Below are 226807 nucleotides of genomic sequence, written 5' to 3' on the forward strand. Positions count from 1 at the left end.
GGATGGACAGCAAGTCCAGGGCCGGGGCGGTCGCCGACATCAACCGGGCCTTGCCCGGTACCCAGGCCGAAGCCGGCGCCAGGGCATCGTGCACCTGCACCCGCAACAGCCGGCCGAGACAGTACTCGAACAGGCTGATCCGGCCGTCGGCGTGACTGAGCGCGAAACAGGTATCCATGAACCGTTCCAGCTCCGGCCGGGGCCGCTTCCGCAAGGCCGGCATGGCCATCGCCGCCAGCGGCAGGTGCAACAGGCGCGGCAGGTCCAGCAGCCGGTCGGCGTAGTCCGCGGCCTGCCGCGAAAGGCGCTCGTCGTGGCGGGCGGCCAGCTCGAACAGTTGCCGCTCGCGGACCTGGCCCGGCGGCGCCAGCAGCAGGCCGAACAGCAGCGGCACCGCCTCTTCGCGCTCGTGCGCAGCGGTACGCAGCACTTCCGGCAGGGCCTGCAGCAGGCTGCCGGCACGGGCAAAATCACCGCCGTCCGGGCGCGCCACCCGCGCCACCACCTCAGGTGGCGTGACCCGCAGTTCGACCTCGTCGCCCGGCAAGGGCGGCGGCCGCACGTCGGTACTGGCTGTCGCCACCTCCGGTCCCGCCAGGCCGAGGGCGAGATCCTCGTCCAGGCCGGAGGGAGGATGCATCTGCCATCGCGCCTTCAAGTCCTCGAGGGCCTGCGGTCTGAAGGCCGGCTCCAGCGCCTGGATCCGCTCCAGCAGCGGCGGATGGGTGGCGAACAGGCGCGAGTAGCCGACACCGTCACCGAACAGCATGTGCGCCACTTCCTCGGCGTCGCGGCTGCCCAGTTTCGAGCCGTCCTGCAAGCCGCCGATCTTCTTCAGGGCCCCGGCCAGGCCGCGGGTCTGGCGGGTGAACTGTACCGCCGAGGCATCGGCCAGGAACTCGCGCTGCCGGCTGACGCCGGCCTTGATCAGCCGGCCGAAGAACAGTCCGACATAACCGACCAGCACCAGGCCCAGGGCGGCGACCAATACCGGCGCCGACCCGCGCGAACCGCTCCCTCGCCCGTGCTGCAGGATCTTCCGGCCGATCAGCGCCATCGCCAGGATGCCGAACAGCACGCCCATCAGGCGGATGTTCAGCCGCATGTCGCCGTTGAGGATGTGGCTGAACTCGTGGGCGATCACGCCCTGCAGTTCGTCCCGGTTCAACCGGTCCAGGGCACCGCGCGTCACCGCCACTGCGGCATCATCGGGCGACCAGCCGGCGGCGAAGGCATTGATGCCCGGCTCCTGTTCCAGCACGAAGATCTGCGGCACCGGCACGCCGGAGGCGATGGCGATCTCCTCGACCACGTTGCGCAAGCGCCGGTAATGGATGTCGCGGCTGTCCTCCGGCACCGGGGTAGCGCCCAGTTGCATGGCGACCGCGGCGCCGCCGGCGCACAGGCTGGCGACCCGATACAGGGAAGCGACGCCGATGATGCCCAGGCTGACCAGGCTGGCCAGCGCCAGGCCGGCTGCCAGCGACCCGGACGGTGTCTCTTCCCGGCCAAGGCCGCCGAAGGCCAGCAGGAAGATCAGGTCCACCGCCAGCACCACCGCCGCCACCGCCAGCGCGAACAACACGACCAGCCGCCGCGACTGGCGCCTGGCCCGCTCCTGGCGCTCGAAGAAGTTCATGCCCGCCTCCCGGCTGCCCCGCCCGAGAGCGGGGCCTGGATCAGAAAGCGACCTTGGGTGCCCCACGCTTGGCCGGTTCGTCTATCTCCAGCAGCGCGGCCGGCGCGAAGTTGAACATGCCGGCGACGATGTTGGAGGGAAAGACCTCGCGCTTGTTGTTATAGGCCATCACGCTGTCGTTGTAGGCCTGGCGGGCGAAGGCGATGCGGTTCTCGGTGGAGGTGAGCTCCTCGGTCAGCTGCATCATGTTCTGGTTGGCCTTCAGGTCCGGGTACGACTCGGCCACCATCATCAGCCGGGACAGGGCACCGGCCAGGCCCGTCTCGGCGCTGCCGAGCTGGGACATGGCGGCGGCATCGCCCGGAGCGGCCTTGGCCGCGGCCAGGCCACTGACCGCGGCGGCACGCGCCCGGGTCACCGCCTCCAGGGTCTCCCTTTCGTGCTTCAGGTAAGCCTTGGCGACCTCGACCAGATTCGGGATCAGGTCGTAGCGTCGGGTCAACTGCACGTCGATCTGGGCGAACGCGTTCTTGAAGGCATTGCGGGCGGTGACCAGCCCGTTGTAGATGCCCACGGCCCAGAAGGCGGCAAGGACTGCCAGGACGGCCAACACCACCAGCATCGTCATCGTCGGATTCCCCCTCTCCGGTTCAGGCCGCCGCGGCGGACAGCGCGCTAGAATGCGGCTGCCTCCAAGCCTACCTCGGTCATGCCGCGCAAGAAAGACAAAGCCGCCAGGCATCGGCATCGCCCGCTCCGCCGCCTGGTGCTTCTGCTGGCCTGCACCATCGCCCTCGCCCTCGCCGCATCGGCTGCCGAACCGGCACGGCCGGCATTGCGACTGACACCGCACCTGCCCGAACTGGAGCGCCAGGCGGGCGAGCTGCATGCACGCGCCCGCATCCCGGCCCTGGCCATGGCCATCGTCGAGGACGGCGAGGTCGTTTCCCTGCGTGCCTGGGGCGTGGTGGACAGCAAGACCCTGGAGCCGGCGACGGTGGACACGTCCTTCCGGATCGCCTCGCTGTCCAAGGCCTTCGCCGGCACCCTGACCGCCCTGCTGGTGCGCGAGGGCGCCATGTCCTGGGACTCGCCGATCAGCCAGCAGCTGCCAACCTTCCGCCTGCGCGACATGCAGGGCGCGCGCCGGCTCACGGTCAGGGAACTGCTCAGCCACCAGGTCGGCCTGCCCTACAACACCTACGACCGCGACCTGGAGGCCGATCAGCCCTATCCGCTGCTGGCGGAAAAGCTGGCCGAGGCACCGCTGACCTGCAGCCCCGGCGAGTGTTACGCCTACCAGAACATCGCCTTCAGCCTGGTCGGCGACCTGGTGTTCGCCAGTACCGGCGATTTCTACGAGCACCAGGTCGCCAAACGCATCTTCCACCCCCTGGGCATGACCGGGGCCACCTTCGGCCGCGACGCGCTCGAGTCCAGCCCGAGCTGGGCGCGGCCGCACGTGCGCAGCGGTGGCACCTGGGTACCGGTGCGGCCGAAGGAAAACTATTACCGCGTTCCGCCCGCCGCCGGCATCAACGCCAGCGCACGCGACATGGCGCAATGGCTGATCGCCCAGATGGGTCACCGGCCCGAAGCGTTGCCGCCCGAGGTGCTGGCCGAGATCCAGGCGCCGCAGGTGGAGACGCCCGGCGAGATCCGCGGCAGCAACTCCTGGCGCAGCGAGCGCCTGCGCGCCGCCCACTACGGCCTGGGCTGGCGCATCTACGACTACGCCGGGCATCGGCTGATCTTCCACGGCGGCGCCGTGCAGGGCTACCGGGCCATGATCGGCTTCCTGCCCGATGAGGGCGTCGGCGCGGTCGTGCTCTGGAACAGCGAGAGCAACATGCCCTGGGGCCTGCTGCCGACGGTGCTGGACCGGGCCCTGGGCCTGCCGGCCCGCGACTGGCTGACGCCGCAGGCGCCGCCGCGCCGCCGCCGCTGAGACGGCCACCGCCGGCACGGTCCGGGCGGGAAAGGAGAACCGGAAAGAACGAACGCCGGCACGGGGCCGGCGTCGGAACAGGTGCCTTTGGAAAGTCTCCCTCCCCGCCTGGGCAACACGGGGAGAGAGCCCATACCTACGTGGTCGTCGGCGCCTTACAGGGCCGGGGCAACCGGGGCGGCCGGCATCATCGGCGCCGGCTTCTTGGCGGCCGGCTTGCGCGCGGCCTTCTTCTTGGCAGGCTTCTTCGCAGCCTTCTTGACGGCCTTCTTGGCCGGCTTGCGGGCCGCCTTCTTGGCAACCTTCTTCTTGGCGGCCTTCCTGGCCGGCTTGCGGGTGGCCTTCTTGGCAACCTTCTTCTTGGCGGCCTTCCTGGCCGGCTTGCGGGTGGCCTTCTTGGCCGCCTTCTTCTTGGCAGCCTTCCTGGCCGGCTTGCGGGTGGCCTTCTTGGCGACCTTCTTGGCCACCTTCTTCACGGCCTTTTTCGCCTTCTTGGCGACCTTCCGCACTGCCTTCTTGGCGGCGGCCTTCTTCACGGACTTCTTGGCGGCCTTCTTGGCCGGTTTTTTCGCAGCTTTCTTGGTAGCCATGGTCAACTCCTCGTCAGTTGGCTCGGACTGCCCAGTCACAAGTCACAAAGGCACCGCCACGGGATCGGTCCCGTGGCGCACCGCCGCCTGGCGCGGGGCAAGACGGACGGATTCGAACCGGCGCGGGGCGGCACCGGAAAGACGAACGCCCGGGCCATGACTGGTCCGGGCGTGGGAATCGGGGTGGAACGTGGTGCGAGGGTCGGGGCGGACGTCGCGCCGGGAACCGGAACGGCCATCGGCGGCGGGAGCGGATTTCGCGGAGGGATGTGTGCCCAGGCCCGGCATCTTCTCTTCCGGGATGATGACCTGTTTTGCAACCCGCGATTTCGGTTCGCTCTTGATCACTCGCTTCCGCGATTGGCGTCTGCTTGGCGAAAACTAATCACGGGATTTTCCGATGTCAACAACCTTGCGGAAATTATTTCAAGCCCCGGAACCGCGACGACGGCGTCCGTCGTTCGGAACGATGACCTGGAGATTCATTGAAGGCTTCGCCCCGGAAATGCGGCGCCGAGAAAAAACCCGGGAAAAAACGCTGCGAAACGCAAACGCGGAAATCGTCATGGGGCGTGCGCCGCTTGCCTTCGAACCTTGCCGGCGGGCAGAGGACAGCCGCCGAACGGTCCGGAAAAAAAATGCGCCCGGACTACCGTTCCGGCACCTCGCAGGGGCCGAACTGCGCGGATTCCACCCCAGGCCGGCGGGGCCGAGGCCGCCGTCCATGACCGGCGATCGGGCCGGAAACGACACCGGCCGCACGCGGCGGCCGGTGTCCGGATCGTTTCCAACGGCGTGCCGTCAGCCCCCATCTTCCTCAAGCAAGGCGGCGTAGTCGTCCGGCGTCAGCAGTTCGGCCAGCTGCTCGGCATCGGCCGGCTCGAGCACGAACAGCCAACCCTCGCCGTAGGCGTCCTCGTTGATGGTCTCGGGCTTGTCCGCCAGGGCGGCGTTGACCTCCACCACCTTGCCGCCGACGGGGGCGTAGACGTCGGAGGCGGCCTTGACCGACTCCACCACCGCCACTGCGGCGCCCTGTTCGACCTGGTCGCCGACCTCGGGCAACTCGACATAGACCAGATCGCCCAGCAGTTCCTGGGCATGGTCGGAAATGCCCACCCGGACACGGCCGTCGTCTTCGACGCGGGCCCACTCGTGGGACTTCAGGAACTTCAGGTCGCCTGGGATCTCGCTCATGTTGGTCTGGCCTCGGGAATGGGCGGCGGGAAGGGCGGATAGTCTAGCGGGGCCATGTCCGGCCGGCATCAGCCGAGCACACCCGGCTGGGCCTGGCCCTCGCGCACGAACGGGTACTTCACCACCCGCACCGGAAGCTGCCGGCCGCGCACGTCCACGCGGACCTGGCCGAGCTCGCCGGCCGGCACGCGCGCCAGGGCGATGGCCTTGCCCAGGGTCGGCGAAAAGGTGCCTGAAGTGATCTCGCCGGCGCCGGCCGCGGTGAGCACGGACTGGCCGTGGCGCAACACGCCCTTCTCGTCCAGCACCAGGCCGATGGTCCGGCGCGGTACGCCGGCGGCTTTCTGCGCTTCGAGCGCCGCGCGGCCGATGAACTCGCGGTCCTCGTCGAGCGCCACCGTCCAGCCCAGGCCGGCTTCGTAGGGGCTGACCGACTCGTCCATGTCCTGACCGTACAGGGCCATGCCGGCCTCCAGACGCAGGGTGTCGCGCGCGCCCAGGCCGGCCGGCTTCACGCCGGCAGCCAACAAGCGTTGCCACAGATCCACGGCGCCGTCCTCGGGCACCATCAGCTCGAAACCGTCCTCGCCGGTGTAGCCGGTGCGGGCGATGAAGAGCCCGTCCACCTCGCCGGCGGCGAAACGCGCCAAGGCCAGGGCCGCCTGCGAGGCCTCCGGCGACAGCAGGCCGGCCACCTTCGCCCGGGCATTCGGGCCCTGCACGGCGATGATGGCCAGGTCGCGGCGTTCGAGGATCCGCACGTCCGCGCCTTCCGCCCTGGCCTGGATCCAGGCCAGGTCCTTGTCGCGGGTGGCGGCGTTGACCACCACCCGGAAGAAGTCCTCGGCCAGGAAATAGACGATCAGGTCGTCGATCACCCCGCCCTTTTCGTCGAGCATGCAGGCATAGAGAGCCTTGCCGGGCGTCTTGAGCTTGTCCACCGAGTTGGCCAGCAAGCGGCGCAGGAAGGCCCGGGCGCCGGCACCGCGCACGTCCAGCGGCGTCATGTGCGAAACGTCGAACATGCCGGCGTCGCGCCGCACCTGGTGGTGTTCCTCGATCTGCGAGCCGTAGTTCAGCGGCATGTCCCAGCCGCCGAAGTCCACCATGCGGGCGCCGAGGGCGCGGTGGCTGTCGTTGAGGACGGTTTTCCTGCTCATCGCCTGGCCTGTAGTCGGGGAAAGGCCGGCATTATCGCAGGTCCGGCGTTGCCGGCGCCGGTGTCAACCCTGCTGCCGCACCAGCCACCACACCGGCAGCAGCCCCACCAGGCACAGCCACAGGCCGGGCCAGGCCGCCTGCTGCCACAGGCCTTCGCTGGTGTAGGCGTACACCTTCACCGCCAGCGTGTCCCAGCCGAACGGCCGCAGCATCAGGGTGGCCGGCAGCTCCTTCACCACCTCCACCAGCACCAGCAGCGCGGCGGCGATCAGCCCCGGCCGAAGCAAGGGCAAGGCGACGCGCAGCAGGCGCCGGCGCGGCGGCGCTCCCAGCAGCCGGGCCGACTCCAGCAAGGACGGCCGCAGCAGGTCGAAGGCAGCCTCGGTGGCCTCATGCCCGACGCGCAGGAAGCGGGCCGACAGGGCCAGCAGGATGCCCGCCAGCGAGGAACTCAAGGCCAGCGTCGCCAGCCAGGGATGGCCGCGCTCGACCGCGACCAGCCACCACATCGCCCCGACCGCCAGCACGGTGCCGGGCATCGCATAACCCAGCCCGGCGGAGAATCCCGCGGCACGCACCCATCGGTCGCCGCCACTGCGCCGGCCAAGGACCACGAACAGCAGGGACAGCGCCAGCACCAGCAGCGTCGCCATCATGGCCAGGCCGGCAGTGTTGCGGGCAGCCTCGCCCACGGCGGGCAGGTCCGCCCGCATCTGCCAGGACCACCAGGCCAGCTGCGCCATCGGCAACACGAAGCCCAGCAGCAGCACCGCACCGGCGAAGGAGGCGACCACCCAGCCGTGCCAGCCGCGCAACCGCCGGCGCGGCGGCGGCAACGGCTGCCGGTCGGCGTGGCGGGCACGGCCACGTCCGAGCCGTTCGAGGACCAGCACCAGCGCCACCACCCCGACCAGTCCCAAGGCCAGCTGCGCCGCCGCCGGCAGCGAGTACAGGCCGAACCAGGCTTTGTAGACCGACGTGGCCAGGGTATCCACGCCGAGGATGCTGACCGCGCCGAAATCTGCCAGCGCCTCCAGCAATACCAGGCTCAGGCCGGCCACCCAAGCCGGACGCGCCAGCGGCAGCGCGGCGCGCAGGAAGGCGGATCGGGGCGAATGCCCGAGCATGCGCGCCGCATCCATCGCCGCGCTGCCCTGGCGCAGGAAGGCGGCGCGGGTGATCAGGAACAGGTAGGGATAAAGCACCAGCGCCAGCACCAGGGCCGCGCCAGGCACGCTGCGCAGTTCGGGAAAAGCCCCGGCCGGCAGGCCAAGTGCGCGCCAGGCGCCCTGCAGCGGGCCGGCGTAGTCGGCCAGGCCGACATAGACGAAGGCGACCACGTAACCCGGAAGCGCCAAGGGCAACACCAGCGCCCAGTCGAAGAAACGCCGGCCGGGCCACTCGTAGCGGGCGCTCGCCCAGGCCAGGCCGACGCCGACCGGCAGCGCGATGCCGGCGATCAGCGCCAGCAGGCCCAGGGTGTTGACCGCGGCCTGCGGCAACACCTCCCGCCACAGGTGCGGCCAGACCTCGGGCGCCGGGGTGCCGCCGGCGCTGGCCAGCCACAGCACCGGCGCCAGCACCGGAAGTGCCAGCACCCAGGCGCAAAGGCGGAACCCGATGCGGCGCAGCGGGCCGGGCTTCATCGCCTCACTGCCAACCGGCGCGATCCATCAGGCGCACCGCCTCGGCCTGGCGGCGACCGGCCACGGAAACGTTCACCGGATCGGGCCTGAACGGGCCCCAGGCCTGCACCACCGGATCCAGGGCCACGCCCTCCCGGGCCGGGAACTCGTAGTTCACACGGGCGAAGTCGGCCTGCACCTCGGCGCTGGCCAGCCATTCCAGGAACGCCTGTGCCGCCGCCTTGTTTTTCGATGCCGCCACCACGCCGGCGCCGGATACGTTCACGTGTACGCCGGCGTCCTGCTGGTCCGGCCAGAACACCCGCACCGGGAAGGCCGGGTCTTCGGCCTGGAGACGACCCAGGTAATAGGTATTGATGATCCCGACATCGCACTGGCCGGCGGCGATCGCCCTGGCCAGCTGGGTGTCGTCGGCGAAAGGCCGGGCGGCCAGGTTGGCGACCCAGCCGCGCACGACCTGCTCGGTGCGTTCGGCGCCCAGGCGCTCGATCATGGTCGCCACCAGCGACTGGTTGTAGACCTTCTTCGCCGAGCGCAGGCACAGCCTGCCCCGCCACTGCGGCTCGGCCAGGGCTTCGTAGCTGGACAGCTCTTCCGGCCGAACTCGTTCGCTCGAATGGACGATGGTGCGGGCGCGCTGGGACAGTGCGAACCAGCGCCCATGCGGGTCGCGCAGATGGGCGGGAATGGCCTGTTCCAGGGCAGGCGAGCGCACCGGCGCCAGCAGGCCGCGCTCGGCCGCCTGCCAGAGGTTGCCGGCGTCCACCGCCATGAAAATGTCGGCGCGGGTGTTGGCGCCCTCGGCCGCCAGCCGCTCGATCAGCACCGCGGCGCTGTCGGACAGCACCCGTACCGTCGTGCCGGTTTCCCGGGCGTAGCGGTCGAACAGCGGCTTGACCAGCGGTTCGCGCCGCTCGGTGTAGACGACCAGTTCGGCCGCCCGTACGGCGGGCACGGCCAGCAGGACGGCGAGAACCAGCATGCTGAAGCGCTTCATCGCGGACTCCGGTGAGGATCGGGGCCGCAAATGATAATGGTTCTCATGAAAAAGGGGCAAGCGGCCGGCCGGATCAGGCCGGCTCCACCGCCAGCGCCATGTTGCGTGCCGCCACCACCCGCACGCGGGTGCCCTTGGGCAGGTCCGGTCCTTCCGCCACCCAGAAGGCGTCGCCGATCTTGAGGCGGCCGCGGCCGTTGACGATCGCCTGCTCGAGTTCGAACACCTGGCCGACCAGCTGCTCCCCGCGCCTGTTCAGAAGCGGCTGCTCTCCCGGCGACTGCCGGGGCCGGAACCAGCGGATGTAGATCCCCACCGAGACGAAACTCAGCAGCACGAACACCACTACCTGCCAGGCAGGGCTCAAGGGCAACGCCCACAGCAGCAGCCACAGCGCCGCCGCCGCCAAGCCCAGCCAAAGCAGGAAGGCTCCCGGCACCAGGGTCTCGGCCGCGATCAGGGCCAGGGCGATGCAACCCCAGACGATCAGTTCGGTGCGCATGGCCTCAGCCCTCCGCCTTCGCCGCGCCCTTCAGGCCCAGGCTCTCCTTTGCCAGCTCGGCGATGCCGCCCAGGCTGCCGACGATGCCGGCGGATTCCATCGGCATCATCACGAACTTCTGGTTGGGCGCTTCGGCCAGGGCCCTGAATGCCTCGATGTACTTCTGCGCCACGAAGTAGTTGATGGCCTGGACGTTGCCCTTGGCGATGGCGTTGCTGACCAGCTCGGTGGCGGTGGCCTCGGCCTGGGCCAGGCGCTCGCGCGCCTCCGCCTCGCGGAAGGCGGCCTCGCGCTTGCCCTCGGCCTCGAGGATGGCGGCCTGCTTCTCGCCCTCGGCGCGCAGGATCTCCGCCTGGCGGTGACCCTCGGCCTCGAGGATGTTGGCGCGCTTCTCGCGCTCGGCCTTCATCTGCCGGGCCATGGACTCGACCAGGTCGCGCGGCGGGGCGATGTCCTTGAGCTCGATGCGGTTGACCTTCACGCCCCAGGGATGGGTGGCCTGGTCGACCGCTTCCAGCACCTTGGCATTGATCTCGTCGCGCTTGGACAGCGACTCGTCCAGGTCCATCGAGCCGATGGCGGTACGGATGTTGGTCATCACCAGGTTGAGGATGGCCAACTCCAGCTGCGCCACCTCATAGGCGGCCTTGGCTGCCTCCAGCACCTGGAAATAGACCACGCCGTCCACCTTCACCACGGCGTTGTCGCGGGTGATGACGTCCTGGCTGGGCACGTCCATCACCTGCTCCATCATGTTGATCTTGCGGCCCACTGCCTGGACCACCGGCACCAGCAGGTGCAGACCGGGCGTCAGGGTGTGGGTGTACTTGCCGAAGCGCTCGACCGTCCACTCGTAGCCCTGCGGCACCATCCGCACGGCCTTGAACAGGACGATCACCGCCGCGACCAGCAGGACGATCAGGAAAAACTCCATGGCTTGCCTCCCGGCTTGTCGAAGGCGGCCAGTCTAAGGCCAGTCCAGCCCGGCGGGTGGCGTCCGCCCACGCCGGGCATGCCCGCCCCGGCCGGCTTGCCTCCCCGTCCCGCTTGCCCGGCCCGGCCACCGGGTCCAGGCTGGCTGCGACCTTTTCCGGCCCCGGGGCATCCATGTCCGGTGTGAGCCAAACCTCGTCCTTCGCCATCGACGTGCCAGACAGCCTGGTCGCCCGCGCCCGCCGGGGCGAAGCCAGCGCATTCGAGCAGATCTACCGGAAGTTCGAGCGGCCGGTGTTCACACTGGCCCTGCGCCTGACCGGCGAACGCGAGGAAGCCCAGGAGGTTCTGCAGGACACCATGCTCAGGCTGCTGGACAGGATCGGCGAATTCCGCGGCGATGCCCCCTTCTGGGGATGGCTGCGGCAGATCGCCGTGAACGAAACCCTGATGCGCCTGCGCAAGCGGGGGCGGCTGCCGCAAACCGAGGAGGCCGACGAAACCCGGCTGGAGGCGCACGAAACCCTGTTGCCGCCCGTCGCCGCCGACGCCGCCGTGCTGGCCCGCGCCCTGGCCGCCCTGCCGGATGCCACCCGCAGCGTGCTCTGGCTTTACCACGCCGAGGGCTACACCCACGAGGAAATCGCCGGCCTGATGGGCCGCACCGCCAGTTTCTCCAAATCCCAGCTGGCGCGCGGTACCCGCCGCCTGCGCCAGCAGCTTGGCATCGCACAGGAGGCCAATGCCCATGCCTGACATCCGCCTGCCCGAATCCGAACCGCTGGAGATCGGCGCGGCCCTGGCGCGGCTGCCGCTGGAATCGCCCGACCGCAGCGCCTGGCCCCTGCTGGCCGAACGCCTGGCTGCCCGGGCGGCAGCGCCGCCGCCGCGGCCGCGCTGGCCGTTCGCCCTGGCCGCGGCTGCCGCTTTGGCCCTGGCGATCGCCTTGCCGATGCTGCGATCGCCTGTGGACGACCCCGTGCTTCCCGGCCAAAGCGGCAGCCTGGTACAGGCCACACCGGAAAGCCCGGAAAGCCGGCTGCAGACCCTGATGGCCGAATCCGCCCGGCTCGAGCACGTGTTGGCGGCGATGCGCGACGACGGTCGGGCCGGCGCCGCCACCGGCCTGCTGCTGGACCTGGAGTTCGAGGATCAGCTGCAGGGCCTGGACACGGCGCTGGCCCGCGAGGACCTGGCGCCGGAACAGCGCCTGCTGTTGTGGCGGCAGCGCGTGGACCTGCTGCGCGACTACACCGGCCTGCAGGGCACCCGGCAGTGGCTGGCCGCGGACGGCGGCCAGCTGGAAGGCGAACTGGTCGCCGTGTTCTGAACCCTCACGAGGAAACCCCATGAAACTGCGAATGCTTTCCCTGATGCTGGCCGCCGCCTTGTCGGCGCCGGCGCCGGCGGCGGAAACCGGCGCCGACGCCGGAATCGAGGCGCGCCGCGCCGAACTGGCCGAAGCCCGCGAGCAGCTGGCCGAAGCCGCCCGCCGGGTCGCCGAGCTGCAACGACAGCTGATCGAGGAGGGCGCCACCGGCGAGGGTTTCGCCTACGGCTTCCGGGCGGCCTTGCAACGCCCTGGCATCGGCGTGGTGCTGGCCGGCAACGACGAGGCCGAAGGCGTGCGCCTGGCGGCGGTCACGCCCGGCGGCCCGGCCGACAAGGCCGGCCTGCGCGCCGGCGACGTGCTGGTATCGGTGCAGGGCCGGAAGATCGCCGGTCGCGGCGAAACCGCGGTGGACGCCGCCCGCGAGCTGTTGTCCGGCCTGGAAAAAGGCCAGACGCTGCGCTTGGGCTACCGGCGAGACGGCAAGGCCGGCACCGCCGAGGTGGTCGTGGACGACATCGGCCGCATCGCCCTGCTGCGCGCCGAGGAAGCCCGCGCCCATGCCGAGGCCATCGCCCGGGCCATGCCGGTGGTCGCGCCGGCGGTGGAAATGGAGATCGCCCGCCTTGCCGCTGCGCCCTGCGCCCCCGGCGACGAGGACTGCCGAATGCCGCGGCTGCTGGAGGCGTTCCGCTGGAACGGCCTGAACCTGGCGTCGGTGGACGCCAGGCTGGGCCGCTACTTCGGCACCGATCGCGGCGTGCTGGTGCTCAGCGCCGGCGAACTGCCGGAACTCGAACCCGGCGACGTGATCCAGCGCGTCGGCGGCGAGCCTGTGGACTCCCCGCGCGAGTTGATGCGTGCCCTGCGCGAAGGCAAGGCCGGCGACAAGGTGAGCGTGGACGTACTGCGCGACCGCAAGCGCCGCAGCATCGAGCTGACCGTGCCCGAGGCGCCGAACTTCCGCTGGTTCGCCCCGCCGCCGCCACCGGCGCCACCGGCGCCGCCCGCTCCCCCGGCGCCGCCCGCGCCTCCGAAGACCACGACCGGCGTGCCGGCAGCTCCGCCGGCACCTCCTGCGCCGCCGGCGCCGCCCGAGGATGCCGCCCTGGTGTTCGCCGACGGCGTGGTCGGCCGCATCGTTTCCCGCCAGCGCACCACCGCCGCCGACGGGTCCGTCACCGAGTACGCGATGATCGAACTGGCGCCGGCAGACTGAAGGCAGGCCGGGCGCGCCCTCTTGCCGGCGCGCCCCGCCATCGTCTCAGCGGCGGCCCAGGCGGGCGTCTTCCGGAGGCAGCACCTGGACGTAGCGGTCGAAGATGGCCGCGATCTCTCCGTCCGACACCGACTCGCCCCGGGCGACGCGGTCGGCCTGGCGGAAGGTCGCCTCGATCACCGGCATGCCGTCCACCGCCGTGTCCAGGCGAACGCCGCCGGCGGCCAGACGCCGGTTCCACTCGGCACGCACCCGTGCCCAGTAGCCGCGGGTCGCCTCCCAGTAGCGATAGGCGGGCCCGAAATCGACCGCGTCGGTGCGCCGGTAGTCGTTGAAGCCGAACTCGCGCACCAGGGTTCGCATGCCGTCGGCCGTGCGCACGGTCTTGGTGTTGTCCTGCTCGTGGGTCCACCCGCCGGGCACGACGGTGTGGCGGTTCTCAACATTCAGGGCGTTGTAGTCTTCGCGCTTGCTGTATTCGCGCCGCGGCAGCGGCCGCCAGCCGCGGTCCGAGGTCCAGGTGGAGACACCGTAGCGGTGGTTCCAGCGGCCGGTGCCGCAGTAGCGCGGCGCGTCGCTGACCTCGAACACGCACTGGGTCCAGCTGCCGGCGATCCGCTCGGCCGGCACCGCTCGCAGCCGCCAGGTCTGCTCGTCGCTGAACTCGAAGCGCTCGCCGGCCTGGTACTGCCAGTCCTGTCGCCAATGCTTGGTGACGTGGCCGTCGCGCGACACCAGCAGGTGCTGCAGGACGATCCGGTCGCCACTGTCCTCGACCAGGATCACCACCTCGTTGCCGCCGCTGTGCTGGTCCGGCTTGCGCTCGTAGGCGGGCGCCAGGATCACGGTCTCCCGGAAGTCGAACTGCACGCGGTACTCGCCCAGCATGCCGAGGATGGCCTTGCGGTCGGCTTCGAAGGCCGCCGTGTCGGCCACCGTGTCGGACGCCGGTGCCGGCAGGGCGGTTTCGGCGTTGACGGCACCCCGACTGGCACAGCCGGTCAGGGCCGCCAGCAGCAGCAACGGAAGGAAGGTCTTGCTATTCATTGTCGGTCTCCGGAGGTCTGGCCTTGACGGGAAACCGGCTTCACCACTGCAGCCTCAGGCTGAGGGCGGCGTGCCGGCCGGGTCGGGTGTAACGGTCCAGTACGGGGCTGTCGGCGGCGACGCCGGGCACGTCGGCCCAGTCCCAGTAACGGCGGTCGGTCAGGTTGAACAGACCGATGTCGAGGCTGGCGCCGGGCGCGAAGTTCCAGTGCGCCAGCAGGTCGAGCACGCCGTAGCCCGGCGGCGCGAAGGCCGGCTGACCGGGAGAGAGGTCGGCCAGCCGGTCCTTGCGCCGGGCGAAGTTGCCCACCAGTTCCACGCCCCACAGCTCGGCCTCGTAGGCAAGACCGAGCACGGCCCGGGCCGGATCCACCGAACGCAGCGGCTCGCCGCTGGTCCGGTCGTCGCCGTGCTGCCAGGACGCCGCCGCCCGCAGCGACCAGCCCTCCAGCGCATCCGACACGAGCGCGAGGTCCAGCCCGGCCTTGAACTCGGCGCCCTGGATGCGGGCACGGGACAGGTTGCGCGACTGGAACACCATCAGGCCCTGCTGGTTGAAGCCGAGAAAGACCAGGGACTCGATGAAGTCCTCGTAGTCGTTGCGGTAGGCGGCCAGCTGCAGCCAGCCGTAGTCGCCGCGATGGCGCAGGCCGAGCTCGTAGCCGCGGCTCTTCTCCGGCTTCAGGTCGGGGTTGGGGATGGCCGTGTAGCCGAAGGCCAGGTTGGTGAAACCGAGGTTGACGTCGCTGTAGGGCGGCGCACGGAAGCCGTGCGCGTATCCGGCGTACAGCGACCAGCCGGCGCCGAGGTCCCGGACCAGACCCAGTTTCGGCGAGACGGCCGTGTCGCTCAGGCCGGCGACGGCGATGCCCGGATTGTCCGCATCGAAGATCGCGTCCGGCTCGGGATCCAGCTCGAAGCGATCTATCCGGAGGCCCGGCACCAGACGCAGCCGGCCGTCGCCAAAGCGGATTTCGTCCTGCAAGAACAGCGCCGCGCCGGTGACGGTGCTGATCGGGAAATCGCGCACCGGGAACACGTCCGGCGGCACCACCGGCGTGGCGATGCCGGTGGCCGGATCGATGGCCAGGCCGTCGCGCTTCTGCCGCACTTCCGTGCGGGTCAGCTCCAGGCCCCAGGTCAGGTCGTGGTCGAGCTGACCGGTTTCCACCGCCTTGCGTGCCACCATCTCGAGGCCGTACAGGCGCTGGTCGAAATCGAAGCGGCGCTGGCGAAGGGTTCCGTTGCCGCGCGCTTCGAAAGTGTCCTGGACGGTCTGGCTGTCCTGGCGATAGAGCTGCCACTCCAGCGAGTCCATCAGCGGCGAGCGCATGCCCCACCATTCGTGCTGCAGGGACAGGCGCGCGCGTGTCTGCAGGTCCTCGCCGCTCAGGGAGCGGGTGAGCGCGCTCACGGCGGTGAGCACGTCGGTGTCCACCCGATCCTCGTTGCCTTCGACGGTGAGGCGGAACCGGTGGTCTTCCGCCGGATCGAACACCAGCTTGGCCAGCAGCGACTTGCCCCGGCTGTCCTGGGGGTTGGGGCGGGTGCGGCCGGCGCCGACGCCGCCGTCCTCGCCCATGTTGTCGGTTTCCTGGCCCTTGCGGCCGCCGACCGCGAGCAGACCGGACCAGCGTTCGCCGGCCCAGGCGCCGGTGGCGCCGGTGAACAGGCCGCGGGTATCGCCCTGGTAGCCGAACTTGAGCCCGATGTGACTGTCTCCGTCGTCGCCAAGGTAGTCCTCCGGATCCTTGGTGACGAAGGACACCACGCCGCCCAGCGCATCCGAACCGTACAGCGCGCTGGCCGGACCGCGAACGATCTCGACCGCCTTGAGCGTGTCCAGATCGACGAAATTGCGGTTGGCGTTGGAGAAGCTGCCGATCGAGAAGGCATCCGATACCGGAATGCCGTCGGTCTGGATCAGGACGCGGTTGCCGTCCAGGCCGCGGATACGGAACCCGCCCAGGCCGAAACGGCCGAACGAGGACGTCACCGATACGCCCGGCTCGTAGCGCACCAGGTCCTTGATGTCGCGCGCCAGCTGCCGGTCCAGCTCTTCACGGGTGAGCACGCTGACCGTGGCCGGAACTTCGGCCAGGGCTCGCTCGTTGCGTGTGGCGGTGACGGTGACGGCGTCGAGTGTGGTCGCGTCGACGCCCGCCGCCGGCTCGGGCGAGGCGGTCGCGATCGCGGGAAAGACCAGGGCGGTGGCCAGGGCAAGCGGATGCAGTCGCAAGGTCGGTGTCCTCCGGGAAGGCGCGCAAGACGCGCCTGGGTACGCAGCGGGGAGGCTGGCGTTCCGGGGAACCGGTCGCGGGGCGACGGGCCGGCAAGCTGGCTTCGGGGCGAGAGATGATAATAGTTCTCATTTTTGAGTCAAGCCGGGCAGGGCCCGCCGGTTTGCCGATACAATGCCGCCCGCTTTCCCTGGCTTCGGGGAGTAGCCCGGCCCTTCGGGGCCTCCGCGCGTCAACACGCTTGGCAACCGCCATGGCGCACGGGCAAGGCAGGGCCTTGCGGGCAAGACCGAAGGCCGGCGTTCCGCCACCCGGGCCGGGTCGCGGCGCGCCCGCCTTCCCTTGCCCTCGACCCGGCCCCGGAGTTCTGCTTGGACGCGCTGCTTCTCTCCACTCTCGCCGTCGCCGTCGCCGAGATCGGCGACAAGACCCAACTGCTGGCCCTGCTGCTGGCCGCGCGCTACCGGCGCGCGCTGCCAGTGATTGCCGGCATCCTGGTCGCCACGCTGCTCAACCATGCTGCCGCCGCCTGGGTCGGCGCCTGGGTGGCAGCCTGGCTGGATCCGGCCTGGCTGCGCTGGATCGTCGCCGCCTGTTTCCTGGGGGTGGCGGTCTGGGCGCTGATCCCGGATCGTCTGGACGCGGACGGATCGGCGGCGGCGCCACGGCTCGGGCCGTTCCTCGCCACCGCATTCGCCTTTTTCCTGGTCGAGATCGGCGACAAGACCCAGGTCGCGACGGTGGTACTGGCAGCGCACTACGAGCCGCTGTGGCAGGTGATCGCCGGCACCACCCTCGGCATGGCCCTGGCCAACGTGCCGGTGGTGCTGCTCGGTTCGCGTTTCGCCGCCCGCCTGCCCTTGCAGGCGGCGCGCCGGATCGCGGCGGCCTTGTTCGTGGCGCTGGCGCTATGGGTGGCCCTGGCCGGACCGGGGGCCTGACCCGCGCCGGCAAGCGCCTCGCCCTGACAGGAACCCGGGGCGACCGCTATGCTCGCCTGCCCGTGCCAAGGCCACGACCCCCCGCGTGAGCACCCTGAGCGAAACTCTGGCCGACCTTTCCGCGGCGCTGCGCGAGCGGCCCGACGACATCCTGCTGGAGGTCGCCGCCGGCGGCGAACTGCTGGTGGCCCGGTTGCGGGTCTTCCTGTCGGCGCTGCTGCTCGGACTGCCACTGCTCAACCATCTGGCCGGCGGCACCCCCGGCGAAACCCTGGCCGGCCTGGCCGGCGTCGTCCTGGTGCTGTTGCTCAGCCAACTATGGCTGCATCTGGCCGGCAGCGAGCGCCGGCGGGCCTGGCTGCCCAGCGTGTCGTCCGCCTTCGACGTGAGTGTGGTCAGTTTCGTGCTGGTGCTGCTGGCCTTGAACGACCCGGTGGCCGCGCTCAACAGCACCGTGGTCTGGTCCTGCTACCTGCTGGCGGTCTTCGCCACGGCCCTGCGTCACGACCTTCGGGTCACGCTGCTGGCCGGCAGCCTGGCCCTGGGGCAGTCGGCGCTGATCTGGCTGGGCGTGGTGGCGATGGCGGACGGGCCGCTGGTGTCGGCCACCTACGGCGAGGTCAGCACCGGCACCCAGTTGCAGCGCATCGTCCTGCTGGCCGCCGTCACGATCGTAACGACCTTGACGGTGTTCCGTACCCAGCGCCTGACCCGCATCTCGGGCACCGATGGCCTGACCGGCCTGCCCAACCGCACCTACCTCAACACCCGCCTGCCGCACTTGGTGGCACGCGCCCGGGCCCGCGGCGAGACCCTGAGTCTGGCCATCGTGGACCTGGACAACTTCCGCCACATCAACACCGAACTCGGCCACCTGGCCGGCGATCGCGCCCTTCGCCATGCGGTCCGGGTGCTGCGGCAGCAGCTGGCGCGCGAGGAACCGATGATCAGGGCCGGCGGCGAGGAATTCGTGCTGCTGTTGCGCCTGCCGACCGGCGCCGCCTGGGAGCGTCTCGAAGCCCTGCGCCAGAAGCTCGAAGCCGAGCCGTTCGTGCCGGAACCGGGGGCGGAACCTCGCAAGCTGACCCTCAGCGCGGGCGTGGCCAACTGCCCACAGGACGCCAATGACCTGTCCGGGCTGATGAAACGCGCCGACCTGCGCCTCCGCCTGGCCAAGCGCGCCGGCCGCAACCGGGTGGTGGCGCGGGACGAAGCCTGAGCCGGCCGTCCTTGCCGGGGCTCCGGGCCTGCTCTACGCTGCCGCCATTTGCCCAGGGGACCGCATCCGCATGATTTCCAGCATCTTCTTCGGCCTGTTCGGACTGGCCGTCCTGATCGGTATCGCCTGGCTGTTTTCCGGCAACCGGCGGGCCGTGGACTGGCGGCTGGTGCTCACCGGCGTGGCCCTGCAGGTCGGCTTCGCCGCCCTGGTGCTGGTGGTGCCAGGCGGTCGCGAGGTATTCGACTGGCTGGGCCACGGCTTCGTGAAGATCCTGGCCTTCGTCAACGAAGGCTCGAAGTTCATCTTCGGCGGCCTGATGGACACCGACACCTACGGCTTCATCTTCGCCTTCCAGGTACTGCCGACCATCATCTTCTTCGCCTCGTTGATGGGCGTGCTCTACCACCTGGGCGTGATGCAGGCGATCGTGCGGGCCATGGCCTGGGCAATCACCAAGGTGATGCGCGTTTCCGGTGCCGAGACCACCAGCGTCTGCGCCAGCGTCTTCATCGGCCAGACCGAGGCGCCGCTGACGGTGCGTCCCTACATCGCCCGCATGACCGAGTCGGAACTGCTGACCATGATGATCGGCGGCATGGCCCACATCGCCGGCGGCGTGCTGGCGGCCTACGTCGGCATGCTCGGCGGCGGCGACCCGGAACAGCAGGCCTTCTTCGCCAAGCACTTGCTGGCGGCCTCGATCATGGCCGCGCCGGCCACCCTGGTGATCGCCAAGCTGCTGGTGCCCGAAACCGGCGAGCCGCTGACCCGCGGCACCGTGCGCATGGAAGTGGAGAAGACCACCAGCAACGTCATCGACGCTGCCGCCGCCGGCGCCGCCGACGGCCTGCGCCTGGCCCTGAACATCGGCGCCATGCTGCTGGCCTTCATCGCCCTGATCGCGCTGATCAACTGGCCGCTGACCTGGATCGGCGAGGTGACCGGCCTGCAGGCCGTGCTCGGCAAGCCCACCGACCTTGCCACCCTGTTCGGCTACCTGCTGGCGCCGATCGCCTGGGTGATCGGCGTGCCCTGGCAGGACGCCACCACGGTCGGTTCGCTGATCGGCCAGAAGGTGGTGATCAACGAGTTCGTCGCCTACCTGCAGCTGGCCGACATCGTCAACGGCCGCGTCGACGGCGTCGAGCTGAGCGAGCAGGGCCGGCTGATCGCCACCTACGCGCTCTGCGGCTTCGCCAACTTCAGTTCGATCGCCATCCAGATCGGCGGCATCGGCGGCCTGGCCCCGAACCGGCGCCAGGACCTCGCCCGCTTCGGCCTGCGGGCGGTGCTGGGCGGTTCGCTGGCCACCTTCATGACCGCCACGATCGCCGGTGTGCTGACCAGCCTGGGAGCCTGAAGGCATGGGCGGGCGGGTGCTGGTGGTCGGGTCCTACAACCAGGACCACGTCTGGAGCACCGACGCCCTGCCCGCCCCCGGCGCCACCCGTCTTGGCCGCTACGCCACCGGCCCGGGTGGCAAGGGCTTCAACCAGGCCGTGGCCGCCGCCCGCGCCGGCGCCAATACCGTCTTCATCGCCGCCCTGGGTGACGATGCCGCGGCCGCGCAGGCGCGTCGCCTGGCCACCGCCGACGGCATCGATCTGCGCGACCAGGTCTGCCCCGGGCTCGCCACCGGCTGCGCCGGCATCTACGTGGATGCCGACGGCCGCAACATGATCCTGGTGGCGCCTGGCGCGAACGCGGCGCTGTCGGCGGATTTCGTTCTGGCCCAGCAGGATGCGCTGGACAGCGCCGGGGTTCTGCTGGCGCAGCTGGAAGTGGCGCCGGAAGCGGTGCTTGCGGCGCTGCAGGCTGGGCGGGAACGCGGTGCCCTGACCCTGCTCAATCCCGCACCCGCCGACGCGCCGACCAGCGCCGCCCTGCTGCAGGCCGCCGACCTGCTGACGCCCAACGAAACCGAGTTCGCCGCCCTGCTCGCCCGCCACGCCGGCCGCGAACTCGCGGCGGAGCAACTGGCAACGCTGGACGAGGGGGCGCTGCACGATGCCTGTCGCGCCCTTGCGCCCCAGGCCAGCGTGGTGCTGACCCTGGGCGCCGATGGCGCCTTCGTCTCGCACGGCCATCACCGTCATGGCGACACGCGCGGGTACTACCGCGCGCCGGCCGCGCCCGCCGACACCGTGGACACGACCGGTGCCGGCGATGCCTTCAGCGGCGCCCTGGCCGCCGCCCTGGCCGGCGGCATGACGCCCTTCGCCGAAGCGGTCGCCTTCGCCAACCGCTACGCCGCCCGTTCCACCGAGCGTGCCGGCGCCGCCCTGGCCATGCCGCGCCTGGACGAGTTGGACGGCTGAGCGCTGCGGCGTTCGACCCCCGGCAACACCGCCGCTCCCGGCCTGGCATGGCGACCGCCCGGCGCAGACGGCCGCGGCCGGTACAATGCCGGCCATGCGCATCGGCCCCTACCCGATCGAGCCGCGCGTGCTGCTGGCGCCGATGGCCGGCGTCACCGACAAGCCGTTCCGGCTGCTGTGCAAGCGGCTGGGTGCCGGCCTGTGCGTGTCGGAGATGACCACGTCGGACCCGCGCTTCTGGAACACCCGCAAGTCCCAGCGCCGCATGGACCACGCCGGCGAACCGGACCCGGTCAGCGTGCAGATCGCCGGCACCGTGCCCGAGGTGATGGCCGAGGCGGCGAAGTACAACGTGGACCACGGCGCCCGCATCATCGACATCAACATGGGCTGCCCGGCCAAGAAGGTGTGCAATGCCTGGGCCGGCTCGGCGCTGATGCGCGACGAGGCACTGGTGGCGCGCATACTCGAGGCGGTGGTGAAGGCCGTGGACGTGCCGGTGACCCTGAAGATCCGCACCGGCTGGGCCCCCGACCGCAAGAACGCCCTGGCCATCGCCCGCATCGCCGAGGCCAGCGGCATCGCCGCCCTGGCCATCCACGGGCGCACCCGCGACCAGATGTACACCGGCCAGGCCGAGTACGACACCATCGCCGAGGTGAAGGCGGCGCTGCGCATCCCGGTGATCGCCAACGGCGACGTGGATTCGCCGGAGAAGGCCGAGCAGGTGCTGCGCCGGACCGGCGCCGACGCGGTGATGGTCGGCCGCGCCGCCCAGGGCCGGCCCTGGATATTCCGCGCCATTGCCCGTTACCTGGCCACCGGCGAGCGCCTGCCCGAACCCGGCCTGGCCGAGGTGCGCGACATCCTGCTCGGCCACTTGCAGGCGCTGCACGCCTTTTACGGCGAGGAGCAGGGCGTGCGCATCGCCCGCAAGCACCTGGGCTGGTACGCGAGGGACCGGCCCGAGAACGCCGCCTTCCGCGCCGTGGTCAATCGGGCCGGGGACGCGGAAAGCCAGCTGCGCCTGACCCGCGACTACTTCGACGCGCTGCTGGCCGGTGTCCCACCTGACTTCGCCGCCGCGGCCTGAGCGACCGGCGCTGCCCGGTTCCGCTCCACGGCCCGATCCGTCGGCACTGCCCGGCCCTGCGCCGCCGACGGACCCGCCGGCGCCGTCCAGATCCGCTGCCACATCCACGCCAGACGCCGGCGCGCCTGCCAGGGCCAGGCCAGCCGCTCCGGCCGGATTTCCCGCCAACGCTCGCCATCCCATCGCGCCACTGCGAAATTGAAGCTGTAGTCGGGCTCGGCACCCATGCGCAGGTCGCTGAGCACCAGCCTGTCCTCGCGCAACTGCGCCTTCATGAAGCCGCGGTTGAACCAGCGCAGCCGGGCCACCGCCGGGTAGTCGGCCACCGCCGCCAGCGCCGCCGCGTCCGAGGGGTACGACCGGAACTGCATCGGCCCGCGGTCGGCCACCAGCGACCGCTCGCCTTCCAGGAAGCCCGAGGGCGTCATCACCACCACCCGCCAGAGGAGGGTGTTGAAGGGCATGGGCACGGAGAAGCGCGGCGCCTGCTCCAGGCCGGTGCCGGCCAGGCTGCGTTCCACTTCGCGCTCCACCAGGGCCTTGGCCGCCAGTGACCAACCCAGGTAGGCCGTGCTCAGCGCCAGGCCGAGCGCCAGCGCCGTACGGGCCGAAGGCCGCGCACCCGCCGCCAGCGCCCATGCGAAGGCCAGCAGCAGTGGCAGCGTGTACAGCGGATCGATGATGAAGAGGCTGGACCACATCGCCGGCGGCAGCGGCAGCGGCCAGAACAGCTGGGTGCCGTAAACGGTGAAGGCGTCCAGCAGCGGATGGGTGAGCAGGGCCAGGGCGATCGCCGCCAGCCAGGCGCGCGGCGCCTCGGCCACACGGCCGCCGCGGCGCCGGTACCAGGCCCAGAGCAACCAGGCCAGCGGCGCCAGCACCAACAGCGAATGCGAGGGGCCGCGGTGCCAGGTCATGTGGGTCACCGGATCCAGGTCCAGCAGCCACATCGGCACGGAATCCAGGTCGGGCAAGGTGCCGAGCACGGCGCCGGCACCCAGGGCGGCGCGCCGGTGGCCGGCCGGAACGCAGGCAGCGGCGACGCTGCCGCCGAGCAGGATCTGGGTCAGCGAATCCATGCCCGCATCCTAAACCGGTCGGGCGTGAGGGAAGGCGCAAGATCCGGATGGCCGGCCCGCCGCCACCGGTGCAGGCTGGGTCCACGCCCCACGAGGACCACGACCATGAAGATCCGCATCCGCGGCCTGTCCCCCGAACCCTTCCGCGCCTTGCTCGATGCCCCGCGCGATCGCCCCCCGGCACCACGCGCCGTCTGGCGAACGGTGAACGCCATGCCGGGTTTCCCCTGCCGGATAAGCCTGGCGGACGCCGAGCCAGGGGAAACAGTGCTGCTGACCAATTACCTGCACCAGCCCGCCGACACGCCGTTCCAGGCCAGCCACGCCATCTACCTGCGCCCGGGGGCGGCACGCTGGGATTCGCTGGACGAATTGCCGCCGGTATTCCTGAACCGGCCAACGCTGGCGCTGCGCGCTTTCGATCGCAAGGGCTGGTTGCGCGGGGCCGTGCTGACGGCGAACACCGACCTGCTCGACACGGCCCGCGAATTGCTGTCCGAGCCCAAGGTCGCCTACCTGCACGCACACTATCCCGCCCTGGGTTGCTACGCCGCCTGGGTCGGTCGCGCCGACGAGGACGATCAGGCCGCCTGAACCAGCGCCGGTGGCGCCGGCCGGGCCGGCAGCGCCGCCAGCTCGCTGCCGTCATGGCGCAGCAGCAGCAAGCGGCCCGTGGGATCCTCGACCAGGGCGCTCAGGCTCTCCACCCAGTCGCCGTCGTTGGCGTAGACCAGGCCTTCGCGCTCGAACAGGGCCGGCCGGTGGATGTGCCCGCAGACGATGCCGTCCAGGCCACGCCGACGGGCATCGTCCAGACCGGCCTGGACGAAGCGCTGGATGTAGCGCTCGGCGGCACCGCTGCGGCGCTTGAGGAAATCGGCCAGCGACCAGTAGCGCAGCCCCAACCGGCGCCGGACCCGATTGGTCATGCGGTTGCCGGCCAGGATGCGTTCGTAAAGCCAGTCGCCGAAACGCTCCTGGAAGCCGCCAAACTGGGTCAGGCTGTCGTAGTCGTCGCCATGGGTGACCAGCAGGCGCCGGCCGTCGGCCAGCGTGTGCAGCGCGCGCCGGCGCAGGCACAGGCGCGGTAGTGCCAGGCCACAGAAGCCGCGCAGCGGCCGGTCGTGGTTGCCCGGGACATAGACCAGCTCGGTGCCGCCGCGGGCTAGGGCATGCAGGGCATCCACCGCCCGCTGCTGGGCCGGCCCCCACACCGCGCGCCGCTGCGCCAGCCACCACAGGTCCACGATGTCGCCAACCAGGTACAGGCGCCGCACCCGCAGCCGGCCGAGGAATTCCGCCAGCTCGGCGGCGTGACAGTGGCCGGAACCCAGATGCAGGTCGGAGAGGAAGGCGGCCCGGTGCGCGGCCGCGGCCATCTCAGGCAGCCTCCGGCCGGGCCAGGGTCGGCACTGCCGCGCCGGTCAGATAACGTTCGCGCTTGCGCGGCCGGATCCGTGCCAGATCCAGTTCGACCAGCCCGTCGACGGAGTTGCTGAATTCCGGGTCGACGCCGAAGGCCAGAAAGCGCGCGCCGCCCGGTTCGCACAACTCGGTGTATTGCTTGTACAGGGTCGGCACGCGGGCGCCGAGCGCGCCGAGGTTGTCCTTGAGCAGCCGGAACGCAGCCTCGGCATCGAGTTCGCCGAAAGCCGGCGGCGTCGCCAGGAAACGGAAGGGCCGCAGCGCCCGCACCGGCGATTCCGGCACGCCGTGGTAGCGCTGGTAATAGGCCACCAGCTGCTCGCGGGCGGCGATCGGCAGCGCCGCGCTGATGGACACCGGACCGAACAGGTAACGGATCTCCGGGTGCCGGCGCAGGTAGGCGCCGATACCCAGCCACAGGTAGTCCAGGCTGCGGCCGCCCTGGTAGGCAGGCGCGACGAAACTGCGGCCCAGCTCCATGCCCTGGGCCAGGCGCGGCAGCAGCTCGCAGGGATAACGGAACAGCGAGGCGGTGTAGAAGCCGTCCAGGCCGCGTTCGGCCAGTACCCGCTCGCCGAGGGCCACGCGGTAGGCGCCCGCGACCTCCAGCCGCTCGGGATCCCACAGCACGATGTGCTCGTACCAGCTGTCCCAGGCGTCCACGTCCAGACGCTTGCCGGTACCCTCGCCCACGGCCCGGAAACTCAGCTCCCGCAACCGGCCCAGCTCGCGCAGCAGGGCCGAATCGCTGGCCAGCGGGCCGGCGTGGATGCGCTTGCCGTCCGGGGTCTGGCCCAGGAGGGGGAGCTCGGCCAGTTCCCGCAGCAGGGCCCGGCGGTCCACGGCGTGGATCAGCGGTTCGGGTTCGTGGGCGCCGGCTTCGCGACGGGTGCCGATCGCATACAGGGCCTCGCGCACCGCCACCAGCGCCCGTTCGGCTGGCAACTGTTCCGGTACCCGTTGCGGCCGGCCGACACGCAATTCGATGCGGGCGCGGCGGCGGGCGAACAGCTCCCGCGGCAACAGCGCGGTGCCGGCGGGCGGACACAGCGCCGCCGCGCCGTAAAACAGGGCCGAGTTGCGGGCCAGCACCCGTACCGGCAGCACCGGCGCGCCGGTGGCACGGGCGAAGTTGACGAAGCCGCGGCGCCAGCGGCCGTCGCGCAGGCCGCGCAGGCCAAGGCGCGAGACCGCCCCGGCCGGGAATACCACCACGCACTCCTCGCGTTCCAGGGCCGCGCGGACGGCATCCAGGCTTTCCGGCGTCGGTCGGCCACCGAGGATGCGCAGCGGCAGCAACTGGCCGCGCAGTGGCTCCACCGCATCCAGCAGGTCATTGGCCAGGATGCGCACGTCCCGGCGGACGCCGAGCAGGAAATGCAGCAAGGCCAGCGCGTCCAGGGCACCGGAGGGATGGTTGGCGACGACCAGCAGACGACCGGTCTCCGGCACCCGCTCGCGCTCGACCTGGTCCACGCTGTAGCGCACGTCCAGATAGGCCAGCGCCGCCTCGATGAAGGCGCGGCCCTTGAGGTGGGCGTGTTCGTCCAGGAAGGCCTCGATCTCGCCGAGGCGGGCGATGCGGCCCAGACCGCGAAGCAGCGGCCGGGCCAGGCGGGCGCGCCGGCCCTGGAACCAGCGGGGATAACGTTCGGCCAGTCGGCGCTCGAGATCGATCATGGGGCCCCCGGTCTGCGGCGTCGCCACACAGGGTGGCGGCGCCTGCTTGCAGACCGGTTACCCGCAGGCGTCAGGCCGGTGACAGGCCGGGCCGGCGCCAAGCCCGTCCGCGGTTCAGCGGGCGGCGACCGCCTCGACGAAATCGATCACCAGGGCCACGCGGCGGTTGGCCAGACCCGCTTCGCCGGTGGCGCCGACACGGATCTGCCGGTTGCGGTCCTCGCCGTAGCTGACCGCGCGCACCTGCCCGGCCGACAGGCCCTGGCCGACCAGGTAGTCGCGCACCGCTTCGGCCCGGCGCTGGCCCAGGCGCTTGTTGTAGGCAGCCGGACCGGACGGGTCGGCGAAGCCCTCCACTGTCACCACCACGCCGGGGTGGTGCTCGCGGATCACCCGGGCGAAGTCGTCCAGCATGGGCTTGTCGGCATCGCGCAGGGTGGCGTCGTCCACCGCGAAATGGGCGGTGGTCTCGACGTGCAGGCGGCCCTCGAGCTGGGCGATCCTGGCGTCGTACCGGCCGAAGCGCTCTTCCATCATGGCCTGCAGCCGGTCCAGCCGTTGCTGCTGTTGCTGGTCGGCGGAACGCAGCTCGGCGATGGCGGCGTCGAACTCGTCGCGCTTGACGTAGCCGGCACAGCCGGCCAGCCCGACGATGACGGCGGCGGTGGCAAGGTGACGCAGGATGGGCATCCGGGTTCGCATCAGGCGTTTCCTCCTGGTTGATGCGCCGGGCCGGTTCGGCAGTGGTGCGGGCCCGGCGGGGGACGAAGGCTGCACACTGCAAGCGGACGGTAACCCCATTGGCCGGGTCGTTCAAAACTCCGGACGCTGCATCGCGGCGCCGCAACGACGGACCGGCGGTCGCCATCCCGCGAAACCCGGCCGTTGCGCCTGTTCCGGGCGGCTTAACGAGCCTGCAACGCCCCTGCCGCGAGGATGCAGGGATGGCCCCTGGGGTGTATCATGCGCGCCCTCGAATCATCCTTTCATCGCAATCAAGGGATATAAGAAACGATGTCCAGCTACCTCTTCACTTCCGAGTCGGTCTCCGAAGGCCACCCGGACAAGATGGCCGACCAGATTTCCGATGCGGTGCTGGACGCGATCCTGAGCCAGGATCCGAAGGCGCGCGTGGCCTGCGAGACCCTGGTCAAGACCGGCGCCGCCATCGTCGCCGGCGAGATCACCACCAGCGCCTGGGTGGACATCGAGGCACTGGCCCGCGAAGTCATCAACGACATCGGCTACGACAACAGCGACGTCGGCTTCGACGGCCACACCTGCGCCATCATCAACATGATCGGCAAGCAGTCGCCGCACATCGCCCAGGGCGTGGACCGCAAGAAACCCGAAGAACAGGGTGCCGGCGACCAGGGCCTGATGTTCGGCTACGCCTGCACCGAAGCCCCGGAATACATGCCGGCGCCGATCTACTACTCGCACCGCCTGGTCGAGCAGCAGGCCAGGGTGCGCCGCTCGGGCAAGCTCAAGTGGCTGCGCCCGGACGCCAAGAGCCAGGTGACCCTGCGCTACGCCGGCAACGACATCGTCGGCCTGGAGGCCGTGGTGCTGTCCACCCAGCACGCGCCGGGCGTGAAGCACAAGGAGATCGTCGAGGGCGTGATGAAGCACATCCTCGAGCCGGTGCTGCCCAAGGCCTGGCTGAAGGCGCTGCCGAAGTCGCGCATCCACATCAACCCGACCGGCAAGTTCGAGATCGGCGGCCCGGTGGGCGACGCCGGCCTGACCGGCCGCAAGATCATCGTCGACACCTACGGCGGCATGGCCCGGCACGGCGGCGGCGCCTTCTCGGGCAAGGATCCGTCTAAGGTGGACCGCTCGGCGGCCTACGCCGCCCGCTACGTGGCCAAGAACGTGGTCGCGGCCGGCCTGGCCGAGAGGTGCGAGGTGCAGGTGAGCTACGCCATCGGCGTGGCCGAGCCGACCTCGATCTCGGTGACCACCTTCGGCACCGGCAGGATCGGCGACGAGAAGATCGAGAAGCTGATCCGCCAGCACTTCGACCTGCGCCCCTACGGCATCGTCAAGATGCTGGACCTGCTGCACCCGATCTACCGCGCCACCGCCGCCTACGGCCACTTCGGCCGCAAGCCGAAGGAAATCACCTACGTGGACGGCCAGGGCCGCAAGCAGAAGGCCACCGCCTTCTCCTGGGAGAAGACCGACAAGGCCGAGGCGCTGCGCAAGGCGGCTGGCTTGAAGAAGTGACACAGGAGGCCGGGGGTATAATCGCCCCCGGCCCGCAAGGCCCACCCCACCGAGGGGCGCTGCAAGCCCGGCCCGTGCAATGCGGATCCGCCGGGATCAGGCTCGGTCCGGGGTTTCCCGTATCAACGGCGCCCGTTAACGCGCGAACCGCGGCCCCGGCCCGGCCTCGCCAACCAACGGAGCTCAATCCATGAACGCTGTTACCCCCCTGAAGCACGACTACAAGGTCGCCGACATTTCCCTGGCCGACTGGGGCCGCAAGGAGATCGAGATCGCCGAGCACGAGATGCCGGGCCTGATGTCCATCCGCCGCAAGTACGCCAAGGAAGCCCCGCTCAAGGGCGTGCGCGTGACCGGCTCGCTGCACATGACCATCCAGACGGCGGTGCTGATCGAGACCCTGAAGGACATTGGCGCCGACGTGCGCTGGGCTTCCTGCAACATCTTCTCGACCCAGGACCACGCCGCCGCCGCCATCGCCGCCAGCGGGGTGCCGGTGTTCGCCTGGAAGGGCGAGACGCTGGAGGAGTACTGGGACTGCACCCTGGACGCGCTGAGCTTCCCGGACGGCAAGGGCGGCTTCCTCGGTCCGCAGCTGGTCGTGGACGACGGCGGCGACGTCACCCTGCTGATCCACAAGGGCTACGAGCTCGAGCAGGGCGACGAGGGCTGGGTCAATTCGCCCTCGGGCAGCCATGAGGAGCAGGTGATCAAGAACCTGCTCAAGCGCGTGGCCAGGGAGCGCCCTGGCTTCTGGAGCACCGTCGTGCGCGACTGGAAGGGCGTCTCGGAAGAGACCACCACCGGCGTGCACCGCCTCTACCAGCTGGCCCAGGCCGGCAAACTGCTGGTACCGGCGATCAACGTCAACGACTCGGTCACCAAGAGCAAGTTCGACAACCTGTACGGCTGCCGCGAATCGCTGGCCGACGGCCTCAAGCGCGCCATGGACGTGATGCTGGCCGGCAAGGTGGCGGTGGTCTGCGGCTACGGCGACGTCGGCAAGGGCTCGGCGCACTCGCTGCGCGCCTACGGCGCCCGCGTCATCGTCACTGAGATTGACCCGATCTGCGCCCTGCAGGCGGCGATGGAGGGCTTCGAGGTCAAGACCGTCGAGGACACCCTCGGCACGGCCGACATCTATGTCACCACCACCGGCAACAAGGACATCATCCGCCTCGAGCACATGACGGCGATGAAGGACCAGGCCATCGTCTGCAACATCGGCCACTTCGACAACGAGATCCAGGTGGACCGCCTGAACAACCTCGAAGGTGTGAAGAAGGTCAACATCAAGCCGCAGGTGGACCGCTACGACCTGCCCAATGGCCGCTCGATCTTCCTGCTGGCCGAGGGCCGCCTGGTCAATCTGGGCTGCGCCACCGGCCACCCGAGCTTCGTGATGTCCAACTCCTTTTCCAACCAGACCCTGGCGCAGATCGACCTGTGGGCCAACAGGGACGTGTACGAGCGCAAGGTCTACATGCTGCCCAAGAAGCTGGACGAGGAAGTGGCCCGCCTGCACCTGGAGAAGATCGGCGTGAAGCTCACGAAGCTGACCCAGGAGCAGGCCGACTACATCGGCGTGCCGGTGGACGGCCCCTACAAGCCGGAGCACTACCGCTACTGATGCCGCCGGCGCCGCCTGGCGCCGTATCGGGAACGACGACGGGCGCCTTCGGGCGCCCGTCTTCTTTCGGGGGGCGACGTCGCGGGCCTGCTCACCGCCAGTTCGCGTGCTTCTCCCAGAAGTCCACCGAGCGCAGGTAAGCCTCGCGGTCCAGCGGCACGCCGCTTCCGCCCTCCTCCACGCCCAGGGCATTGCGCATCATGGTGATGGGCGCCATCGGGATCTCCGCCGCTTCCATGGTGTACAGGCAGCCGACGACGCCCCAGTCGGCCTCGATCGCCGTGCCCTCCTTCGCCAGTTGTTCGCGGCTGTAGAGGATGGGCACCAGGTAGTTGGCCACGGGCGGCTCCACGCCCTCGAACCAGCGCACCAGCACCGGCAGCTCGGCCGGGGTGCGGGCTTCGTAGGCGGTACGCAGCCGGTGCCGGTTCTCCTCGGTGATCGGCACCACCGAGCAGCGGGTCGAGGTCCAGTTGCGGTGCACGTGCAGGCGGCAGAAGGGCGCATAGCCTGGCAGCACGGCCACCGGCACCTCGGCGTTCAGGCGCTCGACGAACTGTTCGGCGGTGATGTCCTGGATGGCGGTGCGGCGGCCGTCGCCGGGGAAGAGGCGGCGGCGGGCGAAATCGGTCATCTGGATGCTCATGCCGGAATTGTGTCGGCGAACCGATGGGCCGGGAACCGGCTCGGGCCGACTCTCCCGGCTTGCCGATGCCCGGACGGACCACCGCCGGGCAGGCAAGGGCCGCCGGCGCCGGCCGGCGGGGGAATCCCTTGACTCCGCCACTTCCCCCTCTTGCTCCCTTCACGTTCATCCGGATGAAAGGATATAGTCGGCCGGACTCCGTCGTTCCCGCCCGCCCATGCCCCGGATCAGCCTAGAGTTCTACCCGCCCAAGGACGAAGAGCAGCGCGCCCAACTGGACCGCACCGTCGCCCGGCTGAAGTCCCACGCGCCGGCCTTCGTCTCGGTGACCTTCGGCGCCGGCGGCTCGACCCTGAGCTACACGCCCGAGACGGTGCGACGGCTGCGCCAGGAGCACGGGCTGGACGCGGTGCCGCACCTGAGCTGCATGGGTGGCACCCGCACCGAACTGCGCGAACTGCTGAAGCTGTACCGGGCCCTGGGCTGCCGCCGCATCGTCGCCCTGCGCGGGGACCTGCCCTCGGGCATGGCCCGCACCGGCGAGTTCCGCCACGCCCGCGACCTGGTGGCCTTCATCCGCGAGGAACATGGCGACCACTTCCGCATCGAGGTGGCCTGCTACCCGGAGATGCACCCCCAAGCCGAGGACGCCTTGGCCGACCTGCGCCACTTCAGGGCCAAGGTGGAGGCCGGCGCCGACGGCGCCATCACCCAGTACTTCTTCAATGCCGACGCCTATTTCCGCTTCGTGGACGAGGCGCGCCGCGCCGGCGTCACGGTGCCGATCGTGCCGGGCATCATGCCGATCGCCAACTTCGCCCAGCTGCGCCGCTTCTCCGAGGCCTGCGGCGCCGAGATCCCGCGCTGGATCGCCAAACGCATGCAGGCCTACGGTGACGACGCGAAGGCGGTACGCGAGTTCGGCGCCGACGTGGTAGCAGCGATGTGCCGGCGCCTGCTCGAGGGCGGCGCGCCCGAGCTGCACTTCTACACGCTCAATCTGGCCAGGCCCACCGAAGCCGTGCTGTCCCGGCTGGCCTGAGCCGCGCTAGGCTGGCGGGCATGCGTCCGGCCCCAAATCGTCCGCGCCCGCCTTGCTCCCGCCGGATGCAGGCAGGTGCGCTGCGGGCACGCGTGTCTCGGGCCTGCCTGCTTGCGGCCTGCCTGCTGCCGCTCGGCATGCCGTCGTCCGGCACGGCGCCTGCCGCCGCGGCGGACGGTGTGCATCGCTGCCTGGATCCGCGCGGCCAGCCGGTCTACAGCGACCAGCCCTGCGAGCATCTGGGCGCGCTGCCACGCGTCCGGCCCGGTGCCGGGATGGACGCGGACATCGGCAAGGTCGGCCCGCCCGAATGCGCACGCAGTCCGGAGCGCCTGCTGGAGGGCGTGCGCGCGGCCCTGGAAACGCGCGACGTCAACCGTCTGGCCAGCTACTACCACTGGGCCGGCACCAGTGCCGGCGGCGCCCGCTTCCTGATGGACGAACTGGAAGCGCTGGTACGGCGACCGATGATGGCCCTGGACTGGCTGCCCGCGCCGCATCGTGGCGATGCCCCTGCGACCGAAGCGACGACGGCAGCGCCCGTCGGGCCATCGGGCGACCGGGCCCGGCACGCCTCGTCCGCGGCATCCCGCGGTCCTTCCGGCGACTCGTCCGGAGGCGATGGCGGGCCTGGGCCCGCCGACGGCTCCACCGATTCCCTCCACCCGCCCGCCGGCCTTCGGTTGCAACCGGGGATCGGCCCGACGGAGGCGGGCGCAGTCGCGGTGGAGTTCCGCGTGCGCCAGCACGCCGGATGCTGGTGGATCGAATTCTGAGCGGACAGGGCCGGGCCTGACGACGCCGGCGCTCCGGACCGCGCCCCAGCGCAGACGGATCGAATCCCGGGACCACGGGCACCGGCTAGAATTCCCGTTTCTCCCGGAGTCCGCCATGACCCAGTCCTACCCCAGCCAGATCTGGCACAACGGCCGCATCAAGCCCTGGGCCGACGCCACCGTGCACGTGATGGCGCACGGCCTGCACTACGGCTCCTCGGTGTTCGAGGGCATCCGCAGCTACCCCACTCCGAACGGGCAAGCCATCTTCCGGCTGGATGACCACCTGCGCCGCCTGTACCAGTCGGCCAAGGTCTACGACATGGTCATTCCATACGACCAGGCCACCCTGGCCTCGGCCTGCCGCGAGGTGATCCGCGCCAACGGCCTGGAACGCGCCTACCTGCGCCCGATCGCCTACCGCGGCCTCGGCGGCTTCGGCCTGTCGGCGGAAACGCCGGTGGAGGTCGCCGTCGCCGCCTGGCACATGGGACCCTACCTTGGCCCCGGCGTGCTGGAAGCCGGCATCGATGCCTGCGTGTCCAGCTGGCAGCGTTTCGCACCCAACACCATCCCGGCCGGTGCCAAGGCCGGCGGCAACTACCTCAGCGGGCAACTGGTGGCGCGCGAGGCCAGGCGGCTGGGCTTCGGCGAGGGCATCGCCCTGGCCAGCACCGGCCTGCTCAGCGAAGGTGCCGGTGAAAACCTGTTCCTGGTGTTCGACGGCACGCTGCACACTCCGCCGGTAAGCGCCGCCCTGCTCAACGGAATCACCCGCGACACCATCATCCGCCTGGCCCGCGCCAACGGCATCGGGGTAGTCGAGCGCGACCTGCCGCGCGAGTACCTGTATCTGTGCGACGAGCTGTTCATGTGCGGCACCGCCGCCGAGATCACCCCAATCCGCAGCGTGGACGGCCGCCCGGTCGGCGACGGCAAGCCGGGCAAGCTGACCCGCCAGATCCAGGACCTCTTCTTCGGCATCTTCACCGGCCGGACACCGGTCCCGGAAGACTGGCTGGATTACGTCTGAAGGTTCTGGCCGCTTTCATCGGCGTAATCCGCGGCCAAATCATCTCCCTCCGGCGCGAAGCGGAGAGTGGCGACGGCGCCGCGTTCGGGGCGTGGCATGATGCTGACGCGCCAGCCGTAGAGTTCGCAGAGGCGGCGGACGATGGACAGGCCGATGCCGCCGCCGACGGTGCCGGTGGCGCCGGAGCCACGGTAGCCGCGTTCGAACAGGCGCAGTGCGTCTTCCTCGCTCAGGCCGGGGCCGGTGTCCTCGATGCGCACCACCCCGGGCTCGATCATGATCGCCACCTCGCCTTCGGCGGTGTATTTGCAGGCGTTGCCTATCAGGTTGCCCAGCGCCACCGACAACACCGCCTCGGGCGCGTCCACGAACACCCCTTCTCCGCCCTCGACCCGGATGTCCACCGGCTTGTCGCCGATCTGCGCCCGGCTGGCCTCGGCCAGCTGCAGCGCCAGACGTCGCAGCGGCGTGCGCCCGGTACCGCGCTCGTTGCGCGAAAGCATCAGCAGGGCCGTGGTCAGGTCAGCGCACTGCTGCGCCGCACGATCGATGCGGAACAGGCGCTGGCGCATCTTCTCCGGCAGGTCCGGGTTGGCCAGCATCAGTTCGGTGGCACCGCGGATCACCGCCAGCGGCGTCCGCAGCTCGTGACTGACGTCGGAGTTGAACTCGCGGTCGCGCTTGACCAGCGAGGTCATGCGCTCGGCGTAGTCGTCCAGCGCCGCCGCCAGCTGACCGACCTCGTCATTGGCGAAGTGCAGGGCCAACCGCTCCGGTCGCTCCCGCCCGGCCATGTCCTCCAATCGCCTGGCCAGCTCGGTGACCGGACTGATCACCCGCTTGGACGACCACCAGCCCACCAGCAGGGAAAGCAGCGAAAACAGCAACACCGCTCCCACCAGCGCGTAGCTCAGTTGCTGCTGGCTGGCCCGCTCCTGGGCGATGTCGTAGCTGAGAAAGAACCAGTAATCCTCGTCCTTGCGCACCGCCAGCTTGTAGGTGCGGACGCGGCCGTCGGCCTCCCTTTCGCTCACCTCGTGCACGCCGTCGGGCAGGTTGCGCCAGGCGAAGGGTACGTTGCCGAACCGGCGCTTGCTGTAGACGCCACCACGGATCTTGTCGAAAGCGATCAGGTCGGCATTCTCGGGATCGCGGTAGAACTGCTCGGCATAGTCGGCCACGTTCTGCAACAGGGCCTCGCCGATCAGTTGGTCCTCCAGACGTTCGCGCAGCAGCACCGTTGCCGCCGCGAACAACCCGGTCAGGCCGAAGCCCAGCAGGAAGAAGGACAGGATGATCCGGCTGCGCAGCCGATGCCGATAGCGCATGGGCGCCTCAGCCGGCGTCGGGGTCGGCGATCCGGTAGCCGATGCCGTGGCGGGTCTGGATCAGGGCCTTGTCGAAAGGTTTGTCCACCGCCGCGCGCAGGCCGTGGATGTGCACCCGCAGGGAATCGCTGTCCGGCAGCTCCTCGCCCCAGACCCGGGTCTCCAGCTCCTGGCGGGTGACCACCGAGGGTGCGGCCTCCATCAGCGCCTGCAGGATCTTCAGCGCGGTCGGATTGAGTTGCAGCAGCTTGCCGGCGCGCCGGACCTCGAGCGTGTCCAGGTTGAACTCGAGGTCGGCGACGTTCAACACCCGGGGCTGGGCCGCCTTGCCACGGCGGGCCAGCACCGAAAGCCTCGCCTCCACCTCCTGCAGGGCGAAGGGCTTGACCAGATAGTCGTCGGCACCGGACTCGAAGCCCTCCAGCTTGTTGTCCAGGGAGTCCCTGGCGGTGAGCATCAGCACCGGCGTCTGCTTGCGGCCCTCCTGGCGCAGCTTCCGGCAAACCTCCAGGCCGTCCATGCCCGGCAGGTTCAGGTCCAGGACGATCGCGTCGAACTCGTTGACCACGGCCAGGTGCAGGCCGGTGACGCCGTCGGCGGCGTAATCGACCGTGTGGCCGCGGTCTTCGAGGTAATCGCCGAGATTGGCGGCGATGTCGCGATTGTCTTCGACGACCAGGATGCGCATGGTCAGTTGTTTCTGTCCGGCATGACCGCGCGCTGCATGGTCTGCAGCCGCCGCTGGTCGTCTTCGCGCCGGCGACGACGTTCGGCAACGGTTTCGCAGGTGGTGGTTGCCCGGTGGCTGCCGGTCTCGCGCCGCCGCTCGCAGATCAGCCGGCTGTCTTCCGCCGCCTGGGTGAGGATGGTGTTGACCACCTCCTGCTCGTTGAACAGCGCCACCTTCTGCGGCTGGCTGAGCTCGTCCACGGAGGCAACGCCCTCGAGGGTCGCAGCCATGCGTTCGAGCGACTGCCTGACCCGGGCGCGGTCCTCCGGGGCGATCTCGACATAGGTCTTTCCGTCGGCCAGATCCTTCTCGATCTTCGCCCTCTGGGCCGAGAATTCGCCTTCGGCGATGGACAGCTGCTGCGGCTGGGCGAGGGCAACGGAGGCGGCGGCTGTCAGCAGCACGATGGCCGCGCTCCGGAACATGGCGGTCCTGCGATGGTTCATGGGTGGAGGTCTCCGGATACTGGTGCCTGTCTGCGTCCCCGGCCTCCGATGATGCCGCAATCCAGGGCAAAGGGAACATGGGCCATTCGGCCAGGCCGTGGGCCATCCTGCCAATCGTTGCGGCGGGCAAGAAAACGGCCCGGGGACGGTCTGACCGCCACGCCGGGCCGAAAGGTTGCTACTGCCCCGATTGCCGTAAATCCGCGGGAACCACCCTGACGAGGAGGACCGATGGCTTTACCGGCCCGGCTAGCCTAGGTCCGGAGGTATTAAGGAGCCGTTAAATCGGCTTCACCCTTTGGTTAAGCCCGGTGCTTCCGGCGGGGGCGGCGGGGTCGGCCCCGGCCGGCTTCCAGAACCCGGGCCTCGGCCAGGGAGACGATGGCCGATGCCACGTCCACCCCGGAGGCCGCCTCGATGCCTTCCAGGCCGGGACTCGAGTTCACCTCCAGCACCAATGGCCCTCGCTTCGAACGCAACATGTCCACGCCTGCAACGCCGAGACCCATGATGCGGGCCGCCCTGACGGCAGTCTCCGTCTCCACCTCGCTGAGGCGTACCGGGCTGGCCCGCCCACCCCGGTGCAGGTTGGCCCGGAACTCGCCCTCTCCTGCCTGCCGCTTCATGGCCGCCACCACCCGGTCGCCGACCACGAAGGCGCGCAGGTCGGCGCCGCCGGCCTCGGCGACGAACTCCTGCACCACGAAGTTGGCGTAGAGGCCGCGGAAGGCCTCGATGAGGCTGCGGGAAGCGCTGGCAGTCTCGGCCAGGACCACGCCATTGCCCTGGGCGCCCTCGTTGAGCTTGACCACGTGCGGCGGCTTGCCCAGCAGGCCGATCAGGTCCTCGGTGTCATCCGGATTGTCGCCGAATACCGTCAGCGGCAGGCCCAGGCCCTCGCCGGCCAGCATCTGGTGGCAACGCAGCTTGTCGCGGGCGCGCAGGATGGCGTCGGAGGGGTTCGGGCTGTAGGCGCCCATCAGCTCGAACTGGCGAAGCACGGCAGTGCCGTAGAACGTCACCGAGGCGCCGATGCGGGGAATCACCGCATCCACGCCGCTCAGCTCCCTGCCCTTGTACCGCAGCCGGAACGCGCCCGGAGCGATCGCCATGTAGCAGCGCAGCGGATCCAGCACCCGCACCGTGTGGCCGCGGGCGCGCGCCGCTTCGACCAGGCGCTGGGTCGAGTACAGGCGCGGATTGCGCGAGAGGATGGCGATCTTCATGAGGTCGGCGGTTCCTGGCCATGCAGGAAGGAAGCGGCCGGGTCCACGACGAATCGCCCGGCCAGGGCGGTCCGTCCCAGGAGCATGGGGAATAGCATGTTGCGGCGTCGGGTCAGATTGATGTCCGCCTCCCACTCCTGGCCAGCGAGCCTCAGGCTCGTGCGGATGAATACCCGTTGCGTGCTGTGGCCGCCGGAGTCCGTGACCGAGCGGCGGTCCAGCACCGGTGCCTCGGCCAGGCTATCGCCGAACCCGTGCACGCCGGTGGCCACGGCGAAGCGCACCCATTCCACGCCCTCGCGCCGGAAGCTTTCCTGGAATTCCACGTGCAGGGCCGAGGAGCGCGCGCCGGTATCCACCTTGGCGCGCATGGCCACGATGCCCAGGGCGGGCAGGGCCACCCACTCGCGCCAGCCCAGGCAAACGGGCTGCGGCATGCGGACCTCCATGGCGTCGGCCGGAGATGGCGACGGCGGCCGCAGGGCCGCCGTCGGGTCATGGAGCGGGTGATGGGAATCGAACCCACGTCATCAGCTTGGGAAGCTGAGGTTCTACCATTGAACTACACCCGCGTTCGGGGCCGATTATGCGGAGGCCGGCCCGGCCGCCGCAATCTGCCGCGCCCCGCGCCTGGGCTACCATGTGCGCATGCGAGTCCTCCTGAACGGCGAAGCCCGCGACGTGCCGGCGGGCACCACCGTGGCCGGCCTGCTGGAACTGGCCGGTTATGCCGGCCGCAAGGTCGCGGTCGAGCTGAACCTGGCCGTGGTGCCGCGCAGCCGGCATGCCGAACAGGTCCTGAGCGAGGGCGACCGGATCGAGGTCATCCACGCCATCGGCGGCGGCTGAACGCCGGCCTTAAGAAAGGGTTAACTCAGACGCGCCGGCGGGCCATAATCGCGACCATGGAACCCGCCGCTGCCGCCCCGTCCGCCGATCCCCTGGTGATCGCCGGCAAGACCTACCGTTCCCGCCTCCTGACCGGCACCGGCAAGTTCCGGGATCTCGAACAGACCCGACTGGCCACCGAGGCCGCCGGTGCCGAGATCGTCACCGTCGCCATCCGCCGCAGCAACATCGGCCAGAACCCCGGCCAGCCCAACCTGCTGGACGTGCTGCCGCCGGACCGCTACACCATCCTGCCCAACACCGCCGGCTGCTACACCGCCGAAGACGCCGTGCGCACCTGCCGGCTGGCGCGCGAACTGCTGGACGGCCATTCCCTGGTCAAGCTGGAGGTGCTGGGCGACCAGAAAACCCTTTACCCCGACGTCGTGCAAACCTTGAAGGCGGCCGAGATCCTGGTTGCCGAGGGCTTCCAGGTGATGGTCTACACCAGCGACGACCCCATCCTGGCCAGGCGCCTGGAAGAGATCGGCTGCGTGGCGGTGATGCCGCTGGCGGCGCCGATCGGCTCGGGCCTGGGCATCCAGAACCGCTGGTCCATCCTCGAGATCGTCGAGAATGCCAGGGTGCCGGTGCTGGTGGACGCCGGTGTCGGCACCGCCTCCGACGCCGCCATCGCCATGGAGCTGGGCTGCGACGGGGTGCTGATGAACACCGCCATTGCCGGCGCGAAGGATCCGGTGCTGATGGCCGGCGCCATGCGCAAGGCGGTGGAAGCCGGACGCCAGGCCTTCCTGGCCGGGCGCATCCCGAAAAGGCGGCACGCCGACGCTTCCTCGCCGCTGGACGGGCACTTCCTGTGAGCGCGGCCGCGGCCATGTCCGACGCCCGCGACCACGACCCCTGCCAGGACGCTCCGCGGCAACGCCCGATCCGCAGCTTCGTGCTGCGTCAGGGCCGGCAGACCGAGGCCCAGAAGCGCGCCCTGGAGCTGCACTGGCCGGCCTACGGCCTGGACTACACCGGCCGGGTCCGCGACTTCGACGCCGTGTTCGGCCGCCGCGCCCCGCGCGTGGTCGAGATCGGCTTCGGCAACGGCGAGCAGCTGCTGTTCGCCTGCGGGCGCGAACCGGACCGGGATTTCATCGGCATCGAGGTGCATGGCCCCGGCGTCGGCCGCCTGCTCAACGGCGCGGCGGCCGCCCGGCTGCGCAACCTGCGTGTCTACCAGCATGACGCGGTCGAGGTGTTGCGCGACGAGATCGCGCCCGGCTCGCTGGACGAGGTGCGCATCTACTTCCCGGACCCCTGGCCCAAGAAGCGGCATCACAAACGGCGGCTGCTCCAGCCGGCCTTCGTCGCCCTGCTGTGCGAGCGCCTTCGCCCGGGCGGCCTGCTGCACCTGGCCACCGACTGGCAGCCCTATGCCGAGCACATGTGGGAAGTGCTCGATGCCGAACCGCGCCTGCGCAACCGTGCCGGCCCCCGGGGGGCCTTGCCGCGCCCCGACTGGCGCCGGCAGACCCATTTCGAGGCGCGCGGCCTGAAGCTCGGCCACGGCGTCTGGGACCTGCTGTACGACCGCCTCCCGGAGTAAGGCGCGCACCATGGAGACCGGCCTGGCCCTGACCCGCGACATGGTGATCGTGCTGGGCCTGGTCGGCTTCACCATTGGCATGTTCATGTTCGAGCGCATCCGCGCCGATGCGACTGCCCTGGTGGTGCTGGTGGTGCTGGGACTGACCGGGCTGGTGCCGGCCGGCCAGATCTTCGACGGCTTCTCCGGCAATGCCGTCATCAGCGTGATGGCCACCATGATCCTCGGCGCCGGCCTGGACCGCACCGGCGCCCTGCACCGGGTGGCGACCTGGTTGCTGCGCGTGTCCAAGGGCATGGAAGAACGGCTGATCCTGCTGGCCTCGGCCCTGGCCGGTTTCAGCTCGGGCTTCATGCAGAACCCCTCGGTGATGGCCCTGTTCCTGCCGGTGGCCTCGCGCCTGTCCGGCCGCACCGGCATCGGCCTGGGCCGGCTGCTGATGCCGGTGGCGGCGGCCATCGTGCTGGGCGGCAGCCTGACCATGATCGGCAGCTCGCCGCTGATCCTGCTCAACGACCTGCTGGTGGCCGCCAACCGCAACCTGCCCTCGGGCGCGGCCACCCTGGAGCCGCTGGAAATGTTCTCGCCGCTGCCGGTGGGCGCGGCGCTGTTGCTGGCCGGCCTGGCCTATTTCCGCTGGTTCGGCCGGCGACTGCTGGGCCGCGAGGTGGGCGAGGAAAAAGGTGTCGCGCCCGGCCGCACCCAGAGTTATTTCGCCCGTGCCTACGGCATCGAAGGCGAGGTGTTCGAACTGACCGTCACCTCCGAAAGCCCGCTGGTGGGCATGAGCGTCGGCGAGGCCGAAGCGCAGAAGGACGCTCCCCTGCTGCTGGCCCTGCTCAGCGGCAACGAAGCCCGGCTGGCGCCGCCGGCCGACCAGATGATCTGGGTGGGCAGCGTCCTGGGCGTGATGGGCAAGCGCGAGGAAGTACAGGACTACGCCCAGAAGAACCTGTTGCGCATGTCGGCCCGGCTGCGCAACTTCGCCGACCTGTTCAATCCCAGCCGCTCGGGCATCTCCGAGGCGGTGATCCCGCCCACCTCCTCTTTCATCGGCAAGACCCAGGCCCAGCTGCAGTTGCGCAAGCGCTTCGGTATCAGCCTGCTGGCGATCAACCGCGAGGGCCAGGTCTGGCGTGAAGACATCCGGCGCATGCCGCTGAAGGCCGGCGACATGCTGGTCTTCCACAGCATCTGGACCGACCTGGCCCAGGCCAGCGGCGGCCGCGACTTCGTCGTGGTCACCGACTACCCCAAGGGCGAACAGCGGCCGCACAAGCTGTGGTGGGCCCTGGGGGTGTTCGTGGGCGCCATGGTCCTGGCCCTGACCACCCTGGTGCCGGTACCGATCGCGCTGATGACCGGGGCGGCGGCGATGATGCTGACCGGCGTGCTGAACATGGACGAGGCCTACGCGGCAGTGAGCTGGAAGACCGTGTTCCTGATGGCCTGCCTGATTCCGCTGGGCTGGGCCATGGATTCGACCGGCGCCGCCGCCTGGGTCGCCCAGCAGCTGCTGGAACGGATCGGCCCGGACGTGCCGCAGTGGGTACTGCAGGCGGCGATCGGCCTGCTGGCCACCGGTTTCGCCCTGGTCATCGGCAACGTCGGCGCCACCGTGGTGATGGTGCCGATGGCGATCAACGTCGCCCTGGTATCGGACGGCAGCCCGCTGGCCTTCGCGGTCCTGGTGGCGCTGTCGGCCTCGAACAACTTCCTGAGCGTGTCCAATCCGGTACTGGCCATGGTGACCGGTCCGGCCGGATACGGGCCGCGCGACTTCTGGCGGGTCGGGGCCCCGCTGACCGCGATCTATCTGGTCATCGTCCTGCTGATGGTGAACCTGCTGTTCTGACCAGGCCGAGGCGGTCAATCCAGGCTCACCGCCACCGGCAGCAGCGAAGCGCCCTTGCAGGGCCCGGCCACGCACTCGCCACGGCCCAGCTCGAACGTGGCCCCGTGCGCGGCGCAGACCAGATGCCCCTGCTTGTCCACCAGGAACCGGCCTGGCGCCCAGTCCAGGCGGCGGCCGGCATGCGGGCAGATGTTGAGCCAGGCACGGACCTCCGGTCCTTGTCGCAGCACGATCAGCGATTGCGTCTCGCCCTCGAGCTCGACTTCGCATTCGGACAAGCCCTCGGGCGGCTCGCCGGCCAGGCGGATTAACGTTCCACTTACACTTTCCACGGGCAGGCTCGCCATACTGCGACCCCCGTAGTCTGCCATGCAGCCGATGACCTTCGTCTTCCACCGCCTGTTCGCCTATCGCCCCTGCAAGCCGCGCAATCCGCTGCTGCGGGCGCTGCTGGGCCTGCTCGGCCTGGTCCTGCTGCTGGTGCTGGTGGCCTTCGGGGTGGTGATCGGCCTGGGCATGCTGCTGTTCGCGGCGCTGCGCCGCCTGCTGCGCAACCGCCGCGAGGACGCGGTCCGGCCGTCGCCAGCCGGCGACGTCATCGAAGGCGAGTACACCCTGGTACGCAAGCCCGGCAGCCGGCTCGGCCTGCGCTGAGGCGCCTTCCGTCGGGCAGGCGCGACCGCCTTCCCGACGAACGAGGGCACGACGGGAGGCCGGGGCGAACCGATGGGGCGAACCGATAAGATCGGAACCCCAGCCGAAACCTCCCGAGCGCGATGACCCAGACCGTCTTTCCCGCCCCCGTCCCGCCCAGCCTGCCGGTGCGCGGCACCGGGGCCCGGTTCCCGGTGCACCGCATCTACTGCATCGGCCGCAACTTCGCCGACCACGCCAAGGAGATGGGCGCGGCGGTGGACCGGGGCAATCCGGTGTTTTTCGCCAAACCCGCCGACGCGGTGGTGCCGGGCGGCGGCCTCCTGCCCTATCCGCGCGGCACCTCGGACCTGCATCACGAGGTCGAGCTGGTGGTGGCCCTGGGCCGGAACGCCGAGGGCGTGGTGCCGGTGGACGGCGCCCCGGCTCTGGTATTCGGCTACGCCGTCGGTCTGGACCTGACCCGGCGCGACCTGCAGGCCAGGGCCAAGGCCGGCGGCTTGCCTTGGGACACGGCCAAGGGCTTCGACCGGTCCGCACCGGTCAGCGAGATAGTGCCGGTCGGCCTGGCCGGAGCAATGCCGCCGCGCCGGCTCTGGCTGGACGTCAACGGCGAGCTGCGCCAGCAGGCCACTCTCGACCAGATGGTGTTCTCAGTCGCCGAGGTCATCCACGAGCTCTCGAAACTGTACGACCTGCGCGCGGGCGACCTGGTGTTCGCCGGCACCCCGGCCGGCGTCGCCGCGCTGCAGCCAGGCGACCGGTTCCGTGCCGGACTGGACGACCTGGTGGAACTGGCCGGCGGCATCACCTGAGCCGGCTGGTGTAAATTCCGGCAGGCGGCGACCGGCCGCCTGGCCATGGGAAACGACACGATGGGCATGATCTCCGAGTTCCGGGAATTCGCGATGCGCGGCAACGTCGTGGACCTCGCCGTCGGCGTGGTGATCGGCGCCGCTTTTGGCAAGATCGTCTCCTCGCTTGTGGACGGGGTGATCATGCCCCTGGTCGGGCTGATGGTCGGCGGTGTGGACTTCAGCGACCTGGCCATCGAACTGCGTGCCGCCGGCGTGGACGCCGCCGGCCAGGCCGTCCCGGCGCTCACGCTCAACTACGGCGCCTTCATCCAGACCATCGTCGACTTCCTCATCATCGCCTTCGCCATCTTCCTGTTCATCAAGGCGATGAACTCGCTCAAGCGCAAGCAGGAGCAGGCCGCGGCGGCGGCGCCCGGCCCCAGCGAGGAAGTGAAGCTGCTCACCGAGATCCGCGACGCGCTGAAGTCGCGCTGATCCCGCTCCGTTCCACGCCGCCGGCCCCGGGCCGGCCTCCCTCCGCAAGGACACGAAAGGATGCGCGCCCTCCGCCGCTTGTTCGCCGCTTTTCTCGCCCTCTCTACCTTTCCCGCCAGCGCCGGCGACACCGGCCTTGACGCCGCCGCGATCGCCACTGCCGAGCGCCTTCGCGAACAGGCCCTGGCCGGCAATGCTGCCTGGGACTTCGTGGCGGGGCTGACCACCGAGATCGGCCCGCGCCTGGCCGGCACCGAGGCCGATGCCCGCGCCGTCGCCTGGACGAAGGCACGCTTCGAGGCCATGGGTTTCGACCGGGTCTACCTGGAACCGGTGACCTTCCCGGTCTGGTTGCGGCACCGCGAATCCGCCGCCGTGCTGGCGCCCTTCCCGCAGCCGCTGGTGGTGACGGCGCTTGGCGGCAGCGTCGGTACCGATGGGCCGCTCGAGGCGGAGATCGTCGAGTTCGCCACCCTGGATGCACTCAAGGCGGCGCCGGAGGGCAGCCTGCGGGGCAAGATAGCCTTCATCAGCAACCGTATGCAGCGTTTCCGCGATGGCCGTGGCTACGGTCCCGCCGTCGGTGCGCGTAGCAACGGCGCGGTGGAAGCCGCGCGCAAGGGCGCGGTCGCCGTGCTGATCCGTTCGATCGGCACCAGTAACGACCGCTTCGCCCATACCGGGGCGATGCGTTATGTCGCGGACGTACCGCGCATCCCGGCCGGCGCGCTGTCCAACCCCGACGCCGACCAGCTGGTGCGCATGATCGAAGCGGGGCATACGGTCCGCCTGCGCCTGGACATCTCCGCCGAGACCGTCGGCCAGTACACCTCGCACAATGTCATCGCCGAGGTCACCGGGCGCGAACTGCCGCAAGAGGTGGTGACCATCGGCGGGCATCTTGATTCCTGGGACCAGGGCACCGGCGCCATCGACGACGGCGCCGGCGTGGCCATCACCGCCGCCGCCGGCGCCCTTATCGCCTCGCTTGAGCAGCGCCCGCGCCGCACCGTGCGGGTGATCGCCTATGCCAACGAGGAGCAGGGCCTGTACGGCGGCAAGGCCTATGCCGAGGCGCGCGCCGCCGAGGGTGCCGTTCCGCTGCATCAGCTGGGCGCCGAAAGCGATTTCGGCGCCGGCCGCATCTATGCGTTGCGCGCCGGGGTCGACGATGCGGCCTGGCCGGTGATCGAACGTATCGGCCAGGTGCTGGCGCCGCTTGGCATCACCACCGAGCGCGGCGTCGGCGGTCCCGGACCGGATGTGGGCCCGATCGTCGCCAAGGGCGCCCCCTGGGCCCAGTTGGCCCAGGACGGCACCGACTATTTCGACTACCACCACACGCCCAACGACACGCTGGACAAGATCGAGCCGGCTGCCCTGGACCAGCAGGTCGCCGCCTATGCGGTGCTGGCCTGGCTGGCGGCCGAAACCACGGTGGACTTCGGCAGCGCGCCCGCGAAGGCGGCGGAGTAGTCGCGCCGCCTCAGCGCAGCAGCGCGGTGTCCAGCACGCGGGAGGGCGCGCCGGTCAGGGCTTCGAATTCGCCGGCCAGATCCTCGCGGGAGACCTCGCGCAGGGGCAGCAGGCGGATCACCAGGTCGTCCAGGTCCCGCCTGCCGCCGCTACGCTCGCCGATCTCGGCGTCCAACTCGCGGAACAGCTGCACGGCGCGGGCGGTGACCGGACCCCGCGAGCGATCGGTATCCAGCGACGTCACGCCGCGGCCGTGACGGCGCATCCAGCGGAAGGCCCTGTTGGCCCGGTCGGGGCTGATCAGGCCGGCCCGCCGCAGCAGCTCGATCGAGTAGTACTCGGCCAGGCCTTCGGCGATCCAGTCGTCGCCATCGGCACCGCGGATGCGGGTGATGACGTGGAACAGTTCGTGGGTGAGCGTGCTGGTACCGTTCTCGCTGATCAGCGGCCGATCGGCATGCATCCACAGGGAACGGGGGCCGGACAGGCCGCCGCGCCACATCGGATCGCCGGCGCTGACGATCAGCAGCTTGCGCGGCACCTCGCCGAAGGCCCGCTGGAACTCCGGCACCAGGTTGTACAGGAAGGCCAGGGTGTCGTTGCGGCGGATGACATCGCCCTTGGGGCCGGCCACGCTGATCTCGGTGTCGCCGACCCGTTCGCGACGGGTACCGACCGAGCCGGCGATGATCCAGCCGGTCGGCCGGTCGAAGCGGCGTTCCGGATTGACGATCACGAAGGACTTGCCATCGCGGCTGCGCAGGTAGGGCGTGTCCGCATTGGTCCAGCCTTCGGGCAGCACGAAGCGCAGTCGCGCCCTGGAGTCGGCGCCCCGGGTGGCGCGCACGGTGGCGCGCGGCACCAGGTCGTCGCCGCGGGCGATCACCCAGTCGGCAGTGATGCGGGCATCATGACCGCCGTCGCGGCGACGATGGTCGATCAGGTGCCGGTAGCGCAGCCGGGCCGGCTCGCCGCGTGGCGGCGTCCAGTCGATGTAGTCGCCGTCCCGGACCACCTCGCCATCGCCGTAGACGCGCGGATAGCGCGCCTCGGGCATGTACAGGCGCATGTGCCGGACCTCGCCGGTGCCGGGCTTCAGCCGGATGGAAACGTCGGCCTGAGCCTCGGCGGGCAGGAAGCGCACGACGTACTCGACGCCGTACTCGGTGCGGGCCTGGGCGGACACGACCAGCCCCAGGCCCAGGATCAGGGCAAGCAGGAAGCGTTTCATGGGGCCGAAGTATGCCCGGCCCGGGCTGAACGGGTTCAGGTGCGGTGCTGGCGCCACCACTCGCCCAGGAATACGGCAGTGGCGGCGGCGACGTTGAGGCTTTCCACCGCGCCCGTGCCGGGAATGCCCAGGCGCATGCCGGCGACGCCGGCCAGGGCCGGATCCATGCCCTCGCCTTCGGCGCCCATCATCAGCAGCAGGCGCTCCGGCAGGACGGTGCCGTACAGCGGCTGGCCACCGCGGACGACGGTGGCGGCGGCGACGAAGCCGGCGGCTTCCAGCCGCACCAGGCTCTCGTCCGGCCGGCCCAGGCGCACCAGCGGCACCTGCTCGGCGCCGCCCTCGGCCACGCGGGCGGCCGCGCCCGACAGGCCCAGCGACGAGCCCTGCGGCAGCAGCAGGCCGGCCACGCCGAAATGCGCCGAGGAACGCAGGATGGCGCCGAGATTGTGCGGATTGCCGACGCCGTCCAGCCACACCGCCAGCACCGGCCCGGCCGGCAGGCCGCGCAACCAGGCGTCCAGGCTGCGTTCGACCGGGGCGAGGGCGGCGAACACCACACCCTCATGGTGCCCGCTGCCGGAGAGGCGACGCAGATCCTCGTCCCCGACCACCGAGTAGCCGATCCGCCGGGCCACACACCAGGCCAGCACCGGCTTCAGGGCCGGAAGGCGCGATTCCAGCAGCCAGACCTTGCGCAGGTCCTGTGGCCGCTGCCGGAACAGGGCCAGGCAGGCATTCAGGCCATACACCCTCTGCTCGCGGACAGCAGCCGGACCAGGGCGACCCGGGGGCAGCGCCTGAACGGAGCGGCGCCGATCAGGCATGGCCGCCCACCGATGGGGTTTCCCGCTCCAGCTTCTCGAGCCGGCGCGCCACCGCTTCCGGCGAGCGCGTGTAGGGCGCCAGCAGCGCATAGAACGCCGGAATCACGAACAGCGAAAGCAGGGTGGAGAAGGCCACGCCGAAGATCACCACGATACCGATGGTGACCCGGCTGGCCGAACCGGCGCCGCCGGCCGTGACCAGCGGCACGGCCCCGAAGATGGTGGCGATCGAGGTCATCAGGATCGGCCTCAGCCGGGTGGCGGACGCCTCCAGGATGGCCTCGCGCACCGCCCGGCCCTCGTCGCGTAGCTGGTTGGCGAACTCGACGATCAGAATGCCGTTCTTGGCTGCCAGGCCCACCAGCATGATGATGCCGATCTGGCTGAACAGGTTCAGCGTCGAGCCCATCAGCCACAGGCCGATCAGGGCGCCCAGTACCGCCAGCGGCACGGTCAGCATGATCACGATCGGATGCAGGAAGCTCTCGAACTGCGCCGCCAGCACCAGGTAGACGATGAGCAGCGCCATCGCGAAGGTGAACAGGACGGTGCCGCCGGCGCGCTGGTATTCCAGCGATTCGCCCTTGTAGTCGAGCTGGGCGTAGTCGGGCAGCTCCTCGGCCGCCACCTGGCGAACCCAGTCCAGGGCTTCGCCAAGGGTGTAGCCCGGGGCAAGGCCAGCCTCGAGAGTGATCGCGCGCAGGCGGTTGTAGCGATTCAGCGTGCCTGGCTCGGCCACTTCGGTCAGCGTCACCAGGCTGGACAGCGGTACCAGCTCGCCGCTGCGCTGCGATCGCACGTACAGGCTGCTGAGGTCGGCCGGGCTGGCGCGGTCGGCCTGGCGCGCCTGCAGGACCACGTCGTACTCCTCGCCGTCGTCCACGAAGGTGGTGACCCGGCGGGAACCCATCATGGTTTCCAGGGTTCGACCGATCTCCTGGGCGGAAACGCCCAGGTCCGCTGCCCTTGCCCGGTCCACCTCGATGCGCATCTGCGGGCGCGTTTCCTTGTAGTCGGAGTCCACCGACAACAGGTTGGGGTTCTGTTCCATGCGCGCGACCATCCGGTCGCGCCAGCGGGCCAGCTCCTCGTAGCTGGGTCCGCCCAGCACCACCTGCAGCGGCTGGCCCGAGCTACGGACAAGGCCCTGGCGCACGATCGGAACCGCGCGCACGCCGGGCACGCCGGCCAGCTCGCGCCGGGCCTTGGCCACCACCTCGTCGGTCGTCTGCTCGCGTTGTCCCCAGTCGCTGAGGATGACGATGGCCTGGCCGGTATGCATCTCCTCGCTGCTGCCCCAGCCGGCCGGTGCCCGGCTGATCACCCGGTGGATGGGCTCGCCGCCGTCGCGCATGGCCAGCAGGCGTCGCTCGATCTCCTGCAGGTTGCCCACCGTGTAATCGAAGCCGGCACCCTCGGGCCCGGACACGCTGACGAAAAAGGAGCCGCGATCCTCCGGCGGGGCCAACTCGCGCGGGGCGGCGGCGAACAGCAAGGCGGTCAGGGCGAAGGTGGCCAGCATGGCGACGATGAACAGCACCGGCCGGCCTACCGTGTGCTCAAGCAAGCGACGGTAGGCTTCGGTAAGGCGAGCTAGCCGACGGTGCACCCAGGCATCCAGCCCGCGCGGGGCGGTATGCGGCCGCACCAGCAGCGAACACATCATCGGGGTGAGGCTCAGGGCCACGAAGGCCGACAGGGCGATGGCGCCGGCCATGGTCACCGCCAGCTCGCGGAACAGCCGGCCGTTGTTGCCCTCCATGAAGGCCACCGGCAGGAACACCGAAATCAGCACCGCCGTGGTCGCGATCACGGCAAAGGCCACCTGGCGGGTGCCGCGCCGCGCCGCCACCAGCGGCGGCTCGCCCAGGTCGGCGCGGCGCTGGCAGTTCTCCAGGACGATGATGGCGTCGTCCACCACCAGGCCGATGCAAAGCACCAGGGCCAGCAGGGTCAGCAGGTTGATCGAGAAACCGAACAGGTACAGACCCAGAAAGGCGGCGATCAGGCAGACCGGCACGGTAACGGCCGGAATCAGCGCGGCGCGGGCACTGCCAAGGAACAGATAGATCACCACCAGCACCAGCAGGATCGCCTCCAGCAGGGTCATGTAGACCCGGTTCACCGCCGACTGGATGAACACGGTGGCATCGTAGGAGACGTCCAGGGTGGTGCCCTCGGGCAGGGTCTCGGCGATCCGCGCCATCTCGGAACGGATGCCCTCGGCCACGTCCAGGCTGTTGGCGGTGGAGGTCTTGATCACGCCAAGGCCCACCTGCGGCAAGCCGTCGCCACGGTAGTAGGCGCGCCGATCGGCCGCCTCCAGCGTGACGTCGGCGATTTCGCCCAGGCGGACGATGTGGCCGTCCGGGCCCTTGGCCACCGCCAGGCGTTCGAAGTCTTCCGGACCCTGGTAAGCACGTTCCACCCGCAGGGTGAAATCACGGCTGGCGGACTCCAGCCGCCCCGCCGGCAGCTCGACGTTTTCGCGCCGCAGGGCCTCCTCGACATCGGCCACGGTCAGGCCGCGCGCCGCCATCGCCTGCCGGTCCAGCCAGATGCGCATGGCGTAGCGCTGGGCGCCGCCGACCCGGACGTTGGCCACGCCGTCCACCACCGACAGCCGGTCCACGATGTAGCGCTCGGCGTAATCGGCCAGCTCGAGCTGGTCCATGGTCCGGCTCTGCAGCGCCAGCCAGAGCACCACCTCGGCGCCGGCGGCCACTTTCTCCACCTCGGGCGGGTCGGCCTCCTGGGGCAGGCGATCCAGCACCCGACTGACCGCGCTGCGCACGTCGTTGGTGGCGCTCTCGATGTCGCGGTCGAGGCTGAATTCGATGGTGATGTCGAAGCCGCCGTTGCGGCTGCGCGACTCCACGCTGCGGATACCCTCGATACCGGCGATGGCATCTTCCAGCACCTGGGTCATTCGGGTTTCGACCACCGCGGCCGAGGCGCCGGTGTAACTGCCATCGATCGAGACGATCGGCGGATCGATGTCGGGCAGCTCGCGCAGGGTCAGGCGGCTGAAGGAGATCAGGCCCAGGGCCACCAGCATCAGGCTCATCACCGTGGCCAGGACCGGCCTGCGGATCGACAGATCGGAAAGCACCATGGCGCGCTCCTCAGCCTGCAGCGGCCGGTTCGGGATTCGCCTCGGCCACGCGCATGCCCGGGCGCAGCTTGACCACGCCATCGACGACGATGCGATCGCCGGCCGACAGCCCTGCGGCGACCTCGACCTCTCCGGCCCGACGCGCGCCCAGGGTTACCGGAACCTGCTCGACCGTGCCATCCTCGCGCACCCGGAACACATGGGCGTCGCGGGCCACCTGGGTGACCGCGATCTCGGGCACGACCAGGGCCTGCCGCTCGGGCTGGAACAGCCGCAGCGTCAGCAGCATGCCGGGGCGCAGCAGCCGGTCCGGGTTGGGAAGTTCCGCGCGGACGGTGACGGCGCGGGTCACCGGATCCACCCGGGACTCCACCGTGGCGACCCGGCCTTCGAACTCTCGCTCCGGCCAGGCCGCGCTGCGGGCACGCACCGTCTGGCCCGGTGCGACCGCCGAAAGGTAGGTTTCCGGGATGGTGAAGTCGAGCTTGATTACCGATATGTCGTCGAGACTGGTGATGGTGGTGCCCGGCGTCACCAGGGTACCTGGGCTGACCTGGCGAAAGCCGAGCACGCCAGCGAAGGGGGCGGTGATGACCCGGTCGGCCAGGCGGGCACGGGTGGCGTCCAGGCGCGCGCGCGCCGACTCCATGGCGGCACGCTGGGTGTCGAGCTGGCCGGCGGAGATCAACTTGCGCTCGGCCAGCTCGCGCTGGCGTTCGTACTGCTGCCGGGCTTCGCGGTAGGCGGCGGCGGCCTCTTCCAGGCCGGCCAGTTCGGCCTTGCCCGACAGATCCACCAGCACATCGCCGGCCTCGACCTCGTCACCGTCTTCGAAGTTCACCCGCACCACCGTCTCGGTGACCTTGGCGGTGATCAGCACCGACTCGTTGGCCCGGGCGGTGCCCAGGGCCTCGATGGTGTCGCTCCATGGCTGCGGCTGCACCACCGTGGTGGTGACCACGACCGCCGTGGGTGGTCCGCCGTCCGCCGTTTCCCGGCCGCAGGCGGTCAGGAGGAGGACGAGCAGGAGGACGGACGGCGGGCGCAATCGGATCATGGGGCGGGGACTTCCTCGGTCTGGGGCCCGCGGCCGCGGGCGGGTCCAGGCATGGACCCGGGGTCCGGGCAAAAAGTTCGCAAGGGCCCGATTCTACGCCGCCCCCGACCGCCCACGGGTGACGGCGGCGCAAAAACGCGAACGCCGGCACGGGGCCGGCGTCCGCGGGTCCACATGGCTGGCCGGCTCAGGCGGCCGACTTCCAGCGGCCGAGCGCGGCCAGGCCGTTGTCCTTGGCGCGGGCGTACACGGTCTGCTGGGCGGCAGCGTAGTTGCCGCTCATGTCCCTGGCCCAGAGCTTCAGCGCCGCCGACTGCATGGCGCGGCCGTAGCTGAAGCTCAGCGGCCAGGGCTTGGGACCCATCTGGTTCATGGCATTGAGATGGGCGGTGGCAGCCTCGTCGCTCTGGCCGCCGGAAAGGAAGACGATGCCCGGCAGGGTGGCCGGCACCGAGGATTTCAGGCAGCGCAGGGTCAGTTCGGCGACCTCCTCGATCGAGGCCTGCTCCGGGCAGCTCTTGCCAGGCACGACCATGCTGGCCTTGAGGATCGTGCCCTCGAGCATGACGTTGTGCTCGTACAGGGCACCGAACAGCGAACGCAGGGTGACCTCGGTGACCTCGTAGCAGGTGTCGATGTCGTGATCGCCGTCCATCAGCACTTCAGGCTCCACCATCGGCACGATGCCCTGCTCCTGGCACAGCGCGGCGTAGCGGGCCAGGGCGTGGCTGTTGGCCTCGATGCAGGTGCCCGAGGGCATGTCCTCGCCGATGGTGATCACGGCGCGCCACTTGGCGAACCTGGCGCCGAGCTTCGCATACTCCTTCAGGCGGTCGCGCAGGCCGTCCAGGCCTTCGGTGACGAGCTCGCCGGGGAAGCCGGCCAGCGGCATGGCGCCCTTGTCCACCTTGATGCCGGGAATCACGCCGGCGTCCGCCATGACCTTGGTGAAGGGCACGCCGTCGCGGGTGGACTGGCGGATGGTCTCGTCGTAGAGGATGGCGCCGGAAATGTAGTCGCCCAGGCCCGGGGTGGTCAGCAGCATCTCCCGGTAGGCGCGCCGGTTCTCCTCGGTGCTCTCGATGCCGACGGCCTCGAAACGCTTCCTGATGGTGTTGGTGGACTCATCGATGGCGATGATGCCCTTGCCTGCGGCCACCATGGCCTGGGCGGTCTCGGCGAGTTGGTCGATGCTCATGGGACGATTCCGGGGGTGTGGCTGGGAGCCGGGCATTATACCCGCCCATCCCCGGCCAGGCTCGGATCGGCCCGGGGACCGGGCCAGGGGCAGGATCGGGATCGGCCCGAAACCGCCTCCAGGACACGCCTCAGAGCTCGCCCAGGCCCTCGGCCTTGCCGCCGGTCCCGACCTGCAGCAGGCGCAGGGTGTTGGTGGCGCCGTGCAGCTGCATGTGGTCGCCGCTGGTCACGATGACCCGGTCGCCCTCGGCCAGCAAGCCGGCGCCAAACAACTGGCCGATCGCCCGGGCGGCGGCCTCGCGGCTGCCGAGGCCGTGACTGTCGAAGTCCACCGGAAACACGTCGCGCACCAGGGCCATGCGCCGGCGCGCCGGCGCATGCCGCGACAGGCCGTAGATCGGCACCTGCGACCGGAACCGCGACAGGAAGCGGGCGGTCCCGCCGGATTCGGTCAGGGCGACGATGGCCCGCACCTGGATGTGCTCGGCCAGGAACATGCTGGCCATGGCGATGGCCTGATCGGCCCGCTGCAGGCCGCGCGGCGCCTTCTCGAAATCGGTGTCGCGGTCGAACTGGCGTTCGGCACCCAGGCAGATGCGCGCCATCGCCTCGACCGCCTTGACCGGGTGCTGGCCCGAGGCGGTTTCGGCCGACAGCATCACCGCGTCGGTACCGTCAATGACCGAGTTGGCCACGTCCAGCACTTCGGCCCGGGTCGGGATCGGGTTGTCCACCATGGACTGCAGCATCTGGGTGGCGGTGATCACCACCTTGTTGTGCTCCAGGGCCGTGCGGATGATCTTCTTCTGCAGACCGGGCAGCTCGGCGTCGCCGATCTCCACGCCCAGGTCGCCGCGCGCCACCATGACCACGTCGGCGGCGGCGGTGATTTCCTCGAGGTTGGCGATGGCCTCGGCGCGCTCGATCTTGGCGACGATGGCGGCGTCGCTGCCGGCAGCCCGGGCCAGGCCTCGTGCCTGCTCGATGTCGGCGGCATTGCGGCAGAACGACACCGCGATGAAGTCCACGTCCAGGCCGGCGGCGGTGACGATGTGGGCGCGGTCGGCCTCCGACAGCGCCCCCAGGGACAGACCGCCGCCGAGCCGGTTCAGGCCCTTGCGGTCGGCCAGCACGCCGTCGGTCAGCACCTCGGTGCGGACGGCGTCTGCCTCGACCGCGACGACACGCAGGGCGATCAGGCCGTCGTCCAGCAGCAGCACGTCGCCGGGAGCGACGTCGCCGGTCAGGCCGAGGTAGCTCACGCCGACCCGGGATGTGTCGCCGGGCGGAGCATCGGCGCGGCAGTCCAGGGTGAAGGCCTGGCCTGCCTGCAAGGTCACCCGGCCCTCGGCGAACCGCTCGATCCTGATCTTCGGGCCCGGCAGGTCGGCCAGCACGCCCACTTCGCGGCCCTGGCGCTCTGCCGCCTCGCGCAGCGACGCCACCCGGGCCGCATGCTGGTCGGCGCTGCCGTGCGAGAAGTTCAGCCGCACCACATTGACCCCGGCCCGGACCAGGCCGTCCATCACGCCCGGCGCGTCGGTGGCCGGTCCCAGGGTGGCGAGTATCTTGGTGCGGCGCTGGATCGGGTGGCTCATGGCGGCGGCCCGCGGTCGGTGTCCCGGTTACGCTAGCACGGGCCCGCGACCTTGCCGTGACGTCCGCGCCGTTTCAGGCCGCGCGCGCCTTCAGCGCCGCCACCGCCGGCAGCTCCTTGCCCTCGCAGAACTCCAGGAAGGCGCCGCCGCCGGTGCTGATGTAGCCGATGCCGGATTCGACCCCGTACTTCTCCACCGCCGCCAGGGTGTCACCGCCGCCGGCGATCGAAAACGCCGGCGAGGCGGCGATGGCCCGGGCCAGGGCCTCCGTGCCCTTGCCGAAGGCGTCGAACTCGAACACGCCGACCGGGCCGTTCCAGATCACGCTGCCGGCCTTGCCGATCAGCGCCGCGTAAGCCGCGGCGGTGTCCGGACCGATGTCCAGGATCATGTCGTCGGCGCCGACTTCGGACACCTTCTTCACCGTGGCCGGGGCGTCGGCGGCGAAAGCCGGCGCCACCACCACGTCGGTCGGCAACGGGATCTCGGCACCCCGGGCCCTGGCGTCGGCCATGATCGCGCGCGCGGTTTCCAGCAGGTCGGCCTCGCACAGCGACTTGCCGACCGGGTGTCCCATGGCGGCGATGAAGGTGTTGGCGATGCCACCGCCGACGATCAGCTGATCCACCCTGGTTACCAGGTTGGACAGCAGCGCGAGCTTGGTGCTCACCTTCGAGCCGGCGACGATGGCCAGCAGCGGCCGCGCCGGCGCATCCAGGGCCTTGGCCAACGCGTCCAGCTCGGCCATCAGCAGCGGCCCGCCGCAGGCCTGCTTCGCGAACCGGATCACGCCGTGGGTCGAGGCCTGGGCGCGGTGGGCGGTGCCAAAGGCATCCATGACGAACACGTCGCACAGGGCCGCGTACTTTTTCGCCAGGGCCACGTCGTCGGCCTTCTCGCCGACGTTCATGCGGCAGTTCTCCAGCAGCACGATCTGGCCGGGCTGCACCTCGACACCGTCCACCCAGTCCTTCACCAGCGGCACCTCGCGGCCCAGCAACTCGCCCAGGCGCGCCGCCACGGGCGCCAGCGAATCCTCGGCACTCCACACGCCTTCTTTTGGCCGGCCCAGGTGCGACATCACCATCACCGCCGCACCCTTCTCCAGGGCCAGGCGCAGGGTCGGCAGCGCCGCCTGGATGCGCTGCTCGGAAGTGATGCGGCCGTCCTTGACCGGCACGTTCAGGTCTTCGCGGATCAGGACGCGCTTGCCGGCCAGATCGAGGTCGGCCATGCGGAGGATGGACATGGTGCGGCTCCAGAGGAACGGAAAGGCGGCATTTTCCTCCCTGCGGCCGGGTGGCGGCAAACCTCCGGAGGGCATGGGACAATGCGCGCCATGACCACCCACGACGCCACGATCGAGGAAGCACTGGCCGCGCTGCGCCGCGGCGAGGCCATCGGCCTGCCCACCGAAACCGTGTATGGCCTGGCCGCCGACGCCGGCAACCCCGTGGCCGTGCGCCGGGTGTTCGATCTCAAGGGTCGACCGGCCGACCATCCCCTGATCGTGCACATCGCCGGTCCCGAGGCCATGGATGCCTGGGCGCGCGAGGTGCCCGACGGTGCCCGTGCCCTGGCCCGGGCATTCTGGCCGGGGCCGCTGACCCTGATACTGCGCCGCCAGCCGCATGTGCCCGACGAGGTCACCGGCGGCCAGGACACCGTCGGCCTGCGTTGCCCCGACCATCCGCTGGCGCTGGAACTGCTGCGCGCCTTCGGTGGCGGCCTGGCAGCGCCCTCGGCCAATCGCTTCGGCCACCTCAGCCCGACCAGCGCCGCGCATGTGCGGGCGGAGTTCGCTGAGGCCGTGCCGGTGGTGCTGGACGGCGGCGAATGCCGGGTCGGCATCGAGAGCACCATCGTCGACCTGTCCGGCAAAACACCGCGCATCCTGCGACCGGGAATGCTCGGCCGCGAAGTCATCGAAGCGGTGATCGGCCCGGTCGCCGAGGGCCCTGCCGGCGACAGCCCGCGCGCATCCGGCACTCTCGAGGCGCACTACGCGCCGCGCACGCCGCTGCTGCTGCTGCCGCGGGAGGCCTTGCGGGTCGAGGCCGAACAGCAGCAGACACTGGGCAAGCGTGTGCAGGCGCTGGTGCTGGACATGCTGCCGGAAGGCCTGCCGGGCCTGGCCCTGCCGGCGGACCCGGCCGCCTACGCGCACGGCCTGTATGCCGCCCTGCGCGAGCTGGACGCCCGCGGCGCCAACCTGCTGCTGGCCGAACGCCCGCCCGCCCACCCGGACTGGCTGGCCATCCACGACCGCCTGCGCCGCAGCGCCGCCGGCAGTGTCGCTGGCGACTCCACCTGAGGTTCTCGACGCGGACGAAGAAACCCCGGCACGAGGCCGGGGTCTTTCCGGTTCGGGCAAGCGGCGAGGGCTTACCTGGCCGCCATCAGGGCGATGGTGGTGTCGAGCATGCGGTTGGAGAAGCCCCACTCGTTGTCGTACCAGGAGCAGACCTTCACCAGCGTTCCGCCCATCACCTGGGTGAGCGTGGCGTCGTAGACCGAGCTGTGCGGGTCGTGGTTGAAGTCCACCGATACCAGCGGCCGGGTGTTGTAGCCCAGGATGCCCTTGAGCTCGCCCTCGCTGGCGGCCTTCACCACCGCGTCGATCTCGTCCTTGCTGGTCGGACGGGCGGCCACGAAGCTCAGGTCCACCACCGAGACGTTGATGGTCGGCACGCGCATCGAGAAGCCGGTGAGCTTGCCGTTGAGTTCCGGCAGTACCAGGCCGACCGCGGCGGCGGCACCGGTCTTGGTCGGAATCTGGCTCTGGGTGGCGGAACGGGCACGGCGCAGGTCCTTGTGGAAGACGTCGGTCAGCACCTGGTCATTGGTGTAGGCGTGGATGGTGGTCATCAGGCCGTGCACCATGCCGATCTTCTCGTGCAGCACCTTGGCCAGCGGCGCCAGGCAGTTGGTGGTGCAGGAGGCGTTGGAAATGACGGTGTCCGAGGCCTTCAGGGTGTGGTGGTTGACGCCGAACACGACGGTGTTGTCCACATCCTTGTCGCCCGGGGCCGAGATGATCACCTTCTTCGCGCCAGCCGACAGGTGGGCCGAGGCCTTGGCCTTGGACGTGAACAGGCCGGTGCACTCCAGCACCACGTCCACGCCCAGCTCGCCCCAGGGCAGCCTGGCCGGGTCGCGCTCGGCGCAGACCTTGATGCGGTCGCCCTGATTCTGGCCGGGCATGCTCACGATCAGGTCGCCGCCGTCCACCGACACCGTACCCGGGAACCTACCGTGGGCGGTGTCGTACTGGGTTAGGTGGGCGTTGGTTTCGGCATCGCCCAGGTCGTTGACGGCCACCACCTGGATCTCGTGGGTGCGCCGGGACTCGTACAGCGCGCGGAGGATGTTGCGGCCGATGCGGCCGTAGCCATTGATCGCGACCTTGATGGGCATGACGTCTCCTGGGCCGGCGTCGGGCCGGAATGGGTGGGAAAGCCCGGCATTTTATCAAGCCCGGCCAGCCGGCCCAAACCGGCGTCCGGACGCTGCGTTTGACCTGGCTCAAGCGATGACCTGGCTCAACACCGGCGACCGGCGACGGCGGGAAACTGGCGACAGTGCAATAACCACGGAGTCATCCCATGCGCGCCTGTCTGCTGTTCGCCCCGATCGCCCTGGCCCTGGCCGCCCCGGCCCAGGCCATGGAAGCCGGCACCTGGACCTTCGGCCTCGGCGCCCATGGCGTCGTCCCGGCTTCCGACAACGGCCGCCTGGCCGGCGGCGCCCTCGCTGCCGACGTCGGTGACGACTGGCGGCCGACCGTCACCGCCGAGTACTTCTTCCGCGACAACTGGGGCATCGAGGTTCTGGCCGCCCTGCCCTTCGAGCACCAGATCGAACTCAACGGGGCGCGGGCCGGCTCGGCCAGGCACCTGCCGCCGACCATGTCCCTGCAGTACCACTTCGCCGGCGCGAGGGTTTCGCCTTTTGTGGGGCTGGGGCTGAACTACACCCGCTTCCTCGACGAGGACACCACCGGGCCGCTGGCCGGCGCCCGGCTGGACCTGGACGCGTCCTGGGGCCTGGCCGCGCATGCCGGTCTGGATTTTGCCGTCGGTCGGGGCAAGTGGCTGCGCGTGGACGCCCGCTGGATCGACATCGACACCGAGGTGAAGGTGGACGGTGCCGACGTCGGCACCGTGAAGATCGATCCGCTGGTCTACGGCGCCGCCTTCGTCTGGGCGTTCTGAGCGGAGATAGCGCAGTTCATGGTCGCTGACGTACAGTCCGCGGCCATGAACCGCCGCCACGATCCGCCGGCCCGGCCCGGCCGCCTTTTCCCACTGCTGCTGGCCCTCGCGCTGGCCGCCCCCGCTGCCCAGGCCTGGAGCCGCCAGGGCCACGAGCTGGTCGCCGAGCTGGCCGAAGCCGACCTGAGCCCGGCCGCCCGTGACGCGGTTCGCGACCTCCTGTCGGACGAGCCGGTACCGACGCTCGCCGCGATCGCCGCCTGGGCCGACGACATCCGCGCCGAGGGCGGTGCGCTGGGCGAGGCCAGCAAGCACTGGCATTACGTCAATATCCCGGGCAGCGCTTGCGACTACGTGCCGGCCCGCGACTGCCCCGACGGCGATTGCATCATCGGCGCCATCGCCCGCCAGCGCGCCATCCTGGCCGATGCCGGGCAGCCGAGGCGGGCGCGGACCGACGCCCTGAAGTTCCTCGTGCACCTGGTCGGTGACGCGCACCAGCCGATGCACGCCGGCTACCCGCACGACCGCGGCGGCAACGACTACCAGATCCAGTACCGCGGCAAGGGCGCGCCCGAGGGCGAGGGCACCAACCTGCACCGCGTCTGGGACTACTGGCTGCTGCGCAGCGCCAACCTCGATACGCCGACCTACGCCGCCCGGCTGCGCCGGCTCGCGCTTCCCGAGGCGCCGACCCCGGACCCAGAACACCCGGCCCGTGACTGGGCACTGGAGTCCTGCCGCCTGATCCATGCCGAGGGCCTGTACCCGAGCGACCATGACATCGGCGACGACTATCTGGACCGCCACCGGCCGCTGGCAGAACGACGGATCCGCCTGGCAGGCGCGCGCCTGGCCGCACTGCTCAACGAGGTCCTCGACCCGGCACGCTGAGATGGCAAGCCCGGACCATGCCGCCTGGCTTCTGGCGGGCCTGTTTTTCCTGATCGCCACGCTGTATTCCTCGGTCGGCCACGCCGGCGCCAGCGGCTACCTGGCGGCGATGGCCCTGCTGGGCCTGGCGCCGGAACAGATGCGGCCGACCGCCCTGGCCCTGAACCTGCTGGTCGGCGGTATCGGCCTGCTGCGCTTCCACCGTGCCGGTCTGGTGCCCTGGCGCCGCTTGCCGCCGTTCGTGCTGGCTTCGGCGCCGGCCACCTACCTCGCGGCGCGGACCCCGGTGCCCCAGGAGACCTATGCGCTGGTCGTGGGTGCGCTGCTGCTCGTGGCCGCCTTGCTGCTGTTGCGCAGCGCGCTCCGGCAGCACGGGACGGGCGACGAGCGGCCGCCGCGACAGGTGCGTTGGACGTACGCGCTGCCGGTCGGGGCCGCGATCGGAACCCTGTCCGGCCTGACCGGCACCGGCGGGGCGATCTTCCTGACTCCGCTGCTGCTGTTCGCGCGCTGGGCGCCGATCCGCGAAGCGGCCGGCCTGTCGGTGGCCTTCGTCTGGGTCAACTCGGTCCTGGGCATGGCCGGCGTCTGGCAGGCCACCGGGGCCTTGCCGACGGCATTGCCCTTGTGGCTGGCGGCGGTGGCGCTGGGCGGCATGCTGGGCAGCTGGCTGGGCGTTCACCGTCTGCCGCCGAGGGGGCTGCGCATCGCCCTGTCCCTGGTCCTGATGATCGCGTCCGGCAAGCTCCTGCTCGCCTGATCGGCGCATCGCCTGCCGACGGGGCCGGCGGCAGACGACAGACAGGCATAATCCGGACGGAACGGCTGCCGGGAGACAGGCGATGAGCGGAGCGCGCGTCCTGCCGCATTACCATCCGGATACGGGCACCTGGTCCTACGTCGTGGCCGATCCGGCCAGCGGCCGGGCCGCCCTGGTGGATCCGGTGCTGGACTTCGACCTGGCCTCCGGCCGCACCGGCACGCGCTCGGCACAGGCGCTGCTGGACGCGGTCGCCGACGGCGGCTGGCAGGTGGACTGGATCCTGGAAACGCACGCCCACGCCGATCACCTCAGCGCCGGCCACTGGCTGAAACGGCGACTGCCCGGCGCCCGCCTGGCCATCGGCGAGGGCATACGCCAGGTGCAGAAGACGTTCCGCACGATCTACAACCTCGGCGAACACTTCCCGGTGGACGGTTCCCAGTTCGACCAGCTGTTCGGCGACGACGAGGCCTTCATGCTGGGTGGCCTCCCCGGCCGGGTGATTCCGGTGCCGGGGCATACCGGCGACAGTGTCGCCTACCTGATCGGCGATGCCCTGTTCACCGGCGACTCGCTGTTCATGCCCGACGGCGGCACCGCCCGCTGCGACTTTCCAGGCGGCAGCGCCGCATTGCTGTACCGGTCCATCCGGCGCCTGTACCGGTTGCCGGACGAGACCCGCGTCTTCGTCTGCCACGACTACTGCCCTGGCGGGCGCGAGCCGCGCTGCGAAACCACGATCGGCGAGCAGAAGCGCGGCAACGTCCACGTCCGCGAGGGCACCACCGAGGCCGAATTCGTCGCCCTGCGCGAGGCCCGCGACGCCAGCCTGGTCATGCCCAGACTGCTTCTGCCGGCCATCCAGGTGAACATCCGCGCCGGCGCCCTGCCCGAGCCCGAGGACAACGGCGTGCGTTACCTCAAGTTGCCGGTGGACCGGTTCTAGCGGCCACCAGTTCGTCGAACGCGCGCAGGGTTTCGGCAGCGTAGATCATCGAAGGCCCGGCGCCCATGTAGATGGCCATGGCCACCGTCTCCAGCAGTTCCTCCCGGCTTGCCCCGGCGCGGATTGCCGCCTTCACGTGGAAACCGACGCAACCGTCGCAGCGGGTGGCGATGGCGATGCCGATGGCCAGAAGTTCCTTGATCTTGAGGTCCAGGACGCCGGGCGCCAGCGCTTCGCGCGCCAGGCTGCCGAAGGCCTTCATCGGCCCGGGCGCGCCCGCCCGCAGTTTGCTGATAGCGGCGTTGAGGTCGTCGATCAGGTCGGGATAGGACTGGCTCATGGGAGTTCCTTCCCGGCGCTGGCCCGGGTGCCCAACTGCTGGCGGGCCCGGCGGGCGATGTGGTTGGCGTCCATGGCGCCGGCCTCCTTGCGCCTGGCACGGCGGCTGAGCAGGGCGAAGTACAGCAGCGGGATCACCACCAGGGTCAGCAGCGTGGATACCAGGATGCCGGACACCAGCGATATCGCCAGGCCATTGAAGATCGGGTCGTCGAGGATGAAGAAGGCGCCGGCCATGGCCGCCAGCCCGGTGAGGGCGATCGGCTGGGCGCGCACGGCGCAGGCCTCGATCACCGCGTCGGCCAGGGCCTGGCCGCCGGCAACGGCATGGTTGATGAAGTCCACCAGCAGGATGGAGTTTCGGACGATGATGCCGGCCAGGGCGATCATGCCGATCATGCTGGTGGCGGTGAACTGGGCACCCAACAGGGCGTGCCCGGGCATCACGCCGATGACCGTCAGCGGGATCGGCGCCATGATCACCAGCGGCACCAGGTAATCGCGGAACTGCGCCACCACCAGCAGGTAGATCAGCAGCAGGCCGACCGAGTAGGCCAGGCCCATGTCGCGGAAGGTCTCGTAGGTGATCTGCCACTCGCCGTCCCACTTGATGGCGAACTTCGACACCTGCTCCGGCGCCGACAGGAAGCGCTGCTCGACGGCGATGCCGCCGAGCGGCCCGGTCGCGAGCTGGCCGACCAGGTCGAACATGCCGTACAGCGGGCTGTCGAGGGCACCGGCCTCGTCGCCGGTCACGTACACCACCGGCAGCAGATCCTTGTGGTGGATCACCGGTTCCCAATCCACGCGCCGCACCTCGACCAGCTCCGACAGCGGCACCAGCCGGCCGTCGCCGGCGCGGACGCGCAGGGCCAGCAGTTGCTCCAGGCTGGCCTGGTCGCCCGCCGGCAGGCGTAGCCGCACCGGCACCGGGTACTTGGAGGCGCCGTCGCGCAGCCAGGTGACATCGCGGCCCTCCACGCCCAACTGCAGGGCCTGGGCCACCGCCGCCTGGCTCACTCCGAGGCGCGCGGCACGGTCGCGGTCGATCAACACCAGGTCGCGTCCGGCACCGGCCGCCTCGACGCTGGAATCCACGTCCACGATGCCCTCGGTGGCCTGGAAGCGGGCCTGCAGCTCCCGCGCCAGCTCGCGGGCGCGGGCCTGGTCGGGACCATAGATCTCGGCCACCAGCGGCGCCATCACCGGCGGCCCGGGCGGCACCTCGACCACCTTGACCGAGGCGCCGTAGCGCGCGCCGATCTCCGCCAGGGTCGGGCGGATGGTGCGGGCGATGTCATGGCTCTTGCGCTTGCGCGCGGCCTTGTCCAGCAGATTCACCTGCAGGTCACCGACGTTGGCGCCGCTGCGCAGGTAGTACTGCCGCACCAGGCCATTGAAGTTCACCGGTGCCGATGTGCCGGCGTAGCCCTGCATGTCCCTGACCTCGGGGAGGCCCGAGACCGCCGCCGCCATTTCCTGCAGCAGCGCGTTGGTGCGTTCCAGCGGCGTGCCCTCGGGCAGGTCCACCACCACCTGGAACTCGGACTTGTTGTCGAAGGGCAGCATCTTCAGCACCACCAGCTGCAGCACGGTCAGGCCGGCCGCCAACACCATCGCGCCCAGCACGCCGAGATAAAGCCAGCGGCGCCGGCGTGGGCCATGCACGCTGTGCAGGAACGGTCGCAACAGCCGCTCGAACACCGCGCGCAGCTTGCCTGCCAGCCCCTCGCCGTGGCTGTGCCCATCCTGTTCCACCCCCTCGGCCAGCTTGCGCGACAACAGCCGGTAGGACAGCCAGGGGGTCACCGTCAGCGCCACCATCAGGCTGAGCAGCATGCCCACCGAGGCATTGATCGGGATCGGCCGCATGTACGGACCCATCAGCCCGGATACGAAGGCCATCGGCAGCAGCGCGGCGATGACGGTGAACGTGGCCAGGATGGTCGGGCTGCCGACCTCGTCCACTGCCGCGGGAATGGCCTGCAACAGGCGCTTGCCGCCCATGCGCATGTGCCGGTGGATGTTCTCCACCACGACGATGGCGTCGTCCACCAGGATGCCGATCGAGAAGATCAGAGCGAACAGCGACACCCGGTTCAGGGTGAAGCCCATGGCCCAGGATGCGAACAGGGTGATGGCCAGGGTCAGCACCACCGCCGAGCCGACCACGAAGGCCTCGCGCCATCCCAGCGCGAACAGGACCAACAGCACCACCGACAGGGTGGCGAACACCAGCTTCTGGATCAGGGTCATCGCCTTGTCGCTGGCGGTGGCGCCGTAGTCGCGAGTGACCAAGGCATGCACGCCTTCGGGAATATGGGTGGCGCGCAGATCGTCCAGCCGGCCGACAATCGCGTCGGTGATGTCGGAGGCATTGGCGCCCGGCTTCTTGGCAACGGCGATGGTCACTGCCGGATACGTCCGGCCATCCGGGGTGGCATGCCAGGCGTAATGGCTGGGCAGATCGGCGCCAGGCCGGATTTCCGCCACGTCGGAAAGGTACAGCGGCCGGCCCTCGGCCAGGCCGATCACCAGCTCGGCGACCTGCTGGGCATCGGCCAGGTAGGTTCCCGCGGTCAGCGGCCGCACCCCTTCGCCGGTGACGCGTTCGCCGGCCTGGGTGACCACGTTGGCGGCGGCCAGGGCAGCGGCCAGGTCGTCTGCGGTCATGCCGTAGCTGGCCAGGCGGGTGGCGTCCAGCTCGACCACCACGGCCCGCTGCGGCGCGCCGATGGTGTAGACGTCGCGAGTGCCGGGCACGCGCTTGAGTTCCGCTTCGAGGGTATGCGCGACTTCTGCCAGCTCGATGCCGCCGCGGGCGGGATCGGCGGTCCACAGTGTCACCGACATCACCGGCACGTCGTCGATGCCCATGGGCCGCACCAGCGGTTGGCCGACGCCCAGGCCGGGCGGCGCCCAGTCGGCGTTGGAGTACACCTGGTTGTACAGACTCACCAGCGCATCCTGGCGCGGCACTCCGACGGCAAACTCGACGGTGATCAGGGCCAGGCCAGGCCGGCTGACCGAGTAGACGTGCTTGACCCCCTCGATTTCCGACAGCAGCTGCTCCAGTGGCCAGCTGACCAGGTTCTCGACATCCTCGGCCGGCGCGCCAGCGAACGGCACGATGACATTGGCCATGGTGACGTCGATCTGCGGCTCTTCCTCGCGTGGCGTGATCAGGGTTGCCGCCAGGCCCAACAACAGGCCGGCGATGGCCAGGATCGGGGTCAGCGGATTGGCCTGGAAGGCGCGGGCCAGGCGCCCCGACAGACCCAGGCGCGGCTCAGCCATCGCCGCGCTCCGCGCTCAGGTGTGCCAGCGCCGCCAGCGGATCGGCGGCGATGCGCTCGCCCTCGGCCAGGCCGGCCAGCACCTCCACCCGATCTTCGATTCGGCGGCCGAGGCGCACCTGGCGCAGGCTCACCCGATTGTCGGTGCCGACGACGTAGACGGCCGTCACCTCGCTGCGCCTGACCAGCGCAGAGACCGGCACCATCAGCCGCGCCTGCTCGCCCAGTTTGAAGGCGGTCTTGACCGTCATGCCCGGCTGAAGGCCGGTCTCGGCCTCGGGCAGCTCGACCCGGACCCGGAAGCTGTGGGTACGCGGGTCCGCGTAGGGAAAGACGACCACCCGTTCGGCCTGCAGCCGCCGGCCGCCGGGCAGCAGGACCGCGGCCTGCAGGTGCTCGCGGATGGCGTTGACGTCGGACTGGGGCACTTCCACGTTCACCCGCAACCGGTTCAGGGACAGGCCCGACACCAGCGGCTGGCCGGGTCGCACCGCCTCGCCGACTTCGACGTGGCGCTCGGTCAGGATTCCCGAATAGGGCGCACGGATGACGGTGTAATCCACCTGTTCGCCGGCTTCGCTCAGGCCGGCGCGGGCGGACTCGAGGGCGGCACGGGCAGCATCGCGGCGGGCGCGGGCCTGGTCGAGCGCGGCGCGGGCCAGCAGCTGTTTCTCCACCAGCTCTTCGGTGCGGCGGAAGGCGGCTTCCGCCTCGGTGTAGTCGGCCTGGGCGGCATTGAGGGCGGCTGCGGCCCGCCGCTGGGCCGAGAGCTGTTCGACGTCGGTGAAGCGCACGACCACCTGGCCGGCCTCCACGTAGTCGTTGACGTCGAAGGGCAGCTCAACGACCCGCCCGGCGGTCTGCGCCGAAAGCGTCGCCTGGTTGACCGCCTCGACCACGCCATCCCAATGCCGCTCGCGCACCGATGTTTCGGCGCCGACGACCAGCGTCTCGAACTGCACCGGCGGCCGTTCTGACGGGGCCGGTGCAGGCTCGGCGCATGCAGACAGCAGGGCCATCGCCAGCAGGGCCGGCAGCGGGAACGCACGCATCGCCGTCCCGCTTACTTGAAGGCGCAGCCGGACTTGATGCCCAGCTTGCCCAGCAACATCGCCGCCGGGCAGAAGCCGGTGAACGATGCCTGCAGGAGGTTCAGGCCGACGAAGGTGGTCAGCAGCAGCCACCAGGGCGAAACGAAGTAGGTGAGCGCCACGCTCACGAGGATCATCACGCCGGCGAAGGCCATGACGGCACGGTCCAGATTCATTTCTGCACTCCTTCTGGTCTTTGATCGGATCATTTCAGCCGCTCGATGCCGAGCGCCTTGAGCACGTACTTCTCGTAGACAGGCTCGCTGTTGCCCGAACGCATTTTGGCCAGGAAGTACTTCTCGAAAGCCCTCTTGGCCACGCGAACCCACTTGCCTTCCCTGGTCCAGGTGAGGTTGCGCGGCGGGTTCTGCGGCAGGGCGACGAAGGCCATGCCGGTATCGCCGAGATCGGCCAGGCAGATCGCGTTCCATGTCGCCACCGCTTCGGCGGGCTGGCGGGCCAGCTCGTCGGCAATGTTGTGGGCGATGGCGGTGACCATGGATTCGATCATGAAGCCGGTCTTGGGCGCCCCGGCCGGCACCGGCGTCGGTTCGACCGGCGGAATCGCCACGCAAACGCCGGCCGCGAACACGTTGCGATGGGCCGGATTGCGCTGATGCCGGTCCACCTGGACGAAGCCGCGCGGATTGCACAGGGACTTTGCCGCGCTTACCGCATCCACGCCGGTGAAGGCCGGCAGCACCATGGCGTAGCGGAAATCCAGAGCATGACCGGCTTCGGGCTTTCCGTGCCTGTCCAGCTCCTCGACCTGCATCCTGCCCGGTTCCACCGAGACGATGCGGGCATTGGCGATGGCGCGGATGTGACGTTTGCGGAATTCCGCTTCCATCAGCCCGCGCGAGTCGCCGACTCCGCCCAGACCCATGTGGCCCAGGTAGGGCTCGGGGCTGACGTAGGTGATCGGCACGCGATCGCGCAGCTTGCGCTTGCGCAGGTCGGCGTCGAGGATCATCGCGAACTCGTAGGCAGGGCCGAAGCAGGAAGCGCCAGGCGCGGCACCGACCACGATCGGGCCGGGATCCTCCAGGAAGGCCTGATAGGCCAGCCAGGCCTTCTGCGCATGCGCGGTGGTGCAGATGGACTGGGTGTGGCCGGCTTCCGGACCCAGGCCCGGCACCTCGTCGAAGGCCAGACGTGGGCCGGTGGCGATGACCAGGTAGTCGTAGTCCATGCGCCGGCCGTCGCGCAGCAGCACCTGGTTCGCGTCCGGCAGCACTTCGGCGGCGCCCGCCGGCTCGAAGGCGATGCCGCGCCGCTCCAGGTAGTCGCGCGCCGGCAACTGGATGTCCTCGGGCTTGCGCCAGCCCACCGCCACCCAGGGATTGGAGGGCGTGAAGCTGAACCGCTCGCCCTCGCCGATCACGCTGATCGCGTGTTCACGGCCCAGCCGGTCGCGCAGTTCGTAGGCGGCGCTCATGCCGCCGAGTCCGGCGCCGAGGATGACGATCCTGGCCATTGCTGTCTCCGCCTCCGGGCGGGCCGCCCGGGTTGCCATTTATATTAGTAGTTGCTTATTTAGATTTCAAGCATGAAAATACGCCTCCCGACAGGAGCCCCGCATGACCAGGATCAAGTCCGGTGCCCGGAATGGCCGCATCGCCGCCCCCGCCCGCCCCGCGCCGGGCCTGGCCCTGCAAATGCAGGCCCAGGCCGAGGCCGCTGCCGAGCTGCTCAAGGCCATGGCCAATCCGCAGCGCCTGCGGGTGCTGTGCCTGCTGATCGAGGGGGAGATGTCGGTGGGCGAGCTGAACGCGCTGGTGCCCTTGAGCCAGTCGGCACTGTCACAGCATCTGGCGGTGCTGCGGGAGAAGCGTCTGGTGAAGACCCGGCGCGAGGCGCAGACGGTCTACTACTCGGTCGCCGACGGCACGGTGCACGATCTCATCAAGACCCTGCACCGCAACTTCTGCGCGACCGGCCCGGACGACTGACGCGGCGGGCGAGATCCTCTCCGGAAGGGAAGCAATGGCGTACCTGACGCGGATTCGCGCGGATGGGCGCGGATCCTTTCCGGTTCGCGGGTCGCGGTTTCGGTCGTTTGGGGCTTGCCATCGCCTGTCGTGCCGCCGCCAAGGTGACCTTGGGGCCTGGCAGCCGGCGCCGCAAACCGCAGGCGTTTGTCAGGCTCGCAGCGACCTCGCCGCCGCGACGACCGCCTCGACGGTGATGCCGAAGTGCCGGAACAACTGGTCCGCCGGCGCCGATGCACCGAACCGGTCGAGGCCGACGACGGCACCGTCGAGACCGACGAACTGGCGCCAGTAACCGCTGACCCCGGCCTCCACCGCCACCCGCTTCCGGCACCAGGAAGGCAACACCCCCTCGCGCCACTCCAGCGGCTGCCGTGCGAACACCTCGGCGCTGGGCATGGATACCACCCGCGCGGCGATACCGTCGCCGGCGAGGCGGCGCATGGCCTCCATGGCCAGCTCCACCTCGGAGCCGGTGGCGATGATGATCAGGTCGAAGCGACCTTCCGGCGGATCCGACAGCACGTAACCGCCCCGGGCGATGTCGCCGAGCTGTTGTTCCATGCGCGGCTGATGCGCCAGGTTCTGCCGGCTGAACACCAGACAGGTCGGTCCCTCGCGGCGCTGCAGCGCCGCCTGCCAGGCCACGGCGGACTCGACCGCATCGCAGGGACGCCAAACGTCGTTGTTCGGGATGTAACGAAGGGACGCCAGATGTTCCACCGGCTGATGGGTGGGGCCGTCCTCGCCCAGGCCGATCGAGTCGTGGGTGAACACGTGGATGCTGCGGGTCGGAATCAGGGCCGACATGCGCAGCGCATTGCGGGAGTAATCCGAAAACACCAGGAAGGTGGCGTCGTAGGGAATGAAGCCGCCGTGCAGGGCGATGCCGTTGCCGATGGCGGTCATGCCGAACTCGCGCACCCCGTAGTGGATGTAGTTGGCGGCCGGGTCGTCGCCGGTGACCGGCTTGCTGCCCTTCCATACCGTGAGGTTGGAATGGGCCAGGTCGGCCGAGCCGCCGATCAGTTCCGGCAGGTGCGGGCCGTAGGCCTCCAGGGCCATCTGCGAGGCCTTGCGGGACGCCACCACCGGCCCCTCCTGCTGCAGCCTCGCGGCAAAGGCGCGGGCCACGTCGTCGAATCCCTCCGGCAGGTCCCCGCGGATCCGGCGCAGCAGCTCGGCAGCCGGTTCCGGATACAGGCGGGCATACTCTGCCAGGCGGTTCTTCCACTGCTCTTCGCGCACCAGACCGGCGTTGCCGGCACGCCATCCGTCGTAGATGGCCTGCGGAATCTCGAAGGGGGCATGCGGCCAACCCAGATGCGCGCGGGCAGCGGCCACCTCGTCCTTGCCCAGGGGCGCGCCGTGGGTGGATTCCTTGCCCTGCTTGTTGGGTGCGCCGTAGCCGATGGTCGTGCGGCAACAGATCAGGGTCGGGCGTTCGCCTTCGGCCTGGGCGGTGCGAATGGCCTGGGCGATCTCCTCCGGGTCGTGGCCATCCACCTTGCGGATGACCTGCCAGCCGTAGGCTTCGAAGCGGGCGGCGGTGTCGTCGGTGAACCAGCCGGCGGTGTCGCCGTCGATGGAGATGCGGTTGTCGTCCCAGAAACAGATCAGCTTGCCCAGACCCCAGGTGCCGGCCAGTGAGGCTGCCTCGTGCGAGACGCCCTCCATCAGGCAGCCGTCGCCCAGGAATACCCAGGTGTAGTGATCGATGATGTCGAACTCGGGCCGGTTGAAACGCCGCGCCAGCAGCTTCTCCGCCAGCGCCATGCCGACGGCGTTGGCGAAACCCTGGCCGAGCGGACCGGTCGTGGTTTCCACGCCCGGGGTATGGCCGAACTCCGGATGGCCGGCGGTGCGGCTGCCCAGCTGGCGGAAGCGGCGCAGTTCGTCCATTGGCAGCTCGTAGCCGCTCAGGTGCAACAGCGCATAGAGCAGCATCGAGCCGTGGCCGTTGGACAGGACGAAGCGGTCGCGGTTGAACCAGGCCGGGTTGTTCGGGTTGTGGCTCAGGAAGTCGTTCCAGAGCACCTCGGCGATGTCGGCCATGCCCATGGGCATGCCCGGGTGGCCGGATTTGGCGGTCTCCACGGCATCCATGGCCAGGACGCGGATGGCATTGGCGAGTTCGCGACGGGTCGGGCGGGCGGCGTTCATGAGGGGCGGCTACGGTTCCGGGAGTCGCCCACGGCATCGGCGGGCGGCGCATTTTCCCCTACCCGGCCGGCGCTTGTCGCGGTTGCGCGGGCCGAGAGAGGGTGTTAGCCCGCGGCAGAGCCCGTATCGGCTCTCGCCATGTCCCGGACCGCCGGCAGGAGCGAAGCCCCGGCGCCGGCAGGCCAGACGGCCAGGCCCAGTCCGGGCGCTGCCGGATCCCTTCCCCGTCGCCCGGCAGCGGTCCTGGCCGCCGATCCTCAGGCGGACTCTTCGGCGGCCTGTTCGGGCTCGTAACGGGCGATGACCACCGAGCCGACCATGTCGCCACCGACGTTGACGACGGTGCGGCACATGTCCAGCAGCCGGTCCACGCCCAGGATCAGGCCGATACCCTCGGGCGGGATGCCGAACATGGCCAGGATCATGGCGATCACCGGCAAGGAGCCGCCCGGCACGCCGGCAGCCCCGATTCCGCCCATGAGACACAGAACCAGCACCAGGGCCTGCTGGAACAGGCTCAGCTCGACACCGAAGAACTGTGCCAGGAACAAGACCGTCACGCCCTCGAACAGGGCGGTGCCGTTCATGTTGGCGGTGGCACCCAGGGTGCAGACGAAGCGGGCGACCCGACGCGGCACGCCCAGTGCCTCCTCGGCCACCTTCAGGGTGGTGGGCAGTGTGGCGCTTGACGACGAGGTGGAGAAAGCCGTCAGCAAGGCCGGCTGGGCGCCGCGGAAGAAGGCCAGCGGCGACATGCCGCCGAACAGCCGCAGCAGTAGCGGGAACACGACGAAGAAGTGGACGGACAGGGCCAGCAGCACCGTACCCACGAACCAGGCCAACTGCCGCAGCACGTCGAAACCCAGTTTGGCGGTGATGCCGAACAGCAGGGCGGCCACCGCCCAGGGGGCCAGCTCGATCACCCAGCCGATCAGCTTCAGGCAGATGTCGTACACGCCCTGCATGGCGCCGACGAAGCTGCGCGTACCCTCGCTTCGCACCACGGTGGCGGCGATGCCGAACATCAGGGCGAAGAACATGATCGCGATCAGGTCGCCGTTGGCGGCCGCCGCCACCGGATTGCGCGGCACGATGTTCAGCAGTACCGCCAGGCCCGACACCTGTTCACGGCCGGCGGCGATCTGGCCGGCGCGGTCACCGGACTGCTCGATGAGCTCGCGACCCAGCTCCGGCGGGATGCCGTGGCCGGGTTTGAGCAGGTTCACCAGCACCAGACCGATGGTGACGGCAACCAGGGTCACGGCGAGGATCCAGACCAGGGTGCGGCCGCCGATCCTGCCGAGGGAACGCGGGTTGCCGATTTCGACCACGCCCAGCACCAGGGCCGAGAACACCAGCGGAATCACCAGCATGAACAACAGGCGCAGGAACAGCTGGCCCACCGGGTCGGCGACATAGGTGGTCAGCACGTCCAGCCAGCCGGCGTCGGCGAACCAGAGGTTCGCTGCCAGGCCGAGCACGGTGCCGGCCACGAAACCAACCAGCATGCGGGAATGCAGGGACATGGCTGCCATCGGAACGGTTCTCCCCTCACGAACGCAGCGAGCTTACACGAGCCGGTCGGCCGCGGTCGCCGGTCAGGTAGAACGGTGGCGGCACTTGTCGCGGAGACGGGCCTGAAGGGGGGTCAGGGCCCGATCCGGGGTCGGCTCAGGATCCGGAAAAGTGACAGGGCCGCATTCGCGGCCCTGTCGGCAGGAGGTTTGCGCAGGCAGGCTTGCCTCAGCCGCGATGGGCCACCTGCAACACCCGCGGGGTCACGAAGATCAGCAGCTCCGCCTTCTCGGCCTCGCGACTCTTGTTGCGGAACAGGTTGCCCAGCACCGGGACATCGCCCAGCCAGGGCACCTTGCGCAGGTCCTCGCGGTTCTTGAACTCGTAGACGCCGCCGACCACCACGGTCTGGCCGTTGTCCACCAGCACCGCGGTGCTGACCTCGCGCTTGGCGATCTGCGGCACGAAGCCGCCGGCCGGGTTGGCGATCAGCTCGCTGACCTCGTCCTTCTTCACCATCAGGTTCAGGTAGACGCGGCCGTCCTGGGTGATGGTCGGGGTGACCTTGAGCTCGAGCAGCACTTCCTTGAACTCGACCTCGGCTGTGACCACACCGCCGGCGGCCTGAGCCGGCTGGATGGTCAGGTAGCCGACCTCGTCGCCCTGGCGGATGACCGCCTCGCGCTGGTTGGCGGTGATCACGCGCGGGTTGGACACGACCTCACCGCGTCCCTCTTCCTCGAGTGCAGACAGCTCGAGGTCCAGGGCGATGTCGCTGCGCAGGATGCTCAGGTTCAGCACGCCGGCCGGAGTAGTGGCCGGAAGGTCCACCAGGAAACCGGAGTCGCTGGTGCTCTCCCCGGCGGCGGCGGCGGCTGGCAGGGTGCCGACCCGGTCCTGGATACCGAACATGGCACCCAGCTCGCGGGCGAACACCTCGGTGGCGATCACGATCCGGGCCTCGATCAGCACCTGGTCCACCGGACGGTCCAGGGTGGCCAGCAAGGTGCGGATCTCGTCGATCTTGCGCGGGATGTCGATGATCAGCAGGGTGTTGGTGCGGGTGTCGGCGGTGACGCTGCCACGCGGCGAGAGGAAGCCGCGGGTGATCTGGCCACCCGTGCTCGAGCCGCCGCCACCGCCGGAGTTCTTCGCGCCCTCGGTCAGCAGCTCGGCGATCTCCTGGGCATTGCCGTAGTTGATCGGGATGTACTCGGTGACCAGCGGCTCGCGATCCTCGAGTGCGATGCGGGCGTCCGCCAAGGCCTTCTCGAAATCGGCGATTTCCTTCTGTGGCGCCACCCAGATCACGTTGCCCTCGCGGCGCTTGTCCAACTGCTTGGCACGCAGGACGATATCCATCGCCTGGTCCCAGGGAACGTTGATCAGGCGCAGGGTAACGTTGCCCTGCACGGTGTCGGCGGCCACCACGTTCAGGCCGGACTCCTCGGCGATCAATTGCAGCACCGTGCGCACCGGCACGTCCTGGAAGTTGAAGGTCACCGGGCGGCCGCGATAGGTCCTGGCCTCGGCCTCGCCGGCCACCGCGCCGGCAGCCCGGCCCGGGGCGCCGGCGATCATCGGGGCGGCGCCGCGCTTGGGCGCGATCTCGATCACGTACTCGTTGCCGGTCTGATAAGCCATGGATTCGAAAGCGCCATTGGTGTTGATCACCAGACGGGTCGATCCGGCGTTGGCACGGGGCTCGAGACTGGTCACCGGGGTGGCGAAATCGGTCACGTCCAGGTGCCGGCGCAGGGACTCGGGAATGCTGGCATTGGGCACGTCCACGACCACGCGGGAGCCCTCGTTGCGCATGTCGGCCGTGGCGCCATCGCCACTGAAACGCAGGATGACCCGGCCCGAGCCGTTCTCTCCGCGGCGGAAGTCGATGTTGGCCACTTCCAGGTCAGATGCGACCTTCTTGGTCGGATCGGAGCCGCTGGCCATGGCGTTGGCGGCGCTGGTCTGGGCCACGCCGGCGTCCACTGTCAGCACCAGCAGGTTGCCGGCGCTGCGGGCCGTGTAACCGGCCGGGCGGAACAGGTCCACCACCACCCGGGTACGGCCGCCGGATTCCACCGCCGACACCGCCGAAGCGGCCCCGCTGCCTATCACCACCCGGCGCTGGGCCAGGGCGTTGGTCGTGTCCGGAAGGTCCACGGCGATGCGCGGAGGCGTGTCGGTCGTAAAGGCCTGTACGTCACCCACCGGTTCGGCGAACTCCAGGGTGATGTCGACCTTCCCGCCGGCCGCCTGCGCATAGCGCACGTCCTTGAGGACATTGGCCGCCAGTGCCGGCAGCGACATCGTCATGCCGACGGCCAGCGCCGCCATGGCGAGCCAGCCAATTCGCTTGGCGCCCATCCCCTCGCCGATCTGCTTGTTCGCGGTCATCGTGCATTCCCCCAATCAATTGTCTTCAAGGGCGATCCTGGCCGGGCGCTCCAGCCAGCCACCGGCCCCGTCAGGTACCAGTTCGACGAGTTCGATGCGGTCCTCGTGAACCGCGGTGATGCGACCATTGCTCAGACCCATGTAGTTGCCCACCCGGACCCGGTGCGTGACCCTGTCCGGCCCCATGACCAGACCGACGACCCCGTCGCCGGAACCGATCGTGCCCACCATGTCCAGGCTGTCGAGCGGAAAGGCCTCCAGCACTTCCTTGCGCCGGTTCGGGTCGGGCCGCAGGGCATTGCTGGCGGCGCTGTCCGGACGCGGCTGCGAGAACGGATCACGCAGGTCCTGCGCGGCGTATTCGAAGGTCTCGAACTGCTTCATCACCGGCAGCGGGTCCAGCGGCGGCGCCGGCCGGGCCTTGACTTCCGCCACCCAGGCCTCCAGGTCCCGGCTTCCCCGGGTGCAGCCGCCGAGAGCGACGGCCACCACCGCCACCACCAGGCCGGTCACCAACCTTCTGCTCATCCTTGCCTCGCTCACTGCGCGCCTCCCGAGGCCGCGGCCTCTTCTTCCGCATCGAGGTAGCGGTAGGTCTTGACGGTACCCTCGAGAACCAGCGTCGCGTCGCCCTGGCCACGCGGCTTCAGCGAGATGTCGTGCATGGTCATGATCACCACGCGCGGCAGGGAAGCCACGCCGCTGACGAAGGCGCCAAACTGGTGGTAGGTGCCGACCATGCGCAGCGCGATCGGCTTCTCAGCATAGAAGTCGCGCTGGACCTCCGCGCCGGGCTGGAACAGCTCGTTGGTGATGCCCGCCGCCAGCGCCGTCTGGGAAATGTCGACGATCAGGTCGGGCATCTCGTTCTTGCTGGGCAGCTGGCGCAGCATCTGCTGCAGCATCACTTCCATCTGCGCCAGCTGCTGCTTGAGCGGCTCGAGATTGGCGGCCCGGCCCTGCTTGCCCTGGAATTCCTCGCGCAGCTTCTGTTCGGTGGCTTCCTCGTTGGCAAGGACGTCACGCTTCTCGGTGACGAAGAACCACCAGGTGAAGGCGATGATGACGGCGGCCAGGATCACGCAGGCGGCCATCTTCACCTGCATCGGCCAGGCGCCGGAGTTGTTGAAGTCGAGGTTTCGCAGATCGACCTTCTTGCTCACTGGACACCTCCCGCAGCCGTGGCCTGGGCCGGCGCGGCGCCGCCTGCGGCGCCTTCCCCTTCCTCTTTCGGCGTCTGCAACCTGACCTTCAGCGAGAACATGTTGGGCAGGCCGCGGTCGTCACCCTTGGCCTCGATGATGGTGAGGTCGGGATCGGCCATCCAGCCGGACTCCTCGAGGTTGCGCATGTAGGAGCTGACCCGGGCGTTGGACTGGGCCTGGCCTTCAAGCGTTAGCTGCTGGCCCGACTGCTTGATCGAATTCAGCCGGACGCCCTCGGGAATGGTGCGGACCAGCTGGTCGAACAGGTGCACCATCTGCGAGCGGCTTGCCTGCAGCTCCTCGATGACCTGCTTGCGGGCAAGCAGGTTGGCCTTCTTCTTGTCCAGCTCCTCTATCTCCCTGATCTGCTGGTCCACCAGCACGATCTGGTCGCGGAGGTACTGGTTGCGCAGGAGCTGGCCCTCGATCTGGCCGTTGTAGTACATGACGATCAGGAAGCTCACCAGTACGCCGACGCCGGCCGCCAGGCCCAGCATGGCGTAGAACTCCTGCTGCCGCTGCTTGCGCCGTTCGGCGCGCCAGGGGAGTAGATTGATTCTGGCCATCAGTCGAAGCTCCTCAGGGCCAGGCCGCAGGCGATCATCAGGGCGGGGGCATCCTGGGCCAGGGCATGGGCCTGGACGCGACCACCCAGCTGCATGTTGGCGAGCGGGTTGGCGATCACGGTGGGCACGCCTAGCTGCTCTTCCACCAGGCTGGCGATACCGGCGATGGAGGCGCAGCCGCCGGCCAGCACCACCTGGTCCACGCGGTTGAAGTCGCTGCCCGCGTAGAAGAACTGCAGCAAGCGGCTGACCTGCTGGACCAGGGCTTCCTTGAACGGCTCGAGCACCTCGACCTCGTAGCTCTCCGGCAGGCCACCCTGACGCTTGGCCAGGCCGGCTTCCTCGTAGCTGAGGCCGTAGCGGCGCATGACCTCGTCGGTCAGCTGCTTGCCGCCGAACACCTGCTCGCGCGTGTAGATGCTGCGCTGGTCACGCAATACGTTGAGCGTGGTCATGGTGGCGCCGATGTCCACCAGGGCCACGATCGCGTCCCTGGGCACCGACAGCTGGTCGGCGACCAGCCTGAAGGCGTTCTCCATCGCGAAGGCTTCGACGTCCACGACCTTGGCGGTCAGCCCGCCGAGCTCGAGTGCCGACTGGCGCAGCTCGACATTCTCGGTGCGCGAGGCGGCCAGCAGCACCTGGACCATTTCCGGGTTGTTCGGCACCGGGCCGAGCACCTCGAAGTCCAGGCTGACCTCCTCGATCGGGAACGGGATGTAGTTGGAGGCCTCCAGCTGGACCTGGTCCTCCATGTCGTCCTCGTCCAGGTCGCCCTGCATCGGGATGACCTTGGTGATCACCGAGGAACCGGACACGGCGGCGGCCGCGTGCCTGGCCCGGGTGCCGGAGCGGGCGACGGCCCGCTTGATGGCCTCGCCCACCGCCTCGACCTCGACGATGTTCTTCTCGACGACGGCGTTGGGGGGCAGCGGTTCGACGGCGTAATGCTCGACCTTGTAGCGGCCGCCGGACTCGCTGAGCTGAAGAAGCTTGACGGCCGTGGAGCTGATGTCCAGGCCGACGAGCGGTACCTTGGCGTTTCCGAAAAGACCCACGGTTTCTCCCCTTCCGACGGGCGCTTACACACGAATGGTGCGCCGTTACATTAAATAACGAATTTTTGCCGAATGGCAATGCCTCGGGCCATCGCCCCGTCACCCTTCGGCGTTCCGCCCCCCGCGTACCCCCCAAAGTACGCAATCCGGCCCCCCTTCCGGCCGTGCCCCGGCCCGGGCCCTTCGGCCGTTCTATACTCCCTGCCCCATGTCGGTGTAAACCACGGAGAGGCCCTGGATGGCCCGTTTCCTACGCCTGCTGAAGCGGGCGCTGATCGTCCTCGCCAGCCTTGGAGTGCTGGGCCTGCTGGCCATCGGGGTGCTCTACTGGCTGATCTCGCCCCGCCTGCCGGACGTGCAGGAACTGCGCAACGTCGAGCTGCAGGTTCCCCTGAGCATCTATACCCGCGACGGCAAGCTGATCGCACTGATCGGCGAGACGCGGCGTTCTCCGGTCCGGATCGAGGAGGTGCCCTTGCGGGTCCGCCAGGCCTTCATCGCCATCGAGGACGCCCGCTTCTACGACCATCCGGGCGTCGACTGGCGCGGCATCACCAGGGCCGTCTGGCTGCTGGCCACCACCGACGACCGCCGGGTGCCGGGCGGCAGCACCATCACCCAGCAGGTGGCCAGGCAGTTCTACCTGAGCTCGGAATACTCCTACACCCGCAAGCTCACCGAAATCTTCCTGGCACTGAAGATGGAACGCGAGCTGAGCAAGGACGAAATCCTCGAGCTCTACCTCAACAAGAGCTTCTTCGGCAATCGCGCCTACGGCATCGCCGCCGCCGCCGAGTACTACTACGGCAAGTCCCTGGACGAACTGAGCCTGGCCGAGGCCGCCACCCTGGCGTCCATCCCGAAGTTCCCCTCCAGCGGCAACCCGATCGTCAACCCGGAGCGCGCCCTGGTACGGCGCAATTACGTGCTGCAGCGGATGCGCGAGGAGGGAATGATCACCGAGGCCGAGGAGCAGGCGGCCCGCGCCGAGCCCGTGAATGCCTCGCCGCACGAGCCCGAGCCCGAAGTCGAGGCGCCCTACGTGGCCGAGATGGTCCGCGTCGAAATGGAGCAGCGCTACGGCGCCGAGGCCACCACCAGCGGCCTGAGGGTCTACACCACCCTGCTGGCCGACCACCAGGCGGCGGCGACCCGGGCCGTGCAGCAAGGCCTGGTGGAATATGACCGTCGGCACGCCTGGCGAGGCCCGGAGGCACAGCTGTCCCTGGCCGAGGACGAGCCCGTCGAGGCGCTGCGCCGGCGCCTGCGCGACCATCCTTCCCGGGGCGGTCTGGCCGCCGGCCTGGTGCTGGGCGAGGCCGGCGGCCGAACCCGCGTCATGCTGGTCACGGGCAGCACCATCGAACTGGAACCGGCGGCCCTGCGCTGGGCCGGCCGACAGGTGCCGCTGAAGCGTGGCGATGTCATCCGGTTGCAGGTGGACCCGGAGTCGGGAAAGCCGCGCCTGGCGCAGATCCCGGAAGCCCAGGCCGCCCTCGTATCCATGCAGCCGGAGGACGGCGCCATCCGCGCCCTGGTCGGCGGCTTCAGCTACGGCCTGAACAAGTTCAATCGCGCCACCCAGGCGCAGCGCCTGCCGGGATCCAGCTTCAAGCCTTTCGTGTACGCCGCGGCCTTCGAACGCGGCTTCTCGCCGGCCAGCATCGTCCTGGACGCGCCGGTGGTGTTCCGCGACCGCGCCGGCAACGTCTGGCGGCCGCAGAACGATGCCGGCAACTTCGCCGGCCCCATGCGCCTGCGCGAAGCCATGGTGCAGTCGCGCAACCTGGTGTCGGTGCGGCTGCTGGACGCTATCGGCGTGGACTTCGCCAGCCGCTACATCACCCGGTTCGGTTTCAGCCAGGAAAGCCTGCCGCCGAACCTGTCCATGTCACTGGGCACCTCGTCGCTGACTCCCTTGTCCATCGCCCGCGGCTACACCGTGTTCAGCAACGGCGGCTACCTGGTCGAACCCTGGTTCATCGAGAAGGTGGTGGACCGGCGCGGTACCGTGGTCTTCCAGGCCGATCCTGTCCGGGTCTGTCGGGGCTGCCAGGGCAGGCAGCCCGAATCCGGGGGCGAGCGTTCCACCCTGGTGGACGGGTTCGACTTCAGCGACACCGGGCCGGCGGCACGCCCGGACGGACAGGCGGAATCGGCACCGGCCGGAGACGGCCCGGTCAGGCTGGCGCCGCGCGCGATCGACGAACGCACCGCCTGGCTGGTCCGCTCCCTGCTGCTGGACGTGGTCAACCGCGGCACCGGTGTCCAGGCCAGGGCGCTGGGGCGGCCCGACGTCGGCGGGAAGACCGGCTCCACCAACGAACACCGCGACGCCTGGTTCTCCGGGTTCGGCGGCGATCTGGTCACCACCGTCTGGGTGGGCCGGGACGATTTTTCCACCTTGGGTCGGGGCGAATACGGCGGTCGTGCCGCCCTGCCGATCTGGATCGACTACATGCGGGCGGCGCTCGAGGGCGTTCCGCCCCACGAGCCGCCGCCACCGCCGGGCGTGGTCAGCGCCTGGGTGGACGCGGTTTCGGGCCGTCTGGTGCCGGAGGGCACGCCGGGGGCGGTGCGCGATTGGTTCAAGCGCGAGGACTACGAGCGCATCGCGACCAGCGGCTTCGATCTGGAGCCGGTGCTCAGTGATGAAGAGGCCTTCGACATCTTCTGAGCGCCTGCGCATGCAGGTGGCGCGGGAAGCCGCCCGCCTGCTGGCCCAGGGCGCGCCCGACGCCGCCACCGCCCGCCGCCGCGCCGCCGCACGCCTGGGGGCGCACGTTCCGGCCGAGCTACCTGACGGCGAGGAGATCCGCCTGGCCTTGGCCGAGTACCGGGCGCTGTTCGGCGGTGGCCTGGAACCCGCCGAGCTGCGCCGTCGCCGCGTCGCGGCCCTGGAAGCCATGACGGCGCTGGCCGCTTTCGATCCGCGCCTGACCGGCCCGGTGCTGGACGGCAGCGCCGGCGACCACGATCCGGTGCTCCTGCATCTGCACACCGACGAACCCGAAGCCGTCGCCCGCCATTTCATGGACCGGCACATTCCGGTCCAACCCGGCCGCGCCCGCGCTTTGCTGCCGGGCCGCCGTCCGCAAGACTTGCCCTGCTGGCGGCTCGAGGCTGGCGGCATCCCATTCGAGCTATGGGTCCTCCCTCTGCATGCCGCCCGCCAGGGCCCCAGCGACCCTCTCGACGGCAAGCCCCTGCTGCGTGCCGGCACCGCCGCTGTCGCCCGCCTGGTTGCCGGCTGAGCCACGCACGGGCAACCAAGCCAGGTCGGCTCCCCGTGGTTCGCCAGCACCTGTCGTGGCGAGATCGTGGTGCCTGCGCTGCGAGCGAGATTCTTGGTGTCGGCGGAGGGCAGGAGGCCCGGAGCGGGCCGGCGTTCGCCGCCACGGATGGCGCTTGGCGAAACCGCCGGCCGGCGCCTCCCCCTTCATGACTTGGCGGCGCACCCGCCAAGCCCCATTGGCCGCCAGGCCACGCCCTTACGAGCGCCGGCGACCCCAGGGAAGGCCAAGACTGCGACCCGCGAACCTGGAAAGATCCGCGTCCATCCGCGTCGAAAAAGAAGCCCACCCGCAAGGCAGGTCCGGAAACGGGAACGCCCCGCACAAGGCGGGGCGTTCCGGGATACCGCCAAGGACCGGGGCTCAGCGCTTGTCCATCGGCACGTAATCGCGCGAGGCAGCGCCGGTATAGACCTGGCGCGGACGGCCGATCTTGGCTTCCGGATCGGTCTGCTGCTCCAGCCAGTGGCTGACCCAGCCGGCGGTACGGGCGATGGCGAACATCACCGTGAACATCTCGGTCGGAATCTTCAGCGCCTTGTAGATGATGCCCGAGTAGAAATCCACGTTCGGGTACAGCTTGCGCTGGATGAAGTACTCGTCCTTGAGCGCAGCCTCCTCCAGGCGCATGGCGACCTCGAGCAGCGGGTCGTTCACGCCCAGATCGGCCAGCACCTTGTGGCACATCTCGCGGATGATGGTCGCGCGCGGGTCAAAGTTCTTGTATACGCGGTGACCGAAACCCATCAGGCGGAAGCCGGACTCCTTGTCCTTGGCGCGGGCCACCGCCTTGGACACGTCCTCGGGCCGGCCGATCTCCTCCAGCATTTTCAGCACCGCTTCGTTGGCACCACCATGTGCCGGTCCCCAGAGGGCGGCGATGCCGGCGGCGACGCAGGCGTAAGGATTGGCGCCGGTGGAACCGACCAGACGCACGGTCGAGGTGGAGGCGTTCTGCTCGTGATCGGCATGCAGGATGAACAGCAGGTCCAGCGCCTTGGCCGCGACCGGCTTGAGCTGCAGCGGCTCGCTCGGCACCTCGAACATCATGTGCAGGAAGCGCTCGACGTACTCGAGGTTGTTGCGCGGGTAGCGGATCGGCCAGCCGATGGAGTGGCGATAGCAGGCCGCGGCGATGGTCGGCACCTTGGCGATCAGCCTGATCGCCGCCAGGCGGCGCTGCTCCGGATCGTCCAGGTCGAGGGTGTCGTGGTAGAAGGCCGCCAGCGAGCCGATCATGCCGCACAGCATTGCCATCGGGTGGGCATCGTGGCGGAAGCCGTGCAGGAAGCTCTTGAGCGCCTCGTGCATCATCGTGTGATGGGTGACCTCGTGCTCGAACCGGGCGAACTGTTCCCGGTTCGGCAGCTCGCCGTTCATCAGCAGGTAGCTCACTTCCAGGAAGCTGGAGCGCTTGGCCAGCTGCTCGATCGGATAGCCGCGGTACATCAGCACGCCCTGGTCGCCGTCGATGTAGGTGATGGCCGATTTGCAGCTGGCAGTGGCGGTGAAGCCCGAGTCGTAAGTGAAAAGGCCGGTTTCCTTCGGCAGCCTGGCGATATCCACGCAGGGCGCCCCGAGGGTGCCGTTGTGGACGGGAAGCTCGACATTCCTGCCGGCGGCGCTGAGCTGCACGCTCTTGATGTCGGACACGGGCGATCTCCTTGGTACGGCGCGACGCCCGCCCGGGACTGGGGAGGCGCGGCAGTCGCATATGGGGTCGGAAGGCCGCGCCCGAGGGGCGCCACCATGCGGCCAAGTATCGCACAGGGCGCCGACCGGAGTCAGTGACGGACGCCTGCAAACAGGCCCGCAACGCAGCCTTGCGCCGATGCTGCGACCCGGAAGGGCGGCCCGGAAAAGCGGAAGGCCGCCCGGAGGCGGCCTTCGTCGGCGCAGCCCGGCACGCCGCCGGGGAGGGCCCGAACTTACTTGGCGTAACGCTTGCGGAAGCGGTCGACGCGGCCGCCGGTGTCCACGACCTTCTGCTTGCCGGTGTAGAACGGGTGCGAAGCCGAGCTGATATCCACCTTGATCAGCGGATACTCGTTGCCGTCCTCCCACTTGACGGTCTCCTTGCTGGTCAGCGTGGACCGGGTCAGGAAAGCGAAGTCGGACGACAGGTCCTGGAAGACGACCGGGTGGTAATCGGGATGGATGTCGGCCTTCATGGCTGGAAGCTCCGCCGGGTCTGCATGGGAAAAGACGTGCATTATAGCCACGGCCGAACCCGGCCCGCAAGCCGGAAAAGCCCGGGATTCAGGCGCCGAGGGCCTGCCGCAGGCGGGCCTGGAAGGCCTCGCGGTCGTAATCCATCAGGATCCGGACCTTGTCCGGCAGGCCGGTGCGACGCTGCCAGTCCACCACGGTCGCGCCCCGGCAGTGCCGGCCCGCCAGTTCCACCGCCAGCGGCCGGGCTTCGACCCGGCGGGCCGCCCCGGGCTCCAGGGCCAGGGCCATGGCCAGGGCGTCGGCGCTGTGCCAGTCGCTGCCGCGACGTGATTCCGACCAGGCCCGGGTCCGGGCGGAAATGCCGGCATAGAAGCGGGCCCGATGGTCGCCCGCCGCCAACCAGCTTTCGAAAGCCCGGTGCGGAAAGCCGTGCCGCAGCACCGCCTCCCAGTCCACCAGTTCGAACACCGGGAAGGCCCTGAACACCACCTCGGCCGCCTCCGGGTCGAAGGCGATGTTGAACTCGGCCGACACCGAGGTGTTGCCCTGCCCGGTCACCGCCCCACCCATCACCACCAATCGGGCCACCCGCGCCGGCAGCTCCGGATCCAGGCGCAGGGCCAGGGCCAGGTTGGTCAGGGGCCCCAGGGTGACCAGCAGCAGCCGGCCGGCATGCTCGCGGGCCAGGCGGACGATGGCCAGGGCGGCGTGCTCGCTCTCCGGCAGCCGGGCCGCCGGCGCATAACCGGTGTCGCCGAATCCGTCCTGGCCGTGCACGTGGGCCGCGTCCTCGGCCGGGTGCACCAAGGGCACCGGGCAACCGGGGTAGACCGGCACGTCGACGCCGGCCACCTCGCATAGCTTGAGCGCGTTGGCAAGGGTGTGGCTCAGGCCGACGTTGCCGGCGGCAACCGTCAATCCGAGCACCCGATGCGCGGGATCGGCGAAGGCCATCAGCAAGGCCAGGGCGTCGTCCACGCCCGGGTCGGTATCGATCAGCAGGGGAATGCGGCGGTCCATGCCGGGATTATGCCCGCGCCGCTCAGGCACCGGCGTAGCGGGCGGCGCCGCCGACCCAGCGCTCGACCAGCCGATCGGCCAGGCGCGGATCGCTGGCCAGCAGCCCTTCCGCGGCACGGTGCACCTCCGGCAACAGCGCGGCATCGCGTATCGGGTCGGCGATGCGGAAGCTGGCCAGACCGGTCTGGCGCGTGCCCAGCAACTCGCCCGGGCCACGCAGATCCAGGTCCTTCTCGGCAATGACGAAACCGTCGCCGCTGGCGCGCATCACTTCCAGCCGTTCGCGCGCCATCTGCGACAAGGGTGGCTTGTACATCAGCACGCAGCTGGAGGCTTCCGCACCGCGCCCGACCCGCCCGCGCAACTGGTGCAACTGCGCCAGACCGAGGCGCTCGGCGTTCTCGATAATCATCAGGCTGGCATTGGGAACGTCCACGCCTACCTCAATCACCGTGGTGGCCACCAGCAGCTGCAGCTCGCCGGCCTTGAAGCGGGCCATCATCTCCTGCTTCTCGGCCGGCTTCATGCGTCCGTGCAGCAGCCCGATGCGCAGGCCGGGCAACTGCGCCTGCAGTTGCTCGAAGGTGGATTGCACCGCCTGCGCCTCCACCTCGTCGCTGTCCTCGATCAAGGTGCAGACCCAGTAGGCCTGCCGGCCTTCGGCGCAGGCGGCGCGGATGCGCTCCACCACTTCGCCGCGACGTTCGGCGCTGACCGCCGCCGTCGTCACCGGCGTCCGCCCGGGCGGCATCTGGTCGATCACCGAGACGTCCAGATCGGCATAGGCCGACATCGCCAGGGTGCGCGGAATCGGTGTCGCGGTCATCACCAGCTGATGCGGCACCTGGCTGCCGGCCAGGCCCTTGTCGCGCAGCGCCAGGCGCTGATGCACGCCGAAACGGTGCTGTTCGTCCACGATGACCAGGGCAAGACTGGCGAAGGCGACGTTTTCCTGCATCAACGCGTGCGTGCCCACCACCACCTGGGCCCGACCGTGGGCGATGTCGTCCAGGGCGGCCGCCCGCGCCCTGCCGGCCACCTTGCCGGCCAGCCAGGTCACCCGCACGCCCAGAGGTTCAAGCCAGACCCGGAAGTTGCCCAGGTGCTGTTCGGCCAACAGCTCGGTCGGCGCCATCAGCGCCACCTGCCGACCGGCCTCCACCGCATTGGCCGCGGCCAGCGCCGCCACCACCGTCTTACCGCTGCCCACGTCGCCCTGCACCAGCCGCAACATCGGCTCGGGCCGGGCCATGTCGCGGCAGATCTCGTCGAACACGCGCTGCTGCGCGCCGGTCAGCGCGAAGGCAAGCCGCTGGCGCAGGGCGGCCGCCAGCTTGCCGGGCGGTCGCACCGGCATGGCGCCAGACCGGCGCAAGGCAATGCGCTGCCGACGCAGGCTGAGGTGATGGGCGAGCAGCTCCTCCAGAGCCAGCCGGCGCTGAGACGGATGCCGGCCCATGGCGAAGTCCGCCATTGACACGTCCGGCGGTGGCCGGTGCAAGGTCAACAAGGCGTCGCGCAGGGTCGGCAGCCCGAGGCGTTCGCGCAGGCCGGCCGGCAGCAGCTCCAGCTCTTCCGCCGGCGGCAGCCGTTCCAGGGCCTTGCCTACCAGCTTTGCCAGGCTGGCCGGGCCGATGCCTTCGACCGCCGGATAGACCGGATCGAGCCGGTCCCGCCGCACCGGCCCTTCGTCATCGGCCAGCAGACGGTAGCTGGGATGGATCATCTCCAGCCCGCGTTGGCCAGGACGCGGTTCGCCATAGCAGACGATGCGCCGGCCGGGCAGGAACTGCGCGGCCTGGGCCCGGTTGAAGTGAAAGAATCGCAGCACCAGGGTCGCCCGCGAATCGTCCGACACGGCCACCCTCAGCATGGGCCGATAACGGAAGCCGCGTTCCACCGCCTCCACCCGCCCTTCGATCTGGGCCGGCCGACCTGGCGCCAGGTCCGCGATCGGGCTTACCCGGGTGCGGTCTTCATAGCGTCGCGGCAGATGCAACCACAGGTCCTGCAGGCTGGCCAGACCCCTGGCGGCCAGCTTCTCCGCCAGCTTCGGGCCGACGCCGGGCAGCCCGGCCACGGGCTCGGCGCCCGACGCGGCCAGCACCGGCGTCGCGGTGGTCCGGCGACGCGGCGACCCGGCCATGCTCAGCCCAGGACCAGGACCGCGTCCACCTCGACCCGGGCGCCGCGCGGCAGACCGGCCACCTGGATGGTCGAGCGGGCCGGGTACGGCGCCTGGAAGTATTCCGCCATCACAGCATTGACAGCGGCGAAGTCGGACAGGTCGGTGAGGTAGATGCCGACCCGGACCACGTCGTCCAGACCGCCGCCGGCCGCCTCGCATACCGCCTTGAGATTGTCGAACACGCGCCGCGCTTCGGCGCCGATATCGCCGGTGACCAGCTCGCCGGATGCCGGGTCGAGCGGAATCTGGCCGGACAGGAAGACGGTGTCGCCGGCGCGCACGGCCTGCGAATAGGGGCCGATGGCGGCGGGCGCGCGGTCGGTGCCGATGGCATTGCGGGGCATGGCGGAAAGCCTCGGTGCGGAGGGATGCCGCGATTGTAGGAGCGCCGGCCACGGCCGGGCCAGTGCGGATCAGACCCGCTGCACGCCGTGAACCACGCCAAGCCTGCGGATGCGCCGGATCACGTCGGCCAGGTGCTTGCGGTTGCGCACCTCGATGGCGAACTCCATCACCGACACCGTGACGTCGCGCTCGCGATACTCCACCGCGTCGATGTTGGAATTGCTCTCGGCGACCGCTGCCGCCACCTGCGCCAGCACGCCCGGCTTGTTATCCACCTCGATGCGCAGGGCCACCCGGTAGTCGCCCTGCACCTCCCGGTCCCAGGCCATCGGCACGCAGCGTTCGGGCGACTTGCGGTACTCGGCCACGTTCGGGCAATCGTTGCGATGCACCACCACGCCCTTGCCGGCGCTGAGGTAGCCCATGATCTCGTCGCCGGGAATCGGATGGCAGCAGGCGGCGAAGCTCAACACCCCGCGCTCGCTGCCGGTGATGAAGATACGCTCGCTGGCCGCCGGCACCGGCGCCGCCGGCGCGGCGGCGGCCTCGTCCTTGCCAAGCACCAGCAGGCGCGCCACCTGCACCGGCATGCGGTTGCCCAGGGCGATGTCGGCCAGCAGCTCCTCCAGGCGCGGGTAGCGCAGCTCGGCCAGCAGCGCCTCGAGGCGCTGGGCCGGAACCCGGTCCAGCGAACTCTCCAGCGATTCCAGCGCCCGGTCGAGCATGCGGTGGCCCAGATCCACCGCATCCTCGTGCTCCAGCCGCTTGAGGTAGTGCCGGATCGCCGTGCGGGCCTTGCTCGAGACCACGTATTCCAGCCATTGCGGCCCGGGCGCCGCCGAGGGCGCGGTGATGATCTCGACGCTCTGGCCACTGGCCAGCTTGGTGCGCAGCGGCACCAGCTTGCGGTCCACCCGGGCCGCCACGGCGTGGTTGCCCACGTCGGTGTGCACCGCGTAGGCGAAATCCAGGGCCGTCGCATTGCGCGGAAGGGCCAGGATGTCGCCCTTGGGCGTGAACAGATAGACCTCGTCCGGGAACAGGTCCACCTTCACGTTCTCCAGGAACTCCAGCGAGGAACCGGCCGCCTGCTGGCTGTCCATCAGGCTGCGGATCCAATCCTGGGCCCGGGCGGTGGCGGCGCTGCCGCCGGCGCCGCCGATCTTGTAGACCCAGTGCGCGGCGATACCGCGCTCGGCCACCAGATCCATGTCCTCGGTGCGGATCTGCACCTCCACCGGCGCGCCGTAGGGGCCGAACAACACCGTGTGCAGGCTCTGGTAGCCGTTGGCCTTGGGAATGGCGATGAAGTCGCGGAAGCGGCCGTCCAGCGGCTTGTACACCGAGTGCACCGCTCCCAGCGCCTGGTAACACTGACTGACCGTGGACACGACGATGCGAAAGCCGAACACGTCCAGGACCTGCTCGAGGCTTTTGTGCTCCTGGCGCATCTTGGTGTAGATGCTCCAGGGCGATTTCACCCGACTGACCAGCGTGTGCTTGAGGCCCTCCTGGGTCAGCCGCTGCGCCAGCTGGGCCTCGATGGTGGCCATGGCCTCGCGCCGCATCACCGGTTGCGAGGCGATGCGCCTGGCGATGGTGGCATGCCGGAACGGATACAGGGCGCGGAAGCCCAGATCCTGCAGCTCTGCCTTGATCCGGTTCATGCCCAGGCGCTGGGCGATGGGGGCGTAGATCTCGAGGGTCTCCCGGGCGATGCGCCGGCGCGATTCGGGCGCCATCGCGTCAAGGGTGCGCATGTTGTGCAGGCGGTCTGCCAGCTTGATCAGGATGACGCGCAGGTCGCGCGCCATCGCCAGCATCATCTTGCGGAAACTCTCGGCGGCCGCCTCCTGGCGATCGCGGAACTGCAGCTTGTCCAGCTTGGTGACGCCGTCCACCAGCTCGGCCACGGTCGGGCTGAAGCTGCGTTCGATCTCGCTGCGCGGAAGCGCCGTGTCCTCGAGCGCATCGTGCAATATGGCGGCGCACAGGGTCTCGGCGTCCAGCCGGAGCTCGGCCAGGATGCCCGCGACCGCCACCGGATGGGTGATGTAGGCTTCGCCGCTGCGGCGGATCTGCCCTTCGTGGGCGCGCGCGCCGATCTCGTAGGCGCGGCGCACCTGGACGATCTGCTCTTGCGTCAGGTAGTCGGCCAGGCGCGCCTCGAGCGCGCGCACGGCCTCCGGGCACGGGTCCGGGCACGGTCCGGCTGCGGCGAGCTGCGGCGGCGAGAACGAAGACATGACGGCAGCCTACGCGGCCGCCCATGCGCCATCAATGCGGGCCTACGTCGCCGGGCGCCGATACCCGGGCGCGCCCGATTCGGGTCGCCCTGCCCGCGGTCGCCAGCCGTCGGTGGAAGGGCCGTCCGCCGGCCGGCCCGGGGCGATCAGAGATCGTCGCCGCCCTTGGACAGGTCGTCGTCCACAACCTCTGCGGCGGCCCACTCCAGGGCCTCGCGCTCGGCGCGCTCGCGCTCGATCCGGTCGACCTCGTCGATCATGGCCTGATCGACCTTGCGGGCGGCGATCTCGCGCAGGGCCAGCACGGTCGGCTTGTCGTCGTTTCCGCTGTTGTCCAGGGCCGGCTCGGCGCCCTTGGCCAGCTGGCGGGCACGCCTGGACGCCATCAGGACCAGCTCGAAGCGGTTGTCCACCACGGACAGGCAGTCTTCAACGGTGATACGGGCCATGGGGCTCTCCTGCCGGGCCGGCATCGGGCCGGTCACGGCAAATCAATGGGTTACGCGAACCGCGCATTTTACGCCCCGGCACCGGCCGGGCGCAACGGCCCGCCGTTCAGGCCAGCAGCTCGCGGATCAGGGCGGCGTGGCGCCTGGCCTGGACGTCCCGGCGCAGCCGGGTGGCCACGAAGATGGCGCGCAGCTCCTCGGCGGCGGTATCGAAATCCTCGTTGACGATCAGGTAGTCGAACTCGCCGTGGTGGGACATTTCCTCCCGCGCCGCGGCCAGGCGCCGGGCGATGGTCTCCTCGCTGTCCTGGCCGCGCTTGCGCATCCGGGTCTCCAGGGCCTGGCGCGAGGGCGGCAGGATGAACACGCTGACGCAGTCCGGCACCTTCTCCCGCACCTGGCGCGCGCCCTGCCAGTCGATTTCCAGCAACACGTCCTTGCCGGCGGCCAGTTGCGGCTCCACCGACTGCCGGGCCGTGCCCTTGTAGTCGCCGTGCACCAGCGCGTGCTCGAAGAAATCGCCGGCCGCGACCATGCGCTCGAACTCCTCCTTCGATACGAAATGGTAGTGCTGGGCATGCCGCTCGCCCGGACGCGGCGGCCGCGAGGTGAAGCTGATGGACAGGGCGATGCCCGGCTCCTTCGCCAGCACGGCGTTGACCAGCGACGACTTGCCGGCGCCGGAGGGCGCCGCGACGATGAACAGCGTACCGCGGGTCGGGTTCATTCGAGGTTCTGCACCTGTTCGCGCAGCTGTTCGATCAGCACCTTGAGCTCGACCGCCGCCTGGCTGGTGCGCGCGTCCACCGACTTGCTGCCCAGGGTGTTGGCCTCGCGGTTGAACTCCTGCATCAGGAAGTCCAGCCGCCGGCCGACCGCCTCCGGCAGGCCGAGCACGCGACGGGCCTCGGCGACGTGGGTCTGCAGCCGGTCCAGCTCCTCGTCCACGTCCATCTTCTGCAGGTTCAGCACCACCTCCTGCTCCAGCCGGCCCGGCTCCAGCGGCAGCTTGAGGTCGGCCAGACGGCTTTCCAGCCGGGCGCGCAGGGCGACGCGGATATCCGGCAACCATTCCCGGACCTGGACGGTGATGCGCTCGATCATGTCCAGGCGCTCGCGCATCAGCGCGGCCAGCTTGGCGCCCTCGCGCTCGCGGGCAGCGACGAACTCGGCCAGGGTTTCGTCCAGCAGGGCCAGCGCCTCGGCCTGCAGCCCGGCCTGGTCCAGCGGCTCTTCCTCGACCACGCCGGGGTAGCGCAGCAGCTCGATGAAGTCGGTGCGCAGACCCGGGAAACTGGCATTGGCCCATGTCGCCAGCCGGGACAGTTGGTCCAGCAGGGGCTCGTTCACCCGAAGCTCGGTGCGGGCGCCGGGGTTGGGCCGGAAACGCAGCACCAGATCCAGCTTGCCGCGCGCCACCTTTTGCGCCACCCGTTCGCGCAGGGCCGGCTCGATGGCGCGCAGCTCCTCCGGCAAACGCAGTCCCAGCTCGTGGAAACGGTGGTTCACTGCGCGCAGCTCGCAGGTCAGCGTGCCGCCGGTGGCGGCGCGCTCGCGGGCGGCGAAGGCGGTCATGCTGCGGATCATGCGGATTCCCGGTCGGGGCAGGGGCGAATGGTAATCTAGCCGGCCGAGAATTGCCGGAACCGCCCATGCCCGCATTCACCCGTCCGAGCGGCCGCGCGCCCGACCAGATGCGCGAGGTCAGCCTGCAACGCCGTTTCACCCGGCACGCCGAAGGCTCGGTGCTGGTCAGCTTCGGCGACACCCGCGTGCTGTGCACCGCCAGCGTCGAGGACAAGGTGCCCGGTTTCCTGCGCGGCAAGGGCGTGGGCTGGGTGACCGCCGAGTACGGCATGCTGCCGCGCGCCACCCACACCCGCGGCGAGCGCGAGGCGGCACGCGGCAGGCAGGGCGGCCGCACCCTGGAGATCCAGCGCCTGATCGGCCGCGCCCTGCGCGCCTGCGTGGACCGCGGCCTGCTGGGCGAGCGCACCATCACCCTGGACTGCGACGTGCTGCAGGCCGACGGCGGCACCCGCACCGCCGCCATCACCGGCGCCTACGTGGCCCTGGTGGACGCGGTGCAGGGCCTGCTCGACGCCGGCGCGATCAGGCCGCCGGCCGGCCGCTCGCCGGTCATCGGAGCGGTGGCGGCGGTCTCGGTCGGTCTTTACCGCGGCGTGCCGGTGCTGGACCTCGACTATGCCGAGGACAGCGATTGCGACACCGACATGAACGTGGTCATGAACGACGGCGGCGGTTTCATCGAGCTGCAGGGCACCGCCGAGGGCCACGCCTTCCGCCGCGACGAACTCGAGGCCCTGCTGGGGCTGGCCGAAAAGGGCGTAGCCGAGCTGATCGCGCACCAGCGCGCCGCCCTGGCCGGGGGCTGAATGTCCGGGCGGCTGGTCCTGGCGACCTCGAACACCGGCAAGCTGGCCGAACTGCAGCCCTTGCTGGCCGAAGCCGGCTTCGCCCTGGTGGCCCAGGGCGAGCTCGGCGTTCCGGACGCCGAGGAAACCGGCCTGAGCTTCGTCGAGAACGCCCTGCTCAAGGCCCGCCAGGCCTGCGAGGCGACCGGCCTGCCTGCCCTGGCCGACGATTCCGGCCTGGTGGTGCCGGCCCTGGGCGGTGCGCCGGGTCTGTACAGCGCCCGCTACGCCGGCGGCCACGGCGACCACGCCGCCAACATCGCCAGGCTGCTGGCCGAACTGGCCGGCCGGAGCGGCGCCGACCGGCGCGCGCATTTCTACTGCGTGCTGGTTCTGCTGCGACACGCCCGCGATCCGCAGCCGCTGATCGCCGAGGGCACCTGGGACGGCCGGATCCTGGAAGCGCCGCGCGGCACCGGCGGCTTCGGCTACGACCCGGTATTCCTGCCGGACGGACACGAACGCTCGGCGGCGGAACTGGCGCCGGAACTGAAGAACCGGATCAGCCACCGCGGCCAGGCCATCGCCCGCCTGCGCGAACGCCTGCGCGAGATCTGACCGATGCTGGTCCCGCCGCCGCTGGCCCTGTACATCCACATTCCGTGGTGCGTGCGCAAATGCCCGTACTGCGACTTCAACTCGCACGGGCTGAGCGGCGAACTGCCGGTGCGCAAGTACGTCCAGGCTCTGGTGCGCGATCTGGAACAGGACCTGCCGCTGGTCTGGGGCCGTAGCGTGCACAGTGTGTTCTTCGGCGGCGGCACGCCCAGCCTGTTCCCGCCGGCCGCCATCGCCGAGATCCTCTCGGCCTGCTCGGCCCGACTGCGTTTTGCGCCTGACGCCGAGATCACCCTGGAATGCAATCCGGGCACGGCCGAACACGGCCGCTTCGCCGCCTATCGCGAGGCCGGCGTGAACCGGATCAGTTTCGGCATCCAGAGCTTCGACGACGGCTGCCTGCGCCGGCTCGGCCGCATCCACGACAGCGCCGAGGCCGAGGCGGCGGTAAAGTCGGCCCAGGACGACGGCCTGGACAACCTCAACCTCGACCTGATGTACGCCCTGCCCGGGCAGGACCTGGGCATGGCCCTGCGCGACGTCGAGCGCGCCGTCGCCCTGGCGCCGGCGCATGTCTCGCACTATCACCTCACCCTCGAGCCCAACACCGTGTTCGCGGCGAAACCGCCCGAGGGTCTGCCCGACGAGGACGCGGCCTGGGACATGCAGGACGCCTGCATCGCCCGCCTGGCGCATGCCGGCTACGCCCAGTACGAGGTCAGCGCCTACGCCCGGCCCGGCCGGCAATGCCGGCACAATCTCAACTACTGGCGTTTCGGCGACTATCTGGGCATCGGCGCCGGCGCCCACGGCAAGCTGAGTCTGGGCGCCAGCGGCGAGATCCGTCGGCGCTGGAAAGTGAAGAACCCGCGTGACTATCTGGCGACCGCCGGCACCCCGGCTTCGATCGGCGGCGACGACCCGATCGCTCCCGAGGACCGTCCCTTCGACTACATGCTCAATGCCCTGCGTCTGGTGGACGGATTTTCCCTGCATGACTTCGAGGCGCGCACCGGCATGCCGCGCTCCGGCATCTCCGCCGAACTGGACACCGCCATCAGCCGCGGCTGGCTGCAGGTCGAGGGCGATACCGTGCGGCCGACCACCATGGGCCGGCGCTTCACCAATGACGTGATCGGCCTGTTCCTGCGCGGCTGAGCCTCGCGCGGCGGACCCCTGCAACGCCAGTCCCTCCGCCGATGCCGCACCTGCGGTTTCCGCGCCGCCGGGCCAGCCCTGCCACCGGCGCCCGTCTTCATCTACACTTCCCCTGCCCCAGGTGCTCGGGAAGCCGGTCCGAATCCGGCGCTGCCCCCGCAACGGTAGGCCTGCGAAACCGTCCAACACGCCACTGTGCTCCGGCATGGGAAGGCGGACGGCCCGGCGCGAGATTCCGCGCCCGCAGGCAAGCCCGGAGACCGGCCTGGGGTCTGGCGGCCGCCCCCGCGCGGCCGTCCGCAGGCACGTCGCGGAGGGCGACGGGGCAGCGATGCCGGCGCGTCCGCGCTGGTCTTGCGCCTCTCCCTTCCGCGCACTGCCCCGAGCCGCGGGTGAGCGAACCAGGAGAGCCGCAACGATGCACCATGCCCACCGACCCGCCGCGCTGGCCGCGGCGATCGCCCTGTCCCTCCTGCCGGCAACCGCGCCGGCCCAGGACGCACGCACCCTGGACGCCGTCCAGGTCACCGCCAGCCGCGTCGAGCGTCCGCTGGCCGATACGCCGGCCTCGGTCACCGTGCTGAGCAGGGCCGATATCGAGCGCAGCCAGGCTCCCGACCTGATCGACCTGCTGGCCCGCCAGGCCGGCGTGGACGTGGCCCGCACCGGCGGCCCCGGCAGCGCCAGCACGGTGTTCCTGCGCGGCGGCAATGCCACCCATGCGCTGGTGCTGGTGGATGGCATCCGGGTGTCCTCCACCGGCCAGGGCGTGTTCGATTTCGCCCACCTGCCCCTGGACCTGATCGAACGCATCGAGATCGTGCGTGGCCCGCGCGCGGCGATCTGGGGTTCGGACGCCATCTCCGGCGTGATCCACATCTTCACCCGCGACCCGTCCGAAGCCTCGGCGCGCCTGCACGCCGGCAGCTACGGCCGCTACGGCGCCAGTGCCGGTTTCGGCGTCGGCGACGACGACCACGGCTTCGGCGCCAGTGCCGGCTACGGGCGCCTGCGCGGCTTCTCGGCCACCAACGCCCGCGCCTTCGCTTTCGATCCGGACCGCGACGGCTACGAGAACCGCAATCTCGGCCTGCGTGGCCATACCGCCCTGGGCGGCCAGCGCCTGGGCTTCAGCGCCGTCCTCACCGACGCCGACGTGGAGTTCGACCAGGGCGTCACCGCCGCCCGCAACGCCTCCGGCGGCCTCACCCTGGGCGGCCCGCTGGGCGGCGGGCGCTGGCGCCACCTGCTCACGCTCGGCCACGCCCGCGAGGACCTCGATTCGCAAGGCGGCTTTCCAAACGGCTTCCACAGCCGCAGGCACAGCCTGGACTGGGTCAACAGCCTGGACGTCGGCGGCGGCGTGCTCAATCTCGGCCTGAACGCCCAGCGCGAGCGCGGCGAATCCTGGGACGGCTTCAATGGCCGGGTGTTCGACCGCGAACGCGAAAGCCGGGCCGTGTTCGCCGGCTGGGGCGGCCGGTTCGGCGCGCACGTGCTGGACCTGTCAGTCCGCCACGACCACAGCGACCAGTACGGCGGCGCCGGCACCGGCCAGCTGGGCTGGGCCATGGATCTGGGCGAACGCTCGCGGATCCGGCTGTCCTGGGGCGAGGGCTTCCGGGCGCCCAACTTCAACGAGCTTTACTACCCGGACTTCGGCTTCGGTTTCGCCGGCAATCCCGACCTCGAGCCCGAACGATCGGAAACCTGGGAAGCCGGCTGGGATGTCCGGCCGGCCGACGGGCACCGGCTCGGGCTGTCGCTGTTCCGCACCCGGGTCCGCAACATGATCGCCTTCGCCGCCCCCGGCACCAACAACGCCATCAACATCGCCCGCGCGCGCATGGAGGGCGTCGAGCTGGACTACCGCTTCGAGCGCGGTCCGTTCAGCGCCGGCGGCAACCTGGCCTGGCTGGATGCGACGGACGCGGACACCGGTCTGGCGCTGTTGCGCCGGGCCAGGCGCAAGGCGCACGTCGAGCTGGGGTATCGCCTTGGCAACGGCCTGGAGCTGGGCCTGGACGGCGACTACGTCTCTTCCCGTCGCGACGTCGGCGGCGACGTCGGTGCCTATGCGCTGGCGCACCTGCGGCTGAGCTGGCCGATGACCGATGGCTGGCGGCTGGAGGCGCGGCTAGAGAACCTAACGGACCGGGACTATGAACTGGTGCGCGGTTACGAGACGCCGGGTCGCAGCGGCGTGCTGAGCCTCGTCTGGAACGGCAGTTGAGCCCCTGACCGGCCAGGCGGAGTGCGGGCCGGCTGACCGGCCCCGCCTCCGAGGTGACGCCGGCAAGCCGATTTCGACACCCTGCTAGGCGCGGGCGGCGTGCTGTGCCTAGAATCCGGTCGGGGAATCCTTCCGGAGCGCAGTATGCCCGCATCGGCCCAACCGCCGGCCGCGTCCGCGCCCACCCTGGCGTCCAGGCCGCTGCCCGACCGCGTCCGCAGCCTGCTCGGCGGGATTCTCGAGTACGCCTCGGACGAGCTGGAACGGGTTCTGGTCTCCACGCTCAACGAATTCGAACAGCAACTGTTCAAGTACGCCGAGCAGGCCCGCAGCAACCTGGTGCAGACCCGCTGGCTGGAGGCGCAGCGCCTGGTCAAGCGCACCCGGCCCGACCTGGTGCCGCGGTTCCTGATCCTGCTCGAGGCGGAACTGGCCTGCATCAGGGACACTACCGGCCAGCGGCTGGCGCCAGGCGCCCTGCGCACGGGCGGCGAACTGAGCCTGGTGGAGAACGTCGAGCTGGACGAGGCCACGGTGCTGACCGAGATCTCGGGCCGCGCCGAAGTCCGCAACAGCCTGCCGCTGTACCTGCTGGGCCAGCGCTTCGGCGTGCTGGCCGGCAAGCCGGCATTCGATGCCGAAAACCTGCCGATCGGCCCGCAGGCCCTGTGCCGCATGATCCGTCAGGCATCCGAATGCCTGGAGCTGGGCGGCGAACACCGCCTGTTGCTGTTCCGCACTTTCGAGCGTCACCTGATGCCGCTGTACGGCAGCTTCGTCGAATCGGTGAACACCTACCTGGCCCGCAACGGCGTGCTGCCGAACCTGCAATACGTGCCGGTGCGGGTCCGGCCGGGCAGTCCTGCCGCTGCCGGCGCACCACCGGCGACACCGCGGCGCCCCGCGGCCAAGGCCGGTGCCGAAGACGCCGGAGGCGTAATCGGCCTGGGCGGCGCCGCCGCGGCCGGACCGGGCGGCAGCCCGGCCGGATACGGCGGCGGCGGCGCATACCGGGGCAGCGGGGTGGGCGGCGCCGGCGGCAGGCCCGCATCCGCCGGCGACGGCGTCCCCGGCGGCGGCGCGATGCCCGCAGGGTCGCCGGCCGCCGGTGCCGCCGGCAGCGACGCGGCCGGCGACGCCTTCCAGCAGATGCGCCAGCTGCTGGCCGGGCGGCGGCAGTTGCTGGGCAAGCTGACCGGTAGTCGCACCGTGCCGGGAGACGCCGGGATCCCGGTCGCCACCGACCTGGTGCAGCAGGCCCTGGGTGTCCTGCAGCACAAGGCACCGGCCACGGTGGTGGTCGACGGCAAGCCGGCGCCGCGCACCGTCAACCACCTCAAGCAGGACCTGCTGGCCCAGCTCCGCCAGGCCGTCCCCGACGGCAAGGCCCCGGCCCTGGCCGAGGAGGACGGCGACGCCATCGACCTGGTCGGCATGCTGTTCGACCACCTGATGAAGGACGTCAGGCCCAACAGCCCGGCGGCGCTGCTGCTGTCGAAGCTGCAGGTGCCGCTGCTGCGCGTGGCCCTGCAGGACAAGGCCTTCTTCACCCGGCAGCAACATCCGGCCCGGCAGATGCTCAACGCCATCGCCGAAACTGGCGCCTATTGGCTGGGCGAGGACGACGCCGACAAGCAGCTGATCGGCAAGATGCAGACCGTCGTGGACCGCACGGTGCGCGAGTTCGACGGCAACCTGGACCTGTTCAACAACCTGCTGGAGGACCTGAGCGCCCACCTGCAGACCATTTCCCGAAAGGCCGAGGTCGCCGAGAAGCGGCATGTCGAAGCGGCGCGCGGCAAGGAGCGGCTGGCGTTGGCCCGGGAGCGCGCCGCCAGTTCGGTCGAAGCCCTGCTGAAGAAGCAGAACCTGCCCCGGTTCACCCACACCCTGCTCAGCCAGGCCTGGACCGACGTCATGGCGCTGACGGCATTGCGTCACGGCGAGGATTCCGAGGCCTGGACGCAGCAACTGGAAATCGCCGAACGGCTGATTTCGGTTGCCAAGGCGCCGCCCGGACAGTCGCCTGTGTCCGCTACCGAGGCCGCCAGCCTGCGTCAGGAAATCGAGACCTCGCTGTCCCAGGTCGGCTATCACAACGAGGAGGCGGCGGCGATTGCCCAACGCCTGGTCGAGCCGCAGACCAACACCGAGGACGACAACGCCGCCAGCCGCACCGAGCTGACCATGCGGCTCAAGGCCAGGGCCCGGCTCGGCGAGGAGCTGCAACAGGCGCGCAAGAAGAAGGTGACGCTGTCGGCCGAAGAACAGGCCCGGCTCGACCAGATCAAGCACCTGCCCTTCGGCACCTGGTTCGAGTTCAGGACCAGCCACGGCGAGAAGGTCCGGCGCCGGCTGTCCTGGTTCTCCACCGTCACCGGCCACGTGCTGTTCGTGAACCACCGTGGCCAGAAGGTCGGCGAACACACCCTGGAGGGTCTGGCCAAGGCCATGGTCAAGGGCGAGGTGCGCGTGGTCGAGGAAGAAAAGGGGACACTGATCGACCGCGCCTGGAACGCCGTCATGAATGCCCTGCGCTCTTTCGCCGGACAGACGCCGGCCGAGGTGCCCGCCAGATGAACCAGCCCAGCACCGATTACCGCCGCGCCAAGCGCCGCAAGGTCGGCTTCAGCGTGGACGTCACCGACACCATGACCGGCGAGGTGGTCGGGAAACTCAGTAACCTGTCCGAGACCGGAATGCTGCTGGTGCTCGGCCGGCCGCTGGTGGACGACGCGCTGTACCAGATGCGCTTCTTGCTGCCGGTCGAGGGCGGCGGCATGCGCAGCATCGAGGTCGGCGCGCACGAGCTGTGGTCGGACGATGCCGCCGCGCCGGGCCAGGTCTGGACCGGATTCCGCTTCATTGACGTGGCGCCGGACGATGTCGCCTTCATCCGCGAGTGGGTGGATGCGCCAGGCAGCCAGTACGTCTGAGTCCCGCCGGTCAGTCGGGCTGGTACTGCTGCTGGCCGTCCTGCTGGCAGCCTGCCGGCCGTCGCCCGAGGCCCGCTTCGAGCGGCTGCACGTGTTCGGCACCCTGGCCGACATCGAGATTCGCGACGCCGACCCGGCCGCGGCGCAGGCGGCGCTCGCCGAGGCGTCGGCGCTGCTGCAGCAGTACGAGCGTGAATGGCATGCCTGGGAGCCGTCCGACGTCACCCGCATCAACGAGGCCTTCGCCCGCGGCGAATCGGCCCGCGCTCCGGCCTCGGTGATCGCCCTGGTCGAACGTTCTCGCCCCCTGGTCGAGGCGACCGGCGGCCTGTTCGATCCGGGCATCGGTGACCTGGTGGAGGCTTGGGGCTTTCATACCTCGACTTTCCCGGTGCACACGCCGCCGCCGGCCGAGCCGGTCCTGGAAGCCTGGCGCCGGTCGCCGCCGAGCCTGCGGTCGGTACGGGTGCAGGCAGACCGGCTGTCCAGCGGCGATCCCCGCGTACGGCTGGACTTCGACGCCATCGCCGAGGGCGCGGCCAGCGAAGCCCTGCTGGACATCCTGCGCCGGCACGACATCCGCAACGCGCTGGTGAACCTCGGCGGCGACATCGTCGCCCTGGGCGACGGTGCGGGCAGGCCGTGGAAGGTCAACCTGCGCGACCCGTTCGGCGGCGTCCTGGGCGGCCTGGAGCTGGGCGACGGCGAGGCCCTGTTCTCTTCCGGCAACTACCACAAGTTCCGCAGTTCGCCCGCCGGCTCGCGCTGGCCGCACGTGCTGGACCCGCGCACGGGCTACCCTGCCCGCGGCGCCGCGGCCGTCGCGGTGCTGCACCCCGATCCGGTGCTGGCCGATGCCGGCGCCACGGCGCTGTTCGTGGCCGGGCCCGCCGGCTTCGCGGACATGGTACGGAGCCTGGGCCTCGGCTGCGCTTTGATGGTGACCGAGGACAACGAGTTGCTGGTGACGGCGGCCATGTCCCGGCGGCTGCGCCTGTTCCGGCAACCGGTCCCGCTGGGCGAACCGCTGGACCTGGGCCCGGACTGCGCCGCGCCGGCCGTCCTCAGTCCCGCTTCCTGAAGCAGGCCGCCGGCTCCGGCCGGTGCACGGCGAACCCCTGGGCGTAGTCCACGCTCAGGCCGCGCAGCAGGTCGCGAGCGCGCTCGTCGGCCACCCATTCGGCGATCACCTGCAGACCGAGCTGGTGGCCGATGTCGGTCACCGCCCGCACGATCGAATAGCTGACCGGGTCGGTCTCGATGTTGCGGATGAAGCTGCCGTCGATCTTGATGTAGTCCACCGGCAGGTTCTTCAGGTAGCCGAACGAGGCCATGCCCGAACCGAAATCGTCCAGGGCGAACCGGCAGCCGGCCGCGCGCAGCCGCTGCATGAACTCCACCGCCCGCGCCATGTTGCTGACCGCGGCAGTCTCGGTGATCTCGAAACATATCCGCTGTGGGGACACCCCGTAGTCGTCCAGCGCCCGCAGCACGAACTCGGCGAAGGCATTGTCCTCGAAGGTCGGCCCGGACAGGTTGATGGCGCATAGATGCACCGGGCGATCGGAGGCATGCAGGTGCCCGAAGTTGGCCAGCGCGGTCTCCACCACCCAGCGGTCCAGCTGCGGCATCAGCCCGAACCGTTCGGCGGCCGGGATGAAGGCGCCCGGCGGGACCATCGCGCCGCTTTCGTCGCGCATCCGCACCAGCATCTCCACGTGCACGCCCTCGGCCTGCTCGCCGTGCCAGAGCGGCGCAAGCTCCTGGTAGTGCAGCTCGAAACGGCCATCGGCAAGCGCTTCGCGGATGCGTCCGGCCCATTCCATCTCGCTGCGCCGCTTGCTGGTCTCGGAATCCTGCTCGGAGAACAGGTGCACCCGGTTGCGGCCGCGTTCCTTGGCCATGTAACAGGCAGTGTCGGCATGCGCCAGCAGCGAGCGCTGGCTCAGGCCCGGACCGCGCATCATCACCACGCCGATGCTGGCGCTGATGCTGTAGTTGCGGTCCTCCCAGCCAAACACATAGCCGTCGATGGTGGACCGCACCTGTTCGGCCAGGGCCATGGCCGCGGCTTCCTCGACACCCTCGGCCAGCACCGCGAATTCGTCCCCGCCCAGACGGGCCATGAGCACGCCCTCGGGCAGGATGCCGGCCAGCAGGCTGGCCAGCTGCGCCAGCAGCTGGTCGCCGGCGTAGTGCCCGGAGGTATCGTTGATGAGCTTGAACTGGTCCAGGTCGAGGTAGAGCAGCGCGCAGCTCGGCCCGCCGGCGTCGAGGGCGGCGATGGCGGCATCCAGCCGGCGTTCGAACTCGCGGCGGTTGTACAGGTTGGTCAGCGAGTCGTGGCTGGCCTGGTAACTCAGCTCCTCGCTGAGCACACGCAACTCGGTGATGTCGTTGGCCACCGCCAGCAGGTGCGGCCGGCCTTCCAGCTGGATCAGCGACACCGACAGCGTGGCCCAGAACGGCGACTGGCCCGGCGCCCGCAGCCTGGCCGTCTCGTTGACGATGCTGCCGGGGCTACGGGTGATCGCGGCCACCCGTTCGCGCAAGGCCGGCTCCTCGATCAGCTCGAGCAGGGGCAGATGCGGATTGGCGTCGGTGCCGAAGCGATCCCTGAACGCCTGGTTGGCGTACACCAGCGAACCGTCCTCCGCCCTGGCCAGCACCACCAGGGCCGGCAGCAGTTCGTTCAAGGCGCGGAAGCGCTCCTCGCTCTCGCGGTACTGGGCGGACAGTTCCCCCGCCAGGGCCAGGGCCCGCGAGCGGGTGCTGGCGATGGACCAGGCCAGGGTGGCCATCAGGGCACTGGCGAGCACGCCGATGGCCAGGGTCAGCCAGGGCAGCCACGCCGCCGCCGCCGGATCGGGCCGCGCCACCGCCTCCAGGCGCCAGGTGCGGCCGCCGAAGGACAGCTCGCGCGTGTAGAACATCGGCTGGTCGCCGGCAACCGTATCCAGGTCCTCGTCGGCGAACAGCAGGGCGGGCTCCGCCTCGCTGATGTCGGACACCCGCAGGGCGAAACGTTCGCGCGCTTCCGCCGGCAAGGCGTCGCCGATCAGGCGGCTGACCCGGAAGGAAGCCGCCAGGGAGCCAATCTCCCGGGCGCGGCGCTCGGCGAGGTCACGCGGCCGCGGCCCCGGGCTGAACACCGGCAGGCGGATGGTCACGCCGTCATTGGGACCGGGCATGCCGGCCCGCTGGATCAGCTCGAAGGGGCCCGACATCACCGCCCGGTCCGAATCGCGAGAGAACCGCAGGGCGGTCAGGTTGGCGGGCTGGCTGCCCACATCCAGGCCGAACAGGCGATCGTTGCCGGACCGGGGCGCCGCGAGCACCGTGATGTAACGCACGCTGCCCTCTCCCTCGCCGCCGGCCAGCACCCGCTTCTCGGCGTAGGCGACGGCCTGCAGGCTGGGGAACTGTTCCCGCGGCCGCAGGTTGTCGTACATGGCCTGGAACTCCTGGTCGGTGACCCGTTCCGAGGCCAGGAACAGTGCCTGCATCGAGCGCACCAGCAGGCCGCAGGTGAGCAGTTTGGCTTCGACCGCGTCGAAGGCGCTCGCCGCCAGGCGTTCGAGGCGGACCCGTTCGGCCGTGGCCAGCGAATCGCGATGGGTCGCCGCCGCCATCAGGCTCAGCGCCAGGCCCAGGCCCAGTGCCGCAAGGCTCCACCACCAGGCCGAGCGGCCCGACGACGCCCCCTCCTTGTGCCGCCGCGTTTCCATCCGCTCTCCTGCGTCGGGGCCGCCGTTGCGGCACAATCCGGGCCTGCTTCCCTGCCCGGTACGCGTCATGTCCAACCGCGAACTCGCCACTCTATATCGCGCCCACCTCGAAACAATCAAGGCGCGCGTTGATCGTGCGTTGCAAAAAAGCGGGTTCGACCACCTGCTCGTGACCTCGGGCGTGGAGAAGCACGAGTTCCTGGACGACCGGCCCTACCCCTTCAAGGTCAACGCCCAGTTCAAGGCCTGGCTGCCCCTGACCCGGCATCCGCACTGCTGGCTGGCCTACACCCCCGGTCGCAAGCCGGTGCTGGCCTACTACCAGCCGGACGACTACTGGCACGTGCCGCCGGCCGCCCCGGAAGGCGTCTGGCTGGACGAGTTCGACATCCGGGTGGTCCGCGATCCGGCCGAGGCGGCGCAGCACCTGCCGCGCGAGGGCCGCCGCGCCATCATCGGCGAAGCCGATGCCGCCCTGCCCGGTTTCGAGCCCAACAACCCCAAGGCCCTGCTGGACTACCTGCACTACCACCGCGCCTACAAGACACCCTACGAACTGGACCGCATGCGCGCCGCCCAGCGCCGGGCGGTGCCGGGCCACCGGGCTGCGCGCGAGGCCTTCCTGGCTGGCGCCTCCGAGGCGCAGATCCACGCCGCCTACCTGGCCGCCACCGGCCACTCCGACCTGGACCTGCCCTACAACAACATCGTCGGCCTGAACGAGCACGCTGCCACCCTGCACTACCAGTACAAGCAGACCGGCGCGCCGGCGCGCTCGCTCAGCCTGCTGATCGACGCCGGCGCCGAGGTGGACGGTTACGCCAGCGACATCACCCGCACCTGGGGCAACGGCGACGGCGGTTTCGCCGAGCTGCTGCAGGCGGTGGACGCCGAGCAGCAGGCCCTGTGCGCGGGGGTGCGGGCCGGCACCGACTATCGCCAGCTGCATCTGCAATGCCACCTTCGACTGGGCGGCGTGCTGCGCCAGTTGGGCATCGTCGCCATGGACCCGGACGAGATGCTGGCCACCGGCGTCAGCGCCACCTTCTTCCCGCACGGCCTGGGCCACCCGATCGGCCTGCAGGTGCACGACGTGGCCGGCCTGAGCGACGAGGACGGCCGGCCGATTCCGCGCCCCGAGGGCCATCCCTTCCTGCGCATGACCCGGACGCTCGAGCCGGGCATGGTCGTCACCATCGAACCGGGCCTGTACTTCATCCCTACCCTGCTGGCGAAGCTGAAGCAGACGCCGCAGGCGAGGCACGTCGACTGGAACCGTGTCGAGCAACTGCTGCCCTACGGCGGCGTCCGCATCGAAGACGAAGTCCACTGCACCGACGGCGACCCGGAAAACCTCACCCGCGCCGCTTTCGCCGGCGCTTGAGGCGGGGGGATGTCGGCGGCGTGAGCCGCGGCTGGAACCCGATCCTGACGCCGGCGATCATTCCCCGAGCCGCGCGCGCTGGGCGGAGAGGGCGGTGTGCTGGGCGGTCCAGTCGGCCAGGCGCTGGCGTTCCTGTTCGACCACGGCGGCCGGTGCGTTGTTGACGAAGGTCTCATTGCCCAGCTTGGCCTCGCACTTGCCGATCTCGGCGGCGATGCGCCTGAGCTCCTTGTCCAGGCGCGCGCGCTCGGCGCCGAGGTCGATCAGGCCCTCGAGCGGGATCAGCAGCTTGAGCGCGCCGAGCACGGCCGCCGCCGCCACCGGCGCCTCGCCCTCGATCCACTCGATGCCGTCCAGGCGGGCCAGGAACTTCAGCGCCGGCGTGTGCCGGACGATGCGCTCGCGGTCGGCCGGCTCGCCGTCCTGCAGGCGCAGCGGCACCGCCTTCGAGGGCGCGATGCCCATCTGGCTGCGGATCGAGCGTATCTGGCTGACGGCCGACTTCAGCCATTCGATGTCGGCGGCCGCCTCGGCCTGGTCGAAAGCCGGCTGCGGCTCCGGCCAGGCCTGGGTGCTGATGCTGTCGCCGCCGCGGCCCAGCTTCGGCGCCACCGCCTGCCAGATCTCCTCGGTGACGAAGGGGATGATCGGGTGCAGGGCGCGCAGCAGCTGCTCGAGCACGTGCAGCAGGGTATGCCGGGTGCTGTCGGCGGCGGCCGCATCGCCGCCCTGCAGGGCCGGCTTGGCCAGCTCGACGAACCAGTCGCAGTACTCGTTCCAGGCGAACTCGTACAAGGCCTGGGCGGCCAGGTCGAAGCGGTAGTCGGCATAGGCCGCCTCCAGCTCGCGCAGCATTTGGTTGAAGCGGTGCAGGATCCAGCGCTCGGCATCGCTGCGCGGCTGCGGCAGGCCTTCCGCCTGGAAACCCTCGCAGTTCATCAGGGCGAAGCGGGCGGCGTTCCACAGCTTGTTGCAGAAGTTCTTGTAGCCCTCGCAGCGGGCCAGGTCGAACTTGATGTCGCGGCCATGGGTGGCCAGCGAGGCGAAGGTGAAACGCAGGGCGTCGGCGCCGAAGGCCGGGATGCCGTCCGGGAACTCCTTGCGGGTGGCCTTTTCGATCTTCTGCGCCATCTGCGGCTGCATCAGGCCGGCGGTGCGCTTGGCCACCAGCTCCTCGAGCGAGATGCCGTCTATCAGGTCGATCGGGTCCAGGATGTTGCCCTTGGACTTGGACATCTTCTGGCCATCCTTATCGCGCACCAGGCCGGTGATGTAGACGTCGCGGAAGGGCACCTTGCCGGTGAAGTGGTCGGTCATCATGATCATCCGGGCCACCCAGAAGAAGATGATGTCGAAGCCTGTCACCAGCACCGAGGTCGGCAAGCGTTGGTGGAAGCCCCGCATTTCCATCGCTTCCGGGTCTGGCCAGCCGAGCGTGCTGTGCGACCAGAGCGCCGAGCTGAACCAGGTTTCGAGCACATCGCTGTCCTGCTGCAACCAGACGTCGTCGCCGAGGCCGTGTTCGGCCCGCACTTCCGCCTCGCTGCGGCCGACGTAGGCCTTGCCGGCGGCGTCGTACCAGGCCGGGATGCGGTGGCCCCACCAGAGCTGACGGCTGATGCACCAGTCCTGGATGTTCTGCATCCAGTGCCGGTAGGTGTTGATCCAGTTCGGCGGCACGAAGCGCACCTGGCCACTTTCGACCAGCTCCAGGCCGCGCCTGGCCAGCGCGTCCATCCTCACGAACCACTGGTCGGTCAGGTAGGGCTCGATCACCTGGCCGGTGCGGTCGCCGCGCGGCACCATCAGCCGGTGCCTTTTCTCCTCGAGCAGCAGGCCGGCGGCCTCGAGGTCGGCGACGATCGCCTTGCGGGCGGCGAAACGGTCCAGGCCACGGTACCGCTCCGGAATGCCTGGAATCACCGTATCGTCGGCAATGCCGGCCTCGAGCGCACTCATCGCGGAGGCCGCGACGCTGCCCGCCGTCACCGCGTCCGGGTCGGTGCCGCCGACGACACGGGCGTCCGGCGTGAAGATGTTGATGAGGCCACGATTGGGCAGCCCGTCGAACACGCCGGACTCGACGTGACGCTTCCAGACCGCGTAGTCGTTGAAATCGTGCGCCGGCGTCACCTTCACCACGCCGGTGCCGAATGCGCGGTCCACGTAGGCATCGGCGATGACCGGGATCTCGCGATTGCTCAGCGGCAGTTTCACCGTCTTGCCGACCAGGTGGGCGTAGCGCTCGTCCTCCGGGTGCACCATCACGGCGCTGTCGCCGAGCATGGTCTCGGGACGGGTGGTGGCCACCACCAGTTCGCCGCTGCCGTCGGCCAGCGGGTAGCGGATGGACCACAGCCGACCCTCCTCCTCCTCGTTCACCACCTCCAGGTCGGAGATCGCCGTCTTCAGCACCGGGTCCCAGTTCACCAGACGCTGGCCGCGGTAGATCAGCCCCTCTTCGTACAGGCGCACGAAGGTTTCCGTCACCGCCCGGCTTGGGCCGGGATCCATCGTGAACGTTTCACGGCTCCAGTCGGCGCTGGCGCCGAGGCGCCGCATCTGCCGGGTGATGGTGTCGCCGGACTGGCGCTTCCATTCCCAGACCTTGGCGACGAACCTGTCCCGACCCAGGGAGTCGCGGGTCTCGCCCTTGCCCTCGCGCTCGAGATTGCGGCTCACCACCATCTCGGTGGCGATGCCGGCGTGGTCGGTGCCCACCTGCCAGAGCGTGTCGTGGCCCTTCATGCGGTGATAGCGGATCAGCGCGTCCATCAACGTGTGCTGGAACGCATGCCCCATGTGCAGGGTGCCGGTGACGTTCGGCGGCGGCAGCATGATGGTGTAGGGCTTGCCCGCGCCCGAGGGCCGGAAGCAGCCGGCGGCCTCCCAGCGCTGATACCACTTGGTCTCGAAGGTGCCGGGTTCGAAGCTCTTGTCCATGGGCCGGAAACGATGCGGGCCCGGCGCGGGCCGGGCGGAAAAATGGGCGGAAACGGGGCGGGAAAGGCCGCAAATCCTACCAAATCCGCTCTCCCGCGCGGTCCGGCGCCACCTCGCCGGGGCTGAGCAGGGCTCAGCGCGGCAGCAGGGCCATGGCCATGACGATGGCGTCCTCGCGCCCCTTCGCGGCCGGGTAGTAGTTCGGCCGGCGGCCGATCTCGTTGAAGCCTTCGCTGTGGTAGAGGGCGATCGCCCGCGGGTTGGACGGCCGCACCTCCAGGAAGACCTGGTGGGCATGGTGCCAGCGCGCCAGGTCCACCAGCCGGCGCAGCAGGCGGCGGCCATGGCCCTGGCCCTGCAGCTCCGGCGCCACGCAGACGTTGAGGATGTGCGCCTCGCCGGCCGCCGCCGACAGCACGCCGTAGCCGATGATTCCCTGCGCCGATTCCAGCACCCAGCAGTGATGCCCGGCACGCAGGCAGTCGCGGAAGATGCCGGCCGTCCAGGGAAACGGATAGGCGCGCGACTCGATCGCCATCACCGCCTCGATGTCGGCCTGGCGCATCGGTCGCATCCGGGCGGCGTCGCTGGGCCGCGCGTTCATGCCGGCTCAGTGCAAACGACGCAAGGCGCGCAGGACCGGCCAGAAGGCGCGCTTGGCGGCCGGACTGGCGCGCAGCTCGGCCAGGGGCGGCAGCACGTGGGCCAGCTCGCGGCCGCGGGCGGCGCGGCGCAGGGCCGCCTCCAGCCGCTCGAACCCTCCCGGCCGGGACGGCCCAGTCGCCGGCCGCAGACCCGCCGGCGGCGCGGCGGTCGCCGGCGAATGCGCGCGGGACGCCGGCGTATCGCCGAGCTGCACGCCGCCTGCCGGCGCGGCTTCGGCCAACCCGTCGCCCGGCCGGACATACAGGGTGTAGCCCATGGCCTCCAGGATCGCCCGCTGGGATTGGCTCCAGCTCATGTCGCGGGTCTGCGCCGGATCCGCGTCCAGGCCCACCAGGCCGGCCCGGACAGGGCGTAAAGCAAAGCAATGGCGAACAGGCCCTTGGCCTGGGCGATGAACAGCACCGCGATCACCAGCACCACCAGCGCCATCACGTAGAAGGGTACCCGGTCGCCCCTGGGAAAACCCTTGAAACTGAAATAGCGGATCCGGCTGACCATCAGCAGGCCGGCTGTCACGGTCACCAGCAGGGCCGACCAGCGCAGGGCCTGGCCGGCATAGCCGAAGCTGGTCATGGCCCAGACGAAGGACACCACCAGGGCCGCCGCCGCCGGGCTGGCCAGGCCGATGAACCAGCGCTTGTCCACCGCCGCCACCTGGGTGTTGAACCGGGCCAGGCGCAGGGCCGCGCAGGCCGCGTACAGGAAGGCCGCTGCCCAGCCCACCTTGGCCAGCACCGGCCCGTCGGCCCGGAAGCCGACCAGGGCCCAGTGGTACATCACCAGCGAAGGCGCCATGCCGAAGCTGACCAGGTCGGCCAGGGAGTCGTACTGCACGCCGAACTCGCTGGTCGTGCCGGTCAGGCGGGCCACCCGGCCGTCCACGCCGTCGAACAGCGCCGCCACGAACACCGCGATGCAAGCGTTCTCGAAATGGCCGCTGGCCGCCGCCAGGATGGCGTAGAAACCCGCGAACAGGCCACCCGTGGTGAGCAGGTTCGGCAACAGGTAGATGCCGCGGCCGCGGGCGGCGTTGTGGTCGTCGGTGGGCTGCATGGCGGAAGTGTAGCGGCTCCCGGGCCGGGCCAGCAGCCTCCGCCTTGCGGGGCTTTGGCCCTGGTGGTATCACGGGGCTCCCGCCGTCCGGAGCACTGCCATGAACCGCATCGTCCTGATCGCCACCCTGGCCCTGGCCCCGGCATCCGCGCTGCTGGCGGCCGAGGACAAGGTCACCGTGTACAAGACCACCACCGAAGACGGGGTGAACGTCTACTCGCAAACCGAACTGGAAGGTTCGCAGGCGCGCCAGGTGAGCGGCGACACCGGCGAAGCGCCGCCGGCCGGCGAGCAGGCCCCGGCCAAGTCGCCGGTCGAGCAGGCCTGCGAAAAGGCCCGGGCCAACTACGAGCTGCTCAGCTCGGACAAGCGCCTGCAACGCGACAAGGACGGCGACGGCGTGATGGAGGAATACACGGCCGAGGAGCGCGCCGCGGAGACCGACATCGCCCGCCGGCAGATGCAGGCCTACTGCGCGCAGGAACCCGAATCCTGAGCCGCTGGCCCCGGCCCTGGCCGGGGTCCGGCCCGCCTGCGCCAGCCGGAACCGGCGCCGCAGGCGCCCGGGTGTCGTCCGGGCCCGCCGGCGGCGAAGGCCCGCCCGCCCTGCGTGCCGCCCGGGCATGACGGCCGGGCCGGCGCCGGTACAATGGCCGGCCCTGTCCCCGTGCCTGGCCTGCCGATGCGCCTTTCCCGCTTCCACCTGCACACCAGCAAGGAAACCCCCGCCGACGCCGAGATCGTCAGTCACCAGCTGATGCTCCGCGCCGGCATGATCCGCAAGCTCGCCGCCGGTCTCTACACCTGGACGCCGCTGGGCCTGCGGGTATTGCGCAAGGTCGAGGCGATAGTGCGCGAGGAGATGGACCGGGCCGGCGCCATCGAGATGCTGATGCCCTCGATCCAGCCGCGCGAGCTCTGGGAGGAAACCGGCCGCTGGCAAAAGTTCGGCGGCCAGTTGCTCAAGATCAGGGACCGCAAGGACGGCGAGTTCTGCTACGGCCCGACCCACGAGGAAGTGATCACCGACTTCGCCCGCAACGAGCTGCGCTCCTACAAGCAGCTGCCGGTCAACTTCTACCAGATCCAGACCAAGTTCCGCGACGAGATCCGGCCGCGCTTCGGCGTGATGCGCGCGCGCGAGTTCCTGATGAAGGACGCCTATTCCTTCCACCTGGACGCCGACAGCCTGGCCGAGACCTACCGGGTCATGTATGAGGCCTACGCGCGCATCTTCAGCCGCCTGGGCCTGCGCTTCCGCGCCGTGGCCGCCGACACCGGCGCCATCGGCGGCAGCGCCTCGCACGAGTTCCACGTGTTGGCCGATTCCGGAGAAGACGCCATCGCCTTCTCCGACGGCAGCGACTACGCCGCCAACGTCGAGATGGCCGAGGCCCTGGCGCCGGGCCCGCGCCCCGCCGCCACCGAGACCCTGCGCGAAGTGGAAACGCCAGCCCAAAAGACCTGCGAAGAGGTGGCGGCCCTGCTGGGCATTCCGCTTTCGCGCACGGTGAAATCGGTGGCGCTGGTGGGTGAACAGGGTTTCGTGCTGGCCCTGGTGCGCGGCGACCATGCGCTCAACGAGATCAAGCTGGCCAAGCTGCCCGGCCTGGGCGAATACCGCCTGGCCACCGAGGCCGAGATCGCCGAACACCTGGGCAGCGAGCCCGGCTTCCTGGGCCCGGTGAAACCCGCCAGGCCCGTCACCGTGATCGCCGACCGCAGCGTCGCCGCCATGGCCGACTTCGTGGTGGGAGCCAACCGCAGGGGCTGGCACCTGGCCGGCGTGAACTGGGGCCGCGACCTGACCGAGCCCGACCTGGTGGCCGACATCCGCAACGTGGTGGAAGGCGACCCCTCGCCGGATGGCCGGGGGACGCTGCGGCTAGCCCGCGGCATCGAGGTCGGCCACGTGTTCCAGCTCGGCCGGAAGTATGCCGAGGCCATGGGCGCCACCGTGCTGGACGCCGAAGGCAAGGCGCAGGTGATGCACATGGGCTGCTACGGCATCGGCGTCTCGCGCATCGTCGCCGCGGCCATCGAGCAGAACTTCGACGGCAACGGCATCTGCTGGCCGGAGCCGATGGCACCCTGGTCGGTGGCGGTGTGCGTGATCAACCCCAAGGGCGACGCTGCGGTGACCGAGGCCGCCGAGGCGCTGTACCGGGACCTGCGCGACCGCGGAGTGGACGCGGTGCTGGACGACCGCGGCCTGCGCCCCGGCCAGATGTTCGCCGACGTCGAGCTGATCGGCATTCCGCACCGGGTGGTGGTTTCCGGCCGCGGACTGGACGCGGGCACCTTCGAGTACCGCGCCCGCCGCGCCGCCGACAGCGAAAACCTCGACCGCGCCGCCCTGATGGCCCGCCTCGGCCTGGCCTGAGAAAACGCCGCCGATACCCGTGCGCGAAACCGGATGCGCCGCCCGCGGGGTTTCGCCGGCGGCGTCATGCTGGTTACCATCGGCGTTTCCCGGGCTGTTGTCCCGGACAACCGCTCCAATCGCAGCAGAACACCGAGGAAAGCATGGGCATCAATCTCGAAGGCCTTTCGGCCAAGGAACTCCAGGCCCTGATCGCCGAAGCCGACAAACGCCGGAAGGCGCTGGCCAAACGCAAGCCGGCGGCCACCGTGCGCAAGAAGATCGTTTCCCTGGCCAGGGCCGAGGGTTATACCGTCGAGGAACTGTTCGGCACCGCCCGCCTGGTCCGGGCCAAGGCGGGAGTGAAGGCGGCCGGCAAGCCGGCGCGCAAGTCGGCACGCAAGTCGGCGCAGAAGGGCCGCAAGGTTCCGCCCAAGTACCGTCACCCCGGCGACGCCAGCAAGACCTGGGCCGGTCGCGGCATGCCGCCCAGGTGGCTGTCGGCCGAACTGGCCAAGGGCAAGAAGCTGGAAGACTTCCTGATCAAATGAGCCGGACCGCCGCGACACGGCGGTACATGCTTGGAGGGACCTGAGCCCAAGGGCTTCAGGCCGGGCCCGGCATGGGGTCTGACCGCAAGCGGCCAGACCCCGGATCCCGGCGACATGGCACCAGCCCGGCGGACCAGACCCGGGCTTTCGCCGGCGCTCTCACAGGTTCCGCCTGGACGGCACCAGGAGATTGCCGAACAACAGGCCCGCGACCAGGGCCACCAGCGCCGTGACCAGGGCAAAAGCGGTATCCAGGCCCAGGAACACGTCCCGCTCCATCACGAAATTCAGGCTGCGGAAACCCACGCTGCCGGGCACCAGCAGGATGATGCCCGGCACCCGGATCAGCGCTCCGGGCCGGTTGCGCCAGCGCCCGTAAGCGTTGCTGACCGCGGCGATGCCGATGCCGGCGAAAAAGGCGCCACCGGCGAAGTTCTCCGAGGCCAGCCCCAGCCACTCGCCGCCGATGCGGGTCAGGGCGTAGCCCAGCAGCACCGACGCCATCACCAGCGGATAGTCACGCAGGCCGGCCCGGAACAGCACCGCGAAGGCGAAGGCCGCCAGTGCCAGCGCGCCCAGCTCCAGCGGCAGGGACGGGAACACCGCCGGTGCCTCCTGCAGCGGCCAGCCCAGCAGCCTGACCAGCTGCGTCGCCGCCACCGTGCCGAAGGTGAGATTGAGCAGGCTCATCATCGCGCCGGCGAAGCGGGCCGTACCGGCCACCAGCTGCTGCGCCGCCAGTTCGCTGACGGCGTTGGTCAGCATCAGGCCGGGCATCAGCACGATCAGCGAGGCGATCACCACCGTCTTGTAGGCGATGGGCGCGACGAAGCTGGCCACCGCCGCCACCAGCAAGGTGGCCACCGCCGCCGCCAGCGCTTCCAGACCCTCGCTCAGGCGCGGGCGATTCTCCGCCGCAACCGCCAGGCTGCCGGTGACCAGGCCGGTGGCGGCCGCCGTGATCGCGCCGGCCACCCCTGCCCCCAGCAACACCGCCACCGCGCCGGCCGACAGGCCGAAGCTGACCGCGGTGAGGGTCCGGGCCCGGCGCGTGCGCGGCCGGTCCAGGGCCCGCAATGCCGCCATGCCGTCGGCCGGGGCCAGCCGGCCGGCCAGGACGTCCTCGGCCACGGCATCGGTGGCCGCCAGCCGGCTCAGGTCCTGTTCGCCCGGCGGCAAGCGCAGCACCCGGGTAATGCCGTTGTCGGCCCCGCGCACCGGGTCGGCGAAGCTCAGGATGATGCCGGTAGGGTTGGCCCAGATTTCGCAGTCTATGCCCAGCCGTGCCGCCACGCCCTCCACCGCCGCCTCCAGGCGCTGCGCGGTGGTGCCGTAGGCGTGCAGGCGCGAGGCCAGTTCGGCCAGGAAGCCGGTGCGGGCCTCGAAACTCGCCCGGGAGTGGCTGGCGGCGTCGTCCATGGCGGGCAAGCATGGCACGAAAACCGGCTATCCTGAGCCCCGGCCTAGCATCCGCGGAAGCGATGAGCCAGACGCCCAGCATCGAACCCAGCGAAAGCCACCCGGGCATCCTGCGCGCGCGGGGCGAGTGGACCCTGGCGCATGCCGCCGAGATGCTGGCACTGGTGGAATCGGCGCCGCGGCGTGCCCAGGACATCGATGGTCGCGACATCACCCGGCTGGATTCCGCCGGCGCCATGATGCTGTCGCGCTACGCGGTGAAAGCCGGGCTGGGCCTGTCCACGGTCGAAGTCCGGCCCGAGTTCCAGGCCCTGACCGCCGCCGTGCGCGACCTCTGCGAGGCGCCGCCGCGGCGCCGGCGCAAGGATTACGGCGTGCGCGAGATGCTGGCACGCATGGGCCATGCCGTGGACGACGTCACCCGCGAGGTGCTGGCCCTGGTCGGCTTTCTCGGCCTGAGCCTGAAAACCGGCCTGGGCGTGCTGCTGCGCCCGGCCCGCTTCCGCCTGACCCCGACCGTGCACCACATGGAGCAGGTCGGCCTGGACGCGGTGCCGCTGGTGCTGCTGCTGAGCTTCATGGTCGGCGCGGTGATCGCGTTCCTGGGCGCCAGCGTGTTGCGCGACTTCGGCGCCGAGATCTTCGTGGTCGAACTGGTCGGCATCGCCTTCCTGCGCGAGTTCGCCGTGCTGCTGACCGCCATCCTGCTGGCCGGCCGCACCGCCAGCGCCTTCACCGCCCAGATCGGCGCCATGCAGAGCGGCGAGGAGATAGACGCCATCCGCACCCTCGGCCTGGATCCGGTCGAACTACTGGTGCTGCCGCGCCTGTTCGCCCTGCTGGTGATGCTACCGCTGCTGACCTTCCTGGCGATGATCGCCGGCATCGCAGGCGGCATGGCGGTGAGCGTGGCCAGCCTGGGCTTCACACCGGAGATGTTCCTGACCCGGCTGCATGAAACCATCGAGATCCGGCATTTCTGGGTCGGCCTGTCCAAGGCGCCGATCTTTGCCATGGTGATCGCCCTGATCGGCTGCCTGGAAGGCTTCCAGGTACAGGGCACGGCCCAGTCGGTGGGCGAGCGCACCACCTCCAGCGTCGTGCAGACCATCTCGCTGGTGATCCTGATCGACGCCTTCGCCGCCATGTTCTTCATGGAGATGGACTGGTGAGCGCCGAACCGGACTTGGCCATCCGCGTGCGCGGCCTGCGCAACAGCTTCGGCAGCCAGGTGGTGCACGAGAACCTCGACCTGGACGTGCGCCGCGGCGAGATCCTGGGCGTGGTCGGCGGGTCCGGCACCGGCAAGTCGGTGTTGATGCGCGCCATCCTGGGCCTGCGGCCGCCCCAGGCCGGCAGCATCGAGGTGTTGGGCGTGGATGCCTTGTCCTGGCAGGCGCGCGAGTCGGGCCTGATCGAGCGCAACACCGGCGTGCTGTTTCAGGGCGGCGCCCTGTTCTCCTCGCTGACCGTGGCCGAGAACGTGGCGGTGCCGCTGAAGGAACACTATCCGCAACTGCCGGCCGACATGGTGCACGACCTGGCCATGCTGAAGATCCGCATGGCCGGCCTGCCCGAGGACGCCGGCGCCAAGCTGCCTTCGCAACTGTCCGGCGGCATGCGCAAGCGCGCCGGCATCGCCCGCGCCCTGGCCCTGGACCCGGCCCTGCTGTTCCTGGACGAGCCCACTGCCGGCCTCGACCCGATCGGCGCCGCCGCCTTCGACGGGCTGATCAAGTCGCTGCAGCGCGCGCTCGGCCTGACCGTCTTCCTGATCACCCACGACCTCGACACCCTGTACGCCATCTGCGATCGCGTGGCCGTGCTCGCCGACCGCCGGGTGCTGGTCGCCGCCCCGCTGGCGGAGGTCGAACGTTTCGACCATCCCTGGGTGCAGGATTATTTCCACGGGCCGCGCGGCCGCGCCGCGCAGGCCGCAAGGGCCCAGGAGGCTTGAGCCATGGAAACCCGCGCAAACCACGTACTGATCGGTGCCTTCACCCTGGCGGTGTGCCTGGGCGCCGTGCTGTTCGCGCTGTGGGCGGCGAAATACACCAGCGAACGCGCCTACGGCGAATACGAAGTCGTATTCGAGGAAGCGGTGACCGGCCTGAGCGTCGGCAGCCAGGTGCTGTACAGCGGCATCAGCGTCGGCGCCGTGCGCGAGCTGCGGCTGGACCGGGACGATCCGCGCAAGGTGATCGCCCGGGTGCGGTTGCATGCCGACACGCCCGTGCGCACCGACACCCGGGCCAAGCTGACCCTGACCGGCCTGACCGGCGTCGCCGTGATCCAGCTCACCGGCGGCAGCCCCGGCGCGCCGCTGCTGGAAGGCGGTCGCGGCCGCGAAGTGCCGCGTATCCAGAGCGAGCCTTCGGCCCTGCAGAACATCGCCGCCACCGCAAGCGAAATCGTCGACCGGGTGAACCGGTTGCTCAGCGACGCCAATGTCGAACGCGTGACCCGCACCCTGGAGCAGCTGGATCAGGTGACCGGCGCCATCGCGGAAGAACGCGAGGAAATCGCCGCACTGCTGCGCAACGCCCGCAGTGCTGCCGAACGGCTGGACCAGACCCTGGCCCGCGCCGACCGGGCCGTCACCGGTATCGACGAGGGCCTGGTGCAGGAGCTGCCCGGCCTGGTCGCCCGCCTCGACCGCACCCTGAACCAACTCGAGTCGGCCAGCGGCAGCGCCGCCGTCATTCTCGGCGAGAACCGCGAGGCCATCGCCCAGTTCAGCCAGGATGGCCTGAGCCAGGTCGGCCCGACCATGCGCCAGTTGCGCGGCCTGATCCGCGAGCTGGACGAGCTGGTGGAACGTCTGGAGAACAACCCTGCCGGCTACCTGCTCGGCAAGGAACAGCCCGAGGAGTTCGAACCATGATCCGCCGCCTCTGCGCCTTCGCCCTCGCCATGCTGCTGACCGGCTGCCTGGGCCTGGGCGGGCCCAAGACCGTCGTGCAGGTGTACTCGCCGATGGCGCCGGTGCAGGCCGATCCGGCCTGGCCGTCGGTGGACTGGTCGGTGGCGATCGGCACACCGATGGCCAGCCAGACGATCGACTCGACCCGCATCGCGGTGCGGCCGACGCCCTACCAGGTACAGGCCTACAAGGGCGCGCGCTGGGCCGACACGGCGCCGGAAATGTTGCAAACCGCGCTGGTGCAGGCCTTCGAGGACAGCGGCCGCTTCCGTTCGGTGATGCGCCTGGGCAGCAGCGGCCGCGGCGATGTCCTGCTGCTGACGGAGATCCGTCATTTCGAAACCGTCTACGCCGACGGCCGGCCGACGGTGGTGGTGGACGTGCAGGCCAGGCTGATCCAGCGCAACGCCGGCCGCGTCGCCAGCCAGCGTTTCCGCCGGGAAGTGGTACCAGCCTCCCCGAAAGTCGTGGACATCGCCCCCGCCTTCGGCCAGGCCATGTCAGCGCTCGCCGCCGACCTGATCGCCTGGACCCTCGTCCAAGGCAACCCGGGCTCAGAGTAAGGGGTCTTCCCTGGTTCCCAGCGGCCAGCGGCACTGGGGCCAGGATGCCGGCCAGGCAGGGCTCGATGTGGCGGACGAACACCCACACACGGCCGCGATCTCACGCCTGCCGAGGTCGGCCAGCAATACGAGGAAAGTTCTACTTTTGCGTGGTGTGCTTGACGGGGAAGCTTACGCCCGCGGTCCGCTTGAACGCACAGTTATACCGTTTCATGGCACGCGCACGAGCCATGATGACGCCGAGACTCGGATTTGCTCGTCGTAGCCGCCAAGCACAAGGACTTCTCCACTGGGCAGCAGGCTGGCCGTTGCAAACTCTCGCGGCCCGCTCAATTCGCCTTCTACAGGTACGAAGGTTTGGCTGCCAGGAGCATAGAGTTCCAATCTGGCGGCCCCTCCGGCCACGAGGACAGCGCCGGATGGAAGCACCGCGACGGCGTGAGGTAGCTTGAAGCGCGGCCAGCTCATATCCGGGCCATCCGTAAATTCTCCTGTCGCTGGGTCGTAGATCTCACTACTCCGATAGCGACCGCGTTGGTCGCGAACATCGGATCCTCCAACCACAAGCACGCGACCATCCGGCAGTAGTGCCGCTGCATGCTTGTGGCGCGGTGAGGACATGTCGCCAGTCGGCTGGAACTGGTTGGTGGACGGATCAAAAATCTCAGCCGAGTACAGGATTTCACCGCGACGAGCAATCCGGCCGCCGGTGATCAAGACCCTTCCATCTGCTAGGGAAACGGCAGCATGACCGACTCGCGGCACACTCATAGATGCCGTTGACGAAAAACTGGAAGAACTCGGGTCAAACAGCTCTGCGGATGCCAACGGTTCGAATTCCGAAGTCTGCCCCCCTGCTATCAATACGCGGCCGTCAGGTAGCCGAGAGGCCGTGGGAGCTGCGCGCTCGACAGTCAGGCCACCCGCAGCGACAAAACGATTGGATCCCGGGTCATAGATTTCCGCGCTACGGGTTGCCCTCCTTTCCGACCATCCGCCAGCTACCAGCACACGTCCGTCAGTGAGCGGAACGGCTACATGGCTGCTCCGAGCTGTCGCCATTGCAGCAGCGGGTCGAAACACCCGCGTACTTGGCTCGTATAGTTCGGTCGATCGTAGATTGGTATCGCAACCACCGGAGCAGCCTCCGGTAATCAGTACCTCACCAGACCCGAGCAATACCGCTTGATGAGCCGCCCGGGCAGTAGACATTTCGTCGATCTGAACGACGCGGAGGAGGTTCCGGTCGGCTTGCACCGATTCCTGCTTCGTCACAACCGCCGTACCGATCACCGCGATCACTCCCGCTGCTGCCAAAACTAAGGTTTTCATCGTCGTCTCAAAGACCCCGTCTGTTGGCTGGCGGTATAACACCCGAGTTAAGCCGCGCCGAAGGCGTCGGCTTGAATGATGAAATGGACCCCCGCGTCGCCACGCGGGGGGAGTCCATACATGAATTGCTAGCGCTCAATCCAAGTCGAGCCACTTAACAACGCCTGTTGCAACTATGGTGGCAACTATGCCGCCTATCCAAGCCAGAGCCTTCTTCGACGGCTCCCACTTGCCAGCCCTGAACCCAGGAGGGCCTTTGATTAGGTCTTGTGTGACATCAAGGCCTACCTCCGCAATATCCTGTGGCTCATAGCCGCGGCCAAGACTGATGAAGTACACGCCTGAACGTGAGTCATTGAGGCGGTCAATGCTCTCCCTGTCCATACGGTTGATCTCATCTCGCTCCACCTTGCTTGGACGATCTGTCCGGATGATCTGGACAGATCGAAGATTGGCCGGGAAGATCAGATCATTGCCAGAAAAGAATGCTCGGCCCATCTCATACGGTCGGATGAAGCGCTCTTTCAGCTCATCCGCGCTGAGATCGGTGAAGAGGGCTCGCAGCTCGTCTTCAGCACCTACTTTGGCAATGACGTGGTGGAAAGACATGATCTTTGAGCGCTAACTACCAGTAGTGGTCTGTAAGCGAGGATAAACCAACTCCGCGCCCCTGCCGCAACCGGCCGGCGAGGCGAATTCTCACGTCCGATCAATGCCTTGGCCGATGCGGCGAGCGTGGCAGCCGGCGCAGGCTTTGCCGGTATGAACGGCAGGCGGCGGCATAGCGGCGGTACTGGGCGGACGGCGGTGCGGCGCCGGCCCCCGGCGCGCCGCCGCCGCGTGGTTTGTCGGAGGCCGTTCGCGGCAAGTTGCGCGCCAGACACTACAGCCTGCGCACCGAGATGGCGTATGTCGGCTGGATGAGACGATTCATCCAGGGGCATCGCGGATGCCATCCGCGGGTGCTGGGCGGCAAGCGGGTGCGGACCGCGAGTGGCTGATGGCTTCGCTGCCCCGTGGCTGCGGCCTGCGCCTGCTGGAGTGCGCGCCTGCTGGCCGCCGAATCACCAGGGCTCAGTGGATGGTTCAGAGCTTCCCCAGGTCGGATCCAGAGTAAAAGGGCGGATCAAGGGGCAGTGGAGTCTGGGGCGAAGCCCCGGGATCGGAGCGGTGCCTCGAGCCTCGCTCGCGCGGCTTACGCCGGCGCGGCGGTGCCGCGGATCCAGCGAAAGGTCAGGTTGATGCGCGGCCCTACCGGGCGGACGGTTCGCGCAAGCGCGTGTTGCCAGTTGGCCTGGGTGTCGCCGGACATCAGCAGCAGGCTGCCGTGCGGCAGTTCCAGCGCCAGTCGCCGCCCGCGCTCGCGCCGGTGCCGCAGCAGGAAACGGCGGGTCGCGCCCAAGCTGACCGAGGCGATCACCGGGCGAGCCCCCAGCTCGGGCTCGTCGTCGGCGTGCCAGCCCATGGCGTCGGCGCCGTCGCGGTAAAGGTTGGCCAGCACGCTGTTGAAACGTGCGCCGGTCTCGCGCTCCAGACGCAGGCGCAGTTCCTGCAGCGCCGGCAGCCAGGGGCGCGGTTCGAAGCGGGTACGCGAGTACACATAGCTGGCGCCGGAATCGCCGATCCAGCAGCTCAGCCGCGGCGACTCCACCTCGCGGCCGAAGAGGCGGATCCGGTGCACCTCCCAGGGCACCTGGGCGCTTAGCCCTTCGAACAGCGCGTCCGCCTCTTCAGCCCCCAGCCACCCGGCCACGAAGTGCAGTCGCCCATCGGGCAAGGGAAGGCGTTCGAAGCGCGCAGGAAGCATCGGCACGGGACAAGCGGTCGGCACCGCGGCACCGGGGTCAGAACAAAGGGTCAGATCAAAGGGTCAGATCAGCAATTCGGCGTCGGCGACGGAGGCGATGATCTGACCGAGCTGCAGCAGGCGCAGATCGCTGCCGGGAGCGCCGACCAGCTGCAGGCCCTGGCCGCCGGACAAGGGCAGGCTGAGCGCCGGGCAGCCCGACAGCGAGGCCAAGGCCGGCAGATCGGCCAAGTTGGCCGGCTCCTCGGCGCCAAAGGCCGGCGGCGGCGCGGCCACCGTCGGCAGCAGCAGCACGTCGAACTGTTCGAACAGGCGGCGGACCTGCACCACATAGGTATCCAGGCGACGATGCGCTCGCGCCGCATCGGCCGCCGACTTGCGGGTGGCGAATTCCAGCAGGCCGCGCAGCCGCGGCGAGGCGCCGGCCAGGCGGGCCTCGTGCGCCGCCAGGATCTCCGCCTCCATCAGCAACAGCGCCGCCCGCCGGGTCGCGGCGATTTCCAGCGGCGCCACGTCCAGGGCCACCGGCAAGGCGCTGCCGAACACCGGTGCCACCCTCGCCATCAGCAAGCTGAAGGCCTCGGTCACCACCGGATCCACGCCCAGCTGGGCCAGATCGGACACCACCCCGGCCTTCAACTCGCCGGGCACCCAGTCCGGCGTCGCCATCGGCACCCGCCGCTTGCGCGAACGCGGGTCACCGGCGTCGTAACCGGCCAGCACCGGCAGCACCAGGCCGATGTCCTGCACGGCGCGCGCCATCAGGCCCGGGCAATCCAGCCGGCGCAGGCCGGCGGCCATGCCGCGGGTGCTCAGCTCGCCCAGGGTCGGCTTGTGCCCCACCAGCCCGCAGAACGCCGCCGGGATGCGCGAGGCGCCCAGGGTGTCCACGCCCAGCGCCACCGCGCAATGACCGGCCGCCAGCGCCGCCGCCGAACCGCCCGAGGCCCCGCCGGCCGCCCGGCCCGGATAGCGCGGGTTGCCGACATCGCCGAAATGCGGATTGCGCCCGACCGTACCGAACGCCGCCTCGTCCAGATTGGTCTTGCCCAGGAACACCGCGCCGGCCCCGCGCAGGCGCCGGACCACATGCGCGTCCTCCGCCGCCAGGCCGGGATGTCCGGGCAGGCCGAGGCCGGTCGGCATGCCGGCCACGTCGAAAGCGTCGGTGATGGCCACCGGCACGCCGTCCAGCCGGCCCAGCGGCTTGCCCTCGGCCCGACGCTGATCGCTGGCGCGGGCAGCGGCCAGGGCGGCGGCATCGTCCACCCAGGTCCAGGCGTTGAGACGGCTGTTTTCGCGAGCGATCGCCGCCAGGCAGGCGCCAGTCAGGGCCTCGCTGCTGACCTCGCCGCGGGCCAGCGCGTGCAGCACGAGGTAAAGCGGGGCCTGGCGCAGTTCGTCGGGGCTGGCGGACATGCGGGCTTCCTTCTGTATCGCGCCGAGTGTGCTGGATTGCCCCGTCCCGGGCAAACCGGGGACAATCCGCACCTCAGCGTACGGAGCCCGCCGCCATGACCGAGCGTGACGTAATGGAGTACGACGTCGTAACCGTGGGCGCCGGCCCGGCGGGCCTGGCGTTCGCGATCCGCCTCAAGCAGCTCAAACCCGAGCTGTCGGTCTGCGTCATCGAAAAGGCCTCGACCGTGGGCGCCCACATCCTGTCCGGCGCCGTCATCGAGCCCGGTCCGCTGGATGCCCTGCTGCCGGGCTGGCGCGACAACCCGCCACCGGTCTGCGTGCCGGCCAGGGAAGACGAGTTCTGGTTCCTGACCAAGACCGGCGGCTTCCGCTTCCCGATCGTGCCGCCGCAGATGAGCAACCACGGCAACTTCATCGTCAGCCTGGGCGCGCTCTGCGCCTGGCTGGCACCACAGGCCGAGGCCCTGGGCGTGGAGATCTACCCCGGCTTCGCCGCCGCCGAGCCGCTGTTCGACGACAAGGGCGCCGTCGCCGGCGTGCGCATCGGCGACATGGGCGTGGCCCGCGACGGCAGCCACAAGCCCGGCTACACCCAGGGCATCGACATCCGCGCCCGGGTGACCGTGCTGGCCGAGGGCGCCCGCGGCCACCTCACCAAGCAGCTGGTGCGCAAGTTCGGCCTGGATGCCGAGTCCGACCCGCAGAACTACTCGATCGGCATCAAGGAACTCTGGCAACTGCCGCCGGGCCGGGTCACGCCCGGCAAGATCGTCCACAGCATGGGCTGGCCGGCCGACAGCAGGACCTACGGCGGCAGCTTCCTCTACCACCTGGACGGCGACCGCGTTGCCATCGGCTACGTCTCGGGCCTGGACTACCGCGACCCGAACTACCAGCCCTACGAGGCCTTCCAGCAGTGGAAGCACCACCCGACGGTGAAGCCGCTGCTCGAGGGCGGCAGCATCCTCAGCGCCGGCGCCCGCGCCATCGTCACCGGCGGCTGGCAGAGCCTGCCCAAGGTGGAAATGCCCGGCGCCCTGCTGATCGGCGACGCCGCCGGCCTGCTCAACGTGCCCAAGATCAAGGGTACCCACCAGGCTATCCGCAGCGGCATGCTCGCCGCCGAACACCTGGCCGGACAGGAAGCGCCCTCGCCGGCCGGCTTCGACGCCAGGCTGCGCGCCAGCGCCGCCATGCGCGAGCTGAAGAAGGTCCGCAACATCAAGCCCGGCTTCAAGAAGGGCCTGTGGTTCGGCCTGCTCAACTCGGCCTGGGAAACCGTTACCGCCGGTTTCTCGCCCTGGACCTGGCGCTGCAAGCCGGACTGGAACTCGCTGCAGAAGCTGGCCGAGGCCGAGCAGGTCAGGCGCGACTACGTCGAGCGCACGCTGCCGCCGCGCGACCGCCTGGCCGGCGTCTACTTCGCCGCCACCGAGCACGACGAGGACCAGCCGGTGCACCTGCAGGTGGCCGACACCAACATCTGCGTCACCCGCTGCGCCGAGGAATACGGCAACCCCTGCACCCGCTTCTGCCCGGCCGGCGTCTACGAGATCGTCCAGGACGCGGCCGGCAAGCGCCTGCAGATCAACGCCGCCAACTGCGTGCACTGCAAGACCTGCGACATCAAGGATCCCTACCAGATCATCAACTGGGTGACGCCGGAAGGCGGTTCCGGTCCCAACTACCAGAACCTCTGAGCAGTACGCCGTGAAGATCGCCCTCGCCACCGCGGTGGCCGCCTTCGCCCTGGACGAGGACCTGCCGCCGCTGCTCGACGCCTGCCGGGCCGCCGGCCTGGAGGCCGAGGCCCTGGCCTGGGACGACCCGACGGTGAGCTGGCGCCGCTTCGACGCGGTGCTGCTGCGTTCGACCTGGAACTACATCGGCTGCCTGCCGGAGTTCCTGGCCTGGTGCGAGCGCATCGAACTCGACGGCCGGCTGTGGAACCCGCCGGAAGTGGTGCGCTGGAACACCGACAAGCGCTACCTGGCCGACCTGGCGGCGCGCGGCGTGGCGGTGGTCGAGAGCCACTTCCTGGCCCCGGGCGACGCGCCCGACGCCTTCCCGGACCTGGCCGAGTTCGTGGTCAAGCCCTGCGTCGGCGCCGGTTCGCGCGATGCCCGCCGCTTCCTGCGCGCCGACCGCGCCGAGGCGGTCGAACACGCGCGCGGCCTGCTGGACGCCGGCCGGCACGTGCTGGTGCAGCCCTACCTGGCGGAGGTGGACACGCACGGTGAAACGGCGCTGATCTTCTTCGAGGGCCAGTTCAGCCACGCCATCCGCAAGGCACCCCTGCTGCAGCGCGGCGAAGCCCCGACCTCCGCCCTTTTCAAGCCCGAAAGCATCCAGCCGCGCCAGCCCTCGCCGCAGGAGTTGGCGGCGGCGGAGCGGACCCTCGCGGCGCTCTCTTTCGGCCCGCTGCCGTACGCGCGGGTGGACTTGCTGCCCTCCCCCGGCGGCCCGCGCCTGCTCGAACTCGAGCTCACCGAGCCGTCGCTGTTCCTCTCCCAGGCGCCGGGCAGCGCCGATCGGCTTGCCGCCGCCCTCCTCCGCCGCCTCGCCTGACGGGCCTCCCCCTTGCCACCGGCGAGGGGAACAGACCCCCGGAGCCGCCGCGGACCGTCTGCAACGAGGCAACGGCCGCCGACCGGAAAACCCGGCCGCGAGCATCCACATCAAGCCGCGGCCGAACCCCCCGGGCGACAGTGGCACTTCAGCGTTGCAGTCGGAAAACTTGACGCAAGCCCGGCTCCGGGCGCGTCATGGAGGGCCTTTCCCCGCGAGGCGACGCCCATGGCCCTGTACGACAGCATCCTGGACACCGTCGGCAATACGCCCATCGTCCGCCTGCACCGGCTCGCGCCGGCGCACGTGAGGATGTACGCCAAGGTCGAGGCTTTCAATCCGGCCGGCTCGGTCAAGGACCGCCTGGCCCTGGCCATCATCCTGGACGCCGAGCAGCGCGGCCTGCTCAAGCCGGGCCAGACCGTGGTCGAGGCCACCTCGGGCAATACCGGCATCGCCCTGGCCATGGTCTGCGCCGCCCGCGGCTATCCCTTCGTGGCGGTGATGAGCGAAACCTTCTCGGTCGAGCGGCGCAAGCTGATGAAGGTGTACGGCGCCAAGGTGATCCTGACTCCGGCCGCCGAACGCGGCAGCGGCATGGTGCGCAAGGCGCAGGAGCTGGCGGAGAAGAATGGCTGGTTCCTGGCCCGCCAGTTCGAGAACCCGGCCAATCCGGCCTACCACCGCTCCACCACCGGCCCGGAGATCCTGCGCGATTTCGCCGGCCGTCGCCTGGACGTCTTCGTCACCGGCTGGGGCACCGGCGGCACGCTCACCGGCGCCGGCCAGATGCTCAAGGCGGCGCGACCCGATCTGGAGGTGGTGACCTGCGAACCGGCCGGCGCCTCCCTGCTGCAGGGCAAGGAATGGCAGCCGCACAGGATCCAGGGCTGGACCCCGGACTTCGTGCCCGCCGTGCTCGACCGCAGCGTCGCCGACCGCATCATCCCGGTGGACGACGTGCTGGCGCGCGACACCGCCCGCCGGCTGGCTGCCGAGGAGGGCCTGTTCGTCGGCATCAGCGCCGGCGCTACCGCCGCCGCCGCCCTGGAGGTGGCCAGGGATGCGCCCGAGGGCTCGGTGATCCTGACCATGCTGCCGGACACCGGCGAACGCTACCTCAGCACCTTCCTGTTCGAAGGCATCGGCGAAGGCAGCGACGACGATTGGCTGGCTGGCCTGCCCTGAACCGCCTCAGCGCAGGTCACGCAGCAGGCGCTCGACCAGCTGGTCGGCCAGCTGCTCGGGCCCGGCCTCGGCGGTGCGCAGGTGGATCTCCGGCGCCTCCGGCACTTCGTAGGGCGAGTCTATGCCGGTGAAATTCCTGATCTTGCCGGCGCGCGCCTTGGCGTACAGACCCTTGACGTCGCGCTGCTCGGCCAGCGCCAGCGGCGTGTCCACGTAGACCTCGAGGAACTCGCCCTCGGGGAACAGTTCGCGCGCCATCCGCCGCTCGGCCCGGAACGGCGAAATGAAGCTGACCAGCACGATCAGGCCGGCGTCGGCCATCAACTTCGCCACCTCGGCCACGCGGCGGATGTTCTCTACCCGGTCCTCGTCGGTGAAGCCCAGGTCCTTGTTCAGTCCGTGGCGCACGTTGTCGCCGTCCAGCACGAAGGTGTGGTAACCCAGCGCGTGCAGGCGCTTGTCCACCAGGTTGGCGATGGTGGACTTGCCGGCGCCGGACAGGCCGGTGAACCACAGGCAGCGCGGCAGCTGGCCCTTGATGCGGGCACGGGCCGTGCGATCCACGTCCAGGTGCTGCCAGTGGATGTTGGCGGAGCGGCGCAGGGCGAACTCGAGCGTTCCGGCGCCGACCGTACCGTGGCTTTGCCGGTCGATCAGGATGAAGGCGCCCAGTTCGCGGCTGTCGGCATAGGGCTCGAAGGCCACCGGCTGGTCCAGGCTGAGGTTGCACCAGGCCACCTCGTTCAGGTCCAGGTGCTTGGCCGCCAGGTGCGCCTGGGTGTTCACGTCCACCTTGTGCTTGATCTCGGTGACCTGGGCGCCGACGGTGCGGGTGCCGATGCGCAGCCAGTAAGGCCGGCCCGGCAGCAGCTGCGCCTCGCCCATCCACAGCAGGTGGGCGGCGAACTGGTCGGCCACCTGGGGCGGATCGCCGGCGGCGGCGATCACGTCGCCGCGGCTCACGTCCACTTCGTCGGCCAGGGTCAGCATCACCGCCTGGCCGCGGGCGGCGCGGTCCAGCTCGCCCTCGGCGGTGACGATGCGCGCCACCCGCGAACGCCGGCCCGAGGGCAGCACCACCACCTCGTCGCCGGGCCTCACCTCGCCGGCGGCAAGCGTGCCCGCGAAGCCGCGGAAATCCTGGTTCGGCCGGCACACCCACTGCACCGGCATGCGCAAGGCGCGCCGATCCTGGCCGGCCGATACATCCACCGTTTCCAGGTGCTCGAGCAGGGTCGGACCCTGGTACCAGGGCATCGCGGGCGAGCGCTCCAGCATGTTGTCGCCCTTGAGCGCCGACAGCGGTATGGCCTGCACGTGGGCGATGCCGAGCTGGCTGGCCAGTTCGGCGTAGGCGCCGGCGATGCTCTCGAACACGGCCCGGTCGTAACCGACCAGGTCCATCTTGTTCACCGCCAGCAGCACGTGCCGGATGCCCAGCAGCGAAGCGATGTAGCTGTGCCGGCGGGTCTGGGTCAGCAAGCCCTTGCGCGCGTCCACCAGCACCACCGCCAGCTCGGCGGTTGACGCGCCGGTGGCCATGTTGCGGGTGTACTGCTCGTGACCGGGGCAGTCGGCGACGATGAACTTGCGCCGTTCGGTGCTGAAGAAGCGGTAGGCGACGTCTATGGTGATGCCCTGTTCGCGCTCCGCCGCCAGGCCGTCCACCAGCAGGGCGAAGTCGAGCTCGCCGTTCTGGGTGCCGTGGCGCTTGCTGTCCGCCTCCAGCGCCGCCAGCTGGTCGTCGAAAAGGCGCTTGCTGTCGTGCAGCAGGCGGCCGATCAGGGTGCTCTTGCCGTCGTCCACGCTGCCGCAGGTGATGAAACGCAGCAGACCCTTGGTCTCGTGCTGGTGCAGGTAGGCGGCGACGGCCTCGGCGTGGTTGCGCGCGTCCATCAGAAGTAGCCCTCCTGCTTCTTCTTCTCCATGGAAGCGGAGGGATCGTGGTCTATCACCCGTCCCTGGCGTTCCGAGGTGGTGGCCACCAGCATCTCGGCGATGATCGCCTCCAGGGTGTCGGCCGCGGATTCGATGGCGCCGGTCAGGGGATAGCAGCCCAGGGTGCGGAACCGGACCTTGCGCAGGGCCGGCTGCTCGCCGGGGCGCAGCGGCAGGCGCCCGTCGTCCACCATGATCAGGGCACCGTCGCGCTCCACCACCGGCCGCTCCCGGGCGAAGTACAGCGAGGGCACCGGGATGTTCTCGCGGAAGATGTACAGCCAGACGTCCAGCTCGGTCCAGTTCGAGAGCGGAAACACACGCACGCTCTCGCCCTTGTGGATACGCGTGTTGTACAGGTTCCACAGCTCCGGACGCTGGTTCTTCGGGTCCCAGCGGTGCTGGGCGGTGCGGAAGCTGAAGATGCGCTCCTTGGCCCGCGACTTCTCCTCGTCGCGGCGGGCGCCGCCGATGGCGGCGTCGAAACCCCAGTGGTCCAGCGCCTGCTTCAGCGCCTGGGTCTTCATCACGTCGGTGTGCACGGTGGCGCCGTGGGTGATCGGATTGATGCCCTGGGCCAGGCCTTCCGGGTTGGTCCAGGTGCGCAGTTCGACCCCTGTTTCCGCGGCGCGGCGGTCGCGGAAGGCGATCATCTCGCGGAACTTCCAACCGGTGTCCACGTGCAGCAGCGGGATGGGCGGCCGCGCCGGCGCGAAGGCCTTGACCAGCAGGTGCAGCAGCACCGAGCTGTCCTTGCCCACCGAATACAGCATCACCGGGTTGCGGAACTCCGCGGCGACCTCGCGCAGGATATGGATGCTTTCGGCCTCGAGGCGGTCGAGATGGCTCAGGCGGACTTGGGAACTCATCGTCTTGGGCTTGGCGGCAAGCGCAGGATTATAGGGGCTGCCCGGCTCAGAAGGGCCAGAACCGGGGGATCGTCCACAGCACGGTGACCCCCACCAGCAACGACAGTGGCGCGCCCAGACGCACGTAGTCGAGGAACCGGTAGCCGCCGGGGCCGTACACCATCAGATTGGTCTGGTAGCCGATGGGCGTGATGAAGCCGGCCGAGGCGCCGATCATCACCGCCATCACGAAGGGCATCGGGTCCACCCCCAACTGGCGGGCGGCCGCCAGGCCGATCGGGAACATCAGCACCGCGGCCGCGTTGTTGGTCAGCATCTCGGTGAAAAGCACCGCCATCGCGTAGACCAGGACCAGGGTGAGGAAGGGGTCGGAACCACCCAGCCCGCGCAGTTCCGCCGCCACCGCCGCGGCGGCGCCGGAGCGGTCCATGGCCGCGCCCAGGGCGAAGGAACAGGCGATCACCGCAATCAGGCGCAGGTCCAGGCTGCGGCGCAGCTCGGCCAGGCCGACGCAGCGGCCCAGCAGCACCGCCAGCGCCGCCGCCGCGGCCGAGGCCAGGATCGGCAGTCCGAACACCGTATTGGCCAGCACCATCGCCGCCAGGATCGCCAGCGTGGCCAGGGCCTTGCCCGGCTGCACCGGCCGCTCGCCGTCCACCAGGCTGACCAGCAGGAAATCCGGAGAGTTGCCGAACCGGGCCATGAAGTCCGGCGCCGTCTCGGCCAGCAGGGTATCGCCGGCTTGCAGCACCACGTCGCCGGGTTTCTGGTCCAGACGGCGGCCATGCCGGGATACGGCGATGACCGCCGCGTTGTAGCGATTGCGGAAGGCCGATTCGCGCAGGTTCTTGCCCACGGCCGGCGAAAACCGGCTCAGCACCAGCTCGACCAGGTTGCGGCGGCGTTCGGCGCCGTCGAGCTTGAAGAGTTGCTCGGTGGCCGGTCGCAGGCCCTCGATCCGCCGCAGTTCGCGCACGGCGTTGGTGACGCCGACGAACACGAGACGGTCGCCTGCCCGCAGGGCGGTATCAGGCGCGACCGCCGTCAACAGTTCCTGGCCCCGGACCAGCTCGACGAGGTAGGAACCGGACAGATGGCGCAGGCCGGCCTGATCCACGGTCCGGCCCACCAGCCGGCCTGCCGGTTCCACCACCATCTCCACGGCGTATTCACGAGCCTCGGCGGCCGCCTGTTCGATGGCGCCGCGGCGTTCGGGCAGCAGCCAGCGCCCGGCCACGGCGAGGTAGGCCAGGCCGACCACGACCGCCGGCAAGGCCACCGGCAGCGGGTCGAACATGCCCAGCGGCGCCATGCCGGACGTGATCACCAGGCCGGCCACGATCAGGTTGGTGCTGGTGCCGATCAGGGTGCACATGCCGCCCAGCACGGTGGCGTAGTTCATCGGCAACAGGAACCTGGACGGCGACAGCCCGCGGGCACGGGCCCAGTGCTCGACCGCCGACGCCAGGGTCGCCACGATCGGCGTGTTGTTGATGAATGCGCTCAGCACCGAGGCGATCGCGGTCAAGCGCAGCCGGGCCGGGAATTCCCGCGCCGTCCGTCCCAGTACCCAGGCGCCCAGCCAGCGGATCGCGCCGGTGGTGCGCAGCGCCGCCACCAGCACGAACAGCAGGGCCACGGTCAGCACGCCGGGGTTCCAGAACCCGGCCAGCGCCTCGGCCGGCTCCAGCACCCCGGTCACCACCAGCACCACCACCGCCCCGGCCAGCACGCGGTCGGGTCCCAGCCGCTCCCTGAGCAGCAGGCCCAGCGTGGCCAGCACCACGCCGATGGTCAGCCATCCCTGCCAGCCAAGCCCTGCCAGTTCCATGTCCAAGCCATTGTTTCCCGGGGGTTCCGGTCCAGGGCCCCGCCCCGGGGCATACGGTAGAATGCGCGATTCTACAGGGCGCCCGACCCCCGGGGCCCACCCTTCCGGAGCGATTTCTCCCATGAAGATCCTGGTCGGATACAAGCGGGTGGTGGACTACAACGTCCGCATCCAGGTCAAGCCCGACGGCTCGGGCGTGGTCACCGAGGGCGTGAAGCTCTCGCCCAACCCCTTCGACGACATCGCCCTCGAGGAAGCCTTGCGCCTGCGCGACAAGGGCATCGCCACCGAGGTGGTGGTCGCCACCATCGGCCCGGCCGACTGCCAGGCGCACCTGCGCAACGGCCTGGCCATGGGCGCCAACCGCGCCATCCACGTGGTCGCCGACCAGGCCGTGCAGCCGCTGACCGCCGCCCGCGCCCTGCTCAAGCTGGCCGAGAAGGAGCAGCCGCAACTGGTGCTGCTGGGCAAGCAGGCCATCGACGACGACAGCAACCAGACCGGGCAGATGCTGGCCACCCTGTGGGGCCGTCCGCAGGCCACCTTCGCCAGCAAGCTGGAGATCGCCGGCGACAAGGCCACCGTCACCCGCGAGGTGGACGCCGGCCTGGAGACCCTGGAGGTGGACCTGCCGGCGGTGGTTACCACCGACCTGCGCCTGAACGAGCCGCGCTTCATCAAGCTGCCGGACATCATGAAGGCCAAGTCCAAGCCGATCGAGACGATCGCCTTCGCCGACCTGGGCGTCGAGTCCGGCGACCACCTCAAGACCACCGCCTACGCCCCACCGCCCAAGCGCAGCAAGGGCGTGATGGTGAAGGACGTCGCCGAGCTGGTCTCGGCCCTGAAGGCCAAGGGCCTGGTGTAAAGGAGAGCCGAGACATGAGCAGGATCCTGATCGTCGCCGAACATCTCGACGGCAAGCTCAACCCCGCCACCGCCCGCTGCGTCAGCTGCGCCCAGGCCATCGGCGGCGAGATCCACGTGGCCGTGCTGGCCGAGGCGCCCGAGGCCGTCGCCGCCGAGGCCGCGAAGATCGCCGGCGTGGCCAAGGTGCTGACCGTCGCCAATGCCGCCAACGCCAAGCCCGTCGCCCAGGTGCTGGCGCCGCAGGTCGCCGCGCTGGCAAAGGACTACAGCCACGTGCTGGGCCCCTCCACCACCTTCGGCAAGGACCTGATGCCCTGCGTCGCCGCCCTGCTGGGCCTGGCCCAGGTCAGCGACGTCATGGCCGTCGAGGGCCCACACACCTTCAAGCGGCCGATCTACGCCGGCAACGCCATCATCACCGTCGAGGCCCCGGCCGGCATGACCGTGGTGGCCACGGTGCGCACCGCCTCCTGGCCGGCGGCAGGCGAAGGCGGCGACGCCACTGTCGAGGCCGCCGCCGTCGAGGTGGCGCTGCCCGCGCACACCCGTTACCTGGGCCTGCAGCAGGGCAAGAGCGACCGCCCCGACCTGCAATCGGCCGGCAAGGTGGTGTCCGGCGGCCGCGCCCTGGGGTCGGCCGACAACTTCAAGCTGATCTACTCGCTGGCCGACAGGCTGGGCGCCGCCGTAGGCGCCTCGCGCGCGGCGGTGGACGCCGGCTACGTGCCCAACGAGCTGCAGGTCGGCCAGACCGGCAAGATCATCGCTCCCGAGCTGTACATCGCGGTGGGCATCTCCGGCGCCATCCAGCACCTGACCGGCATCAAGGACGCCGGCACCATCGTGGCGATCAACAAGGACCCGGAGGCGCCGATCTTCGAGGTGGCCGACTACGGCCTGGTCGGCGACCTGTTCCAGATCCTGCCGGAGCTGGAGAAGGCCCTGTGACCCAGGCGGAGGCGCCCGCCGCCAGGCGGGTGATGGTGGTCTTCGGCACCCGGCCGGAAGCGATCAAGATGGCGCCGGTGGTGGAGGCCCTGCGCGCCACCCCGGGCATCGAGACCCTGGTGGCGGTCACCGCCCAGCACCGGCAGATGCTGGACCAGGTGCTGGAGCTGTTCGGCCTGGTGCCGGACGACGATCTCGACCTGATGGCGCCGGGCCAGGCCCTGCCCGACCTGTTCGGCCGCATCCTGACCGGGATGACGGAGGTCTTGCAGCGGCGCCGGCCCGAGCTGGTGCTGGTGCATGGCGATACCTCGACCACCCTGGCGGCCGCGCTCGCTTCCTTCTACGCCAAGGTGCCGGTAGGCCACGTCGAGGCCGGCCTGCGCACCGGCAACCTGCAGGCCCCCTGGCCCGAGGAGGCCAACCGGCGCCTGACCGCGCCGCTGGCCAGCCTGCACTTCGCTCCGACCGAGCGCTCGCGCCGGAACCTGCTGGCCGAGGGCCTGCCGGATTCGGCCATCCACGTCACCGGCAACACGGTCATAGACGCCCTGCTGTCGGTGGTCGGGCGCATCGAGGCCGATCCGGCGCTGGCGGCCGGTCTGGCGGCCCGGTTTCCGTTCCTGGACGCCGGCAAACGCCTGGTGCTGGTCACCGGCCACCGGCGCGAGAACTTCGGCGACGGCTTCGAACAGATCTGCCTGGCACTGCGTGACCTGGCTTCGCGCGACGACGTGCAAGTGCTCTACCCCGTGCACCTGAACCCGCAGGTGCAGGAGCCGGTGAACCGGATCCTGGCCGGCGTGGACAACGCCTTGCTGATCCCGCCCCAGGACTACCTGCCCTTCGTCTACCTGATGTCGCGCGCGCATCTGATCCTGACCGACTCCGGCGGCATCCAGGAGGAAGCGCCCTCGCTGGGAAAACCGGTGCTGGTGATGCGCGAAACCACCGAACGGCCGGAAGCGGTGGAGGCCGGCACCGTGCGCCTGGTCGGCACCGACCGGGCGCGCATTGTCGCCGAGGCCAGCCGCCTGCTCGACGATGCCGAGGCCCACGCCGCCATGGCCCGCGCCCACAACCCCTACGGCGACGGCAGGGCCGCCCGCCGCATCGCCGATATCATCGCCTCGGCGGCCTGAAGTCCTCCGCGGCCCGCTCGGCCGCCTCGATGCGCTCGCTGCCGGCCGGATGGGTGGACAGCCAGGTCAGCGGACCCAGCTCGCGATCGCCGTGCGCCTGCTGCAGCCGGCGCATGGCCTCGGCGAAGGCGCCCGGCGACACGCCGTGGCGCGCCAGCAGTCCGAAGGCGAAAGCATCGGCCTCCGATTCGCTGCGGCGGGAATAGCCCGATTCCAGCAACAGCACCGGCACCGACACCGACAGCGACCCGGCACCGGAAAGATCGCCGAACAGGAAGCCCGCCACCACCACCACGGCCGAGCTCTCCAGGGCCTGGCGCATGCCGTGCCGGTGCTCGTGGTGGCCGGCCTCGTGCGCCATCACCGCCAGCAGTAGCTCGTCCCGGTCGCCGGCCAGTTCGACCAGTTCGTCGGTCAACACCACTTGGCCGTCCGGCAGGGCGAAGGCATTCGGACCCAGGGACGGCGCGCGCCGGAAGGCCAGTCGGTAGTCCCGTTCGCGCGGCAGCCCCTCCACCAGGGCGTGGAAACGCGCCTTCAGGGCCTCGCGCCGCTGCACCGGCAGCCGGCTGGCCTGGAAGTGGGTGCGATCGAGCAGGGCCATGGCCTGGCGGCCGATCATCCCCTCGATCGGCGCCGGGATCGCCGGTGCCAGGCGGTTGGCCATCCAAGGCAGGGCGACCTGGAAGAAGAACACGACCCCGGCCACCGTCGCCACCGCCGCCGCCAGCGCGGCCGTTCGCCGCCGTTCCAGCCAGTCGGCGACGGCCTCGACCCGGCTGGGCACGGGCAACCAGGCATCCAGCAGCGGCGAATCGGCCAGCTGCAACTGGCCCCTGCCCTCGGGCAGGCGCAGGGTACGCGGCATCCGGCCCAGGCGCGGGCTCAGCTCGGCCTGCCGGGCGGCGAACTCCAGCACCTCGCCCTCGCTGTCCAGACGCAGGCGGCCGGGCGCGGGGCAGCTCAGCAGGGCCGGCCGGCCGCGGCTGCCGCGGCCGTCGTACCAGATGGCCTGCAGCGCCTCGCCCACGTCAGAGGCTCAGGTCCACGTCCAGGTCCAGGGCATCCACCAGCTCGGCGCTGGCGGCGCCCTCCTCGCGCTGGGCTTCGGCCACGAAGCTGTCGAGGTCGCCCGCGGCCAGCAGCGCCCAGTGCCGGGCCCGGTAGCGGGCGATGCGCACCATCGCCCAGGGCACGGCCAGGCCCAAGCTGAAGACGATGGCCAGGCCGTTGCTGAAGTAGATCCAGATGACGTCGCGGGCACGCAGCGTGCACTCGAAGCGATGGCCGCCCAGCCAGCTGCTGGCCCACATCAGGTTGGTCCAGCGCGTGCGCAGGAACACCGGCAGGGCCAGGAACACCAGATAGATGGCGATGATCGGCACCAGCACCATCGCCAGGGCGGTGCCGGAGGGCCCGTCTCCGCCTTCGCCGCCGGCCAGCGCGGCCGCGGCCACCGCGCCCAGGCCCGCGGCGACGATCATGGCGATGTAGGCGCCGAAACCGATACCGATGCAGATCAGGAAGGGGATGAAATAACTGCCCAGGTCGCCGCGAAAACCGAAGCGCTGGCCGCCGAAGCGGTGGCCGGTGACCACGTAGTCGTGCTGATGCAGGCGCACCCAGGGCGCAAGCAGGTACAGCGTGGGCAGTTGCAGGGCCGGCCGGAACATGAAGTTCAGGTAGGCGTCGAACACGCCGTGGTCGAAGCGGAAGCGCAGGCCGCGCCAGGCCGAGTACCGGGCCCGGAAGCGCAGCGTGCGCTGCAACAGCCAGGGCAACAGCAGCAACACCAGCAGGATCAGCGGCAGATAAACCACCCAGACCTGGAAATGCGCGCTCAGGCCCAGGGCGATCGCCACCGCGTAGGCGATCAGCCGGCCCTTGAGGATGGCGATCGGGCTGGCCAGGTATTCGAAGGGCGCGCCGGCAAGCCAGGTGTTGCCGTAGAAATAGCGCTCGGTGCGTACCTTCGCCCAGGCCGAATAGATGCCCAGGGTCAGCACGCTCAGCACCAGGTTGACGAACCAGATGCCGAAGAACTCACCGGCGCGGCCGGTGAACTGCAGGGGATACCGGGTCGGCTGCGGCAGCGGCGGAAGGGGCGGCGGGCCGGGCGGCAAGGGCGGCGGCTGCAGCGTCGGCGGAGCGGCCGAGGGCGTGGCCGCGGTGGTGTCCAGATCCATTCGATCCCCTGAAGCGATGCCGGCTCGCCGCCGGCCCGGCCCATCTTAGCGGCGGCTCAGTGCGGCCGCACGCCAAGCTCCTCCAGGGCCGCCAGCATCGCGGCCTGGGCCTTCTCGCTCAGCCTCTCGTGGTCGAGGGCGAAGCGGATGGTGGCCTCGATCAGGCCCAGATGGCTGCCGCAGTCGAAGCGGGTGCCCTCGAAGTGGTAGGCGTCCACCTGACGCTCCGCGGCCAGGGCGGCGATGGCGTCGGTGAGCTGGATCTCGCCGCCCTTGCCCGGCGGGGTGTTTTGCAGCAGATCGAAGATGCGCGGCTCCAGCACGTAGCGGCCGACCACGGCCAGGGTGCTGGGCGCGTCCTCCGGGGCCGGCTTTTCCACCAGGGCACGGATGCGGCCGCTGCGGCCGCTGAAATCGGGCGCGTCCACCACCCCGTAGCTGCCGGTCTGTTCGCGCGGCACCTCCTCGACAGCGATCACGCTGCCGCCGGTGCGTTCGGCCAGGTCGGCCATCTGCCTGAGCGCGCCGGCGCCGGCGCGGTTCCAGATCAGGTCGTCGGGCAGCATGACCGCGAAGGGTTCGTCGCCGACCACGGGCCTGGCGCACAGCACCGCGTGGCCCAGGCCCAGGGCCTCCGCCTGGGTGACGAACACCGCCCGCACGTGCGGCGGCAGCACCCGGCGCACCAGTTCCAGCTGCTCGCGCTTGCCGGCCTTTTCCAGCTTCTGCTCGAGCTCGTAGGCCTTGTCGAAGTAATCGGCGACCGCGTGCTTGTAGCGGTTGGTGACGAAGACCAGGGTGTCGCAACCCGCTTCGATGGCCTCGTCCACCGCGTACTGGATCAGCGGCTTGTCCACGATCGGCATCATTTCCTTCGGCACGGTCTTGGTGGCGGGAAGGAAGCGGGTGCCGAGGCCCGCGACGGGGAACACGGCCTTTCTGATGCGGCGCATGGTCTCTCCTGATTCAGGGCGTGGCCGCGCATTGTAACGCAGGCAGCAGAACCCTCCCGGCGCGGTGTCCGCGCCGGGAGTTGCGCGTGGCGGATCAGGCGCGCCCGACAGCGCCGTTGCCGTCGCGTCGGCGCAGCGCCTCAGGCGCGCCGGAACGGCACGCCGGTTTTCGCCCGGAGCTCGTCCTCGCCGACAGCCGGTGCCAGTTCCACCAGCACCAGGCCATCGTCGGTGACGTCCAGCACCGCCAGGTCGGTGATGATGCGGTTGACTACGCCGACGCCGGTCAGCGGCAGGGTGCACTTGGGCAGGATCTTGGGCTCGCCGGTCTTGGTGGTGTGCTCCATCAGCACCACCACGCGCTTGACGCCGGCCACCAGGTCCATGGCGCCGCCCATGCCCTTGACCATCTTGCCCGGCACCATCCAGTTGGCCAGATCGCCCTTGTCGGTGACTTCCATGGCGCCGAGGATGGCCAGGTCTATGTGGCCGCCGCGGATCATGGCGAAGCTGTCGTGGCTGCCGAAGTAGCTGGCGCCCGGGCGGGCGGTGACGGTCTGCTTGCCGGCGTTGATCAGGTCGGCGTCCACCTCGTCTTCGGTCGGGAAGGGGCCGATGCCGAGCAGACCGTTTTCGCTCTGCAGCCACACGTCCATGCCCTCGGGAATGTGGTTGGCCACCAGGGTGGGCAGGCCGATGCCGAGGTTGACGTACATGCCGTCGGCCAGTTCGCGGGCGGCGCGCGCCGCCATCTGGTCACGGTTCCAGGCCATCACTTGCCTCCTGCGCGCACGGTGCGCTGCTCGATGCGCTTCTCGGGATTGGGGTTGTGCACGATGCGGTCCACGTAGATGCCGGGCAGGTGCACGTGATCGGGATCTATGGCGCCCACCGGCACCACTTCCTCGACCTCGGCCACGCAGACCTTGCCGGCCATGGCGCAGGCCGGGTTGAAGTTGCGGGCGGTCTTGCGGAAGACCAGGTTGCCGGCCTCGTCGGCCTTCCAGGCCTTGACCAGGGACAGGTCGGCCTTGAGCGCGGTCTCCAGCACGTACCAGTGGCCGTCGTCGAACTGCCGGGTTTCCTTGCCCTCGGCCACCACGGTGCCATAGCCGGTGCGGGTGAAGAAGGCGGGGATGCCGGCGCCACCGGCGCGCAGGCGCTCGGCCAGGGTGCCCTGGGGGTTGAACTCCAGCTCCAGCTCGCCGGCCAGGAACTGGCGCTCGAACTCCTTGTTCTCGCCTACGTAGCTGGAAATCATCTTGCGGATCTGCCGGGTGGCCAGCAGCAGGCCCAAGCCGAAACCGTCCACGCCGGCATTGTTGGAGATCACGGTCAGGCCCTTCACCCCGGAGTCGCGCAGGGCGGCGATCAGGGCCTCGGGGATGCCGCACAGGCCGAAACCGCCCACGGCCAAGGTCTGGCCGTCGGCGACGAGGTCGCGGAGGGCGTCGGGGGCGGAGGGGTAGAGCTTCGGAGATTTCCGGGGAGATGAAGGCTTATCTGCTTGAATCTGGTGCATAGCCCGGGAAAGTGTGATTGGCAGGGGCGGCAGCTTACCCCAGGTATTGGCTTCTGGGCATGTGCTTTCGGCCACACCCCATCCCCACGATGCGCAGTGAGCGGGCACCGCCTCTCAAGAGCAGCCCGGACCTATCTCGCGCCTGATGCCTTCCGTAGATTCAATGTCTGCTCGTATCCAGGCCGTACCGCATAGACCAGCAGGTCGTACGACCCCGCCTGCTCTCCTCGTACGGCAACTATGCGAGACCTGGGAAGATCTGCGGAGATACCAGCCAGAAAGACATCGGCCCACTCGTATGCGGCCCCTTCACTACCGAATCGCGCGACCACTCGGCACATCCCTTGCCGACACTCCACTTCGTATGCTCCCGGCGTGCGCCCCTGCACAGCGGGAATGTCTGTCGATATCACTGACACAATGCTTTCTTCCAAGGCCTTGTCACCGGCTGTTCCTGGCAGCATCCCCGAGAACCTTGTCTCCATGACATCGGCAACCGCACGGTTTTCAGCATCGACCGCTTCATATGGGATGCCCTCAGGAAGCAGGCTTCGCTTTGCGGCTGGCTTCGCTTCCTCATCCACCAAGAATGCGTCCCGACGGGTGGGGGAGTCGTCGCTGTCGACATCCATCCCAAGGCTCTCAACTTTCTCCTCGAGCGCCCGCAGACGCTCTACAAGGTCGCTGTCGATAGCGGCACCCCGCTGCTCCTCACCTCCAAAGGCTGTCCGCTCTTGCGTCCGGTTCAACGCGAGAGCAGCCAACACGAAGGATATAAGTGACACAATCAACGCTACGCGGTTCACGGAATATGACCTCAGATGATGAGGGCCAATCGGCGGCTGAGGTTCTGACTCTCGACCTCAGCCGCCTCCCGACTTGAACAACCCTGTAGCAGCCGAACGCTCAGGCTTCGGGTACGGGCTCCGCTTCCCAGGCAGCCATCACATCCAGAGCAACCTTTGGCGGCAGCACACAGTTGAAACCGAGCACCGCATACTCGTTGTTTCTTTCAATGTCGTTAAACTGGTTGACCACCGGTTCACCTCCGGCCGGGACAGTGACCACGTTGCTGACGGTCACGTAACCGCCACCATAAGGCTGCCCAACCTTTGCCGTACACGTCACATCCCTATCCACGGTTCCATAGTTACGAAGTACGATCTGGAACAACGAATAGGAGGGCGATGCAACATTCTCCGGCGACAATACGCAGTAAGCAGTACGATTCGAAGACGCTTCATTGCGGATCTGGGTAACGGTGTAGATCATGCCGCTAGCTGAAGACGGTTGGCAGCTCACGCCGTTGGACACGGTGACCCCATCCTGAGCCATCGCCACTGGCAGCATCAACAGACCTGGCAACATTAAACCCAACAAGATTCCAGAAATTTTCATAGGTCCTCCGACTCCCAAGTTTGGGCTGTAGTTCGCCCCCTAGCCGGTTCGCTTCGAGGGTGAGGCGGACCATCCGCCTGGCTATGAATACGGCAATTTGCGCAATTGCGGGCCAGACGGACGCCATACGGCACCCAATGGAGTCTCAGACAGGCCGGAGATGCGGCCCATCGCGGGCAACCCGCCCTTCGCTGTCGCCGCCGGTGTGGAATCCAGGCAGGGCGCCGCTTTGCGGCGACGCAGCAGACCGCGAAAACCGATCGCCTGTCGAGCTAACCGGCCGGGTAGAAATGCCGGGCTTATCGGGAATTCCGGTATTCGGCCAGGACGGCTTTCCCGGCACGAGGTTTTCCTTGAAGCGCTGGTAGAACGCCGCCACCCGCGGTGTCGAACCCTGGTCGTTCACCTGCGTTAGCAGGACAGCCCCCCGAACCCAGGAAATCCGAAGGGCGCTGACTCAGCCCTAGGCGCCCCTCTGGCTTGCCTCGAAACTGCCGTGCCTGGCCACCTGCCGTGTGAGCGTCTTCACATTGATCGAATGCACGTCGAACTTGCTGAGTCCGGGCGCATCCGGAATCGAGCAGTACACCGACAAAGAGCCACTCCGTCTCAAAGTTCACCCTCGGCCATACCCGACGTCAGCTCGTCGTCCGTGCCTGCATCCGCACCAGACAGCGGCGGAGACTGCGCTGCGGTCGCGAGCAGGCATCGTGTCGACTCGAGATGGGCGGTCGGACCGAAGAGGCCGTCGATCTTCCGGCGCCAATCTGCCACCTGTTCGGGGCTGGCCGGTACGGCCTCTGCAAGGGGACGTCCGTCACCGAACCTGCGCACCGGCAGTCCGTGCCCGCGCAGGAAGTCGCAGATCGGGTTTTGCTCGCGCAGGTACACCGTCGCGCCCAATTTCAGCATGTGCAGGATGTTGCCGAAGCCCTGCTGGCGGAAATGGCCCATGACCACGGCAGAACACTGACGGATGATCGCCATGTACTCGTGGAAGGGCAGGAAGCTGCGTAGGGCGATGAAGCGATCTCCGAACAGGCGTCTGCCCTCCTCTTCCACTGCGTCGGCATAGGCATCCGCACCGTAACTGAGCGGGCAGATGATCCGGCGGCTTCCGCCCCAGGAGTTTGCCAGTTCCCGGAAGGTCTCCAGGTGGTTGTTAGTCGGCGCGGCGCTGTTGCCCACGAGAATGGATTGTCCGGAGGCAAGCTGGTCGTCCTCCTCCACAGCCGGCCCGAGCGGATAGTTCCAGCGGACGTAGGCGGGAAGGAAGCCGGGGTTCGCTGTTCGTACCAGCTCGTAGTCCTGGCGCAGCACCGGGCCGAACAGGCGGAACCGATTGAGGAGGCCGATCTCGTCGCGGCCGCCCGGACCGATGGCCAGGCGGCGAACCCGCACTCGGAGCTCCGCCCCGCTTTCGTCGCGCTCCGGAGGTTCTTCCGGCACCGACCGGGCCAGCTCCCTCCGCTCTTCCTCGCTGACCGTCGGCGATGTCGCTTCGACCAGCTTCCGTGTCTCCGGCAGCAGCAACTGGCAGCGCTCGCCGGCCAGGTGGTAGTAGTCGCCGCCCCAGCCTATCCATACCAGATTGACTTTGCGGGTACAGGCGTTGACCAGCAGCCGGGCACGGTCGTCCAGGTAGTGGATGAATACCGCGGTGTAACGCTCCAGCCCCGCCAGGAAATCAGCCGACAGCGCTTGTCGCAGCCCAAGCCGCATGACCTGGCCTGAACGCAGGTAGCGGAAGCTGGTGGGACAGGCCAAGTGAACATACGCATGGGCGCCCGGCGCCACCTGCTCGAAGGACTCGATGGCGAGATCGATGAATTTGTCGTCGGGTACGACGTGGAGAAACCTCCCGCCGTCGGCCGGGTGCGCCGCCGAGCTCATCGGCACCTCAACGCTTCCTCACCGCCGGCACACCCGCGACCATGGACTGCGGTTCGACATCGTCGGTCACGCAGGCGCTGGCAGCGATCACCGCGCCGTCGCCAATGATCAGCGGTTTGTGCGCCGTGCCGTTGATGATCGTCGCGCCGGTTCCGATGTAGACACCAGTGCCGACATGCACGTTACCTGACACCCGCACTCCAGGCGCCAAGGTCGAATGGTCGCCGATGACGACGTCGTGGCCGATCGTGCAGGCCAGGTTGACGTGTACGTGCCGGCCGATGTCAATGTTGGTGGTCAGCAAACTGCCGGCGCAGATGATTGAGCCGCCGCCGACACGAACACGCTCGGAACGGAGGACACCGGGATGGACCAGCGTCCACGCCGGCACGTTGACCTTCTCCAGCAGACCGGCAACGCGCTTCCTGGCGTTGCAATCGGCGATGGCGACGACCGCTGCACGCCCCTCCTCTGGAGCGAGTTCCTCCAGTCTGAGAACCGGCAGGTCGTCGATGGTGTATTGGGCGATGTGCGCCGATTCCGCCGCGAAACACAGGCGTACGCCTTTGGGAAGCGCCGAACGCGCAAGCCAGGCGACCTCGCGCCCGAATCCACCACAGCCAACGATCACCAGTTCCTGCACATTGCGCTCCGTGTTCGCTACCTGAATGCCCGCCCGTCACTCAGACAGCACCCTGAAGATATCAGCCTGGAGGCCGACGGCTCCATCCGGAAGAGAAGTACCAGTCGGCAGCACCAGTACCCGCTCGGACACGGCCTCCGTCACCGGGAGATGCGCACCTTCTCCGGGATAAATCTCCCGGTACGGCATCATGCGGTGACAGCCCGGCCAGAAGTACTTTCGGGCCAGGATGCCCTCGGCGTGCAGGGCTTCCACCACGCGGTCACGCCCGACCGGAAAACGCTCGTCCAGTTCGACCACCACATACTGGTAGTTGTTGCGCTCGTTTTCGTCATAACGGAGCACATTGACGCCGGGAATCTGTGCGAAGGCTTCGACGTACTGCTGGTGGATCTGCCGGTTCCTGCCGATGAATGCCGGCAGCGCGTCCAGGTTCACCAGACCCATGGCTGCGCAGACCTCGTTCATCTTGCCGTTTGTGCCCAGCGACATCGTGTTGTCGTAGCCCGAGAAACCGAAGTTCCTTAGCAGGCGCAGCTCCCTCGCAAGCGCTGCGTCGTTGGTGACCACGGCCCCACCCTCGAGGGTGTTGAAGAACTTGGTGGCGTGAAAGCTCAGCACTTCCGCCGCGCCGAAGTTTCCGATCGATCGGCCTTCGAAGGTGCAGCCGAAGGCATGCGCGGCGTCGAACACCAGGGGAACCCCCAGTTCCCCGGCCAGGTCCTGCAGCTCGCGCACTGGCACCGGCCGTCCCCAGAGGTGCACGGCCACGATTCCACTCGTCCGGCTGGACGCACGCGCGCGGGCCGCCTTCGGATCGATGTTGTGCGTCGCCGGGTCGATGTCGACGAAGATCGGCTTGATACCGCACCTGAGCAGGGCGTGGGCGGTGGCGATGAACGTGTAGGATGGAACCAGGACTTCCCCAGCCAAGCCGAGAGCATGGAAGAGGATCTCCAGACCGATTGTCCCGTTGCAGACCGCCACACAGTGCTCGACGCCCAGCTGTTCGCCGATCCGGCGCTCCAGCTCCCTGACCAGCGGTCCGTCATTGGTCAGCCACCGCCGATCAAGCGCCTCCCTGACCAGGCGGTCAAACGCCTGGCGGTCGCCTATATTTGGTCGCCCGACATGGATGGCCGGGTCGAACGCCGGCGACCCGCCGAACAAGGCAAGGTCCGAGCGGCGCTTGACTCGCTTCATCGGCGCCTAGCCGCCTACCCGGTTGCACATCGCCAGGTACTCCCGCTCGATGCCCTCGATCCACGGATGGATTTCCCGCAGCCGCTCGATTCGCGGCGGCAGGTGCCTTCCGTGCTGACCGCCGTCGTGCTTTTCCTGCTGATAGGAAAGCGTGTTGACGGGCTCCCAGCCGGTTACGATCTCCCTGGCAGCACGGGTAACCGGAGCGCCGATGAACCTCGCAAAAAGCTCCAGGTCGAAGCCCGCCGGATCGTCCACGTTCACCATGTACAGGCGTCCGCGCTCGAACAGGCGACGGTACAGGTGCAGGGATGCGCTGAATTGGTAGATGACGTCGGCCTCGCGGTGACCCCAGTGGCGGATGCTGTGGTGGCTGATGATGACGTCTTCGATCTTCCGGTAGCTGGTCACCGCCTTGGCTTCGGGATACGCCTCCAGCAGGTCGAGGACGAAATCGTCCTTGCCCGGGTCCTCGTACTTCATGGCAGCGATACCGTTGGCCTGGACGTACTCGGTGCCGCGCCCCTGCGCCAGCATCTCGGCGAAGACGCCGATGGTGTTCTCGTCCTGGGTGGTGTCGCGCCTAGCGCCATTGATCAGCGCCACCTTGCCCAGCATCGAGCCGAACAGGGATCGCGTCAACTTGACGACGAACTGGCTACCGGTTCGGCTGCGGGTTGGCCAGATCAGCTTGAAAGTCATTGTGGTCATTCCGGGCTATTGATTTCAGGTCCAGGCCAAGCACAACGCGCAGGAATCGAGCAGGCGGCGCAGCCGCTCCGCCTCCTCCCCGCCAGCCTGCTGCACCATTTCCTTCGGAAGCAGGACCCTTCCGATCATCAGGTCTTCACAGAACAGTACCGCTACGCCGATCTTCGGCAGCGCCTTCCTGAGCAACGAGGGCTCGCCGATCGTCAGCATGCCGGCATTGCTGGAAACGGAAATCTCGTCCGATGACGCCATCGAGCCAACCAGCTGATCCATGTTGCCAATGCGTATCGCGCAGGCGCACTTCTCCGCGCCGCCGCGGCTGGCTGTCACTCCAACATCCAGCTGGCCGTCGCGTTCGCCAACCGCCTTCCGCTGCGGCACCGTATTGACCGGGAAAACGTGTACCGCGACCGGCTCCAGGAAACGCTGGATTGCCGAGGCCACATGCGGCGAACAGCCATTGCCAGGCATCTTGAATACCCCGGAGATCGAGTTTCCGAACAAGAGGCACAGCGCCACCGCCAGCCGGTCCGGATGCTGGTTCAGCGGTACAGCCGAAATGTCGACCTCGCTGACCACCGGAATGGCGTCGTAGTCGCCCGGCAAGGCCACCAGCTTCAGCGTGCCTTCCGCCGCATCTTGGGTGATATTGAATTCCATCTGTCAGCTTTTCAGGACGTCTCAGCTTGCACGCTGCAGCACCATCGGCTCCATGTCGGAGGCGACAGGACGGGTAGATTCTGCATATTCCAGCGCTTCAGCCAGGGTCTCGAAAGCCTTGACGCCAACCATGTACGGCCGCCGGTCGGCGACGATCAACCGATACCCCTCGGCCCCGATGTCCCAGAACCGCCCCACACCGTCCCCACCGCCCGGTACCGCCACGAAGCAGTAGAACCGCTTCCCGGACGGCATCAGATCCGCGGCCTGCTCCACCAGGGTGTTCCGCAACACCGAAACCCGCGGCTGGGCACCGTCGATGCGCGCCTGCAACACCGGCTCCGCCCGGACGCCAATGGCAGCCGCCCGCAGCGCCTGCAGGTGGTCCAGGCTCACGTCGAACAGCCAGACCACGGCCTCTACGATGCTGCCGTCGCGGCCACGCACCTCGTGGACCTCGTTGCGCACGCCGTGGCCTTCGGCAAAGCCGACGACCTTGCTGATTGCCTCAGGGTCGCGCAACCTCACTGAGGCATCGCGCGAAGTCAAACGGTCGGGCAGGTAGGGGCCAACCGAGGCCTGCAGGTTGCCGCTGCCGCTGCAGTTCACGAAGGCGACATTACGGGCGAGGTCGCGCAGCTGCGTTTCCTTCTGCGGGGAGAAGTAGCGGCGGAACAGGCTGGTGGTCCGGCGCGCCGACTCCTTCTGATGATCGGAGATGATGTCGGTAAGGTTGCCACCGTGGAACCTGCGCAGGATATGGAACTTGCCCGTGTGCTGCAGCCGAACTCCGGACATCGTCATCCTGATGGCGAGGTTGTAGTCGGTACCGGCGCGGAGGCCAGGGTCATAGCCAAAGGCGCGGATGACGTCGGTGCGGATCATCAGCGTGCCGTGCGCCATCACCCCTCCGCTGTACATCATCTGGGCAACGCCAAACTCCTTGCCCGGCCTGGCGACTAGCTCACCGGTATCGTCGCGGAAGTCCACCCAACCGCCATAAGTGCCGTGCACGCCTTCTGTCAGTTTCTCGAAGTGCGCCTCGATCCGCCAAGGCAGCATTATGTCGTCATCATCCTGGACTACGATGAACTGGGCCCTCGCTTCCGCCAGCGCCCGGTTTCGGGCCACAGACACGCCCTGGTTTTCTTGGCGGAAATAACGGATCCGAGGGTCGGCGAAGGAGCGGACGGCATCCTCGGTGTAGTCGGTGGAGCCATCGTCGACGATGACGATCTCGAAGTCCTGCACGGTCTGCATCAGTACAGAGCGGATGCAGTCGCGGAGATAGCTGGCCCGGTTGTAAGTGGCGATGGCCACGGTGACCAGCGGGGCGGCGCCAGGACGTGCATATTTCCAGTCCAGATTCCGCACCCAGGTCTTGTCTGACAGCATGATCTCGCGATTGAGCGTGATCGCCGCCCTGCCCTCCGGCGTGCTGTCGGCGGCCTTCCTGCTGCTTTCGTGCCAGATGTGGAAGATCCGGCAGGCCAAGTCGTCGATCCAGTTGAGCTTGAGGCCGAACCGGCGCAGGCGGTTGGCGAAGTCGATATCCTCGCCACCGTAGATCTCCATCCGCTCGTCGTAGCCACGAATGGCTTCGTAGGCGCGGACGTCGAAGGCGATCATGCCGCCCATGCCCCACCTGGGCCGGAGTGTCGAGTTCTTCTCGAACGCATCCCAGTTGAAGTCTTTGATCGTCTCGGCATTGTAGTCGGGCGACAGGTCACGGCACTGGAGCAATTGCGCAGCCCCCGAGTCCTTCTGCAGCAGGCCGCAGATGACGGCGTGCGCTTCCGGCGTGAACAGCATGTCCGCGTCGGTGGTGATCACGTACTGGCCGCGGGCAGCGGAGACGCCGGCATTCAGCGCCCGCGACCGGCTCCAGGGGCCGTTGGTCTCGGTCCGCACGTGGATTGCGCCGTTACCCTCCACCACCGAACGGACCGCTTCCACGTCGGCTGAGCCGTAGTCAGACACGATGATCTCCACCGCGTCGCCGAGGCTGGATTCCCGGTGCGACCTTATGGCAAGCGCCAGGCGGTCAAGACCCCAGTCGCGGAAGCAGATGACGACAGACAACCTGATCATGATTGCAGCTCCAGCTGCTCCAGCCTCCGGTAATGGACGAACTCGCCGGATCCCACAACCAGCCTGTCTTGGACCAGGCAGGTGCGGATCCGGATACTCGACGCTGCGTCCTTCCGGTTCCACAGACGGACATGCAACGCTGCCGCCGCGAAGGGCACGCTGCTGCGGAACACGTCGAGCCGCACCTGTTCCGAGCCGTCGATGGCCGGCAGGTAATGATACGGCGCCTTCAGGCCCTCCGACACCGGCCAGTTGCCCTCCGCCACCAGCGGCTTGCCGTCGGCGCCGTATAGTCTGATGTCGCAAAGGAGGTCCTTACGCTCGAACCGGCACATCGTTTCGACTTCCAGGATGATCGCCATCTCGTTGGTCGGCTCATCCGGAACGTAACAGTACGCGACCAGCCCCGCCGGCCGGGCGGACTCCGCCATCGCGATCTTCTGGAGAAGCTCCTGCATCTGTTGTCCCTTAGTTCCTGGCAGCCCTCGCCGACCACCACGTGTACAGCGAGGAGGCTATCCGGTAGGCGGTCCTGCCATCCCAGAGCGGTATGTCGGGCCGTGTCGCGCGCCTGTCACTCTCCGCAAGCACGGAATCGATCATCGCCCTGGCATCGTATCGGTTCACAAGCATATTCGTCCCCGATCGCACGGTGACCGGCCGTTCGGTGTTCTCCCGATAGGTCAGGCAGGGAACGCCGAGGTAACTGGTTTCCTCCTGTATACCACCGGAATCGGTGATGACCAGCGCCGCCGGCAGCGCCAGCAAGTTGATGAATTCGCGGTACCGCATGGCTGTAACGTCGCGGATGGCAGCATTCGCGGCGATGCGCTCCCTCAGACCGGTTCTCGCCAATGCCGCCTCGGTACGCGGATGCAGGGGGAATACGACCTCGAGTCTTTCCGCCAGATACTCCACCAGGCCGATCACCTCCAGCAGGCCGGCTTCGGTATCGACATTCGAAGGCCGGTGGAAGGTAGCCACGGCGAACTTTCCGGCCGAGACCCCCAGCCTGGCGGCGATCTCCGCTTTCGCCCGTTCATCGAGCGCAGCCGCCAGCGAGTCGATCATGATGTTGCCGGCCAGGCAGACCGCATCGGCGTTCTTCGCCTCGCCGAAGACCAGGTTGTTGAAGGCATCTTCCGACGGCGCGAAGAACAGGTCGGAGATCGAATCGACCACCACCCGATTGATCTCCTCCGGCATGCTGCGATCGCCGCTGCGCAGCCCGGCCTCGATATGCACCAGCGGCAGCAGCGAGCGCTTGGCAGCCAGGGCCGCACCCAGGGTCACGTCGACGTCACCGAAGACGACGACCATGTCGGGCGTCTCTTCGGCCAGCAGCCTCGAGTAGGTCGATATGATCTCGCCCAGGCGCGCGCCGAAACCAGCGCGCTCCAGCGGCAGGTAGCGGATGATCGACTGGTCGACGCCGAGGTCCTCGATGATTTCGTCGCTCAGGCTCGGCGAGGTGTGCTGGCCGATGAACACGATCCGCGGCTCGCACCAGTCCTGCGACTGCAACACCCGCGCCAGCGGCGACAGTTTGACGATGTTCGGTCGCGTGCCGACGACCAGGTCTATCATGCAGGTCTTCACGGATCGATCTTCCCCGCCCTTCGCTATGCCCTGCCCGCCAGCCGGCGCAGGCCGTCACTCACCACCGTCGCACAGCGGATCCCCAGGACCCGCTGCAGGCGGGCAGGCGATCCGATCGACACATGGATGTCGCCCGGCCGCTCCGGGCCGTAGCTCGGCTCGATGCGGTTTCCCACCGCCTCGCTGATGTACATGTGCAACTCGTCGATGCGGGTGGCCCGCCCCGTGCAAACATTGAGGATGTCGAAGTGGCCAGAACCGCGACCGGCCTTCTCCAGCAGCCACATCGAGGCGATGACACAACTGACGACGTCATCGACGTGGACGAAGTCGCGCGACGCGGAGCCATCCCCGTTGATCACGGCCTGTGCGCCCTTCAGCGCGCGCTCCATGAAGATCGACACGACCCCGGAATACGGGGAAGCAGGATCCTGTCCCGGGCCATAGACGTTGAAGAACCGGAGCCCGATGTTAGGTACGCCGAACAGCCGCGCCGCGACCTCGCCATGCAGCTCGCAGGCGCGCTTGTCGGCGCCGTAGGGGGTACGCGGGCTTGGGATCGCCTGCTCGTCAATGGGCTGCCGCTCCTGATCGCCATAGACGGCGGCGGAGGACGCCCAGACCACTGGCAGCGACAGGTCGCGCGCGGCTTCGAAGACGGCAACGGTTCCGGTCAGGTTGACCGAATGAGATTCCACCCACTCGCGATTGCAGCGTTCGACCGAGGCGACGGCGGCGAGATGGAAGACACCGTCGCCGCCGGCGGTGAGCTCGCGCAGCAGGCGGCCATCGCGCACGTCCCCCACCACCAGGCGTACGCCGGACGCCAGCCTGTTCCGGTCGCCGGTGCTGAGATTGTCCAGGACGGTCACTTCATGCCCATTCGCCCGCAACCTTTCTACAAGGTGGGAGCCGATGAACCCGCAACCTCCGGTTACCAGGTACTTTCCCATTACCACCCATGCTCAGGAGCCGGCCATGCCGGCAGGCGCTGCGGCGCGACGCCGGCATAACCAAACTTGGCTTCCAGCCATCGGGACACCCCCAGCCGGATCCCCTACCCAGTCCTCGACTGAGGGCGCCATAATACCTGCCCACGTGGGCCGCATCCATGCATTTTTCCGGCCCAGACATCCGGAGATTCCCCCAGATGGCCATCCACGACCTCGGCGTCGTCGCCCGCCGCAAGCGGCCCGGTGATTTCGAGAACTGCACCAACATCTCGCTGCGAAATCGTTACGTCTACTTCGCCGTAGACAAGGTGGCCAACAGTTCGATCAAGAACGCCCTGTACACCATCGAGCTGGAGCCGGTGAAACGGCCGCCGCCCTCGCCCTTCGACAAGCGGCTTTCACCCCTGCTCTCGCCGTTCCAGTTGCCGCCCGATCTGCTTGACGAGGTGCTCAACAGCGGCCGGTACTTCCGCTTCGCTTTCGTGCGCAATCCCTATTCGCGCACGCTGTCATGCTATCTCGACCGCATCCTGAACCCCACGGCCAAGCCCCGGGCGCACCTGCAGCGCATCCTGGCGCGCAAGGGCCGGCCGACCGAGGACATCAGCTTCGAGACCTTTGTCCGCGCCATCTGCGAGCAACCCTCGGCGGAGCAGAACTCGCACTGGCGCGTGCAGACCGACGACATCCTCTGGGGCGACATGGAGTTCGATTTCATCGGCAAGTTCGAACGCCTCTGGGAAGACATGGCGGTGGTCAGTACCCGCATCTGGGGCGAGGTGCTTCCGCCCATGGCGGCCTCCGAGGTGAACAAGTCGCCGAAAGTCACCAATGCCGGGTCCAAGTTGCGTCAGTACTACACCCCGGAGCTGGCCGATCTGGTCTACGAGCGCTTCCGCAGCGACTTCGACACCTTCGGTTACGACCGTGAGCTGGACGCCGCCTAGAACTGGAAGTAGATGAAGTTGTTCACCTCCATCGGCATAAGCATCACCAGCAGCGCCAGCACCGCCCCCAGGCACAGGCCGACCGCCCAGGCCGGCAACCGCAAGGGCGCCGCCTTCAGCCAGCGACGTTCCGATTGCATGCCCAGCGCCAGGGTGTCAAGCAACACGGGCAGAATCACTGCCAGGTAGGGGATGGCGGCCCGGGCCAACCCCTGGTCCGGGCGCAGGCCGGTGAAGGCCGCGAACACCTGCAGCGAGTCGCCGAAGCCCTGGGCCCGGAACGGGATCCAGGCCAGCAGCACGAACAGCTGGGTGAGCGCCCAACCGGCGGCGGCCCAGGCCACCGCCGCCACGGCGCCGCGACCGACTCCGTGCAGCAGGCCGGACATGCGCTTGTGCATCACCAGCGCGGCTCCGTGCAACCCGCCCCAGAGCACGAAGTTCCAGCTGGCGCCGTGCCAAAGGCCACCCAGCAGCATGGTCAACATCAGGTTGCGCTCGCGCTTCAGGTCCCCGTCGCGGTTGCCGCCCAGCGGGATGTACAGGTAGTCGCGCAGCCAGGTGGACAGCGAGATGTGCCAGCGTCGCCAGAAGTCGGTGATGCTGGCGGCGATGTAGGGGAAGTTGAAGTTCCGCGGCAGGTGGAAGCCCAGGGTCCTGGCCACGCCGATCGCCATCAGCGAATAGCCGCAGAAGTCGAAGTAGATCTGCGCATAGAAACCGACGGTGGCCATCACCAGGCTGTGGTTGTCGTGCCCCCGCACATCGGCGAACACGCCGTCCACGAAGGGCGACACGTTGTCCGAGAACACCGCCTTGTAGATGAAGCCAACCGCAAACAGCTTCAGTCCTACCTGCAGGTCGCGCGCGGTCGGCGCCCGGGGCCGGGCCAGCTGCGGCAGGAAATCGGAGGCGCGGATGATCGGGCCGGCCATCATCTTCGGGAAGAACGAGATGTACAGGGCCGTGTGCAGCAGCTTGCGGTCCGCGGCCAGGTCGCGCCGATACACGTCCACCACGTAGCAGATCGCCTCGAACACGAAGAAGCTGATGCCCACCGGCAGGATGATCGCCAGCGCCGGCCAGGACAGGTGCACGCCCACCGCCTCGGCCAGGGCGGCCAGGGACCCGGCCAGGAAGTCCAGGTACTTGAACACCGACAGCACGCCCAGCAGCAGGACGATGGCCGCGGCCAGCACCAGCCGCGGCCGCCAGCGCGCCTCGATCAGCAGCACCGCTGCGTGGCAGATCGCAATCACCAGCCACATCAGGCCGAGGAAGCGCCAGTCCCACCATGCGTAGAAAACCTGGCTGGCCAGCAGCAGCAGCCAGTTCTGCGCCTCCCGGCCGCGCAGCAGCCAGTAGGCACCGAACACCAGCAGGTAGAACAGCAGGAAGGCGCCGGAGGTGAAGATCATCGGCCGACCTCCCCGGCCAATGCCGCCGCCAGTCGTTTGGCGAACCAGGGCGCGAAACGGTCGGCGCCGGCCGGACGCATGTGGCGGGCGTCGTTCCAGTACTCGCGGCCGTCCAGGGCGTCGATCAGCGCCGGATCTTCGTAATCCAGGCAGAAGTCCGCCGGCCATTTCGCGCAGAAAGCGGCGACGTGGTAGATGTCGTCGGCGTCGGCGCTCGCGACCGCGTAGAAGCCCGCCTGATCCACCAGGTCGCCGAGCAAGTCGCGAAAGCGGGCGATGCGCACCGGCCCGATCCAGTCCAGCTGGCGGTCCGCCGCCGCGAAACCGCGGCCGGTGGCCCGCCAGGCGTCGGCATGGCGCAAGGCGGCACGGACGCGGTCCATTCCCTGGAAACGATAGCCGCGCTTGGCGACGTCCAGTGGCATGTAGCCTGGCCTGATCCGGATCCCGTCCAGCGAGACGACACGACGGAAGCCACCCAGGTTGCTCAGGTTCACCGCCGCGTGCTCCAGCACCGCCACGGTCCTGGCTCCGTCCAGCCCGCCACCGATCGCCACCGCTCTCAGCGCCGCCAGGGCGTTGCCGAGCGTCATGTAGGCATAAGCCCGGTAGGTTCGCTCATTGCGGGTGAAGTTGTTCAGAGGATCCAGATCGTACCGGTTCTGCATCTCCATCAGCAGGACCACCTGCTTCCGGCGCAAGGTCTCGCGCTGCCGGTCGTCCAGCCGTTCGATGGCGATGGACAGCATCCAGTAGCGTTCGAAGTGATTGGAGCCGTCGAGGGAAAGCTGCACCGCGGCCGTGCCGATACCGGTGCTTTCGCTCATCCGGCTGGCCACCTGCCGGGCGTCCAGCCCGCGCGCCGAGTAGCTGCTGCCCTCGAACACCAGGATGCGCCCGATCTGCGGATCGGCGATGGCGGCGTGCAGTTCCCGCTCGACGCCCGCCACCAGGCGCAGGGCATTGGTGGAAGGGTAGTAACCGGCTTGCTGGCTAGCCCAAGGCACTGCCGCCGTCGCCAGGACCATTCCCGCGACGAAGCCGGCCAGGACGGCGCGCGTTCTCCCGTTTTCGGTCGAGCGCAGGGCGCAGACGAACGCGAGCAGGATCAGACCGGCAAGGATGAACACACTGCTGGAGTCCATTCGGGCGACGCTTCAATCCTGGGTCCAGAGAGAGGCGTAGGGCGCGAAGCGGGCCCGCAGGCCGTCGAGCAGCGCCTCCGGCAAGGCGTCGGTCGAGACCGGCGGCAGTCCGGGCGCGTGCGCCGCCCGCTGGGCGACGACCCGCCGCAGGCGGTCCGTATCCAGGGGCGCGCCGGCGATCTTGCAGATCGCCGCCACCGCCGCGGCCGGATCCCGGAGCACCTGCGCGGGCGTGAATCGCAGCGCGAAGCGCTGACGCAGCGCCCAGCGCAGGATGCGCTCGGTCCGCAGGGCCACACTTTCCAGGCGCGCCGTCAACGGTTCCGGCACCTCCGCGCTGCCCATCTCGCTCCGCGGCAGCTGGCGCAGGCAGTGCTCGACCGGATCGCCGCAGATCAGCGCCAGCACGGCCTGCGGCTCGATGCCGAGCGAAAGGTCCTCGCGGACCAGTGGCTCGACGCGCACTACGTTCGCCCGCAGCGGGTCCTGGCCTTCGCTGCCGGCGTAAAGCAGATGCACGGCATCCAGCAGGATGGCCCGGTCACGGGCCGGCAGCGTCAGCGCCTTGCGGACCAGTGGTCCAGGCACGCCGATCCAACTGGCGCCCACCATTCCGGCGGCGCGCGTCAGCAGTCCTTCCAGCCAGCTGGCGACCGCGCCGCCGGTACCGGTGAGGTAGACCGTCGGCCGCCGGCTGCGCTGGCGGAGCACGGCCAGCGCATGCAGTTCCTCGGCCAGCCGCGCGGGATCGCCATCGCGGCGGCGCAGGTGCAGGTCGCGGGCCGCTGTCACCCGCTCCGGCGCCTTCCTGACATCTTCCGGCCACCACGCATCCGGGTTGCGGCAGTAGCTACGGAAAAGCTGCCGGCCGAGCTCCTCCGGATCGAGCCGCTCAGCGCCGCGGTGGTCGATCAGCCTAAGCCCGAGCCGCGCCCGCAGCGCCGGTCCGGGAAAACGGAAGGCCAGCAGCTGGGCGGGCTCCAGCTGGTTGGTCTCGCGCGAGGCCACCGCGCCGGCCTGGCCCGGCAAGCCGGGATCGAGCAGGCGGATGCCCTCGCAAGCGCCGTCCAACACCTCGATGCGCAACTCGCGACCGGCCGCCAGGTCGAGCAGGCGGGCCTGGCCTTCGCCAATCACGATCTCCTTGTCCGCTGGCACATGCCAGAGCGACAGGAAACCTTTCGCAGACTCCACCCCGGTCTCGCCTTCCGGTTCCAGACTGTCTTCCACCTCGAAGCGGCGCTGGGCCAGATCCAGCCTCAGCCGCCGCCGGGCACGGAAGCCAGGCCAGGAGGCCGACCACGCTTCCGCCAGGGCATGCGCCTCGCCCGACTCCAGCAACTTCAGTCCGCCCTCGGCATCCGAGGCCGGCCGCTTCCAGTCCGGATCGAAACCCTCCGGCACCGGCACGTTGTGCGCCCACTTCGAGCGCAGGTAACGACGTACCGGCTCGTGTTCGACGTAGTTGAACATGCCCGAATCGAGCAGCCAGTCGCCACCCCAGTACAGGCACAGTGACAGGTCGTCGTCGTGCCGGTGGTAGCGCGAGCGGAAGCCGCTGCGCAACACCAGATGGAAGGCCGACGCCGGCGGCTCGCCAGCCGACCAGTCGCTGCGCGCCACCAGATAGCCGCCGTCCTCGAAGGCGCGCAGCCAGCCCTCGGGCCTCTCGCCCTCGCGGCCGCCGCTGGTCACCCAGTCCAGGCGGCGGTGCGCCGGCGTGCCGGCCAGGCGGCGGAAGACGTTGCCGGCCGGGCGCTGCTCGGTGTCGCCGATCGCCGGCAACAGACCGTCGGGGCGCACGATCCAGGCCATGTACTCCAGCGCCCTGGGCAGGGTCCTCTCCAGGGCCGGGCCCAGCGGGCCGAGCTGTTCCGGCGTGAAGGCCGATGCGATCTCGTCGAACAGGTTGCCGACGAACTGGTGGTAGGCCGGGCTGTTTTCCACGTGCACGCCGTCGGCGCCGAAGGCGAACTCCAGTTCACCGGCGAGCCGCGCCATCGCCGTTTCCAGCCAGCGACCGGCACCGGGCCGGCCGGCCAGGGCGAGGCCCAGCAGGCCCAGCACGCGCGATTGGTCTATGCCGTGGTTGGTGTGCCGGGTGTACATGCCTTCCTCGGCCAGCCGGTCGGCGTGCCGGGCCAGGAAGGCCTCCAACATGGCCTGCGCTTCCGGCATGCGCGCGTCCAGGCGCAGGTGGCAGAGCAGCCACAGCGCGTTCAGCGCGCGCATCGCCGTGGCGTGGTCGTGCCAGGCGAACTCGAAGCCGTCATCGCCGTCGGCGAAGCGTGCCGACCAGGACCGCACCGCCTCCAGCGCATGCGCCATCGCCCGAACGTCGGCGGACGCCGCATCGTAGGCGATCAGCCAGGGCATGAAGTTGAACGAGGCGATCTGCCATTGCCAGCTGCGATGTCCGAGCGGATCGGCAGTCCAGTCCCTGAACAGGTCCAGCGTTACCGGGGGAAAGCCACGAAACTGGTACAGGTTCTCCTGCACCAGCCGACGCCCGGCGCGGGCGGCAGAAGGATTGCTCCTGATGGCCAGGACGCGCTGGCGCAGCGCTTCCGGCAGTCCGGCGTTCCCGTCCATCACGCCTCCCCGGAACCGCCGGGCAGCAGCCCTTGTGCCACCAGCGAGCGGCGTACCGCCTCGAAGGTGAAGCGCTTCGCCACCTCGCGCACCCGTTGCCGCGCCTCGCGCCGCAGTGCCGGCTCGCGCGCCAGCCGGCGCAGCAGGGCCAGGGCCTCGGCCTCGCTGTCGGCGTACAGCGGGTAGGCCTCGCCGAAGACCTCGCGGTTGACGGCGTTGCCGGCCAGGATCGGCGGCACGCCGCAGAGGGCGTACTCCAGCACCTTGGTGGACAGCTCGTGCGTGTGCGCCTCGAGGCTTGGATGGCGCCAGGCCCAGCCCACATCCATGCCGGCCAGTTCGCGCAGCAGCGCTTCCCGTTCGCTCGCGCCGTGCCAGTGCAGGTCGGGCAGCTCGCGCAGGGCCGTGCGCACCTCATCGCGGAAGGCCGGATCCTCGGGCGGGTTGTGGATCTTGTCGCCCCAGGCGTGCAGCTCCAGGGCCAGACCTTCTTCGCGCAGGCGGCGATGGGCGGCGAACAGTTCGCGGATGCCCCACAGGGGTGCGAACTTGCCGGCATAGGCCAGACGCAGCGGCCGATCGCCGCCGGCGGCAGCGTCCGCCGCGGGCGGCGCGGCAAGCAGCGTCGCCGCCAGCTCAGGAATCATCGGCGGCAGCAGGCGGGTCTTGCCCCGTGCCTCCGGCAACAGGCGTTCCAGGTAGTCGCGGAACTGCGGGGTCTGGCACAGCAGCACCGACGCGGCCGTCGCGATGTCGCGCAGGCGGGCGAGGAGGTCTCCGGACACGTCCTCGGCGCGCTGCGGAAGGTCGGTGATGTAGACCCAGAGGCGGCCGGCCAGCGACGGTCGCCGCGCGGCGCGATGGCAAAGTTCGAAGCCGCGCAGCACCACGGCGTCATGACGCCAGCGGATGTCGTCGGCCTCGATCCTGTCCAGGGCCTCGTCCGGCGTCAGGGCCTGGTGTGCCTCGATGTCCGGTTCCGCCAGGCGCAGGCTTTCGATCGACAGCAAGGGCGCGATCAGATGTGGCGAGCGCACGCGCGCCTTCAGGTACAGCGTGGCGTGCACGCCGGGCTGCCCGGCCAGCACCTGCGCCAGCGATGCCGCCCAGACCGCCGAACCGTCGGTGACGTTCAGGTTGACGTCGCCGTAGAGGGCCAGGCGCCGGCGCACCGGCGTCGGCTCCGGAATCGGCGGCGGCAATGTCCCGCCGGCGATCAGCACCAGCTCCCTGGCGATAGTGGCCTCGTGACCGGACAGGCGGCGCGCCTGGGCGGCGGCGGCGGCCGACATCGCCAGGAAACGGTCCGGGTCGCGGTAAAGCGTCCGGATGCCCTCGGCCAGGCCATGTGCGTCCTCCGGGCCCGCCAGCCAGGCGCAGCCCTCGTCCACGAACTCGGGAATCGCCGCCACCCGGTTGGTCACCGGCACCAGACCCGAGGCCATGGCCTCGTCGCGGGAAACGCCCTGGCTGTCCATGCGCGAGGGCACCAGGAAGATGCCGTAGTCGGCATGCAGTGCGGCGATCTCCTGCTGCGACAGGAAACGCTGCTCCAGGCGCACGTTCGGGAAGTCGCGCAGCGGCGCCACCGTCTGCTCGAACAGCGGGCCGTCGCCGATGAGGTGGAAGGACAGCTCGCCGAAGAAGGGTTCGCGCGAGAGCTCCAGGATGGCGGCGACGCCGAGGTCGTTGCCGTAGGCGGCGGAGGCGAAGGGCCGGATGGAAAGGATGCGCAGGCGGTGTTCCGCCGTTTTCGGCCGGTAGCGGAACAGCTCGCCGTCCACGAAGTTCGGGATCACCGCCAGCTGCGCCGGCGGCACCTGCACGCCCAGGTCGCGCAGCGCCTCGTGCGCCAGGTGCCTGGACACGAAGACCAGGCGAAGGTTGGGATGCGGATGCGCGAGCATGTCCATCCACATTGCCCGCCGCCGTTCCCAGCCCTGCCGGGCCCGCTCCTGTTCCTGGGCGGTGGGGAAGTTGAAGCTGCGCCGGTACCAGGGCTGGATCTCGGCGCCATGCACCCAGACCACCACCCGGATGCGGTCCAGCAGCGGCTTCACCGCCTCCCACATCTGCGGATCCATGGCGTGCACCAGCAGGCAGCGGTAATCGTTGCCGGATACCAGCAGGTCCAGGTGTTCGGCCTGACCGGCCACCACGTCCACGCCCTGGAACTCGCTGAACTCCAGCGCCTGGTTGCTGAAGCGGAACACGTCCACGCGGGTGCCGGCGGCGCCGTAGGCGAGCACACGCCGGTGCACGAAGCCGTAGCGGTACAGGTTGTCGTAGCGCGGGTAGTCCTTGGTCAGCAGCAGGGCCTGGCCGCGCCCGGCTATCTGCTCCAGGGCCGGCGAGACCGCGCCGCGCACCAGGGCCAGCAGCTCGGTGTCGCCGGCGCCGATGACCCGCAGGCCCAGCTTGATCCACTCGGTGCCGGGCGGCAGCGGGATGGCCTGATTGGTGTCGGAAGAAACGATGGCATGCGACAGCCGCTCGCGGTTGGCATTCATGAACACCAAGGCCACGTTCACGTACAACCCGGCCGAGGTGCGCAGGTGGAAACGCGCGGCCCCGTCCTCCGCCAGCTCCTCCGGCCGGAACTGCCGACAGGCATACACGTAACCGTGTTTGCCGTCGTCCAGGCGCGAACTGACCAGCACCCGGTCGCCGGAATGGCGGACATGCAGCCGGCCTTCGGCATGGCTGGAGGGTGGGAAGAGCGCACGCAGGAAGGCCAGCTCGGCCTCGTCGCGGTCGGCACGGTCGCCTGCCGGCGCGTCGCCGGCGAAACGGGCCCCGCCGCGCTCCAGCAGTGCGTCCATCGCCAGCCCGGTGTCCAGGGGCAGGTCGTCCACGACGGCGGCGACCGCCGCGCCGGCGCCGTCCCGGCAATAGTTGAACTCGTCGGTGGCGAGGATCTCCAGGTCGCCGACCGGGGCGTCGCCGTCCAGCAACTCGGCCAACACGCGCCCGGCCAGGGCCTCGCAGCGCACCAGCGCCTGTCTCAGCGGCGCTGCGGCGGCCGGCCGGTACTGGGCGCCGTCTTCGCCCAGCACCGGCAGCCCGGAAACGAGGCGGTAATGACTGCGCTTGGCCAGGGCGTCGGCCTTCGCGTACGCGGTGCCCAGGGCCAGGTCGGTGAGGTAGTTCGGCCCGTAGTGGTCCCTGCCGTCCAGCCTGGCCAGCCAGCATCCCGGCCAGGCGGCGGCAGGCGCCAGCGTGCGCGCCTGGGCGGCGCCGACCAGGCTCAGGTCGCGCCGCCCGGGCGGAGTCTCGGGCACGAAACCTTCGGCGGCGACCAGCACCAGGCGCTTCTCCGGCCAGCGCTGGGCGTCGAAGACCCGCAGGGCGGCTTCCACCTCCGCCTGATCGGCGACGTGAGCCAGGGCCAGCACACGGGCCCGGTCGGCCTGCAGACGCTCGCCCAGGGCACGGCCCGCCAACCAGGCCAGCCGATGCGCGTAGGTATGCTCGGAAAGCACCTTGCGCAAGCCCGCCAGGCGGAACCGGCGCAGGCGTTGCTCGTCGGAAAGCAGATCGGCCAGCCGCTCGCGCAGCGGGCCGGCATCGCCGGCGGAGGGTACCAGCTCGCCGAGCATGGTCCTGAGACCGCGCGAGTAGTTGCTGATGGTGAGGGTGTTGCAGGCCAGCAGTTCGAAAGCGCGCCGCGCGAACATGCTCTGCGACTGCTTGACCGTATTGATGGTGATTGCGTACCGATAGCCCTTGTAGGCCCGGTCAATCTCCGAGAAGGGCAGCGAGCCCTGGATCATCGGCTGGTAGCGCTCCGGGAAGCTCAGTCCCGGATCGCCGGAACCGTGGTTGCGGTCGTAGATCTCCACCGGCCGGAAGGCCAGGGCGGCATCCACCAGCATGTCGAAATCGGCGCGCCGCTCCGGGTACTTGGCGTAGTAGGAGCCGGCAAAGCAGAAAGCATCCTTGCGCGGGTAGCGCTCGATCGGGTGGTGCACGCGCGGCTGCGCCGCGAAGGGCAGCAGGTGCACCCGGGAGTGGCCAAGGTCCTCCCGGTAGGCCTTGATCCTGTCCATGTCGGTGGTGAACACCACGTCGAACAGCGAGGCCGCGCGCAGGAAGAGGGCGTAATGGACCGGGTCCTCCTTGTTCCAGAAGGCGGTAGGGATGCCACGAGCGCGGCAGTAGGCCACCAGTTCGCGCAGTTCGTTGCTGCACTGGGGCACCTTCTTCTCCCACTCGCCGCGATAGCCCTTCCAGGCCGACTCCACCAGCAGCAGGTGCGGCTGGCAGGCATCCATCTGCGCCTTCCAGGTATCAATGCCCAGCGGCGTGAGCTGGCACTCCGGCTCGAAGCAGGCCTGGGTGAACTCGTCCATCACCGCCGCCACCCGCAGCGCGCGCAACCCGTCGGAGAAGCCGCTGCGCGGGCCCGGCATCGCGGCCGGGGCGCCTGTGCCCTCGGTCGCCGACTGGTCCCGCAATATGCGATACACGACCGCCACTTCGTCAGCAACCCGGTCCCAACCGCGTTCGGCAAGCAACTTGCGCCGTGCCGCTTCGCCCATGCGGCGGGCCAGGTCGGGCTGCGCCGCCAGATCCGCCAGACAGCGGGCCAGCGCATCCGGGTCGCCCGCCGCGTGAATCCGGCCAGTGCTGCCGTCCTCGACCAGGCGGCGCAGCGGGGCCACGTTGGACACCAACAGCGGCAGGCCCATGGCCATCGCTTCCAGCGGTTTGAGTGGCGTGACCAGCTCGCAGACCCTCACCGGCTTGCGCGGCAAGGCCACGCAGTCGCAGAGCGCCAGGTGCGCGCGCACCCGCGCCGGTTCGACCCGGCCGGCGAAATGCACGCGCGCCTCCAGCCCCAGCTCCCGCGCCAGCGCCTCGAGCTCTGCCTTCGACTCGCCGCCGCCGACCAGCAACACGTGCAACTGCGGAACCTCGTCGGCGACGATCGCCAGTGCGCGCAGCAGGTCGTCCAGACCTTCGTAACGGGTCAGGGAACCGGCGAAGCCGACCACGAAGGCCTGCTCCGGCAGGCCCAGCGAGCGCCTCATGTCCGGATCGGGCAGCGGGCGTTCATCGGGATACGCGGCGTTGGGCGCCAGCGAGATCCGCTCGGCCGGCACGCCACGCTGCCGCAGCTCGGCCGCGAGCTCCTCGTTGATGGCCAGCACGTGGTCGGCCTGGCGCGCCACCAGGGTCTCCAGATCGCGTTCGAGGGCGAAGCGCTGCTCCTGCTCGTAACCCGGCATGCGGCTGGCGGCGGTGTATTCCCAGAGCCCGCGCACTTCATAAACGAAGGGCAGGCCGCAGCGGCGGGCGGCGATCAGCGCCGGCAGTGCGTTCTCGTAGTTGGAGGCGGCGTGGACGACGGCGACGCGACGTTCACGCAGCACCTCCTCGATGGCGGCAGCGGCGCGGCTGATGTACTCGTCCGGCGGGCTGAGCTGGCGGCTGCCGGGCGCGCGCAGGTAATCAATGCCGTCCACGTTCACCGGGTCCAGCGGGCCGGGCCCGCGATCCGGGCGGTCGGCCGGGTAGCCGGGCCGGGTCAGGCAGGCCACCTGCAGGCCCTTGCCGCGCAGCGCCTGCAGCAGCGCCTGCGTGCGCAGGGTATAGCCGCTGACGTGGTTGGGCAGAGCCGAGGCGGCGACGTAGAGCACGCCCTCGCGGTCACGCGCCGCCGCCGGTGCCCGCGGCGGCACCACCGGCAGGCGATGGCGCAACCTGACCAAGGCGCGCAGCTGGGCCGCCTTTTCCCGCTCCTCGTCGCTTAGCGGATGATCGGGCGGCAGGCGCTCCAGGGTCGCCAGCGCCTCGTCGAGCTCGCCGGCATCGAACCTGAGGAACGCCAGCCAGAGCGTCCGGTAGGGTCTGGGCTCGAGGGCATCGGCGATCTGGCCGTAGCGGCAGGCATCGCGCGGGCCGAGCGGGAACACCCGCTTGGCCAGTTCGGTATAGACGCGCGCCCGTTGCTCCACCGTCAGGTAGAGCGAGCTGACCTCGACGTCGGCGGCGACGAAACCCTCGCGCGCGTAGGTCGCGCAGGCGGCGTCCGCCATCGCCTCCAGCCTTTCGTCCGGGATGTGGCCGGGGCCGGCACCGCGGCGGAAGCGGCGGGCCACGCCGAGCAGGCGCCTGGGCACCGCGAGCAGGCCGCGCAGGGAACGCAGCGCGTCCACCTGCAGGGCGCCCAGTTCCCGGACTGCGCTGTTCTCGTGCAGGCCGAGGCGGTAGGCGATGTCGGCCAGGGCACGGCGCATCCGTGCCAGGTCGGCTTCGTGCGCGGCATCGCGGGCGGCATCGCGGGTATCGGCCGCCCGGTCGGACCCTTGCGGCGGCGGTGCGGGGTTCTTCATCGCCATCAGGGCCGTCGGCCGCTCACCGGCGCCACAGGCCGACGGTGTCCATCACCTGCTTGCCAGCGCCCGGCGCCAACCGCCTGAACGCCTTGTGGCCGACCAGCAACAGGACGATGTCCGCGGACTGCACCGCCTCCTCGGCCGGCACCAGCTGCAGATCGAGCTCCCCCAGGCCGGCGTGCGGCAGCGCCGCCTCGAAGGGATCGGCGCAAAGCACGCGACCCGGGTAGCGCTCGCTGAGGGTGCGGGCGATCTGCAGGGCCGGGCTCTCGCGGAAGTCGTCCACGTCCGGCTTGTAGGTCAGACCCAGGCAGGCGATGCGGGCATCGGGCCGCCCGGCCAGCGCCTGCTCCACCTTGGCGATCACATGCAGCGGCTTGTGGTCGTTGACCTCGCGCGCCTGGCGGATCAGCCGGGCCTGCTCCGGCGCGCTGGCGACGATGAACCAGGGATCCACGGCGATGCAGTGGCCGCCCACGCCCGGCCCCGGGTTGAGGATGGACACGCGCGGATGCCGGTTGGCGAAGCCGATCACGTCCCAGGCGTCGATGCCGAGCCTGTCGCAGATCATGGACAGCTCGTTGGCGAAGGCGATGTTGACGTCGCGGTACGCGTTCTCGGTCAGCTTGACCATCTCCGCGGTGCGGTCGTCGGTCAGCAGGCACTCGCCCTTGACGAAGCGCTGGTAGAGGCCGGCGGCGCGCTTCGCGCACTCCGGCGTCATGCCGCCGATGATGCGGTCGTTGTCCACGAGCTCGCGCAGCATCTGCCCGGGGATGATGCGCTCGGGACAATAGGCCAGGTGGACATCGGGACCACGATCGCCGCCCGGGAACGCCAGGTCGGGACGAAGCTCGGCCATCACTCGCGCCAGCATGCCGGTGGTGCCCACCGGCGAGGTGGATTCGAGAATGACCAGGTCACCCTTCTTCAGCACCGGCGCCAGCGAGCGGCCGGCGGCCTCGACGTAACTGACGTCGGGCGCGTGATTTTCGTCGTGCCCGACCGGCGTCGGCACCGCGATGATGAAGGCGTCGGCAGGCTGGGGATCCAGGTGGGCGCTGAGCCGGCCCTCCTTCACCCCGCGCTCGACCAGCGCGTCCAGATCGCCCTCCTCGATGTGCGCGCGGCCCTGATTGACGCTGTCCACGGCCCGCTGGCTGATGTCCACGCCGTATACCCGCAGACCGCTGGCGGCGAACATGGCGGCGGTGGGCAGGCCGATGTAGCCCAGGCCGATCACTGCCAGGCTGGCGATCTCCGATCCGGAGGGCGGGGCGTCGCGTCGCATGCTCATTCTCTTGTCGTTCCTCGGTGCGGTCGATGGGGGAGGCGTACGTTCCGATCCCGCCTCCGGCCGGTGCCGGGCGCGGATTATCGCATCCAGTCGCGCGGCGATGGCCGGCCAGGCATGGCCGGCGGCCGCGTCGGGAGTCGGCACGAACGGAACAGTGCCGCCGGCCTGCTTGAGGTCCCGCCAGGCGCGCAGGACGCGGGCGATGTCCCTGGCATCGTTGCGGCAGGCAACGCCATGCCCGGTACCGGCCAGCAAGGCGGCCGCGGCGTCGGCCGGATCGGCCGGATCGGGGCACAGATGCAGGATCGGCTTGCGCGCGCCCAGGTACTCGTACAGCTTGCCCGGCACCTGGCAGGGATCGTCGTTGGCGATGTTAACCAGTACGTCCACAGCCCGCTGCGCCTTGAGCGCCCGCAGGTGCGGCATGAAGCCCAGCAGGCGGATCGCGCCCGGCGAACGCCGAGCGACCTCGGCGATGTCGTCCGGCACCTTCACCGAGGCGATGTTCAGGCGCGTGCCCGGCGTCGCCAGCACCGCCTCCATCAGAGCGTCGTGCCGGCGGAACCCGTAGAAGCTGCCGGTGTAGAGCAACTCCAGCCGGCCGGTATCGAACCTCGGGTCCTGCGGGCCGTCCGGCGGCAGCGCCGGGGCCGGGTCGTATCCCTGGGTGAGCACCGCGCAGCGGTCGGCCGGCAGGCCGTGGCGCCTTGCCAGCAGCGCCGCCGCCCGATCGGTGGTGACCAGCACGCATTCGGCGCGCGCGCAGACCTCGCGTTCCAGCGCCTCGGCGCGGCGGTGCCAGCGTCGTGGCGTGTACGGCGCCAGCACCGGATCACCCAAATCGGCGACCCAGCGCACTCCCCGGCGGGCAGCCATCAGGCCGAGCTCCAGGGTCGTGGCCGGCTCGTGCGAGCTGATCACCACGTCGGGCCGGATCTCATCGAGCAGGGCCTGCATGCGCCGCTTCGCCCAAGGCTTCCATTCGCCGCGCAGGTCGGGGAACAGCAGCCATTCCATCAGCCGCTGCGCGCGCAAGAACATCCGGCCCTTCCAGTTCAGGCCGGCATGCCAGAGCCTGCCCTTCCAGTTGAGTTCGACCTCGGCCGCAACCGCAGCGCCACCCTGCCCCTGCGGTTCCGCCGGCGGGCCGGCGCTGCGCCGTCGCCTGCGCGCGCGCGCCGCCAGAAAGCCCATCAGCGGACCGGCAAAACAGCGGTGCACGGTCAGTCCGGGTGGAATGGCCGGCAAGCCCAGACCGTCGGCGGGATGGTCGGGGGCCAGCACGTGCACGTCGTGGCCCAGCGCCACCAGTTCGCGGGTCAGATAGGACCAGCGCAGCGATTGCGGGGACGGGCTGGGCGGAAATTCGTAAGCGACCACCAGGAGGCGCAGCGGCTTCTCATCCGCCATCGCCGCCCCCTTCCCCTGCCGCCAGCCGGCGCGTGACGGCCTGGCGGGCACGCCGGGCACGGTACTCGGGCGTGGACTGGTAGATCGCCTTGTAGGCGTCTATGGCCTCACGGATCGGGCCAAAGTGCACGACGCGGCCGAAGTCCAGCACCAGGCCCAGATTGCAGACCTCGCGCAGCATCTGGAAGTTGTGGCTGGCCAGGACCACGATCTTGCTGCCGCGGACGCGATCGGTCATGCGCGCCCTGGCCTTGTCCACGAACTCGGCGTCGCCGGCGCCGAACCACTCGTCCATCAGCATGATGTCGTGCTGCACGCTGGTGGAGATGGCGAAACCCAGCCGCATCCGCTGGCCGGACGACAGCACCGCCAGGCGATGGTTGGCGCAGCTCTCCAGGCCGGAGAACTCGAGAATGGACGGCAGCAGCCCGGCCGTTTCCCGCCCGGACAGGCCCATGGCGGCGGCGCGCAGGAAGACGTTCTCGCGGACCGTCGCTTCCTGGTGGAAACCCAGGCCGAGATTCAGCAGGGCCTGACGCGAACCGCGCACTTCGACCGTACCGCGGGTGGGCTGGAAGGCACCGGAGAGCACGCGCAGCAGCGTGGTCTTGCCGGCGCCGTTGCGGCCTAGCAGGGCCACGCGATCGCCCTCGCGGGCCTCCAGGCTTACGTCCTCGAGGATGGTGCGGAACTCCCGGTGCGGCCGCGAGGTCGCCGCCGCCAGCAAGGTGCTCAGGAAGGACTTGGCGGAGCGGTCCGCCGTGACGTAGTTGGGCACGTCCAGTCCTACGCCTTGGGCAAGGATGTAGCTGCTCATCTCCCGCCCTCAGACCCACAGTGGCACATATCGGGCATAACGCCGATACAGCAGGATGGTGAGCGCCCAACCGGCCGCCGCCAGCAGGCAGACCACCAGAATGGAAGCCGTCTCCGGATGGCCGCCAAGCAGGGGCGCGCGCACTACTTCCAGCAGATGGAATGCCGGATTGAAACGCACCAGGCTGCCGCGCAGCGTGTCCGGAGGAAACCGGTCCACCTGCCAGAGTATCGGCGTCAGCAGGAAGCCCAGCATCAGCACGGCGCCGATCAGTTCCTGGGTATCGCGGAAGCGGGCTCCGATCAGGGCGATGCAAACGGCGATCCAGCCCAGGTTGAGCAGCAACAGCGGAAAGCTCAGCAGCAGGGTCCAGAGGTGCCCGAGATGGGTTTCGGGCGACCACATCAGCACCGCCACCACCACTGCGCCGCCGAAAAACAGGTGAAAGAACGCCTTGGAGAACGACACCAAGATGAAATCGGTCAGCCGGATCCGGCCTTCCATGATGTTGGCCTTGTGCGACGGCAGGGCACCGGCGACGTCGGTGACGACCTGGATCATGAACCGCCAGGTCACGTAGCCCACCGCCAGGTAGGGCAGGTAGCGCTCCAGCGGATAGCTCATCAGGTGCGAATAGACATTGCCCAACACCAGCACGAACAGTGCCACCGGCAGCGCCAGCCAGAGCAGGCCGAGGCTGGTGCGCCGGTACTTGGTGGTGATCTCCAGCCAGCTGGAATAGGCCCAGTACTCCGGCCGGCGCAGGCTCTGCCACAGGTGGGCCAGCAGCGCCGGTCCCTGGTCGGAACGATAGGTGCCGCCCGCGTTCATCCGGCCAGCGCCTCCTCCAGCTCCGCCCGCAGGTCGGCCAGGTCCTCGACGCCGACGCTCAGGCGCACCAGGTTGTCGCCGATGCCGAGCTGGGCGCGGCGCTCCGGCGGCACCGAGGCGTGGGTCATCACCGCCGGATGGTTGACCAGGCTTTCGACGCCACCCAGGGACTCGGCCAGCGCGAACAGTTCGGTGCGCTCGCAGAAGCGCTTCGCCGCCTCGAAGCCGCCCTTGAGCAGCAACGTCACCATGCCGCCGAAGCCGTCCATCTGCCGCCTGGCCAGCGCGTGCTGCGGGTGCGAAGCCAGACCGGGGTAGATCACCCGCTCCACGGCCGGGTGCCTCTGCAGCCATTCGGCCAGGGCCTGGGCGTTTTCGCAGTGCGCCTTCATGCGCAGGTGCAGGGTCTTGAGGCCGCGCAGGGCCAGGAAGCTGTCGAAGGGGCCCTGGACGCCGCCGACGGCGTTCTGCAGGAAGCTCAGCTTCTCGGCCAGCTCGGCGTCGTCGCCGACCACCACCATGCCGCCGACGATGTCGCTGTGGCCGTTGAGGTACTTGGTGGCCGAATGCATCACCAGGTGGGCGCCATGTTCCAGCGGCCGCTGCAGGATCGGCGAGCTGAAGGTGTTGTCTACCGCCAGCAGGATGCCGCGCTTGCGGCAGAACTCGGCCAGGCGGGCGATGTCCACGATCTTCAGCAACGGGTTGGTGGGCGTCTCGCACCAAACCAGGCGGGTGTTGGGCTTCACCGCCGCTTCCAGCGCCGCCATGTCGTTGAGGTCTATGAAGCTGAAATCCAGCCCGGCGCTGCGCCGGCGTACCCGCTCGAACAGGCGGAAGGTGCCGCCGTAGACGTCGTCCATGCAGATGACGTGGCTGCCGCTGTCCAGGGCGTCCAGCACGGTGGCGGTCGCGGCCAGGCCGCTGGCGAAGGCGTAGCCGCGGCTGCCGCCTTCCAGCGCCGCCACGCAGCGCTCGTAGGCGAAACGGGTCGGGTTGTGGCTGCGGCTGTATTCGAAGCCCTGGTGCACGCCCGGGCTGGACTGCACGTAGGTCGAGGTAGCGTAGATCGGCGTCATCACCGCGCCCGTGCTCGGGTCGGGCGACTGGCCGGCGTGGATGGCCCGGGTGCCCAGGCCGTGCTTGTCGTGCTCGCTCATGTCCGTTCCTTAGGGCGGCGGCTCAGCCGGCGCGCCGACGCAGATAGTTCAACAGGTCGATGCGGGTGATCAGGCCAAGGAAACGCGAACCGTCCATGACGATGGCCACGTGACCGCGATCGAACACCGGCAGCAGCGCCTCCATCGGCGCGGTCACCTCCAGCACGTCCAGCTTGCTGACCATGGCGGTGGCCACCGGGTCGCGGAAGCGCTCTTCCTGGCCGTAGACATGCAGCAGCACGTCGGATTCGTCGAGAATGCCGACGATGTTCTCGCCGTCCATCACCGGCAGCTGCGAGACGTCGTACATCTTCATGCGCTGCCAGGCCACGTGCAGGGTGTCGTTCGGGCCCACCACCACGGTGTCGCGCTGGGCGTAGGGCCGCATGATCAGGTCGCGCAGGTCGCCGTAACGGGGCCGGTCCAGGAAGCCCTGGTCCAGCATCCAGTAGTCGTTGTACATCTTCGAGAGGTACTTGTTGCCGGTGTCGCAGACCAGGGTCAGCACCTTCTTCGGCGCGGTCTGCCCGCGGCAGTACTTCAGCGCGGCCGCCAGCAGGGTGCCGGTGGAACTGCCGCCGAGGATGCCCTCCTTCATCAGCAGCTCGCGGCCGGCCAGGAAGCTTTCCCTGTCGGAAATGGCATAGGCCTTCTTCACCCGGCTGAAGTCGGAGATCGAGGGCAGGAAGTCCTCGCCGATGCCCTCCACCAGCCAGGTGCCGGACTTGCTGCTGAGCACGCCCTCGTTGATGTACTGGGCCAGGATCGAACCGACCGGGTCGGCCAGCACCAGTTCCAGCTGCGGCGCCACCCGGGCGAAGTACCGCGACAGGCCGGTCATGGTGCCGGAGCTGCCGCAGCCGAAGACGATGGCGTCCAGCCGGCCGTCCATCTGCCGCCAGATTTCCGGACCTGTCACCTCTTCATGGGTGGCGGGATTGTCCGGGTTGCCGAACTGGTTGATGAAGTAGCCGCCCGGGGTTTCCCGGGCGATGCGCTCGGCCATGTCCTGGTAATAGTCCGGGTGGCCCTTGGCCACGTCCGAGCGGGTCAGGATGACCTCGGCGCCCATGGCGCGCAGGTTGAATATCTTTTCCCGGCTCATCTTGTCGGGAACCACCAGGACCAGGCGGTAGCCCTTTTGCCGGGCCACCAGGGCCAAGCCGATGCCGGTGTTGCCGGCGGTGCCCTCGACCAGGGTGGCGCCGGGCCGGATGTCGCCGCGGGCCTCGGCGGCCTCGATCATGCGCAGGCCGATGCGGTCCTTGATGGACCCGCCCGGGTTCATGCATTCCAGCTTCAGGTACAGCTCGCAGGGCCCGGTGTCCAGGTGCTGGGCCTTGACGATGGGAGTTTCGCCGATGAGCTCGAGGACGTTCTGGTGGATCGGCATGGGGGGCTGGGACGGGCGGAAACCGCCTGGAAGGGCCGCGGATTCTACCAGTCCGGCCGGTACCCGACATCCGCGCGGAGCGGGGAAGTGCTCGGACGGCGACGGCCCGACGAGGGAGGCCGCCGCCGTCCGGCGGGAACCATCAGTGATGCCGTTGCGCGAACATCCGCGTCAAACGGTCCTTGGCGTACAGCTTTTCCTTCTTCATCCGCGCCAGCGTGGCGTCGTCCACGGGCAGGACGCCCAGCTCGGCATCCAGGACCTGTTTGTCCAGCTCCCGGTGCCGGTGGTAGAGCTGCCGGAATTCCGGATCGCTCTTCATCAGCGCGTCGAGTTCGTGCTGTGGTTGCCCTTCAAACATCGGTTTGACCTCCTCCGGAAACGCGAACGCCCCGGCCGGGGCCAGGGCGTACGGATTGAAGACAAAGGTCAGGTCGCTTTCGCGGGCGGCGCCCCCCATCGGCCCGCCCGCCTCGGTCTTCGAGGGGGTGGACTCGGCGGGGGCGAGGTCTGCTTTCATCGGCCTGGCTCGTGTATCCCGGGGGCGTCGGGAGGCCCCGGGACTCCGAAGCTACTCCCCTGCTCCAGGGCCCGCAAGCCCGCCTTCAAGCGATTGATTAAAAAGACATTTACTCGACGATGATCTCCACCCGCCGGTTCCGGGCGCGGCCCTCGGCGGTGCCGTTGTCGGCCACCGGTTCGGCCTGCCCCTTGCCCACCGCGGTGATCCGGCCGGAGGCGATGCCGGCCTGTTCCAGCAGCCGCCGAACCGCCTCGGCCCGGCGCCGCGACAGGGCCAGGTTGGCGGCCTCCCCGCCCTGGCTGTCGGTATGGCCTTCGACCGTGATGGCGCCGCTGCCCGGCAGCTGTGCCGCCAGCGCGTACAGGCTGGCCTGGGCCGCGGCGGTCAGGGTGGCGCTGCCGCTGGCGAAGGCATTGCCGGCCAGGGTGTAGACGGTGCGGCCGCCCTCCCGGCGGGACGGCGGCGGTGCCGCCTCCATCACCGCCGCCGCCAGCTCGGCCTCCTTGCGGGCCAGCTCGGCCTCGCGGGCGCGGGCGGCGGCCAGCTTGCGCGCCTGTTCGGCTTCGGCGGCGGCGGCCTTCACCGCCGCCTCGCGTTCGGCTTCGGTGCGCTCCAGTTCGCGCTGCAGGGCTTCCTCGCGGGCCAGGGCGGCCAGGCGCAGCCGCTCGTTTTCCATCCGCACGCGCTCGGCCTCGCGGCGACTGGCTTCCAGCAGGATCTGGTCACGCTCGCGGTCGAGCTGGGCGGCCTGCTGCTCGTACAGCTCGGCTTCGGCGGCCAGCCGGGCAATCTGGATCCGGGTCCTGGCCAAGGCCAGGGCGTGCTCACGATCGCTGCGTTTGGCCCCGGCGGCCGCATCCAGGGCTTGGCGGGCCTTCAGGCGCTCGACCCGCCCCAGGCTGGCCAGGGAGGGATCGCCGTCCAGGCTGCCAAGCTCGGCGCGCAGGCCGGCCACGGCCTGTTCGTGTTCGCTGGGCGCCGCCGGCGCCATCGGCGCGGTCAGGGCCAGACCCAGGGCCAACAGCAGGGAAGACCAGGGATTCCGGCGCATGTCAGCGGCCCTCCGGGTTCAGCAGCAGCTGCCGCCGCAGGTCGGCATTGCGGGCGGCGCGGCTGTCCACCTCGGCCCGGGCGGCATCCAGGCGGGCCTTGACCCGGGCCAGGTCGGCATTGGCGGCGGCCGCCTCGGCATAACGCTCGGCGTCGCGCTTGCGGCGTTTGTCCAGGGACTCCCGGGCCTGCTGCAGCTGCTGGCGGGCGGCGGCCAGGACATCCGCGGCCGGGCCGCGCGGATCGGCCTGTTCGGCGGCGGCCAGCGCCTGCTCCGCCTCGGCGATGGCGCGGTCCGGATCGGCCAGGGCCGGCGGCGAAAATCCCGACGCAATCAACAGGATGGCGCTGGCGAGATGGATTTTTCGCGGCGTTGGTGTCATAAGACGCATACTGTTGGGCAGGGGTTCCAAGGATATACGCACATGGACATCGGCTACTTCCTGAAGCTGATGACGGAGAAGAACGCGTCGGACATGTTCCTGACCACCGGCGCGCCCGTCTACATCAAGGTGGAGGGTCGCCTCTACCCGCTGGGCAATACCGGCCTGCCGGCAGGCATGGTCAAGAAGATCGCCTACTCGCTGATGGACGAAGGCCAGGTTCCGCAGTTCGAGCGCGACCTGGAGTTCAACATGGCCATCGCCGTGAAGGACACCGGCCGCTTCCGCGTGAACGTGTTCAAGCAGCGCGGCGAGGTCGGCATGGTGATCCGCGCGATCAAGAGCGAGATTCCCAGCATCGACCAGCTCAAGCTGCCGGCGGTGCTCAAGGACATCGTGATGGAACAGCGCGGCCTGGTGCTGGTGGTGGGTTCCACCGGCTCGGGCAAGTCCACCACGCTGGCGGCGATGATCGACCACCGCAACAGCAACTCCACCGGCCACATCCTCACCATCGAGGATCCGATCGAGTTCCTGCACAAGCACAAGAAGTCGATCGTCAACCAGCGCGAAGTCGGCCTGGACACCCACGCCTTCCACAACGCGCTGAAGAACGCCATGCGCGAGGCGCCCGACGTCATCCTGATCGGCGAGATCCTCGACGCCACGACCATGGAGTCGGCGATCGCCTTCGCCGAGACCGGCCACCTCTGCCTGGCCACCCTGCACTCGAACAACGCCGACCAGACCCTGGACCGCATCCTGAACTTCTTCCCGGAATCGGCCCACAAGAACGTGCTGATGAACCTGTCGCTGAATCTCAAGGCGGTGATCAGCCAGCGCCTGGTGGTCGGCAAGGACGGCAAGCGCCTGCCGGCGGTCGAGATCCTGATCAACACGCCGATGATCCGCGACCTGATCCGCCGCGGCGAGGTGCACGAGATCAAGGAGGCGATGGACAAGTCGCTGCAGGAAGGCATGCAGACCTTCGACCAGTCCCTGTACCGGCTCTACAAGGAAGGCAAGATCGAGCTGGAGGAGGCGCTGCGCAAGGCCGATTCGCGCGATGGCCTGGCCCTGAAGATCCGCCTGTCCGAGGGCGCCAGCGGCGAGCACGACCCCTACGCCGACATGTACGGCGGCGAGAGCGGCCAGGGCAGCTTCTGATTTCCCGCCGGCCGTGAACCACCGGCGCTGCGGGTGGCGGCGGCTGCCTTCGGCCGCAAGGCCCCGGCGGGCGGGAGCCCTCAGCGCTGGGCGTCGGGCTGGTGCTCGGGGCGGGCCTTGTCGAAGGCATCCAGCGCCAGGCATTCGCCGACGATCCGGCGGATGGTCGGATAGGGCGTCATGTCCACCTTGAAGCGCTCGGCGTTGTAGACCTGCGGTACCAGGCAGCAGTCCGCCAGGGTCGGCACCTCGCCGTCGCAGAAGGTGCCGGTGGACGGGTTGTCCTCCAGCACCTGCTCCACCGCCGACAGCCCGGCCGCGACCCAGTGCCGCACCCAGGCATCGCGCGCTTCCTGGGCCAGCCCCAGGGTGTTCTCCAGGTACTGCAGCACCCGCAGGTTGTTCAGCGGATGCACGTCGCAGGCGATCATCTGGGCGATGGCGCGGACCCGTTGGCGATCGCGGGCGGTGGTCGGCATCAGCGGCCGGTCCGGCCAGGTTTCGTCCAGGTACTCGATGATGGCCATGGACTGGCGCAATATCCGGTTACCGTGCAGCAGCACCGGCACCAGCTCCTGCGGATTGAGGTCGGCATAGGCTGGCTTGTGCTGTTCGCCCCCGTCCTTGAGCAAGTGCACCGGCACGATCTCGTAGGGCAGCCCCTTGAGGTTGAGCGCGATGCGCACCCGATAGGCGGCGCTGGATCGCCAGTACGAGTACAGCCGGATGGAGCCGGTGTTCATGCCGCTTCCCCCTTCGCCTGGACTCCCGGCACCACCGCCGGGCCGGCTCCAAGCATACGCCCGGGCGCCCTGGCTTCACCATGCCCGGGCGGCTGACCGACCGTTCAGGGCCTGGCGATCACCTGTTCGATGGCGCCGAAGATGCTGCGGCCCTCGCGATCCAGCATCTCGATGCGGACGACGTCGCCGAAGCGCATGAAGGGCGTGCTGGGCTTGCCGTCGCGCAGGGTCTCCACCGTCCGCTGCTCGGCGAAGCAGCTGGCACCCTTGCTGGTGTCCTCGTTGGCCACGGTGCCGGAGCCGACGATGGTGCCGGCCACCAGCGGCCGGGTCTTCGCCGCGTGCGCCACCAGCTGGGCGAAGTCGAACTGCATGTCCACGCCGGCCTCGGGCGCGCCGAACCATTTGCCGTTGATGTGGGTCAGCAGCGGCAGGTGCACCTTGTTGTCCCGCCAGGCCTCGCCCAGCTCGTCGGGAGTGACGAACACCGGGCTCAGCGCCGAGCGCGGCTTGGACTGCAGGAAGCCGAAACCCTTGGCCAGCTCGGCCGGGATCAGGTTGCGCAGGCTGACGTCATTGACCAGGCCGACCAGCTGGATGTGCCGCGCGGCCTCCTCGGCGCTGACGCCCTGCGGCACGTCATCGGTGACCACGACGACCTCGGCCTCCAGATCGATGCCATAGGCCTCGTCGGCCACCAGCACCGGGTCGCGCGGGCCGTAGAAACCGGCGCTGGTCGCCTGGTACATCAGCGGGTCGGTGTAGAAGGTCTCCGGCACCTCGGCGCCGCGGGCCTTGCGTACCCGTGCCACGTGCGGCAGGTAGGCGCTGCCGTCCACGAATTCGTAGGCGCGCGGCAGCGGCGCGGCGAACTGGCGGAAATCCACCTCGAACACCGGTTCGCCGTTGATGGTCTCCGGCCGGCCCTGCTCCAGGGCCTGGTAGACGCCGTTCAGGCGCGGCGCCGCGCTCGACCAGTCGTCCAGGGCCGCCTGCAGGGTGGCGGCGATGCCGGTGGCGCGCACCGCCCGGCCCAGGTCCTTCGACACCACCACCAGGGTGCCGTCGCGGCCGCCTTCCTTGAGGGATCCGAGTTTCATCCTGATGCTCCTGAATGTCCGGCTCAGCCGCGCTTGCCGGGGTCGAAGTGCTTGCGCAGACCGGCCCAGCACTGCCGGTAGTCGCGCTGGCGATGGCCGGCCTCCAGAGCCTGGGCGGTCGGCCGGATCACGTGCCGGGATTCGAACATGAAGGCCATGGTGTCGGTGATCACGTCCGGCTTGCTCAGGTCGGCGTTGGCGGCCTTCTCGAAGGTGGCCGCGTCGGGACCGTGGCCGCTCATCGAATTGTGCAGCGAGGCGCCGCCAGGCACGAAACCCTCGGCCTTGGCGTCGTAGGCACCGTGCACCAGGCCCATGAACTCGCTGGCGATGTTGCGGTGGAACCAGGGCGGCCGGAAGGTGTCCTGGGCCACCAGCCAGCGCGGCGGGAAGATGACGAAATCGATGTTGCTGGTGCCTGGGGTGTCGCTGGGCGAATGCAGCACCAGGAAGATGCTCGGATCCGGATGGTCGTAGCTGATCGAGCCGATGGTGTTGAAGCGGCGCAGGTCGTACTTGCAGGGCGCGTAGTTGCCATGCCAGGCCACCACGTCCAGCGGGCTGTGGCCGATGTCGGCGCGCCAGAGGCCGCCCTGGAACTTGGCCACCAGCTCGAAGCCGCCCTCGCGGTCCTCCCAGGCGGCGACCGGGGTGAGGAAATCGCGCGGATTGGCCAGGCCGTTGCTGCCGATCGGGCCCAGGTCCGGCAGGCGGAAAAGGGCGCCGAAGTTCTCGCAGACGTAACCGCGGGCCTGGCCGTCCGGCAGCGAGACGCTGAAGCGGATGCCGCGCGGGACCAGGGCGATCTCCTGCGGCTCGACCTCCAGCACGCCAAGCTCGGTGGCGATGCGCAGGCGGCCCTGCTGCGGGACGATCAGCAGTTCGCCATCGGCGTCGTAGAAATAACGACCGTCCATGTCCTTGTTGGCGGCGTACACGTGCACGCCCATGCCACCGGCGGACGGGCCGCCGTTGCCGGCCATGGTGAACAGGCCGTCGAGCCAGTCGGTCGGCGCCTGCGGCAGCGGCAGCGGGCTCCAGCGCAACTGCTCTGGCGTCACCGGACCATGGCCGAAATCGTTGTGGAAACGCGAATGCGCCAGGGGCGAGAAGGAACCATGCATGGCCGCCGGCCGGATCCGGTACAGCCAGCTGCGCCGGTTGGCCCCGCGCGGCGCGGTGAAGGCCGTGCCGGAGAGCTGTTCGGCGTACAGGCCATAAGGACACTTCTGCGGCGAATTCCGCCCGACCGGCAAGGCACCAGGCAGCGCCTCGGTCGCGAACTCGTTCCCGAATCCGCTCATGTACTGGAGACTCATCTGGGACTCCGTTGAGGGCTTACAGCACGCCGCGGCGCATCTGGTCGCGTTCGATGGATTCGAACAGGGCCTGGAAATTGCCCTCGCCGAAGCCTTCGTTGCCCTTGCGCTGGATGATCTCGAAGAAGATCGGGCCGAAGGCGTTCTTGGTGAAGATCTGCAGCAGCTTGCGCTGCTTGGTCTCCGGGTCGGCGTCGATCAGGATCCTGTTCTTCGCCAGCCGCGGCACGTCCTCGCCGTGGTTGGGGATGCGCTGGTCGATCACTTCGTAATAGGTGTCCGGCGTGTCAAGGAACTCGACCCCGGCCTTCCGCATGGCTTCCACCGTGCCGTAGATCTCGTCGGTGAACAGGGCGATGTGCTGGATGCCCTCGCCCTTGTACTCGCGCAGGTATTCGTTGATCTGGCTCTTCTCGTCGCTGGACTCGTTCAGCGGAATGCGGACGATGCCGTCGGGCGCGGTCATGGCCTTGGACAGCAGGCCGGTCTTGGCGCCCTTGATGTCGAAGTAGCGGATCTCGCGGAAGTTGAACAGCTTCTCGTAGTACTCCGACCACTTCTGCATGTTGCCCACGTACAGGTTGTGGGTCAGGTGGTCTATGAAGGTCAGGCCGAAGCCCTTGGGATGCTGGTCGACGCCGGGCAGCGGCTCGTACTCGGCATAGACGTCGTCGCGGCCGTCGTCGATCAGGTACAGCATGCAGTCGCCGATGCCCTTGATCACCGGCGCCTTCACCGCCGCGGTCTCCGGCCGGTGCTCCACCTTCTCGCCGCCGTTGGCCAGCACGTGCGCCAGCACCTCGCCGCTGGGGCGCTTGAAGCGGATGGCGAAGCCGCAGGCGGACTGGCCGTGCCTGGCGGCGAAGTCGGCGGCGAAGGAATCCGGATCCTCGTTGAGCAGGAAGTTGATCAGGCCCTGGCGGAACAGGGTGACCGGCCGGGTGCGATGCCGGGCCACGGCGGTGAAGCCCAGCTTGCGCAGGTAGTCGGCCATGGCCGCGCCCTGGCCGGCCGGCGCGGCGAACTCGACGAACTCGAAGCCATTGATGCCCATCGGGTTCTCGAAGGTGGTGGGCGTCATGCCCAGGTTCGGGGCGTGGGTCTGGGGTTGCGCGTTCATGGGGACCTCCGGGTCGCGGCGGCTTGCCAAGGGAAGACCATCGTTATAGTTTCATCTGAAACCATTTGCAAGCCGCGAGGCCCCGATGGCCGAGCAAGACCTGCTGGACCTGGAACATTTCCTGCCCTACCGGCTGTCGGTGTTGTCCAACCGGATCAGCCAGGACATCGCCCGCCTCTACGCCGACCGCTTCGGCCTGGCCGTCACCGAGTGGCGGGTGCTGGCGGTGCTGGGCCGGCACCCCGGCCTGTCCGCCCGCGAAGTGGCCGAGCGCACCGCCATGGACAAGGTGGCGGTCAGCCGGGCGATTGCCTCCCTGGTCGAAGCGGGCCGGCTGCTGCGCGAGGTCGATCATGGCGATCGCCGCCGCGCGGTGCTGCGGCTCAGCCCCGCCGGCGAGGCGATCTATCGGCAGGTCGCGCCCCTGGCGCTGGCTTACCAGTCGCGACTGCTCGAGGGCCTGGGCGAGGACGAGCGTGCCGCACTGGATCGCCTGCTGACCCGCATGGAGGAACTGGAGCTGGCGACGCGGCCGGGCTGAGCCTGTCAGGCGCCTCCGCTCAACGGTTGCTGCCGACCGTGATGGTCTCCAGGCCGTGGCCGCCCTGACCGCGCTCGGCCCGCCACAGCCGCCAGGCGAAAAACAGCCCCAGCGAGGACAGCGCCGTGTAGAACCACATGCCCGGGGCGTACCCGGCCGGATTCTCCGGCCCCGCCAGGTAGCGGTCGTTGAGCGCACCCACGACCAGCGGCACGGCGATCCAGCCCAGCTGCTGGCACAGGGTCATCAGGGCGTAGGCCGAGCCGAGCCGCCGGTCGTCGACGATGTAGGCCACGCTGGGCCACATCACCGCCGGGATCAGCGAGAAGACCCCGCCCAGCAGCAGGATCACGCACAGCAGCGTCAGCGGTACCTCGCCGCTTCCCACCAGCGGGATGGTGACCATGACGTCCGGTCCCGGCGGCAGATAGGTCACTGCCAGGAACAGCGGCAGCATCACCAGCGAGCCGATCGCCATGAACAAGGACCGGCGACCGACCCGATCCACCCACAATCCGAACAGCGGAGTGGCGAAGATCGCCGCCACCGGCAACAGGCTGCTCAGGATGCCGGCCGCCTCGCGCTCCAGCCCGTGCGCCTGCTGGAAGTAGTCGATGGCGAAACTCCGGAACGGGAACACCGTCGAGTAGAACACCACGCACAGGGCGACGATGTACCAGTACGAAGCGCTGAAACGGTAGAGGCTGCGCAAGTCCAGCCGGTCGGTGGCCGCCGCCTCGCCCAGGTAGAAGCGGCCTTCGGCCCGCCGTTCCAGCATCCAGTACAGCAGCGCCGCGCCCAGACCGGCCGCCATCACCCCGGTGGACAACCAGAGCGGATCCTGCCAGTTCGAGTACAGCGGCGCGGCGAAGGACGTGGACCAGTCCGCCGAAGCAGAACCCAGGCGGGAGATCGAAAGGTTCAGGCCGAAGGCGAAGCTCAGCTCCTTGCCCTTGAACCATTTCGCCAGCACCGCCGTCACCGCGACGATCAGGGGTTCGGCGCCCATGCCCAGCAGGAAGCGACCGGCCGCCAGGGTCGGAAAGCTGCTGGCGGCCGCCGACACCGCCGCCGCCAGCACGCACACGGCGGCGAAGGCGACGATCGCCCGGCGGGCGCCGAAGCGATCGATCACGTAACCGCCGACCAGCAACACCAGCAACGCGGCCAGGTTGTAGGCCGAGGACAGCATGCCGATCTGCCGGTAGCTGAAACCCTGCTGCTCGCGCAGCAGGTCCACGACCGGATTGAGGGCGTCGTAGACGTAGTAGTTGCCGAACATGGCCAGGCTGGCGAACACCAGCACCAGCCAGCGGTAGGCGGGAGTCGGCCTCGGCAAGGCGCCGGCGCCCGGTATGCTCATCGCCCCGACCTCACTTGACGCCGTGCATCAGCCTGTTGATCAGCGGCGCGACCAGGAACAGCAACACGCCCGAGCCCACCAGGGCCCAGAAGCCGAAGGTGTAGCCGGCGTAGGCCGAGGCCACGGTCATGCCGGTCTCGCCGCTGACATGCCCGGCGAAAATGCCCGACAGGTTGTTTCCGATCGCCGTGGACAGGAACCAGCCGCCCATGCCGAAACCGACCAGGCGCACCGGCGCGAGCTTGGTCACCATGGACAGGCCGATCGGCGACAGGCACAGCTCGCCGGCGGTCTGGATCACGTACACCATGAACAGCGTCCAGAACGGAATCTTGCCGGCATCGTCCACCAGGCTGGACAGGGCGAACATCAGCAGGGCGAAGGCCAGGCCATTGCCGATCAGTCCCAGACCGAACTTGCGCGGGATAGACGGGTTGGCCGGTCCCAGCGCCACCCACGCCCAGGCGAACAGCGGTCCCAGCACCAGGATCGCGATCGGGTTGACCGACTGGAACCAGCCGACCGGGAAGATCCAGCCGCCGAAATCGCGGTCGACGATGTTCTGGGCCAGGAAGTTGAACGAACTGCCGGCCTGCTCGAAGAACATCCAGAACAGCACGTTGAACACGAAGATGATCAGCATCGCGATCGAGCGGTCGCGCCGGACCGAGCCCTCGCGGACTCCTTCCGCCAGGATCAGCGCGCAGAGACCGGCGAAGAGCACGCCGAGGATCCAGGCCAGGACGCTGGCGTCGATGGTCAGCAGGGCGAACGCCACCGGAATCGCCGCCATCGTGCCGAGCGCGACCCACAGCGAACGCATGTTGCCTTCGCCGCCCTCCGGCGGTCGCCCCACGCCGCCGAGCTGGCGCCGGCCGAACCAGAACCACACCAGGCTGAGCAACATGCCGATACCGGAGGCGATGAAGACCACCTTGTAGGCCGGCATGCTCTCGCTTCCGAACACCCGCTCCGCCAGCCAGCCGGTCAGCACCGGCGCAACCGCGGCACCGGCGTTGATCCCCATGTAGAAGTAGGTGAAACCCGCATCCCGTCGCGGGTCGTTCAGGCCGTAAAGACTGCCGACCATGGTCGAAATGTTCGGCTTGAACAGGCCGTTGCCGCAGATGATGGTCGCCAGCCCGATCTTGAAGACCTGCTCGTTGGGCACCGCGATCAGGAACAGGCCGGCGGACATGACCACCGCGCCGATGAGGATCGAACGCTGATAGCCGATCAGGCGATCGGCGACGTAACCGCCGAACAGCGCGGCGGCGTAGATCAGGGCCAGGTAGGCGCCGTAGAGGGTGTTGGCGGGGGCCTCGCCGGTTCCCGAGCCGTCGTAGAACTGGGCGACGATGTACAGGGTTAGCGCCCAGCGGATGCCGTAGAAGGCGAAGCGCTCCCAGAATTCGGTCATGAACAGCATCCACAACGGCTTCGGATGCCCCAGGACCTGCTTGAACTCCGGCACGCCGGCCGTGGTTTGCTCTGTGACGCCGCCCATGCGGTCTCTCCCCTGGCTTGTCTGTCGTTATGTGGTTTCCGGCGCCCGGTCCGGCCGGAGGGCCGGCCGCGGGGCCGGCAAGGTGTAACCGCCCCGCCATGCGTCCGTCAAACGCGACACGCCCCGGACCGGGCCGGGGCGCATTCAGGTGACTGAACCGGCCGGATCAGCGGCCCGGCGGCAGGTACTCGTAGCTGGCGCCCCAGCCCAGGGGGATCTCCAGGGCCCAGAAGCCCAGCAGGAAGGCGCTCCAGCACACCAGCAGGGTCAGCGAATACGGCAGCATCAGGGCCAGCAGGGTACCGATGCCGGCCCCCTGCACGTAGCGCTGGCAGAACACCACGATCAGGGGGAAATAGGGCAGCAGCGGCGTGATGATGTTGGTGCTGGAATCGCCGACCCGGTAGGCCGCCTGGGTCAGGTCGGGCGAGACGCCCAGTTCCATCAGCATCGGCACCATGATCGCGCCGATCAGGGCCCACTTGGCCGAGGCCGAGCCCACCATCAGGTTGACGAAGGCCGACAGCAGCACGATGCCGACCAGGGTAACCCCCAGCGGCAGGCCGAGCGCGCGCAGGCCGCTGGCGCCCTCGACCGCGATCAGCGCGCCCAGGTTGCTCTGGCCGAAGGCCCAGATGAACTGGGCGCAGAAGAAGGCCATCACCACGTAGTAGCCCATGCCGGACATGGCCTTGGACATGCCCTTCACCACGTCGCGATGGTTCTTCACGCTGCCGGCCATCATGCCGTAGATCACGCCCGGCACCAGGAAGAAGATGAAGATCAGCGGCACGATGGACTGCATCACCGGCGCCTGCATCACCAGCAGGTCGCTCTGGCCCGCCGCCACCGGCGTGCCGGCCGGCGCCCGCCAGGGCGAGCCCTCCGGCAGCAGGCTCAGCACGAACAGCAGGCCCAGCACCGCCATCGAGGCCAGGGCCCAGGCGAGGCCGCGCTTCTCGGCGGCGTCCAGGGCTTCGAGCTTCGGCATCTGCGAGGGGTCGCCGTCCACCGGCGTGCGCCGCAACCGCGGTTCGATCACCCGGTCGGTGAGGAACCAGCCCACCAGCACCACCAGACCGGTGGAAGCGGTGGTGAAGAAGTAGTTGTTCAGCGGGCTGACCACCACGGTCGGGTCTATCAGCTGGGCGGCGCTGGTACTCAGGCCCGACAGCAACGGGTCGAGGCTGCTGGGCACGAAGGTGGCGGAAAAACCGCCGGAGACGCCGGCGAAGGCCGCGGCGATGCCGGCCAGCGGATGCCGCCCGGCGGCGTAGAAGATCACCGCGCCGAGCGGGATCACCAGCACGTAGCCGGCGTCCACCGCCACATGGCTGAGCACGCCCACGGCGATCAGCATCGGTGTCAGCAGCATGCGCGGGGTGACGGTCAGGGCGGCGCGCAGGGCGGCGGAAACGAAGCCGGTGTGTTCGGCCACGCCCAGGCCCAGCATGGCCACCAGCACCACCCCCAGCGGCGGGAAGGTCACGAAGGTGTTGACCATGGCCGCCATGAAGCCGGTCAGGGAGCGGCCTTCGAGCAGGTTGCGGATGACGATGGGCTCGCCGGTGCGCGGGTCCACCGCGTCGAAGCTCAGGCCCGACAACCACCAGGACAGCGCCCAGACCACCAGCATCAGCAGCAGGAACAGCACCGCCGGATCCGGCAGGCGGTTGCCCACGCGCTCGACCAAGTCCAGCGCGCCTGCGACCAGGCCGCGCCGGGCAGGGGTTTCCTGGGGGGTTGCGCTCATGCCTTCGCTCTCCTCGGGACGAAATCAGCCGGCATCCTAGCAAGCCCGGGCGCCGGGCTCAGCCGGGCGTGCCCAGCACCGTGCGCACCTCGTACAGCTCCGGGAAGAAGGTCAGCTCCAGCGCCTGCTTGAGGAAGCCCACCCCGGAGCTGCCGCCGGTGCCGCGCCGGTAACCGATGATCCGTTCCACCGTTTTCATGTGCCGGAAGCGCCAGAGCTGGAAGCTGCTTTCGATGTCCACCAGCTGCTCGCAGGTGGCATAGGCTTCCCAGTGCGTGTCGGTGTCCTCGTAGATGGCCTTGAACACCGGCACCAGCCCGGCCTCGCGGGCGTGCGGCCGCGACCAGTCGCGCTCGACGCAGCCGGCCGGCACCGCATAGCCGCGCCGGTGCAGGTGGCGCAGGAACTCGTCGTACAGACTGGGCGCCTCCAGCGCCGCCCGCAGCCGGGCGGTGGCGTCCGCGTCGTGGGCGAACACCTTCACCATGTCGGCGTTCTTGTTGCCCAGCATGAACTCGACCAGGCGGTATTGCAGCGACTGGAAGCCCGACGCCGGGCCCAGCACCTCGCGAAACTGCAGGTAGTCGGCCGGCGTCAGCGTCTCCAGCACCGACCACATCTCGGTCAACTGGCGTTGCACCTGCTTGACCCGGGCCAGGATCTTCTGCATCGGATCCAGCTGGTCGCGCTGCAGGCAGCCGATGGCGGCGCCGAGCTCGTGGATGATCAGCTTCAGCCACAGCTCCGAGACCTGGTGCTGGACGATGAACAGCATCTCGTCGTGGTGCGGCGGGTCCGAGAGCGGCTTCTGGGCCGACAGCAGGGTGTCCAGCTGCAGGTAGCCGCCATAGCTGAGCCGGTCGCGCAGATCGGTGGTGATGCCCTGCTCCAGGGCGCGCTGGTTGGGGGTTTGGCTCATGAGGCCGGCTCCGGTGCGAAAGGGGGAAGTCTGTCATGCCGGTGCAGCATTTTCCGATATAGACTGCCAACTCCGTCACGGTTCGGCAGGGGACCCCTCGAAGGGCCGGGCCGGCGGCGCCCCCGTTCGATCCACTCCTCGGTCCACTCCGTTCCTACCCACTCAGGCAGACACCATGCGCAAGCGCACGCGTCCGTACGCCCGACTGGCCCTGCTGGCCCTGGCCCTGGCGGGCCCCGCCGGCGCGGCCGAATTGTTCCTCTCCGAAATCGTCGAAGGTTCCAGCAACAACAAGGCGGTCGAAGTCTTCAACGGCAGCGGCGCCGAGGTCGACCTGGCCGCCGGCGGTTACCGCCTGCAGTTCTTCTTCAACGGCAACACCAGCCCCGGCCTGACCATTCCCCTGGCCGGCACCGTCGCCGCCGGCGACGTCCATGTCGTCGCCCACAGCAGCAGCGTCGCCGCCATCCTGGCCGAAGCCGACCAGACCAATGGCTCGAGCTGGTTCAACGGCGACGACGCCATCGTCCTGCTCAGCGGCGACACCATCCTGGACGTGGCGGGCCAGATCGGCTTCGACCCGGGCAGCCAGTGGGGCTCGGGCCTGAGCTCCACCGCCGACAACACCCTGCGCCGCAAGGCCGGCATCTGTGCCGGCGACACCGATGGCAGCGACGCCTTCGATCCTGCGCTCGAGTGGGACGGCTACCCGAACGACACCTTCGACGGTCTCGGCAGCCACACCGCCACCTGCGCCGGCGGCGGCACGCCCACCGATCCGGCGGCCAGCGGCGGCGCCAGCCCGGCCAGCCTGGCCGCCGGCGACCCGACCCTGCTGACCGTGGACGTCACGCCCGGCGCCAATCCGGAAAGCACGGGTCTGAGCGTGACGGCCGATCTCGGCGTCATCGGCGGCAGCGCCAGCCAGGCCCTCTACGACGACGGCAGCCACGGCGACGAGACCGCCGGCGACCTGCGCTTCTCCTTCCTGGCCACCGTGGCCGAGGGTACCCCTCCGGGTCCGAAGAGCCTTCCGGTCAGCGTAGAGGACGGCGAAGGCCGCAGTGCCGCCGCCAGCATCGCCCTTTCGGTGGTGGCGAAAGTCGCCATCGCCGAGATCCAGGGCAGCGGCGTCGGCTCGCCCCTGCCGCTGGGCACCGAGCTCGTCACCGAGGGCATCGTGACGGCGCGCCGCGCGAACGGCTATTTCATCCAGAGCGCGCCGGGCCAGGAGGATGGCGATCCGGCCACGGCCGAGGGCCTGTTCGTGTTCACCTCGGCACCGCCGCCGGCCGCGGCCGCGGTGGGCAGCCGCGTGCGCGTGGCCGGTCGGGTCGGGCAGTTCCGGCGCACCCCGCACGGTTTCCCGCTGACCCAGCTGACCAACAGCAGCCTCACGGTGATCGCCACCGGCGAGGCGCTGCCGCCGCCGGTGCTGCTGGACGCCAGCGTGCTGGCGCCGGACGTGCCGGTGGACGCGCTGGGCCGTTACCAGGGCATGCGCGTGCAAGTGCCGACGGCGGTGGTGACCGGGCCGAGCAATGGCTTCGGCGACTTCCACGTCACCCTGGCCGGCGTGCCGCGCCCGGCCCGCGAGCCCGGCGTGGCAGTGCTCGACGCGGTGCCGCTGCCGCCGGAGAAGGCCATCCCGCGTTTCGACCGCAACCCCGAGCGGCTGCGGGTCGAAAGCCGCGGCCTGGCCGACGCGCCGGCCGACAACCTCAACCTCGATGCCGGCGCGCTGGTAGAGGGCCTGTCCGGCGTCCTCTACTACGACCGCGGCGATTTCACCCTCCTGATGGGCGAGCGCAGCGGCGTCAGCCACAGCGGCGGCGCGCAGGTGCGGGCGGTGCCCGCGGCCGGCAAGGAGGACGTCCGCGTCGGCAGCTACAACATCCAGAACCTGTCCGGCGGCGCCGCGGTGGATCCGGCCCGGCTGGCCAAGCTCAGCGAAGTTTTCTGCCAGTACCTGCGCCTGCCCGACGTGGTCGGCCTGATCGAGATCGGCGACCTGGCCACCGCCCAGCGCCTGGCCCAGGCCATCAACGACGACGAGTTCGGACACTGCCCGGACGACCCGCAGTACCAGGCCCACCTGTTGGCGGCCAGCGGCAGCCAGCGCCTGGGTTTCCTGGTGAAGACGGCGCCGGCCGCCACCGGCGAGCCGCGCGTGCAGGTGCTGGACGTGGTCGAGCACTTCGTCGGCGAGCCGCTGCTGGACCCGCAGGGCAATGCTTCCAGCCTGGTGCTGTTCGACCGCCCGCCCCTGCACCTGAGCGCGGTGGTCAACGGCGACAACGGCGAGGACTATCCGCTGGAGGTGCTGCTCAACCACACCCTGTCGCTGCTGGACGTCAACAGCCTGAACGGCAACGCCACCTGGGGCACGCTCGGCGAGCGCGCCCGGCAGAAGCGCCGGCAGCAGGCCGAGCGGCTGTCGCAGCTGGTCGAGGCCATCCAGTCCGCCGATCCGTCGCCGCCGCTGGTGCTGATCGGCGACTACAACGCCTTCGAGTTCAGCGACGGCTACGTGGACGTGATCGGCATCATCTCCGGCAAGCCGGCGCCGGCCAATGAGGTACTGGTGCCCGGCGACAGCGCCGTGACCGTGCCGCTGACCAACCTGCTGGAGACGGTGCCGGCGGAGCAGCGCTACTCCTATGTGTTCGAGGGCAACACGCAGTCGCTCGACCACGCCCTGGTGAACGCCGCGGCCCTGGCCAGTGCCGACGCGCAGCTGTACCACGCGCGGGTGAACGCCGACTTCGCCGCCGACCTGGCCGCCGATCCGACCGTGCCGGTACGCAGCTCCGACCACGATCCGCTGGTAGCCGAGCTGATGGTGCCGCGCTTCCTCGACGCCGACCTGGCGGTGAAGGTGGAAGGCCCCTTCCTGCCGGTGCGCGACGGCCAGCTGGTGCCTTTCCTGGCCCTGGTTCGCAACCTGGGCGCCGACCGGGCGGTGGATGCGGTGCTGGAGCTGCGCCTGGACGCGTTGGCCGACCAGCTGCGGCTGGTCTGGGCGCCGGGCTGGACCTGCGAGCCGCCGGTGGCCGACGGCGATGGCAGCCGCCTGAGCTGTCGCCGCGACGCCGACCTGGCGGCCGGGGAAAGCGACCTGCTGGGGCTGATCCTGGAGGCCCGGCGTCACTCGGCGCGGCAAACGATCGGCGTCGCCGCCACGGCCGACACCCGCAGCCGCGACCTGCGAACCGACAACGACGCCGACGCCGACGGCACCCGGGTGGTGGGCAAGCCGCGCCGCTGAGCGCCGCCGCGAACCCTACGCACGCGAACGGGCGCCTTCGGGCGCCCGTTTCGCTTCCGGACGAACGGACCGGCTATCATCCGGGTTCGTTTCCCGTCGGAGGGACACGATGTCCCGGGTTGCAAGTTTCGAGATCGAATACCTGCAGTACCTCGGGCCGGACGGACGTCCGGCCGGCGAGGATCTGCCTGCCTTCGCGCGGGACCGGCGCCTGCTGGTGGACCTGCTCAAGCAGATGCTGCGCGTGCGCAGCTTCGACACCAAGGCGGTGGCCCTGCAGCGCACCGGCAAGCTGGGCACCTATGCCAGCTGCCTGGGCCATGAGGCCGCGCACGTCGGCATCGGCAGCGCCATGCAGTACGACGACGTGTTCGCGCCCAGCTACCGCGAGTACGGCGCCCAGTTCATGCGCGGAGTCAAGCCGCGCGAGGTGCTGATGTACTGGGGCGGCGACGAGCGCGGCAACGACTTTTCCGGTCCGCCGCACGACTATCCCTGGTGCGTGCCGATCGGCACCCAGTGCCTGCACGCGGCCGGTGCCGCCCTGGCCTTCAAGCTGCGCGGCGAGCCGCGGGTGGCGGTGGCCTGCGTCGGCGACGGCGGCAGTTCCAAGGCCGACACCTACGCCGCGATCAATTCCGCCGGCGCCTACACCCTGCCCTTCGTGCTGTGCATCATCAACAACCAGTGGGCGATCTCGGTGCCGCGCAAGGCGCAGACCGGTGCCCAGACCCTGGCGCAGAAGGGCATCGCCGGCGGCCTGGACTGCGTGCAGGTGGACGGCAACGACGTCATCGCCGTGCGCGCCGCCATGGACCACGCCATCGCCCGCGCCCGCAACGGCCACGGCGGCAGCGTGCTGGAGCTGGTCACCTACCGCCTCAGCGACCACACCACCGCCGACGATGCCCGCCGCTACCGCGACGACGCCGAGGTGAAGGCGGCCTGGGAGCGCGAGCCGATCGCCCGCCTGCGCACCTGGCTGATCGCCGAAGGCGCCTGGAGCGAGGCCGAGGAAGCCGAATGGAAGGAGGCCTGCGCGGCCGAGATGGATGCCGAGGTCAATGCCTACCTGGAAACGAAGGTGCAACCGGTGGAGGCGATGTTCGACCACCTGTACGCCGAGATGCCGGCCGACCTGGCGGCGCAGCGCGAACAGGCGCTGAAGTGGGAGGGCCGTTGAGATGGCGGCCATCACCCTGATCGAAGCCATCACCCAGGCCCTGGCCTGGGAAATGGCCCATGACGAATCGGTGCTGGTGCTGGGCGAGGACGTCGGCGTCAACGGCGGCGTCTTCCGCGCCACCGCCGGCCTGCAGCAGCGCTTCGGCGACCAGCGCGTGCTGGACACGCCGCTGGACGAGACCACCATCGCCGGCCTCACCGTCGGCCTGGCCTCGCAGGGCATGAAACCGGTCGCCGAGGCGCAGTTCGACGGCTTCGTCTACCCGATGGTGGACCACATCGTCTGCCATGCCGCCCGCTTCCGTTACCGCACCCGCGGCCGGCTCAGCTGCCCGATGGTGCTGCGCGTGCCCTGGGGCGGCGGCATCCGCGCGCCGGAACACCACAGCGAGGCCAACGAAGCCATCTTCACCAACGTGCCCGGCCTGCGGGTGGTGCTGCCGAGCAGTCCGCAGCGTGCCTACGGCCTGCTGCTGGCGGCGATCCGCGATCCGGATCCGGTCATCTTCATGGAGCCCAAGCGCATCTACCGGCAGTACAAGGAGGAGGTGCCGGACGACGGCGAGGCGCTGCCGCTGGACGTCTGCTTCGTGCTGCGCGACGGCAGCGACGTCACCCTGGTGACCTGGGGCTCGCAGGTGAAGGAAACCCTGGAAGCCGCCGAGGCCCTGGCCGCCGAAGGGATCAGCGCCGAAGTCATCGACGTGGCCACGCTCAAGCCGCTGGACTTCGACACCATTCGCGAATCGGTGGCCAAGACCGGCCGTTGCGTGATCGTGCACGAGGCGCCGCGCACCGCCGGCTTCGGCGCCGAAATCGCCGCCCGCCTGGCCGAGGAATCCATGTACGACCTGGTGGCGCCGGTCGAGCGCGTCACCGGCTACGACACCCATATCCCGCTGTTCCGGCTGGAGATGAAGTACCTGCCGAGCGTGGAGAAGATCGTCGCCGCCGCCAAGCGCACGCTGGCGGCCAGCTGAGGTTGCAACGATGAGCGAGAAAAAGCTGTTCCTGCTGCCGGACCTGGGCGAGGGCCTGCCCGACGCCGAGATCGTCGAATGGCTGGTCAAGGTCGGCGACGTGGTGAAGCTGGACGAGCCGCTGGTGTCGATGGAAACCGCCAAGGCGGTGGTCGAGGTGCCCTCGCCCTACTCCGGCAAGGTGCTGCGCCTGGCTGGCGGCCCCGGCGACGTGATCGCCACCGGCAGCTGGCTGGTCGAGATCGAGCTCGACCCCTCGCTGCCGCAGCGCGCCGAGGCCCAGGACACCGGTCACTCGCACGGCCACGGCCACAAGGGCGCCGGCCGGCCGGTGCCCAACGAACCGGCCCGCGACGACGGCGATGCCACCACCCTGGTGGCTTCGGACGAGGGCGGCGAGCTCCTGGAGGAAGGCACCGGCGGTCGCAAGGCCTCCGCAGACGCCGGCACCGTGGTCGGCGCCATGCAGAGCTCCGACGCGGTGCGCAGCGAGCAGGCCGTCGCCATCGGCGGCGTCAAGGCCATGCCGGCCGTGCGTGCGCTGGCGAAGAAGCTCAAGGTGGACCTCGGCCGGGTGACGCCCACCGGCGCCGGCGGCGTGGTCACCCTGGCCGACGTGAAGAGGGCGGCGGCCGAGGGCACGGCGCCGCTGGGCGCGTCTCCCGCTTCCCCGGCCGCTCTTCCGCGTGGGGCGAGGGCAGCGGCTTCGGCGAGTCCGCAAGCGGCGCCGGGCAGCCCGGCGAAAAGCCCCTCTCCTTTCGCCGGAGAGGGGCCGGGAAGAGGGGGTGCCGGCCCCGGCCCCGGCGTGGCCTTCGACGTGGACGAACCCATCCGCGGCGTCCGCCGCAACATGGTGCGCTCGATGTCGCAGGCGCATGCCGAGGTGGTGCCGACCACGCTCATGGACGACGCCGACATCGCCGCCTGGGCCCCGGGCGAGGACATCATGGCCCGGCTGATCCGCGCCATCGTCGCGGCCTCGGCGGCCGAGCCGGCCATGAACGCCTGGCTCAATGCCAAGGAAGGCACCCTGCGCCGGCACGCGCGCGTGGACGTGGGCATCGCCGTGGATTCGCCCGACGGCCTGTTCGTGGCCAACATGCGCCATGCCGAGCGGCTGGAGCCGCACCAGGTGCGGGCCGCGCTCAACCGTATCCGCGAGGGCGTCAAGAACCGTAGCCTGCCGCCGGAAGAACTGCGCGACTACACCATCATGCTGAGCAACTTCGGCGTCTTCGCCGGCAAGTACGCCACGCCGGTGGTGGTGCCGCCCTGCGTGGCCATCGTCGGCGCCGGCCGGCTCTACCACGCGGTGGTGCCGGTGCTGGGCGGCATCGAGACGCACCGGATGATGCCGATCTCGCTGACCTTCGACCACCGCGCCGCCACCGGCGGCGAGGCGGCGCGTTTCCTGCGCGCACTGCTGGACGACCTGCAGAAGGCCCGCTGACGTGGCCCACCACAGTCGCCTGGCGGGCTTCATCATCGACTGTGAAGGCGGCTCGCTGTCCGAGGCCGCGCGCTTCTGGTCGGCGGCCCTGGGCCTGCCGGTGCTGGATCCGGACGAAGGCGGCGAAGGCCGTTACGCCCGCCTCGACGGCAGCCGGCACGGCCTGCACATCGAAGTGCAGCGGGTCGAGCACCCCTCGCGCGTGCACCTGGACATCGAAAGCGACGACATCGAGGCCGAGGCCAGACGTCTCGCCGCCCTGGGCGCGAAGGAAATCGCCCGGCCGCGCAACGGCCGCTGGATCGTGCTCGAGGCTCCGACCGGTCACCGCTTCTGCGTGGTGCGGGCGCGCGAGCGCCTGCACCCGGACAACGCCAACGTGCACCCCTGAGGCGGCGCGCCCCTGGGTGCGGCGGGCTCGGGCTCAGTCCGTCGCCGGCACGAATCGCGCCCGCCGCCAGAACCAAGCGACGATGACCGTCAGCAGGAAGGCCTTGTAGGCCAGCAGGCAGGCCAGCACCTGGCGCCAGATCGGCCCGGCTTCGATACTGCGGTCGGCGAAGCTGTAACCCCAGCGCCCGGCGATGAACGCGGCGACGAAGGCCAGCGCCAGCGCCAGCAGATCGAAGCGCCGGCGCGCCGGCGTCACCGGCAGATCGCGCGGCAGCCACCAGTAGACCGCGCCCAGGATCAGGAACCAGGGCAGGAACAGCAGCATGGCCAGGTCGGCGATGTCGGCGCTCATCAGGCCTCTTCCATCAGCCGGGCCAGAGCGTCGGTGACCTGCTCCAGGGCCACGCCCTCGGCCAGGTCGCCGACCAGTTGCTCGCCCAGGTGCAGGCCCACGCCCTCGACGTGACGCAGCAGGGCGGCGCCCTCCTGCTTGAGGCGGGCGACCAGGCGGCCGGCCTCGCGCGGCGATTCGTGGCCGGCGCTGAGCAGCAGCTCGCGGCCCTCGCCGTCCACCAGCTTGAAATGGAAGCGGCCGTCCTTCTCGCGGTACTGCTTGAACTGCGGCAGCGCGGCCCTGGCCTTGGCGGCCTTGCCGCCGCCGGCCGGGGTCGAGCGCAGGTCGCGCAGGCCGACGGCGGCGCGCAGCTCGGCCAGGAAGGGCGTGGCCAGGGCCCGGGCCTTGGCGGCGCCGGCGCGCAGGATGTCCTCGATCTCGCCCGGCCGCGCCATCAGCGCCTCGTACTTCTCGCGCAGCGGCGCCAGTTCCGCCTCCAGGCGCTCGTACAGGGCCTGCTTGGCCTCGCCCCAGGCGATACCGGCGGCGAAGGCCCCGGCGAACTCCGCCGTCTCCTCCGGCGTGGCGAAGGCCTGGTAGAGCTGGAACAGGGCCGAACCCTCGGTGTCCTTGCGCTCGCCCGGCGCGCGCGAATCGGTCAGCACCGAGAACACCAGCTTTTTCAGCTCGGCCGGCGGCGCGAACAGCGGGATGGTGTTGTCGTAGCTCTTGCTCATCTTGCGGCCGTCGAGGCCCGGCAGGGTCGCCACGTTCTCCTCGATCGCCGCCTCCGGCAAGACGAAGTGCTCGCCGTAGAGGTGGTTAAAGCGGGCGGCGAAGTCGCGCGCCATCTCGATGTGCTGCACCTGGTCGCGGCCAACCGGCACCGACTCCGCCTTGAACATCAGGATGTCGGCGGCCATCAGCACCGGGTACATGAACAGGCCGGCGGTGACGCCGGCATCCGGGTCCTCGCCCGCCTCGACGTTCCTGTCCACCGCCGCCTTGTAGGCGTGGGCGCGGTTGAGGATGCCCTTGCCGGCCACGCAGCTCAGCAGCCAGGTCAGTTCGGTGATCTCGGGGATGTCGGACTGCCGGTAGAACCAGACCCGGTCCGGATCCAGGCCGCAGGCCAGCCAGCTGGCGGCGATCTCCAGGGTGGAACGCTGCACGCGGGCCGGCTCCTGGCACTTGATCAGGGCGTGGTAGTCGGCGAGGAAGTAGAAGCTCTGCACGCCCGGGCGACGGCTGGCGGCGATGGCCGGACGGATGGCGCCGGCGTAGTTGCCCAGGTGCGGGGTGCCCGAGGTAGTGATGCCGGTGAGGACGCGGGTGGCTGGCATGGCGGAACGGCGTGTGAAAGGCCGCCATTCTAGCCTCCCGCGCCGGCCAACCCCGTCGCGCCCGTCGGGACGTTCCATCGCAGGCCCCCACCCCGAGGAGTGCGACGATGAAAACCCCGTTTCCCTCACCGATTCCCGCATCGGCCCCCGCGCCGGCGCCAGCCCGGGCCTTCGCCCCGAGCTGGCGGATTCCCGCCCTCGGCCTGCTGCTGGCGATGCTGGCGGCGGCCCTGTGTCCGCCCGCCCAGGCCTTCGCCCGCCGGCCCCCGTCCGGGGACCTGGTGGAGCTGCAGGTCCGCGACCTGGACAGCGGCCGTCTGCTGGAGCGGCACTACCACCGCGGCCGCTGGCACCTGGCCGGCGAACCGGGCCAGCGCTATGCCCTGGTCCTGCGCAACCTCACCGGCGAGCGCGTGCTGGCCGTGCTGTCGGTGGACGGCGTGAACGTGGTCAGCGGCCAGACCGCCGCGCCGAGCCAGTCCGGCTACGTGCTCGAACCCTGGCAGCAGATCGAAGTGCGCGGCTGGCGCAAGAGCCTGGAGCAGGTCGCCGAGTTCCACTTCACCGCCCTGCCCGACAGCTACGCCGCCCGCACCGGCCGGCCGGAGAACGTCGGCGTGATCGGCATGGCGGTGTTCCGCGAGCGCCGGCCGGCGGCGGTGACGCCGCCGCCCTACTATCGCCGCGACGGTGTCGCCGGGGCCGAAGACGCGGCGAAGGCGGGCGCGCCTGCCGCCGGCACCCGGGAGGCCCTGGCCGCGCCGAGCCACGCGCCGGAAGCCCGCCAGGCCCTGGGCACCGGCCACGGCCAGCGCCGCTGGGACGCGGCCCGGACGACGCATTTCGAGCGGGCCTCGTCCCGGCCCGAGCAGGTGCTGAGCCTGTACTACGACAGCTACGAGGCCTTGGCCGCCCGTGGCGTGCTGCCGTCGCGCCGGCCGGCCTGGCGGGAACCGCAAGCCTTCCCCGTTGGCTTCGTGCCCGACCCCTGAGCCGCGGCAGGCCCAGGCCCGGGAACTCGGCGGGGCCGGGCCGGAACGCCCAAGGGCGACGACCGCTTGGCCGAAGGCGCCGGGCCGGGAGCCGGAAACGGCGGGGGCCGGGCAAGGCCCGGCCCCCTCGCCGCGATCGCCAGGCCTCAGTTCTTGGCGCGCTCGGCGGCTTCTTCGAGTTCGCTGCCGGCCTTTTTCACGTCCTGGCCGAAGCCCTTGACGGTGTTGCAGCCGGCCAGCGCGAAGGCGGCCAGCAATGCCACCAGGATCAGTCGCTTGCGGGTCATGGCGGTCTCCTGAACGCGTGCGGATCGAAACGCCCGCCGAGTCTAAACCCGGCCGGCGGCCTGTCAACGCGGCCCGTTCAGTCCCGCATCAGGGTGGACTTGCCGAACAGGCTCTCCACCAGGTCCACCGCCAGCCTGCCGGTGCGATTGTGTTCGTCGAAGGCCGGATTGAGCTCGACGATGTCGATCGAACCGACCCGGCCGGTGTCGGCGATCATTTCCATCACCAGCTGCGCCTCGCGGTAGTTGGGGCCGCCCGGCACGGTGGTGCCGACGCCCGGCGCGATGGACGGGTCGAGAAAGTCCACGTCGAAGCTGACGTGGATGTGGGTATCGGCATCCACCCCGTCCAGGGCCATCTCCATCACCCGCTTCATGCCGACCTCGTCTATGAAGCGCATGTCGTAGATGTCCAGGCCGTATTCCTTCACCAGGCGCTTTTCCCCCTGGTCCACCGAGCGAATGCCGACCTGGCGGATCTGCGAGGGTTCGATGGCCGGCGCCGAACCGCCCAGGTGGGTCAGCTCGCGCGGACCCAGGCCGCACAGGCAGGCCACCGGCATGCCGTGCACGTTGCCCGAGGGCGTGACCTGGCTGGTGTTGAAGTCGGCATGCGCGTCCAGCCAGAGCACACGCAGCTTCTTGCCCCGTTCACGGCAGTGGCGGGCGACGGCGGTGATGCTGCCCAGACCCAGGCAATGGTCGCCGCCGAGCAGGATCGGCAAGCGGCCGGCCTGCAGCTGGGCGTACACCGCCTCCATCACCGTCCGGTTCCAGGCCGCTACCTCGGGCAGATGCCGGTAGCCGTCCACCGGCGGCTGCCAGGGATTGACCGGGCCCGACAGGTTGCCGGTATCCACGACCTGCAGGCCGCGCTCGCGCAGGGCATCGGCCAGGCCGGCGACGCGCAGGGCTTCCGGGCCCATCGAAGCGCCACGATGGCCGGCACCGATGTCGGTGGGCGCGCCGATCAGGGCGACGGTGCTGCCGAGATGGCTCATCGCGCCGCCTCCGCGCCCGGCCGCGCGACCGGGCGGCCCTCGGCCTGCCAGCGCGGGAAATGCCCCTCCAGTTGCCGGCTTTCGATGCCGGCGCCCGCCAGCACCCGCTCGGCGATGTCGGCGCGGCGGCCGCTGCGGCAGTACACCAGCACCCAGGCCGGCTCGCCCAGCTCCGGCAGCCGCTCGGCCAGCTCGGCATGGGGGATGTTGATCGCGCCGGGGACATGACCGGCCGCGTATTCCTCGCGGCTGCGCACGTCCAGGATCAGCGGCGCGTCCGCGCGGCGGGACAGCTCCGCCACCGCCGCCGGCGCGACGTCCGGCCGGCCGGCCGCGGTCGGCAGCGGCGCCAGCAGGGCCAGCGCCAACAGGCAGGTTCGCAGGTTCATGGCGTCCCTCGGTTGCGGCATGGGCCTGTCAGGATACGCCGGCGGCCGAACCCGCATCCAGCCGCGGCGACGCCCGGTTCAGGCCCGTGGCAAGCGCGCCTGGATCTCCGCCGCCGGCGCCGGCCGGCCGAAATGGTAGCCCTGCAGCTCGTCGCAGCCGATCCCGGCCAGGAAATCGGCCTGTTCGGCGGTCTCCACGCCCTCGGCCGCCACGGCGATGCGCAACTGGTGGCCCATGGCGATGATGGTGCGGGCAATGGCGGCATCGTCGGCATTGCCGGGCAGGCCCATGACGAAGCTGCGGTCTATCTTCAGCCGGTCGAGCGAGAACTGCTTGAGATAGGCCAGGCTGGAATAGCCGGTGCCGAAATCGTCCAGCGACAGGCGCACGCCCAGCGCCTTGATATCGGCGAGATGGCCCTGCACGCGATCCACGTGCTCCATCAGCGAGCTTTCGGTCAGCTCGATCTCCAGACGCCGGCCGGGCACGCCGTGCCGCGCCAGGCTGTCGCGCACCTGGCGGACGATGTCCGGACGTTGCAGTTGCAGGGCGGAGACGTTCACCGCCACGGTGAAGCCGTCGAGGCCGGCGTCCTCCCAGGCGCGCAACTGCCGACAGGCTTCGTCGATCACCCATAGGCCGACCTCGGGCATCAGGCCCAGGGCCTCGGCGATCGGGATGAAGCGGCCCGGCGGTACCCGGCCCAGTTCCGGGCTGTTCCAGCGCACCAGGGCTTCCAGACCGGTGACGACGCGGCGGCCGGCGTCGAGGATGGGTTGGTAATGCAGTTCCAGCTCGCCGCGCGGGATCGCCTCGCGCAGGCGCGCGCCCAGCACCAGCCGGTCCTCCAGCTCCTGCATCTGCTCGACCGAGAACATGCAGGCGGCGTCGCGGCCCTGGCGCTTGGCCCGGCCCATCGCCGCTTCGGCCCGGCGCAGCAGCTCCATGGCGCTCTCGCCGTGCTCCGGCGCCCGGGCGATGCCGACGCTGGCGGTCAGGAACAGGCGGTAACCGTCGCCTTCGATGGGCTGCGCCACCGCGGCCCGCAGGCGCTCGGCCAGGGCCACGGCCTGGTCCGGCGTCAGCACCGGCGCCATGGCCACGAACTCGTCGCCGGCGAAGCGGGCCAGGCGCGCGCCCTCGTCCAGCTCGGCGAGCATGCGGTCGGCCAGCAGGCGCAGGGCCTCGTCGCCGATGACGTGGCCCATGGACTCGTTGACGACGTGGAAGCGGTCCACGTCCAGGAACAGCAGCGACAGGGCCGCGCCTTCCTGCTCCAGAAAGGTGGCCGCCTCGTTCTCGAGCACCGGAAAACGCGGCAGCCCGGTGACCGGATCGTAGTTGGCCGCATAGGCCAGGCGTTCCTCGGCCTCGCGCTGCTCGGTGATGTCGTTGCCGATGACCATGCGGCAGGCGCGGCCGTCCATTTCGATTGGATGGGTGGCGATCTCGACCCAGATCAGGCTGCCGTCCTTGCGCCGGTGCCGCCAGACGCCGCCGCGCTGCCGGTCGTCGAAGGTGGCCAGATGGGTCTTGAGCCGCTCGGCCTCGTCCGGTTCGCGCAGGTCGAGGATGCTCATGCGCAGCAGTTCCTGCCGGCTGTAGCCGTAGTTGTCCACCATCGCCTCGTTGACGGCCACCAGGCGCAGGGTCTCGACGTCGTAAACCCAGGTCGGAAACGGATTCAGCTCGAACAGCAGGCGGTAGCGCTGCCGGCTGTCCTCGAGTTCCGCCAGCTGGCGGGCATGCCGGGCGGCATAGCGCAGGGCCCGGGCCAGGGTTTCGGCGTCTATCCGGCCCTTGACCAGATAATCGGCCGCGCCCGCCTCCAGCGCCCTGCGGTCCAGTTCCGGATTTCCCTGCCCGGTCAGCATGATCACCGGCCGGCGCGGCCGGCCGGGCGCCAACGCCGCTTCCAGCAGGTCCAGGCCGGAATCGGGACCGAGGTGATAGTCCACCAGGTAAACGTCGTGGCGGTCATCCGCCAGCGCCTGCAGGCCCTCGGCCAGGGAGCCGGCCCAGTCGAGCTCGAACTGCATCTGCGGCAGGTCCGACAACAGGTCGCGCAGGATCAGGAAATCCTCGCGGTCGTCGTCCACGACCAGTACCCGCAGGACACGGGATGCCGGCATCATGGCAGGCCGGGGTCGCCCGCCGGCGGCAGGTCCACCGTTTCCAGCCAGTACCGGCCCAGGTTGCGCACCACCTCCAGCATGCCGGCGAAGCTGGCCGGCTTGGTGATGAAGGAGTTGCCGCCGTCGCGGTAGCTGCGCAGCACGTCCTCCTCGGCGCTGGAGGTGGACAGCACCACCACCGGAATGTGCCGCAGCGCCGGGTCGGCCTTGATCTCGTGCAGGGCTTCGCGCCCGTCCTTGCGCGGCATGTTCAGGTCGAGCAGGATCAGGCCCGGTTCCGGATGGTCGGACGCGCCGGAATAGCGCCCGCGCCGGCGCAGGTAGTCCATCAGCTCCTCGCCGTCGCCGACGAAATGCAGCGGGTTCTCCATCCGGCACTCGCGAAAGGCCTCTTCCGCCATCAGGCGGTCGTCCGGATCGTCCTCGGCGATAAGGATCGTGATGTCTTCGCGCACGGTCATCGGGGCAGGAATCGTCACCTGGCTAGGTTAACCCCGGGTCACGGCGGTTTTCCGCCACGGAAACGTGACCGGTGTCCGGATTTTGCCGCTCCGGCAACTGGATAACGAAACAAGCGCCTTCGCCCGGCCGCCCTTCGGCCCGGATCTGGCCGCGGTGCCGTTCGACGATGCGGCGCACGATGGCCAGGCCGATGCCGGTCCCCTCGTAGTCCTGGCGGCCGTGCAGGCGCTGGAACGGCGCGAAGATCTTGCCGGCGTGGCGCGGTTCGAAGCCGATGCCGTTGTCTTCCACCCGCAACTCCCAGGCCGGTTCGCCGTTGAGGCTGACGGCCGTCGCCGAGATCCGGACCCGTGGCGGCCGCTCCGGCGCCCGGAACTTCAGCGCGTTGGCCACCAGGTTCTGCAGCAGTTGCCGCATCTGGGTCGGGTCGGCATCCATCGTCGGCAGCGGGCCGGCCTCGACCAGGCCGCCGCTGCTCTCCAGCCGCGCCCCCAGATCCTCGAGCACCGTCGCCAGCGTCTCGTCCAGGGCGACGCGGACGAAGGGCTTGCCGCGGGTCACGCGGGAATAGGCCAGCAGGTCGTCGATCAGGCGCTGCATGCGTTCGGCGGCCTGCCGGCTGCGCTCCAGGTAATCCGCCGCTTCGGCCGACAGCTCCGCAGCGTAACGGTGCCGCAGCCGATCGGCGAAGGCGCGGATCTTGCGCAGCGGTTCCTGCAGGTCGTGCGAAGCGATGAACGCGAAGTCCTGCAGCTCGCGGTTGCGCGCATCCAGGTCGGCCAGGGTCTGGCGAAGGGCGTCCTCGGCGGCCCGGCGCTCGGTGATGTCGCGGCCGACTGCATACACCAGACCGTCGTTGCCCGGCGAGGACAGCCACTCGATCCAGCGCACGCCGCCGTCGGCGCGCACGTAGCGGACCTGGACCGCCTGCTCGATGGTCTCGCCCCGCGCCATCCGGTCGGCCCGTTCCAGGATCCGTTGGCGATCGTCCGGATGCACGAAGTCGGTGAAGGTGCGGGCCAGCAGCTGCTCGCGGTCGTAGCCGGTCACCTCGGACATCTTCGGGTTGACGGCGACGAACCGGCGGCTGGCCGGCTCGAAGATCACGAACAGCTCAGCCGACATCTCGAAGAAGCGATCCCGCACCCGCAGCCTTTCGATCAACCGGCCCCGTTCGATGGCGTCGCTGGCCATCTGGGCGAACTGCTGGGTCACCAGCTGGTCTTCCTCGCTGAACTCGCCGACGTACTTGTCGCTAAGTTGCAGCAGACCGATCACCCTGCCCTCGGCGCCGATCATCGGCACCGCCAGCCAGCCGCGCATCGGCGGGTGCCTGCCGGCTTCGGCGCCGAAGCCGCGCCAGCGCGGATGCGCCTCCAGTTCGGCCTGGCTCATGCGCACCGGCCTGGCCGTTTCCACCACCATGGCGTAGATGCCGCTGCCGTCCGGCGGCGTGTCGTAGCCGCGCCACTGTCCGTACTTTTCCGACAGCGACACCGCGTGCACCTGCTGGGCCGGGCTTTCGTCCACGTTCAGGCTGATCACCGCCTGATGGGCGCCGATGGTGTCGCGCAGGCTGTCCACCAGTTGCTGGTACATCTCCTGGTCCGGCAGCTTGCGATTGAAACGGATGGCGGCATCGCTGAGCCGGCGCAGCTGCCGGCTGGTGGTCTCGGCGGCGTTCAGGGCTTCGCCCAGTTCCTGCTGATGCCGCCGCAACACGGTGATGTCCTGGGCGATGCCGAACACGCCGGCCACCCTGCCCTGCACCATCATCGGCAGGTTGGTAATGCGCATCTCCAACCGTCGCCCGGCCGGCGTCACCACCCCGATCTCGTACTGGCGGGCCTCGCCCAGGCAGACCGCCCGGAAATGCTGGCGGGTCATCTCCCTGTGCTCGGGTGCCACCAGGAAATCGAAAGCTTTGCCCAGCACGTCGCCGGCAGTCAGGCCGGTGACCTCGCTGTACTGGCGGTTGACCGCGGTGAAGCGCCCCTCGAGGTCCATCGAGAACACCGCGTCCGGGTGCTCTTCGAACAGCGACCGGAACCGCTGTTCGCTCAGGGCCAGCTCGCGGTAGGCCTTGTCCTGCTCGATCGCCACCGCGGCGATGGCGGCCATGTTCTCCATCATCTTCAGCTCGTCCGGCGACGGCTCGCGGACGCTGCGGTAGTAGTTGGCGAAGGTGGCCAGCACCTTGCCATCGGCGGACTTCACCGGCACCGACCAGCAGGCCCTCAGGCCATGCGCTGCCGCCAGGTCGCGGTAGTCCTCCCAGAGCGGATCGCTCATGATGTCCGAGACGATCACCGTCTCGCCGCGCCAGGCCGCGGTGCCGCACGACCCGGCCTTGGGCCCGATCTCCGCGCCGTGGATGGCCAGGTTGTACGCCGCCGGCAGGCTGGGCGCCGCCCCGGTCAGCACGTGCCGCCCGGCCTCGTCCAGCAACAGCACCGAGCTCAACGAGCCGGGGAACTGCTGTTCGGCCAGCCGGGTGACGGCTTCCAGGCTCTCGGTCAGCGGCCTGCGCGAAGCGATGCCGGCCAGGATTTCCCGCTGCCCCTGCTCCATTGCCCGCGCCCGCCTCGCCTCGGTGACGTCGCGCATGAAGCTGGTGAACACCGGCGGGTCGGCGTCCGGGAGGCGGATGATGGTGAGCTCGACCAGCAGTTCGCTGCCGTCGGCCCGCAGCGCCGGCAGTTCCACGCGCTTGCCCAGCAGCTTTCCGCGCCGTTCCCGCAGGTAGGTCGCCAGGCCCTGGCGATGGCCATCGCGGAGGCGCTCGGGCGCCAGCAGGTCCGCGAGATCCCTGCCCAGCACCTCCTCGCGGCGGTATCCGAAGGTGCGCTCGGCCGCCGGATTGAAATCGAGGATGCGGCCGTCCGCCGACATCGTGACGATGCAGTCGAGCGCGCTCTCGACCGTGCTGCGCATGCGCGCCTCGCTTTCGCGCAAAGCCCGCGCCTGCGCTTCCAGGGCGGTCACGTCCCTGGCCACGGCGAAGGTCATCCGGTCGCGTGGCGACCAGCGCAAGGACCACTGGGTCACCCGCACGACCCCGCTTCGGTGCACGCAGCGTATGCGCAGGTCGCTGGCCGGATTGCCCGCCATCACCGCCGCCGCCGCCCGCAGTGCCTTGCCGCGATCGTCCGGATGCACCAGGTCCACCCAGGCCCGGCCGATCAGTTCGTTCGGGCCGTGGCCCCAGATTTCCCTGGCGGCGTGGCTGACCTGCTGGAACCGGCCGTTGGCATCCAGCACGCAGATGGCGTCCAGGGAGTGCTCCATCACCTGCCGGTTCACCACCAGCGAATGCTCGAGCCGCTTGGCCATCTCCCGAAGCCCGTCCTGGGCGGCGCGCTGCTCGGTGACGTCCTGGATGGCGCCGGTGGCGGCGGCAGGATTGCCATCGGCGTCCCGCAGCAAGGTGCCTATCTCCCGCACCACCCGCTGTTCGCCGTCCGGGCGCAGCACCCGATATTCGAGGTCCAGGTCGCCTTCCCCGGCGTGCAGGCGCCGTTGCGCCTCCTGCAAACGGGCCCGGTCCTCGAAGTGCACGCGTTCCAGCAGCGCCGGCAGGCCGAGCCGGAGCTGCCCGGGCTCCATGCCGAAGATCCGGAACACCTCGTCCGACCAGCTCAGCTCGCCGCTGGACAGGTCGTACTCCCAGCTTCCCAGGCGGGCCAGGCGCTGCGCATGCGCCGAGGCCGCCTCGGCCTTGAGCCGGACCGCCTCCGCCCGCTTGCGGTCGCCGACGTCCTGGAAGTACACGGCGATGCCGTTGGGATGCGGGAACACCCGGGCATGGAACCAGGACCCGAGCGGCGGATAAAAAACCTCGAACTCGACAGTGCGACGTTCTGTCTGGGCAGTCCGGAAACTGCTCTCGACGATCGTGCCGCGCGTCTCCGGGAAACACTCCCATAGCGGGCGGCCCAGCAGCTCGTCCCGGGGCCGCCGCATGAGCTGCTCGGCGCGCGGATTCACCAGCACGAAGCGCCACTGACTGTCGAGCACGTAGAAAGCGTCGCTGATGCTGTCGAATACCTCGGCAAGCTCCCGCTCGACGGCCTGCAAGGCCTGCCGCGTTCGCTCCGATGTCTCGATCTGCCGACGCAGCAGCTCGCTGGCATGCTCGGCTTCGCGTGCTCGCCGCTGCCCCAGCGCGGCCAGGCGCAGGGCCAGCGTCAGCAGGCCGCCGGCGGTCAGCCCTCCCAACAGGACCAGCCCGGAGAAACTCGCCCTTACGCCCGTCTCCGGGATCGGCCACAGCTTGACCCGGGCATCGTCCATGCCGTCGAGCGTCCGTGCCGGCACCGTCTCCCGCCCCGGCTCGCCGCGCTGATACAGCACCCTCGCGCCCTGGATCACCTGCAAGGATTGTCCTGCAGCGGCGTCATGGGTCAGATCGCTGAAAAGCTGCTCGATGTCCACCACCGCCATCAGGAAGCCCGCCGGCTCCGGACCGGCGCCGGCCGCGGCGGGCACCGGCACCACCAGCAACTCCCCCAGCCGGCCCGTGAACAGCGGCATCGCTCGCGACCAGGCTGCCTTATCGGCCGCGGCCCTCGCCAGCAAGGCGGCATGTGCCGGATCCGCATCCATACGGTCGCCGATCCGGTCGACCAGTGCCGGCCCGCGCCAATGCACCTGGCGCAGGTCCGTGTCCGGACCCAGCCAGGCGAGGGCCGAAAAACTGGCGAAATCGCCCAGGTAAGCCTCGGCGCCCCGGGCGAATACCTGCTGCTGGGCGCTGCTGTCCTCCAAGGCAGCCAGGCGCTGGGCAAGCCGCGCCAGCGCCTGGCGCCGCTCCCACATCCCCTGGTCCAGTGCCCTGGCCACCATGTCCGCCTGGCTGCCCAGCAGGGCCTGCCCCAAGCGGCTCTGCTCGCGCTCCAGCCGGAGCCACAGGCCAAGCGACAGCATGACCGCCGCCAGGCCCACGCCGATGGGCATCCAGACGCTGCGCTGGACGTCCAGATCACGCTGGCCCGAGGCACCGGCGAAGACCAGCGCCAGGCCCAGCAGGCACATGGTCACGCCGGTCGGCAAAGCCATGGGCGTTTGCGCGCCCCAGCCGTGAAGCACGGTGAGGCTGGCCAGATAACCCAGCCATTCCACCCCCGCGATCACAATCAACACGAGCCCGCAGGCCCAGGTCGCCGCCCATCGGGAGGCCGACCGACCCTCCCGCTCCGGAGCCAGACCGATGCCCAGGGCGGCCAGCAGCCAGGCGAGGGCCTCACTCGGCGGCATGTGCCCGGGCGATCCTCCTGCAGTGGCCAGGCCGTACCGCGGCAGCCATTCGACGCTTCCCTGCGGCCAGCCCAGGTAGGACCCGCTCAGGGCAGTGATGGACAGCACTCCCACGGGGACCAGCAGGAGCAGCGCCCATCCCTTGTGCCTGGCCAGCAAGGCCGACAGGGACAGGGTGACCAGGAAACCGCTGAGCGCGGCGTCCAAAGGCATCGGGGCCAAGGAGGTTCCAGCCCGGACGATGGCATCGCTATCCAGGGCCCAACCGATCATCACCAGCAGGCAAAGACCGGCCGTGAGGGCGATGCAGGTGCGTGCGAAGGGCTGGTGGCCAGCGCGCAGGCCGGTGCCCAGCAACCGCAGGCCCAGCAGTAAGGCGGCGAACCCGACCGACAGCCCCATCGGCAGTGGCGGACTCCCCTGCATCCGCCAGGCACCGAGCGCGAAGGCGGCCAGCGACACCAGGAAACCACCGGCGAACCGGCTCAGCCGGTCGGTCAGCGCCGTTCCGGACAGCGCGCTCATCGCCAGGCCGAGCGAGGCGGCCGCGGCGGCCAGTGCCGGCGCCGGATTGCCGGCCTCCGGCCCCGGCCAGAACACCAGGGCGACGAACACCGCGCCGCTCGCCCAGGCCAATCGCAGGCGCCAGAGCGGCGAGTCCGCCGCCGGTCGCCACAGCCAGGCCAGGGCCAGCAGCACCGGAAGCGCCAGCGAGATGGGACCGGGCCAGGCCTGCGGCGGCCCGGCGGACCAGAGCAGCGCGTCCAGGACGGCCAGCAACAACACCATCGCTGCCGACAGGCGGGCGATCATCCTGCCGGGCCCCTTCGCCTGCACACCGGCCAGACCCATCCTGTCGTCGTCCGCGGTGTCGCCCATGCCACTCCCCCGGTCGCCTTCGAGGCGAGGCCGTCATGGAACCGCAATCCGCACGGCTTGCCAATGCCGTGGGCGGGAACCCCGGTGCCTGGTGCCGGCTGTCGGATTCGAACCGACGACCTATCGCTTACAAGGCGATTGCTCTACCTGCTGAGCTAAGCCGGCCAGGAGCGGATTCTAGCTTGTCGGCGGCACCAGGCCGGCGCAGTCCGCCGGCCGCCCTTCCAGCCCGGGTTCGCCGCCGAGTGCGGCGCGCCAGTCCAGGTCGGGACCGGCGGCCAGATCTATCCACCACTGCGGCACCTGCTCGGTGCGCGGCTCCAGCCGGGCCGGAAATCCCAGTGCCAGCAACTCGTCGCGGCGCGCCTCGGCATTGCCCAGGTCGCGGAACAGGCCGAGGGACACGGTGTTTTCCTGGTCGCCGGCGGTGACGACGTAGTAGTCGCGCACGCCGCGCGCGGCCAGCTCGCGGGCGCTGGCCAGCGCCTCCTCGCGCGAAGCGGCGGCCGGCAGGTACACCCGGTAGCCGCGCAGGCTGCCGGCCAGGACTTCGCGGTACTGGATGCGGGCCACCCACGGCGTCAGGGCGGACATGGCGGCCCGCAACTGGGCAGGGGTGCCGAACGGTCCGATGCTCAGGCAGACCGGCGCTTCCGGCAGCGGCAGGGGCACGCTGGCCAGCTCCGCCTGATCGGCCGAGGGCGGGGCTTCGGCCTCGCCCAGCAGCACCAGGCTGCCGACGCCTGGCGGCAGCGGCGGCGCGGCCGGCGGCGGCGGCGTGTGCAGCCACCACCACAGGGCCACCGCGAGATTCATGCAGGCCAGCAACACGACCAGGCCGCGCAGGATCATGCCGGTTCGTCCTCCCCGGCCCGGGCCGCGTACACGGCCAGACCTTCCAGCACCAGGGCCGGCGCCTGCTCGCTGTCCAGGTCCAGGCATTCGCCCAGGCGCTCGCCATCGCCGCCGGCCAACAACACCCGCGGCGCCGTGCCGAGCAGGCGGGTGGCCCGGCGGTGGCTGCGCTCGATCAGGCCGGCCGCCGCACCCAGGCTGCCACCGGCCAGGGCGTCGGCGGTATCGCTGCCGAAATCGCAGGCCGCGCCGCCAGCGAAGGCCAGGGCCGGGAACCGGGCCGCCAGGGCCGAGCGCATGTGCGCCGGGCTCGGCGCGATCAGGCCGCCCCGATGCCGACCCTCGGCGTCCAGCAGGTCCACCGTCAGGGCGCTGCCGGCCGACACCAGCAGCCAGGGCCCGGGACCGCGCGCGTGCGCGGCCAGCAGCGCCAGGAACCGATCCACGCCCAGGCGCGACGGATCCGCGTAGGCGATGCTGACACCGGCGCACCGGGCACGGGTCCTGGCCCGCCGGGCCGGATTGCCGTGCCCGGCCAGGGCGCTGGCCACCTGCGTGGTCACTGCGGAAGCCGCCACCGAGGCCAGCCAGCAGACGTCGCCCGGGCGCACCCGCGCCAGCCAGTCCTGCAGGCGGTCGGCGAAATCGCCGGCCTCGTGCGCGAGCGCCTGCACTTCGCCCAGACTGTCGCCGTCCCAGGCCGCCAGCTTCAGGCGGGTGTTGCCGAGGTCGAACAACCAGTTCATGCGGCACGCAGACTGGCTTCGCCGGCGTGGAAACGTCTTTCGACGCCGCCCACCTCCAGGCGCAGGGCGCCGTCGTCACTCAGGCCCAAGGCGGTGCCTTCGTGGACCTCGCCGGCGCAGGCTACCCGCACCGGCCGGCCGGCCAGGCAGTCAAGGCGCGGCCAGCGCGCCAGAAACGGCGCCGGTCCTTCCCGTTCGAATTGCGCCAGAGCCGGCAAGAGCGCATCCAGCAAGGCCGAGGCCACCATCGGGCGCGACACGGAGCCGCCCGCCAAACCGGCCAAGTCCACCCAGGACTGCTCGATCGCCCGGCCCATCGCCGACGGCATCTGCACGTTCACGCCCAGGCCGACCACGGCGCGGACCGGACCGGCCGCCTCGCCGCCGACCTCGACCAGGATGCCACCCAGCTTGCGGCCGCGGGCCAGCAGGTCGTTCGGCCACTTCAGGCCGACGTCGGCGAAACCCAGGGCGCGCAACGCCTCGCAGGCGACCACGCCCACTGCCAGGCTCAGCCCCTGCAGGGCGGCGATGCCACCCTCGAAGCGGCGCGACACGCTCAGGTACACGTGCGCCGCCAGCGGCGAAACCCAGGCCCGGCCACGGCGGCCGCGCCCGGCCTGCTGCCGCTCCGCCAGCCATACCGCACAGCCCCGGGCCGGCGCCGGTTCGCGCAGGGCCACGGCATTGGTGGAATCGGTGTCGAACAGCACCGTCAGCCTCGACAGCTGCCGGCGCGCCTCCGGCGACATCGCCGCCGCCATGGCCCGGGCATCGAGAAGCTCCAGCGGTCGGGCCAGGGCGTAGCCGCGGCCCGGTCGGGCGTCTATCTCGACGCCCGCCTCGCGCAGGGCCTGCACGCGCTTCCACACCGCCGCGCGGGTGATGCCGGCCTCGCGCGCCAGTTCCTCGCCCGAGGCCGGTCCACGGCACAGCCGGGCCAGCAGCGCGCGCTCGATCACGCCGCCCTCCGGCGCGCGAACAGGCGCACGCGCTCGAACCGGTTCTCGGTGCCGGCCAGCAGCCGCCGCAGGTTGTCCCGGTGCGTGAACAGGATGAATGCCGCCATGGCCAGCGCGAACGACCAGCGCTCGGGACCCGCCTCGGCGAACAGCGCCGTCGGCACCAGGCTCGCCGCGGCGATGACCGTGGCCAGACCGACGTAGCCAGTCGCCACCAGCACCACCAGCCAGGTGCCGATCACCACCGCCAGGGCCAGCGGCCACAGCAGCAGCAGAGCGCCGACTAGGGTGGCGGCACCCTTGCCGCCGCGGAAGCCGTGGAACAAGGGCCAGACATGACCCAGCACCGCCGCCGCCGCCGCCGCGTACGGCAACCAGGCGACGCCGGAACCGAAGCGTCGCGCCAGCCAGACCGCCAGCACGCCCTTGCCGACATCCACCAGCACCGTGCCCAGGGCGAAACGCCAGCCACGGGTCCGCAGGGCATTGGTGCCGCCGGCATTGCCGCTGCCCAGCGTGCGGATGTCCACGCCCTGCAGGCGGCCGAGCAGCAGGCTGCCGGACAAGGAGCCCAGCAGGTAGGCGACGACGACGAGTACGGGGTCGATCAACGGCATCGGCGCATTATGCGCCCGGCCTCGCCGCCACGGGCTGAAGCGAACAGACCAGGGCGCCGGGGCCGGCGTGCGCGCCGATCGCCGAGCCGGTTTCCAGCAGCCAGCCTTCGGCGATGTCCAGCCGATCGCACAGGGCGGCCAGCAAGGCTTCGCCGTCGGCCGGCGCGTCGCAATGGCCGACGATGGCGCGGTAGCGCTGCCCGTGCCGACAGCGTCTGGCCACGTAGGCGGCGAAACGTTCCGGAATGCGGGCACGGCCGAACAGGCCGCCGACCACCTTCAGCCGGCCGTCGTCGCGGATCCGCGCCATCGGCGTCAGGCCGAGCCATTCCGCCAGCGGGCCGGCCCAGGCCGGCACCCGGCCGCCGCGCACGGCGTGGCGCACGTCGCGGGCCAGGGCCCAGGTGCGGGTCAGGGGTTTGAGCCTGGACAGTTCGGCCAGGATCTCCGTCGCCTCGGCGCCGGCCGCCGCCAGTTCGGCGGCGCGCAGCACCAGCAGGCCCTGGCCGCAGGAGGCGTTGCCGGTGTCGAACACGTGCGCCCGCGCCGGGTCGGTGCGCTGCGCCGCGGCCTCGCCGGCCTGCAGGGTGCCCGACACCGCCCGCGACAGGCCGACGTAGACCAGATGCGGATGGTGCGACAACAGGAACTCGAACTGCCGGCGGAAATCGCCTGGCGGCGGCTGGCTGGTACGCGGCAGCAGCGGTTCCCGGCGCAGCATTTCGTAGAAGGCGGCGGTGGACAGCCCGACCTTGTCGAGGTAATCGCGTTCTCCGAAGTTCACCCGCGCCGGCACCATGTGGATGTTGTAGCGCTGCATCAGCGCCTCGGGCAGGTCGGCCGCGCTGTCGGTGATCACCGCCACGCCGACCGCGCCGGCGGCGGTCCGGGCCTGGGCCTGCATGTCGTCGGCCTTGGCGCCCTCGACGCGGCCGAAGCCGGCGGCCAGTTCGAACAGCGCGCCCGGATCGGCCACATGCGCATGCAGGCGCAGGCGGCGGCGATTGCCCGCCAGCACGACGCAGGAAGCCCCCATCGCTGTCACGGCCGCGCGCAGGGCGGCGCGGTCCATGTCCTCGCCCACCAGCAGGCATTCGCTGCACCAGCGGTGGTCCGGGTCGCCGTCGGCGAGTTCGCCGTGCGCCTCGGCCGCTTCCAGCCCGGCCGGGCCCTCGTCGGCTACACCGGCGGCGTCCACGGCGCCGGAGGCGATGAAGTCCTGGATGCCTTCGAGCAGATCCACGAAGCCCTGGGCGCCGGCATCCACTACACCGACCCTGGCCAGCACCGGCAATTGCCGCGGCGTGTCCGCCAGCGCCTGGCGGCTGCGCTCCAGGGCGCGCCGGAACCAGTCACCCGGATTGCCGGCCGGACCGGCGTCCAGACCCTCGGCGAAGGCGCCGATGACGCTGAGGATGGTGCCCTCGCGTGGCTCCGACAGGGCCTGTCGGGCGGAAGCGGCGCCGGCCCGAACGGCTTGCGCCAGGGCCGCGGCATCCAGGGCGCGGGCATTGCCCGCCGCCTCGGCGACGCCGGCGAGGAACTGGGCCAAGATGGCCCCGGAGTTGCCGCGGGCGCCGTCCACCGCATCTTCGCCCACCCGTTGCAGCAGCTCGCCGACGCCCCGGCTGCGCCGGCTGAGGGCGCCGGCCAGCACACCGCCCAGGGTGAAGGCCAGGTTGCTACCGGTGTCGCCGTCGGGCACCGGAAAGACATTGATGCGATCGAGCGTTTCCCGCCGGGCGATGACCCTGCGGGCGCCCGCGATGAGGGCTCGGCGCAGGGCGGGGCCGCGGACCAGGGGGCGGCTGGGTTCGGACGCGGCAGTGCTCATGGGCCGCCGGAGTCTGCCCGAACCGGCGCCGGGCTGGCCATGCTGCATTGCCGCATACAACGGTGCCGGGCGGGCGTATCATCGGCCTGCCCTCCGTTGCCAGTCTGGCGCTCACGGCCAGGTCACCGTTTTCAGGCCCGCATGTACCGGATTCCCCTCCTGCTCAGCCTGCTCCTGCTCATCGGCCCGGCCTGGGCCGAGGAGAGCGTGGCCGATCCCGGCCGCAAGCCCGCGTGCCCGCAGGCCGAGCAGGCCAACGGCGACGAGGCCGGCAAGGACGCCCACCCGGGATCCGGCCGGCCCGGCGATGCCGCCCCGGTGCGGCCGCGCGCCTCGTCCGCCGGCCGCTCCGGGCCACGCTGGCACAGCCTGCTGCCTGGCATGATGCGCTGAGCGGGGGCTTGCCCCGCACCGGCTGTGCCCGCACCCTGCGGGCATGTTCTCCCTGCTGCGACACTTCCGCTCGCGTCCGGCTCCCGAACTGCCGGCCGACCGCGCCGCCGACCTGGCCCGCGACCTGCCCTGGCTGGCGCGGCTGAGGCCGGAACGCCGGCAGCGCCTGCTGGCCTTGACGGCCCGTTTCCTTGCCGAGAAGACCATCACGCCGGTGCAGGGCCTGAGCCTGTCGCCGCGGCAACAGGCCATGATCGCCGCCCTCGGCTGCCTGCCGCTGATCGAGTTCGGCGCCGAGGGCCTGCACGGCTGGTCGCAGGTGCTGGTCTACCCGGGCGCCTTCCGGGCCCATCGCAGCCACCACGACGCCGACACCGGCGTGGTCACCGAATGGGAAGACGAGCTCAGCGGCGAGGCCTGGGAGCAGGGGCCGCTGGTGCTGAGCTGGGACGACCTGCTGGCCGATCTGGCCGAGCCCGAGGCCGGCTACCAGCTGGCGGTGCACGAGATGGCGCACAAGCTCGACGCCCTGGACGGCGCGATGGACGGCACGCCGCCCCTGCCCGCCGCCTGGCAGCGGCAGTGGGCGCGCGACTTCCAGGCGGCGTACGACAGCTTCCGCGCGCGCGTGCAGGCCGGGGAGGAGACGGCCATGGACGCCTATGCGGCGGAAGCGCCTGAGGAATTCTTCGCCGTCGCCAGCGAATACCACTTCTCGGCGCCGGCGCTGCTTTCGGCGGAAATGCCCGCCGTCGCCGACCACCTTCTCCGCCTCTACGGCCCTTCGCCGATTCCCGGGGGGAAGGAAACTCAATAGGCGGGCGGGAAGCTGACCTGGAAGCGGGCGCCACCGAGCTCGGGGGCGCGGCCAACCTCCAGTTCCCCGCGGTAGGCGGCGACGATGTCCTGGACGATGGACAGACCGATGCCGTGACCCTGCACGCGCTCGTCGCCGCGCACGCCGCGTTGCAACACCCGCTCGACGTTCTCCGGGGCGATGCCGGGTCCGTCGTCCTCGACCGTGATGCGGACGCCGGGGCGGCGGCTGCCGACCGCGGGCAGCACCGCCACGGTCAGCAGCACGCGCCTGCAGGCCCACTTGAAGGCGTTCTCCAGCAGGTTGCCGAGCAACTCCTGCAGGTCGCCCAGTTCGCCATGGAAACGCGCCTCGGGGTCGATCTCGAATTCGCACAGCACGCCCTTGTCGGCGTATACCTTTTCCAGGCCGGCGACTATTTCCTCGGCCCGCTGCGCGATCTCGATCGGTGCCGCGTACAGGCTGTGGCCGCTGCGGGCCGCCCGCGAAAGCTGGTAGCTGACGATTTCGTTCATGCGCTGCACCTGGGCCTGGACCTCGGCGCGCAGTTCGGCGCAACCGGCGTCGGCATCGAGCCGCGAACGCAGCACCGCCAGCGGTGTCTTCAGGCTGTGCGCCAGGTCCGACAGCGTGTTGCGGCTGCGCTCCAGATGGCTGCGCTCGCTTTCGATCAGGTTGTTGATGGCCTCGGCCAGCGGCTCCAGCTCGCGCGGATGGCGGCCGGACAGGCGTTGGCTCAGGCCCTTGCGCACGCGATCCAGTTCCCGCTCGACATGCACCAGCGGCCACAGGCTCCAGCGCAGCACCAGGGTCTGCACCAGCAATAGCACCAGCGCCGCCAGCGCCAGGTAGCCCCAGAGCGCACGCCGGTAAACGTTCACCTGCTCCTGCACCTGGGCGGCGTCCTCGTAGACGCTGAAGGTGAGCGGGTAGTCGCCGGCGAGCTCCCAGATCACGCCGATGGAATACACATAGACCGAGTTCTCCATGCCGTAGGCATCGACGATGCGCAGCGGCCCTTCGAAGCTGCTTTCGCCCGGCGCGAGGAAAGGCACCGGCGGCAGCGAGCGGCCCAGGGCCGAGGCCGACTCCCAGCGCAGGCCTTCGCCGCGCACGGTGGCGTACAGGCCCGATCCCGGACGCAGGAAGCGGTGGTCGGGCGGAACCTCGGGTGAGATGAAGGCGCGGCTGCGGTCCAGTTCGCTTTCAGCCAGATAACCCTCGGCCAGGGCGGCCAGGCGGTCGCGCAGGGCGTTCTGCGCGGTGTCCACGAAGGCGCGGTCGAGCGCGTAGCCGGTACCGCCCAGAAAGGCCACCAGCGCCACGCTGGCGGCCGCCAGCTGGCGGGCCTGCAGCGAAAGCGTGCGCCAGGCCCGCAAGGTTTACTCGTTGCGCGGAATGGCGAAGCGGTAGCCGCGACCGCGCACCGTCTCGATCGGCTTGAGCACGCCGTCCGGGTCCAGCTTCTTGCGCAGGCGACCGATGAAGACCTCCAGCACGTTGGAGTCGCGGTCGAAATCCTGCTGATAGATGTGCTCGGTCAGGTCGGCCTTGGAGACCAGCTCGCCGGCGTGCAGCATCAGGTACTCCAGCACCTTGTACTCGTAGCTGGTCAGGTCCACCGCCTGGCCGTTGACCGCGACCGTCTGCGCGGACAGGTCCAGGCGCACGGGGCCGCAATCCAGCACCGGCTTGCTCCAGCCGGCGGCGCGACGCAGGAGCGCATTCATGCGCGCCAGCAGCTCTTCCACGTGGAAGGGCTTGACCAGATAGTCGTCGGCGCCGGATTTCAGGCCCTCCACCTTGTCCTGCCAGCTGGAGCGGGCGGTGAGGATCAGGATCGGGAACTTCTGCCCGGCCTCGCGCAGGGCTTTCACCAGATCCATGCCCGAGAGCTTGGGCAGGCCCAGGTCGATCACGGCGATGTCGAAGGGAACTTCGCGACCGTGGTACAGGCCTTCCTCGCCGTCGGCGGCGGTGTCCACGGCGAAGCCTTCGCGCTTGAGGCGCGCGGCCAGGGTCTCACGCAGGGGGGCTTCGTCCTCGACCAGCAGTACGCGCATGTCGTCTCCTTCGAAAGGGGCGGCCCGCGCGGGGCCGGGAATCAGTCGTCGCGGCGGCGGGGCTCCGGGCGGGAAGGCGGCGGCACCCGCACGCCGTCACCGGTCGTCGCGGCCTCCGCACCGTGTCGGGGCAGGGCCCGGACCTGGTCCCGTTCGCGCTGCATGGCCTCCCGGGCGCGCATGCGCTCCCGCAGCAGACTGCCGGATCGCGGGTATTCGTCCGGAAGCCCCGGCTGCGCGCGCGCTCTGCCGCCGTCACGCTCGGGCTCGCGCGGTGCGTCGATCACCCGCACCCGCCCTTCCGGGGTCAGCACCTTGAGGCGGTAGGTTTCGCGATCGCCGCGACGCATCGGCTGGGCCTGCAACACCCGGCCGCCGTCGCGCTCGACCTGGCGGACCCTGTCGCCGGCGTCCTCGCGCAGGGCGGCGCGCCGGGCGTCGTCCTCGGCCACGGCCTGGCCGCACACGGCCAGCGCAGCAATCAGGACCAAGGGGCGGAAGGCAGCGGACATCGGCGGGATACTAGTCTTCGGGAAGGCGGCCGGCTAGCCGGGCCATGCGGGGCGCAGTCTGGTCCCCGGGCAGTGAATCCGGTCTGAATTCCAACCACATCAATCACTTGCCGCTTCCCGGGTTCACCCGCCCCTCAGCAAGCCACCGGGGCGATCCTCGACTCCGGCTCTCGACTCCGGCCCCGGCTTGCCGGGTCAGAAGATCTCGGCGACGCAGCAGCGGAGCGAGCCGCCGGCCTTTTCGATCTCGTCCAGCGGCACCTCGGCCACGGCCAGGCCGGCGCGGGCCAGGATGGCGTGCTGATCGGGGCGCAGGGCGGCGGCGCCGGCGGCGCTGAACCAGGCCCGCCGCGGCGACAGGGCGATGCAGTTGCCGGCGAAGGCGGCCTTCTGGCCGGCGTCCAGCTCGATCACCGCCGGGGCGTAGAGCCCGGCCAGGGCGGCCGGCACCGCCGGGTCGGCGAAGCCGGCCGGGCACAGCACCAGGGCCTGCCCCGCCAGCACGCTCATCACCACATTGGTGTGGTACTCGCCCGGCGCCAGCTCGGAAACCAGGGTGGCCCGCAGGCCGAAGGCGGCGTGCATGGCGACGGCGCCGGCCTCGTCGCAGCGTTCGCTCAGGCCGCAGAAGCCGAGGCCACGGGCGCGGTCGATGACCAGGGCGCCGGTCAGCTCACAGATGCCGGGCTGCCCGCGCAGGTCCACCACGTCGTAGCCCAGCACGCCGGTGAAGAAGGCGCGGATGTCGGCGCGCTCGGCCTCGCGCCGGCGTACCGGGTGGCGCATGTGGCCGATCACCAGCCGGCCCGGCGCGGTGCCGAAGACGTTGTTGGGGAACAGCCCGTCCGGCGCGGCCGGATCGCCGGGGAAGCAGGGCACCGGCAATTCCTCCGACAGCGCCGCCTGCAGGGCGCGGTGCTGGGCCAGGGCGCGCCGCGGATCCACGGCCGCGTTCATGGCCATGTAGGCGTTGTCGCGGGCCGACTGCTCGGCCAGGGCGAAGCCCTCGGGCGCGACCAGGAAGGCGGCCTTGGCACAGGCCGGCAGGTCGGCCGGCGCGCGGCGGAAGGCGTCGGCGAAGGCGGCGGGGTCGCGGGTGATCACGCGGCTTCCCCACGCAGGCGCGTGCGCTCCAGCGCGCGTTCGACCACGTCCCAGCCGGCGCCGGGCCGCACCGCCTCCTGGCTGAGCACCTGGCGGAAGGCGCGGCCGCCGGGCTGGCCATGGAACAGGCCGAGCACATGCCGGCTGAGGTGCTTGAGGGCGACGCCGCGCGCCAGGCAGTCCTCGAGGTAGGGCCGCAAGGCCAGCAGCAGTTCCTCACGCGACGCCGGCGGCCGCTCCGGCTCGAAGATCGCCCGGTCCATCAGGTGCAGGCGGTAGGGCTCGTGATAGGCGGCACGGCCGATCATCACGCCGTCCACCTGCGACAGCTGCGCCAGCGCCTCGTCCGCGCTGCCGATGCCGCCGTTGATCAGCACCTGCAAGTCCGGCCGTTCGCGCTTGAGCCTGTGCACCCAGGGATAACGCAGCGGCGGGATCTCGCGGTTCTCCTTCGGGCTCAGGCCCTGCAGCCAGGCCTTGCGCGCGTGCACCACGAACAGCCGGCAACCGGCCGCGGCCACCGTATCCACGAAGGCGCGGAAGACCTCGTAGTCCTCCTGCTCGTCCACGCCCAGCCGGCATTTCACCGTCACCGGCACCTGCGCGGGCGCGGCGGCGATCATGGCAGCCACACAATCGGCCACCAGGGCCGGTTCCTTCATCAGGCAGGCGCCGAAGCGGCCGGCCTGGACGCGGTCGCTGGGGCAGCCGACGTTGAGGTTGACCTCGTCATAACCCCAGTCGGCGCCGATGCGGGTGGCCTCGGCCAGGTGCGCCGGGTCGCTGCCGCCCAGTTGCAGCGCCACCGGATGCTCGACGGCATCGAAGCCCAGCAGCCGCTCGCGGTCGCCGTGGATCACCGCCTGTGCATGCACCATCTCGGTGTACAGCCGCGCATGCGGCGCCAGGAGGCGATGGAAGACGCGGCAGTGCCGGTCGGTCCAGTCCATCATCGGGGCGACCGACAATCTGAAGTCGGCTGGATTGTAGGCCTGGCGCGGCTCTTGGCCTGATTCCATGGGTCTCGCGGGCTCCGGATTGCCGGTGGATTCTCTGGGGTTTTTGGCTATTGCCTGATCCCGAGTGCTACATTCGGTGCTACGCAAGAAGGCTTGTAGCACCAATGGGAACGATCACCGCGCGACGGCGGGCCGACGGCTCGACAGGATACACCGCACAGATCCGGCTCAAGCGCGACGGCAAGGTCGTCCACTCGGAGGCCGAGACCTTCAGCTCCCGAGCCTTGGCCAAAGAATGGCTGAGCCGGCGCGAGGCTGCCCTGGAGGGCCAACGGGCCCGGGGAGAACCCGTCGGTCGCCGCGTGACCCTGGGCGAGCTCGTGGCCTGGTACGAGCAGCGAGAGCGCGCCGACCAACCCTGGGGAAGGTCCAAGCGGGCTGACTTGGCTAGACTCAAGGCTGGTTCCCTGAAAGATCGCAAGGTGGAGGACCTCTCCCGTCCGGACTTTATCGCCTATGTCGAGACCCGCCGCGCCGCCGGCGCCGGCCCGGCCACGGCCGGCAACGACATCATCTGGCTGCGCTCGGTCTTCAAGGCCGCAGCCGCCGTCCTGGGCGTACCCGTTCCGCTGGCAGCGCTCGATGAGGCGGCCGAATATCTTCGCTCGGCCCGGGTCGTGGCCAAGTCCCGCAGCCGCGATCGCCGACTCACGGCTGACGAAGAGAAGCGGATCCTCGAGCACCTATCCAAACGTGACCGCCGTGGCGAGATCCCGATGACCGATATCGTCCAGTTCGCGCTACTGACCACCCGGCGTCAGGAAGAGATCACGCGCCTGCAGTGGGCCGATCTCAATCGGGACAAGGGAACGGCATTGCTTCGCGATGCGAAGCATCCTCGGCAGAAGATAGGTAACCACCGCACCTTCCGGATGCCGGCAGGCGCCTGGGAGATCATCGATCGGCAGCCGCGGATTACCCTTGAGGACGGGACAGAGGATCCGCGGGTGTTCCCATTCAACCCGAAGTCCATCGGTGCGGCTTTCACGCGAGCCGTGCGGTTCCTTGGGATCAACGATCTGCACTTCCACGACCTGCGACACGAAGCCACGAGCCGCCTATTCGAACGCGGCTATTCGATCCAGGAAGTGGCTCAGTTCTCGCTTCACGAGTCATGGGCGACACTGAAGCGGTACACGCACCTCAAGCCAGAGAACGTACCTGAGCGATAAGAGAAGGGCCCGCAATTGCGGTCCCTTCTGGTGGAGGCATCTCTATTTTAGATGCCCGTCTGCGTCTTGGGCTCCTAGAGCGCGGCACCTGCAGCAGCCGCCTGCGCCTGCCGCGGCGCAGGCCAAGCTCGAGCGGGCGCGCGTGGCGGCGCCGGCACGGCTGCTGCCGCACCTGGAACGGCGGTGGAAGGGGATCGGGGTCAACACCGGGCGGCGCAAGGACGGCCGACGGCGTGGGCCGGCTTCGGCCGCCCTCTGCGTTCACCCAGGGATGAGCCCGATCCCCTACCGCCCCGAGATCGACGGCCTGCGTGCCGTTGCCATCCTCGCCGTCCTGTTCTACCACGCGGTGCCGACCTGGCTGCCGGGCGGCTTCGTTGGCGTCGACGTCTTTTTCGTGATCTCGGGCTACCTGATCACCTCGATCCTGGCGGCCGAGCACGCCGCCACGGGCCGGATCGACCTGCCCGGCTTCTATGCCCGGCGGGCGCGGCGCCTGCTCCCTGCGCTGGGGCTGGTGGTCGTGGCCACAGTGCTGCTGGGCTGGGTGCTGGTGCCGACCGGCCCCTTCGTGCACGACCTGCTGGAGTCCGCCGGCGCCTCGCTGCTGTTCGCGGGCAATGTCTACTTCCAGTTCACCAGCGGCGGCTACTTCGACGGCCCCGGCGACGAAATGCCCCTGCTGCACCTGTGGTCGCTGGGCGTCGAGGAGCAGTTCTACCTGGTCTTCCCGCTGATCCTGCTGGCGGCCGGTCGGCTGGGCCGGCGCGGCGCGACCTGGGGCCTGGGCCTGCTCGCGCTGGCGTCGTTCGGCCTGGCCGAGCACCTGATGGGGCGCGCGCCGAACACGGCCTTTTTCCAGATGCCGCCCCGGTTCTGGGAGCTGGCCGCTGGCGCACTGGTGGCCCTGTCGGTTCCGCGCACTAGGTCGCCGTGGCTGGCGATCGCTGGTCTGTCGCTGATCGCCTGGGCAGCCCTGTCGCCGGCGGGCAGCTTCCCGGGGATCGGTGCGCTGCCGCCGGTGCTTGGCGCGGTGCTGGTGCTGGTGCCGGTGCACGGCGGCCTTTCGGCCCGGCTGCCGCGGCCGGTGGTGGCCATCGGGAAGTGCTCGTATTCGCTCTATCTCTGGCACTGGCCTCTGCTGGCGCTCGAGCGCGCGACGAGCATCGGCGAGCCGCCGGCGTGGCGCATGCTGGCTTGGTGTGCGCTGGCAGTTCTGCTGGCCGGCATCTCCTATCGGTATGTCGAGCGTCCGGCATTGGCCAGGCTGGGAAGGCGGCCAAGCCGCTACGTCCTGACGCTAAGCGCTGCGACCGTTTCGCTGGTATTGGTCGCGGGGCTGACCGCGCACGCGCTGCACCGCCCCCGCGAGGGCGCCGCAGAGCTGGCAGCCCGGGCCAAGCTCGACCGACCGCCATACCACGATGAGTGCCATTTCGCCTTGGATGAAGACGTCGAGCAGCTGATCTGGTGTCGGTCAGCAGCAGGCGATCCGCGCATCGCCGTCTGGGGTGACTCGCATGCGCTCGCCTGGTCGCCGTTCGCATGGGAGATCGCCGACCGGCGCGGCACCGTGGCCACGCTGGTGAGTATGGACGCATGCCCGCCGGTGGTCGGGTTCGCGACCGAACGCGCGGACTTCCCGACCCATCAGGCGAACTGCGGGCGGCTCAACGATATGGCGCTTGAGGCCCTGCCGGCGTTCGACACGGTCGTGCTCGCCGCCCGCTGGGCGAGTTACATGGCGCCGGGGGCCGAGCCGGAATTTGATGAACAACTAGATCGCGCGATTGCCGCGCTGGGCTCGGTCCCCGAGATCCTGATCATCCTGCCGGCGTACGAGCTCAGGGAGCCGGCACCGAAGTGCATCCTGGCCGAGATGGAGAGCGCCTGCAGCCTGAGCCGGGATGCGGCCGAGGCGGCCCGGGCGGACACCGTAGCCAGGCTTCGCGCCGTCGCTGAGCGGCACCCGAACGTGCGCCTGGTCGACCCCCTGCCCTATTTCTGCGGCACCGGCGAGTGCCCTGTCCGCAAGGGCCTGGACGCCCTGTTCTGGGACGACGACCACGTCAGCACCTCGGCCGCGCGCGGATTCGCGCATTGGTTCAATGCGACGGCTCGGCAGGGCGCTGCAGCGCCCTGATCCGGATAGCCATCGAGTCAATGGTCATGGCCCGTTGAGGAATGGGTAGCTCGGGGTGTAGTTACCGTTCGGTCCGCTGAGTGCGCTCACGCGCACCTCGTCAATATGACCGGTGTATGGGTTGTTCCCGTTCGAGTCCGCGCCGATGCGGATCACGCTCGACGGATTCGGCAGCGTGCCTGTGTAGCTGCCCGTCGTGCCGGAGCGAGTGCCGTTGAGCCAGACGTAGATCGTGTTGCCGATTCGCCCGCAGGCCACGTCGTGCCACGCGTTCGCGGTTACGCCGTTGGCCGACGCGAACGCTGGGCCAGGCCAAACCGCCAACGTCAGCGTCGACCCGTTGACATAGAAGGTCCAGGCTCTGTCACCGGTCGCGGTACCCCACTGACTGATGATCGTCTTTGCGCCGGTGGTATTCGGGATGCGAATGCTAGCCTCGACAAAAAAGTCGCCAGAGCCAAAGGCCCACGCGGCGGTGTGCGAGGTTTCCACCCAGTCACCGGTGCCGTCCAGCAGTAGCGACGCCCCACCGTATCGGCTCTGCGCCGTGCTGATCTGGGCATTCCCACTGCCAGACCAGTTGCCACCCAGTTTCTCGTCGGCGAAGCTGGTGGAGCCGTTGGCGCCGTCGAAGTGAAGCAACGCGACGCGCGAGGCCCAGTCGGGGTCGACGGCGCCGCCGCCCGCCCGCGGGGTTGCCGCCCCGAGCAGACCCATCGGGATCACGGCGCCGCCTCCAGGTTGCCCTCGAGGTCCCAAGTGTCAACGGCTCGCTTGATCAGCGTCGCCTTTGCCCACCGCTTACGCAGCTTCAAGGTCTCGGGTGTGCGGATGGTGACGTCACCGTCGACCGGCGCAATTGTGGTCTGGCCGGATCCGTCTTGGCCAAGGTCAATCCGCGTGCCGACTGGGAAAGCCACCACGCTGTTTTTCGGCACGATCAGCGTATTGGCGGCAGCGTTGTCCATCGTCACCAGCCTGAAGGCATCGGACAGCGCCAAGGTGTAGCTGGTGCCCGACTGCGCGTTCACGGGGCTGGTGAGTGCGTAGGCACGCAGAATTGCCAGCGCCACCTTGCGGCTGCGCGTGCCTGCGGCCTCCCCCGGCTGCTCGAGCTCGGCCAGGTCGGCGTCGGCCAACGGTGCGGCATCGTCGAGGTCCGAAATCTTAACGTTAGGCATGTTACTGCTCCTTCACGCGGCGTTCGCCGCCGTCAGTAATCCGGGTGTCACCGGCGTCGGTTGTGCGCGCGCTCGATGGGGAGGTGAGGTACGCAAACTCGGCAACGGCGGCTTGCCAGCTGACCAGGCCATCGCGCTGGGCCTCCACTTCCACACGGGCCGTGCCGTTTCCGGTGAGGGTGTAGGGCGTGGAGCTGGTGCCGCTGATCCCGCTCTCGGTGTGGTCGAGGACGCCGTTCAGGTAGATCCGCACCGTGTAGCTGGTACCCAGTTCCGGGCCAATACTGGCCTCCGCCTCATCCGCCAACACGTCCTGCTGGAGCAGGCGATCTCGGTGCGCCCAGGTCACCGTGAGCGCACCCACGGCCGAGGCCGGATAGGCCATGTCCGTCGCCAGTTCGTCGGAGATCCGAAGGCGGCCCGGCGCATAGGGGCGAGCAGCTCGGCCGGCCAGCGGGACGCTCTCAGCGGGCGAGGCATCTTCCTCCAGCAGTCCGGCTGAAGTGCGGGTCAGGACCTTCACGTCCACGACCTCACCCTCGCTGTACTCGGTGGGGTCGGCCGACGCCCACAGATCGAATGCCCAGACCCGGGTCCCTGCAGGCCAGGCCCTGGGCGGTGTATCTGCGCAGCCTCGCCCCAGCGTTATCGTGCCGGCGACCTCATCGATCGCATCGATGCGGCAAACCTCGCTGCCAAGGAGAACCGCGCTGCCGACTTCGAATCGGTCGGCATCCACGATGTCCACGACATCGATCACCAAATCCATCGGCCCCACATCAGTGGCCAGCTTCGCGCTGGGACACCAGTCTCCGTTGCCAGCCTGCGCGTAGCTCGACGGCGAGACGCGGGTCCTCATCTCGTAATTGAGGCTCGCACCCGGCGGCCGCGCGGCGACGACAGCGACGAAGCCTGCGTCCGCGGCCAGCGCCGCAGTCTCGGCCGTGCCGAGGTTCCCAAGCAGCTCCCGATACGGCACCTCGAACGCGACCACCGCCTGACTTGCCTGAGGGGTTAGATCAGGCTCGGTCCAACCGATCGGCTGCGCGCTGATGTAGCCCGTGGCGGGCAGGCCGAATACGTCCTCCACGGCCTCGATACGGATCCGCCCGCTGGTGAGCGAGCCATAGTCGACCTTGCCGATCCGCAGAGCCATCTGCGCGACGCCGAGCTCAGGCCAGACGAACTTGATGACGTCGCCTGGCTGGAGGCCGTAGCCCTCCCGGTTAACCGACAGGCGCACCCGCGCGAGCGCCGAGGCCGACGCACGGAGATCGCGCAATGCGGTGCGCACTGCCAGATCGATCGTTGGCAGGCCCGGATACGATCGAGACTGCGGGACCACAGCCCCCTGGGCTTGGATGTTCGCCAGCTGCTGGACCGTAACCGAACCGGTCTTGCCGGTGCTCACGTCCGTGTAGGCCACGGTGAGCTCGTTGATTGTCTCGGTAAGGCTCGCACGCTCGAACCCCTCGAGCTCGATCGTGTTGCCCACGGAAGAGCCGAACACGGGAAGCTCGTCGATGTCGTAGTCCGCGCGAATCGGCTTGAGGCGGAACAGCCCGGTCCGAGGGTCCTCGCCGCAAGCAGCGCCGGCATGGTCCATGACCGTCTGAATGAAGGACTGGATCGCGTCCTGCTGCGTCCATTGCATGCACAAGCCGAGCCCTTCCGCATGGAAGGTGTCCGCTGCCGCCGTGAAGCTCGCCTCGTCGATCTTCGTCGGCGGGTAGCCGAGGCCCCACTGGGTGTTGGTCAGGCACTCGTAGACGATGTGGGCGGGGTTCATGGCCTGGCTCTCGGGGTCGATCACCGCGAGGGTCACCTCCACGTTGGCCATCTTGACGCGGCCATCCGAGCCAACGCTCACCTCCTTGCGGAAGACCTGCGTGACGATGTTCGGAGGCGAGCCCAGCGTGACGAACTCCGAGCCAAAGACCTCCTGGGTCGCCTCGTTGACGATCGAGACGTTGAAGCCGGTGGTGCCGTTGTACTCGGCGGTGAAGACGAACCACTCCCCCAGCGGCACCTTGTCCTCGCCCAGGTAGACGTCCGGGCTGATCTCCACGCCGGTGCTGCGGATCGAGAAGGACGGGCGCTGCAGCGCGTCGATCGTATAGTCGCGGGAGGGAATGAACGTCAGCACGTAGCTGGTGGTCGGCTGGTCCCACAGGTCGAAAGTCGCAATGTCGTCGGTGCCGTAGGCCTCGACCTTGAAGCGCAGCCGCACGGACTTGAGCAGCCCCGGGCCGATCGGCTTGGTGACCACGCCAGCAGTGGTGCCCTCGAAAACCAGGCACGAGCCGCCGTCGAATCCGGCAGTGAACGAGGCAGCCGAGCCGCTGTAGATGTCGTAGCCGGAGACGCCGGAAGCGAAGTTTTCCGTGAAGACCTGCCCGCTCGAAAGCGGGTCGAACAGGCCGACGACCGCCTTCTCGGGATACCAGGCGCTCCCACCCTCCCAGCCGGCCAGAATCCGTCGCACCCGGACCGCCCACGGCTTGATGTACGGGTTGTTTGCGGCGATTCGGCCGCGGCGGAATACCAGCCCGAGGATCCCTCGATAGGCCGGCTGGGGCGTGCCCTGCTGCGCCGCCAGGTAGTCATTGGCTGCCTGGCTGGGTCCACCCATCATGACGTCGGCCGTGCCTTGGATACCGCCCTCGCGCTCTTCGCCACCAAACAGCTCCGGGGCGTTGATGCTGATCTGGGCGTTGTCCGTGATGCTGCCGGACCACGCCGTGCGATCGCCGCCCCGGATCTCGCTCACCTCGTCGACAGGGCCATGGCACAGCCCGAGATGCAGGCCCATCTCGTACCAGTACCCGACGGTCTGCTTCTTCGAGCTACCCACGGGCGGCCGCCTCCTCGCGAGCCAGCGCGCACACACGCGCGGTCAATGCGTCCCCCGTGGCCTCGAGCTCGTCGGCCGGGATGCCGTCCCGAAGAAAGCCCGTCCAGTCCAGGCCATAGCGCAAGAAGAATGCCCTGGCGCCGCGGGCGCAGAGCCTGGCCTGACGGATGTGGACCATAGTCACGCGCGGTTCATCCGTCACTTCTTTCCGCCCTTCTTCTTGATCGGCACGCTGCGCAGGTCGCCGTACCAAAGCACGTTCGGCCCCTTGATCCAGACTGTCCCGAATACCACCGGGATCGGCCGTCCCTCCTCGGCAGTCGGGGCGTCGAAGTCGGCCAGGGCGGCCGGCTTCGGCGAGGGAGGCTTCGGCGCTAACGCGTAGCTGATGATCGCCGAGACAATCATCACGGCCAGCTGCACCCAGAAGTTGAACACCGCCATCACCACGTCTGGACCGGTGCGCGCCGGCACCAGTTGCTCGAGCAGCCACGCCACCGCCACCAGGGCTGCGAGCCAGATCGGATGGAGGATGATGTCGCAGTTCTTCCGATTCATCAGTACACCGGGTCGGAGCCGTAAGGATTCTTAGTGGGGATGTAGGGCATGCCGCCGTAGCCAGGCGCGTTGTTGAACTTGCTGTCGCAGGTGGCCAGGCTGTGGTCACAGCCCGGATAGAAGTTCATCGTCATCGACGGCGACAGGCCGATCGGCGAAAGATCGACGCCCACTGCAGTCCCGGTGTGACCGAGGATGAAGCGCCGCTCCCACACGCCTGTTTCGATCTCGTACTCCAGGTAGCCGCCTTCCCAGTAGCCGTCCGGCTGCCCGGCGAATTCCGCCGCGCTCACCTGCAGGCCCGCGACAGCCGTGACGGTCGCCACCACCTTGTGGTCATCCGCGTTGACGCCACATCGGTAGAGCACATGTGGACACTGGCGCTGGTACGTCCGGCGCAGCCCAGGGCGGCGCATGCTGACCGAAGACGGCTCGAGGCTGATTTCGGCTTGGGACCCCACGCCAAAGCTGCAGGACAGCACGGCGCCGCTCCATAGCACGGCGAGCTCGCCGTCGCCGGCGTGGTACTGCTGCAGCGTGAGCGCCAGGCGACTCGAAGGCGCGCCAGCCTGGTAGAGCGCGGCGATCTCGAAGTCCCGGGGAACGGAGAGCTTCAGGCCGGACCGGTTGAGCTCCGCGCCCTGCTCGATCGAACCTCGCCGAATCACCCGCGGCAGGAAGGTGTTCCCGCCCACCGCAACGGCGCGGTCGGCCGACGTGAAGCGATACACCTTCGCGTCCCGGTGGAAGGTATAGAGCTCGACCGGGCGGCCCTGGTCGGCGCTGCGCTCGGTAGCGTCATACGTCATGTCGGAAGCCCCGGAAGCTGCAGGTCGTTTGGGCTACGTCGCCCGACCACCAGGCAAACTCCGCCACGTCACTCTCCTGGCGCGTCAGGCTCAGCCACGAGACGAGCGCGAACCCCTCTGGCGCCACCTCGACGCCGAGCGCGCTGTCGAGCGTCAGCCGCTCCACGCTCGCACTAAGCTCGGAAACGGCCGTGACCCGGCGGTAGAGCACCGTCCCGTCGATCAGCTCGATCCGCAGGTCTCGACGCATCGGATCGCCGGCCAGATTGGCCGCCACCCCGCACCAGTGCACGTCCAGCGTCGTCGATCCGGCCGCGATGGTGGCCGCGGGCAGAAGATCCTCGGACCAGCTGGGCACCCAGATCGCGCCACGCCGCCCGTCGAGGGCGAACAACTGCGATCGCCAAGCGGCGATCTCCGATCGGCTCAGCAAGGTACGCCGCGCCCTGAACAGCGGCAGCGGCGCGCCCACGGGGTCATCGACCAGCACGGGGCCAGTGCCGGCATCGATGGTCGTGCTGCGGCGATCAAGCTGGACCAGGGGATCCTCGGCCCAGTCGATGGCCTCCTCGAGCACCGGGTAGCCGCGGTAGGCAGCCGCCCCGATTTCCTCAGGCCAAGCCGCAGGACGGTCCATCTCGAAGCGAAGGCGAACCGAGGCCACCTGGCCGGTGAACCGCGGCAGGGCCGCAGGCACATCCAGGCGAGCCACAGGGGCCGGGATCACCTGCGTGCCGGCCGGCCAAGCCTGTGCGGTCGCGCCCGCAAGGGTCACCACCCCGCCGGCCACGGATGCCACCTCCGCTAGCTCGATCTGGCGGGGAGAATCGCCGAGCAGTGCAACTGGCTCACCGGCAGCGAACTGGCGCCCCTGCGGGTCCACGGGAACGACCGTGGAGCCGCTCGGCAGGGCCGCCTCGAGCGTCAGCGCGTCCGGCCACAGCGGCACGGCGAAACGACCATTGCCATGTCGCCACAGCACCGACTCCAGCCAGGCCCGGTCGGAACCCTGCGCCAGGACCCGGAACTCAAACTGCTGGCGCGGCCCGAGGCGCAGGCTTCGGCGCTGCTCTTCGCCGCCGTGGGCCGGCAGCGTGTCGGTGAGCCACTCCAGCCACTCGCGGATGCCAGAGCCCCAATCTGGCGCCCAGCCCCAGGGGATGATGCCTTCCAGGCTCATCAGGCCATCCCCAGCAGCTGGCGCACGCGGCCTGGGTTCCGACCGATGTGATTCATCACGACCTTCTCGCCGTCCGGCCCACCCATGGAGTCCGGAACGAAGCTCGGGTCGAAGATGTTCAGGATGCGGTAGCCAGGCGCCGGGCGACCGCCCTCGCTGTACCGCGCGTTCTCGGCCCGGCTCAGCACCCGCTCACCTTCCTGTAGGATCGCGGGGATCTCCCCGGCGCGCAGGTTTACGCCTTCGTGGAAGCGCGGCGCCTGACCCCAGTAGGCGGCGAACGTACTGCGCGGAATCATGCGCGTCGTGCCCTGCCCCGCCATGCCGCCACCGTGGTTCACGCCCACCGGAACCGGCGACGCGCCACCGCCGCCACCGAAAGCGCTGAACATGGACAGGATGATGCGCTGTGCCAAGGCCTGCGCCGCCATGCGTGCGAGTCCCTGGATGAAATTGACCACCATGTCCTTGAAGGCGTCCTTGAACGACTTAGCCCCGGTCGCCAGGTCAGTGAAGAACCCGGTGAGGGCATCGACAGCGCCCTGTTTGGCCTCGTTCTTGAACCGCTTCTGGCTCTCGGTGATCTGCAGTATCTCCGTGTCCAGCTCGCGAAGCACCGCCAGGGTCTCAGGCGTTGGCGCCTGGTTGTAAGCCGCCGCAGCCTCGGCCCGCAGCTTGCGAAGCTGGACCAGCGTTTCCTCGCGCACGCGCTGCAGGGCGCGCTCGGCATCAACGGGCGACGTTCCGCCGAGTTCCACCTGGCTATTCAGGTAGTCCGTCTCCGACCGCAGCGACGCAAGCGCGGCCGACGTCCTGCTGCTGATCGAGTCGAGGCGCTGCTTCGCCAACTCGGCGTTGAATACCCGGTCGACCAGCTCCACACCGAGGGAATTCCCCTCGCGCAGGAGCTTCTCGCGCAGGGCCGAGAATTCCTGACCCAGCCGGACGGCAGCCGCGGCTTCGACGTTGCCCTCGAGCTCGAGCATCCGGATGCCGAGGTTCTGGAGCTCGTTGGCGAGCTCGCGCTCGGCCGAGGCCTGCTCCCGGGCAATGCGCGGGCCGATCTCGGCGCGATCGCGCTGGAGCTTGATGATGGTGGTCAGGGCCTTGCCCTGGGCCTCGACCGAGGTTGCGGCCTGCAGGTCGGCGTGGGCCGCCTGGAGGGCCAGATCGATGGACTGGCGCTCCAGCTCGGCCTTCTTCGTGAAGAAGTCCCGCATGCTGATCTCGCCGTCTTCGTACGCCTGTTCCAGGGCCCGCATGGCGCGCTGGGTGGCATCCTGGAGCAGTTCCAGACTGTCGGCGGCAGCGCGAGCAGCTGATCCACCGTCCCCTTGCAGTCCGGCCGAACCGGGCGTACTGGCGCTACCAGGTTCCTCGATAGAGAACTTGCGGTCGATTGCCGCAGCCGCCAGCGCATCAAAGTCGGCGCGAATCGCCTCAACACGATCCTCAGTCTCAAGTGCTGCGGTCGTTACCTTGTCTTTGAATTCGTCCCACGCAGATCCGCTCGAGCGCACCGTGTTGGCGTACTCCCGGAGCTTCTTGGCCGCAGCAGCATTGAGCCCGAACGCGTCGGTAGCCTCCATCGCGGCTGCGTAGTTCGACAAGCCCGCCGCCAAGTTGTCACGCAGCAGATTGAACGCCCCCTTGAACGCCGCCTTGATTCCCTCGGCGGCAACCATGGCTGCGAGCTTGGTTCGTTCGAATCCAATCAGGAGGTTATTTACAAAAGCGATACCTGCCAGCTCCACCTCAAGAAATTCGTTCTTCAGGTAAGTACCGATCTCCCATCCCACGAAGGCGGCAAACACCGTTCCAGCCGCGGCCTTCAGCCTCGAGGCCCACGTCACTGCCGTTTTGATCCCAAGGGTCTGGGCGAGACTCGTGGCGATGACCTGCTGTTTGTACAGGGCCAGAGCGGCGGTCGCTGCCGCGATGGTCGCGGGCGCAGCCTTGAACACCAGAAAGTATGCGACAGCAACCTTCGTGGCCGTGATCATCGTACTGACGATCAGCGGCAGGTTCTCCGCGATCGCACGCAGGAAGCTGATGATTCCTTGTGCAGCGGTGTTGGCCTCGTTCGAGTCCTGGATGAAGCGCAGCACCGCGTTTGAAAGTTGAGAGAAAGCGCCGGCGATGGTCTGCGGGATGTTCTTCGCCTCCTCCGCGAGCCGATCCTGCTGCGTCAGGATCGCGTTCACCAGCAGCTCCGGCGTCAGCTGGCCCTCCTTGGCCAGCTTCCGCAGGTCCTCCGCCCCCTTGATCCCCAACTCCCGCAGACCGTCCTGGATGGCCTGGGCCAGCCGCGGCGTCTGCTCGAGCACCGAGTTCAGCTCTTCACCGCGCAGCTGACCCGACGCCAGGCCCTGACCAAGCTGCACGATGGCCGCGTTCAGCCCCTCCTCCGAGGCAAACGAGAGGCGGCCGGCCTGCAGGATGGCCTCCGTCAGGTCGGACTGCTGCTGCCCCCCGAGGCCCAGGCGCTGCGTCGACCGGCTCAGGCGCGCGTAAAGGTCCACCGTGGTGGCCAGCGACACCTGGTTCCGCTGTGCGATCGCGAAGGTGTCGCGCTGGGCTTTGTTGAAGCCCTGCTGGTCCTTGGTGGCCAGCTTCAACCGGCCACGCAGGAGGTTCGCCTCGTCGGCGAGCCGAGCGAAGGTCTGCACGCCCTGCAGCGAGGCGTAGCTCGCCACAATCCCCACCACCTGAGCACGCACCGCCTTGAGCCCGGCGACGAAGCGGTTGTTGTCCGCGCTCAGCGCCTCGCGGGCGCCGCGCTTGACACCCTCCAGATCCTTGCGCAGGGCAAGCAGGCCGTTCTTGATGTCGGCCAGGTCGGCGCTGATGCGGACGCGGAGGTTGGTTTGCGGGGTGGCCATGTCAGCGTCTCAGGGCTCGTAGGTAGGACTCGAAATGGTTCTTCTCGTACTTGCTTGCCACGCGTACATCGATCAGCGCCTCGGCTCGATCCCGGTTCCGGGCCCTCACCGCAGCTTCGGTGAAGAGCCGAAGCTGCCGAAGGGTGTAGCGGCGGATATCCTCGAGGCGATGTCCGCGGCTGATCAGGAGCTGGATGGCGTCGGCCCACCCCCACTGGCCGGCGGGCTCTTTCGGCCCGCGCCCAGGAGCGGCGCGAGCCTCTGGACGAAAAAATCCCGATTGACCTCGAACACGGCCGTCGCCAGCACCACGAACTCGTCGAGCTTGCCCTTGGCGATCCACGCGGGCTCCCTGCCCACACAGATGGCCACACCCTCGTACAGCTCTTCGCCATGCGAGCCGATCAGGTCCATCAGCAGGTCGAGGAAGCCCAGCTCGTTGGTGTCCGGCAGGGAGTCCATCGCCAGCACAACGTTCACAGCCCCCCGGCACTTGCGCACCAGCTGTGGCACCTGACCGATCTCCAAGGGCCGCACCTCGATTGCTTCGCCCAGGTACGGGATGCTGGAGCCTGCGGGCTCCAGCACTTCGAGTTCATCGGACATGGTCGATCAGTCCTCCATCTCGATCGTGGCGTACTGGCTGATGCCCACGCCCGTCTTCGCCGTGTCGGCCAGGAGCGCGCCGTTGACCTCGCCGGCGCCGTAGTCCTCGCCGAGGGCCGCGAAGGCCTGCAGCACGCCGCCCGAGACCTTGTGGCAGGTGATGCGGGTGCGCTTGCCCGACTGGGCTTCGTTCAGGCCCATGAACACGATCTCGTACTGCTTGTTCGGGTTGACCAGCGCCTGCACCCTCTTCTGTGCCGCGTAGGTGTAATCCACCGCGATGTTGGCAGCGCCGGCGACCGGGTCGGTGATGGCGCTGCCGCTCGGGATGTACAGCTGGCCATCGCGCAGCTCGTAGTCGTCACCGACGGTGTAGGGCGTGCCGCCACCGACCGGCTCCACCGAGGAGATGGCCGTGGCGATCCTCGCCAGGGGCGCGTAGCCGCCCTTGTAGGCCACCACTGCCTCGGCGGTCGCACTGCCGGCAGTGATCGTCTCGATGGCGGCACGCAAGGCGCGGGCGAAGTTCTCGGCGGCGAAGTCGTGGAAGGTGTAGGCGATGTCCACGCCGGTGACACGGCGCACCTGGTTGCGCAGGCCGCCGCCGGGCTTGGTGAAGTCCTGCTGCTGCAGCACGTTCTCCTGCGGCGAAAGGGTGAGGGCCGAGCAGTTGCCCACCTCCACGAACGGCGCGGCGGCGCCCTTTTCGCGGATCAGGATGTTGCCGGAGCCGATGTAGCTTTTGTCTTCCATGGTGGTGTCCTCGGGGTGGTGGGTTAACGCAGCACGTGCGCGGAGTAGATGACCGTCAGGCCAAGCCACTTCACGCCGGGCTCGGGCTCGATCGGGCTTGCGGAGACGAACGTGGGCAAGGCACGGCCTGCGCCGAAGCGCGGCGCCTGGCCGTCAATCGCCCGGGTGATGTCGTCCAGCAGGTCGTGAAGTCGTGCCTGATCATTGGTGCTGTCGACGGCGATCTTTCCGACGATCACGATGCTGGCCTTGCGATGGGTGCGCGCCAGGCCAGGCTGGTCCGGCGGCTCGAGCCGGCCGAGCGCCAGGCCGATCACCGCGGAGTCGGACTCGGGGACGCGCGACGGCTCGCGCGTGACCGCGAGCCCCGCATCGGTGCGGAACCCGTTGGCCACCGTGATGCGCTGCAGGCAGGCCTCGACGTCACCGAGCAGCTGCCAGGTGGTGGGCTCAGCCATGGGTCACCACCCAGCGCGAGATCGACTGGTCGCGCGACTCAGGGATGTCGAGGGTGTAGGTCGTTCCGTCGACGAGCACGGTGGCGCCACGTACCGGGTCCGGGACCTGTCGCAGGAGCAGGCTCACCATGGTGCGGCGACCGACCACGGTGGCCAGGTCTTCGCCGAACTCGGCGATCCCCTCGTCCACCATCACATCGCAGGAGATTGGGTCTCCGCCGGGCGGGGTATACACGGCGTCGTCGGCCAGGCCAGCGGCCTTGAAGGCAGCCAACAGGGTGTCGTCCATGTCACGTAGGGCGTCGCGCTGGCTCATCGCCGGAACTCCCGCGCCCAGGCGGACGCCACGGCCGAGTAGAGGGATCGTTCGAAGTTCTCGGGGAACCGGCGATCGAAGAGCCGCTGGGCCAGATTGAAGATGCGGTAACGCGGGCGGTAGCTGACGCTGCTCACGAAGCGCAGCACGCTGCGCACGGCGCTTCCCAGGCGGCCCAGCCGGATGCGCTGGTAGACGCCGGCTGCCAGGCGGCCTCGGCGCTGATTGAGCGCAAAGAACTGCGTCGTGTAACCGGTCTTGCGCCCCTCGCGCCGGTTGCGCCGGCCGCGGCTGGCGGCGGACTCGTTGGCCGTCGCGTCGCCCTGGGCGCCGATCTGGGACAGGATGCGGTTGACCTGGCCGAGCGAGATGTTGCCCCAGGCGTCGAGCTGCGCACCGGTACCCGGCACCACGAAGTGACCGGCCGGCAGCAGGCCTGCGGCGACGAGCTTGCGCTCCTTTCCGGTCTGGCGGCGCGTGCCGCCCATGACCTGCGCCTGCAGGTACTTCGCCGGAGGAGTGCCTTTGAAGGCCTCGTCGCGCAGAAAGACCTCGGCCGTCAGTCGCTCGCGCGTCGCCTTGTGGTAAAGCACGGCCCGCTGGGTGAGCGGCGTCGGCCGATCGAACACTCGGGTCATGACTTCGGCCCATTCCTGCCGGGTCTGGAAGGCGGTGTCATTGAGCGCCCGCTGCATCGCGAACGGCAGCTGCTTGCGCTCGAGGTCGGTGAGCTGCCGGCCGAGCACGTTGCCAGGGTCCACCGCGATGGAAAGCAGCTGGCTCACTCGCCTTTACCCTCCTCCCCTTCGGGCTCCACGACCGTGCCCTGCTTGGCCGCGATCGCCTCGAGCTTGGCGTTGCAGCGCTGGAGCGCCGCCTTGCGCTCGGCGGCCACATGCGGACACATCGAGAGCGGGCCCTCGGCGATGAACTCCGGGCCGGTGAGCA

199 protein-coding genes, 2 tRNA genes and 2 riboswitches (2 of these 203 only partly in view) are annotated in these 226807 nt (G+C 69.6%); of the genes, 66 read left to right on the forward strand and 135 right to left on the reverse strand.

Annotated elements, in window-relative coordinates; genetic code table 11:
* A protein-coding gene (locus tag F0415_RS04830) for a M48 family metallopeptidase (protein ID WP_149860072.1) crosses the window boundary here: on the reverse strand, nucleotides 1-1639 show its 5' portion. 311 nt of this gene lie to the left of the window's left edge; 1639 of the gene's 1950 nt are visible here — the first part of the coding sequence; the start codon lies at nucleotides 1637-1639; its stop codon lies off the left edge, out of view.
* A gap of 40 nt (nucleotides 1640-1679) precedes the next feature.
* Nucleotides 1680-2267 carry a LemA family protein gene (locus F0415_RS04835; protein WP_149860073.1) on the reverse strand — a complete coding sequence of 196 codons (588 nt, stop codon included), beginning with the start codon at nucleotides 2265-2267 and terminating at the stop codon, nucleotides 1680-1682.
* Nucleotides 2268-2348: 81 nt separating this feature from the next.
* Here F0415_RS04835 and F0415_RS04840 point away from each other — a divergent pair, with 81 nt between their 5' ends.
* Complete coding sequence (locus F0415_RS04840) at nucleotides 2349-3587, forward strand: serine hydrolase domain-containing protein (protein WP_149860074.1); 1239 nt, start codon at nucleotides 2349-2351, stop codon at nucleotides 3585-3587.
* 155 nt (nucleotides 3588-3742) lie between these two features.
* On the opposite strand, the gene F0415_RS04845 is transcribed toward F0415_RS04840, so the two are convergent.
* From F0415_RS04845 to F0415_RS04880, 8 genes are all read right to left on the reverse strand, one after another.
* Complete coding sequence (locus F0415_RS04845; protein WP_149860075.1) at nucleotides 3743-4177, reverse strand: histone; 435 nt, start codon at nucleotides 4175-4177, stop codon at nucleotides 3743-3745.
* A gap of 42 nt (nucleotides 4178-4219) precedes the next feature.
* Entirely contained in the window at nucleotides 4220-4525 is a 306-nt protein-coding gene (locus tag F0415_RS04850; protein ID WP_149860076.1) for a hypothetical protein, read from the reverse strand.
* A gap of 453 nt (nucleotides 4526-4978) precedes the next feature.
* Nucleotides 4979-5374, reverse strand: a complete 396-nt coding sequence (gene gcvH, locus F0415_RS04855) for a glycine cleavage system protein GcvH (RefSeq protein ID WP_149860077.1) — start codon at nucleotides 5372-5374, stop codon at nucleotides 4979-4981.
* Nucleotides 5375-5442: 68 nt separating this feature from the next.
* A complete protein-coding gene (gene gcvT, locus F0415_RS04860) occupies nucleotides 5443-6534 on the reverse strand; it encodes a glycine cleavage system aminomethyltransferase GcvT (protein WP_149860078.1) in 1092 nt (363 codons plus the stop codon).
* Nucleotides 6535-6597: 63 nt separating this feature from the next.
* A complete protein-coding gene (locus F0415_RS04865) occupies nucleotides 6598-8181 on the reverse strand; it encodes an ABC transporter permease (RefSeq protein WP_149860079.1) in 1584 nt (527 codons plus the stop codon).
* A gap of 4 nt (nucleotides 8182-8185) precedes the next feature.
* Nucleotides 8186-9178, reverse strand: a complete 993-nt coding sequence (locus tag F0415_RS04870; protein WP_149860080.1) for an extracellular solute-binding protein — start codon at nucleotides 9176-9178, stop codon at nucleotides 8186-8188.
* Between the two features lie 73 nt (nucleotides 9179-9251).
* Nucleotides 9252-9680 (reverse strand): NfeD family protein, encoded by a 429-nt coding sequence (locus tag F0415_RS04875; protein ID WP_149860081.1) that lies wholly within the window; start codon nucleotides 9678-9680, stop codon nucleotides 9252-9254.
* Nucleotides 9681-9684: 4 nt separating this feature from the next.
* Nucleotides 9685-10614 (reverse strand): SPFH domain-containing protein, encoded by a 930-nt coding sequence (locus F0415_RS04880; RefSeq protein WP_149860082.1) that lies wholly within the window; start codon nucleotides 10612-10614, stop codon nucleotides 9685-9687.
* Between the two features lie 173 nt (nucleotides 10615-10787).
* Here F0415_RS04880 and F0415_RS04885 point away from each other — a divergent pair, with 173 nt between their 5' ends.
* The 3 genes from F0415_RS04885 to F0415_RS04895 are packed head-to-tail and all read left to right on the forward strand — an operon-like array spanning nucleotide 10788 to nucleotide 13162.
* Complete coding sequence (locus F0415_RS04885) at nucleotides 10788-11369, forward strand: RNA polymerase sigma factor (protein ID WP_149860083.1); 582 nt, start codon at nucleotides 10788-10790, stop codon at nucleotides 11367-11369.
* Nucleotides 11362-11943, forward strand: a complete 582-nt coding sequence (locus tag F0415_RS04890) for a hypothetical protein (protein WP_149860084.1) — start codon at nucleotides 11362-11364, stop codon at nucleotides 11941-11943. Before F0415_RS04885 ends, F0415_RS04890 begins: the two co-directional genes overlap by 8 nt.
* A 19-nt stretch (nucleotides 11944-11962) precedes the next feature.
* Nucleotides 11963-13162 (forward strand): PDZ domain-containing protein, encoded by a 1200-nt coding sequence (locus F0415_RS04895; RefSeq protein WP_149860085.1) that lies wholly within the window; start codon nucleotides 11963-11965, stop codon nucleotides 13160-13162.
* A gap of 45 nt (nucleotides 13163-13207) precedes the next feature.
* On the opposite strand, the gene F0415_RS04900 is transcribed toward F0415_RS04895, so the two are convergent.
* Both F0415_RS04900 and F0415_RS04905 read right to left on the reverse strand, forming a co-directional pair.
* Nucleotides 13208-14209 (reverse strand): DUF6607 family protein, encoded by a 1002-nt coding sequence (locus F0415_RS04900; RefSeq protein WP_246149881.1) that lies wholly within the window; start codon nucleotides 14207-14209, stop codon nucleotides 13208-13210.
* Nucleotides 14210-14249: 40 nt separating this feature from the next.
* Nucleotides 14250-16448, reverse strand: coding sequence for a TonB-dependent hemoglobin/transferrin/lactoferrin family receptor (locus F0415_RS04905; RefSeq protein ID WP_246149882.1), 2199 nt, complete (start codon nucleotides 16446-16448; stop codon nucleotides 14250-14252).
* Between the two features lie 372 nt (nucleotides 16449-16820).
* Between F0415_RS04905 and F0415_RS04910 the strand changes: the two genes are divergently transcribed.
* The 5 genes from F0415_RS04910 (at nucleotide 16821) to dusB (ending at nucleotide 22023) form a co-directional block, all read left to right on the forward strand.
* Nucleotides 16821-17390: a TMEM165/GDT1 family protein gene (locus F0415_RS04910; RefSeq protein ID WP_149860086.1), complete on the forward strand. Its 570-nt coding sequence runs from the start codon at nucleotides 16821-16823 to the stop codon at nucleotides 17388-17390.
* Nucleotides 17391-17475: 85 nt separating this feature from the next.
* The gene (locus F0415_RS04915) at nucleotides 17476-18609 is read left to right on the forward strand and encodes a GGDEF domain-containing protein (RefSeq protein ID WP_149860087.1); all 1134 of its coding nucleotides are present in this window, start codon (nucleotides 17476-17478) and stop codon (nucleotides 18607-18609) included.
* 70 nt (nucleotides 18610-18679) lie between these two features.
* Nucleotides 18680-19972: a NupC/NupG family nucleoside CNT transporter gene (locus F0415_RS04920; protein ID WP_149860088.1), complete on the forward strand. Its 1293-nt coding sequence runs from the start codon at nucleotides 18680-18682 to the stop codon at nucleotides 19970-19972.
* A 4-nt stretch (nucleotides 19973-19976) separates the two neighbouring features.
* Nucleotides 19977-20930, forward strand: coding sequence for a PfkB family carbohydrate kinase (locus F0415_RS04925; RefSeq protein ID WP_149860089.1), 954 nt, complete (start codon nucleotides 19977-19979; stop codon nucleotides 20928-20930).
* A gap of 94 nt (nucleotides 20931-21024) precedes the next feature.
* Nucleotides 21025-22023, forward strand: a complete 999-nt coding sequence (dusB, locus tag F0415_RS04930) for a tRNA dihydrouridine synthase DusB (protein WP_149860090.1) — start codon at nucleotides 21025-21027, stop codon at nucleotides 22021-22023.
* Here the strand turns inward: dusB and F0415_RS04935 are convergent.
* A complete protein-coding gene (locus F0415_RS04935) occupies nucleotides 21969-23102 on the reverse strand; it encodes a metal-dependent hydrolase (RefSeq protein ID WP_149860091.1) in 1134 nt (377 codons plus the stop codon). The genes dusB and F0415_RS04935 overlap by 55 nt on opposite strands.
* Nucleotides 23103-23207: 105 nt before the next feature.
* On the opposite strand from F0415_RS04935, the gene F0415_RS04940 reads away from it, so the two are divergent.
* The gene (locus F0415_RS04940) at nucleotides 23208-23696 is read left to right on the forward strand and encodes a DUF1203 domain-containing protein (protein ID WP_149860092.1); all 489 of its coding nucleotides are present in this window, start codon (nucleotides 23208-23210) and stop codon (nucleotides 23694-23696) included.
* Here the strand turns inward: F0415_RS04940 and F0415_RS04945 are convergent.
* From F0415_RS04945 to F0415_RS04955, 3 genes are all read right to left on the reverse strand, one after another.
* Entirely contained in the window at nucleotides 23684-24481 is a 798-nt protein-coding gene (locus tag F0415_RS04945) for a UDP-2,3-diacylglucosamine diphosphatase (RefSeq protein WP_149860093.1), read from the reverse strand. The two genes, F0415_RS04940 and F0415_RS04945, sit on opposite strands and share 13 nt — an antisense overlap.
* A gap of 1 nt (nucleotide 24482) precedes the next feature.
* On the reverse strand, nucleotides 24483-26207 hold the full coding sequence (gene olsF / locus F0415_RS04950; protein WP_149860094.1) for a bifunctional ornithine lipid synthase OlsF: 1725 nt from the start codon (nucleotides 26205-26207) through the stop codon (nucleotides 24483-24485).
* 114 nt (nucleotides 26208-26321) lie between these two features.
* Entirely contained in the window at nucleotides 26322-26909 is a 588-nt protein-coding gene (locus F0415_RS04955; protein ID WP_149860095.1) for an OmpA family protein, read from the reverse strand.
* Nucleotides 26910-27221: 312 nt separating this feature from the next.
* Between F0415_RS04955 and metK the strand changes: the two genes are divergently transcribed.
* Complete coding sequence (gene metK, locus F0415_RS04960; RefSeq protein WP_149860096.1) at nucleotides 27222-28436, forward strand: methionine adenosyltransferase; 1215 nt, start codon at nucleotides 27222-27224, stop codon at nucleotides 28434-28436.
* 45 nt (nucleotides 28437-28481) lie between these two features.
* Nucleotides 28482-28577, forward strand: a riboswitch (S-adenosyl-L-homocysteine riboswitch).
* A gap of 49 nt (nucleotides 28578-28626) precedes the next feature.
* Nucleotides 28627-30066 (forward strand): adenosylhomocysteinase, encoded by a 1440-nt coding sequence (ahcY, locus tag F0415_RS04965; RefSeq protein WP_149860097.1) that lies wholly within the window; start codon nucleotides 28627-28629, stop codon nucleotides 30064-30066.
* Nucleotides 30067-30157: 91 nt separating this feature from the next.
* Here the strand turns inward: ahcY and F0415_RS04970 are convergent, their stop codons facing one another.
* A complete protein-coding gene (locus F0415_RS04970) occupies nucleotides 30158-30712 on the reverse strand; it encodes a DUF3228 family protein (RefSeq protein ID WP_149860098.1) in 555 nt (184 codons plus the stop codon).
* A 217-nt stretch (nucleotides 30713-30929) separates the two neighbouring features.
* On the opposite strand from F0415_RS04970, the gene metF reads away from it, so the two are divergent.
* From metF to F0415_RS04985, 3 genes are all read left to right on the forward strand, one after another.
* Nucleotides 30930-31754: a methylenetetrahydrofolate reductase [NAD(P)H] gene (gene metF / locus F0415_RS04975; protein WP_149860099.1), complete on the forward strand. Its 825-nt coding sequence runs from the start codon at nucleotides 30930-30932 to the stop codon at nucleotides 31752-31754.
* Between the two features lie 92 nt (nucleotides 31755-31846).
* Complete coding sequence (locus F0415_RS04980; protein ID WP_188310292.1) at nucleotides 31847-32530, forward strand: DUF4124 domain-containing protein; 684 nt, start codon at nucleotides 31847-31849, stop codon at nucleotides 32528-32530.
* Nucleotides 32531-32645: 115 nt separating this feature from the next.
* The gene (locus tag F0415_RS04985) at nucleotides 32646-33563 is read left to right on the forward strand and encodes a branched-chain amino acid transaminase (protein ID WP_149860101.1); all 918 of its coding nucleotides are present in this window, start codon (nucleotides 32646-32648) and stop codon (nucleotides 33561-33563) included.
* On the opposite strand, the gene F0415_RS04990 is transcribed toward F0415_RS04985, so the two are convergent.
* The 6 genes from F0415_RS04990 to F0415_RS05015 form a co-directional block, all read right to left on the reverse strand.
* Nucleotides 33554-34891, reverse strand: a complete 1338-nt coding sequence (locus F0415_RS04990; protein ID WP_149860102.1) for a HAMP domain-containing sensor histidine kinase — start codon at nucleotides 34889-34891, stop codon at nucleotides 33554-33556. The two genes, F0415_RS04985 and F0415_RS04990, sit on opposite strands and share 10 nt — an antisense overlap.
* A gap of 7 nt (nucleotides 34892-34898) precedes the next feature.
* A complete protein-coding gene (locus F0415_RS04995; RefSeq protein ID WP_149860103.1) occupies nucleotides 34899-35579 on the reverse strand; it encodes a response regulator transcription factor in 681 nt (226 codons plus the stop codon).
* 2 nt (nucleotides 35580-35581) lie between these two features.
* Nucleotides 35582-36067, reverse strand: a complete 486-nt coding sequence (locus F0415_RS05000; protein WP_246149884.1) for a hypothetical protein — start codon at nucleotides 36065-36067, stop codon at nucleotides 35582-35584.
* Between the two features lie 302 nt (nucleotides 36068-36369).
* The gene (gene rimK / locus F0415_RS05005) at nucleotides 36370-37293 is read right to left on the reverse strand and encodes a 30S ribosomal protein S6--L-glutamate ligase (protein ID WP_149860104.1); all 924 of its coding nucleotides are present in this window, start codon (nucleotides 37291-37293) and stop codon (nucleotides 36370-36372) included.
* A complete protein-coding gene (locus tag F0415_RS05010) occupies nucleotides 37290-37730 on the reverse strand; it encodes an ATP-dependent zinc protease family protein (protein WP_149860105.1) in 441 nt (146 codons plus the stop codon). The genes rimK and F0415_RS05010 overlap by 4 nt, the downstream gene beginning before the upstream one ends.
* Before the next feature lie 61 nt (nucleotides 37731-37791).
* Nucleotides 37792-37865: transfer RNA gene (locus tag F0415_RS05015), tRNA-Gly, on the reverse strand.
* A 76-nt stretch (nucleotides 37866-37941) separates the two neighbouring features.
* On the opposite strand from F0415_RS05015, the gene thiS reads away from it, so the two are divergent.
* The 4 genes from thiS to F0415_RS05035 are packed head-to-tail and all read left to right on the forward strand — an operon-like array spanning nucleotide 37942 to nucleotide 41591.
* Entirely contained in the window at nucleotides 37942-38142 is a 201-nt protein-coding gene (gene thiS / locus F0415_RS05020) for a sulfur carrier protein ThiS (RefSeq protein WP_149860106.1), read from the forward strand.
* A gap of 56 nt (nucleotides 38143-38198) precedes the next feature.
* Nucleotides 38199-39002, forward strand: coding sequence for a thiazole synthase (locus F0415_RS05025; protein ID WP_149860107.1), 804 nt, complete (start codon nucleotides 38199-38201; stop codon nucleotides 39000-39002).
* A 14-nt stretch (nucleotides 39003-39016) separates the two neighbouring features.
* Nucleotides 39017-39736, forward strand: a complete 720-nt coding sequence (gene trmB, locus F0415_RS05030) for a tRNA (guanosine(46)-N7)-methyltransferase TrmB (protein ID WP_149860108.1) — start codon at nucleotides 39017-39019, stop codon at nucleotides 39734-39736.
* Nucleotides 39737-39746: 10 nt separating this feature from the next.
* Nucleotides 39747-41591, forward strand: coding sequence for an SLC13 family permease (locus tag F0415_RS05035; RefSeq protein ID WP_149860109.1), 1845 nt, complete (start codon nucleotides 39747-39749; stop codon nucleotides 41589-41591).
* Between the two features lie 14 nt (nucleotides 41592-41605).
* Here the strand turns inward: F0415_RS05035 and F0415_RS05040 are convergent, their stop codons facing one another.
* On the reverse strand, nucleotides 41606-41938 hold the full coding sequence (locus F0415_RS05040; protein WP_149860110.1) for a Rieske (2Fe-2S) protein: 333 nt from the start codon (nucleotides 41936-41938) through the stop codon (nucleotides 41606-41608).
* Nucleotides 41939-41960: 22 nt separating this feature from the next.
* On the opposite strand from F0415_RS05040, the gene F0415_RS05045 reads away from it, so the two are divergent.
* From F0415_RS05045 to F0415_RS05060, 4 genes are all read left to right on the forward strand, one after another.
* A complete protein-coding gene (locus F0415_RS05045; RefSeq protein ID WP_149860111.1) occupies nucleotides 41961-42245 on the forward strand; it encodes a hypothetical protein in 285 nt (94 codons plus the stop codon).
* Between the two features lie 122 nt (nucleotides 42246-42367).
* Nucleotides 42368-43060: a fumarylacetoacetate hydrolase family protein gene (locus F0415_RS05050; RefSeq protein WP_149860112.1), complete on the forward strand. Its 693-nt coding sequence runs from the start codon at nucleotides 42368-42370 to the stop codon at nucleotides 43058-43060.
* Nucleotides 43061-43120: 60 nt separating this feature from the next.
* A complete protein-coding gene (mscL, locus tag F0415_RS05055; RefSeq protein WP_149860113.1) occupies nucleotides 43121-43537 on the forward strand; it encodes a large-conductance mechanosensitive channel protein MscL in 417 nt (138 codons plus the stop codon).
* A 60-nt stretch (nucleotides 43538-43597) separates the two neighbouring features.
* Complete coding sequence (locus tag F0415_RS05060) at nucleotides 43598-45013, forward strand: M28 family peptidase (RefSeq protein ID WP_149860114.1); 1416 nt, start codon at nucleotides 43598-43600, stop codon at nucleotides 45011-45013.
* Between the two features lie 10 nt (nucleotides 45014-45023).
* Here F0415_RS05060 and F0415_RS05065 read toward each other — a convergent pair whose 3' ends face one another.
* The 7 genes from F0415_RS05065 to F0415_RS05095 form a co-directional block, all read right to left on the reverse strand.
* Nucleotides 45024-46244 (reverse strand): M61 metallopeptidase family protein, encoded by a 1221-nt coding sequence (locus F0415_RS05065; protein ID WP_149860115.1) that lies wholly within the window; start codon nucleotides 46242-46244, stop codon nucleotides 45024-45026.
* Nucleotides 46245-46279: 35 nt separating this feature from the next.
* Nucleotides 46280-46996 (reverse strand): TrmH family RNA methyltransferase, encoded by a 717-nt coding sequence (locus F0415_RS05070; RefSeq protein WP_425457824.1) that lies wholly within the window; start codon nucleotides 46994-46996, stop codon nucleotides 46280-46282.
* A gap of 67 nt (nucleotides 46997-47063) precedes the next feature.
* Nucleotides 47064-50186, reverse strand: coding sequence for an efflux RND transporter permease subunit (locus F0415_RS05075; protein WP_149860117.1), 3123 nt, complete (start codon nucleotides 50184-50186; stop codon nucleotides 47064-47066).
* 10 nt (nucleotides 50187-50196) lie between these two features.
* Nucleotides 50197-51243, reverse strand: a complete 1047-nt coding sequence (locus F0415_RS05080; protein WP_149860118.1) for an efflux RND transporter periplasmic adaptor subunit — start codon at nucleotides 51241-51243, stop codon at nucleotides 50197-50199.
* A gap of 187 nt (nucleotides 51244-51430) precedes the next feature.
* Nucleotides 51431-52441: a class I fructose-bisphosphate aldolase gene (locus F0415_RS05085; protein WP_149860119.1), complete on the reverse strand. Its 1011-nt coding sequence runs from the start codon at nucleotides 52439-52441 to the stop codon at nucleotides 51431-51433.
* A gap of 130 nt (nucleotides 52442-52571) precedes the next feature.
* A complete protein-coding gene (pyk, locus tag F0415_RS05090) occupies nucleotides 52572-54041 on the reverse strand; it encodes a pyruvate kinase (protein WP_149860120.1) in 1470 nt (489 codons plus the stop codon).
* A gap of 73 nt (nucleotides 54042-54114) precedes the next feature.
* Nucleotides 54115-55290: a phosphoglycerate kinase gene (locus tag F0415_RS05095; protein ID WP_149860121.1), complete on the reverse strand. Its 1176-nt coding sequence runs from the start codon at nucleotides 55288-55290 to the stop codon at nucleotides 54115-54117.
* Nucleotides 55291-55380: 90 nt separating this feature from the next.
* On the opposite strand from F0415_RS05095, the gene F0415_RS05100 reads away from it, so the two are divergent.
* Nucleotides 55381-56355 (forward strand): L-threonylcarbamoyladenylate synthase, encoded by a 975-nt coding sequence (locus F0415_RS05100; protein WP_149860122.1) that lies wholly within the window; start codon nucleotides 55381-55383, stop codon nucleotides 56353-56355.
* Nucleotides 56356-56426: 71 nt separating this feature from the next.
* On the opposite strand, the gene gap is transcribed toward F0415_RS05100, so the two are convergent.
* Complete coding sequence (gap, locus tag F0415_RS05105) at nucleotides 56427-57458, reverse strand: type I glyceraldehyde-3-phosphate dehydrogenase (protein WP_149860123.1); 1032 nt, start codon at nucleotides 57456-57458, stop codon at nucleotides 56427-56429.
* Nucleotides 57459-57646: 188 nt separating this feature from the next.
* Between gap and F0415_RS05110 the strand changes: the two genes are divergently transcribed.
* The 4 genes from F0415_RS05110 (at nucleotide 57647) to F0415_RS05125 (ending at nucleotide 60858) form a co-directional block, all read left to right on the forward strand.
* On the forward strand, nucleotides 57647-58255 hold the full coding sequence (locus F0415_RS05110; protein ID WP_149860124.1) for an OmpW/AlkL family protein: 609 nt from the start codon (nucleotides 57647-57649) through the stop codon (nucleotides 58253-58255).
* A gap of 18 nt (nucleotides 58256-58273) precedes the next feature.
* On the forward strand, nucleotides 58274-59149 hold the full coding sequence (locus F0415_RS05115; protein WP_246149886.1) for a S1/P1 nuclease: 876 nt from the start codon (nucleotides 58274-58276) through the stop codon (nucleotides 59147-59149).
* Nucleotide 59150: 1 nt separating this feature from the next.
* Entirely contained in the window at nucleotides 59151-59909 is a 759-nt protein-coding gene (locus tag F0415_RS05120) for a sulfite exporter TauE/SafE family protein (protein ID WP_188310294.1), read from the forward strand.
* A gap of 82 nt (nucleotides 59910-59991) precedes the next feature.
* On the forward strand, nucleotides 59992-60858 hold the full coding sequence (locus tag F0415_RS05125; protein ID WP_149860127.1) for an MBL fold metallo-hydrolase: 867 nt from the start codon (nucleotides 59992-59994) through the stop codon (nucleotides 60856-60858).
* Here the strand turns inward: F0415_RS05125 and F0415_RS05130 are convergent.
* The 5 genes from F0415_RS05130 to F0415_RS05150 are packed head-to-tail and all read right to left on the reverse strand — an operon-like array spanning nucleotide 60833 to nucleotide 67061.
* Entirely contained in the window at nucleotides 60833-61198 is a 366-nt protein-coding gene (locus F0415_RS05130) for a carboxymuconolactone decarboxylase family protein (protein WP_149860128.1), read from the reverse strand. The genes F0415_RS05125 and F0415_RS05130 overlap by 26 nt on opposite strands.
* Nucleotides 61195-64494, reverse strand: a complete 3300-nt coding sequence (locus F0415_RS05135; protein WP_149860129.1) for an efflux RND transporter permease subunit — start codon at nucleotides 64492-64494, stop codon at nucleotides 61195-61197. Before F0415_RS05135 ends, F0415_RS05130 begins: the two co-directional genes overlap by 4 nt.
* Complete coding sequence (locus tag F0415_RS05140; protein WP_149860130.1) at nucleotides 64487-65545, reverse strand: efflux RND transporter periplasmic adaptor subunit; 1059 nt, start codon at nucleotides 65543-65545, stop codon at nucleotides 64487-64489. The genes F0415_RS05135 and F0415_RS05140 overlap by 8 nt, the downstream gene beginning before the upstream one ends.
* 11 nt (nucleotides 65546-65556) lie before the next feature.
* A complete protein-coding gene (locus F0415_RS05145) occupies nucleotides 65557-65760 on the reverse strand; it encodes a YgaP family membrane protein (RefSeq protein WP_149860131.1) in 204 nt (67 codons plus the stop codon).
* A gap of 29 nt (nucleotides 65761-65789) precedes the next feature.
* Complete coding sequence (locus F0415_RS05150; RefSeq protein WP_149860132.1) at nucleotides 65790-67061, reverse strand: NAD(P)/FAD-dependent oxidoreductase; 1272 nt, start codon at nucleotides 67059-67061, stop codon at nucleotides 65790-65792.
* Nucleotides 67062-67242: 181 nt separating this feature from the next.
* On the opposite strand from F0415_RS05150, the gene F0415_RS05155 reads away from it, so the two are divergent.
* Entirely contained in the window at nucleotides 67243-67536 is a 294-nt protein-coding gene (locus tag F0415_RS05155) for an ArsR/SmtB family transcription factor (protein WP_149860294.1), read from the forward strand.
* 189 nt (nucleotides 67537-67725) lie between these two features.
* Here the strand turns inward: F0415_RS05155 and tkt are convergent, their stop codons facing one another.
* The 7 genes from tkt to F0415_RS05190 all read right to left on the reverse strand — a co-directional run bounded on the left by tkt (nucleotide 67726) and on the right by F0415_RS05190 (nucleotide 76479).
* The gene (tkt, locus tag F0415_RS05160) at nucleotides 67726-69738 is read right to left on the reverse strand and encodes a transketolase (RefSeq protein WP_149860133.1); all 2013 of its coding nucleotides are present in this window, start codon (nucleotides 69736-69738) and stop codon (nucleotides 67726-67728) included.
* A gap of 257 nt (nucleotides 69739-69995) precedes the next feature.
* Nucleotides 69996-71264, reverse strand: a complete 1269-nt coding sequence (locus tag F0415_RS05165; protein WP_149860134.1) for a dicarboxylate/amino acid:cation symporter — start codon at nucleotides 71262-71264, stop codon at nucleotides 69996-69998.
* Nucleotides 71265-71481: 217 nt separating this feature from the next.
* Nucleotides 71482-73650 carry a type IV pilus secretin PilQ gene (locus F0415_RS05170; protein WP_246149888.1) on the reverse strand — a complete coding sequence of 723 codons (2169 nt, stop codon included), beginning with the start codon at nucleotides 73648-73650 and terminating at the stop codon, nucleotides 71482-71484.
* 15 nt (nucleotides 73651-73665) lie between these two features.
* Nucleotides 73666-74178: a pilus assembly protein PilP gene (locus F0415_RS05175; RefSeq protein WP_149860135.1), complete on the reverse strand. Its 513-nt coding sequence runs from the start codon at nucleotides 74176-74178 to the stop codon at nucleotides 73666-73668.
* Nucleotides 74179-74189: 11 nt separating this feature from the next.
* Complete coding sequence (locus F0415_RS05180; protein WP_149860136.1) at nucleotides 74190-74813, reverse strand: type IV pilus inner membrane component PilO; 624 nt, start codon at nucleotides 74811-74813, stop codon at nucleotides 74190-74192.
* Entirely contained in the window at nucleotides 74810-75421 is a 612-nt protein-coding gene (locus tag F0415_RS05185) for a PilN domain-containing protein (protein WP_149860137.1), read from the reverse strand. Before F0415_RS05185 ends, F0415_RS05180 begins: the two co-directional genes overlap by 4 nt.
* The gene (locus tag F0415_RS05190; protein WP_149860138.1) at nucleotides 75421-76479 is read right to left on the reverse strand and encodes a pilus assembly protein PilM; all 1059 of its coding nucleotides are present in this window, start codon (nucleotides 76477-76479) and stop codon (nucleotides 75421-75423) included. Before F0415_RS05190 ends, F0415_RS05185 begins: the two co-directional genes overlap by 1 nt.
* 238 nt (nucleotides 76480-76717) lie before the next feature.
* Between F0415_RS05190 and F0415_RS05195 the strand changes: the two genes are divergently transcribed.
* Both F0415_RS05195 and F0415_RS05200 read left to right on the forward strand, forming a co-directional pair.
* The gene (locus tag F0415_RS05195; RefSeq protein ID WP_149860139.1) at nucleotides 76718-79156 is read left to right on the forward strand and encodes a penicillin-binding protein 1A; all 2439 of its coding nucleotides are present in this window, start codon (nucleotides 76718-76720) and stop codon (nucleotides 79154-79156) included.
* A complete protein-coding gene (locus tag F0415_RS05200; RefSeq protein WP_149860140.1) occupies nucleotides 79131-79733 on the forward strand; it encodes a hypothetical protein in 603 nt (200 codons plus the stop codon). Before F0415_RS05195 ends, F0415_RS05200 begins: the two co-directional genes overlap by 26 nt.
* Before the next feature lie 402 nt (nucleotides 79734-80135).
* Here F0415_RS05200 and F0415_RS05205 read toward each other — a convergent pair whose 3' ends face one another.
* The 9 genes from F0415_RS05205 to F0415_RS05245 all read right to left on the reverse strand — a co-directional run bounded on the left by F0415_RS05205 (nucleotide 80136) and on the right by F0415_RS05245 (nucleotide 89779).
* On the reverse strand, nucleotides 80136-81425 hold the full coding sequence (locus tag F0415_RS05205) for a citrate synthase (protein ID WP_149860141.1): 1290 nt from the start codon (nucleotides 81423-81425) through the stop codon (nucleotides 80136-80138).
* 275 nt (nucleotides 81426-81700) lie between these two features.
* Nucleotides 81701-81943: a type B 50S ribosomal protein L31 gene (locus F0415_RS05210; protein ID WP_149860142.1), complete on the reverse strand. Its 243-nt coding sequence runs from the start codon at nucleotides 81941-81943 to the stop codon at nucleotides 81701-81703.
* Between the two features lie 88 nt (nucleotides 81944-82031).
* Nucleotides 82032-82964, reverse strand: coding sequence for a nucleoside hydrolase (locus F0415_RS05215; RefSeq protein ID WP_149860143.1), 933 nt, complete (start codon nucleotides 82962-82964; stop codon nucleotides 82032-82034).
* A 22-nt stretch (nucleotides 82965-82986) separates the two neighbouring features.
* On the reverse strand, nucleotides 82987-85110 hold the full coding sequence (gene recG / locus F0415_RS05220; protein WP_149860144.1) for an ATP-dependent DNA helicase RecG: 2124 nt from the start codon (nucleotides 85108-85110) through the stop codon (nucleotides 82987-82989).
* Nucleotides 85111-85112: 2 nt separating this feature from the next.
* Nucleotides 85113-85496, reverse strand: a complete 384-nt coding sequence (locus F0415_RS05225) for a RidA family protein (protein ID WP_149860145.1) — start codon at nucleotides 85494-85496, stop codon at nucleotides 85113-85115.
* Nucleotides 85497-85565: 69 nt separating this feature from the next.
* Entirely contained in the window at nucleotides 85566-87743 is a 2178-nt protein-coding gene (locus tag F0415_RS05230) for a RelA/SpoT family protein (RefSeq protein ID WP_149860146.1), read from the reverse strand.
* Nucleotides 87744-87889: 146 nt separating this feature from the next.
* Nucleotides 87890-88192 carry a DNA-directed RNA polymerase subunit omega gene (rpoZ, locus tag F0415_RS05235; protein WP_149860147.1) on the reverse strand — a complete coding sequence of 101 codons (303 nt, stop codon included), beginning with the start codon at nucleotides 88190-88192 and terminating at the stop codon, nucleotides 87890-87892.
* A gap of 106 nt (nucleotides 88193-88298) precedes the next feature.
* Nucleotides 88299-88919, reverse strand: coding sequence for a guanylate kinase (gene gmk / locus F0415_RS05240; protein ID WP_149860148.1), 621 nt, complete (start codon nucleotides 88917-88919; stop codon nucleotides 88299-88301).
* Complete coding sequence (locus F0415_RS05245; RefSeq protein ID WP_149860149.1) at nucleotides 88916-89779, reverse strand: YicC/YloC family endoribonuclease; 864 nt, start codon at nucleotides 89777-89779, stop codon at nucleotides 88916-88918. Before F0415_RS05245 ends, gmk begins: the two co-directional genes overlap by 4 nt.
* Before the next feature lie 65 nt (nucleotides 89780-89844).
* Here F0415_RS05245 and rph point away from each other — a divergent pair, with 65 nt between their 5' ends.
* The 7 genes from rph (at nucleotide 89845) to F0415_RS05280 (ending at nucleotide 98593) form a co-directional block, all read left to right on the forward strand.
* On the forward strand, nucleotides 89845-90588 hold the full coding sequence (gene rph / locus F0415_RS05250; RefSeq protein ID WP_149860150.1) for a ribonuclease PH: 744 nt from the start codon (nucleotides 89845-89847) through the stop codon (nucleotides 90586-90588).
* Entirely contained in the window at nucleotides 90589-91185 is a 597-nt protein-coding gene (rdgB, locus tag F0415_RS05255; protein ID WP_149860151.1) for an RdgB/HAM1 family non-canonical purine NTP pyrophosphatase, read from the forward strand. It begins immediately after the preceding gene.
* A 3-nt stretch (nucleotides 91186-91188) separates the two neighbouring features.
* A complete protein-coding gene (gene hemW, locus F0415_RS05260) occupies nucleotides 91189-92343 on the forward strand; it encodes a radical SAM family heme chaperone HemW (protein WP_149860152.1) in 1155 nt (384 codons plus the stop codon).
* Nucleotides 92344-92445: 102 nt separating this feature from the next.
* Nucleotides 92446-92626, forward strand: a riboswitch (cobalamin riboswitch).
* 135 nt (nucleotides 92627-92761) lie between these two features.
* Nucleotides 92762-94576, forward strand: a complete 1815-nt coding sequence (locus F0415_RS05265) for a TonB-dependent receptor domain-containing protein (RefSeq protein ID WP_188310295.1) — start codon at nucleotides 92762-92764, stop codon at nucleotides 94574-94576.
* 144 nt (nucleotides 94577-94720) lie between these two features.
* Nucleotides 94721-97156 (forward strand): DUF1631 domain-containing protein, encoded by a 2436-nt coding sequence (locus F0415_RS05270; RefSeq protein ID WP_149860154.1) that lies wholly within the window; start codon nucleotides 94721-94723, stop codon nucleotides 97154-97156.
* Nucleotides 97153-97512 carry a PilZ domain-containing protein gene (locus F0415_RS05275; protein WP_149860155.1) on the forward strand — a complete coding sequence of 120 codons (360 nt, stop codon included), beginning with the start codon at nucleotides 97153-97155 and terminating at the stop codon, nucleotides 97510-97512. Before F0415_RS05270 ends, F0415_RS05275 begins: the two co-directional genes overlap by 4 nt.
* Entirely contained in the window at nucleotides 97487-98593 is a 1107-nt protein-coding gene (locus F0415_RS05280; protein ID WP_188310296.1) for an FAD:protein FMN transferase, read from the forward strand. Before F0415_RS05275 ends, F0415_RS05280 begins: the two co-directional genes overlap by 26 nt.
* On the opposite strand, the gene F0415_RS05285 is transcribed toward F0415_RS05280, so the two are convergent.
* A complete protein-coding gene (locus tag F0415_RS05285) occupies nucleotides 98577-101240 on the reverse strand; it encodes a bifunctional diguanylate cyclase/phosphodiesterase (RefSeq protein ID WP_149860157.1) in 2664 nt (887 codons plus the stop codon). The genes F0415_RS05280 and F0415_RS05285 overlap by 17 nt on opposite strands.
* Nucleotides 101241-101307: 67 nt before the next feature.
* Here F0415_RS05285 and pepQ point away from each other — a divergent pair, with 67 nt between their 5' ends.
* The gene (gene pepQ, locus F0415_RS05290; RefSeq protein ID WP_149860158.1) at nucleotides 101308-102624 is read left to right on the forward strand and encodes a Xaa-Pro dipeptidase; all 1317 of its coding nucleotides are present in this window, start codon (nucleotides 101308-101310) and stop codon (nucleotides 102622-102624) included.
* Nucleotides 102625-102681: 57 nt separating this feature from the next.
* Here the strand turns inward: pepQ and F0415_RS05295 are convergent, their stop codons facing one another.
* From F0415_RS05295 to pssA, 4 genes are all read right to left on the reverse strand, one after another.
* Nucleotides 102682-105567, reverse strand: coding sequence for a valine--tRNA ligase (locus F0415_RS05295; RefSeq protein ID WP_149860159.1), 2886 nt, complete (start codon nucleotides 105565-105567; stop codon nucleotides 102682-102684).
* 133 nt (nucleotides 105568-105700) lie between these two features.
* Entirely contained in the window at nucleotides 105701-106171 is a 471-nt protein-coding gene (gene rimI, locus F0415_RS05300; RefSeq protein ID WP_149860160.1) for a ribosomal protein S18-alanine N-acetyltransferase, read from the reverse strand.
* A gap of 6 nt (nucleotides 106172-106177) precedes the next feature.
* Complete coding sequence (locus F0415_RS05305) at nucleotides 106178-106528, reverse strand: hypothetical protein (RefSeq protein WP_188310297.1); 351 nt, start codon at nucleotides 106526-106528, stop codon at nucleotides 106178-106180.
* The gene (gene pssA / locus F0415_RS05310) at nucleotides 106525-107286 is read right to left on the reverse strand and encodes a CDP-diacylglycerol--serine O-phosphatidyltransferase (protein ID WP_149860162.1); all 762 of its coding nucleotides are present in this window, start codon (nucleotides 107284-107286) and stop codon (nucleotides 106525-106527) included. The genes F0415_RS05305 and pssA overlap by 4 nt, the downstream gene beginning before the upstream one ends.
* 100 nt (nucleotides 107287-107386) lie before the next feature.
* Here pssA and F0415_RS05315 point away from each other — a divergent pair, with 100 nt between their 5' ends.
* From F0415_RS05315 to F0415_RS05325, 3 genes are all read left to right on the forward strand, one after another.
* Nucleotides 107387-107782, forward strand: coding sequence for a DUF4124 domain-containing protein (locus F0415_RS05315; RefSeq protein ID WP_149860163.1), 396 nt, complete (start codon nucleotides 107387-107389; stop codon nucleotides 107780-107782).
* A gap of 186 nt (nucleotides 107783-107968) precedes the next feature.
* Complete coding sequence (locus tag F0415_RS05320) at nucleotides 107969-109669, forward strand: proline--tRNA ligase (RefSeq protein WP_149860164.1); 1701 nt, start codon at nucleotides 107969-107971, stop codon at nucleotides 109667-109669.
* A 143-nt stretch (nucleotides 109670-109812) separates the two neighbouring features.
* The gene (locus tag F0415_RS05325) at nucleotides 109813-110199 is read left to right on the forward strand and encodes an H-NS histone family protein (RefSeq protein ID WP_149860165.1); all 387 of its coding nucleotides are present in this window, start codon (nucleotides 109813-109815) and stop codon (nucleotides 110197-110199) included.
* A gap of 159 nt (nucleotides 110200-110358) precedes the next feature.
* Here F0415_RS05325 and F0415_RS05330 read toward each other — a convergent pair whose 3' ends face one another.
* On the reverse strand, nucleotides 110359-111636 hold the full coding sequence (locus F0415_RS05330; RefSeq protein ID WP_246149889.1) for a threonine/serine exporter family protein: 1278 nt from the start codon (nucleotides 111634-111636) through the stop codon (nucleotides 110359-110361).
* A gap of 44 nt (nucleotides 111637-111680) precedes the next feature.
* On the opposite strand from F0415_RS05330, the gene F0415_RS05335 reads away from it, so the two are divergent.
* The 4 genes from F0415_RS05335 to F0415_RS05350 are packed head-to-tail and all read left to right on the forward strand — an operon-like array spanning nucleotide 111681 to nucleotide 115104.
* Nucleotides 111681-112790 (forward strand): MlaE family ABC transporter permease, encoded by a 1110-nt coding sequence (locus F0415_RS05335; protein WP_149860167.1) that lies wholly within the window; start codon nucleotides 111681-111683, stop codon nucleotides 112788-112790.
* Nucleotides 112787-113575 (forward strand): ABC transporter ATP-binding protein, encoded by a 789-nt coding sequence (locus tag F0415_RS05340; RefSeq protein WP_246149890.1) that lies wholly within the window; start codon nucleotides 112787-112789, stop codon nucleotides 113573-113575. Before F0415_RS05335 ends, F0415_RS05340 begins: the two co-directional genes overlap by 4 nt.
* Nucleotides 113576-113578: 3 nt before the next feature.
* Entirely contained in the window at nucleotides 113579-114502 is a 924-nt protein-coding gene (locus F0415_RS05345; protein WP_149860169.1) for an MlaD family protein, read from the forward strand.
* Nucleotides 114499-115104, forward strand: coding sequence for an ABC-type transport auxiliary lipoprotein family protein (locus F0415_RS05350; RefSeq protein WP_149860170.1), 606 nt, complete (start codon nucleotides 114499-114501; stop codon nucleotides 115102-115104). Before F0415_RS05345 ends, F0415_RS05350 begins: the two co-directional genes overlap by 4 nt.
* 210 nt (nucleotides 115105-115314) lie before the next feature.
* On the opposite strand, the gene F0415_RS05355 is transcribed toward F0415_RS05350, so the two are convergent.
* Nucleotides 115315-116436, reverse strand: coding sequence for a Kelch repeat-containing protein (locus F0415_RS05355; RefSeq protein WP_149860171.1), 1122 nt, complete (start codon nucleotides 116434-116436; stop codon nucleotides 115315-115317).
* Between the two features lie 135 nt (nucleotides 116437-116571).
* On the reverse strand, nucleotides 116572-117045 hold the full coding sequence (locus tag F0415_RS05360) for a hypothetical protein (protein WP_149860172.1): 474 nt from the start codon (nucleotides 117043-117045) through the stop codon (nucleotides 116572-116574).
* Between the two features lie 236 nt (nucleotides 117046-117281).
* On the opposite strand from F0415_RS05360, the gene F0415_RS12810 reads away from it, so the two are divergent.
* On the forward strand, nucleotides 117282-117437 hold the full coding sequence (locus F0415_RS12810; RefSeq protein WP_342780494.1) for a phage integrase N-terminal SAM-like domain-containing protein: 156 nt from the start codon (nucleotides 117282-117284) through the stop codon (nucleotides 117435-117437).
* 194 nt (nucleotides 117438-117631) lie between these two features.
* On the opposite strand, the gene F0415_RS05370 is transcribed toward F0415_RS12810, so the two are convergent.
* Nucleotides 117632-118243: an alpha-ketoglutarate-dependent dioxygenase AlkB family protein gene (locus F0415_RS05370; protein ID WP_149860296.1), complete on the reverse strand. Its 612-nt coding sequence runs from the start codon at nucleotides 118241-118243 to the stop codon at nucleotides 117632-117634.
* A 63-nt stretch (nucleotides 118244-118306) separates the two neighbouring features.
* Complete coding sequence (locus F0415_RS05375) at nucleotides 118307-119662, reverse strand: amidase (RefSeq protein WP_149860173.1); 1356 nt, start codon at nucleotides 119660-119662, stop codon at nucleotides 118307-118309.
* A gap of 95 nt (nucleotides 119663-119757) precedes the next feature.
* On the opposite strand from F0415_RS05375, the gene F0415_RS05380 reads away from it, so the two are divergent.
* The 3 genes from F0415_RS05380 to cysK all read left to right on the forward strand — a co-directional run bounded on the left by F0415_RS05380 (nucleotide 119758) and on the right by cysK (nucleotide 123421).
* Nucleotides 119758-121365 carry an electron transfer flavoprotein-ubiquinone oxidoreductase gene (locus F0415_RS05380; RefSeq protein WP_149860174.1) on the forward strand — a complete coding sequence of 536 codons (1608 nt, stop codon included), beginning with the start codon at nucleotides 119758-119760 and terminating at the stop codon, nucleotides 121363-121365.
* A gap of 10 nt (nucleotides 121366-121375) precedes the next feature.
* Nucleotides 121376-122233, forward strand: a complete 858-nt coding sequence (locus F0415_RS05385) for an ATP-grasp domain-containing protein (RefSeq protein WP_149860175.1) — start codon at nucleotides 121376-121378, stop codon at nucleotides 122231-122233.
* A gap of 228 nt (nucleotides 122234-122461) precedes the next feature.
* Nucleotides 122462-123421 (forward strand): cysteine synthase A, encoded by a 960-nt coding sequence (cysK, locus tag F0415_RS05390; RefSeq protein WP_149860176.1) that lies wholly within the window; start codon nucleotides 122462-122464, stop codon nucleotides 123419-123421.
* 6 nt (nucleotides 123422-123427) lie between these two features.
* Here cysK and cysN read toward each other — a convergent pair whose 3' ends face one another.
* Genes cysN through F0415_RS05405 form a run of 3 tightly spaced genes read right to left on the reverse strand, consistent with a single transcriptional unit; the run spans nucleotide 123428 to nucleotide 128059 of the window.
* The gene (cysN, locus tag F0415_RS05395) at nucleotides 123428-125317 is read right to left on the reverse strand and encodes a sulfate adenylyltransferase subunit CysN (RefSeq protein ID WP_149860177.1); all 1890 of its coding nucleotides are present in this window, start codon (nucleotides 125315-125317) and stop codon (nucleotides 123428-123430) included.
* Nucleotides 125317-126228 carry a sulfate adenylyltransferase subunit CysD gene (gene cysD / locus F0415_RS05400; RefSeq protein WP_149860178.1) on the reverse strand — a complete coding sequence of 304 codons (912 nt, stop codon included), beginning with the start codon at nucleotides 126226-126228 and terminating at the stop codon, nucleotides 125317-125319. Before cysD ends, cysN begins: the two co-directional genes overlap by 1 nt.
* Nucleotides 126229-126274: 46 nt before the next feature.
* Nucleotides 126275-128059, reverse strand: coding sequence for an SLC13 family permease (locus tag F0415_RS05405; RefSeq protein ID WP_149860179.1), 1785 nt, complete (start codon nucleotides 128057-128059; stop codon nucleotides 126275-126277).
* Between the two features lie 121 nt (nucleotides 128060-128180).
* On the opposite strand from F0415_RS05405, the gene F0415_RS05410 reads away from it, so the two are divergent.
* From F0415_RS05410 to wecB (F0415_RS05420), 3 genes are read left to right on the forward strand one after another with little or no spacing between them, the layout of a single operon-like run.
* Entirely contained in the window at nucleotides 128181-128927 is a 747-nt protein-coding gene (locus F0415_RS05410; RefSeq protein ID WP_149860180.1) for an electron transfer flavoprotein subunit beta/FixA family protein, read from the forward strand.
* Nucleotides 128928-128941: 14 nt separating this feature from the next.
* Nucleotides 128942-129877 (forward strand): electron transfer flavoprotein subunit alpha/FixB family protein, encoded by a 936-nt coding sequence (locus F0415_RS05415; protein WP_149860181.1) that lies wholly within the window; start codon nucleotides 128942-128944, stop codon nucleotides 129875-129877.
* Nucleotides 129878-129909: 32 nt separating this feature from the next.
* Complete coding sequence (wecB, locus tag F0415_RS05420; protein ID WP_149860297.1) at nucleotides 129910-131019, forward strand: non-hydrolyzing UDP-N-acetylglucosamine 2-epimerase; 1110 nt, start codon at nucleotides 129910-129912, stop codon at nucleotides 131017-131019.
* Here wecB (F0415_RS05420) and F0415_RS05425 read toward each other — a convergent pair.
* The 16 genes from F0415_RS05425 to F0415_RS05505 all read right to left on the reverse strand — a co-directional run bounded on the left by F0415_RS05425 (nucleotide 131000) and on the right by F0415_RS05505 (nucleotide 146831).
* On the reverse strand, nucleotides 131000-132049 hold the full coding sequence (locus F0415_RS05425; protein WP_149860182.1) for a M48 family metallopeptidase: 1050 nt from the start codon (nucleotides 132047-132049) through the stop codon (nucleotides 131000-131002). The two genes, wecB (F0415_RS05420) and F0415_RS05425, sit on opposite strands and share 20 nt — an antisense overlap.
* A gap of 1 nt (nucleotide 132050) precedes the next feature.
* A complete protein-coding gene (locus tag F0415_RS05430) occupies nucleotides 132051-133205 on the reverse strand; it encodes a YjgN family protein (RefSeq protein WP_149860183.1) in 1155 nt (384 codons plus the stop codon).
* Between the two features lie 56 nt (nucleotides 133206-133261).
* Nucleotides 133262-134158: a UTP--glucose-1-phosphate uridylyltransferase GalU gene (gene galU, locus F0415_RS05435; RefSeq protein ID WP_149860184.1), complete on the reverse strand. Its 897-nt coding sequence runs from the start codon at nucleotides 134156-134158 to the stop codon at nucleotides 133262-133264.
* Between the two features lie 140 nt (nucleotides 134159-134298).
* Nucleotides 134299-134931 (reverse strand): CoA transferase subunit B, encoded by a 633-nt coding sequence (locus tag F0415_RS05440; RefSeq protein ID WP_149860185.1) that lies wholly within the window; start codon nucleotides 134929-134931, stop codon nucleotides 134299-134301.
* On the reverse strand, nucleotides 134931-135680 hold the full coding sequence (locus F0415_RS05445; RefSeq protein WP_149860186.1) for a CoA transferase subunit A: 750 nt from the start codon (nucleotides 135678-135680) through the stop codon (nucleotides 134931-134933). Before F0415_RS05445 ends, F0415_RS05440 begins: the two co-directional genes overlap by 1 nt.
* Before the next feature lie 131 nt (nucleotides 135681-135811).
* Entirely contained in the window at nucleotides 135812-136486 is a 675-nt protein-coding gene (locus F0415_RS05450; RefSeq protein ID WP_149860187.1) for a hypothetical protein, read from the reverse strand.
* Nucleotides 136487-136586: 100 nt separating this feature from the next.
* The gene (locus F0415_RS05455) at nucleotides 136587-137078 is read right to left on the reverse strand and encodes a hypothetical protein (protein WP_149860188.1); all 492 of its coding nucleotides are present in this window, start codon (nucleotides 137076-137078) and stop codon (nucleotides 136587-136589) included.
* A gap of 609 nt (nucleotides 137079-137687) precedes the next feature.
* Entirely contained in the window at nucleotides 137688-138971 is a 1284-nt protein-coding gene (locus F0415_RS05465) for a TDP-N-acetylfucosamine:lipid II N-acetylfucosaminyltransferase family protein (protein WP_246149896.1), read from the reverse strand.
* A gap of 7 nt (nucleotides 138972-138978) precedes the next feature.
* On the reverse strand, nucleotides 138979-139614 hold the full coding sequence (locus F0415_RS05470; RefSeq protein ID WP_188310298.1) for a NeuD/PglB/VioB family sugar acetyltransferase: 636 nt from the start codon (nucleotides 139612-139614) through the stop codon (nucleotides 138979-138981).
* Nucleotides 139615-139650: 36 nt separating this feature from the next.
* Nucleotides 139651-140817 carry a DegT/DnrJ/EryC1/StrS family aminotransferase gene (locus F0415_RS05475; protein ID WP_149860192.1) on the reverse strand — a complete coding sequence of 389 codons (1167 nt, stop codon included), beginning with the start codon at nucleotides 140815-140817 and terminating at the stop codon, nucleotides 139651-139653.
* A 6-nt stretch (nucleotides 140818-140823) separates the two neighbouring features.
* Nucleotides 140824-141519, reverse strand: coding sequence for a hypothetical protein (locus F0415_RS05480; RefSeq protein ID WP_149860193.1), 696 nt, complete (start codon nucleotides 141517-141519; stop codon nucleotides 140824-140826).
* 24 nt (nucleotides 141520-141543) lie between these two features.
* Nucleotides 141544-142188: a hypothetical protein gene (locus F0415_RS05485; RefSeq protein WP_149860194.1), complete on the reverse strand. Its 645-nt coding sequence runs from the start codon at nucleotides 142186-142188 to the stop codon at nucleotides 141544-141546.
* Nucleotides 142189-142209: 21 nt separating this feature from the next.
* The gene (locus tag F0415_RS05490; protein WP_149860195.1) at nucleotides 142210-144279 is read right to left on the reverse strand and encodes a glycosyltransferase; all 2070 of its coding nucleotides are present in this window, start codon (nucleotides 144277-144279) and stop codon (nucleotides 142210-142212) included.
* Entirely contained in the window at nucleotides 144276-144737 is a 462-nt protein-coding gene (locus tag F0415_RS05495; protein ID WP_149860196.1) for a hypothetical protein, read from the reverse strand. Before F0415_RS05495 ends, F0415_RS05490 begins: the two co-directional genes overlap by 4 nt.
* Before the next feature lie 10 nt (nucleotides 144738-144747).
* Entirely contained in the window at nucleotides 144748-145866 is a 1119-nt protein-coding gene (gene wecB, locus F0415_RS05500; protein ID WP_149860197.1) for a non-hydrolyzing UDP-N-acetylglucosamine 2-epimerase, read from the reverse strand.
* A 35-nt stretch (nucleotides 145867-145901) separates the two neighbouring features.
* A complete protein-coding gene (locus tag F0415_RS05505) occupies nucleotides 145902-146831 on the reverse strand; it encodes an NAD-dependent epimerase/dehydratase family protein (protein WP_149860198.1) in 930 nt (309 codons plus the stop codon).
* A gap of 197 nt (nucleotides 146832-147028) precedes the next feature.
* On the opposite strand from F0415_RS05505, the gene F0415_RS05510 reads away from it, so the two are divergent.
* Entirely contained in the window at nucleotides 147029-147778 is a 750-nt protein-coding gene (locus F0415_RS05510; RefSeq protein WP_188310299.1) for a sulfotransferase family protein, read from the forward strand.
* Here the strand turns inward: F0415_RS05510 and F0415_RS05515 are convergent.
* From F0415_RS05515 to F0415_RS05570, 12 genes are all read right to left on the reverse strand, one after another.
* The gene (locus F0415_RS05515; RefSeq protein WP_149860200.1) at nucleotides 147775-149196 is read right to left on the reverse strand and encodes an MBOAT family O-acyltransferase; all 1422 of its coding nucleotides are present in this window, start codon (nucleotides 149194-149196) and stop codon (nucleotides 147775-147777) included. The genes F0415_RS05510 and F0415_RS05515 overlap by 4 nt on opposite strands.
* Nucleotides 149193-150341 (reverse strand): hypothetical protein, encoded by a 1149-nt coding sequence (locus tag F0415_RS05520; protein ID WP_149860201.1) that lies wholly within the window; start codon nucleotides 150339-150341, stop codon nucleotides 149193-149195. The genes F0415_RS05515 and F0415_RS05520 overlap by 4 nt, the downstream gene beginning before the upstream one ends.
* 12 nt (nucleotides 150342-150353) lie before the next feature.
* On the reverse strand, nucleotides 150354-152933 hold the full coding sequence (locus F0415_RS05525; protein ID WP_149860202.1) for a heparinase II/III domain-containing protein: 2580 nt from the start codon (nucleotides 152931-152933) through the stop codon (nucleotides 150354-150356).
* A complete protein-coding gene (locus tag F0415_RS05530) occupies nucleotides 152933-159277 on the reverse strand; it encodes a glycosyltransferase (protein WP_188310300.1) in 6345 nt (2114 codons plus the stop codon). Before F0415_RS05530 ends, F0415_RS05525 begins: the two co-directional genes overlap by 1 nt.
* Nucleotides 159278-159293: 16 nt before the next feature.
* Nucleotides 159294-161981, reverse strand: coding sequence for a UDP-N-acetyl-D-mannosamine dehydrogenase (gene wecC / locus F0415_RS05535; protein ID WP_149860204.1), 2688 nt, complete (start codon nucleotides 161979-161981; stop codon nucleotides 159294-159296).
* Nucleotides 161971-162798, reverse strand: a complete 828-nt coding sequence (locus tag F0415_RS05540; protein ID WP_149860205.1) for an ABC transporter ATP-binding protein — start codon at nucleotides 162796-162798, stop codon at nucleotides 161971-161973. Before F0415_RS05540 ends, wecC begins: the two co-directional genes overlap by 11 nt.
* 9 nt (nucleotides 162799-162807) lie before the next feature.
* Nucleotides 162808-163629 (reverse strand): ABC transporter permease, encoded by an 822-nt coding sequence (locus F0415_RS05545; protein ID WP_149860206.1) that lies wholly within the window; start codon nucleotides 163627-163629, stop codon nucleotides 162808-162810.
* Nucleotides 163626-164789 (reverse strand): cystathionine gamma-synthase, encoded by a 1164-nt coding sequence (locus F0415_RS05550; protein ID WP_149860207.1) that lies wholly within the window; start codon nucleotides 164787-164789, stop codon nucleotides 163626-163628. Before F0415_RS05550 ends, F0415_RS05545 begins: the two co-directional genes overlap by 4 nt.
* A 22-nt stretch (nucleotides 164790-164811) precedes the next feature.
* Entirely contained in the window at nucleotides 164812-166182 is a 1371-nt protein-coding gene (locus tag F0415_RS05555) for a pyridoxal-phosphate dependent enzyme (protein WP_149860208.1), read from the reverse strand.
* Between the two features lie 142 nt (nucleotides 166183-166324).
* Entirely contained in the window at nucleotides 166325-166543 is a 219-nt protein-coding gene (locus tag F0415_RS05560) for an HP1242/YdcH family protein (protein ID WP_149860298.1), read from the reverse strand.
* A gap of 268 nt (nucleotides 166544-166811) precedes the next feature.
* Nucleotides 166812-167756: an OmpA family protein gene (locus tag F0415_RS12770; protein ID WP_149860209.1), complete on the reverse strand. Its 945-nt coding sequence runs from the start codon at nucleotides 167754-167756 to the stop codon at nucleotides 166812-166814.
* A gap of 1 nt (nucleotide 167757) precedes the next feature.
* Nucleotides 167758-168138 (reverse strand): DUF4398 domain-containing protein, encoded by a 381-nt coding sequence (locus tag F0415_RS05570; RefSeq protein ID WP_188310301.1) that lies wholly within the window; start codon nucleotides 168136-168138, stop codon nucleotides 167758-167760.
* Nucleotides 168139-168180: 42 nt separating this feature from the next.
* Between F0415_RS05570 and F0415_RS05575 the strand changes: the two genes are divergently transcribed.
* On the forward strand, nucleotides 168181-169305 hold the full coding sequence (locus F0415_RS05575) for a PilT/PilU family type 4a pilus ATPase (RefSeq protein ID WP_149860211.1): 1125 nt from the start codon (nucleotides 168181-168183) through the stop codon (nucleotides 169303-169305).
* Nucleotides 169306-169385: 80 nt separating this feature from the next.
* On the opposite strand, the gene maiA is transcribed toward F0415_RS05575, so the two are convergent.
* The 4 genes from maiA to hppD all read right to left on the reverse strand — a co-directional run bounded on the left by maiA (nucleotide 169386) and on the right by hppD (nucleotide 173587).
* Nucleotides 169386-170048 carry a maleylacetoacetate isomerase gene (maiA, locus tag F0415_RS05580; RefSeq protein ID WP_149860212.1) on the reverse strand — a complete coding sequence of 221 codons (663 nt, stop codon included), beginning with the start codon at nucleotides 170046-170048 and terminating at the stop codon, nucleotides 169386-169388.
* 104 nt (nucleotides 170049-170152) lie between these two features.
* Nucleotides 170153-171148 carry a fumarylacetoacetate hydrolase family protein gene (locus tag F0415_RS05585; protein ID WP_149860213.1) on the reverse strand — a complete coding sequence of 332 codons (996 nt, stop codon included), beginning with the start codon at nucleotides 171146-171148 and terminating at the stop codon, nucleotides 170153-170155.
* A 23-nt stretch (nucleotides 171149-171171) separates the two neighbouring features.
* Nucleotides 171172-172452: a homogentisate 1,2-dioxygenase gene (gene hmgA, locus F0415_RS05590; RefSeq protein ID WP_246149891.1), complete on the reverse strand. Its 1281-nt coding sequence runs from the start codon at nucleotides 172450-172452 to the stop codon at nucleotides 171172-171174.
* A gap of 34 nt (nucleotides 172453-172486) precedes the next feature.
* Complete coding sequence (gene hppD, locus F0415_RS05595; protein WP_149860215.1) at nucleotides 172487-173587, reverse strand: 4-hydroxyphenylpyruvate dioxygenase; 1101 nt, start codon at nucleotides 173585-173587, stop codon at nucleotides 172487-172489.
* Nucleotides 173588-173672: 85 nt separating this feature from the next.
* Between hppD and F0415_RS05600 the strand changes: the two genes are divergently transcribed.
* Nucleotides 173673-174128 (forward strand): MarR family winged helix-turn-helix transcriptional regulator, encoded by a 456-nt coding sequence (locus tag F0415_RS05600; protein ID WP_149860216.1) that lies wholly within the window; start codon nucleotides 173673-173675, stop codon nucleotides 174126-174128.
* Between the two features lie 19 nt (nucleotides 174129-174147).
* On the opposite strand, the gene F0415_RS05605 is transcribed toward F0415_RS05600, so the two are convergent.
* The 4 genes from F0415_RS05605 to F0415_RS05620 form a co-directional block, all read right to left on the reverse strand.
* Nucleotides 174148-175491 (reverse strand): MFS transporter, encoded by a 1344-nt coding sequence (locus F0415_RS05605; RefSeq protein ID WP_149860217.1) that lies wholly within the window; start codon nucleotides 175489-175491, stop codon nucleotides 174148-174150.
* Between the two features lie 10 nt (nucleotides 175492-175501).
* Nucleotides 175502-176998 (reverse strand): peptide MFS transporter, encoded by a 1497-nt coding sequence (locus F0415_RS05610; RefSeq protein ID WP_149860218.1) that lies wholly within the window; start codon nucleotides 176996-176998, stop codon nucleotides 175502-175504.
* Between the two features lie 166 nt (nucleotides 176999-177164).
* Nucleotides 177165-178751, reverse strand: a complete 1587-nt coding sequence (locus F0415_RS05615; protein WP_149860219.1) for an AbgT family transporter — start codon at nucleotides 178749-178751, stop codon at nucleotides 177165-177167.
* A 58-nt stretch (nucleotides 178752-178809) separates the two neighbouring features.
* Nucleotides 178810-179670 carry a tryptophan 2,3-dioxygenase gene (locus F0415_RS05620; protein ID WP_149860220.1) on the reverse strand — a complete coding sequence of 287 codons (861 nt, stop codon included), beginning with the start codon at nucleotides 179668-179670 and terminating at the stop codon, nucleotides 178810-178812.
* Nucleotides 179671-179845: 175 nt separating this feature from the next.
* Between F0415_RS05620 and F0415_RS05625 the strand changes: the two genes are divergently transcribed.
* The 5 genes from F0415_RS05625 to F0415_RS05645 all read left to right on the forward strand — a co-directional run bounded on the left by F0415_RS05625 (nucleotide 179846) and on the right by F0415_RS05645 (nucleotide 186944).
* The gene (locus F0415_RS05625; RefSeq protein WP_188310302.1) at nucleotides 179846-182938 is read left to right on the forward strand and encodes a lamin tail domain-containing protein; all 3093 of its coding nucleotides are present in this window, start codon (nucleotides 179846-179848) and stop codon (nucleotides 182936-182938) included.
* A gap of 109 nt (nucleotides 182939-183047) precedes the next feature.
* Nucleotides 183048-184121, forward strand: coding sequence for a pyruvate dehydrogenase (acetyl-transferring) E1 component subunit alpha (gene pdhA / locus F0415_RS05630; protein WP_149860222.1), 1074 nt, complete (start codon nucleotides 183048-183050; stop codon nucleotides 184119-184121).
* 1 nt (nucleotide 184122) lies between these two features.
* Nucleotides 184123-185103: an alpha-ketoacid dehydrogenase subunit beta gene (locus F0415_RS05635; RefSeq protein WP_149860223.1), complete on the forward strand. Its 981-nt coding sequence runs from the start codon at nucleotides 184123-184125 to the stop codon at nucleotides 185101-185103.
* A 10-nt stretch (nucleotides 185104-185113) separates the two neighbouring features.
* Nucleotides 185114-186553 (forward strand): dihydrolipoamide acetyltransferase family protein, encoded by a 1440-nt coding sequence (locus F0415_RS05640; protein WP_149860224.1) that lies wholly within the window; start codon nucleotides 185114-185116, stop codon nucleotides 186551-186553.
* A 1-nt stretch (nucleotide 186554) separates the two neighbouring features.
* Entirely contained in the window at nucleotides 186555-186944 is a 390-nt protein-coding gene (locus F0415_RS05645) for a VOC family protein (protein ID WP_149860225.1), read from the forward strand.
* A 33-nt stretch (nucleotides 186945-186977) separates the two neighbouring features.
* Here the strand turns inward: F0415_RS05645 and F0415_RS05650 are convergent, their stop codons facing one another.
* Both F0415_RS05650 and F0415_RS05655 read right to left on the reverse strand, forming a co-directional pair.
* Entirely contained in the window at nucleotides 186978-187298 is a 321-nt protein-coding gene (locus F0415_RS05650) for a hypothetical protein (RefSeq protein WP_246149892.1), read from the reverse strand.
* The gene (locus tag F0415_RS05655) at nucleotides 187298-188623 is read right to left on the reverse strand and encodes a tryptophan--tRNA ligase (RefSeq protein WP_149860226.1); all 1326 of its coding nucleotides are present in this window, start codon (nucleotides 188621-188623) and stop codon (nucleotides 187298-187300) included. Before F0415_RS05655 ends, F0415_RS05650 begins: the two co-directional genes overlap by 1 nt.
* Nucleotides 188624-188730: 107 nt before the next feature.
* On the opposite strand from F0415_RS05655, the gene F0415_RS05660 reads away from it, so the two are divergent.
* Nucleotides 188731-189615: a hypothetical protein gene (locus F0415_RS05660; protein WP_210244160.1), complete on the forward strand. Its 885-nt coding sequence runs from the start codon at nucleotides 188731-188733 to the stop codon at nucleotides 189613-189615.
* 146 nt (nucleotides 189616-189761) lie between these two features.
* Here F0415_RS05660 and F0415_RS05665 read toward each other — a convergent pair whose 3' ends face one another.
* The 12 genes from F0415_RS05665 to F0415_RS05720 all read right to left on the reverse strand — a co-directional run bounded on the left by F0415_RS05665 (nucleotide 189762) and on the right by F0415_RS05720 (nucleotide 205039).
* Nucleotides 189762-189902, reverse strand: a complete 141-nt coding sequence (locus F0415_RS05665; protein WP_149860227.1) for an entericidin A/B family lipoprotein — start codon at nucleotides 189900-189902, stop codon at nucleotides 189762-189764.
* A 77-nt stretch (nucleotides 189903-189979) separates the two neighbouring features.
* The gene (gene rocF / locus F0415_RS05670) at nucleotides 189980-190903 is read right to left on the reverse strand and encodes an arginase (RefSeq protein ID WP_149860228.1); all 924 of its coding nucleotides are present in this window, start codon (nucleotides 190901-190903) and stop codon (nucleotides 189980-189982) included.
* Entirely contained in the window at nucleotides 190900-191292 is a 393-nt protein-coding gene (locus F0415_RS05675; protein ID WP_188310303.1) for a rhodanese-like domain-containing protein, read from the reverse strand. The genes rocF and F0415_RS05675 overlap by 4 nt, the downstream gene beginning before the upstream one ends.
* Nucleotides 191293-191370: 78 nt before the next feature.
* The gene (locus F0415_RS05680) at nucleotides 191371-193425 is read right to left on the reverse strand and encodes a putative bifunctional diguanylate cyclase/phosphodiesterase (protein WP_149860230.1); all 2055 of its coding nucleotides are present in this window, start codon (nucleotides 193423-193425) and stop codon (nucleotides 191371-191373) included.
* Nucleotides 193425-193889, reverse strand: coding sequence for a response regulator (locus tag F0415_RS05685; RefSeq protein WP_149860231.1), 465 nt, complete (start codon nucleotides 193887-193889; stop codon nucleotides 193425-193427). Before F0415_RS05685 ends, F0415_RS05680 begins: the two co-directional genes overlap by 1 nt.
* A gap of 22 nt (nucleotides 193890-193911) precedes the next feature.
* Entirely contained in the window at nucleotides 193912-200025 is a 6114-nt protein-coding gene (locus F0415_RS05690) for a PAS domain S-box protein (RefSeq protein WP_149860232.1), read from the reverse strand.
* A gap of 89 nt (nucleotides 200026-200114) precedes the next feature.
* Nucleotides 200115-200190 (reverse strand) — tRNA-Thr (locus tag F0415_RS05695).
* A gap of 12 nt (nucleotides 200191-200202) precedes the next feature.
* Nucleotides 200203-200877, reverse strand: coding sequence for an SPOR domain-containing protein (locus tag F0415_RS05700; RefSeq protein WP_188310304.1), 675 nt, complete (start codon nucleotides 200875-200877; stop codon nucleotides 200203-200205).
* A complete protein-coding gene (locus tag F0415_RS05705; protein ID WP_149860234.1) occupies nucleotides 200874-201626 on the reverse strand; it encodes a type III pantothenate kinase in 753 nt (250 codons plus the stop codon). Before F0415_RS05705 ends, F0415_RS05700 begins: the two co-directional genes overlap by 4 nt.
* Nucleotides 201623-202588 carry a bifunctional biotin--[acetyl-CoA-carboxylase] ligase/biotin operon repressor BirA gene (gene birA / locus F0415_RS05710; protein ID WP_149860235.1) on the reverse strand — a complete coding sequence of 322 codons (966 nt, stop codon included), beginning with the start codon at nucleotides 202586-202588 and terminating at the stop codon, nucleotides 201623-201625. The genes F0415_RS05705 and birA overlap by 4 nt, the downstream gene beginning before the upstream one ends.
* Nucleotides 202585-203205: a glycerol-3-phosphate 1-O-acyltransferase PlsY gene (gene plsY, locus F0415_RS05715; protein WP_149860236.1), complete on the reverse strand. Its 621-nt coding sequence runs from the start codon at nucleotides 203203-203205 to the stop codon at nucleotides 202585-202587. Before plsY ends, birA begins: the two co-directional genes overlap by 4 nt.
* Nucleotides 203206-203212: 7 nt before the next feature.
* Nucleotides 203213-205039 (reverse strand): DegV family protein, encoded by a 1827-nt coding sequence (locus tag F0415_RS05720; protein WP_188310305.1) that lies wholly within the window; start codon nucleotides 205037-205039, stop codon nucleotides 203213-203215.
* A 141-nt stretch (nucleotides 205040-205180) separates the two neighbouring features.
* Between F0415_RS05720 and F0415_RS05725 the strand changes: the two genes are divergently transcribed.
* Complete coding sequence (locus tag F0415_RS05725; RefSeq protein ID WP_149860238.1) at nucleotides 205181-205432, forward strand: hypothetical protein; 252 nt, start codon at nucleotides 205181-205183, stop codon at nucleotides 205430-205432.
* A 22-nt stretch (nucleotides 205433-205454) separates the two neighbouring features.
* Complete coding sequence (locus F0415_RS05730) at nucleotides 205455-206249, forward strand: M90 family metallopeptidase (RefSeq protein ID WP_425457828.1); 795 nt, start codon at nucleotides 205455-205457, stop codon at nucleotides 206247-206249.
* On the opposite strand, the gene F0415_RS05735 is transcribed toward F0415_RS05730, so the two are convergent.
* The 5 genes from F0415_RS05735 to dusA form a co-directional block, all read right to left on the reverse strand.
* Nucleotides 206243-207628: an ATP-binding protein gene (locus F0415_RS05735; protein ID WP_149860240.1), complete on the reverse strand. Its 1386-nt coding sequence runs from the start codon at nucleotides 207626-207628 to the stop codon at nucleotides 206243-206245. The genes F0415_RS05730 and F0415_RS05735 overlap by 7 nt on opposite strands.
* Nucleotides 207629-207631: 3 nt before the next feature.
* Nucleotides 207632-208312 (reverse strand): response regulator transcription factor, encoded by a 681-nt coding sequence (locus F0415_RS05740; RefSeq protein WP_149860241.1) that lies wholly within the window; start codon nucleotides 208310-208312, stop codon nucleotides 207632-207634.
* Between the two features lie 41 nt (nucleotides 208313-208353).
* A complete protein-coding gene (locus F0415_RS05745; RefSeq protein WP_149860242.1) occupies nucleotides 208354-208824 on the reverse strand; it encodes a hypothetical protein in 471 nt (156 codons plus the stop codon).
* Between the two features lie 195 nt (nucleotides 208825-209019).
* On the reverse strand, nucleotides 209020-209928 hold the full coding sequence (locus tag F0415_RS05750; protein WP_149860243.1) for an arginine deiminase-related protein: 909 nt from the start codon (nucleotides 209926-209928) through the stop codon (nucleotides 209020-209022).
* Complete coding sequence (gene dusA, locus F0415_RS05755; protein ID WP_149860244.1) at nucleotides 209925-210947, reverse strand: tRNA dihydrouridine(20/20a) synthase DusA; 1023 nt, start codon at nucleotides 210945-210947, stop codon at nucleotides 209925-209927. The genes F0415_RS05750 and dusA overlap by 4 nt, the downstream gene beginning before the upstream one ends.
* A gap of 104 nt (nucleotides 210948-211051) precedes the next feature.
* Here dusA and F0415_RS05760 point away from each other — a divergent pair, with 104 nt between their 5' ends.
* Complete coding sequence (locus F0415_RS05760; RefSeq protein ID WP_149860245.1) at nucleotides 211052-212119, forward strand: site-specific integrase; 1068 nt, start codon at nucleotides 211052-211054, stop codon at nucleotides 212117-212119.
* A 271-nt stretch (nucleotides 212120-212390) separates the two neighbouring features.
* Complete coding sequence (locus F0415_RS05765) at nucleotides 212391-214262, forward strand: acyltransferase family protein (protein ID WP_149860246.1); 1872 nt, start codon at nucleotides 212391-212393, stop codon at nucleotides 214260-214262.
* A gap of 24 nt (nucleotides 214263-214286) precedes the next feature.
* Here the strand turns inward: F0415_RS05765 and F0415_RS05770 are convergent, their stop codons facing one another.
* The 14 genes from F0415_RS05770 to F0415_RS05835 form a co-directional block, all read right to left on the reverse strand.
* Nucleotides 214287-214979, reverse strand: a complete 693-nt coding sequence (locus tag F0415_RS05770; protein ID WP_246149898.1) for a LamG domain-containing protein — start codon at nucleotides 214977-214979, stop codon at nucleotides 214287-214289.
* Between the two features lie 5 nt (nucleotides 214980-214984).
* Complete coding sequence (locus F0415_RS05775; protein WP_149860248.1) at nucleotides 214985-215443, reverse strand: hypothetical protein; 459 nt, start codon at nucleotides 215441-215443, stop codon at nucleotides 214985-214987.
* Nucleotide 215444: 1 nt separating this feature from the next.
* Nucleotides 215445-218297, reverse strand: a complete 2853-nt coding sequence (locus F0415_RS05780; protein WP_149860249.1) for a phage tail protein — start codon at nucleotides 218295-218297, stop codon at nucleotides 215445-215447.
* Complete coding sequence (locus F0415_RS05785; protein ID WP_425457826.1) at nucleotides 218290-218481, reverse strand: hypothetical protein; 192 nt, start codon at nucleotides 218479-218481, stop codon at nucleotides 218290-218292. The genes F0415_RS05780 and F0415_RS05785 overlap by 8 nt, the downstream gene beginning before the upstream one ends.
* Before the next feature lie 14 nt (nucleotides 218482-218495).
* The gene (locus F0415_RS12855; protein ID WP_246149893.1) at nucleotides 218496-218855 is read right to left on the reverse strand and encodes a hypothetical protein; all 360 of its coding nucleotides are present in this window, start codon (nucleotides 218853-218855) and stop codon (nucleotides 218496-218498) included.
* A complete protein-coding gene (locus F0415_RS05795) occupies nucleotides 218855-219664 on the reverse strand; it encodes a phage BR0599 family protein (protein ID WP_149860250.1) in 810 nt (269 codons plus the stop codon). The genes F0415_RS12855 and F0415_RS05795 overlap by 1 nt, the downstream gene beginning before the upstream one ends.
* Nucleotides 219654-220844 (reverse strand): hypothetical protein, encoded by a 1191-nt coding sequence (locus tag F0415_RS05800; protein ID WP_149860251.1) that lies wholly within the window; start codon nucleotides 220842-220844, stop codon nucleotides 219654-219656. The genes F0415_RS05795 and F0415_RS05800 overlap by 11 nt, the downstream gene beginning before the upstream one ends.
* On the reverse strand, nucleotides 220844-223726 hold the full coding sequence (locus F0415_RS05805) for a tape measure protein (protein WP_149860252.1): 2883 nt from the start codon (nucleotides 223724-223726) through the stop codon (nucleotides 220844-220846). The genes F0415_RS05800 and F0415_RS05805 overlap by 1 nt, the downstream gene beginning before the upstream one ends.
* Nucleotides 223727-223909: 183 nt before the next feature.
* Entirely contained in the window at nucleotides 223910-224332 is a 423-nt protein-coding gene (locus F0415_RS05810; protein ID WP_149860253.1) for a hypothetical protein, read from the reverse strand.
* 6 nt (nucleotides 224333-224338) lie between these two features.
* Complete coding sequence (locus F0415_RS05815) at nucleotides 224339-225085, reverse strand: phage tail tube protein (protein WP_149860254.1); 747 nt, start codon at nucleotides 225083-225085, stop codon at nucleotides 224339-224341.
* Between the two features lie 23 nt (nucleotides 225086-225108).
* A complete protein-coding gene (locus tag F0415_RS05820; RefSeq protein ID WP_149860255.1) occupies nucleotides 225109-225543 on the reverse strand; it encodes a hypothetical protein in 435 nt (144 codons plus the stop codon).
* Nucleotides 225536-225859 (reverse strand): head-tail joining protein, encoded by a 324-nt coding sequence (locus F0415_RS05825; protein ID WP_149860256.1) that lies wholly within the window; start codon nucleotides 225857-225859, stop codon nucleotides 225536-225538. Before F0415_RS05825 ends, F0415_RS05820 begins: the two co-directional genes overlap by 8 nt.
* On the reverse strand, nucleotides 225856-226644 hold the full coding sequence (locus F0415_RS05830; RefSeq protein ID WP_149860257.1) for a hypothetical protein: 789 nt from the start codon (nucleotides 226642-226644) through the stop codon (nucleotides 225856-225858). The genes F0415_RS05825 and F0415_RS05830 overlap by 4 nt, the downstream gene beginning before the upstream one ends.
* Nucleotides 226641-226807 carry the 3' portion of a hypothetical protein gene (locus tag F0415_RS05835; RefSeq protein WP_149860258.1) on the reverse strand. 145 nt of this gene lie beyond the right edge of the window, so 167 of the gene's 312 nt are visible here — the last part of the coding sequence; its start codon lies off the right edge, out of view; the stop codon is at nucleotides 226641-226643. The genes F0415_RS05830 and F0415_RS05835 overlap by 4 nt, the downstream gene beginning before the upstream one ends.

The sequence above is a fragment of the Arenimonas fontis genome, assembly GCF_008386465.1.
Classification (GTDB): Bacteria; Pseudomonadota; Gammaproteobacteria; order Xanthomonadales; family Xanthomonadaceae; genus Arenimonas; species Arenimonas fontis.

Excerpts from the sequence above, each read along its gene's own strand:
- F0415_RS04835 (WP_149860073.1), bottom strand. The coding sequence starts at position 2,267 with ATGACGATGCTGGTGGTGTTGGCCGTCCTGGCAGTCCTTGCCGCCTTC.
- F0415_RS04840 (WP_149860074.1), top strand. The coding sequence starts at position 2,349 with ATGCCGCGCAAGAAAGACAAAGCCGCCAGGCATCGGCATCGCCCGCTC.
- F0415_RS04845 (WP_149860075.1), bottom strand. The coding sequence starts at position 4,177 with ATGGCTACCAAGAAAGCTGCGAAAAAACCGGCCAAGAAGGCCGCCAAG.
- gcvH (WP_149860077.1), bottom strand. The coding sequence starts at position 5,374 with ATGAGCGAGATCCCAGGCGACCTGAAGTTCCTGAAGTCCCACGAGTGG.
- gcvT (WP_149860078.1), bottom strand. The coding sequence starts at position 6,534 with ATGAGCAGGAAAACCGTCCTCAACGACAGCCACCGCGCCCTCGGCGCC.
- F0415_RS04865 (WP_149860079.1), bottom strand. The coding sequence starts at position 8,181 with ATGAAGCCCGGCCCGCTGCGCCGCATCGGGTTCCGCCTTTGCGCCTGG.
- F0415_RS04870 (WP_149860080.1), bottom strand. The coding sequence starts at position 9,178 with ATGAAGCGCTTCAGCATGCTGGTTCTCGCCGTCCTGCTGGCCGTGCCC.
- F0415_RS04875 (WP_149860081.1), bottom strand. The coding sequence starts at position 9,680 with ATGCGCACCGAACTGATCGTCTGGGGTTGCATCGCCCTGGCCCTGATC.
- F0415_RS04880 (WP_149860082.1), bottom strand. The coding sequence starts at position 10,614 with ATGGAGTTTTTCCTGATCGTCCTGCTGGTCGCGGCGGTGATCGTCCTG.
- F0415_RS04885 (WP_149860083.1), top strand. The coding sequence starts at position 10,788 with ATGTCCGGTGTGAGCCAAACCTCGTCCTTCGCCATCGACGTGCCAGAC.
- F0415_RS04890 (WP_149860084.1), top strand. The coding sequence starts at position 11,362 with ATGCCTGACATCCGCCTGCCCGAATCCGAACCGCTGGAGATCGGCGCG.
- F0415_RS04895 (WP_149860085.1), top strand. The coding sequence starts at position 11,963 with ATGAAACTGCGAATGCTTTCCCTGATGCTGGCCGCCGCCTTGTCGGCG.
- F0415_RS04900 (WP_246149881.1), bottom strand. The coding sequence starts at position 14,209 with ATGAATAGCAAGACCTTCCTTCCGTTGCTGCTGCTGGCGGCCCTGACC.
- F0415_RS04920 (WP_149860088.1), top strand. The coding sequence starts at position 18,680 with ATGATTTCCAGCATCTTCTTCGGCCTGTTCGGACTGGCCGTCCTGATC.
- F0415_RS04925 (WP_149860089.1), top strand. The coding sequence starts at position 19,977 with ATGGGCGGGCGGGTGCTGGTGGTCGGGTCCTACAACCAGGACCACGTC.
- dusB (WP_149860090.1), top strand. The coding sequence starts at position 21,025 with ATGCGCATCGGCCCCTACCCGATCGAGCCGCGCGTGCTGCTGGCGCCG.
- F0415_RS04935 (WP_149860091.1), bottom strand. The coding sequence starts at position 23,102 with ATGGATTCGCTGACCCAGATCCTGCTCGGCGGCAGCGTCGCCGCTGCC.
- F0415_RS04940 (WP_149860092.1), top strand. The coding sequence starts at position 23,208 with ATGAAGATCCGCATCCGCGGCCTGTCCCCCGAACCCTTCCGCGCCTTG.
- F0415_RS04945 (WP_149860093.1), bottom strand. The coding sequence starts at position 24,481 with ATGGCCGCGGCCGCGCACCGGGCCGCCTTCCTCTCCGACCTGCATCTG.
- olsF (WP_149860094.1), bottom strand. The coding sequence starts at position 26,207 with ATGATCGATCTCGAGCGCCGACTGGCCGAACGTTATCCCCGCTGGTTC.
- F0415_RS04955 (WP_149860095.1), bottom strand. The coding sequence starts at position 26,909 with ATGCGAACCCGGATGCCCATCCTGCGTCACCTTGCCACCGCCGCCGTC.
- metK (WP_149860096.1), top strand. The coding sequence starts at position 27,222 with ATGTCCAGCTACCTCTTCACTTCCGAGTCGGTCTCCGAAGGCCACCCG.
- ahcY (WP_149860097.1), top strand. The coding sequence starts at position 28,627 with ATGAACGCTGTTACCCCCCTGAAGCACGACTACAAGGTCGCCGACATT.
- F0415_RS04970 (WP_149860098.1), bottom strand. The coding sequence starts at position 30,712 with ATGAGCATCCAGATGACCGATTTCGCCCGCCGCCGCCTCTTCCCCGGC.
- metF (WP_149860099.1), top strand. The coding sequence starts at position 30,930 with ATGCCCCGGATCAGCCTAGAGTTCTACCCGCCCAAGGACGAAGAGCAG.
- F0415_RS04985 (WP_149860101.1), top strand. The coding sequence starts at position 32,646 with ATGACCCAGTCCTACCCCAGCCAGATCTGGCACAACGGCCGCATCAAG.
- F0415_RS04990 (WP_149860102.1), bottom strand. The coding sequence starts at position 34,891 with ATGCGCTATCGGCATCGGCTGCGCAGCCGGATCATCCTGTCCTTCTTC.
- F0415_RS04995 (WP_149860103.1), bottom strand. The coding sequence starts at position 35,579 with ATGCGCATCCTGGTCGTCGAAGACAATCGCGACATCGCCGCCAATCTC.
- F0415_RS05000 (WP_246149884.1), bottom strand. The coding sequence starts at position 36,067 with ATGAACCATCGCAGGACCGCCATGTTCCGGAGCGCGGCCATCGTGCTG.
- rimK (WP_149860104.1), bottom strand. The coding sequence starts at position 37,293 with ATGAAGATCGCCATCCTCTCGCGCAATCCGCGCCTGTACTCGACCCAG.
- F0415_RS05010 (WP_149860105.1), bottom strand. The coding sequence starts at position 37,730 with ATGCCGCAGCCCGTTTGCCTGGGCTGGCGCGAGTGGGTGGCCCTGCCC.
- thiS (WP_149860106.1), top strand. The coding sequence starts at position 37,942 with ATGCGAGTCCTCCTGAACGGCGAAGCCCGCGACGTGCCGGCGGGCACC.
- F0415_RS05025 (WP_149860107.1), top strand. The coding sequence starts at position 38,199 with ATGGAACCCGCCGCTGCCGCCCCGTCCGCCGATCCCCTGGTGATCGCC.
- trmB (WP_149860108.1), top strand. The coding sequence starts at position 39,017 with ATGTCCGACGCCCGCGACCACGACCCCTGCCAGGACGCTCCGCGGCAA.
- F0415_RS05035 (WP_149860109.1), top strand. The coding sequence starts at position 39,747 with ATGGAGACCGGCCTGGCCCTGACCCGCGACATGGTGATCGTGCTGGGC.
- F0415_RS05040 (WP_149860110.1), bottom strand. The coding sequence starts at position 41,938 with ATGGCGAGCCTGCCCGTGGAAAGTGTAAGTGGAACGTTAATCCGCCTG.
- F0415_RS05045 (WP_149860111.1), top strand. The coding sequence starts at position 41,961 with ATGCAGCCGATGACCTTCGTCTTCCACCGCCTGTTCGCCTATCGCCCC.
- F0415_RS05050 (WP_149860112.1), top strand. The coding sequence starts at position 42,368 with ATGACCCAGACCGTCTTTCCCGCCCCCGTCCCGCCCAGCCTGCCGGTG.
- mscL (WP_149860113.1), top strand. The coding sequence starts at position 43,121 with ATGGGCATGATCTCCGAGTTCCGGGAATTCGCGATGCGCGGCAACGTC.
- F0415_RS05060 (WP_149860114.1), top strand. The coding sequence starts at position 43,598 with ATGCGCGCCCTCCGCCGCTTGTTCGCCGCTTTTCTCGCCCTCTCTACC.
- F0415_RS05065 (WP_149860115.1), bottom strand. The coding sequence starts at position 46,244 with ATGAAACGCTTCCTGCTTGCCCTGATCCTGGGCCTGGGGCTGGTCGTG.
- F0415_RS05075 (WP_149860117.1), bottom strand. The coding sequence starts at position 50,186 with ATGGTGCTTTCCGATCTGTCGATCCGCAGGCCGGTCCTGGCCACGGTG.
- F0415_RS05080 (WP_149860118.1), bottom strand. The coding sequence starts at position 51,243 with ATGATCCGATTGCGCCCGCCGTCCGTCCTCCTGCTCGTCCTCCTCCTG.
- F0415_RS05085 (WP_149860119.1), bottom strand. The coding sequence starts at position 52,441 with ATGAGCATCGACCAACTCGCCGAGACCGCCCAGGCCATGGTGGCCGCA.
- pyk (WP_149860120.1), bottom strand. The coding sequence starts at position 54,041 with ATGAGCCACCCGATCCAGCGCCGCACCAAGATACTCGCCACCCTGGGA.
- F0415_RS05095 (WP_149860121.1), bottom strand. The coding sequence starts at position 55,290 with ATGTCCATCCTCCGCATGGCCGACCTCGATCTGGCCGGCAAGCGCGTC.
- F0415_RS05100 (WP_149860122.1), top strand. The coding sequence starts at position 55,381 with ATGACCACCCACGACGCCACGATCGAGGAAGCACTGGCCGCGCTGCGC.
- gap (WP_149860123.1), bottom strand. The coding sequence starts at position 57,458 with ATGCCCATCAAGGTCGCGATCAATGGCTACGGCCGCATCGGCCGCAAC.
- F0415_RS05110 (WP_149860124.1), top strand. The coding sequence starts at position 57,647 with ATGCGCGCCTGTCTGCTGTTCGCCCCGATCGCCCTGGCCCTGGCCGCC.
- F0415_RS05115 (WP_246149886.1), top strand. The coding sequence starts at position 58,274 with ATGGTCGCTGACGTACAGTCCGCGGCCATGAACCGCCGCCACGATCCG.
- F0415_RS05120 (WP_188310294.1), top strand. The coding sequence starts at position 59,151 with ATGGCAAGCCCGGACCATGCCGCCTGGCTTCTGGCGGGCCTGTTTTTC.
- F0415_RS05125 (WP_149860127.1), top strand. The coding sequence starts at position 59,992 with ATGAGCGGAGCGCGCGTCCTGCCGCATTACCATCCGGATACGGGCACC.
- F0415_RS05130 (WP_149860128.1), bottom strand. The coding sequence starts at position 61,198 with ATGAGCCAGTCCTATCCCGACCTGATCGACGACCTCAACGCCGCTATC.
- F0415_RS05135 (WP_149860129.1), bottom strand. The coding sequence starts at position 64,494 with ATGGCTGAGCCGCGCCTGGGTCTGTCGGGGCGCCTGGCCCGCGCCTTC.
- F0415_RS05140 (WP_149860130.1), bottom strand. The coding sequence starts at position 65,545 with ATGCGTGCGTTCCCGCTGCCGGCCCTGCTGGCGATGGCCCTGCTGTCT.
- F0415_RS05145 (WP_149860131.1), bottom strand. The coding sequence starts at position 65,760 with ATGAATCTGGACCGTGCCGTCATGGCCTTCGCCGGCGTGATGATCCTC.
- F0415_RS05150 (WP_149860132.1), bottom strand. The coding sequence starts at position 67,061 with ATGGCCAGGATCGTCATCCTCGGCGCCGGACTCGGCGGCATGAGCGCC.
- F0415_RS05155 (WP_149860294.1), top strand. The coding sequence starts at position 67,243 with ATGCAGGCCCAGGCCGAGGCCGCTGCCGAGCTGCTCAAGGCCATGGCC.
- tkt (WP_149860133.1), bottom strand. The coding sequence starts at position 69,738 with ATGAACGCCGCCCGCCCGACCCGTCGCGAACTCGCCAATGCCATCCGC.
- F0415_RS05165 (WP_149860134.1), bottom strand. The coding sequence starts at position 71,264 with ATGTCCCTGCATTCCCGCATGCTGGTTGGTTTCGTGGCCGGCACCGTG.
- F0415_RS05170 (WP_246149888.1), bottom strand. The coding sequence starts at position 73,650 with ATGACCGCGAACAAGCAGATCGGCGAGGGGATGGGCGCCAAGCGAATT.
- F0415_RS05175 (WP_149860135.1), bottom strand. The coding sequence starts at position 74,178 with ATGAGCAGAAGGTTGGTGACCGGCCTGGTGGTGGCGGTGGTGGCCGTC.
- F0415_RS05185 (WP_149860137.1), bottom strand. The coding sequence starts at position 75,421 with ATGGCCAGAATCAATCTACTCCCCTGGCGCGCCGAACGGCGCAAGCAG.
- F0415_RS05195 (WP_149860139.1), top strand. The coding sequence starts at position 76,718 with ATGGCCCGTTTCCTACGCCTGCTGAAGCGGGCGCTGATCGTCCTCGCC.
- F0415_RS05200 (WP_149860140.1), top strand. The coding sequence starts at position 79,131 with ATGAAGAGGCCTTCGACATCTTCTGAGCGCCTGCGCATGCAGGTGGCG.
- F0415_RS05210 (WP_149860142.1), bottom strand. The coding sequence starts at position 81,943 with ATGAAGGCCGACATCCATCCCGATTACCACCCGGTCGTCTTCCAGGAC.
- F0415_RS05215 (WP_149860143.1), bottom strand. The coding sequence starts at position 82,964 with ATGGACCGCCGCATTCCCCTGCTGATCGATACCGACCCGGGCGTGGAC.
- recG (WP_149860144.1), bottom strand. The coding sequence starts at position 85,110 with ATGGCCGGGTCGCCGCGTCGCCGGACCACCGCGACGCCGGTGCTGGCC.
- F0415_RS05225 (WP_149860145.1), bottom strand. The coding sequence starts at position 85,496 with ATGCCCCGCAATGCCATCGGCACCGACCGCGCGCCCGCCGCCATCGGC.
- F0415_RS05230 (WP_149860146.1), bottom strand. The coding sequence starts at position 87,743 with ATGTCTTCGTTCTCGCCGCCGCAGCTCGCCGCAGCCGGACCGTGCCCG.
- rpoZ (WP_149860147.1), bottom strand. The coding sequence starts at position 88,192 with ATGGCCCGTATCACCGTTGAAGACTGCCTGTCCGTGGTGGACAACCGC.
- gmk (WP_149860148.1), bottom strand. The coding sequence starts at position 88,919 with ATGAACCCGACCCGCGGTACGCTGTTCATCGTCGCGGCGCCCTCCGGC.
- F0415_RS05245 (WP_149860149.1), bottom strand. The coding sequence starts at position 89,779 with ATGATCCGCAGCATGACCGCCTTCGCCGCCCGCGAGCGCGCCGCCACC.
- rph (WP_149860150.1), top strand. The coding sequence starts at position 89,845 with ATGCCCGCATTCACCCGTCCGAGCGGCCGCGCGCCCGACCAGATGCGC.
- rdgB (WP_149860151.1), top strand. The coding sequence starts at position 90,589 with ATGTCCGGGCGGCTGGTCCTGGCGACCTCGAACACCGGCAAGCTGGCC.
- hemW (WP_149860152.1), top strand. The coding sequence starts at position 91,189 with ATGCTGGTCCCGCCGCCGCTGGCCCTGTACATCCACATTCCGTGGTGC.
- F0415_RS05265 (WP_188310295.1), top strand. The coding sequence starts at position 92,762 with ATGCACCATGCCCACCGACCCGCCGCGCTGGCCGCGGCGATCGCCCTG.
- F0415_RS05270 (WP_149860154.1), top strand. The coding sequence starts at position 94,721 with ATGCCCGCATCGGCCCAACCGCCGGCCGCGTCCGCGCCCACCCTGGCG.
- F0415_RS05275 (WP_149860155.1), top strand. The coding sequence starts at position 97,153 with ATGAACCAGCCCAGCACCGATTACCGCCGCGCCAAGCGCCGCAAGGTC.
- F0415_RS05280 (WP_188310296.1), top strand. The coding sequence starts at position 97,487 with ATGCGCCAGGCAGCCAGTACGTCTGAGTCCCGCCGGTCAGTCGGGCTG.
- F0415_RS05285 (WP_149860157.1), bottom strand. The coding sequence starts at position 101,240 with ATGGAAACGCGGCGGCACAAGGAGGGGGCGTCGTCGGGCCGCTCGGCC.
- pepQ (WP_149860158.1), top strand. The coding sequence starts at position 101,308 with ATGTCCAACCGCGAACTCGCCACTCTATATCGCGCCCACCTCGAAACA.
- F0415_RS05295 (WP_149860159.1), bottom strand. The coding sequence starts at position 105,567 with ATGGACAAGAGCTTCGAACCCGGCACCTTCGAGACCAAGTGGTATCAG.
- rimI (WP_149860160.1), bottom strand. The coding sequence starts at position 106,171 with ATGAACGCGCGGCCCAGCGACGCCGCCCGGATGCGACCGATGCGCCAG.
- F0415_RS05305 (WP_188310297.1), bottom strand. The coding sequence starts at position 106,528 with ATGAGCTGGAGCCAATCCCAGCGGGCGATCCTGGAGGCCATGGGCTAC.
- pssA (WP_149860162.1), bottom strand. The coding sequence starts at position 107,286 with ATGCAGCCCACCGACGACCACAACGCCGCCCGCGGCCGCGGCATCTAC.
- F0415_RS05315 (WP_149860163.1), top strand. The coding sequence starts at position 107,387 with ATGAACCGCATCGTCCTGATCGCCACCCTGGCCCTGGCCCCGGCATCC.
- F0415_RS05320 (WP_149860164.1), top strand. The coding sequence starts at position 107,969 with ATGCGCCTTTCCCGCTTCCACCTGCACACCAGCAAGGAAACCCCCGCC.
- F0415_RS05325 (WP_149860165.1), top strand. The coding sequence starts at position 109,813 with ATGGGCATCAATCTCGAAGGCCTTTCGGCCAAGGAACTCCAGGCCCTG.
- F0415_RS05335 (WP_149860167.1), top strand. The coding sequence starts at position 111,681 with ATGAGCCAGACGCCCAGCATCGAACCCAGCGAAAGCCACCCGGGCATC.
- F0415_RS05345 (WP_149860169.1), top strand. The coding sequence starts at position 113,579 with ATGGAAACCCGCGCAAACCACGTACTGATCGGTGCCTTCACCCTGGCG.
- F0415_RS05350 (WP_149860170.1), top strand. The coding sequence starts at position 114,499 with ATGATCCGCCGCCTCTGCGCCTTCGCCCTCGCCATGCTGCTGACCGGC.
- F0415_RS05355 (WP_149860171.1), bottom strand. The coding sequence starts at position 116,436 with ATGAAAACCTTAGTTTTGGCAGCAGCGGGAGTGATCGCGGTGATCGGT.
- F0415_RS05360 (WP_149860172.1), bottom strand. The coding sequence starts at position 117,045 with ATGTCTTTCCACCACGTCATTGCCAAAGTAGGTGCTGAAGACGAGCTG.
- F0415_RS05370 (WP_149860296.1), bottom strand. The coding sequence starts at position 118,243 with ATGCTTCCTGCGCGCTTCGAACGCCTTCCCTTGCCCGATGGGCGACTG.
- F0415_RS05375 (WP_149860173.1), bottom strand. The coding sequence starts at position 119,662 with ATGTCCGCCAGCCCCGACGAACTGCGCCAGGCCCCGCTTTACCTCGTG.
- F0415_RS05380 (WP_149860174.1), top strand. The coding sequence starts at position 119,758 with ATGACCGAGCGTGACGTAATGGAGTACGACGTCGTAACCGTGGGCGCC.
- cysK (WP_149860176.1), top strand. The coding sequence starts at position 122,462 with ATGGCCCTGTACGACAGCATCCTGGACACCGTCGGCAATACGCCCATC.
- cysN (WP_149860177.1), bottom strand. The coding sequence starts at position 125,317 with ATGGACGCGCGCAACCACGCCGAGGCCGTCGCCGCCTACCTGCACCAG.
- cysD (WP_149860178.1), bottom strand. The coding sequence starts at position 126,228 with ATGAGTTCCCAAGTCCGCCTGAGCCATCTCGACCGCCTCGAGGCCGAA.
- F0415_RS05405 (WP_149860179.1), bottom strand. The coding sequence starts at position 128,059 with ATGGAACTGGCAGGGCTTGGCTGGCAGGGATGGCTGACCATCGGCGTG.
- F0415_RS05410 (WP_149860180.1), top strand. The coding sequence starts at position 128,181 with ATGAAGATCCTGGTCGGATACAAGCGGGTGGTGGACTACAACGTCCGC.
- F0415_RS05415 (WP_149860181.1), top strand. The coding sequence starts at position 128,942 with ATGAGCAGGATCCTGATCGTCGCCGAACATCTCGACGGCAAGCTCAAC.
- wecB (WP_149860297.1), top strand. The coding sequence starts at position 129,910 with ATGGTGGTCTTCGGCACCCGGCCGGAAGCGATCAAGATGGCGCCGGTG.
- F0415_RS05430 (WP_149860183.1), bottom strand. The coding sequence starts at position 133,205 with ATGGATCTGGACACCACCGCGGCCACGCCCTCGGCCGCTCCGCCGACG.
- galU (WP_149860184.1), bottom strand. The coding sequence starts at position 134,158 with ATGCGCCGCATCAGAAAGGCCGTGTTCCCCGTCGCGGGCCTCGGCACC.
- F0415_RS05440 (WP_149860185.1), bottom strand. The coding sequence starts at position 134,931 with ATGGCCTGGAACCGTGACCAGATGGCGGCGCGCGCCGCCCGCGAACTG.
- F0415_RS05445 (WP_149860186.1), bottom strand. The coding sequence starts at position 135,680 with ATGCACCAGATTCAAGCAGATAAGCCTTCATCTCCCCGGAAATCTCCG.
- F0415_RS05455 (WP_149860188.1), bottom strand. The coding sequence starts at position 137,078 with ATGAAAATTTCTGGAATCTTGTTGGGTTTAATGTTGCCAGGTCTGTTG.
- F0415_RS05465 (WP_246149896.1), bottom strand. The coding sequence starts at position 138,971 with ATGAGCTCGGCGGCGCACCCGGCCGACGGCGGGAGGTTTCTCCACGTC.
- F0415_RS05475 (WP_149860192.1), bottom strand. The coding sequence starts at position 140,817 with ATGAAGCGAGTCAAGCGCCGCTCGGACCTTGCCTTGTTCGGCGGGTCG.
- F0415_RS05480 (WP_149860193.1), bottom strand. The coding sequence starts at position 141,519 with ATGACTTTCAAGCTGATCTGGCCAACCCGCAGCCGAACCGGTAGCCAG.
- F0415_RS05485 (WP_149860194.1), bottom strand. The coding sequence starts at position 142,188 with ATGGAATTCAATATCACCCAAGATGCGGCGGAAGGCACGCTGAAGCTG.
- F0415_RS05490 (WP_149860195.1), bottom strand. The coding sequence starts at position 144,279 with ATGATCAGGTTGTCTGTCGTCATCTGCTTCCGCGACTGGGGTCTTGAC.
- F0415_RS05495 (WP_149860196.1), bottom strand. The coding sequence starts at position 144,737 with ATGCAGGAGCTTCTCCAGAAGATCGCGATGGCGGAGTCCGCCCGGCCG.
- wecB (WP_149860197.1), bottom strand. The coding sequence starts at position 145,866 with ATGATAGACCTGGTCGTCGGCACGCGACCGAACATCGTCAAACTGTCG.
- F0415_RS05505 (WP_149860198.1), bottom strand. The coding sequence starts at position 146,831 with ATGGGAAAGTACCTGGTAACCGGAGGTTGCGGGTTCATCGGCTCCCAC.
- F0415_RS05510 (WP_188310299.1), top strand. The coding sequence starts at position 147,029 with ATGGCCATCCACGACCTCGGCGTCGTCGCCCGCCGCAAGCGGCCCGGT.
- F0415_RS05515 (WP_149860200.1), bottom strand. The coding sequence starts at position 149,196 with ATGATCTTCACCTCCGGCGCCTTCCTGCTGTTCTACCTGCTGGTGTTC.
- F0415_RS05520 (WP_149860201.1), bottom strand. The coding sequence starts at position 150,341 with ATGGACTCCAGCAGTGTGTTCATCCTTGCCGGTCTGATCCTGCTCGCG.
- F0415_RS05525 (WP_149860202.1), bottom strand. The coding sequence starts at position 152,933 with ATGGACGGGAACGCCGGACTGCCGGAAGCGCTGCGCCAGCGCGTCCTG.
- F0415_RS05530 (WP_188310300.1), bottom strand. The coding sequence starts at position 159,277 with ATGGCGATGAAGAACCCCGCACCGCCGCCGCAAGGGTCCGACCGGGCG.
- wecC (WP_149860204.1), bottom strand. The coding sequence starts at position 161,981 with ATGGCGGATGAGAAGCCGCTGCGCCTCCTGGTGGTCGCTTACGAATTT.
- F0415_RS05540 (WP_149860205.1), bottom strand. The coding sequence starts at position 162,798 with ATGAGCAGCTACATCCTTGCCCAAGGCGTAGGACTGGACGTGCCCAAC.
- F0415_RS05545 (WP_149860206.1), bottom strand. The coding sequence starts at position 163,629 with ATGAACGCGGGCGGCACCTATCGTTCCGACCAGGGACCGGCGCTGCTG.
- F0415_RS05550 (WP_149860207.1), bottom strand. The coding sequence starts at position 164,789 with ATGAGCGAGCACGACAAGCACGGCCTGGGCACCCGGGCCATCCACGCC.
- F0415_RS05555 (WP_149860208.1), bottom strand. The coding sequence starts at position 166,182 with ATGCCGATCCACCAGAACGTCCTCGAGCTCATCGGCGAAACTCCCATC.
- F0415_RS05560 (WP_149860298.1), bottom strand. The coding sequence starts at position 166,543 with ATGTTTGAAGGGCAACCACAGCACGAACTCGACGCGCTGATGAAGAGC.
- F0415_RS12770 (WP_149860209.1), bottom strand. The coding sequence starts at position 167,756 with ATGCGCCGGAATCCCTGGTCTTCCCTGCTGTTGGCCCTGGGTCTGGCC.
- F0415_RS05570 (WP_188310301.1), bottom strand. The coding sequence starts at position 168,138 with ATGACACCAACGCCGCGAAAAATCCATCTCGCCAGCGCCATCCTGTTG.
- F0415_RS05575 (WP_149860211.1), top strand. The coding sequence starts at position 168,181 with ATGGACATCGGCTACTTCCTGAAGCTGATGACGGAGAAGAACGCGTCG.
- maiA (WP_149860212.1), bottom strand. The coding sequence starts at position 170,048 with ATGAACACCGGCTCCATCCGGCTGTACTCGTACTGGCGATCCAGCGCC.
- F0415_RS05585 (WP_149860213.1), bottom strand. The coding sequence starts at position 171,148 with ATGAAACTCGGATCCCTCAAGGAAGGCGGCCGCGACGGCACCCTGGTG.
- hmgA (WP_246149891.1), bottom strand. The coding sequence starts at position 172,452 with ATGAGCGGATTCGGGAACGAGTTCGCGACCGAGGCGCTGCCTGGTGCC.
- hppD (WP_149860215.1), bottom strand. The coding sequence starts at position 173,587 with ATGAACGCGCAACCCCAGACCCACGCCCCGAACCTGGGCATGACGCCC.
- F0415_RS05600 (WP_149860216.1), top strand. The coding sequence starts at position 173,673 with ATGGCCGAGCAAGACCTGCTGGACCTGGAACATTTCCTGCCCTACCGG.
- F0415_RS05605 (WP_149860217.1), bottom strand. The coding sequence starts at position 175,491 with ATGAGCATACCGGGCGCCGGCGCCTTGCCGAGGCCGACTCCCGCCTAC.
- F0415_RS05610 (WP_149860218.1), bottom strand. The coding sequence starts at position 176,998 with ATGGGCGGCGTCACAGAGCAAACCACGGCCGGCGTGCCGGAGTTCAAG.
- F0415_RS05615 (WP_149860219.1), bottom strand. The coding sequence starts at position 178,751 with ATGAGCGCAACCCCCCAGGAAACCCCTGCCCGGCGCGGCCTGGTCGCA.
- F0415_RS05620 (WP_149860220.1), bottom strand. The coding sequence starts at position 179,670 with ATGAGCCAAACCCCCAACCAGCGCGCCCTGGAGCAGGGCATCACCACC.
- F0415_RS05625 (WP_188310302.1), top strand. The coding sequence starts at position 179,846 with ATGCGCAAGCGCACGCGTCCGTACGCCCGACTGGCCCTGCTGGCCCTG.
- pdhA (WP_149860222.1), top strand. The coding sequence starts at position 183,048 with ATGTCCCGGGTTGCAAGTTTCGAGATCGAATACCTGCAGTACCTCGGG.
- F0415_RS05635 (WP_149860223.1), top strand. The coding sequence starts at position 184,123 with ATGGCGGCCATCACCCTGATCGAAGCCATCACCCAGGCCCTGGCCTGG.
- F0415_RS05640 (WP_149860224.1), top strand. The coding sequence starts at position 185,114 with ATGAGCGAGAAAAAGCTGTTCCTGCTGCCGGACCTGGGCGAGGGCCTG.
- F0415_RS05650 (WP_246149892.1), bottom strand. The coding sequence starts at position 187,298 with ATGAGCGCCGACATCGCCGACCTGGCCATGCTGCTGTTCCTGCCCTGG.
- F0415_RS05655 (WP_149860226.1), bottom strand. The coding sequence starts at position 188,623 with ATGCCAGCCACCCGCGTCCTCACCGGCATCACTACCTCGGGCACCCCG.
- F0415_RS05660 (WP_210244160.1), top strand. The coding sequence starts at position 188,731 with ATGAAAACCCCGTTTCCCTCACCGATTCCCGCATCGGCCCCCGCGCCG.
- F0415_RS05665 (WP_149860227.1), bottom strand. The coding sequence starts at position 189,902 with ATGACCCGCAAGCGACTGATCCTGGTGGCATTGCTGGCCGCCTTCGCG.
- rocF (WP_149860228.1), bottom strand. The coding sequence starts at position 190,903 with ATGAGCCATCTCGGCAGCACCGTCGCCCTGATCGGCGCGCCCACCGAC.
- F0415_RS05675 (WP_188310303.1), bottom strand. The coding sequence starts at position 191,292 with ATGAACCTGCGAACCTGCCTGTTGGCGCTGGCCCTGCTGGCGCCGCTG.
- F0415_RS05680 (WP_149860230.1), bottom strand. The coding sequence starts at position 193,425 with ATGCCGGCATCCCGTGTCCTGCGGGTACTGGTCGTGGACGACGACCGC.
- F0415_RS05685 (WP_149860231.1), bottom strand. The coding sequence starts at position 193,889 with ATGACCGTGCGCGAAGACATCACGATCCTTATCGCCGAGGACGATCCG.
- F0415_RS05690 (WP_149860232.1), bottom strand. The coding sequence starts at position 200,025 with ATGGGCGACACCGCGGACGACGACAGGATGGGTCTGGCCGGTGTGCAG.
- F0415_RS05700 (WP_188310304.1), bottom strand. The coding sequence starts at position 200,877 with ATGATCCTGCGCGGCCTGGTCGTGTTGCTGGCCTGCATGAATCTCGCG.
- F0415_RS05705 (WP_149860234.1), bottom strand. The coding sequence starts at position 201,626 with ATGAACTGGTTGTTCGACCTCGGCAACACCCGCCTGAAGCTGGCGGCC.
- plsY (WP_149860236.1), bottom strand. The coding sequence starts at position 203,205 with ATGCCGTTGATCGACCCCGTACTCGTCGTCGTCGCCTACCTGCTGGGC.
- F0415_RS05720 (WP_188310305.1), bottom strand. The coding sequence starts at position 205,039 with ATGAGCACTGCCGCGTCCGAACCCAGCCGCCCCCTGGTCCGCGGCCCC.
- F0415_RS05725 (WP_149860238.1), top strand. The coding sequence starts at position 205,181 with ATGTACCGGATTCCCCTCCTGCTCAGCCTGCTCCTGCTCATCGGCCCG.
- F0415_RS05740 (WP_149860241.1), bottom strand. The coding sequence starts at position 208,312 with ATGCGCGTACTGCTGGTCGAGGACGAAGCCCCCCTGCGTGAGACCCTG.
- F0415_RS05745 (WP_149860242.1), bottom strand. The coding sequence starts at position 208,824 with ATGTCCGCTGCCTTCCGCCCCTTGGTCCTGATTGCTGCGCTGGCCGTG.
- dusA (WP_149860244.1), bottom strand. The coding sequence starts at position 210,947 with ATGGAATCAGGCCAAGAGCCGCGCCAGGCCTACAATCCAGCCGACTTC.
- F0415_RS05760 (WP_149860245.1), top strand. The coding sequence starts at position 211,052 with ATGGGAACGATCACCGCGCGACGGCGGGCCGACGGCTCGACAGGATAC.
- F0415_RS05765 (WP_149860246.1), top strand. The coding sequence starts at position 212,391 with ATGAGCCCGATCCCCTACCGCCCCGAGATCGACGGCCTGCGTGCCGTT.
- F0415_RS05770 (WP_246149898.1), bottom strand. The coding sequence starts at position 214,979 with ATGGGTCTGCTCGGGGCGGCAACCCCGCGGGCGGGCGGCGGCGCCGTC.
- F0415_RS05775 (WP_149860248.1), bottom strand. The coding sequence starts at position 215,443 with ATGCCTAACGTTAAGATTTCGGACCTCGACGATGCCGCACCGTTGGCC.
- F0415_RS12855 (WP_246149893.1), bottom strand. The coding sequence starts at position 218,855 with ATGAATCGGAAGAACTGCGACATCATCCTCCATCCGATCTGGCTCGCA.
- F0415_RS05795 (WP_149860250.1), bottom strand. The coding sequence starts at position 219,664 with ATGACGTATGACGCTACCGAGCGCAGCGCCGACCAGGGCCGCCCGGTC.
- F0415_RS05800 (WP_149860251.1), bottom strand. The coding sequence starts at position 220,844 with ATGAGCCTGGAAGGCATCATCCCCTGGGGCTGGGCGCCAGATTGGGGC.
- F0415_RS05805 (WP_149860252.1), bottom strand. The coding sequence starts at position 223,726 with ATGGCCACCCCGCAAACCAACCTCCGCGTCCGCATCAGCGCCGACCTG.
- F0415_RS05810 (WP_149860253.1), bottom strand. The coding sequence starts at position 224,332 with ATGTCCGATGAACTCGAAGTGCTGGAGCCCGCAGGCTCCAGCATCCCG.
- F0415_RS05815 (WP_149860254.1), bottom strand. The coding sequence starts at position 225,085 with ATGGAAGACAAAAGCTACATCGGCTCCGGCAACATCCTGATCCGCGAA.
- F0415_RS05820 (WP_149860255.1), bottom strand. The coding sequence starts at position 225,543 with ATGGCTGAGCCCACCACCTGGCAGCTGCTCGGTGACGTCGAGGCCTGC.
- F0415_RS05825 (WP_149860256.1), bottom strand. The coding sequence starts at position 225,859 with ATGAGCCAGCGCGACGCCCTACGTGACATGGACGACACCCTGTTGGCT.